General features: G+C 40.7%; 126 protein-coding genes and 1 tRNA gene. 74 read left to right on the forward strand and 53 right to left on the reverse strand.

Features of this window, described 5'->3' with window-relative positions; translation table 11 throughout:
* The first annotated feature begins 339 nt into the window (after positions 1-339).
* Positions 340-816 carry a WbuC family cupin fold metalloprotein gene (locus DDZ16_RS02225; RefSeq protein WP_109262776.1) on the forward strand — a complete coding sequence of 159 codons (477 nt, stop codon included), beginning with the start codon at positions 340-342 and terminating at the stop codon, positions 814-816.
* Positions 817-856: 40 nt separating this feature from the next.
* Here DDZ16_RS02225 and ilvD read toward each other — a convergent pair whose 3' ends face one another.
* Positions 857-2,536, reverse strand: coding sequence for a dihydroxy-acid dehydratase (ilvD, locus tag DDZ16_RS02230; RefSeq protein WP_109262777.1), 1,680 nt, complete (start codon positions 2,534-2,536; stop codon positions 857-859).
* A gap of 193 nt (positions 2,537-2,729) precedes the next feature.
* Here ilvD and DDZ16_RS02235 point away from each other — a divergent pair, with 193 nt between their 5' ends.
* Positions 2,730-2,912 (forward strand): hypothetical protein, encoded by a 183-nt coding sequence (locus tag DDZ16_RS02235; protein ID WP_109262778.1) that lies wholly within the window; start codon positions 2,730-2,732, stop codon positions 2,910-2,912.
* A 339-nt stretch (positions 2,913-3,251) separates the two neighbouring features.
* Entirely contained in the window at positions 3,252-3,521 is a 270-nt protein-coding gene (locus tag DDZ16_RS02240; protein WP_109262779.1) for an aspartate/glutamate racemase family protein, read from the forward strand.
* A 35-nt stretch (positions 3,522-3,556) separates the two neighbouring features.
* Here DDZ16_RS02240 and DDZ16_RS02245 read toward each other — a convergent pair whose 3' ends face one another.
* Together DDZ16_RS02245 and DDZ16_RS02250 are read right to left on the reverse strand one after the other, a co-directional pair.
* Positions 3,557-4,849, reverse strand: coding sequence for an NAD(P)/FAD-dependent oxidoreductase (locus tag DDZ16_RS02245; protein WP_198416661.1), 1,293 nt, complete (start codon positions 4,847-4,849; stop codon positions 3,557-3,559).
* Positions 4,850-5,225: 376 nt separating this feature from the next.
* The gene (locus tag DDZ16_RS02250; RefSeq protein WP_109262780.1) at positions 5,226-6,104 is read right to left on the reverse strand and encodes a 3-keto-disaccharide hydrolase; all 879 of its coding nucleotides are present in this window, start codon (positions 6,102-6,104) and stop codon (positions 5,226-5,228) included.
* 14 nt (positions 6,105-6,118) lie between these two features.
* Between DDZ16_RS02250 and DDZ16_RS20675 the strand changes: the two genes are divergently transcribed.
* Positions 6,119-6,301: a hypothetical protein gene (locus tag DDZ16_RS20675; RefSeq protein WP_158275587.1), complete on the forward strand. Its 183-nt coding sequence runs from the start codon at positions 6,119-6,121 to the stop codon at positions 6,299-6,301.
* An 81-nt stretch (positions 6,302-6,382) separates the two neighbouring features.
* Here DDZ16_RS20675 and DDZ16_RS02255 read toward each other — a convergent pair whose 3' ends face one another.
* Positions 6,383-6,655 carry a DUF493 family protein gene (locus DDZ16_RS02255; protein WP_109262781.1) on the reverse strand — a complete coding sequence of 91 codons (273 nt, stop codon included), beginning with the start codon at positions 6,653-6,655 and terminating at the stop codon, positions 6,383-6,385.
* A gap of 308 nt (positions 6,656-6,963) precedes the next feature.
* Between DDZ16_RS02255 and DDZ16_RS02260 the strand changes: the two genes are divergently transcribed.
* Entirely contained in the window at positions 6,964-9,363 is a 2,400-nt protein-coding gene (locus DDZ16_RS02260; protein WP_109262782.1) for a glycoside hydrolase family 65 protein, read from the forward strand.
* A gap of 71 nt (positions 9,364-9,434) precedes the next feature.
* Here DDZ16_RS02260 and DDZ16_RS02265 read toward each other — a convergent pair whose 3' ends face one another.
* The gene (locus tag DDZ16_RS02265) at positions 9,435-10,517 is read right to left on the reverse strand and encodes an acyltransferase family protein (RefSeq protein ID WP_109262783.1); all 1,083 of its coding nucleotides are present in this window, start codon (positions 10,515-10,517) and stop codon (positions 9,435-9,437) included.
* Between the two features lie 162 nt (positions 10,518-10,679).
* Between DDZ16_RS02265 and DDZ16_RS02270 the strand changes: the two genes are divergently transcribed.
* Positions 10,680-10,928, forward strand: coding sequence for a hypothetical protein (locus DDZ16_RS02270; RefSeq protein WP_109262784.1), 249 nt, complete (start codon positions 10,680-10,682; stop codon positions 10,926-10,928).
* Between the two features lie 431 nt (positions 10,929-11,359).
* Here the strand turns inward: DDZ16_RS02270 and DDZ16_RS02275 are convergent, their stop codons facing one another.
* The 3 genes from DDZ16_RS02275 to DDZ16_RS02285 form a co-directional block, all read right to left on the reverse strand.
* Positions 11,360-11,581: a hypothetical protein gene (locus DDZ16_RS02275; RefSeq protein ID WP_198416662.1), complete on the reverse strand. Its 222-nt coding sequence runs from the start codon at positions 11,579-11,581 to the stop codon at positions 11,360-11,362.
* Positions 11,582-11,764: 183 nt separating this feature from the next.
* The gene (locus DDZ16_RS02280) at positions 11,765-12,388 is read right to left on the reverse strand and encodes a ferredoxin--NADP reductase (RefSeq protein WP_109262785.1); all 624 of its coding nucleotides are present in this window, start codon (positions 12,386-12,388) and stop codon (positions 11,765-11,767) included.
* A gap of 94 nt (positions 12,389-12,482) precedes the next feature.
* A complete protein-coding gene (locus DDZ16_RS02285; protein ID WP_109262786.1) occupies positions 12,483-14,807 on the reverse strand; it encodes a PAS domain S-box protein in 2,325 nt (774 codons plus the stop codon).
* A gap of 547 nt (positions 14,808-15,354) precedes the next feature.
* Here DDZ16_RS02285 and DDZ16_RS02290 point away from each other — a divergent pair.
* The 9 genes from DDZ16_RS02290 to hemE all read left to right on the forward strand — a co-directional run bounded on the left by DDZ16_RS02290 (position 15,355) and on the right by hemE (position 26,431).
* Complete coding sequence (locus DDZ16_RS02290) at positions 15,355-16,488, forward strand: AI-2E family transporter (RefSeq protein WP_109262787.1); 1,134 nt, start codon at positions 15,355-15,357, stop codon at positions 16,486-16,488.
* Between the two features lie 168 nt (positions 16,489-16,656).
* A complete protein-coding gene (locus tag DDZ16_RS02295) occupies positions 16,657-17,142 on the forward strand; it encodes an FKBP-type peptidyl-prolyl cis-trans isomerase (protein WP_109262788.1) in 486 nt (161 codons plus the stop codon).
* Positions 17,143-17,197: 55 nt separating this feature from the next.
* Positions 17,198-18,559: a histidine--tRNA ligase gene (hisS, locus tag DDZ16_RS02300; RefSeq protein ID WP_109262789.1), complete on the forward strand. Its 1,362-nt coding sequence runs from the start codon at positions 17,198-17,200 to the stop codon at positions 18,557-18,559.
* Positions 18,560-19,387: 828 nt separating this feature from the next.
* A complete protein-coding gene (gene hemA / locus DDZ16_RS02310; protein ID WP_109262791.1) occupies positions 19,388-20,623 on the forward strand; it encodes a glutamyl-tRNA reductase in 1,236 nt (411 codons plus the stop codon).
* Positions 20,624-20,709: 86 nt separating this feature from the next.
* Positions 20,710-21,633: a hydroxymethylbilane synthase gene (hemC, locus tag DDZ16_RS02315; RefSeq protein WP_109262924.1), complete on the forward strand. Its 924-nt coding sequence runs from the start codon at positions 20,710-20,712 to the stop codon at positions 21,631-21,633.
* Between the two features lie 131 nt (positions 21,634-21,764).
* Positions 21,765-22,508, forward strand: coding sequence for a uroporphyrinogen-III synthase (locus DDZ16_RS02320; RefSeq protein ID WP_109262792.1), 744 nt, complete (start codon positions 21,765-21,767; stop codon positions 22,506-22,508).
* Positions 22,509-22,963: 455 nt separating this feature from the next.
* Positions 22,964-23,938 carry a porphobilinogen synthase gene (gene hemB / locus DDZ16_RS02325; RefSeq protein ID WP_109262793.1) on the forward strand — a complete coding sequence of 325 codons (975 nt, stop codon included), beginning with the start codon at positions 22,964-22,966 and terminating at the stop codon, positions 23,936-23,938.
* A gap of 80 nt (positions 23,939-24,018) precedes the next feature.
* A complete protein-coding gene (gene hemL, locus DDZ16_RS02330; RefSeq protein ID WP_109262794.1) occupies positions 24,019-25,314 on the forward strand; it encodes a glutamate-1-semialdehyde 2,1-aminomutase in 1,296 nt (431 codons plus the stop codon).
* Between the two features lie 88 nt (positions 25,315-25,402).
* A complete protein-coding gene (hemE, locus tag DDZ16_RS02335; RefSeq protein ID WP_109262795.1) occupies positions 25,403-26,431 on the forward strand; it encodes a uroporphyrinogen decarboxylase in 1,029 nt (342 codons plus the stop codon).
* Positions 26,432-26,652: 221 nt separating this feature from the next.
* On the opposite strand, the gene DDZ16_RS02340 is transcribed toward hemE, so the two are convergent.
* Complete coding sequence (locus tag DDZ16_RS02340; protein ID WP_109262796.1) at positions 26,653-27,171, reverse strand: type 1 glutamine amidotransferase domain-containing protein; 519 nt, start codon at positions 27,169-27,171, stop codon at positions 26,653-26,655.
* Between the two features lie 230 nt (positions 27,172-27,401).
* On the opposite strand from DDZ16_RS02340, the gene DDZ16_RS02345 reads away from it, so the two are divergent.
* Positions 27,402-28,331, forward strand: a complete 930-nt coding sequence (locus DDZ16_RS02345) for a patatin-like phospholipase family protein (protein ID WP_109262797.1) — start codon at positions 27,402-27,404, stop codon at positions 28,329-28,331.
* Positions 28,332-28,381: 50 nt separating this feature from the next.
* Positions 28,382-29,092 (forward strand): glutathione S-transferase, encoded by a 711-nt coding sequence (locus DDZ16_RS02350; protein ID WP_109262798.1) that lies wholly within the window; start codon positions 28,382-28,384, stop codon positions 29,090-29,092.
* Between the two features lie 76 nt (positions 29,093-29,168).
* On the opposite strand, the gene DDZ16_RS02355 is transcribed toward DDZ16_RS02350, so the two are convergent.
* Together DDZ16_RS02355 and DDZ16_RS02365 are read right to left on the reverse strand one after the other, a co-directional pair.
* Positions 29,169-29,537 carry a hypothetical protein gene (locus DDZ16_RS02355; protein ID WP_146192188.1) on the reverse strand — a complete coding sequence of 123 codons (369 nt, stop codon included), beginning with the start codon at positions 29,535-29,537 and terminating at the stop codon, positions 29,169-29,171.
* A gap of 788 nt (positions 29,538-30,325) precedes the next feature.
* Positions 30,326-30,793, reverse strand: coding sequence for an Hsp20/alpha crystallin family protein (locus tag DDZ16_RS02365; RefSeq protein WP_232526531.1), 468 nt, complete (start codon positions 30,791-30,793; stop codon positions 30,326-30,328).
* Between the two features lie 364 nt (positions 30,794-31,157).
* Between DDZ16_RS02365 and DDZ16_RS02370 the strand changes: the two genes are divergently transcribed.
* The 4 genes from DDZ16_RS02370 to DDZ16_RS02385 all read left to right on the forward strand — a co-directional run bounded on the left by DDZ16_RS02370 (position 31,158) and on the right by DDZ16_RS02385 (position 39,771).
* Positions 31,158-32,993: a BamA/OMP85 family outer membrane protein gene (locus DDZ16_RS02370; protein WP_232526532.1), complete on the forward strand. Its 1,836-nt coding sequence runs from the start codon at positions 31,158-31,160 to the stop codon at positions 32,991-32,993.
* A 302-nt stretch (positions 32,994-33,295) separates the two neighbouring features.
* Positions 33,296-37,159 (forward strand): translocation/assembly module TamB domain-containing protein, encoded by a 3,864-nt coding sequence (locus DDZ16_RS02375; RefSeq protein WP_109262802.1) that lies wholly within the window; start codon positions 33,296-33,298, stop codon positions 37,157-37,159.
* Positions 37,160-37,164: 5 nt separating this feature from the next.
* Positions 37,165-39,372, forward strand: coding sequence for a tetratricopeptide repeat protein (locus DDZ16_RS02380; protein WP_109262803.1), 2,208 nt, complete (start codon positions 37,165-37,167; stop codon positions 39,370-39,372).
* Between the two features lie 6 nt (positions 39,373-39,378).
* Positions 39,379-39,771 (forward strand): DUF3859 domain-containing protein, encoded by a 393-nt coding sequence (locus DDZ16_RS02385; RefSeq protein ID WP_109262804.1) that lies wholly within the window; start codon positions 39,379-39,381, stop codon positions 39,769-39,771.
* Positions 39,772-40,126: 355 nt separating this feature from the next.
* On the opposite strand, the gene ychF is transcribed toward DDZ16_RS02385, so the two are convergent.
* A complete protein-coding gene (gene ychF / locus DDZ16_RS02390) occupies positions 40,127-41,227 on the reverse strand; it encodes a redox-regulated ATPase YchF (protein WP_109262805.1) in 1,101 nt (366 codons plus the stop codon).
* A gap of 241 nt (positions 41,228-41,468) precedes the next feature.
* Between ychF and DDZ16_RS02395 the strand changes: the two genes are divergently transcribed.
* The 3 genes from DDZ16_RS02395 (at position 41,469) to DDZ16_RS02405 (ending at position 43,127) form a co-directional block, all read left to right on the forward strand.
* Positions 41,469-42,020: an RNA polymerase sigma factor gene (locus DDZ16_RS02395; RefSeq protein ID WP_109262806.1), complete on the forward strand. Its 552-nt coding sequence runs from the start codon at positions 41,469-41,471 to the stop codon at positions 42,018-42,020.
* A 124-nt stretch (positions 42,021-42,144) separates the two neighbouring features.
* Positions 42,145-42,567, forward strand: a complete 423-nt coding sequence (locus DDZ16_RS02400; RefSeq protein ID WP_109262807.1) for a hypothetical protein — start codon at positions 42,145-42,147, stop codon at positions 42,565-42,567.
* Between the two features lie 47 nt (positions 42,568-42,614).
* On the forward strand, positions 42,615-43,127 hold the full coding sequence (locus tag DDZ16_RS02405; RefSeq protein WP_109262808.1) for a hypothetical protein: 513 nt from the start codon (positions 42,615-42,617) through the stop codon (positions 43,125-43,127).
* Here DDZ16_RS02405 and hutH read toward each other — a convergent pair.
* Both hutH and DDZ16_RS02415 read right to left on the reverse strand, forming a co-directional pair.
* Positions 43,117-44,622: a histidine ammonia-lyase gene (hutH, locus tag DDZ16_RS02410; RefSeq protein WP_109262809.1), complete on the reverse strand. Its 1,506-nt coding sequence runs from the start codon at positions 44,620-44,622 to the stop codon at positions 43,117-43,119. The genes DDZ16_RS02405 and hutH overlap by 11 nt on opposite strands.
* Before the next feature lie 940 nt (positions 44,623-45,562).
* Positions 45,563-46,603 (reverse strand): T9SS type A sorting domain-containing protein, encoded by a 1,041-nt coding sequence (locus DDZ16_RS02415; protein WP_109262810.1) that lies wholly within the window; start codon positions 46,601-46,603, stop codon positions 45,563-45,565.
* Between the two features lie 568 nt (positions 46,604-47,171).
* Here DDZ16_RS02415 and DDZ16_RS02420 point away from each other — a divergent pair.
* The 10 genes from DDZ16_RS02420 (at position 47,172) to DDZ16_RS02465 (ending at position 65,214) form a co-directional block, all read left to right on the forward strand.
* On the forward strand, positions 47,172-50,300 hold the full coding sequence (locus tag DDZ16_RS02420) for a glycoside hydrolase family 2 TIM barrel-domain containing protein (protein ID WP_109262811.1): 3,129 nt from the start codon (positions 47,172-47,174) through the stop codon (positions 50,298-50,300).
* 274 nt (positions 50,301-50,574) lie between these two features.
* Positions 50,575-52,470, forward strand: coding sequence for a sulfatase family protein (locus DDZ16_RS02425; protein ID WP_158275588.1), 1,896 nt, complete (start codon positions 50,575-50,577; stop codon positions 52,468-52,470).
* A gap of 82 nt (positions 52,471-52,552) precedes the next feature.
* Positions 52,553-55,951 (forward strand): fibronectin type III domain-containing protein, encoded by a 3,399-nt coding sequence (locus DDZ16_RS02430; protein ID WP_109262813.1) that lies wholly within the window; start codon positions 52,553-52,555, stop codon positions 55,949-55,951.
* 280 nt (positions 55,952-56,231) lie between these two features.
* Positions 56,232-57,818: an RICIN domain-containing protein gene (locus DDZ16_RS02435; protein WP_109262814.1), complete on the forward strand. Its 1,587-nt coding sequence runs from the start codon at positions 56,232-56,234 to the stop codon at positions 57,816-57,818.
* A gap of 141 nt (positions 57,819-57,959) precedes the next feature.
* Positions 57,960-59,378, forward strand: coding sequence for a sulfatase family protein (locus tag DDZ16_RS02440; protein ID WP_109262815.1), 1,419 nt, complete (start codon positions 57,960-57,962; stop codon positions 59,376-59,378).
* Positions 59,379-59,468: 90 nt separating this feature from the next.
* A complete protein-coding gene (locus tag DDZ16_RS02445) occupies positions 59,469-60,620 on the forward strand; it encodes a family 43 glycosylhydrolase (RefSeq protein WP_109262816.1) in 1,152 nt (383 codons plus the stop codon).
* 147 nt (positions 60,621-60,767) lie between these two features.
* The gene (locus DDZ16_RS02450; protein WP_109262817.1) at positions 60,768-62,696 is read left to right on the forward strand and encodes a T9SS type A sorting domain-containing protein; all 1,929 of its coding nucleotides are present in this window, start codon (positions 60,768-60,770) and stop codon (positions 62,694-62,696) included.
* A gap of 189 nt (positions 62,697-62,885) precedes the next feature.
* The gene (locus DDZ16_RS02455) at positions 62,886-63,797 is read left to right on the forward strand and encodes an alpha/beta hydrolase (RefSeq protein ID WP_109262818.1); all 912 of its coding nucleotides are present in this window, start codon (positions 62,886-62,888) and stop codon (positions 63,795-63,797) included.
* A gap of 33 nt (positions 63,798-63,830) precedes the next feature.
* The gene (locus DDZ16_RS02460; RefSeq protein ID WP_109262819.1) at positions 63,831-64,019 is read left to right on the forward strand and encodes a hypothetical protein; all 189 of its coding nucleotides are present in this window, start codon (positions 63,831-63,833) and stop codon (positions 64,017-64,019) included.
* 52 nt (positions 64,020-64,071) lie between these two features.
* Positions 64,072-65,214 (forward strand): T9SS type A sorting domain-containing protein, encoded by a 1,143-nt coding sequence (locus DDZ16_RS02465; protein WP_109262820.1) that lies wholly within the window; start codon positions 64,072-64,074, stop codon positions 65,212-65,214.
* Positions 65,215-65,588: 374 nt separating this feature from the next.
* Here DDZ16_RS02465 and DDZ16_RS02470 read toward each other — a convergent pair whose 3' ends face one another.
* Positions 65,589-67,742, reverse strand: a complete 2,154-nt coding sequence (locus DDZ16_RS02470) for a Sip1-related alpha-galactosidase (protein WP_109262821.1) — start codon at positions 67,740-67,742, stop codon at positions 65,589-65,591.
* Positions 67,743-67,897: 155 nt separating this feature from the next.
* Between DDZ16_RS02470 and DDZ16_RS02475 the strand changes: the two genes are divergently transcribed.
* Entirely contained in the window at positions 67,898-69,190 is a 1,293-nt protein-coding gene (locus DDZ16_RS02475; RefSeq protein WP_109262822.1) for a hypothetical protein, read from the forward strand.
* Complete coding sequence (locus tag DDZ16_RS20680) at positions 69,183-69,329, forward strand: hypothetical protein (RefSeq protein WP_158275589.1); 147 nt, start codon at positions 69,183-69,185, stop codon at positions 69,327-69,329. The genes DDZ16_RS02475 and DDZ16_RS20680 overlap by 8 nt, the downstream gene beginning before the upstream one ends.
* Here DDZ16_RS20680 and DDZ16_RS02480 read toward each other — a convergent pair.
* Positions 69,319-71,481 (reverse strand): T9SS type A sorting domain-containing protein, encoded by a 2,163-nt coding sequence (locus tag DDZ16_RS02480; RefSeq protein WP_109262823.1) that lies wholly within the window; start codon positions 71,479-71,481, stop codon positions 69,319-69,321. The two genes, DDZ16_RS20680 and DDZ16_RS02480, sit on opposite strands and share 11 nt — an antisense overlap.
* Positions 71,482-72,204: 723 nt before the next feature.
* Between DDZ16_RS02480 and DDZ16_RS02485 the strand changes: the two genes are divergently transcribed.
* Positions 72,205-73,518, forward strand: a complete 1,314-nt coding sequence (locus DDZ16_RS02485; RefSeq protein WP_109262824.1) for a hypothetical protein — start codon at positions 72,205-72,207, stop codon at positions 73,516-73,518.
* 102 nt (positions 73,519-73,620) lie between these two features.
* Here DDZ16_RS02485 and DDZ16_RS02490 read toward each other — a convergent pair whose 3' ends face one another.
* Positions 73,621-77,757 (reverse strand): hybrid sensor histidine kinase/response regulator transcription factor, encoded by a 4,137-nt coding sequence (locus DDZ16_RS02490; protein ID WP_158275590.1) that lies wholly within the window; start codon positions 77,755-77,757, stop codon positions 73,621-73,623.
* An 853-nt stretch (positions 77,758-78,610) separates the two neighbouring features.
* Here DDZ16_RS02490 and DDZ16_RS02495 point away from each other — a divergent pair.
* The 10 genes from DDZ16_RS02495 to DDZ16_RS02540 all read left to right on the forward strand — a co-directional run bounded on the left by DDZ16_RS02495 (position 78,611) and on the right by DDZ16_RS02540 (position 99,430).
* Positions 78,611-81,781, forward strand: a complete 3,171-nt coding sequence (locus DDZ16_RS02495) for a SusC/RagA family TonB-linked outer membrane protein (protein ID WP_109262826.1) — start codon at positions 78,611-78,613, stop codon at positions 81,779-81,781.
* 158 nt (positions 81,782-81,939) lie between these two features.
* A complete protein-coding gene (locus DDZ16_RS02500; protein WP_109262827.1) occupies positions 81,940-83,790 on the forward strand; it encodes a RagB/SusD family nutrient uptake outer membrane protein in 1,851 nt (616 codons plus the stop codon).
* Between the two features lie 133 nt (positions 83,791-83,923).
* Positions 83,924-86,989 carry a SusC/RagA family TonB-linked outer membrane protein gene (locus DDZ16_RS02505; protein WP_109262828.1) on the forward strand — a complete coding sequence of 1,022 codons (3,066 nt, stop codon included), beginning with the start codon at positions 83,924-83,926 and terminating at the stop codon, positions 86,987-86,989.
* Positions 86,990-87,001: 12 nt separating this feature from the next.
* Complete coding sequence (locus DDZ16_RS02510) at positions 87,002-88,798, forward strand: RagB/SusD family nutrient uptake outer membrane protein (RefSeq protein ID WP_109262829.1); 1,797 nt, start codon at positions 87,002-87,004, stop codon at positions 88,796-88,798.
* Between the two features lie 20 nt (positions 88,799-88,818).
* Positions 88,819-89,736, forward strand: a complete 918-nt coding sequence (locus DDZ16_RS02515) for a DUF1735 domain-containing protein (protein WP_109262830.1) — start codon at positions 88,819-88,821, stop codon at positions 89,734-89,736.
* 110 nt (positions 89,737-89,846) lie between these two features.
* Positions 89,847-91,331: an arylsulfatase gene (locus DDZ16_RS02520; protein ID WP_109262831.1), complete on the forward strand. Its 1,485-nt coding sequence runs from the start codon at positions 89,847-89,849 to the stop codon at positions 91,329-91,331.
* 271 nt (positions 91,332-91,602) lie between these two features.
* Positions 91,603-93,060 carry a sulfatase gene (locus DDZ16_RS02525; RefSeq protein ID WP_109262832.1) on the forward strand — a complete coding sequence of 486 codons (1,458 nt, stop codon included), beginning with the start codon at positions 91,603-91,605 and terminating at the stop codon, positions 93,058-93,060.
* Positions 93,061-93,192: 132 nt separating this feature from the next.
* The gene (locus tag DDZ16_RS02530) at positions 93,193-95,169 is read left to right on the forward strand and encodes a sulfatase family protein (protein WP_109262833.1); all 1,977 of its coding nucleotides are present in this window, start codon (positions 93,193-93,195) and stop codon (positions 95,167-95,169) included.
* A gap of 132 nt (positions 95,170-95,301) precedes the next feature.
* A complete protein-coding gene (locus DDZ16_RS02535; protein ID WP_109262834.1) occupies positions 95,302-97,914 on the forward strand; it encodes a fibronectin type III domain-containing protein in 2,613 nt (870 codons plus the stop codon).
* 37 nt (positions 97,915-97,951) lie between these two features.
* The gene (locus DDZ16_RS02540) at positions 97,952-99,430 is read left to right on the forward strand and encodes a sulfatase (protein WP_109262926.1); all 1,479 of its coding nucleotides are present in this window, start codon (positions 97,952-97,954) and stop codon (positions 99,428-99,430) included.
* 262 nt (positions 99,431-99,692) lie between these two features.
* Here DDZ16_RS02540 and DDZ16_RS02545 read toward each other — a convergent pair.
* Positions 99,693-99,768: transfer RNA gene (locus DDZ16_RS02545), tRNA-Lys, on the reverse strand.
* Between the two features lie 303 nt (positions 99,769-100,071).
* Here DDZ16_RS02545 and amrB point away from each other — a divergent pair.
* From amrB to DDZ16_RS02565, 4 genes are all read left to right on the forward strand, one after another.
* Positions 100,072-101,499, forward strand: a complete 1,428-nt coding sequence (amrB, locus tag DDZ16_RS02550; protein WP_109262927.1) for an AmmeMemoRadiSam system protein B — start codon at positions 100,072-100,074, stop codon at positions 101,497-101,499.
* A 23-nt stretch (positions 101,500-101,522) separates the two neighbouring features.
* On the forward strand, positions 101,523-103,667 hold the full coding sequence (locus tag DDZ16_RS02555) for a spermine/spermidine synthase domain-containing protein (protein WP_109262835.1): 2,145 nt from the start codon (positions 101,523-101,525) through the stop codon (positions 103,665-103,667).
* A 17-nt stretch (positions 103,668-103,684) separates the two neighbouring features.
* Complete coding sequence (gene amrS / locus DDZ16_RS02560) at positions 103,685-104,809, forward strand: AmmeMemoRadiSam system radical SAM enzyme (protein WP_109262836.1); 1,125 nt, start codon at positions 103,685-103,687, stop codon at positions 104,807-104,809.
* A gap of 80 nt (positions 104,810-104,889) precedes the next feature.
* Positions 104,890-105,990, forward strand: coding sequence for a hotdog family protein (locus DDZ16_RS02565; protein WP_109262837.1), 1,101 nt, complete (start codon positions 104,890-104,892; stop codon positions 105,988-105,990).
* Between the two features lie 474 nt (positions 105,991-106,464).
* Here the strand turns inward: DDZ16_RS02565 and DDZ16_RS02570 are convergent, their stop codons facing one another.
* Positions 106,465-106,764 carry a radical SAM protein gene (locus DDZ16_RS02570; protein ID WP_109262838.1) on the reverse strand — a complete coding sequence of 100 codons (300 nt, stop codon included), beginning with the start codon at positions 106,762-106,764 and terminating at the stop codon, positions 106,465-106,467.
* A gap of 570 nt (positions 106,765-107,334) precedes the next feature.
* Here DDZ16_RS02570 and DDZ16_RS02575 point away from each other — a divergent pair.
* Positions 107,335-108,159, forward strand: a complete 825-nt coding sequence (locus DDZ16_RS02575) for a T9SS type A sorting domain-containing protein (RefSeq protein WP_109262839.1) — start codon at positions 107,335-107,337, stop codon at positions 108,157-108,159.
* A 296-nt stretch (positions 108,160-108,455) separates the two neighbouring features.
* On the opposite strand, the gene DDZ16_RS02580 is transcribed toward DDZ16_RS02575, so the two are convergent.
* A complete protein-coding gene (locus DDZ16_RS02580; RefSeq protein WP_109262840.1) occupies positions 108,456-108,902 on the reverse strand; it encodes a nucleoside deaminase in 447 nt (148 codons plus the stop codon).
* Between the two features lie 127 nt (positions 108,903-109,029).
* Here DDZ16_RS02580 and aspS point away from each other — a divergent pair, with 127 nt between their 5' ends.
* The gene (aspS, locus tag DDZ16_RS02585; RefSeq protein WP_109262841.1) at positions 109,030-110,805 is read left to right on the forward strand and encodes an aspartate--tRNA ligase; all 1,776 of its coding nucleotides are present in this window, start codon (positions 109,030-109,032) and stop codon (positions 110,803-110,805) included.
* 70 nt (positions 110,806-110,875) lie between these two features.
* Here the strand turns inward: aspS and DDZ16_RS02590 are convergent, their stop codons facing one another.
* The 3 genes from DDZ16_RS02590 to miaB all read right to left on the reverse strand — a co-directional run bounded on the left by DDZ16_RS02590 (position 110,876) and on the right by miaB (position 114,049).
* Entirely contained in the window at positions 110,876-112,036 is a 1,161-nt protein-coding gene (locus tag DDZ16_RS02590) for a 1-acyl-sn-glycerol-3-phosphate acyltransferase (protein ID WP_109262842.1), read from the reverse strand.
* An 89-nt stretch (positions 112,037-112,125) separates the two neighbouring features.
* The gene (locus tag DDZ16_RS02595; protein WP_109262843.1) at positions 112,126-112,485 is read right to left on the reverse strand and encodes a carboxymuconolactone decarboxylase family protein; all 360 of its coding nucleotides are present in this window, start codon (positions 112,483-112,485) and stop codon (positions 112,126-112,128) included.
* Between the two features lie 181 nt (positions 112,486-112,666).
* Complete coding sequence (gene miaB / locus DDZ16_RS02600; protein ID WP_109262844.1) at positions 112,667-114,049, reverse strand: tRNA (N6-isopentenyl adenosine(37)-C2)-methylthiotransferase MiaB; 1,383 nt, start codon at positions 114,047-114,049, stop codon at positions 112,667-112,669.
* A gap of 346 nt (positions 114,050-114,395) precedes the next feature.
* Between miaB and DDZ16_RS02605 the strand changes: the two genes are divergently transcribed.
* From DDZ16_RS02605 to DDZ16_RS02620, 4 genes are all read left to right on the forward strand, one after another.
* Positions 114,396-115,148 (forward strand): YebC/PmpR family DNA-binding transcriptional regulator, encoded by a 753-nt coding sequence (locus DDZ16_RS02605; protein WP_109262845.1) that lies wholly within the window; start codon positions 114,396-114,398, stop codon positions 115,146-115,148.
* Positions 115,149-115,381: 233 nt separating this feature from the next.
* Positions 115,382-116,221, forward strand: coding sequence for a universal stress protein (locus DDZ16_RS02610; protein ID WP_109262846.1), 840 nt, complete (start codon positions 115,382-115,384; stop codon positions 116,219-116,221).
* Positions 116,222-116,253: 32 nt separating this feature from the next.
* On the forward strand, positions 116,254-116,718 hold the full coding sequence (locus DDZ16_RS02615) for an SPOR domain-containing protein (RefSeq protein ID WP_109262847.1): 465 nt from the start codon (positions 116,254-116,256) through the stop codon (positions 116,716-116,718).
* Positions 116,719-116,812: 94 nt separating this feature from the next.
* Positions 116,813-118,714: an amidophosphoribosyltransferase gene (locus tag DDZ16_RS02620; RefSeq protein ID WP_109262848.1), complete on the forward strand. Its 1,902-nt coding sequence runs from the start codon at positions 116,813-116,815 to the stop codon at positions 118,712-118,714.
* A 270-nt stretch (positions 118,715-118,984) separates the two neighbouring features.
* Here DDZ16_RS02620 and DDZ16_RS02625 read toward each other — a convergent pair whose 3' ends face one another.
* From DDZ16_RS02625 to DDZ16_RS02640, 4 genes are read right to left on the reverse strand one after another with little or no spacing between them, the layout of a single operon-like run.
* Positions 118,985-120,151 carry a serine hydrolase domain-containing protein gene (locus tag DDZ16_RS02625; protein WP_109262849.1) on the reverse strand — a complete coding sequence of 389 codons (1,167 nt, stop codon included), beginning with the start codon at positions 120,149-120,151 and terminating at the stop codon, positions 118,985-118,987.
* Entirely contained in the window at positions 120,126-121,667 is a 1,542-nt protein-coding gene (locus DDZ16_RS02630; protein ID WP_109262850.1) for a dihydrolipoyl dehydrogenase family protein, read from the reverse strand. The genes DDZ16_RS02625 and DDZ16_RS02630 overlap by 26 nt, the downstream gene beginning before the upstream one ends.
* Entirely contained in the window at positions 121,668-122,618 is a 951-nt protein-coding gene (locus DDZ16_RS02635; RefSeq protein ID WP_109262851.1) for a GNAT family N-acetyltransferase, read from the reverse strand.
* 52 nt (positions 122,619-122,670) lie between these two features.
* Positions 122,671-123,522 (reverse strand): 1-acyl-sn-glycerol-3-phosphate acyltransferase, encoded by an 852-nt coding sequence (locus DDZ16_RS02640; RefSeq protein ID WP_109262852.1) that lies wholly within the window; start codon positions 123,520-123,522, stop codon positions 122,671-122,673.
* 241 nt (positions 123,523-123,763) lie between these two features.
* Here DDZ16_RS02640 and DDZ16_RS02645 point away from each other — a divergent pair, with 241 nt between their 5' ends.
* The 14 genes from DDZ16_RS02645 to DDZ16_RS02710 all read left to right on the forward strand — a co-directional run bounded on the left by DDZ16_RS02645 (position 123,764) and on the right by DDZ16_RS02710 (position 139,649).
* Positions 123,764-124,231 carry a division/cell wall cluster transcriptional repressor MraZ gene (locus tag DDZ16_RS02645; RefSeq protein ID WP_109262853.1) on the forward strand — a complete coding sequence of 156 codons (468 nt, stop codon included), beginning with the start codon at positions 123,764-123,766 and terminating at the stop codon, positions 124,229-124,231.
* Between the two features lie 22 nt (positions 124,232-124,253).
* Positions 124,254-125,165 carry a 16S rRNA (cytosine(1402)-N(4))-methyltransferase RsmH gene (rsmH, locus tag DDZ16_RS02650; RefSeq protein WP_232526533.1) on the forward strand — a complete coding sequence of 304 codons (912 nt, stop codon included), beginning with the start codon at positions 124,254-124,256 and terminating at the stop codon, positions 125,163-125,165.
* Positions 125,162-125,560: an FtsL-like putative cell division protein gene (locus tag DDZ16_RS02655; protein ID WP_109262855.1), complete on the forward strand. Its 399-nt coding sequence runs from the start codon at positions 125,162-125,164 to the stop codon at positions 125,558-125,560. The genes rsmH and DDZ16_RS02655 overlap by 4 nt, the downstream gene beginning before the upstream one ends.
* A 79-nt stretch (positions 125,561-125,639) precedes the next feature.
* Positions 125,640-127,754: a penicillin-binding protein gene (locus DDZ16_RS02660; protein WP_109262856.1), complete on the forward strand. Its 2,115-nt coding sequence runs from the start codon at positions 125,640-125,642 to the stop codon at positions 127,752-127,754.
* Between the two features lie 8 nt (positions 127,755-127,762).
* Positions 127,763-129,223 (forward strand): UDP-N-acetylmuramoyl-L-alanyl-D-glutamate--2,6-diaminopimelate ligase, encoded by a 1,461-nt coding sequence (locus DDZ16_RS02665; RefSeq protein WP_109262857.1) that lies wholly within the window; start codon positions 127,763-127,765, stop codon positions 129,221-129,223.
* 6 nt (positions 129,224-129,229) lie between these two features.
* Positions 129,230-130,462: a phospho-N-acetylmuramoyl-pentapeptide-transferase gene (gene mraY, locus DDZ16_RS02670; RefSeq protein WP_109262858.1), complete on the forward strand. Its 1,233-nt coding sequence runs from the start codon at positions 129,230-129,232 to the stop codon at positions 130,460-130,462.
* 3 nt (positions 130,463-130,465) lie between these two features.
* Positions 130,466-131,809 (forward strand): UDP-N-acetylmuramoyl-L-alanine--D-glutamate ligase, encoded by a 1,344-nt coding sequence (murD, locus tag DDZ16_RS02675; RefSeq protein WP_109262859.1) that lies wholly within the window; start codon positions 130,466-130,468, stop codon positions 131,807-131,809.
* The gene (locus tag DDZ16_RS02680; RefSeq protein WP_109262860.1) at positions 131,809-132,999 is read left to right on the forward strand and encodes an FtsW/RodA/SpoVE family cell cycle protein; all 1,191 of its coding nucleotides are present in this window, start codon (positions 131,809-131,811) and stop codon (positions 132,997-132,999) included. The genes murD and DDZ16_RS02680 overlap by 1 nt, the downstream gene beginning before the upstream one ends.
* Before the next feature lie 36 nt (positions 133,000-133,035).
* On the forward strand, positions 133,036-134,148 hold the full coding sequence (gene murG / locus DDZ16_RS02685) for an undecaprenyldiphospho-muramoylpentapeptide beta-N-acetylglucosaminyltransferase (RefSeq protein ID WP_109262861.1): 1,113 nt from the start codon (positions 133,036-133,038) through the stop codon (positions 134,146-134,148).
* Positions 134,145-135,533: a UDP-N-acetylmuramate--L-alanine ligase gene (gene murC, locus DDZ16_RS02690; RefSeq protein ID WP_109262862.1), complete on the forward strand. Its 1,389-nt coding sequence runs from the start codon at positions 134,145-134,147 to the stop codon at positions 135,531-135,533. The genes murG and murC overlap by 4 nt, the downstream gene beginning before the upstream one ends.
* Entirely contained in the window at positions 135,530-136,261 is a 732-nt protein-coding gene (locus DDZ16_RS02695) for a cell division protein FtsQ/DivIB (protein WP_109262863.1), read from the forward strand. Before murC ends, DDZ16_RS02695 begins: the two co-directional genes overlap by 4 nt.
* Positions 136,258-137,616: a cell division protein FtsA gene (gene ftsA, locus DDZ16_RS02700; protein ID WP_109262864.1), complete on the forward strand. Its 1,359-nt coding sequence runs from the start codon at positions 136,258-136,260 to the stop codon at positions 137,614-137,616. Before DDZ16_RS02695 ends, ftsA begins: the two co-directional genes overlap by 4 nt.
* Before the next feature lie 21 nt (positions 137,617-137,637).
* A complete protein-coding gene (ftsZ, locus tag DDZ16_RS02705; protein WP_109262865.1) occupies positions 137,638-139,143 on the forward strand; it encodes a cell division protein FtsZ in 1,506 nt (501 codons plus the stop codon).
* A gap of 50 nt (positions 139,144-139,193) precedes the next feature.
* Entirely contained in the window at positions 139,194-139,649 is a 456-nt protein-coding gene (locus tag DDZ16_RS02710; protein ID WP_109262866.1) for a GatB/YqeY domain-containing protein, read from the forward strand.
* 86 nt (positions 139,650-139,735) lie between these two features.
* Here the strand turns inward: DDZ16_RS02710 and DDZ16_RS02715 are convergent, their stop codons facing one another.
* The 6 genes from DDZ16_RS02715 to DDZ16_RS02740 form a co-directional block, all read right to left on the reverse strand.
* Positions 139,736-141,829: a SurA N-terminal domain-containing protein gene (locus DDZ16_RS02715; RefSeq protein ID WP_109262867.1), complete on the reverse strand. Its 2,094-nt coding sequence runs from the start codon at positions 141,827-141,829 to the stop codon at positions 139,736-139,738.
* A 119-nt stretch (positions 141,830-141,948) separates the two neighbouring features.
* Positions 141,949-143,214, reverse strand: a complete 1,266-nt coding sequence (locus DDZ16_RS02720) for a hemolysin family protein (RefSeq protein WP_109262868.1) — start codon at positions 143,212-143,214, stop codon at positions 141,949-141,951.
* 90 nt (positions 143,215-143,304) lie between these two features.
* Positions 143,305-143,898, reverse strand: a complete 594-nt coding sequence (gene lptC, locus DDZ16_RS02725) for an LPS export ABC transporter periplasmic protein LptC (RefSeq protein WP_109262869.1) — start codon at positions 143,896-143,898, stop codon at positions 143,305-143,307.
* 5 nt (positions 143,899-143,903) lie between these two features.
* Positions 143,904-145,259 carry a tetratricopeptide repeat protein gene (locus tag DDZ16_RS02730; protein ID WP_109262928.1) on the reverse strand — a complete coding sequence of 452 codons (1,356 nt, stop codon included), beginning with the start codon at positions 145,257-145,259 and terminating at the stop codon, positions 143,904-143,906.
* A gap of 181 nt (positions 145,260-145,440) precedes the next feature.
* Positions 145,441-146,712: a hypothetical protein gene (locus DDZ16_RS02735; protein WP_109262870.1), complete on the reverse strand. Its 1,272-nt coding sequence runs from the start codon at positions 146,710-146,712 to the stop codon at positions 145,441-145,443.
* A complete protein-coding gene (locus DDZ16_RS02740; protein WP_109262871.1) occupies positions 146,705-147,421 on the reverse strand; it encodes a type III pantothenate kinase in 717 nt (238 codons plus the stop codon). Before DDZ16_RS02740 ends, DDZ16_RS02735 begins: the two co-directional genes overlap by 8 nt.
* Before the next feature lie 116 nt (positions 147,422-147,537).
* Here DDZ16_RS02740 and DDZ16_RS02745 point away from each other — a divergent pair, with 116 nt between their 5' ends.
* The gene (locus DDZ16_RS02745; RefSeq protein WP_109262872.1) at positions 147,538-148,617 is read left to right on the forward strand and encodes a response regulator; all 1,080 of its coding nucleotides are present in this window, start codon (positions 147,538-147,540) and stop codon (positions 148,615-148,617) included.
* Positions 148,618-148,726: 109 nt separating this feature from the next.
* Here the strand turns inward: DDZ16_RS02745 and mfd are convergent, their stop codons facing one another.
* The 13 genes from mfd to DDZ16_RS02825 form a co-directional block, all read right to left on the reverse strand.
* Positions 148,727-152,158 carry a transcription-repair coupling factor gene (mfd, locus tag DDZ16_RS02750; protein ID WP_109262873.1) on the reverse strand — a complete coding sequence of 1,144 codons (3,432 nt, stop codon included), beginning with the start codon at positions 152,156-152,158 and terminating at the stop codon, positions 148,727-148,729.
* 702 nt (positions 152,159-152,860) lie between these two features.
* Positions 152,861-153,082 (reverse strand): Fic/DOC family N-terminal domain-containing protein, encoded by a 222-nt coding sequence (locus tag DDZ16_RS02760; RefSeq protein WP_109262875.1) that lies wholly within the window; start codon positions 153,080-153,082, stop codon positions 152,861-152,863.
* Positions 153,083-153,379: 297 nt separating this feature from the next.
* Positions 153,380-153,856 (reverse strand): HigA family addiction module antitoxin, encoded by a 477-nt coding sequence (locus DDZ16_RS02770; protein WP_232526534.1) that lies wholly within the window; start codon positions 153,854-153,856, stop codon positions 153,380-153,382.
* A 5-nt stretch (positions 153,857-153,861) separates the two neighbouring features.
* Positions 153,862-154,347: a hypothetical protein gene (locus DDZ16_RS02775; RefSeq protein WP_109262878.1), complete on the reverse strand. Its 486-nt coding sequence runs from the start codon at positions 154,345-154,347 to the stop codon at positions 153,862-153,864.
* 1,568 nt (positions 154,348-155,915) lie between these two features.
* Positions 155,916-156,671 (reverse strand): alpha/beta fold hydrolase, encoded by a 756-nt coding sequence (locus DDZ16_RS02785; protein WP_109262880.1) that lies wholly within the window; start codon positions 156,669-156,671, stop codon positions 155,916-155,918.
* A 277-nt stretch (positions 156,672-156,948) separates the two neighbouring features.
* Positions 156,949-157,635 carry a hypothetical protein gene (locus DDZ16_RS02790; RefSeq protein WP_109262881.1) on the reverse strand — a complete coding sequence of 229 codons (687 nt, stop codon included), beginning with the start codon at positions 157,633-157,635 and terminating at the stop codon, positions 156,949-156,951.
* 137 nt (positions 157,636-157,772) lie between these two features.
* Complete coding sequence (locus DDZ16_RS02795) at positions 157,773-159,596, reverse strand: helix-turn-helix domain-containing protein (protein WP_158275591.1); 1,824 nt, start codon at positions 159,594-159,596, stop codon at positions 157,773-157,775.
* A 409-nt stretch (positions 159,597-160,005) separates the two neighbouring features.
* A complete protein-coding gene (locus DDZ16_RS02800; RefSeq protein ID WP_109262883.1) occupies positions 160,006-160,653 on the reverse strand; it encodes a hypothetical protein in 648 nt (215 codons plus the stop codon).
* Complete coding sequence (locus DDZ16_RS02805) at positions 160,637-161,131, reverse strand: RNA polymerase sigma factor (RefSeq protein WP_109262884.1); 495 nt, start codon at positions 161,129-161,131, stop codon at positions 160,637-160,639. The genes DDZ16_RS02800 and DDZ16_RS02805 overlap by 17 nt, the downstream gene beginning before the upstream one ends.
* Positions 161,128-161,337, reverse strand: coding sequence for a hypothetical protein (locus tag DDZ16_RS02810; RefSeq protein WP_109262885.1), 210 nt, complete (start codon positions 161,335-161,337; stop codon positions 161,128-161,130). Before DDZ16_RS02810 ends, DDZ16_RS02805 begins: the two co-directional genes overlap by 4 nt.
* Positions 161,338-161,680: 343 nt before the next feature.
* Complete coding sequence (locus tag DDZ16_RS02815; protein ID WP_109262886.1) at positions 161,681-162,550, reverse strand: sigma-70 family RNA polymerase sigma factor; 870 nt, start codon at positions 162,548-162,550, stop codon at positions 161,681-161,683.
* Positions 162,551-162,601: 51 nt separating this feature from the next.
* On the reverse strand, positions 162,602-163,924 hold the full coding sequence (locus DDZ16_RS02820; RefSeq protein ID WP_109262929.1) for a glycoside hydrolase family 57 protein: 1,323 nt from the start codon (positions 163,922-163,924) through the stop codon (positions 162,602-162,604).
* A gap of 98 nt (positions 163,925-164,022) precedes the next feature.
* Positions 164,023-165,315: a glycosyltransferase family 4 protein gene (locus DDZ16_RS02825; protein WP_109262887.1), complete on the reverse strand. Its 1,293-nt coding sequence runs from the start codon at positions 165,313-165,315 to the stop codon at positions 164,023-164,025.
* 739 nt (positions 165,316-166,054) lie between these two features.
* Here DDZ16_RS02825 and DDZ16_RS02835 point away from each other — a divergent pair.
* The gene (locus DDZ16_RS02835; RefSeq protein WP_109262889.1) at positions 166,055-168,535 is read left to right on the forward strand and encodes a hypothetical protein; all 2,481 of its coding nucleotides are present in this window, start codon (positions 166,055-166,057) and stop codon (positions 168,533-168,535) included.
* On the opposite strand, the gene DDZ16_RS02840 is transcribed toward DDZ16_RS02835, so the two are convergent.
* Positions 168,532-170,772: a PAS domain-containing sensor histidine kinase gene (locus tag DDZ16_RS02840; protein WP_158275592.1), complete on the reverse strand. Its 2,241-nt coding sequence runs from the start codon at positions 170,770-170,772 to the stop codon at positions 168,532-168,534. The genes DDZ16_RS02835 and DDZ16_RS02840 overlap by 4 nt on opposite strands.
* A 1,054-nt stretch (positions 170,773-171,826) precedes the next feature.
* Between DDZ16_RS02840 and DDZ16_RS02845 the strand changes: the two genes are divergently transcribed.
* Entirely contained in the window at positions 171,827-173,107 is a 1,281-nt protein-coding gene (locus tag DDZ16_RS02845; RefSeq protein ID WP_232526535.1) for an aspartate kinase, read from the forward strand.
* Positions 173,108-173,165: 58 nt separating this feature from the next.
* Here DDZ16_RS02845 and DDZ16_RS02850 read toward each other — a convergent pair whose 3' ends face one another.
* From DDZ16_RS02850 to DDZ16_RS02875, 6 genes are all read right to left on the reverse strand, one after another.
* Positions 173,166-174,653, reverse strand: coding sequence for a DUF5723 family protein (locus tag DDZ16_RS02850; RefSeq protein ID WP_109262891.1), 1,488 nt, complete (start codon positions 174,651-174,653; stop codon positions 173,166-173,168).
* A 279-nt stretch (positions 174,654-174,932) separates the two neighbouring features.
* Positions 174,933-175,547: a bifunctional nicotinamidase/pyrazinamidase gene (pncA, locus tag DDZ16_RS02855; protein ID WP_109262931.1), complete on the reverse strand. Its 615-nt coding sequence runs from the start codon at positions 175,545-175,547 to the stop codon at positions 174,933-174,935.
* A 108-nt stretch (positions 175,548-175,655) separates the two neighbouring features.
* On the reverse strand, positions 175,656-177,131 hold the full coding sequence (locus DDZ16_RS02860; protein WP_109262892.1) for a nicotinate phosphoribosyltransferase: 1,476 nt from the start codon (positions 177,129-177,131) through the stop codon (positions 175,656-175,658).
* An 82-nt stretch (positions 177,132-177,213) separates the two neighbouring features.
* Positions 177,214-177,711 (reverse strand): hypothetical protein, encoded by a 498-nt coding sequence (locus DDZ16_RS02865; RefSeq protein WP_109262893.1) that lies wholly within the window; start codon positions 177,709-177,711, stop codon positions 177,214-177,216.
* Between the two features lie 6 nt (positions 177,712-177,717).
* On the reverse strand, positions 177,718-179,055 hold the full coding sequence (locus DDZ16_RS02870; protein WP_109262894.1) for a dihydroorotase: 1,338 nt from the start codon (positions 179,053-179,055) through the stop codon (positions 177,718-177,720).
* A gap of 145 nt (positions 179,056-179,200) precedes the next feature.
* A complete protein-coding gene (locus tag DDZ16_RS02875) occupies positions 179,201-179,938 on the reverse strand; it encodes a polyprenol monophosphomannose synthase (protein ID WP_109262895.1) in 738 nt (245 codons plus the stop codon).
* Positions 179,939-180,651 lie beyond the last annotated feature (713 nt).

A 180,651-nucleotide genomic window follows, 5' to 3' on the forward strand; every position in this document is an offset into this window, starting at 1 on the left:
TTCGTTAAACTTTTGTAAAAAGCTATAAATCAACTTTTTGGAATCATATGCATAATTGCTTTAAAGTTCTGTTTATTAGCGTTATATGGTTTGTCTTTTGTCTAAGTAAAATCATAAACCCTTTTAAATGTGTTTTTATGATTTTCTTAGTTTTTTAAATATGCCGCAAAAAGAATCAAAATTTCTTATATTCGAAAGTTTCCAGCTTCTAACTTCCAGCCTCCAGCTTCCGGCTTCCGCGCGGCTGGGCTACTTAAATCTGATATCTATCCCGAAGCATCGGGACTAACGATCTATTATAAAGTGAACTTTAATAATTGATAAAGATAACTTTGAAGGATGAAATTAATTAATCAGGATTTATTGAATGACTTGTCCAGCGAAGCTTCCAAAGCTACCCGAAAGAGAAAAAATTACAATTTTCATTTCGGGCCGGCCGATGTTCTGCAACGCATGTTAAATGCATTCGAACCCGGCACTTATGTCCGACCCCATAAACATGAGAATCCAGCTAAGCGTGAAGTGTTTCTTTTATTGCGGGGAAGGTTGTTAATGCTTTTTTTCAACGATGGAGGGGAAGTTACGGAAAGGATTACTTTATCGGCAAAAGATGGCAGTTATGGTGTCGAGGTGCCTCCCGGTGAGTGGCATATGGGCATCTCTCTTGAAAAAGGAACCGTTATTTATGAACTAAAAGACGGCCCTTACGATCCTGTTAATGATAAGGAATTTGCCCCCTGGGCTCCTCCGGAAGGGGCTCCTGAGGTTAAAGAATACTTGGAAAACCTGCTTTGGGAAAATGTCCCAAACTATTAAGCAGTGTTTGGTGGCATTTTCCACTTTTTTATTGTTCATGTTACTGGTCAGTAACACACCCTTCCGAAGCAGAGGAAACTGTATTTCGAAACTTCTTTAGAATCCCCGTTGCAGCATTGGCTTTTGGGAGCCGTTGTTTATTTTTCCTGGATTTAATTTCTTCATCCGAAAGATTCACTTCTATTTTATTTTGGTTGATATCAATGGTGATTTTATCGCCATCATTGATATAACCGATAAGTCCTCCGTTGAAAGCTTCAGGGGTGATGTGTCCAACCACAAAACCATGAGAGCCACCTGAAAAGCGACCATCTGTTATGAGGGCAACATCATTGCCTAATCCCGCTCCCATTACAGCTCCGGTTGGTTTGAGCATTTCCGGCATTCCGGGGCCTCCTTTAGGACCATTGTTGCGTATAACAATAACATCTCCCGGTTTTACAGTTGACTTGATGCCCTCAATAGCCGATGTTTCATCATCGAACACACGGGCCGGACCTGTAAATTTTTCTCCCTCCTTTCCGGTGATTTTGGCAACGGCCCCTTCCGGTGCCAGATTTCCATAAAGAATCTGAATGTGACCGGTTTTTTTGATGGGGTTGTTGACTTCATGAATAATTTGCTGCTCTTTTTTAATTTCCGGAATCTTTTCCAGGTTTTCGCTAACGGTTTTTCCGGTAACGGTCATGCAGTTGCCGTTTAGTAGATTTTCCTTTAGGAGAAATTTCATAACTGCGGGAATGCCCCCTATGTTGTGAAGATCCTCCATAAGATATGTCCCGCTTGGCTTTAGGTCTGCCAGGTATGGTGTTTTATTACTTATGGCCTGAAAATCATCTATAGTAAGTGAAATGCCCACTGCTTTAGCCATTGCGATGAGGTGAATAACTGCATTTGTTGAACCGCCAAGTGCCATTATCAGAGTAATGGCATTCCCGAAAGCCTCTTTGGTCATTATATCACGTGGCTTCAGGTCTTTTTCAAGAACAAGCTTGATGGCTTCTCCCAGTCGCTCGGTTTCTTTACTTTTCTCAGAACTAACTGCAGGATTGGACGATGAAAATGGCAGGCTCATTCCCATGCACTCAATCGCTGCAGCCATTGAATTGGCTGTGTACATTCCACCGCAAGCACCTGCTCCTGGAATGGCATGTTTAATTATGCCTTTGAAATCAAAATCGGAGATGGTGCCTTTAAGTCTTTCGCCATAAGCTTCAAATGCTGAAACTATATTGAGGTCTTTGTTGTTCCAGCGTCCTTTTTTTACAGTTCCACCATACATCAGAATAGCCGGACGATTTAACCGACCAAGGGCAATCATGGCTCCCGGCATGTTTTTGTCGCAGCCCACAATTGGGATAACAGCATCATAAAACTGAGCACCAACCACGGTTTCGATGGAATCCGCAATGAGCTCTCTGGAAGGCAAAGAATATCGCATGCCCGATGTGCCGTTTGTGATGCCGTCACTTACTCCAATGGTATGGAATATAAGTCCATATAAATCTTTTTGGGCATCCACTTCTTTCTTGACCTCGGTGGCAATGTCATTGAGGTGCATGTTACAGGGATTGCCCTGGAAGCCTGTGCTTACAATGCCAACCTGAGCTTTTTTCTGATCACTTTCGCTCATTCCGATGGCATATAACATTGCCTGCGCAGCTGGAAGACTTTCATCCTGAGTAATAAGCCGACTGTATTTATTAAGTTGATTTTGCATAGTTTGTTTTTTGAAATGATTTAAGAATAACAATAAGGTTCCATTTTATGTTGAGCAAATTGTAGTATTTGATGTTGTGCATGAATCTTGATAATTTTGAGCAAAATGCAAACATGGATTTGGTGGATGAAATTGCTTGTAACTTTAGTGTCTTACTCCTAATATTCGTGTTTTTTGGCAAAATATTTCTAAAATGGCTACGCCATTTTCTGTTTGGGGTCCACGAATTTTACAAATTATACGAATTTTGGTCGCACTTGAAGTGCGACATTTAACGGCTTTCTTTGGCGAGCAAAGCGGCAGAGCCGAGCGGCCGTTTCTCAAAAAAGCTTTAAAACAGCTTTTAATTCGCTTAATTCGTGAACAAAAAAAGTAATTGCGAAGCAATTAGCTTATCCAGCAAATTCTCATTTGATTTTCTTTTACTTGTTTGGTTCTGGCTATGCCAGGTTAGGCTTTAACTCTTTTATCAGTTGTGACACAATGAAGGTATTGGTTACCATAAAAATAGATCGTTAGTCCCGATGCTTCGGGATAGATGTTAGATGTAAGATAATTCGTATCATGCTGAAATTCTGCACATTAATACAAAAGAGGGTGCTCGCATAATTAATTGATTATGAAAGTTTAACGGAGTTGCCTAAAGTATTCGGGAAAAATAGATTTTTAGTATGCCAGTGTGATAAAAAATTAACCATCATAAAAAAAGAATTCCATGAAGAAAATTGGCCTTCTCGGTGGAATGGGCCCCGAATCAACAATTGAATATTATGAGGGAATAATCAATGCCTTTAAAGCATCGAATGACGGAAAGCCGGATTATCCTGACATTATTATTTACAGCCTCAATCTATCCAAAGTTTTAGGGAAGATGCGGGCTTCTGACAATAAGGGGGCCATTGATTATCTGGCAGCCAAACTCAGGAAACTGGAGGATGCAGGTTCCGATTTTATTGCCATGACCGCTAACACAGATCCATATTGATGAGATAGTGAAGCGGTGTCGGGCGTGAAGGTTTCTTATTGATTGTCATGGAATCTTTTTCCTGATGTTAAAATCAGCCTTAGCGATGTATTTTTGGTGACGTATAGCCAGGCCCAGTTAATGAAGATAACGAGCCGGTTCCTTACACTCAAAATCAACATAAGGTGTAAAAACATCCAAACCAACCATGCCAAATATCCCTTAAACTTCATGAACGGGAGATCAACCACAGCTTTGTTGCGGCCAATAGTGGCCATTGAACCCCGATCTTTGTACTTATAGTCGGCAACTGGTTTTTGCTGTAACAAACTTTTCAGGTTTCGGGCCAGTAACCGCGCCTGATTAATCGCTACATTGGCTACCTGAGGATGCCCGTTGGGATAATCGGGAGTTTCCATGTAAGCTATATCCCCTACGGCAAAAATGTTATCAAACCCTTGTACTTTGCTTTGTCTGTCGACGACAATCCGGTTTCCACGAGTGATGACATCCGCAGGGATTCCTTCGGTTTTTCTACCTGTTACTCCCGCTGCCCAAATGACAGTTGCAGATTTGATGGTTTCTCCTGAGCTCAGGGTGAGGTTTTCTCCGTCGTAATCTTTTACAAACGTGTTTTTAAGCAGCACAACACCCATCTCTTTTAGGTATTTCTCGGCGGCTTCGCCTGATGCTTTGCTCATGTTGTTAAGTACATGATTGCTGCCCTCAACCAGTCTTATGGTGAATTTTGAGAGGTCGATGTCGTGGTAGTCCTTTGGAAGGATTTCTTTCTTTATTTCAGCAAAGGCACCGGCCAGCTCTACACCTGTTGGTCCAGCACCCACAATGGTAAGATTAAGCATACGCACCCGGTCCTCTTTAGGCGCGGCAATTACCTTTTCAAAGGTGGTCAGGATATGATTGCGAATCGTGATAGACTGATAGGTGGTTTTAAGCGAAAATGCGTTTTTTTGAATTCTGGAGTTTCCAAAGTAATTGGTCCGGCATCCGGTGGCAAGTATCAGATAATCATAGTTGAAATCACCAATGGTAGTAGATATGCTTTGCTGATCCGGATTTACCTTTAGCATTTCTGCCATACGAATTTGGATGTGAGACCTGCTTTTGAAAATATTTCGGAATGGGAAAGAAATACTTGCAGGTTCTATTTGTGAAGTAGCTACCTGATAAAACAGTGGCTGAAACTGGTGGTGATTGATTTTGTCAATCAACAATACGTTAAAAAAACGGCTATCCAGATTTCTTACTAATTGAAGACCTGCAAAACCTCCGCCTATTACAATGACCTGTTTCTTGTTGGTTTGATCTGCCTCTTTTGCTAACATCATTCTTTCCTTATTTGATATAAATTAATGAGCTGTTGATAGTGGACTAACAGGTCTTAAACATCGAAAAGAAAAGATGGTTTGCTGTTTTAAAGAAGTTTTTCTTTAATTAGAAAAAGATGGTGCTTTTTTAACGTTAGAGAAAAAACAATAGGTCGTTAGATTTTTAGATATCTGTTTGAGGGCAGTCAGGAAAGATGTAAGATGTTTCGTGCAGTATTGATAATCTGTATTTTAATAAACAAATGCTTAGGTGGTTAAGTGGCTGTAAAGGAGTAATTTGAAAGGGTTTGTAAGGGTTTGGCGGGGTATTAAAAAAGAAGGTTGCTCAATAATTTTTTGAGCAACCTTCCAGGTATATCGTCCGGATAAACTGGGTTTAAAAATATTCAGCATAGTTAAGAGGGAGCTTTTCAATTTTTCTTATCCTAATGTCTTTGAAAAACACTTCAGCAGCTTCGCTTTGAATCTGTATTCTTCCACTATCCAGAGCTCGGGAGCCTTCCTTTGTGAAAAACCGTGAATTTTTGAGTACCATTACAACATGTCCGTTCACGATATGCAGGCTTTGTCCTTCATGACATATAAGCTCCAGGGTTGTCCATTCTTCCTTTTCACTCTCATAGTCGGCACTTCTGATGCAAAAAGCATTGCGACCACTATCGCCACCAAGGCTAATAAATGGCTGGCTATGACCGGCAATTGAATTCATCATTCCTTCCTGTGGAAATGCCCTCACGTCGATGGCACTGTTAGCTATGGCCCAATAATCTCCCATATGTCCTTCCATTATCTGAAACTCCTGAGCAAGCATCCATGAGCGCCAGTAATCAACGCCGCATTCTCCTCTGGAATGATACAATACTCCCGAATCCAATAATTTATCTTTTCGCGGTTCCCATTTTTTATTTCCCCACTTAACTTTCAATTTCAGATGGTAATTCCGATAGTCTTCTTTTGTAAAGATACATCCGTAGTACTCGCCTGATATTCTGAGTATTGGTTCGCTGTTTTCTTCCGAAACCGAGAAAACATTGTTCACGTTTTTGCTGTACCCTATTGGTTCAACAGGATTGCCGGTACTATCCAGGGGGTGTTCTCCGTTGTAATCATTGGTGTGTTTGAAGCTTAGATACATATCCCACTGAGAGAGATCCTGGTCAAGTAAAGGTTGCCATTCACTTTCGGGTTGAAATGAAGAAAGCCCCCAAAATGCCAAGGCAATTACCGTGAGCCGGAAAAAGCTTTTCTTTTTCATGAAACAGATTTAGTGTGTATTTTATATTGAGTTGGTATTTGAAGTCTGTCCGTAAAGTACCATTTGCTTCGTTATGCTTGTTGCCAAAATACTCATCCCGAAGCATCGGGACTCCGCTTTTGGCGGCTTCACAAGCTCCCGAAGAAAAATCGGGGCAGGCTTTGCAGCTGGCACTTTCTGACCATACACATGACTAAAACAAATTTTACTTAGTTTACAGACAGGCACTATTTAGTGCCAGCAAGAAAACTCATGTTTTTCATCTGTGCAAACACTATTTACAAAGAAAAAACTCCCTCTATGGCGGTTGCCTCCTGGGTTATTTTTACAACATCGTCAGGTGTCTGCATTACTGCCTTACAGGTAACTGATACATGGCGCATACTTTTCGTATGCTTAAAAGAGATATCTGCTTTTTCCGGCAAAAGTGCCACTACTTTATCCACTTTTCCATGCTGGTTGGGCACAATGAATTTAAACATATACAATTGTGGCCAGTTATCACTCTCTGCTAAAATCTTTCTTAATCTCCTGTAGTCTTTTAAAGCCATATTATTTGGTGTCTGTTACGGTTTGTTTGTTCTTTCTGTGAAAGTCTGTTAGTGGTTTATTTTGTATGGTAAAAATCAGACTTTTATTTTTATATTAAAAGAATAGTTTGGTGCAAAGTTATTATTTGAATTCTGATATTTTTCTTAAATTTAAAGAAATGTAAACTCCAGGCTATGAAAATACTTTGGTCAACATTTATTTCCTATAGGATTGTTTTTGTCGAATTTTCCCAAGCAGTTTTCTGACATCGCACCTATCTTTCCTCTGTTTTTCAAAACTGTATAATCCTTCTCAAAAAAATGCAGATATGAATAAAAACAATGATTGGAAAATTATATACGAAGATTATATTCCTGAGCATGAGCCTTTGCGTGAGGCCCTTTTTACTTTAGGAAACGGATATATTGCAACCCGTGCTGCTGCGGAAGAATCAAAAGCCGAAAACGATCATTATCCCGGAACCTACCTGGCAGGTGGTTACAACAGGGCCAAATCGGAAGTTTCGGGGCGGATTGTTGAAAATGAAGACCTGGTAAACTGGCCCAACTGGCTGTCGTTGACCTTTAAACATGACGGTGGGAGTTGGTTCCTTTTGGATGATGTGGAAGTCCTTCATTACAGACATGAACTGGATTTGTACAAAGGAATAATGAAGCGTACCATCAAGTTCAGAGAGGAAGACGGGCGCGAAACCAGCTTGATTGCCCGGCGTTTCGTAAATATGAAAAATCCCCATTTTGCCGGTATCCAATGGGAGATTACTCCTGAAAACTGGTCGGGAAAGATACAAATTCGCTCAGCACTTGACGGAACCGTTACCAACTCAGGAGTCCCCAGGTATAGAGATTTAACAAGCGTTCATCTTCAACCATTGGAAATAGGCTCATTTAATGAGGAAAGCATCTACCTTAGGGTTCAGGCCAATCAATCGAAGTTAAGAATGGTTCAAGCTGCCAGAACAAGAGCTTTCAGGGATGGTGAGGAGCTTCCAGTAAATCGGAGATTTTTTAAAAAAGTAGGATATGTAGCACATCTTTTTGATCTTGATTGTGATGAGAATGAAAGTGTAAAGATTGAAAAAATTGTGGCCATTTATTCATCAAAAGACAGAGCTATTACTGAACCGGTTTTGGAAGCCAAAAATTCCCTGTATGATGCCGGTAGTTTTGATGAGCTTGCCGAAGCACATGCCCATGCCTGGTCTGAATTGTGGTATCGCTGTGATATAGATCTGAAGGATGGGAATAATACTCAGTTAATTTTACGATTGCATATTTTCCACATTTTACAAACTGCTTCTCAAAACACCATTGGGTTGGATGTTGGAATTCCGGCTCGGGGCTGGCATGGGGAGGCTTATCGGGGACATATTTTCTGGGACGAGCTGTTCGTTTTTCCCTTTTTGAATTTTCAGTTACCCGAATTAGCCAGATCTCTCTTGATGTATCGTTATCACCGCTTACCGGCAGCAAAGCGTGCGGCAAGGCTGGCAGGTTTTCGGGGTGCTATGTTCCCCTGGCAGAGCGGAAGTAATGGCCGGGAAGAAAGTCAGGTAGTTCACTTAAATCCCAAATCAGGGAAATGGGACCCGGATAATACTTATCTGCAAAGGCATGTTGGTATTGCTATAGCATACAATATTTATCAATACTATGAAGCTACCCGTGACATTGAATTTTTAATGGCCTATGGCGCTGAAATGATGCTTGAAATAGCAAGGTTTTGGTCAAGCTTGTCCTTCTTCAACAAAGATCGTGGGAGGTACGAAATTCACAATGTGGTTGGTCCCGATGAATTTCATACAGAATACCCGGACTCCGACCAACCCGGGTTAAATAATAATGCTTACACCAACGTGATGGCAGTGTGGGTTTTGCGCACTGCCCTTGATTTTGTGGAGCTTCTGTCCGACACCCGGAAAAAGGAACTTTTTACTGATTTGAAGATTGATGAAGACGAGATAACGAGATGGGATGAAATCAGCAGAAATATGTTTGTGCCATTTATGGATAATGGCATTATCAGTCAGTTTGAAGGTTATGAAAACTTAGAAGATCTGGATTTTGAAAAATACCGCGGGAAGTATGGCGATATTCAACGACTCGACCGTATTCTGAAAGCTGAGGGTGACTCGCCAAACCGATACAAAGTAAGTAAACAGGCTGATGTTTTAATGCTCTTTTTCCTGCTCTCTTCCGATGAGATAGAGAATCTGTTCAACCGTTTGGGGTACACTTTTGATCGCAGCATCATTCCAGATACGGTGAATTATTATATTCAAAGAAGTTCGCATGGATCTACCTTAAGCCGACTGGTATATTCCTGGGTTTTTTCTCGTTCCGACAGGGAAGAGTCTTATCAGGTATTCAAAGAATCGCTGATAAGCGACTTTGAAGACATACAGGGCGGTACAACAGCCGAAGGCATTCACCTTGGTGCCATGGCCGGTACTGTAGATATGGTTCAGCGTTGCTATACCGGTTTGGAGATTCGTGGAGGGATTCTCTGGTTAAATCCACGGTTGCCAAAGGAAATGAAGGGATTTAATATGCGTATCCGATACCGTGGGCACTGGATTTGGCTTCATTTTACTCAGCACAAAGTTGAAGTTTCTTTTGAATCAGGGCACTCACCTCAAATTGAGATTGGAGTTATCGATAAGGTTTATGAACTTGGGCAGGGAGATTGCAAAAAGTTCTTACTCTAAGGGTGTTGGTTGAAAAGTTAAAGGAAAAATCTTCAATTGAGCGGTTTGTAAATGGGGCTTTTCAGCAATCCTTAGTTTGAAGAGTAAAAGTATTTTTTGAGTTTTAAAAACTTTTTCTCAAATAAATTGTAGGATAAAATGCTAATTACAATGGTAATGGTTAATGAAAGCGTGGCGATTATGGCCCAATTAAAACTGACATTTAATATTTTTTGAACTTGAAGCACCAAACTAATCACAATGGTATGAAATAGGTATAATCCGTAAGTGTAAATTCCTAATCTGCTGATCCATAAAGAGTCTTTAATGTGTAAGGCATTTCTGGGAGGAAGAGTAAAAAGAATATTAATGGCAAAGAAAAATCCAAGAATATTTGGTGTAATTATGTCTTTGCCCGGAAAGTTGACTTGTGGCACAATAAATATTAATCCGAGAGTAAATAAAAAAAACAAATATTTGAGCGTTAGCGGAATTTCTGCAACCTTGTCGATCAGTCTGTGCTTTTTAACAAGGATAAACGCCGGAATTGAGCCAAAAGCAAAGTAATCGATATTGGTAAAGATGTCGGCAAAAATGAGCCCGTTCATATGGTAGATGATTCGGAATATGACCCCCGAAAGGAGGGCTGTTAATGCAATGATCCAGGTTTTTGAGTTTGGAACAATGAAAAAAAGCAATCCCCACAAAATGTAAAAATGTTCTTCAACGCATAATGACCACATTACGGGCAAAGGGGAAATTCCCGGAAGACTTTCTGTTAGCATAATTTTGTAGTTTTCCAGGAAAAGTACCGATACAAGCCAGTCGGGCTCATACCCCTGATTGGAGTCGGGTAGATTTAAAAAGTCCAGTATATGCGGTGTAAGAAAGGCAAAGAGAATCATGGCATAAAACAGTGGCCATATTCTTAATATTCTTCTGCCAAAAAAATTCTTTAGCGATAGTTCAGTTTGATTGTGTTTCTCCAGAAGAAGAATATATGTAATTAAAAACCCACTTAGAACAAAAAAGAAAGAAACCCCGATTCCGCCACTTTCTGAAAACCATTGCAGCCAGCTGTTTTCTTTTGTTGGAAGATGGTGAAAGAAAACCAACAAAAAGGAGAAGAACCTTAATGCATCGAAAGTATGAAAGTGTTTGCGGGTTTGAGCCATTTTTTATGTTTTAATCCGGCTTAAATCTAGAAAAAAAACAGGAATTCAGGAAAGTTTTAATTGAGTGTAAGAATTTTGTTGGGTTATCTTCCCGCCAGAACTCAGTCAATGACTTTGTTATTATTTAAAATATTTATATATTTGCATAAATAAATTTAATATATGGAGTTTAAGAAACTTGAATTGGAAACTGAAAACAGAGGCCTTAAAGGATGGATTAAAACCAGACATTTTAAGACTTCAATAATTAGCATTGTCGTTGGTGCAGCTGCCGGATTTGGCTATTATTATTTTTCGGAAGCTAAAGCCTTTGATTCCGTAATTTTCACAGAGGCTTTTAAGTTTATTGCAATGGGAGGCTTTTTGGGATTTTTTGTAACCAATAGCCCTTGCGCCAGAGGAAGGTGTTAAAAGCTGTTTTAATAAAGTCTTCTTCGTAAAGGTAAAATTCGTCAAGCTCTTTCAATGCTGTGCAAGTCAGTTATTTGTTTTTTAAAGTGATTGTTTCTTAACAATACTCCGTTAAACTTTTGTAAAGGGCTATAAATCAACTTTTTGGAATCATGTGCATGATTGCTTTAAGACCCTGGTTATTAGCACTATATGATTCATCTTAAATCTAATATCTAAAAATCTAACGATCTATTGTCTTAATGTATAGAACATCAGGGTTGTATGAATTATTTTGCATTTTTGCTGACTGCCCTCAGGCAGGTATCTAAAAGTCTAATGATCTATTGCTAAATAATCTCCCCTAAAACTTAGAGCTTATCTCCCCGTCCATCCAGCCCAATGGCTTTTATTTTCCGGAACGAATTTCGATTAAGTCCTTTGGCTTTTATTTAAAAAGGGATGTAGTGTTCACCATATCCGGTGGCAAATCCGGTTGAGTCATTTTCATTGAAGCCGACAATCTTGTAACCGGCTTCATAAAACTGATTAGCTAAAGCATCAGTCTCATACTGATTCATGCGGAAGCCCGGTGTCTTAAATGCCACCCGGCGTCCGTTTCCGTTTGCAAGATTCAAGTTGGTTGGTATTGTTTGGATTGTGGCGATGTCCATTTCTGTTTTATCGATTAATGTTGGCTGGAGTTTTGACCTGTTTCCCGGGGCATATCTACAATCTCTCTACTTAATGACATATCAGCCGCTGATGTAATTTTTACATCGATGATTTGCCCAATGAGTTCAGGCGCTTTTCTTCTTTTTCGGTCTTTTGGTACCCCATCTTCTCCAGCACGGCGCTTACTCTTTAAGTATGTCCAGTGAATTGAATATCATATTGCTGTTTCCACAGATGTAAAATTCGGTATTGGTTGAAAAAGTTGCTTCTGCTATATGCTTTGTCAATCTTCCCTGTACTTTTCCTGTTTTATCCAGGGAGGTGCAATCTGTATATCTGGCGGGATGAAAAACCTGCCTGTCATAGGCCTCGTTGCCGTACCTTATGCCATGGATAACCTGGTAGTTTAATTCAGGGAATGTCTCCGCCATACTGCGAAAAGGGGCGATTCCTGTTCCGCTGGCGATGAATACGAAGTGGCGGGTGTTTATTTTTGATTCATCTATCGTAAACTCTCCAATGGGGCCATTTAGCTCTACGATATCACCTTCTGACAGCATGGATAGGTAGCCGGAAAAGATCCCATTCTCAATTTTTCTGACGAGCACCTCCGGATTAGATTGACTTTTGCCATTATATAGGGAATACTCCCTGCTCTGACTGCTTCCCGGAATACTTAGGATTACATGCTGGCCGGCTTTGAAGTTTAGCTTCTGACCGGTCATTCTCAATGAAAAAGTATCATCGGTGAGCCAACGGATTTTAGATACTTTGTAATATTTGCTCTTTGCTTCCTGCCCTCTCATTTTTCTGAAAATGAATTTAAATGGCGGCAAAGTTAATTAAAGAAGAAAAAAGGATGAAGAAATCCTGAAAATGTTTATTTGCAAAACAACCGGATTACAGGGATGGAAGCGTGAAGGAGATAGTAGTGCCGGAATTAACTTTGCTTTCAATGTTCAATTGTCCCTTATTTTGCTCAATAAAGGTTTTGCAGAGCATCAATCCCAGACCGGAGCCTTTTTCATGAGCCGTTCCGCGAGTAGTAAAAAATTCTTCCTGAGAGAAGATTCTTTGTAAGTTTTTTTGTGAAATTCCTAATCCATCGTCTTTTATGTAGAAGAAGGCCTGTTCTTTGTTTGCTTTAACTCCGATTTCAATATTTCCATTTTCGTGACTGAATTTTATGGCATTGGATAACAAGTTCCGAATTGTCAATCGTATCATGTCTTCATCGGCATAAGCTTTTGAAGCCGCGCTGTGATTGACCAACATCGTAATCCCTTTTGATTTGGCCCTGAAGCCGTTTTCATTAACGCAATAATCAACAATTTTATTGAGATCGATGATTTTAGGTTTGTATTTTAATTGGTTTTCATTTTGCCGGGCCCAGTTTAGAAGGTTTTCGAGCAAATCAAAAGTGTTTTTTGAGATTTCGAGCTGGGATTTCATAAATTGTTTGAAGGTGCTTTCGTCAATGTCTTCATTTTGAGATATGACTTCTGAAATTTGCAGTAAACTTGCAATAGGGCCTCTTAAATCATGTGCAATAATGGAGAAAAATTTATTTTTTGTTGCATTGGCAACTCTGAGCTCATTTTCAATCTCTTTTTGGCGATGGATATCCACATGAATACCGATGGCCCTTGATGGTTTTCCTTCTGAGTCATGTGCAATTATTTTACCCGAATCCATAATCCACTTCCATTCACCCGATTTGGTTTTTATTCTGTGGATGGAGTGATAAACAGGAATTATTCCTTCAATGTGTTTTTGAAAAGTTTTTTGGACAATGGGAAGATCATCCGGATGAATAAGATCTTGCCATTTTTTTAGGCATGGCTTAAGTTCGAAATAATCAAAATCCAGCATTTTTGTCCAATTTTCATTGAAGTAGGTTTCGCCGGTTCGCATATTCCAATCCCACAAACCAATCCCCGTATTTTCAATAGCCATTTTCAGCTGGGTTTTCTGCTCTTTAAGTAAATTGTGATACTTGATGCGTTCAAAAGTGTTGGAGGTAATATTGGCTATTGTTTTAAGAAAGCTAACATCTCCGGTGCTGAAAAACTTTTGATTGCAGCAATTTTCAAATGCCAGAAAACCAAAGAACTGCTGCCCTGTTATCAGCGGGATGGCAAAAAACGATTTCACATTGAATTGGCTCAGAAAAGCTTTGATTTCTTCCGGACCTTCTGCCATTTCAGCAAAAAAGATCTCCCCTTTTTCCATCAAAAGATTCTTCCAGATGGAGTTTTCTTTAAAATTAATTAATTGAAATCGGGGGGTAGATGTTTTTCCAGAGAGATTATACCATTCATGAGTGCAATGGGCTGTATTTTCGTTCGCATCGAATTCAAAGACTGCAATTCTGTCCACATCGATGTGTTTCCCTATTAATTCAAGAGTTTCATCAAATTTTGGTGAGGATTTGGTAATTGAGTTGAAACTTTGGGATATATCAGCAATCAAAGCTTTTTGTTGAAGGTTTTGATTAAGCTGTTTTTCAGCTTCTTTTAGTGGCGTCAAATCAATGCCGGAAGTAAAAAAGTAAGTTGTATTATTAATGAGGAGTTGGGAGGCAGAGTATAAGCAAGTCAGGCTTTTTCCCGATTTTGTCTGAAGGATAACTTCTTTGGTCTGAACTTCCGTGTTTTTTGATACTTCAATAAATAAGTTTTTGCATTGATGATGGTCAGCAAAAATATTGAGTTGTTCTGCTGTGTGACCGATAACTTCTGATTTTGAATATCCAAGGAGTTTTAAGAAAGTTTTGTTGACATTGATAAACTCTCCCGTTTCCGGGTCAGAAATCGACATGAGTGTTTGGTTATGATTAAAAATCCGGTAGAATTTTTCTTCCGAGAAAGCCAATTCAGAAAAAGGTTTGGCAACAACAATGAATGACTCTGAGGTGTTCCAGGAACTTTTGAAAATGTTTAATTCAACAGGGATAGATCTTTTGGTTTTTGATAGGAGTTTTAACCCCGGAAAGTTGCGTTTTTCATTGCCTTTGGTGAGGATCTTTTTTTTTGCTCTTTCCTGCAATGAATAAGGGAAAAGCTCCAAAATGTTTTTTCCTGACAATTCGTTTCCCCGATACCCCAGAGTGGCAGTAACAGGATTGTTTATTTCGAGAATTTTTCCTTCTGAGTTTATTATAAATAATAAATCTCCAATGTCGTTAAAAATGTCCTGGTAATTATTTACTTCTGTGAGGTTCATAGCTTTTATCTTTTTTCCTGATAAAGAGATCAGGTCATTGGATTCCTGACTTGGTGACAGATAGAGAATCTCGCCCTTTTTGTGCAGGTCGTCTTTTGGGAGATAAGGAGCAGTTGTGTTAAAACTTATTATGTAAGTTAATTAAAAATCAAGCGATATGCACCCCTTTTTTTCTTCTTTTTCAGAGAAAATACTTCATTATGCTTTTATGAAATTGAGAAAAAATTTATCAACGGGTGAATAATATCTATATTTAGAGTTTCGAATACAATAATACTCTGTTGAAATTTTGTAAAAGGCTATCAATCAACTTTTTGGAATTGCATACACAGCTGATTTAAAACCTTGGTTATTAGCAATTTATGGTTAGTTTCAAGTCTTTTATCTAAAAATCTAACGATCTATTGTAATACAAAGGACTTTCATTAAATTGTATGAGTAATTGACGTCCTGGAAAAACTGCCTGAACTTTTGACTCTTGAAATTTATTCCTAAGTTCTGAGCTCTATACTTGATTAGCAAAAGGGACTATAAAAATAAATTGATAATGAACTCCAGAAATAGTTATAAAAAGTCTGAAAGACGATATTCAATGGTTCAGCGTGTGAGTTTTTCTTTGTTGGCCATGATTCTTTTTATTTACGGACTCATTGCTGTTCGCAATTTTCTTTGGCCCATTGCTTTTGGTTTTTTGTTGTCTTACTTGTTCTTTCCGGTGGTCAATTGGTTAGAAAAACACAGCATTCCTCGCATTTTGGCTAATTTTATTGCCATTGTTGCAGGACTGGGTATATTGGTAAGTCTTGGGCTTTTGGCATACAGTAAGATCACCCCCGTAGCCGGCGATTTTCCGCATTTGGCAGAGACCGGCCTGCGAAATTTGGCCGATTCAATATCACGCATAAGTGAACATTTTGGTTTTGACAAAAATGAAACCAGAGCATTGATAAAGGAGCAGGCCGGCAATTTGCTGGCTTCAGGAGGGCAATATGTTCAGGATATTTTTAATGCCACCACCAGCACTATTGTGAATTTTGGACTTCTGCCGGTCTATATCTTTTTGTTTCTTTACTACAGGACTAAGTTTGCCTATTTTCTGATGATGATTTTCGGGAGGCAGCACCGTGAAGAAGTCATCACCATTCTTCGTGAAATATCACAGGTGTTTGGCCGATATATGGCCGGAGTGCTGGCAGTTGTTCTAATTCTGTGTATTATCAATTCTACAGGGCTTTTGATAATAGGCTTAAAATATCCAATAGCTTTGGGGATCATATCTGCCATTTTTAATTTTATCCCATACTTTGGTACGTTACTTGGCGGTATGGTGCCACTTCTTTATGCTCTGATTGGGGAAAACGATCCGGCCATGGCCTTTAGGGTCGTTATTCTTTTCATTATTATTCAGTTTATTGAGAATAATATTCTGACTCCAAATATTGTTGGAGGGAATGTCAGGGTCAATCCCTTCTTTATAATTACCGGGTTGGTCGCAGCCAGCATCATATGGGGCATTCCCGGGATGTTACTGATTGTTCCGTTTTTGGCTATTACGCGCATTGTATTTACTCACATCGATGCAATGAAGCCTTATGCCTTCCTGCTGGGCGATCAGGGAACTTCCAGGCACTCTATTACCATTAATAAAATTAAAGGAGTATTCAGGAAGAAGAGATCTTAAATCAGCTGTTTTTTTCTGAATGGCAGATTATAGCTTTCTTTGCATTCCGATTATTTTATTTTCGTGTGTTTTGTGATGTGTCTGTTTTGCAAGGGCTTAATGAATAGGGGGTGTTTTTGAGGGAGTTTGTTTTAGAGGCCATGAAGTTAGTTGAAAGCGACTCATCTGATGTCTTACCTGACTGCCGTCAGGCAGGTATTTCAAAATCTAACGATCAATTGTATGGGAAGAAGAGAGAAACGTCAAAAAAGCAAAGGATCTGCTGGCAATAACCGTAAGGTGGGAGAAGAATTCTTAGCTCAAAATGCCCGGAAGCCAGGTGTCGTTGAAACGGAAAGTGGTCTTCAATATCTTATCGTTGATGAGGGGGAGGGTGAAAAACCCGATGAATGGAGTACTGTTGAGATTCATCAACGGGTCCTGCTTTTGAATGGAACCATTCTGGGAGATACTTATCGTGCCAACCAAACATCTATTGTCCCGGTGAATGAACTTATTGAAGGACTGCAGGAGGGACTTCCATTAATGTCAGTCGGGAGTCCTTACAAGTTTTGGGTGGCTTCGGACCTTGCCTGGGGGAGAAAAGGAACCGGAAATAAAATTCCGCCCAATGCGGTTCTGCATTTTGACATAAGGTTGGTGAGTATAACTTAGGACCTACCGGAATTATTCCTAAATTTGCAGCCGAATTTGAAAAATCTGTAAAGCAATGGCTCAGAAACCATCAATCCCCAAAGGAACAAGAGATTTCTCTCCCGCCGAAATGGTGAGGCGCAATTATATTTTCGACTCCATTAAAGAGGTGTTTCAACGTTATGGGTATATGCCCATCGAAACCCCTGCCATGGAAAACCTGGATACATTGCTTGGTAAATATGGCGATGAAGGCGATAAACTGCTGTTTAAGATCCTCAATTCAGGCGATTTTCTGAGAAAAGCGGATGAATCTCTTTTGGCCAGAAAAGACTCAAATGCCATCGCCGGTCAAATTAGTGAGAAAGGACTTCGTTACGATCTTACAGTTCCTTTTGCGCGTTTTGTGGTTCAACATCAGAATGAGCTGTCTTTCCCTTTTAAGCGTTACCAGATTCAGCCGGTGTGGCGTGCCGACCGTCCTCAAAAAGGCCGTTACCGTGAGTTTTTTCAGTGTGATGTGGATGTTGTTGGCAGCGATAGCCTCTTCAATGAGGTGGAGCTGATTCAGATTGTGGATGAGGTTTTTCAGAAACTGGGGATCCGTGTGGTGATCAAGCTCAATAACCGGAAAGTGCTGGCCGGAATTGCTGAAATTATTGGCGAAGCTTCCCGCCTGACCGATATCACGGTTGCCATAGACAAGCTGGAGAAGATTGGTCTGGAGAAAGTTAATTCTGAACTATCAGAGAAAGGTCTTTCTGATGAAGCTATTGAGAAACTTCAACCCATCTTGTCTTTGAGCGGCAGCAACGCTGAAAAATTGGTGAAGCTGGGAGAGATTCTTGCCGAATCAGAAGTGGGAACTAAAGGAGTTGATGAACTTAATGAAGTTTTGACCATCATTGATGCGTTGAACGTCGAGACAGGTGTGGAGCTTGACCTTACTCTGGCCCGTGGTCTGAATTATTATACGGGGGCTATTTTTGAGGTGAAAGCCATTGATGTGGAGATTGGCAGTATTACCGGTGGTGGTCGTTACGATGACCTGACCGGTATTTTCGGTCTGAAAGATGTATCAGGTGTTGGGATATCTTTTGGTGCCGATCGTATTTTTGATGTGATGAACCAGCTTGAACTTTATCCTCCCGAAGTCACTGTTACCACTCAGTTGATGTTTGTGAACTTTGGGCCAAAAGAAGGTGCGCATTGTCTTAAGCTTGCCGGAGATCTGAGAAAATCAGGATTGAAAGTTGAAGTTTATCCCGATAGTGCCAAAATGAAAAAGCAGATGACTTATGCCAATAAAAAGAATATTGGTTTCGTGGCTCTGGTGGGTGAAGAAGAAATAAATAATGGTGTAGTGACCATCAAAAATATGGAAACAGGAGAGCAGAAATCTGTTAAACCTGAGGAGATCACTTCTGTTATTGGTTGATATTGTTGTTCTCAATACTCTGTTAGATTTTTTTAAAATCTGGGAATCAATTTTTTGGAATCATGCCCGTGGTTGCTTTAAAGCCCCGGTTATTAGCATTGTATGATTTGTCTTAAATCTTTCCTGAGTGCCGTCAGGCAGGTATCTAAAAAATCTAACGATCTATTGTGTTCTGAGAGATATTAAATTGGGGCTGTCAAAATTAGTTTGACAGCCACTTCTTTTTATACCCATTCTAAATCATTATATTTGTTGGTAATTACAGAAAAAAATCAGGATAAATGTTTTTGGTAGGCATCACAGGCTCCTTACTTCCATTTCTTTTTCTGTTGGGTGTGGTTTTTGTTTTTTCAATGCAAACTTCCACCCAATCGCTTGATGATGCTCTCTGTTTTGATGATCATAAAGCTCAAAATCATCATATATATAATCCTTCCGTATTTGAATCCGATTGTGAAACTGATTTTCATTTTACTAAGGCTTGTTCAGACAGTTTTGATTGTAAAAAAGATCATTTGAGTGGAGTGCATCCTCCGATGCAATGCTGTTTGGAGGCTGCCAATCTGCGGATTATTGTGCGAATGCCTGATCCAGTCGTAAATGAAAGTCAGTACTTAAACTGTTTTTCAGGATTATCTCCTCCCTTTTGGTGCTAAAAGCATCGTTTCTGTAAAAGAATTGATACTTACTGCCACCCGGTTGTAATTGACAGCCCTAAACGCTTTGTTTTTAGTTGTGTTTAAAATTGAAGCCTAACAATTCGAGTACCCTTTTTCATCCGGTCAGAGGGATTCGCAGTTCATTTCACACTCATCACCAACCGACACTATGATAGGATTAATCGGTTTAAGTCATAAATCTGCTCCACTTGAAGTACGGGAGCGATATGCTTTTAACAACGAAGACATCGTGCATTTATCGGAATGCATTCTTTCCGGAAGCCGGGTAGAAGGGATATTGGTTCTTTCCACCTGCAACCGCACGGAGTTGTATTTCTCTACACAAGCCAACTGCCTTAAAGGGGGAATTCAGCATATTGATGAATGTCTTCACAATTTTGCAGAGTACTCCTCCAAAAGTAAAGAATACTTTTACCATCTGTTTGATCAGGATGCAGTCAATCATCTTTTTAGGCTGATATCCGGGTTGGAGTCAATGGTAATTGGTGAATATCAGATTGTGTCCCAGATAAAAGATGCTTATGGGTTTGCCAGGGAGAAGGGGTTTGCCGGAAAGATCCTTGATCGGCTTTTTTCAAAAGCACTGGAAGTGGGTAAGCAGGTGCGAACCCAAACAGGTATTAGCCGAGGGGCCTTTTCAGTAAGCTATGCCGCAGTGGAAAAGTGTCGGGAACATTTCTCAGACCTGGAAAAAAGAAAGATCTTGCTGGTGGGAGCCGGAGAAACTGGTGAATTGGTGGTGAAAAACCTTCATAAAAGAGGTTGTCAGTTTATCTCTATCGCCAATCGTACTTATGAGAAAGCCAGTCACCTTGCCTCCAGATTTCAGGCTGAGATTGTCCCTTTCGGGAAGCTTTCAGCTGCCATCCATGAAGCAGAGATTGTGATTTCATCTGTATCAGGTGAGCATCTTATTAATCCCGGATTGATCGGGGAGCAAGCGCCGACGCATAAAATTATGATGATTGATCTGGGGGTTCCCCGCAATATTGACCCACAGCTGGCCGGGATAAAAAATATTCGATTGCTTAACATCGATGATTTAAAAAAGGTGGTGGTGCAGAATGAAGAGAAAAAGAAGAGTTATTTCGATACGGCATGCCAAATCATCCAAACCAAGAGTGTGGAGTTTGAAGACTGGCTGACCAGTCAGAAGTTATCTCCCACCATCAGGTACATTATGTCCTCGGTCCAGGACTTGCATCAAAACGGATTGGACGCATTTCGCTCAGCTCATTCCGATGAGGAGGTGGAAATTATGGAGAAGTATGGAAAACATTTGTCTGAAAAGATGATTCGTACATTGATAAAGAACCTGAAAACAACCACCGATAATGGGCGGAAAAGAGAGTTGGTAGATATGGTAAACAGGTTATTTGATTAAATTCAGGGGGTGTTTGGCACGGAACGAATGTCACAACGGACAATCCTCTTATTTCTGTTGTCTCAAAGTCTAAGGCTTAAATGAATATGACAAAAAATAAAATAAATATAGGCACCCGAAGCAGCAAACTTGCCATGTGGCAGGCTCATAAGGTAAAAGGTGCTCTGGAACAAAATTTTCCGGAAGCAGAGGTGGAAATAATTACCATAAAAACCAAAGGTGATGCAGTGTTAGATGTGGCCTTGTCGAAAATAGGGGATAAGGGGTTGTTTACACGGGAAATTGAAATTGCCTTGCTGGATGGCCGCATCGATGTTGCAGTGCATAGCTTAAAAGACCTGCCGACGACCCTGCCCGATAAGCTTACACTCGGAGGTGTTCTGCCAAGAGGAGAAGTGCGCGATGTTCTGGTTTCCCGTGACGGCAGGTCACTTAAAGAGCTGAATTCTGAGGACAAAATAGGGACTTCAAGCCTGCGTCGTCAAGCCCAGTTACTGCACTTTAATCCCGAACTTAAGGTGGTAGATATCCGTGGAAACGTAAATACGCGTCTGCGAAAAATGAAAGAAGGATATTGTGATGCTATGGTTATGGCCGGTGCCGGTTACATACGTTTGGGACTGGAGTCTGAGGTTACAGAGTTTCTGGAACCGGAAGTAATGCTGCCGGCGGTGAGCCAGGGGGCTGTGGCGATGGAAATCCGGGAAAATGATCCTGAAATGTCTGAGATTATAGACAGCATAACTGATTCCAATACTTTTTTGACCACAGCTGCCGAAAGGACTTTCCTGAAAACTATAGAAGGTGGTTGCCAGGTACCTGTGGCTTGCTATTCTGAGGTTTCGGGCGATCAAATAAAATTAACCGGACTTGTAGCGGCTGTTGATGGCAGCAAGCTACTGAAGGAGTCGGTTACATGTAATATAGAATCCGCCAATGCTGAAGCTGCTGCCCTGGCTGAAAAGTTGTTGTCAATGGGTGGTCGTGAAATTTTGAAAACAATCCGATAGTTGGGAATCAACGGGAGTAAAATCGGGCAATTTCTGAGGTTTGCCCTGGTAACCCCGGAGCCCCGCAAAGGGACCAGCAGGTTTTGGAGGCAACGATTCTGTTTTACTAAAAACGTAAATTAGTAACTCTTTTGAGAGAAACAACAACCATAATTACCACCTGGCCGGTTAAAAAAAATGACCGGTTTTCCACGATTCTGGAATCGGAGGGTATGGCTGTTTTGCCTTTGCCGATGATTGAAGTCGATTTTCGGTTGTTTACCGTTCCCGGATATTTGGAGGATTACGATTGGGTGGTTTTTACCAGTAAGAATGGTGCAAAATCGTTTCTTGAGCAGACCTCTTTTCACCCCCACAATAAGATAGCGGTTATTGGCGAAGGGACTGCAGCACCTTTAGAAGCGTATGGTATTCAGCCTCATTTTGTAGGAAGCGGGAAAACAGGGCAGGAATTTGCTGATCAGTTGACAAGCCATACTGGCAGGGGAAAGCGCATTTTGTTGGCCCTGGGAAATATGGCTCCCGACACATTGTATCAAGCGCTTGCTCCTCATAACCGGGTGGAGCGTGTGAATGTTTACGATACCAGAAGACCCGAGGAAGTTGATCAACAATTGTTGAACCGGATTGTAATCGATGAATATGATTTCATTGCAGTGAGCAGTCCTTCTGCCATAAAAAACCTGTTTGAAATGGTGAGTGAGCGGTTGAAAGTACCTCTCAGGATTGTGAGCATTGGCGAAACCACTTCGCATGCAGCACGTGAGCTGGGTTTAGAACTTGTTAAAACTGCTACAGAACCGAGTTATGAGGGACTGGCCAAGTGCGTGGTTGATATGGTGGAACGGGGAGAAGGTAAGAGGAACAGACGGTAAGAGGGTGAAAGGGGTGAAAGATAGAATGGTGTTAAGGCTGGGTGTAAGCAGTTGGCTGATATGTTTTTAATTTGAATTGAAGCCTGGTTGCCCCGAACCCAATTAAACCACACCGGGACTGTTAGTCGGAGGGACGAGTGTCACACAGGAAGAGCAGTTATGCGATATCAACGGGATAAGAGAAAAAACCAAACGGGTTCAAAACATTGGTTATGTGCCTTGTATGTTTGATCTAAATAGTGCCAGCAGTTTTCATCTGTGCCTGCAGGAAGGCGTCAATTGCATGGCTTGAGATGTCTGAAAAGCGGGAGTCCCGATGCTTCGGGATGACTGTTTTGAAGACAAGCATTGAGTTTACCCCGACCCTTCGGGGCAGCAATTGTCCTTTCCTTTCAAATACTAAATTAAAAGTAAAGACTAACGTGCTATAATCTAATAATCTAACGATCTATTTTATGAGCTTTCCAATAACACGACTCAGACGACTACGAAAATCCCCGGCCATTCGAAACATGGTGAGGGAAACCATTGTCAACAGAGACGATCTGATAATGCCTTATTTTGTGTGTCCCGGCGAAGGGGTACAAAACCCCATAAAATCAATGCCGGGAAACTATCAGTGGTCTGTTGATTTGTTGGTTAAAGAAGTGAAGGAGCTTTATGCTTCTACAGGCATTGATAAGATACTGCTTTTTGGTATTCCGGAACAGAAGGATGAGGATGGAAGCGTCGCATGCCGTCACGATGCGATTGTGCCAAGAGCTGTAAAGGCACTTAAAGAGGCTGTGCCTGAGGTTATGATTGTGGCGGATGTGTGCAATTGTGAATACACCACTCACGGACACTGTGGAACTATTGTAGACGGCGATGTAAATAACGATATTACACTGAAAACGCTTTCGGCACAATCGGTCACGCTTGCTGAGGCAGGGGCTGATATTATTGCCCCGAGTGACATGATGGATGGCCGGGTGGGTGCCATTCGCCGGGTATTGGATGAAAGCGGGTTTGAAAACACCCCCATCATGGCTTATTCTGCCAAATATGCATCAGCTTTCTACGGGCCGTTTCGCGATGCAGCGGAAAGTGCCCCGCAGTTTGGAGACCGCTCCACTTATCAGATGGATCCGGCCAATACCGATGAAGCCCTCCGTGAAGTTCAGGAGGACATTAATGAAGGTGCAGATATGGTAATGGTGAAGCCGGCGTTGAGTTACCTGGATGTAATCAATAGGGTGAAGTCAAGTTTTAACATGCCTGTAGTGGCCTACAATGTGAGTGGCGAATTTTCTATGGTAAAAGCTGCTGCCCAAAATGGCTGGATTGATGAACAACGAATTATCAAAGAGATTTTAACCTCAATCAAACGAGCCGGTGCAGATGTGATTATCACCTATCATGCCAAAGAATTTGTGTTGAATAATGAGTGAATTAATCAATGAGAAAATAGAAGAAAAACTCCCTCATTCCTTTATGGCTCGATTTACGATATTTAGCAAAAACAATATTTATGAATACAACCAAAAGTAAAGAAGCATACAAAAAAGCTCTCGAACTTATGCCGGGAGGCGTCAATTCGCCGGTTCGCGCCTTTAAAAGTGTAGGGGGCGATCCAATATTTATTGAAAAAGGAAAAGGATCCCGGGTCTGGGATGTTGATGGTAACGAATACATTGATTTCGTGGCATCATGGGGGCCTCTGATTCTGGGGCATGCCCGTGAAGAAATTGTTGAGGCCATCACAAAAACTGCAGCCAAAGGCACCAGCTTTGGAGCTCCGACTCTGCTGGAGAATAAAATGACAGAGCTGATCATTTCGATGGTGCCATCCGTGGAAAAAGTACGAATGGTTAACTCGGGAACAGAAGCTACAATGAGTGCCCTTAGGTTGGCCCGTGGCTATACCAAACGCGACAAAGTCATCAAGTTTGCCGGTTGCTTTCATGGTCATGCCGACAGTTTTTTGATTCAGGCCGGATCGGGAGCAATGACACTGGGCTTGCCAGATAGTCCCGGAGTTACTAAAGCAGCTGCCGGAGACACTCTGATCGCATCTTACAACGATCTTCAATCGGTAGAAAAATTATTTACTGAATATAAAGACCAGATTGCCGCTGTAATAGTTGAACCTGTGCCTGGAAATATGGGGGTAATTCCCCCAAAACCGGGTTTCCTGGAGGGTTTGAGGGAGCTGACCTGCACCAATGGCGCTTTGCTGATCTTTGATGAGGTTATCACCGGTTTCCGTTTGGCTCCCGGAGGAGCTCAGGAGTATCTGGGCGTAACTCCCGACCTAACCACCATGGGAAAGATCATTGGTGGTGGACTACCGGTTGGTGCCTTTGGAGGAAAAGCTGAAATAATGAACCATCTGGCTCCTGAGGGCCCCGTTTATCAGGCAGGAACACTTTCCGGAAACCCTCTTGCTATGGCAGCCGGGAGCACCATGTTGGGTGTTTTGAATGATCAGCCTGAAATCTATAAAGACATCGAAGCCAAAGCTATTTATTTGGAAGCAGGGCTTAGGAAAAATGTGGAAGAATCAGGTGTTTCTGCTGTAATCAACCGCATAGGTGGAATGCTGACTCTTTTCTTTAACGATGCACCAGAAGTCTGGAACCACGAATTGTCATCGGGTTCGGATACCGATAAATATGCCGCCTATTTCCGGAAGTCTCTGGAAAATGGCATTTGGCTGGCTCCCTCTCAATTTGAGTGTACTTTTGTTTCAGCAGCGCACACCATGGAAGAGATTGAAAAAGTGATTGAGTTGTCAGGAGAGGCGCTAAAGGAAATTTCAGCATAATGCACAGGGCATGGGGCATAGGGCATAGAGATGGTGTTTACCCATTCTCCCTGCCCCATTCTCTCTGCCCTCTGCTAAAACAGGGAAAATGCAAAACACAATATTACTCGACAAACTAAAAGGTAAACCCACCAACCGGCCTCCCGTTTGGTTCATGCGTCAGGCGGGGCGGATATTGCCCAACTATCAAAAGCTGAAAGAGAAGTATGCTTTTCATGAGATGATGAGTGATCCGGACCTGGCATCTGAGGTGACTCTAATGCCCATTTACGACCTTGGGGTTGATGCAGCCATTCTGTTTTCAGATATTTTGGTGGTACCTGTTGCACTTGGAATGAAGATGTCATTCACTGCCAAAGGGCCTGTTTTTGAGAGTCCCCTGGCCGGGGCAGCAGAGCCTTCCAAAGCCCTTGAGCCGGATCCGTCAAAGCTGGAATACATCTACCAAAATATTGAGGCCATTATAAAACACAGGCCGGATAATACTCCGTTGATTGGTTTCTGTGGAGCACCGCTCACAACTTTATGCTACATGGTTCAGGGAACAGGCAAGAATCCCAATTTCCCTGATGTAGTGAAATATCTTTACCGCAATAAATCGGATGCACGAAAAATGATTGATGCCATTGCGGATATGTCGGTTACATATGCCCAAAATCAGATTAAACATGGCGTGGAGGTGTTTCAGCTGTTCGATACGCATGCCGGACTGATTCCTGTAGATCTTTATATGGAGCTGTTTTGGCCGGCCATTGAAAAAATATCTAAAGCAGTAAGGGAGACCGGTGCGCCATTTATCTATTTTCCGAAGGGATTGGGCACGGGCATTAAATATGTAACTCCCGATATAGCTGATTATGTGAGCATCGACTGGCAAATGCCCATCGAGCACGCACGTGAGCTGGTTCCCCAAGGCGTAGGTCTTCAGGGAAACATCGATCCCCGTTTGCTTTATGCCTCAAAAGATGAAATTGCCAAAGCCCTGGAGAAATTCATTCCCTTTTACCGGCAAAATCCCGATCTAATACTTAATCTCGGACATGGTTTCCTGCCCGATGTGCCTTACGAAAATGCCCGCTTTGTTGTTGAATGGGTGAAGCAGGCCTGGTGGAAATAGGCTTTCTGTCCCTGGCAAAGGAATTAAAAAAGGACGAATTTGATACCATTGGTCTGTATCAAATGCGTCCTTTTATCTTAGGCCCCGCCCGATAGACAAATTTATTTTTGCAGTCTCTTGTTTTACAATAGATCGTTAGATTTATAGATGTCAGATAAATCAATGTTGCTGAAAACCACTCCTGGTGGGGATTTGGAATCTGTACCTTTTAATCGAAGAATCTATTTTAGTAAATCCAACAGAGCTTTGGCGTACTCAGGTAAATCAACCGGGGTACGGCTCGATACTAAATTTTTATCCACTACAACAGGCTCGTCAACCCAATTCACACCCGCATTTACCATATCGTCTTTAATCGCACTAACACTTGTAGCTTTTCGGCCTTTCAGTATGTTTGCCGAAATGGTAACCCAACCTGCATGGCAAATGATACCAATGGGTTTACCGGCTTCGTCCATCTTCTTAACAAACTCCAAAACCCTGGGGTATCGACGCATCTTGTCCGGGGCATAACCACCGGGGATTATTAACCCGTCAAAATCATCAGCATTCAAATCATCGTAGCCAATATCGGCACTTGCAGGTAATCCGTGTTTGCCGGTGTATTGTGCACCTGGTTTTTCTCCTGCAAGAACCACCTCTGCACCTGCTTCGCGTAACCGGATGACCGGGTACCATAGTTCAAGATCTTCGAAAATTTCGTGCACAACTGCTGCTATTCGTTTGTTTTTGAGTTCCATAATGTATTTGTTTTGGTTTTACAGAGGAACCAACCACAAAGGGATATTGTTTGGTGGGGGGGCTTAAGTGTCAGTAATTGTTGAATTTCAGGTTCTTTATTCGACCTGTTGACTTTTGCATGTAAGTTTTCATAAATTGGGAAAATGTTTTAATGAAGCGTCCTGCCGGTTCCTTTGTGTTTTTTTCAGTTCCTCGCAGGCAAAAGGTCTCTAAAATAAAAAAGATAACCATGAGAAAGATTTTAAGCATTGATGGAGGAGGAATCAGAGGACTGATTCCGGCATTAGTATTGGCTGAAATTGAGAAAAAAACAGAAAAGCCGGTTTCAGAAATATTTGACCTGGTAGCAGGAACTTCTACCGGGGGTATTCTGGCACTGGGGCTGACCAAGGATGATGGAAATAACAAGCCCGAATATATGGCCAAAACGCTTTCCGAAGTTTATGAAAAACGCGGAAAAGACATATTCTCCCGATCCCTGTGGAAAGGCATATCGTCAGTTGGGGGAATCACTGATGAACTCTACTCTGAAAAGGGTCTTGAAAAAGTATTGGATGATTATTTTTCTGATGAGCCACTAGGGGCATGTTTGACTAATACTTTGATTACAACTTACGACATTCAAAACCGTGAGCCTCTGTTTTTGAAAAGCTGGAAAGATGAGCACCGGGCTGTTTTAATGAAACATGCCGCACGGGCCACATCGGCAGCACCTACCTATTTTGAGCCGGCCCTGGTACCCATTGGTAGCGCCACCAGGGCCCTTGTTGATGGCGGAATATTTATCAACTCTCCTTCTGTTTCTGCATATGTTGAGGCTAAAAAAATATTTCCCGATGAATCGGAATTTTTGCTGTTGTCACTTGGCACAGGTGAACTGGTTCGGCCCATTGGTTATGCCGAGGCAAAAGATTGGGGAAAAGCCGGATGGATGCTCCCCTTGCTGAGTTGCATGTTCGATGGTGTATCGGATGCAGCTAATTATCAGATGAAGGTGTTGCTGGGCAGCAATTATTATCGATTACAAACAACCCTTTCATTAGGATCTGATGACATGGATGATGCTACTGAGGGAAATTTAGAAAATCTGAGGAGTGAAGCGCGCAAGCTTATAAGAACTCACAGAAGTGAAATTGACGAAATATGCAAAGTATTGTAGATAGCGTTTTTAGTCAATAATTATCGTTTGGGGTTTAAAATTCATCAACTATGAACTGCAAATTATATTACTGGCCGGCTCCTTTTCGTGGAAACTTCATTCGTCTTTTGCTGGAGGAAGCAGGTGAAAAATACCAGGAAGCTTCGGTTGAAGAAATTTTGGAATTGTATTCAAAGCCGGTGGAAGTTCAGCCGTTACCAATGATGGCGCCACCTTACCTGCATGATTTGGACCACGATGTTTTTCTCAGTCAAATGCCGGTTATTGTCATGCATCTATCCCGAAAACTCGGTTTTTTGCCGGACGACGCCTTTAAATCTTCAGTTTGTCTCAAGCTGGTGCTTGACAGCAACGACATACTGGCCGAGATCACCAATCTGAATGGTAACACCATGTGGGAGTATGAAAAATGGAAAGAGTTCAGGCAAAAGAGGCTGAAAAGGTGGCTTGAGATGTTTGAAGAAACCGGTAAGGGATTTGGGTTGAGTTCCAAAAGCGAATACATGCTTGGAGGCGATCAGATCAGCATGGCAGATTTGGTTACTGAAGCTCTGTGGGGAACCATGATTCGTTGTTTTCCCGATCTGGCAGAAGACTGCCGGAGGCATGCGCCAAATGTTTTTCAACTAATACAACGGATTGAGATCCGTCCAAAGATCAAATCATTTATTGAACGGCAACAACAAAGTTATGGTTCTTCTTATTGTGGAGGACAGATTGAGAAGTCGATCCGAAGTATGTTGGAGAAAGATAGACAATAATATCTGTGATGTTGTAAACTGGAAGGATATCGGTTATGGCCATAAATAATGATGTCCCAAAAGGACTGATTGAGTTTTAAATGAGAACAAACGACCTCCTTGTTGCCGTTATCCAAGAGCCCCAGCGGGGCGCCAGCCAATAGAACGGGGCATCGCCCGGCTTAGTATTGTACCGGTTGTCGTAGCCTTTCAGACGGTCTTCGTCACGCCAGAAAACAAAACGACTACACTCACGAATTTCGTTAATGGGGCGCTTAAGCAATGTGTACATCCGGTCATGCATTCTTTTGGTGTCATTGGCATCAAACCTTTCACCGTTGGCTCTGACCAAAAGATCGGCCATTTCATCCGACAGGGTTGCTGCCTTGTCAAAATCTTCGGCAGAATAGCCTGCTTTGGCGCAGAAATCCAGGTTGTTGCGCCCCAATTCTGCTAGGTCGTTCAAATCCCGGATCATATCGGCATGTAAGGCGTTTCAATTTCTTTTTGGGTTAAAGCCGTGGCTTCAGGCTTTTTTGCTTCAAAGTCTTCTAATAATACTTCGTTGAACTATTGCAATGATCCGAAAACTAACTGTTTGCAGTGAAGATTGTTTGTTAAAATTCAGAATGTCAATATTGTACGAATCGTCTTAGATCTTTTATCTAAGTAAAGTCATAAACCATTTAAAACGTGTTTTTTATAATTTTCTTAGTTTTTTAAATATGCCGCAAAAAGAATCAAAATTTCTTAACTTCGAAAGTTTCCAGCTTCTAACTTCTAACTTCCAGCCTCCAGCTTCCGGCTTCCGCGCGGCTGGGCTACTTTTATCTAAGTAAAGTCATAAACCATTTAAAATGTGTTTTTTATAATTTTCTTAGTTTTTTAAATATGCCGCAAAAAGAATCAAAATTTCTTATATTCGAAAGTTTCCAGCTTCTAAATTCCAGCCTCCAGCTTCCGGCTTCCGCGCGGCTGGGCTACTTTTATCTAAAAATCTAACGGTCTATTGTTCTAAATTAGACATGTTAAATTTGATTTTTGAAAACCGCTGAATGCTCACAGGTTTCACCAATAGATGATCCACACCTGTTGAAGTGGATTTTTTTTGAAAGGAAGAAAATGCAGATGGGTTTGGGAGCATTTTTTATATGGTTCATATTTTTTCTCCCTACCTTCCCTAATCCCTGTAAAATAAAAACAGGGAACACCCGCTGAGGCATTCCCTGTTGTCATCATCCGTTTGTCGGCCGTTTATGAAATCCTGATATTTCTGGCCGGTTTAGGTTTCACTTCTTCGGTTTTGGGCAAAGAAATGGTCAAAATTCCGTCTTTGTATTTGGCCGAAATATCGTCCACTTTTACCAGTTCTTCAGAGACGTTGAAAACTCTTTGGAAAGACTGGTAATTGAACTCACGGCGGGTTACTTTGCCCTCTTTCTCATCCTTGTGTTCCTCTTTCTTTTCAGAAGAGATGGTCAACTTGCCGTTTTGGTAGTCCACGTTAAAATCCCTGCGTTCCAATCCGGGAGCAGCGACCTCTACTGTAAATTCATTTTCATTCTCGCTTACATTTACGGCAGGCAGCGTTTCCCGGGTTCCTGCAAAATTAGACATACCCCAGTCCATCAGGTTTCCATTGAAAAAGTCGTTAAAAAATGAAGGCACTGATGGAAAACGATTTTGATTGTATCTGGCCAGTGTCATAACTAAACCCTCCATTCTTTAAGTTCGACATTCCTATTAAATTCCAATAATAAATCTTCAAAGTGTGTGCCAACTTACAGGTCAGGATATAAACCCTGGGCAAGTGCCTTAAAATCACTGACAGTCAGTGATTTTCAGAGGGTGTTTTGTTGTGTTTTTTCACACTGTCAATTTGTTGCTGTCAAGGAGTTTGGGTGCTGCCAAAATGGCGCGGACTATAACTCAGATGACACAGATTGAGCAGGTTTAAAAATATGCATTCATTTGTCCGATCCTCGTTGTCTGCGTGCCATTCCTCTTAAAATTTATTACATTAGTTGAACTTAAACAATCCTCACATTGCTTACTATTTATGCAAGGACTCATAATACTGATCCATTTGGAAAAGATAATATATAAGATTTTTTTGGTTGTGCTTCTTTTTTTGGCTTTGCAGGAAGGGCAGGCTCAGGAAAATGCAGAAATCAGAAAAATTAAGTTTAAAGGCAATGATGCTTTTAACGACGGGGAGTTATTAGATAAAATAACTTTTCGCGAGGCCACCTGGGTTGGGAAAACGTTTTTTAAAAAAGAACCCTCTTTCTACAGCGTGGAAGCCTGGGAGATGAACAAAGCCCAGTTAAAGGCCTTTTACCAATCTGAAGGTTATCTGCATGTAAAAATTCATGATCCTGAAATTGACGAACCTACCGGGAAATATAAAGTTGAGCTTAAAATTCGTATTGAAGAAAACAAACCTGTTGTCGTTGACTCGGTGAGTTTCGAAACTTATTCAGAAGGGGCAACCGACTCCTTATTTGATGATGGAGGGTGGAGACGCCACCTGAAAAGGATGGAGGTTGAGCAGGGAATGCGCTTTCAGGACGATCTTGTAAACAGTGATCAGGATGCCATTTCTGAGTGGTTTTCCTCTCAGGGATATGCCTATGTTAAGGTTGAACCTAAAGTTGCCTTAAGCAAGGATACCTCTTCAGCAGTTATTAACTGGCAAATATCGAAAGGCCCTTTTTGCCGCCTGGGGGAATTGACGATTGAGGGTGTCAGGAGAACCCCTGAGGAGGCTATTCAAAAACAATTGGCTGTGACGCCGGGAGATCCTTACAGTTCCGGAAAATTATCGCGGTCACAAAAGCAGGTTTATGAACTGGGATTGTTTCGAATTGCATCATTGCAGGCAGGCCTGAGCAATCAGCAACCCGATACCATTCCGTTGACGCTGACCATTGAGGAGGCACCCCGCTGGTCTACCCGCTTTGGGGTGGGTTATGGACGTGAGGATCAGTTCCGCACTTTTGTGGATATCGATTATCTTAATTTTCCGGGCAAAACCATGAGGTCGAATTTTTACGCTAAGCACTCAGGATTGGAGCCTTACAGGTTTGAGGCCACCATTACGCAACCCGCTGTGTTTGGTCCCAGTTCATCACTGGAGTTTAATCCTGAAGTAGGTCGTCGTTCCGAGGAGGGCTTTGAGTCCTTTCGTTGGGGAGGGGATTTGTCATTGCATCAGAATTTGAGTGATGAAATTACTGCCTCTGTTTCTTTGTATTTCGAGCGTGTAAATATTGATATTGAATCAGACTTTGAGCGTTCCCTCTCGGAATTAAATCAATCCACTTATTCTAAAAACGGAATTTCACTGGGAATGCTTTTCAATACCGCAAAGCCCCGCTTTGACCCTGCGAATGGCTGGTCACTGGCATTTAATACGCGCGCCAATAGTTCGTTGTTCAATTCTCCTTATCCGTTCTTGAAGTATCTTTTTGAAGCCAAAAGATATCAGCCCTTAACCAATGGGGTGGTATTGGCCATGCGATTTGAGGGCGGAAGCATTCTTCCTGTTGGTAAGGGAGTTGTAACGCCGTTTGAAGAGCGCTATTTTGCCGGTGGAAGCCAGTCGGTGCGAGGATGGGCCCGACAAATGCTGGGTCCCATGGACGAAGATGGTGTCCCAATTGGAGGGAATTCGATTATTGAGGGAAGCATCGAACCACGCGTAAAAGTGATTGGACCAGTCAGTTTGGTTGGCTTTCTGGATTATGGAAATGTATGGAGGAGTCAGAATATGTTTAAAGTGAATGATATGCGCTTTGCTGCCGGTGCGGGCATTCGGGTGTCCACTCCCATAGGGCCGGTTGGACTCGACTTCGCCCGTCCTGTGTTTGAGTCGTTGAAAAAGTGGCAAATTCATCTTAACATTGGCCACGCTTTTTAATTTATCTCTGAACGCAGAGAACTTTTAATGTAGAGCATAAGTAAATACGTCCACTCCCTGCCGGTGGTAAATCTGAATACTCCTCAAAATCATCTGGGGAGATTCAATTACAATCATGAGGATAATGAATAACAGACTAAATTCAATGCTCGGTGGAAGTTTTTTAAAAGATTAAAAGTTAACTATTTGCAGTATCGAACATGGATGCTTTAAAACTTATATTTTCAGAATTATATGGCTTGTCTTAAATCTTACCTGACTGCCGTCAGGCAGGTATCTAAAAATCTACTGATCTATTATAAATGCAAAAATTACTAAAATACATATTATACACTTTTTCAGGTCTCATTGCTTTGATGCTGCTATTGTTGCTGTTTACCCAAACCGGAATATTCAGGGAAATAGTCAGGGATAAAGCAGTTAAAATGGCCAATGAGCAACTTAACGGCGAAGTCAGTCTTGAAGAATTGGAAGGCAACTTCTTTACCAATCTTACGTTGAGAAAATTCAGCGTAAAGTTACCCGAAAAGGATACGCTCTTTTCTTTCGACAAACTTGCACTCCGCTATTCTCTCTGGCCCCTGCTCTCCAATAAAGTGTATGTGGAGTTCATTGAACTTGACCAGCCCGGTATCAACCTGACTCAGTACCCGGATTCATCCTGGAATTTTCAGGCTTTATTTCCTTCTTCAGAAAAAGAGCCGGCCGAATCCGGCTCATCTAAAAGTAAGATGGTTTTTCAGATGGGAGCTTTTAATCTCAATAACGGGCAAGCTCACATTGATATGGCCGACTCTGTAATACCTGCTTTCTTGTCTGATCTTAATATTCAATTATCAGGGCGTTACGGGCCGGGGGAGCTGGCTGTTGATTTGCAACACCTGGGATTTTTAACTCCTCCGCGCGTCGTTGATTTGAAACATCTTCAGTTTTCTGTTAATAAACGAGACTCTGTTTGGTCGGTTAAGGATTTTGCTTTGGTGACCCCCAAAAATCAAGTGGAAGTAGATGGTAATTATGCCGGATTGGATTCACTGAAAGCTGATATTGTGACAAAACCGGTGCATCTGGAAGAATTTTCATGGGTTATTCCGGATTTTAAACTGGGTGTTACACCGGAAATAAAGCTGAACAGTCATGTGTCCGACAATAACCTGGAGTTGGAGTTTGAAGCAGGGCACAAGGATCAGAAAATTACTGTAAAAGGCAGTGTAAAGTCTTTCACAAATATTTTGAGTGATAGTCTGCGCTATAAGTCCTCACTGGATTTACGGTTGTTGTTTCAAAAAATCAGTCCGGAGGAATGGCTTCTTTTACCTGATTTGCCCTTGAAGGTAAGCGGCAATGTTCGTATCTCCGGAAATGGATTAAAAGACAGTAATCAACCATTAACGCTGGAGGGAGATTTCTCAGGGACTCGCTGGGATACAATTCTTTTTAAGGATTTTGGCCTAAGGGGCAGATACCTGGATGGCGATGTTAAAGTTCGTTCTAATCTGAAAACAGGAACCGGTACTTTTAATCTTGATGCTTCGGCAAACATCAACAAATCCTCTGCACCTGTCGATTTATGGGTTCGGACCCAAAACTTCTCCGCCGACCGGTTTTTACCCGAATGGGGCGACAGCACAAAAATAAACATGGAGCTTAAGGCAAGGGGGACCGGCCGTGATTTTGAATCGCTGATAGCAGATTTTTCGCTGATGATGAGCCAGTCATTGGCGGCGCGGGTTCCCGTGGATACTATGTTTCTTGAAGGCAAGCTTGTTAAAGGGGAGATTACACTGGATACGATGCTCCTTCAGAATCATTCAGTTTTTCTTCATGCCAGAGGCAGGTATTCGAAAGATGGAGAAATTCAATCTTATTTTCATTCTCGATTCCGCGATTTAGTGGCTTTCCAACCTTATCTTCAGCTTCCGCTTGGGTGGGATAGTTTGTTGGTAGAGGGACAAGCCCATGGCCGTCCCGACTCTTTATTGCTAAATGTGCTGGCACGGGCTGATTCCCTGAATTATGATACAATAGCCATGGCTGCGGGCGTTGATCTTCTGGGCAAGGGGGTATTGACCCAACAGGGCTTTGAAGGCGAGGGCAACGTCAGGCTTTCAAAGATAAAAGCCTCCGGTCAGTATGCCGATTCCCTGACACTGAAAGCATCGGTAAAACCCGATACATTGGACGCCCGCTTGTCTGTCTGGATGCCCGATTCTTTGTGGCTTGAAACGCATATTTTGAGTAATATGAAGTCACCTTTGAAAATGCATATTCCGGTGCTTAAAATAGGAACTCCTTATGATGAGTTTGCCATTGAAGGGGAGGGACCACATATTTTTATCGATTCCACCCGCATGGAGATGGATGAGTTGCACCTCCGCGCCGGGAATAATAAATCGTTGGAGGTTAAAGCAGGAGGCATATATCAACCCGGGGATTCCATTGATGTAAGGGCTTCGGTAAGCGATTTTGATCTTTCACTGATTCAGAAAATTCTGGATCGGGATATCACTTTTTCCGGAATGGCATCAGCGGATCTGGAGGCTTCCGGCCCTTTACAAAAACCGGTTCTGAATCTTAATTTGAGGCTGGACAGTCTGGAGGCCCGCGAGCTCAGAATTAAAAAGTTGATGTTGGATTTGGGGCATCGTTCAGATACTATTAAAGCTTCCATGGTGGTGCAAAGCCCCGCGGGAGACTCGATCAGTCTTAATGGTTTAGCTCCTGTATTTATTAGTCTTTCCGACAGTCAGATGGTTTCAACGCTGAAAACCATTGAAGGAAGACTGGTGGCAAAAGATATTCGACCTTCGTCATTTTTGGAATACGACGATCCGGATAAACAGTTTTTCAGAGCCCGCGTGAACATGGATATCAAAGCGGGTGGAGAAATCGGGCAGCCGGTTTTGAAGGGATATATCCGGGTAAATGAAGGAAAGATCTCTTACCCCGCATATGGCCTTGAGTATACCGACTTAAAAGTGGTTACGAATCTTGACAGTAATAAAGTGGTCATTGATTCGGTGTTTGCAAGAAGTGGCGACGGATCCCTGTTGGTAAAGGGAATTTTGAAGTTTGATACCACATTGGTAGCAGGTGACTTTTCTGATGCCAATTTGTCGCTTAAAGCCAGTGAGTTTTTTGTTTCTCATCATCGCAACCATGAAGTTCAGATTGATGCAGATGCCTGGGTGAAAATTAATGATGACAAGCCTCAGTATGGAGGTAACTTAACGGTGCTCCGGGCCAGTTTTTATCTGCCGGCACTATTGGATATGGGAGGGTCTTCCGAAATAAATAAACCCTTGCTGGTTCAGGCAATGGAAGAGACTCCCGGTGACAGTGTTGTTGTAGAAGAGGGAGATACCATACAAATACGCCCAAAAGAGCAAATACCTCAAACCGACCTGGTAAAGAATATGACCGGTAAGATGAATGTGCGAATTCCCCGGAACACATGGGTGAAATCGGAGGATATGAACCTCGAACTCTATGGAGACTTCGACTTGTTGAAGAACAATGAATACTTTGAAATATTCGGAACATTAGGTATTTCGCGGGGCTACTATACTTTATACGGGCGAAAACTTATAATTCGTGAAGGAGAACTGTCCTTCCAGGGAGGGGAGGAGATCAATCCCCGGGTAAATCTTAAGGCTGCCTACCAGTTTCGCGGAAAAGATAAACAGAAAAATGAACTTATCATGATTGCCGGTGGCACGGCCTTTGAGCCTAATCTCTCGTTCACCCTCAATGGGACCAATATTACAGAACGGGATGCTATGGCCTATCTGATTTTCAATCAGTCGTTTGATGAGCTTAGCTTCAGCAATCAGGAGGGTGTTTCAGGCAATGTGCCGTCGGCCATGTTGTCAGGTCTGGTTTCTTCGCAGCTGACAAAAACGGTTGGCAAAACATTCAACCTTGACATGGTGGAAATTAAAGCAGGCGAAGACTGGGAAAGTGCTACCTTTATGGTTGGGAAATACATCACCAATAATTTGTTCGTTACTTATCAACGAGGTTTTGGTGAAAATGAGGAAGAGTCTTTAACGCCACAAACAATAACCCTGGAATATGAGGTGACGCGCAACTTGTCTTTGCGTCTTACACAGGGCGACGTGAAAGATTCGGGGGTGGATGTAATTTTGAAATTTGAAAAAGACTAACATATATGAGTAATCCCGCACAAAAACTGCAGGAAAAGGTTTACAGGCTTTTGGCCGCCAAGCGTGTCAAGGAAGCTCTTGATGTCTTGTCCGAACTGGTTAAAGAGACTCACGACAGTGATTTGATCGACGGACTCTACAACATGGAAATGACCTACAAGAGCTTATTGCGATATACTGTTGAAGGTTTTGCCGATCCCGAAAGGCAGCAGGTCTATAACCACCTTTTGGTTGATGTTTACAAAACAGCTGATCGTATTGTCGATGAGCTGCGTCTCAGGAGCGGGCAGGGCTGGTTGTTTGATGCACGGCGGTATCTTAACAGCATGTCAGAGGATGAGAAAACCGGCCTTATGAGTACTTATCTTAAGGAAGCTGATCAGTATATGGTTTCCTATACGGTGGATCCTGACATTTCTCTGCCGTATGAACTTGAAAAGGCACAGGACCGTTTATTTGAAATGATTGCTTCTTTGCCTGAATTTCAAAAAGGCCGGGAGGAAGAAGTGAAAAAGGTTTTTGGGGGGGACGATTTCTTTTGGCCATGGCAAAGTGTTATGGTTAGCGGTCTTACCCTGAACCTGCTGACCTCTTTCAGAGAGGAGAATTTGCACCTGCTTTTCGACCTCTGCGAGCATTCCAACAGTCAGGTAAAACTCCGGGCTTTCACGGGGTTGATATTTGTGCTTTACAAGTATGACAATCGATTGTCGTTGTTTTCAGGCATCGGGGAGCGTATCTCCAAGCTAAATGATATTTTCTCACCATCAATGATTCAAACCATCCTTATTCAAATTATTCGTACCCGGGAAACCGAGAAACTTACGAAAAAAATGAACGAGGAGATATTGCCCGAGGTCGCACGTATGCAGCCTAATTTGCGTAAAAAACTGGATTTAGATAATCTCCTTGGGGATACTTTTTCCGAGGATAAAAATCCTGACTGGGAAGACATCTTTTCCGATTCACCTGATTTAATGAATAAGCTGGAAGAGCTTAGCCGCCTTCAGATGGAGGGAGCTGATCTTTTTATGTCCACTTTTGAAATGTTGAAGCATTTTCCTTTCTTCAATGATATACATCACTGGTTTTTGCCATTTTTCTATCCAAATCCCATTGTTAATGAGGCCTTGAAAAATGAGGAAGGACCTTTGAAAAGTGAGGACTTGCTCTCCTCAATGTCTGAGTCGGGAATACTGTGTAATTCCGATAAATACAGCTTGATTATGAGCATTCCTCAGATGCCGGGTATGCAAAAGGATATGATGGGGAAAATGTTTGGTGCTGAGCTGGAGGCTATGAAGGAAGTGCAAAAGAGTGATGAACTGGTAGAGCCCGGAAAGAAAGGCCACTACATTAGTAACCAGTATATCCAGGATTTGTACCGCTTTTTTAAAGTGCATCCTCAAAAAGAATCCTTCGATGATCCATTCGACTGGAACATTGATTTTAATAATAAATGGTTTCTTTCTTTGTTGGCTCCAGGAGATAATATTACCTTAAAGTTGGGAGAATACCTTTTTAATAAGAATTATTTTGAGGAGGCTGCCAAAATATACCAGCATGAAGCTGATAAGGATTTACCTGACAGACACGTCCTTCAGAAGCTGGCGTATTGCTATCAGCAACAAGACGATTACGAAACAGCACTCAATTATTATTTGCAGGCTGATCTATATGGAGATTCTCAGGTGTGGAACCTCAAAAAAATAGCCCTCTGTTATCGCTATTTGAAGAACCCGGAGAAAGCACTTGAGTATTACAAGCAGGCCGAACAGTTAAAGCCTGATGATTTGCATACCCAGGTGAGTATTGGGCACTGTTTGCTGGAGTTGAAACAGTTTGATGAAGCCTTAAAGTATTATTTTAAAGTGGAATATCTGGCCCCTGATAATCATAAGGTATGGCGACCTATTGCATGGTGCTCCTTTGTGGAAGGGAAATTTGATCAGGCGCTTAAATACGGGCAAAAGCCAATAGATGAAAATCCTTCGCATCACGATTTTATGAATATGGGCCATATTCTCTGGTGTATGGGTAACCGAAAAGAAGCGCTTGATTGGTACCTTAAATCGATTAAGCATGAGAAGTCTTCTTTAAAAGAGTTTATTTCAGCCTTTGTAGAGGATAAAGAGATTTTGTTGAAGCATGGCGTAGAGTCGTCCGATATTCCAATTATGCTTGATCAATTGCGTTACTATCTTGAAAATTGAACTTAAATGCCTAAAAGGAAACGACCCCAAGTAGAATTATACAGTTACGGAATATACAGTGCCTGGGATCGCACTTCAAAAGATTTGCCCAAACTGCAGGAAATAACAACCGAAATTCCTGTTACCCCTGAGGTTGAATTCGGATATGTTTTGAAAATCAAAGGGGGCAAAGGAGAAGTTCTGGATTTTGAAATAGTTCATCCTCCATTCCCCGATAGCAATGGTAATCCTGCTCCGCCTTTTACGGGGCAGGTTGTTATAAACTCTAACGACTGGGAATTCTTTCTTGGGGATACTGTATGGGAGCCATACGAAAATAAAGCCGGTGACTGGATATTGGTTACACGACTTCAGGGCAAAGAAGTTGCCCGCAAAACACTCAGGCTTTATTTAGCCTGAACATCACTAGGAAAAAGTGATGTTAAATAAAAACGCACCAAATAAAATCAGCACAATTACAATAGCTACTTCGATAATTGAGTAAATCAATATTTTCCTCTTTAGCTTCGCTATTGTATCATTCTCGCTCTCTCTCATCTTATTTTTTTTCAAGAAATTCATATCTACAAAGGAAAAATATTTTATAGAGATTTTGAATGCTTAAAACCAATGTTGTGAATTTTTAACATATTTTAATTCAGGGGGTAGCGTATTTGTGCTAGGGCGTTTGCCTGGTTTTTATAGTGTAATAACCCGGGAAAATGATCGAATAGTATTCGATGGTTTTGTGAAAATAGATTTAAAATTTTCGGATTTAGACATTAAATCTGAAGTGCATTACATCTCCATCCTGAACCTCGTACTCTTTTCCTTCAACATGAATTTTCCCTGCTTCTTTGCAGGCTTGTTCCGATCCCAGGTTTGTGAAATCATTGTATTTTATGACTTCAGCTCTAATGAACCCTTTCTCGAAATCGGTGTGGATAACACCAGCAGCCTGCGGTGCCAATGCCCCGGCAGGAAATGTCCAAGCTCGTACTTCTTTCTCACCTGCTGTGAAAAAGGTTTTTAGTTCCAAAAGTTCATAGGCCAAACGAATTAGTTTCGACACACCCGACTCTTTAAGTCCCAAATCTTCCAGAAACATTTGGCGCTCTTCAAAAGTTTCAAGTTCTGCTATCTCAGCTTCAGTTTGAGCTGCAATAACCAAAACCCGGGCATTTTCATTCTTTACCGCTTCTTTAACAGCGGCGACATGTTGATTGCCTGAGACTACAGCTGATTCGTCCACATTGCAAACATACATAATCGGCTTGTTGGTCAGTAGGTAAAGCTCTTTGGCTATTTGTTTCTCCTGGTCCGATAGTTCAACAACCCGGGCAGATTTGCCGCTCTCCAGGGCATCTTTGTATTTGAGCAAAACGTCCAATAATCTTTTTGCATCAGGATCTTTTGAGGTTTTGGCCATTTTTTCGGTTTTGGATATTCGGCTTTCGACGGTTTCAAGGTCTTTAAGCTGAAGCTCCATATCAATAACATCTTTGTCGCGAACGGGGTCAATGGTTCCATCGACATGGGTGACGTTTTCATCTTCAAAACAACGGAGTACATGAATGATGGCATCTGTCTCCCGGATGTTGGCCAGGAATTTATTGCCAAGGCCTTCACCTTTGCTGGCTCCTTTTACCAATCCGGCAATATCAACAATCTCTACCGTTGTAGGTACAACACGTTGCGGATTTACAAGTTTTTCCAATTGAACGAGTCTGTGATCGGGGACAGTGATGACCCCCACATTGGGTTCAATGGTACAAAAAGGGAAATTGGCCGATTGAGCCTTTGCATTCGACAAACAATTAAAAAGTGTTGATTTTCCCACATTTGGTAAACCGACTATGCCGCACTGTAAAGCCATTGTATTCCTGGTTTTTTAATGTTCTTCTAATATATAATTCCCGATTTAGTTGCTTTTTGCTTCCTCACTAATTTCTTTTAAGTGTTGCAGCCACAAACTAATTGCAATCAACTAAATCGTTGTCTCTAAAAATGAGTTTGCAAAGGTAGCTGAATTTTTTTGATTAAAAGAAGATGCTTTTACATTCTCTTGAGGTGTTTAATTCTTTGTATCTTCGACGGCAAATTAATTAATTAAAAACATGCAGCCTGACGATAAGGAGATATTGTACCTGGCGCAAAAAGCCAATAAAAAACAGGAAGCTTTTGCTTTGCTGGTTGCAAAGTATAAAGAGCGGCTTTATTGGCATATCCGAAAAATGATTATTGTTCATGAGGATGCGGATGATCTCCTGCAGAATACATTTATGAAAGCATGGGGACACATTGGTCATTTCCGGGGCGATGCTTCATTGTATACCTGGCTGTATCGTATTGCAACCAACGAAACCCTTAATTATATAAATAAAAAGAAAGAAGGACTGTTGCATGAAGATGCTGACATGGAAGTAATGCTTGGTAATAAGATTGAGACAGATCCGCTTTTTTCGGGTGATGAAATTCAAAAACGATTGCAGAAATGTTTGCTTGCTTTACCTGAAAAACAAAGAATGGTATTCAATATGAAGTATTTTGAGGATATGACCTATGAGGATATCTCCAATGTTCTGGGAACCTCCGTGGGTGCCCTAAAGGCTTCTTATCACCATGCAGTTAAGAAGATTGAAGCCTTTATTAAGAATGAAGTTTTTTAAATAATTCTAAAAGACTTTGCGTATTGCGGGGTTAAACCTTTTTGCCTGTAAATGTTCTAAATAAAGGTGAATGAAAAAAGCATCTGGAGCAGCGTTCTGCTTTATTTGTTAAAGATAATTGGAAATGAGAAAAGATTATTTTGGAAATAACGAGTTGCCTTTTGAAGTTCCTGAAAATTATTTTGTGGAATTTGAGGAGAAGTTGATGAGACGGGTTGCGCAGGAAGAGACTCATGATGATAGCGAGAATTCCATTGCTCCGATTATTTCCATTGTAAAACCATGGCTTGCAATGGCCGGAGGTTTTCTGTTAATCGCATTGGTTTATTACCAGGCTCCCCGCATCTTTTCGGATCAAATGGACGAGGTGAGCGAGGTTACTATATCCGGAGAGGATTTAATTAACTCTGTAGCCCTGATAGTGGATGAAAATGAAATCAATGAGTTGATTGTTAACGAAGATTCAGCTTATCACTTTGGCACCGACTCTTCATTGATTAAATCCATTACTGAGGAAGAACTTGCCGCCCTGACGTATTTTGATTGATCCGAAGTCTATTTTTTACGCAATTCTGGTTATTATCATATTTTGTTATGAACTACTCTGTTAGGAATATTGCTCTGTTGTTTCTGTTGGCCCTTCAGTCTATTTCTGTTTCATCAATTGCTCAGCACGACAAGAAGAAAGATCGTATTGAGTGCTTAAAGTCTCAGAAAGTTGCTTTTCTGACTGAGCGGGTAGGACTTTCTTCTAAGGAAGGGCAGAAGTTTTGGCCTGTTTACAATGAGTTCTCAGGTCGGATGGATAGTTTGTGGAGTATTAAAAAAGAGAATCTTGACGAGCTCTATGATTCAAAAAACAAAATGACGAATGCTCAAAAAGAGGCTGCTATTGATTTGCATATCGAATTAGAACTTAAGAAAGCAGAACTCGAAAAAAAATATCATCGTAAGTTTAAGAGTATCCTTAGTATTGATAAAGTCATTAAGCTTTACGGGGCAGAACATGAGTTTAAAAAGAAAATGCTCCATATGATTCGGGACGGGAAGCCATCCTCTTGCGGAGACTGTAATCAGCTTCCCGATGATGAATTGTCTAAAACCTGAATTCGGTTGTTGGCTGATTCTTTAAAAAGTCAACAGCTTTTTCGATTTCCATATACATAATTTTGTCTTCATGAACAAAAGGCACCTCTTTCCTGAATTCGTCCAGGAAAGACTCAAGAAACTTTGATGTTTTGGCCGGCTTTCTGAAGTCTAAAGCCTGAGCGGCATTAAAAAGCTCTATACCGAGTACTCTTTCAACATTTCTAACAATTTTAAGAGCTTTCGTGGCTGCATTCCCTCCCATACTTACATGATCTTCTTGTTCATTGGAGGAAGGAATGCTGTCGACCGAGGCCGGAGTAGCCATCTGCTTGTTCAGGCTCACTATTGATGCTGCCGCATATTGTGGTATCATAAATCCGGAATTGAGGCCGGGATTCGCCACCAGAAAAACCGGAAGCCCTCGTTCTCCTGATATTAACCGGTAAACTCTTCTTTCGGAAATGCTGGCCAGCTCAGTTATGGCAATGCCCATAAAATCCAATGCCATTGCTAAAGGTTCGCCATGAAAATTTCCACCCGAAAGGATGACTTCTTCATCCGCAAAAATAATGGGGTTATCTGTCACCGAATTGATCTCTGTTTTTACCACTTTTGCTACATAGTCGATGGCATCCTTTACAGCTCCGTGAACCTGCGGAATGCAACGGAAAGAATAAGGATCTTGTACTTCTTTATTGGGTTGCTTTATGAGCTCACTGTCTTTTAATAGTTCTCTGATGTGGCCGGCTGTTTCCACCTGGCCCGGATGAGGTCTTACGGCATGCAGGTGTTCCAGAAAAGGGTCAATTCTTCCGTTAAATGCATCAATGCTCAGTGCAGCAATGATATCAGCCTGCTTTACTACTTTGAAAGCCCTTAAAAGTGTGTAGACCGCATGTGCACTCATGAATTGTGTTCCATTCAGAAGCGCAAGTCCTTCTTTAGCTTCCAGTTTTATGGGTTCCCAGTTGTTTTGGCTGAGCATTTCCCCGGCTGTTATTTTTTGGTCGTTTAGCCAAACTTCTCCATGACCTAAAAGAGGCAAAAAGAGGTGGGCCAGGGGCGCCAGATCGCCGGAGGCGCCCAGTGAACCAAGTTCCAAAACCACAGGCACTATACCTTTGTTAAAGAAATCGATTAACCGCTCAACGGTTTTTAGTTGTACACCGGATTTACCCATACTAAGTGCATGGATTTTTAGCAGAAGCATTAATCGCACTACGTCGTGCGGAACTTCCGGGCCTGCACCACAGGCGTGACTTAAAAGCAGATTTTCCTGAAGCTTGTTGAGCTCGGTGCGGCTTACAGACCGGTTGTGAAGTGCCCCGAATCCTGTGTTTATTCCATAAACAGGGCCGTCTTCGGTTTCCAGCTTGTGGTCCAGCCAGTTTTTGCACTTAACAATGAGTTCTGTTGATGTATCTGACAGGGCTAGCTTTTGATTTTCTGTCAGAATGTGATTGATGGTCTCAAATGAAAGTGGGTCGGGAGAGATATAGTGGACTTTTTCCATGATACTTTCTTGGTTTATGGGTGTGATAAAATAAAAACTCAAACATCTTTTTTGTGAAGGATGTTATCATGGAAAGCGAATGTCTCCACCCTGAGAGACACTTAAGTTATCGCGGTTTTTGAGTTTTCGTCCCATAAAATCTAATTCGTTTTATGATTCCAAAATACAACGATTTTGTTGGGAGGCTAATGATTTTCGTCACAAAATGGATCAATGGTATTCGAAGAGAATTTATGAAAAGTTTTCCCTTCGAACTTGCTTCGTAGCTGCCTTTGAACAGAGTCGGGACAGCTTCACTATAAAGTCATATTAAAGTCGAATTAAATTCAATTATAATAGTATTTAATTAGGCTTTAATATGAGTTGAATACATCTTGATAACAACTTTCATGCGAAGTTGGTCCAGGGCTGTCTCGAAACTGGTGCGGAGTTGGTTTGGCCCTGGAATAATTAAGCTGGTATGTTAAATCGTGACATTGCTGCAAATCTAAGATTGGTGATAAAATTTAAAGATTTCTCCATTGATTACTGAATAAACTCCATCTTTCTTAAGGTTTCCCGACCTTTCTTCACCTTTTCTTCTGAAATCCTTTCCTTTTTCCATCTTTCCGCAACTTTACCACCATTTGGATCTTATTATTTGAGGAATATTTGTCTTTTGGGAGGTATAGATTCGGTAGTGAGAAGTGTTTTTTTGCAGTGGAACTGTTTTGAATACTTTTAAATCTTGAAATAGAAAGCTTGAAGAACGAGAATTTGTTTAAAAAAACCTTACATTTTGAGTTTCCAGCAGGTCTAATTGACTTATCAAAAATACTCCCCGAGAGAAGAATTCCTAATGTTTCATTTAGTGTTGTTATAAAAAACCTGACCTCAAAGTACATAACCTTTATGTCATGTGCTTTGAAGTCAGGTTTGAATAAAAAAATCAGGTAGTTTTTTATTTAATGACAATTTTCTGATTAGAAATTGTTTTACCTGTTTTATCAACACATTGAATAAGATAAATACCGCTCGGAACAGAGCTAATATCAATGGTAGTTTCTGGAGTTGAAATAACTTTTGTTCCTGACATATTAAAAATGTTGACTGTTTCTACATTTTCTGCTTGGACGTTAAGTTTCTCCTGTGCAGGATTTGGAAAAATTTCCACAGAATTTTCCATTGTTTTTTCTGCAATATCGGTAACAATTGGAGCTCCAAAATATAACTCCATTACCTCTGTGTCATTTAGAGTACGGTTAAAAACAGTCAAGTCATCAAAATAAGCACGGACACATTTACTGTTTCCACCTCCATCTACTCCCATGGAAATGTCTCCTGTTGCTGCATCAACTTCTGTTTTGGCCCCAATAAAGAATTTGAGATTTGTTAATGAATGCAAGGCTTCAGGGCTGGCAGCAGGGGTTTCACCTTGAAGAGCTCCGTCTATGTAGATTTTAGCTATCCCGTTATCGTAGGTGAATACAACATGATAATAGACATCTTTTTCAAGAATATTGTCAGCTGTTTCAAACCCCAAACCATTTAGAGTACCTGATGGTTTCTTCACCTGAAGTTTTGGAGAAACCCACCCGGGTTCAGTAACTTCTTCTCCGGTATCGGGATCTGTTACTGTGCGATTTTCGTCCCAACCAACAAAGTTTATAAATCCAAGCCACCATACACTTTGGCCTGTCCATTTGTAATTGGTTACGATGGAAAATGTGTTTTTGTTAAGAATGGTTTCATCCAGGCCAATGTATCCTTCATAGTCTGTCCAGAGAACTGTTTTGTTGTCATCAGCGACAACTTCATTGGGAGTTTGGGTATATGTGGCATCATTTTTTATTACCACATCACCTGTACCGTCTACATTATAAAAACCATCGATTTGAGGTATTTGACCATCTTCAAAGTCAACCATGAAGTCAGCAGTGTATTGCGCCATACTTAATAATGGTACCAGAGCAACGAATAAAGTTGTAAATAATTTTTTCATGATGTAAGTTTTTAGTTATACAATTAATTGTTTGATAGGATTCGTTAACAAAATTATAGATAGCATTGGAGCATGGTTATTAGTAATTATTCAATTAATATGACCTTTTTTTGTTTTTCATAGAAACGCCTCGAAAGAGAGAAAGGGGTACCTGAATATTCCTGGTGGATCATTGGTTTTTTGGACTCTAATATTTTTTGAGAACTTATATAACTAATTGGATAATTCTGCCACAAATTCTTTATGAAAGAATATGCGTTATGTGGTTTTTGTTGCTTATTATTAGGTGTTTGGTGTTTTTGTTGGTGGTTTTGGTCCCAATTGCTTCTATCGGTTTATGAATGATTAATTGCAAAAAATGAATAAAAAATTGCAACAAATACAGATAGGTTCATGTCTTTTTTTCTTCTGGAGTTTTTCTCATAATGAAAGCTTATTTTTTTAAATGTTATAAAAATTAAATCCTTCACTTTTGGAAAGGTGAAAATTAATTGAAGCTTTTTACCGCGGAAGTGTTTCGTGATGAATATAGAGGTAGATTTTTAAACTATAAATAAAAAACAATTATATGAAAATGAGGTTTTCAGTTTTATTGGTGTTTGCTTTTTTTGTGGCCAATGCAATTGGTCAGGATTGGCGGGATGTTTCTGTTTTAGACATTAATAAACAACCACCCCGGAGCGGAAATCTTCCCAGTTCATCTATAAGGGAGGCTCTTTCCGAAGATGGGACACCATTTTATAAATCTTTAAATGGGCAGTGGAAGTTTCAGTTTTCTGAAAATGTAAATGATCGCCCTCTTGATTTTTATAAGGAGAATTTTTCAGTAAATGACTGGGCTGAAATACAGGTGCCCGGAAATTGGGAGTTACAGGGATATGGAATACCGATGTATTTGAATCATCCCTTTGATTTCTCTCCAAATCAAAGACCTCAACCACCGGTTTTAGATTATATTCCTAAAACGGAGAATCCTGTTGGATCTTACAGAACCAGTTTTACCCTACCTGAAAATTGGGACGGGAGAGAAGTTTTTCTTCATTTTGGTGCCGTTAAATCGGCATTTTATTTATGGATTAACGGAGAAAAAGTTGGTTACAGCCAGGGTTCCAAGTTGCCGGCCGAATTTAGGATTACACCTTACTTAAAAGAGGGGGAAAATGTGCTGGCGGCTGAAGTTTATCGCTGGAGTGACGGATCATTCCTTGAATGTCAGGATTTTTGGAGGATTAGTGGCATTGAGAGAGACGTTTATCTTTATTCAACACCTGAGACAAGAATTAGGGATTTTAAAACCCTTACCAGTTTGGATGAGGAATACAATAATGGAATTCTGGATTTTTCAGCAGAGATTCTTTCTTATTCAAATAAGAAGGAGAAGGTTTCTTTGAGTTTGGCCATATATGACGATCAAGAGGTTATCTGGCAATTCAGTGAGGAGTTGAAATTGAATTCCGCAGAGGCTGTTGTAACAAGAAATGTGGAAGTTGAAGACATTAAACACTGGTCAGCAGAAACGCCATACCTATATGATTTTGTGGTAGAACTTAAAGATGCTGATGGCGACGTTTTAGAGGTTCAAAGCTCAAAACTGGGATTTCGGTCGGTTGAAATAAAAGACAAGCAACTTCTTGTAAATGGTAAGCCCATACTTATAAAAGGAGTGAACCGGCATGAACATGATCCCCGTACCGGTCACTACATTTCAAAAGATTTGATGGAAGAAGATATCCGTCTGATGAAATCTTTAAATATTAATACCGTTCGTACCAGCCACTACCCGCACGATCCTTACTGGTATAAGCTTTGCGATAAGTATGGCTTGTATGTGATAAACGAGGCCAATATCGAATCTCATGGGTTAGGGGCTGCATTGCAGGCGCCTTACAATTATCATATAGCAGATGACCCTGAATGGGCTGAAGCTCATTTGGAAAGAGTTCGGAGAATGTATTACCGGGATAAAAATCATCCTTCAATTATAATATGGAGCTCGGGAAATGAGCATGGAGATGGTTGTAACATCCGTGAAATATATAAATGGTTTAAGAGTCAGGATTCCAGACCTGTAATGATTGAACAGGCCGGTGAGAAAGCTCATACAGATATCTTTGGACCGATGTATGATACTCCGCGGGAGATGGAAAACTATGCTCTTCAGCCCCAGGCTTACCGTCCTCTTATTCAGTGTGAATATGCGCATGCCATGGGCAACAGCCTTGGTAATTTCAAAGATTACTGGGAACTCATTGAGAAATATGATATCCTTCAGGGAGGCGCTATATGGGACTGGGTTGACCAGGGAATGTATGATCAGTTAGATAATGGCATCGAATACTTTGCTTATGGTGGAGATTTTGGACAAGAGGATCAAAGGAATGATCATAACTTCTGTATTAATGGCATCATTTCTCCTGATCGTCAGTTGAACCCGCATTCCTATGAAGTCAAGAAGGTTTATCAGAATATTGCTGTACACCCGATAGATATACAGGCAGGTACTTTTGAGATTGAAAATAAATTTTTCTTTAAGAGCCTGGAGGGATATAACCTTGAGATTACTTTTCTGGAGAGTGGCAAGCCATTTAAAAGTCTTGTAATAGATGACTTATCGGCAAGCCCTCGTGAAAAGGAAGAAGTTAAGATTGATTACCCCCAATTTGATGAGTGTAAAGAGGTATTTGTCAATTTTAATTTTACACTGAAAGAAAAAAATGGTTTGCTTCCAAAAGGATTTAGTGCTGCAAAAGAGCAAATCCTGATTCAAAATGGAAACCCTGGCAAATTTGCTTCCCCAAAAAATGCAAAGAAGGTCAAAGTGAAAGAGGTTCAGAACGGATGGGATATCACAACCGATGATGTAAACCTGTTTTTTGATAAAGAAAAAGGTAATTTTCTGAATTTTGCTGTGGATGGAAAAGTGTTGATTAAATCCGGACCGGAGCCTGATTTCTGGCGAGTCCCTGTGGACAATGATTATGGTTATGGTATCAGAAAAGAGATGGGGGTTTGGGAACATGCTGCTGGCAATGCTCAGGTTAAGAGTGTGAAGCTTTTGAGAAAGAATACAAACATTGAAATCAACGTTGACAGAAGGTTGGATGATGTGGATGCATGGTTTCGTTCAAGCTATACCATTCAACCTGGTGGTGAAATAACGGTCGATCATCATCTGGATTGCGATCCAAACCGGAAATCGCCTGAAATTCCACGTGTAGGTAGTTTGTTAAGAATTCCTGAGGCAATGGAAGTATTTGAGTGGTATGGTCGCGGACCCCATGAGAACTATGTTGATAGGAAGGAGAGCGCATTGATTGGGATTTATGAGAAAAACGTTGAAGAGTTATTTTATCCTTACATACGGCCACAGGAAAACGGATATAGGACAGACGTAAGGTGGGTGAAAATAACTGATGGAAAAAACGGTTTGTATGTTTCTTCCAAAATTCCGTTTTCTTTTGGTGCCGAGAAGTTTGAAAAAGAGGATTATGGTTTCAATGAGGAAAAGCCCAATAAACGGCCACGAATGCATACCTATGATATGATTTCCAGAGATTATATTGTTTTGAATCTTGACTATGGACAAATGGGAGTTGGTGGAGATGACAGCTGGAGAAGAATGCCTCACCAGATATATAGGTTGCCAAGAAGAGAGTATAAATTTTCTTATACCATCACTCCGTTTTTAGTTGATTAGCCGGAATTTCTTTTTGCCAAAAGTTTATTCAATCTGTGTTATTCACGAATTTTCGTTGTCAGATGTTCAAATTTCAGAAGAGGCAAGGTGCCATAATAATTATGGTTGAATGTGGAGAATTGTTGTCCATCCAAAATTGCAAGGCACAAATGTGCCGAAAAGATATTTGAATATCACATCAGAATAATTTGTGAATAATGCAGGCTAAACTTTCTTATTTATGTTGTCGTCCCTGAAAAAAATAAAGTTTCTGAAATTAAGGCTTTTGATCTTGATGGTTGGATTATTAAGTCCGATTGTGCTTTGGGCAAAAGAGCCGGTTCGTCCCAATATATTGTGGATTACTATTGAGGATACCTCCCCTCACTTCCTGGGGTGTTATGGAAATTCAGATGCTAAGACTCCTAACATAGATGAATTGGCGGATAAAGGCGTGCGGTTTACAAGGGCTTTTGCAACAGGGGCTGTTTGTTCATCGTCCCGAAGTACAATTGTTACAGGTCTGTATACCGGGCAATTGGGCACAGGTAATCACCGTAGTAAATATGAAATTCCTAAAGAAATAAGAGGATTCCCGGCTCTTTTGAGGGAAGCCGGGTATTACACAACCAATAATAAAAAGCTGGATTACAATATTGCCAATATGAAACCCTTTGTGGCAGATGCCTGGAATGAAAGTAGCGGTCAGGCAGGCTGGTGGGGGCGAGGAAAAGATCAACCTTTTTTCGCAGTGTTTAACTTTATGAGTTCGCACCAATCGCGCACAATGACTAACCCCTGGAATTGGTATGAGCATTTTGTTTTGGAAAAGCTGGGGGAACAAAACCGGATTGGGCCCGGTGAATTTGAAATGCCTCCTTTTTATCGTGACACACCCGAAATGCGTAAATATATGTCACGGGTCTACAATTCTTTGTCTTATACCGATCAACAAGTGGGTGAGCTGCTGGGCCGTTTAAAGAAAGACGGTTTAATGGAAAACACCATTATCTTCTTTTACGCCGATCATGGTGAGGGAATTCCACGAGGCAAGTGTAATCCTGTTGCCCTGGGATATCGCGTTCCATTTATTGTTTGGGCGCCTGATAAATATCGTCATTTGCTGCCATGGAAGAATGATTCAGTAGCATCCGAACTGGTTTCATTTGTAGATCTGGCTCCGACTGTTTTATCTCTGGGCGGGCTGGAGAAACCGGAATATATGCCTGGCAGGGCTATTATGGGCGATAACCGTGAAAATTCACCTGAGCTGGTTTATGCTTCGCGCAATCGTATTGATGAGTCTCCCGGCTTGGCCAGGAGTGTTACCGACGGAAGATTTATTTATACACGCATTTTTATGCCACACCTGCCCGAACTTAAATACCAAAAGTATGCTGATGTCTCTGATATTGTTAAGCAAATAAGGCTGGATTACCGAAAGGGACATTTGAATCCCATTCAATCAGGAATGTTAGAGAAAAGACCCATAGAGGTATTGTATGATCTTGAAAATGATCCCTGGGAAATAAACAATCTTGCTCAGGACGCCCGGTATGAGTCCGTTCTTCAAAAGTTTAGAGCCGCTTTGAAATCGCAGATAGAGGATATTAAGGATGTGCATTTTCTTCCGGAGTCTGTTATGTTAAAGCGAGCTGAAGGAAGTAATATTTACCGGATGCGGCAAAACAGGGAGCTCAATCCCATAAAAACACTCTATTCAGCAGCGTCTTTAGTGGGAAGAGAAGATAGTATGAAAAAACAATTTGAATTATTGAAGCATCCGGATGCAGCAGTCCGTTACTGGGCTTCACTTGGTTTGAAAAATCAGGAATTACCTGTAGAGAGCAAAAAAGAGATAGAGGAGGTGCTTGAAAATGAAAATGCGCCTGAGGTCAGAATAGAGTTGTCATCTATTTTATATAACAGGTGGAAATGCCCGAAAGGCTTTAATGTTTTATCAGATATGGCCGTTAGCGAGAACCTGATAATTTCCAACCAGGCTCTTCAGGCAATTCTTTATTTAAGTGATTTTTCAGAATTTATTCCTATTGCAAAGAAGGTTTTATACCTAAACAAAGATAGGAGTGGAGGATTGAGCTATGAAGTGAAATGTGGTGCAGAGATGATTTTGTTTAAATCAGGAAACCATCCTTTGAACTACGCTCATTTTAAGAAATGGATGAACTAGCCAGAAAGCAGGGCAATTTGATGAAAAGGGGGCCTGGGTTAAAGAAATATTAAGCTAAACGTACTATTCAAATTTAAAGATTATGAAAAAAATTACTACAATCTTTTTTCTTCTGTTTCTTCTAATCCAACAGGCATACCTGCAGACGCCATGCGGGGTGGTTTTGGAAGAGGATTTCTCTACAAGTCAATTGCCGACGGGTTTTTCGGAAGTTTCAACATCCGGAAATGTTTTGGTTGAAGACGGAGTGTTGAAAATGGATTATAATCCATCTCCCAAAACGCAGTTGAAAATTGATTTTAATGAGTTGTCGGGTAATGTGTTTGTCAATTTTGGCTTTGAGACAGAAAGAAATTACTTCACTGTTTATGGCGATGTTTTCAATAGTAATGGAGAAGTGATTGCTCAAATAGTGCTTGGAAACAACGGGACTAAAGGTATTTGTATTTCAAATGAATATGTGACCTCCGGCGTTTCTAATGACTTTGTAAATCTGCTGTCAGAAAATATTTCAACAGGTACCCGTTATGATATCTATTTAGAGATAGATACTGATTCAAAAACGATTTCCGGCAATGTGAATGGAAATATTTTAGATCCGGCCCAAGATGTTTCGTTGTTCAGTTCATCCATGAATGATGTTAGTCATATAGTTTTTGTTCAGGATTATATGTATGGTAATGACTCAGATAGAGATGATGTTGCTTTTGATGATTTTCAGGTGATTAATGACCCTGTGAACAGACTCCCATTATCTGATAAAATTGATGAAGCAAATGAATATATTAATAACGCTGTAGTTGGGACTGAAACAGGCTTTTATTCTCAATCGGATGTTGATGATTTTCAAAATGAAATTGACCAGGGCGAACTTGTTTTGGGTGATTGCAATTCCACCCAGACCATTGTAGATCAGGCTGAAAATGACCTTGACCAGGCCATCGCTTTGTTCCGAAGATCTGAAAATGCCTCCCCTGTTTCTGTATTGATAAACAGTTCAGAAGTGCATGAATTAACTGAAGGGCTCGCTGGGTATAATGTACGTATTGCCGACTCCCCCTGGAATTTTAATAATGAGGTGTTTCGTGAAGGGGTGAAGAATGCTGATGTTGGTTTCCTTCGTTATTTTTCGGGTACTACGGCCGACTATTTCGATATGAATACAGGAATGTACGAACCTCAGTGGTATGAGCAGGTGCATAGTACTTCAGACGGTAGTAAAGGATGGAGCGGATTTCCGAATTTAATGAAGTGGCAGGAAGGGAAAGGACCTTCGCGTTTAAGTGATTTGTATGATTTATTAGGAGAAAATGAGGCAAAACTGGTTATTACATGGAATGGGTTTGTGGATTCGCCGGACAGATTGAGAAATCTTGCCCAATTTTGTAAAGACAATAATATAATTGTGGAATGCTGGCAATTTTGTAATGAACCTAATTTCTATATTCCTGATAATCGACATTTCTTTAATAATGGTGCTGATTACGCCCGCAAAATGAAAGAATTTGCAGATGCTATTTTGTCTGTTGATCCTGATGCTAATCTGGCATTAAGTTATGGTTGGGATAATTGGGGCGGTTTTTCCGCTAGTATAAAAGATTATCAGAATTCTAATGGCCCATTTTGGACGCATCCTTCCATCCATTCCTATCCAATTCATGGATCGGGAGTTGATTTTAACTCGGCGATGAGTAGTGCAAATGCCATGCTAATCTCAAGGACAGATGATGCCTATTTTAATTCGGTTGAACAGCGCAGTTGGAATGGCGCTCAACTCTTGATGACTGAATATGGCGTATGGAATGAATACCTTAAGGATAAGGTATATTCGGGAATATACTCCGGGGAGTTTCTGACGCGAATGTCCGTGCATCCTCAGGCCTGGCTCATTGGAAAGCATGTGATAAATGGCGCAGTGCAACCCGTTAATGACTATAAGACTGAAATTTGGGATGCCTGGGAGAATAATTATGAATTTGATGCAGATGCCTTTGCAAATGATTATGAGGTAAACGTTGAAACACTCCCATTGCTGTACATTACCCCAGCCATTAATAACAGTAAGAGTGTATATTTAACAGGCGTTTTAGGTGGGGAGACTGTAAACTCATCTTCAGGAGAGATGGCTGCCGTTTATGCTGCAGGTTATGTTGGGAATTTCGACAAAGACTATCTGGTTCTCATCAATAAATCTGATAAACTGCACGAAGTTGAATTGAAGATTGACGGTCAAATTTTATCCCAAAATATTTCTGTATATAGTGCATTCTCAGAAACTCCTGATGGAATTGCTTTTGAAAGCGATACGCTGCAAATCACTTCAAGTGCTCTAACTTTGATGCCCTTTTCTGTAACACGTGTAGAATGGGATAAGGATCAGATGCTGGCTCCACGATCTCCTCGTATCTACAATGTTGAGCATGGTGACGCGGAGGTAACCTTGAACTGGTGGAAACGGGAAGGAGCCGATAGTTACACGCTAAAATATGGAACAGTTTCGGGTCAATATGATCATTCTGTTGAGGTGACAACCAACTCGGCAACTTTGTCAACACTTTCACCCGGTACAAAGTACTATTTTGCGGTTACAGCTTCTAATTCGGCGGGCACCAGTGAATTGTCCAATGAGGTGCCTGCATTCACAGGCACTCCCGGCATACCTGAAATTAACTATATCCACGAAAGTGATGGCAGAATAACCATACATTGGGAGAGTGTGCCGTTTGCAAATGGATATAAAGTGAAGTATGGTACAATATCCGGAGATTATACCCAGGAGGTAGATGCAAAAAATGTTTCAGGTTACGTTTTGCGTTGGTTACCCAACGATACTGAGTATTTCATAACTGTTTGTGCCTACAATAATGCCGGAGAAGGAGGAGATGCTCAGGAAGTTACTGCCACTGCCATCTCAGGACGACCATGGGCCCCATTCTTATTGCAGGGCAATGAAAAGTCAGATGGCACAATTAATTTGAGTTGGTGGGCTTCTGTAAATAATAATGGTGCCACCTACGATATTTACCATTGTGAAACCCCATGGGATGAAAGTTCATATACCCTTGTGGAGAGTGGAGTTCAGACCAATACCTACAACGATGTGACCATGAGAGATGCAGGGCGCCATTTTTACAGGGTTAAAGCCTCAAATGAGAAGGGGGAAAGCTTCTTTTTCTCTAATATCGCAACAGTTTGGAAAAACCAAAGTGGAAATACCGTAGGAATTGAGGATGTTTTTGCAAAGAAAATTTCTGTTTCACCTAACCCGGCAAGTTCTTATGTTCGAATCGAACTGGCGGCTGAAATGGGACCTGTCAATTACCGGATGGTTAATATGAATGGAGAAGTTTTGCTGGAAGGTGAATTGTTGAATAATAAGAGGCTGGATGTTAGCAGGTGCAATACGGGGGGCTATTTTCTGGAGTTTACCATGGAAAATGAAAGGACTATTGAGAAAATTGTGATCAAACCTGAATATTAATGATTGAGCCAAAAGGAGAATGTTCGAAAAGTTCACTTCTTTTGAACATTCTCCTTGATTACATATCGCTTAGTCTTTGTTTTTATCTTCCTTATTCAGTTTAGGAGAATGTGAATTTTGCTTTCCAAAAGATTCGAGCCGCATTATCCCTTGTCTGCAGTGAAAATGAAAATGCAGGCAACCATCACTTTTTATATAAAACACACGATTTTACAGTTTCAAAACCTACTTTCTGGCACTATTTAATAATCCTGTTCAAGTAATAATTAAAGGTAAAAGAATGATAAAAATATACAGATTAACTTTAAATGTGATAATAGGCCTGTTTGTTAGCGGAACTGTTAATTCTCAAATAACTTATTGGTTAGACCAGTCGGCACTGGATAGCCCCCATCGGGATAAAATTATCCAGGCTATGGATTCATGTATAAGCGCCTACAATACTTATAGTAACTACGATGAACATGTAAGGGTTATTTATGATGAAACAATCCCAACTGCGAATGCCGGCTATCAGGGCCGTATAGCCTTTGGAGGGTCTATTGGTGAAAAAACGGCTATCCACGAGATGTCTCATGTTTTAGGAGTGGGCACTTACCGTGAATGGGATAATAACCGGGATGCTGATAATAAAAAATGGTTAGGAGAAAAAGCCATTTCCCAGCTGAAGGAATTTGACGGTGAAGATGCAGTATTAAATGCAGATCATTGGCACTTTTGGCCTTACGGGTTGAATAAGAACTGGGCTGATGTTGAACATCATGTATACATGGTTGGTGCTTTGAGAGAAGACATGGGACTTTCAAATACCAGTGGTGAAGGTGGTGGGAGCTGGTGCAATCCTGCAATGCTTGAAGGGTTTAGTGAAATTAACAATGGCGGAGAAAGGGATTTTGGCTTTGCTTTTGCAAAAGCAGGTGATGATGTTCGTTTAAAAGCTTCCACCCTATCTGACGACGAAGGTTCCTGGAGTTGGAGTGGGCCCGGTGATTTTTCAGGCAACTCGGAAAGTATCCTTATTAATGATGTGCAGAAGAATCAAAGCGGCACTTATATTGCAGAATTTACCAAGAATTGTGATGGGGTTACAACCAGAGAGTTTCCCGTTTTTGTGCATCAACACACTGCTTATTATGCCATTGAAATCACTACAGGTTTCCTTTTGCGACCAGAAACTGATTTGGAAGGATCTGAAATGAAATGTGCTGAATCTACTGTTACTGATTATTGGGTGCAATGGGAGAAAATTGATACAGATAATGGCTATTTCTACCTGAAAAACCGCAAAACCGGAATGTATTTTCGTCCGAAAGGGAATAGTGACGGCGACCGCATGGAGCAAATTAAAGTAGAAGATGGAGACGAAAGGGCTCAGTGGAAGATAAAAGACACAGGTGAAGGAAATGCATTTATAGTGAATCGAAGTACCGGTCTGAAGTTTCGGATTACTTCCGGGCAGGTAAATGATGCTTATATCGAACAAACGCATGATGGCAATACCGGGGGATGGACCCGATGGGACTTTGTAATGCTGGATGATGTAGATAAAACATCTACCAGTGTTTCAGAGATGGATGGTTCTTCAGAAAATGATTTGTTGAATTGTTCACCAAACCCCTTTTCAGGGAAGTTAGATGTTGGCTTTTATGTGCTGGAAACCGGGAAGGTATGGCTGGAGATATATAGTCTTTCAGGAAAACGGATAGCCATCCTTGTTAGCGGCGAAAAATATCATGCAGGTGATCACTCGCTTGTTTGGAATGGAGAAGGTGACTGGGAAATGTCTCTTCATCCAGGGTCGGTTTTACTTGTTCGTTATCGTACCGGACAAGAACTGGTTTCATCTAAAGTAATGCTGAAAAAGTAAGCAAGATGTTAAACTTACAAAGGAACCAAATATGCCATGGTCTTATACCATGAAATAATTGATAAGCATCCTGATACAAGGTTTCGTGCCGAAAATATGGAATGATAATTTTTATCTGGAAATTAAATAATTGCAGTAAAAATGGAGTATTTTAAGTTTTTATTATTCATTTTGGCCGGGCTTCTATTTGAACTCACTTTACTTAATGCCCAAAATGCGTCAAAAAAACCAAACATTTTACTTTTTGTTGGTGACGACATGACCTGGAGCGACTGTTCACCGTATGGCAATGAGGATGTTCATACGCCCAATATCGAAAAACTGGCTGATCAGGGTACTTCTTTTGACAACATGTTTACCGGAACAGCCATGTGTGCCCCTACGCGTCAGCAACTTTATTCGGGAATGTATCCTGTTCGCAGCGGGGCCTACCCCAATCACAGCATTGTGTATGTCGGGGCAAAATCCTTTGCCACCTACTTTGGTGAGATGGGGTATCGCAACGCTTTAATCGGCAAAAAACATTATGGGCCTGAGTCATCTTTCCCGCTTACTTATTTTGGTGGTGTTCATCATGACAACGGGAAAGGTCAGGATATTGATTTGTCTAAAGTTGAGGATTTTATAGTGGATGATCATGAAAAACCTTACTTTATGGTCATTTCACAAAACCAACCTCATATGCCATGGACCAGGGGCAACCATGAGCAGTATGATGCCGAAAAACTAACTGTGCCTGAATATCTTATTGACTGTGACTTTACCCGTTCGGAAATGGTGAAATATTATGCCGAAATAACCTACATGGACAGTCTTCTTGGGGTATGCATGGATTATGTTGATCGTTCAGGGGAGGCTGACAATACAATCGTCATTTTCACCAGCGAGCAGGGTTCGCAGTTTCCCTTTGCCAAATGGACGTGTTATGATACCGGGCTAAAAACCTCTTTTATTATGCGTTGGCCCCAAAAAATCGAGGCTGGAAACCGCATTGATGATTTGTTGCATTACGTGGATGTTTTGCCGACATTAATTGAATTGGCAGGAAGTGATCCCCGGAATATTCATACCGGTATTCCCGATGTTTGTGGTAATACAGACTTTGATGGTCAAAGCTTTGCTTCCTTATTTGAGGGGGGTGATCATCCCCGGGAATATGTTTACGGAGCGCAAACGACCAGGGGAATTTATCACGGGCCAGAAGCATACGCTATTCGATCCATCAGGAACAAAAAATATAAACTCATCTGGAACCTGCATCACGAAACGGGGCTTACCAACCTGGTAACCGAAAAAAAGAAAAACAACATTCTGGATATTTGGTTGCGTGAAGCCTCTGATTCGTCAGATAGTGCCCGGGTAAAAATGTACACGAACCGGCCCGAATTTGAGTTGTATGATATTCGCAAGGATCCTTATGAGTTGAATAACCTTGCTGGTGGCGAAGAATATGAGCATGTTAAAAAACGGATGTTCAATGAACTTAGAAAATGGATGGCCAGGCAAGTGGATCTTGGGCATGAGACGGAAATGAGGGCATTGGATCGACAAGACAAGTGAATGTTATTTAAAACCGACAGAGATTCTGATTTATTGAATTGTTTTTATGCTTTGAAATCAATTAGTGATTAATATAAAAATTTAAAGAAAATGAGAGTACTATTTGTGTGGTTAAGTATTTTTTTAGGAATTTATGTTTTTTCTTCATGTGGTTCAAGGGCCAATCTATCAGAAAAAGAAAAAGCTTTCAAAGACCACGATAAGGCCATCTATATTAAAGATGGTTGGATTCGCGATCCCTATATTTTTCTGGATGATGATGGATTTTATTACCTGACCGGAACCACACCCCAGCCTAATGATCCACGGGTGGAAAAGGAACTTTACAATACCGGACTGGATGCCCAGAATATGGAGCTTTATGGCACTCCCAGTATCGTTGGACGGAGTTTGAGGGTTTGGCGAAGTAAAGATTTACTGGACTGGGAATATTTGGGCGAACCCTTCACTCTTGATAAGGGGTATTGGGCCGATGTATACCCGGAAAGATTTGATACCATCCCCAAACAAGACTGGCGTTTGTGGGCTCCTGAAATTTATAAAATTGATAATAAGTGGGTCTATGTTCACACTACCCCCTCACCTGTAAAGGGGGGAGCGAACCTGGCAATTTCAGAGTCAGGTACCATGAAAGGTTCATTTAAGTTCCCAATGGGCAAAGATATGCGTTGGAAACATGACCCGTCGCTTTTTGAAGACAGTGACGGTACCTGGTATCTCTTGTGGGGAAACACGAATATTGCACCTATTAAATCCGGTTTTAACGGGCTCGCTGATGAGCCCAAAAGAATTGATCCTGCAGACCGCCGCATTGGTCATGAGGGAGCCACCATACGAAAAATAGGGGACAAATACGTGCATTTTGGGACGGCTTGGTCGACGGATAACATGCGTAAAGGTTCTTATAACCTGTATTATTGTCTGGCTGATAGTATTACCGGACCTTATGGGTCCCGCAGGTTTGTCGGTAGATTTCTTGGCCATGGCACGCCTTTTCAGGACAAAGACGGCCGTTGGTGGTGTACAGTATTTTACAATGCCAATGTCCCACCTGTTGACAAGGAGGGTATTCAGGAGCACGATTTGAGCGAAACAGCCCAAACCATCAATGAACAGGGAACCACTATTGTACCGCTGAAGGTAGAGATCAGGGATGACGGTGATGTCTTCATCCGGGCCAAGGATCCACATTATGCAAATCCGGGGCCTGACGAAGCCCAGGACTTTGATGCGGTTGATTGATTCATTATTCTGTTAATCTCTTGAAAAAGGTTGTCAATCATTTTTGGGGAATTATACGCGAGATTGCCTCAATGCCAGGGCTATTAGTGCTATATGGTTTGTCTTGCACCTTGTGTTTAAACTATTGAAAATAAAAGTTTTAATAGTATGAAAATATTTTGTAAGCTTATTGTATTGTTAGGTGTATTTTGGTCTTTTCATATTTCCGCCGGGCAGGTGGTACAAGACCCTGATTTTTTTCACGGGCCGCGTACCAAGTGGGTGATTTATCCCGAACTTCCTTCAGGGCCTGAATGTACAGGAGGTTGTATAAACCGACATTCTATAATTCCTCAAATGGATATTGGGATGGCTGAATGGCTTGGCAACCTGGAAGCTGTCGGGGCCAATTCGGCAACAATTAATCTTGAGGCCAGACGGGGACTTTTGTCATCCCCGGCTCATGCTACTTTTGATCTTTCCGCCGAACAGATCAATAATGGGGAATTTACCCCATACCAGCGCGACAGGCAGTTGATCAATTTTCTGATCGACGTACAGGCGGCCATTAACAGAGGTGCTGTTAACGGAAATATTCGATTTCATGTGCATCAACGGTTATATCCCCGTAGAGAAAGTTCAAGAGAACAGCAGTTTATAACCGACTTTTCGGAATTTGTTAATCGAGCCAAAGAATATGGTGTTGATCATTTAATTGCCGGCATAAGATTGGGCGAACATGGAACAGATGGCCGAAATTACGTTTTGGAGTTTGCCCTGAAGGTTGTTAATGCAATTAATGAAAACACCGGGGGGTGGCTACGAAACAAGGGCTTAGAAATGAGCGGCGATGAATATGGACGGATGTTTAAAAATATACATACCCGGGCGCTTTCTTCTACCTTTTTCGAAGAAATTAGCGGGGAAACAGGATACTTTACATTTTGCTTTAAAGCTTTTGGAGTAGGCGGCAGGTTACGTGATATGGGGTATGATACAGAATCGGTTTCCGGTTGGGAAACCGGCCTTCGGGAAGGCTTAGGGCTTGACGATTTAGTTAATTTTATTCAGGATCATCGTGAAGAATATCCTTATCATGCCAATGTAATTTTTATTGGCGATTCAGGAGATGCGCTTAAGCAAATCGGCTGGCAGGAATATTGGGCTACAACCAATATTTTTACTCAGGCCGGTGATGGGTTTTCCGGAATTATTGGGGTCAATGGGTATCGGAGACCCGATAAAGGAACGGATGATAATCACCTCTATTTTTATGATGCCATAGATGGAACCACAGCCACAGCTAAACCTAATAGTATTCAACGATGGCAGGCATGGCCATTTCACGATGGGGATGTAAGTGAACACCACATTGTACTGGCCAAATCAGGGATGTATGGCACCATGCAACCAGCCGGCCCTTTGAAAGTTGATAATGGTGCAAGCCTGGATTTTTCAGCTACGCCATGGCCCGGCTATGAAATCTCCGAAATTCTTGTAAATGGCAATCCTGTTTCTGTTTCAGAAAATTTTTCGATAGAAAATATTACCAGCAGTACAAAACTTCAGGTAAAATACAGGAAAACGGAAGCTGTTCATAATGTGATTGCTTTCTCTGGTCATGGGGGAACCATTTCTCCTTCCGGTGTTGCCGGTTTTAATGATGGAGAAACAGCCACATACAGTATAACTCCATATCCCGGATATGAGGTGAAATCATTGCTGATTAATGGTGAGGAAGTGTCTCCAAGGGAAACTTTAATTCTTGAGCCTGTTGATAAAGATCATACCGTTCAGGTCTTTTTTAAAGCAATTACCAGCTCTGTCTCTGATGAATTTGAAGATGTCTTAATAGATGTTTACCCTGTTCCTGCAAAAAGCGGTGGATCTGTGTTTGTTGAACTGGATGGTTGGGGTATGCGAAATTATTCACTTAGTTTGTTTGATATGCGGGGGCGTTCTGTAAGTGATTATTCACCAGAATTAACCGGAACCGGTATGGTTTTGCATCTAGGGAATATTGACGGAGGGCTTTATTTTCTAAAAATTGATATCGCCGGGAAATCACTGTTAAAGAAAATACTGGTTGAGGACTAAAAAAAGGTTGCGCTTTTATAATCTGTGACTTGAGGAGGGTGTGGTTTTGATTTTTTAACCTGGTTTCTTGTGTTTTTGCTTCATGAAAAAAGACAAATATAGCTATGATTACTTTTTTAATTTTAAAAAAAACTTTGCCTTACCCAACATATTGCAAATGACATAACACTCTTTTCAAAACAAGAATTTATGAAAAAAATAATCTTTCTTCTGGTTTTTATTCTTTTTGTATCAAATGCGCGTTCAAATGAACCATTTGAATATAATTATTCATGCGTATATAAGACAATTGATACGACTAAACTTTCTTTACATTTCATCACTCCGGCTTCTATGTCGGATGACAAAGAATATCCTGCCATTGTCTTTTTCTTTGGCGGCGGGTGGATTGGTGGCAGTGTTAAGCAATTCGAACCTCAGGCAAAATATCTTGCACAAAGAGGAGTGATTGCTGTATTGGCGGAATATCGAGTTGAAAAAAGAAACGGAACCACACCCTTTGATGCAGTTGAAGATGCCAAATCGGCAATACGTTATTTGAGAGCAAATGCATCCGGGCATAAAATCAATCCAGACCAAATTGTTGCAGCAGGCGGATCAGCAGGCGGTCATCTGGCGGCGGCTACAGCTACTTTAGAGGAGTTGAATGCTCCGAACGATGATCTGTCTGTAAGTTGTGTCCCAAATGCTTTAGTGCTATTTAATCCGGTGATTGACAATGGGCCTGACGGTTATGGATATGAGCGAATTAAAGCTCGGCATAAAGAGATATCACCACTGCATAATATCCACCAAAAAGTTCCTCCAACAATTATTTTCCTGGGTACAAAAGATCATTTAATCCCGGTTGAAACGATGATAAAATTTAAAAATGAAATAGAGGCTTTTGGCGGTCGTTGCGATCTCTTTTTGTATGAAGGACAAAAGCATGGCTTTTTTAATCTGGGTGCCTTTAATAAGAATAGCCCTGAATTTTTTAATGAAACTATGTACAGGACTGATCTCTTTTTAATGTCGCTTCATTATATTCCAGGAGGGCCTAAAATAAAATCAGAAATAATACCAATAGGTCTAAGAATTGAATCTGATTGCGGTAATTAGTCTTTGCATGAAATAAAATAGTCTTTTAAACACATGCTTATCTGCTTTGTTCAACCTTATTCCGAAATAGAGGATCATCCTGAAAGATTGGCCTGCTATATACAAGTGAGTGAGTTGTTTTATGAGAATGGGGAACTCTCTGCCGACAGGAATAAACGTGTGCTTCCTTCAGAAGATATTGAACCCGAAAATGGAGAATGGGGATTTGTTGGGAAGCATTAACAGTTGCCTGCTAAAGGATTTTTGTATATTAACAACTTTGAGATATTGATTTATGAAGGAGCTTTTAACTTTTATAATGTTATTTGCGGGTTTAAGTGTGTTTGCCCAGGACAATATCAAATACACTAATGACATGGATTATGTGTTGGGGGATGTCAAGCAAGCCTTTATTCATGATAAAATCTCGAATAAAACTCAGGTTGATAATCTGATAAAGGGCTTTAAGAGTCTTAAAGTTAATGGTATCCGGATTCCGATTTTTGCTGAGGGACTTGAGCCAAATAAGGCCATGCTTGATTATTTTTTTGAACAGGCAAAGGCCTATGGTTTTAAGATTTTTGCCAACCCTGCTCTTACCAGTGGAGGTATACGCATTGCCAATGTTGTTTTTAAAGATGAGGATGCAGGAGGATCTGTTTGGAACGATCCCGTAAAAACTCAGGTGCTAATTGACAGAATCAAGGCTTTTGCAATTGAATATCCCTGCGATTGGATTTGTCCCTTTAATGAAGATGGGAGACCCGGGAAAAAATGGTCGGTAGCGCAATACAATGCGATCTTCCAGGGGTTGTTGGGGCAACTCAATGGGGCTGAGCTTGTTGGTTCCTGTCAGTGGGGCCTTGAGGCTGGGATTTTAACCTTTGATAAAACCGAAACAGATCAATATATTAGTGTTGCTACCTCCCATAATCTGGGGTTTAACCATAATTTGTGGTCAACTTTCATAAATAAGGCCAGAGCGAAGGGCTTACCCGTTTGGGATTCAGAAGTTAATCACAATCAAAAATATCCCGACAGGCTTACAAGGCTTGAAGCAGCCCTTGAAAATAAGGTTGATGGTTTGGTTATATATAATAGTTGGAGGGGGATTAACCTCTCCAACGGCACTTTGAATAATACTGAGCGGGTTTTGGAACAACAAGCCCTTTTTTTGGATAGTCAAACCTCTGTTAATGATTTGTATGGTGTTGATTCTGTTTTTGTTTATCCCAATCCGGCCTCCGAATTTATCAGCGTTAGCGGATATGTAAATGTCAAACAACTTTCTTTGATCGATTTACAGGGGAAAATTGTAAGGTCTCAATCTGAAGCCAATCAATTAATCGTTGAAGGTCTTTCACGAGGAATATACATCCTTAAGCTTGAATTATTTGATGGTCATGTTAAGTATATGAAGGTTACAATTAACTCTTAAAACATGCTTTATATCAGTAATATCAAACATTAAATTGTGTGGTTGATAATCCGAAAACCCGGCATTGTCGGGCAAAAAAACGATGATAGTGGTTTTTTTCTCCGTAGCCGAGAAACTGATGGCCAACAGCAAATTCATTATTAATAAAATATATTTTATTTAGATCGAGTGAAGTTGAAATTTCATTGCATTCTTTTTATTTTTTATTATTACTTCGTGTCTGTCCATAAAGCAGCATTTTCTGCATTGTGCTTGTCCGAAAAGTTCTCATATACGATAAGTAAACTCCGTATTTCGCAAGCTTTGTAAATGGCACTTTCTGAACAGACACATGACCATTTACAAAGTTAGCTTAGTTTATGGGCGGGCACTGTTTACAGTGTTACCGTTACGTCAACTTTTTCTTTGCCTTTGGGAAAATAAATTTTCCATAATCCACCACCAAGTTCTTCAACTTTGCTTGCCATGGCGCATTTTACAGGCTTTTTGTTATACACAACCAAAGTGCCGGGTTCAATCATGGTCAATTTTAGTTCCGATTGGTTGTATTCAATCGCATCAATAGCCGCTGCCGCCAGGTATTTATCGATACACCCAACAACCGACCAGCCTTTTTTAACCGGAGATAATTGTACAAAACAATCGGAAAAACCATCGAGTTCTATTTTATATTGATCGTTTAATAATCCACCTTTGCCATCGTACCAGTCGTAATAAACCAGTCCTTCTTCAGGAACTTTCCATTTTGGAACAGCAGGTTGTATAAATGATCCGGCATGTTGATAATCCTGTGTAGATATTTGAGTTTTAACAATTTGTTGCGGAGTTGGATGTGCTAAATTGTAGGCAACAAATGCCGCAGCACCGTTTGGCAGAGGAGCAACAACACGGTAGGCCTCAGGTGTTGTGAGTGCCGATATCATGGCCGATTCGGGTAGCGGTACAGCAGGTGCTAATGGACGAAGCAACTTACCATCGCTATAACAAAGCGGTGTAACCAGTTCTTCGAGAAAATGGTCGGGTGCATCAGAGAGGTAAATGGGTGCGCCAGACATGGCTTTGCTAACAGCCATCATGCGGCCGGCAAATTTATCGCTGGAGTGAAACATATCGTGATCGGGCCAAACAGCTTGTCCCATCCAAAGGGTATTTTGGTACGATTGGAAAAGGTGCGATTTTGCTTTTTCCATGTTGTTTAGCAAATAGTCGACACTTACACGCGAAACAGCGCTGTATTTGGTGTTCATCAGGCTTAACAAATCCGAACAAAAGCAGTTGATCAGGCCACCCGATAGTTCATGGGCGGCACGCTCGAGCGATTGCGCATGTTGCGACACTGTTTTTACCGGGTTTTCTTTGCCTTTGTAAAATCTCATCTGACGGTTTTGGTTATCGATTTTCACAAAATCGAAACCATGTTTTTTAGTAGATCCAATAAGACCTTTGTAAAACATCCACGAAGATATGGAGTCGCCTTTGGGCATCATTACCGGCAAGGGTTCTCCTCTGAATTTTTTGTCAATTTTTATCAGGTGAGGATCCAGTTCCCGCAATTCATGATCGGGGTGAAGTCCTTGCCACTGGCCATTCATGGCATGCCAAATGCCCATCCACTTTATTTTTTCTGATCTTAAATCCATCAGGGGTTTAAATCCATTCGGAAACGTTTCAGGGTGCGCATCAAATGATAACATTCTGCTATCGCCCATCTTAAATCCTGTTTGGTGCTGGTGCCCGTCGTCAACCAATACCCAGCGCACAGGTAAGGGGCTTTCTTCAATTTTTTGCATGGCATCAACCATTAAATCGCTGGTAATTTTGCGGCGGTATTGTTCCCAACTGCACCAACCGAGGTATGTAAACATTTCAGGATACTCTTTTTCATGACGCATGGCTGTGCGTCCGGCAAGAGCTTCTGTGTTTATCGCATTTTTCCAGGCATTTTCAAAAACATCGTATAGATTATCACTTTTGGCGTATGCTACCAATGGGATATCGCCCGAAACAGTTTCAGTACCAAATGTAACAAGTTTAATTTTTAACGAGCCATTATCGTTAATTGTGAAATGCGACATGGCATCAGGACTGGCAATACCTTGCAAAAGAAGGAACTCATTGTTCGGTAGCTTAAACAACACGTACAATCCATTGCGCGAAGGTTCTGCTGCTTTGGGGTCTGGTTTAAAGCCCTTGCTGATGATTGTTTGTAAATCTTTGGCAGCCCATGGAAATATCCGGTTCGCTGCATCCAGTATTTTGTCGCGGTGATCGGTACTAAAATAAACAACCGATTCATAAGCGGGTAAATCAACACTTATCTCTTTTAATAACCCGTTTGCAGGCCTGGCCTCGAAATTCTTTAACACTAAGGCATCTGATCCTTCTGCATTTGCAGTATTCAAAACGTTTTTTTCAACACACAGTAAATCATTATTGTCTTTTGAATGACTAACGCATCCTGATAGGCTGAAAATGGTATTAACAGTTATGAAAAGAATTAATACTCTTTGAGGGAATAGATTTCTCATTTATACAATTTTTGTTTTTAATGATTATTTTTATGGCTATATTATTTCTGGTTTTTGATTTCTGAAGGATAAAAATAGATATGAGTGATTTCTTGTAAAAGGAATTGAAGTGTTACTTTTGTTATTCTTCTGTTATTTGTTAATAATGTTTAATAATGAGAGAGTTGGATGCATTGAGAAAGTGGGTTGAATTAGTTCAGGAAATGAATCAATGGCCTCATTATAGTGACTGGAATAATCATCAATTCCGGTTATTAAGTGATGAGATCAGTGAAAAGGCAGGCGTCAGGATTGACAGGAATACGGTGCGCAAGGTAGTAGATAATGTTAATAATGGTAAAGTGTATTCTCCTCATATTAGTACAAAAGATGCATTGGCCTTATATATCGGAAAGAAAGACTGGGAGCATTTCGAAAAAAGTATTACAAGACCTGAAAAGCAAATAAAGGGAAAGCTTTTCTTCATTACTGCTGTTGCTGCAGTATTCTCTTTTATTGCGTTTTTGTATTTAATCAATAATGATGATGAACCATATTATTTTGCTGTTAAAAATCCGGAAGGTGTTATTCCTCATACTGTTGTTTGTAATTTTAATTTAAAGAAGTTAAAGGATGATGAAGTATATATAGACTACGGACATGTTAATCAGGAGGGCAATTATGTATTTCAGGAGATTAACAAAAACTCGGTCATTAATAAGCACTGCTTTCATTTTCCGGGGTATTACAATATTCGTCTGTTTGTTGATGGAAAGGTTAAAAACAGGGAAAAATCATGGATCAATTCCCCTGGATGGTTTATTTATGCCATCGATGCTACCTCTTATTTAAGTAAACATGAAGTGCCTGAAATGGTGAGGAAAGCAGGGTTACCCCTTCTTCAGCATATTCCTTTTAATGCCATTTTGGAAAAACAAACCACTGATGATGGACATTTTTTTATACCTGAAGAAAAAATTATGGATATAAATGGGCAGGCAGTCAATCATCATCTGCATTTAAGGAATTTTAAACCTTTTGGCGTGGATATGCAAAATGCACTTTTTTCTATCCGGTTTAAAGATGACGATTTTGGTGAAGGGATTAACTGTTCTGAGGCAGCTGTTTATTTGCATTGTGAACATGGTGATGTCGGCTTTAAATTTGCACAAAAAGGTTGTGAAAGATATACCCATCGGCGTATTGGAGATGATTTTAAAGCCGGGAGGGTTTCCGACCTTGATTATTTGATTTTAAATTACAAACAATTCAGAACAATATCCGTGAGGGGTTCTGGTGACGAAGTTACGCTACTGGTTGATGGAAAGGAACTGAAATCTTTTTCTGTACAGCAACAATTTGGCGAAATACGCGGAATGCACTTTTGGTTCAAAGGATCCACGTATATCGATTACGTCAGACTAGCCGACAATGAAGGTCAGTTGGTATTTTCAGAAGAGTTTGAGTAGCATTCAAAAATATCCCGACAGGCTTACCAGGCTTGAAGTAGCTCTTGAAAACAAGGTTGATGGTTTAGTTATTTATAATAATTGGAGGGGGATTAACCTTTCCAACGGCACTTTTCCCGGAGTGGTGATTACTCCTTAACAAACGTATTTGCAGAAATTTGTTCAGAGTTATCCATTAATTGCAATAAATAAACCCCTTTTGGTAATATTCTTATGTCTATTTTGTTTTTTTCTGTCATGCCTGTTAATGTACAATCACCGGCCATATTAAAAACCCTGTACTTATATTTAAATCCTTCCTGATTGTCCTTAATATATAAGAAATTAATCGAAGGGTTTGGGTAAATCTCTATTCGGTTTTGTTTTGAATCATTTATGCCCGTTTCGTTGTTTAGCAATATTTTAAAGCAATACAACGAAAAACCTTCCAGATCATAACTAAAGTTGGTTGAGAATGTATTGGCTAATTGCGATACTTCTCCGGATCTGTTTAAAGAATTTTGCCATTGAGTCACTTCAATATCCTGACCCGCTAAATCATAGCCCGATACATCAAACTCTACTAACGTTTTGTCAAAAGGACTTAGATTCAGGGCAAAGATGGTCAATACATTGTCCTTAATAAATGAGGTGGCTAAAACATCCGCAGAAGATTGGGTTGTTTCTAAATAATAGCCCCCATTGGCATTATTGACTACCTTTTTGAAAATTTCGTATTTTGTCGATTTTAAGATGTCTTTGTCGTTTGACCATATCATTGTGTGATCTTTCCCATTGTACGGGCCGTAAAATAACCATGTATCCAATCCAACGAAACCAGCTTTTACATGCTCAAAAAAATGCTTCGAATTAATTATTTCGTCTTGTTGAACGATGCCTACCCAATTATGTAATTCAGTATTCCAGGGTTCTTTGCCCAGTTGGTTGGCTTTGTTAACAAACCCTTCCGGAGTTCCACCATCACCCGTATTATGACTTGCAGCAATAGCAATAGATTCAATTTCATCCGGTGTTGCATTGTTTAAATAGTTTACCCCCTGCTCGTAACTCCATGTGGAAGGAGCAATAAGCTCAGGCATATAAACCCCCTCATTTAGCATATCAGGTATGTTGTCATACAGATATTTACCATGTGTTGCAGTAATTTGATTCTTTTCATTAGTAATATCCAAATAATCAATTTTAAAGCCTTTGCTGTGCATAAAATTCAAATAATCGGCATAGTATCTTGCTAATTTATCCACATACAAGTTGTCAAATACCCACTTTTTTACAACTTGTCCATCAACGGTTTTTGTGCCATTCTCCCTCCAGGTCATTATCCAGGCCGGTACCGGAGCCCATGGAGCCTTGGGGCCGCCCCATACCGTCCAGGCTTCATTAGTCGAATAAGCTTCATCAAGTGGACGAGGACTGGCAAAAAACTTAATATCAGGGTTCGCTTGCTTCATCGCGCCCATCATGTTCAGGATTTTATCATATGCTTCAGGCTTTTTTACACCTTCTTCTCTTTCATAGGCACAGCTAATGGCTACACGCACAAATTCTGATTGTAATTTTTTAACTCCCAGTTCTGCCAGTTGTGTGCTTAACTCATTGGTTCTCCAATACCACAAGCGTTCAGCATCAATGCCAAAACGAAGTTTTTGCTTTTTATTGGAAGTAACATTTACCAATACCGAGCTTTCAGATCCAATTGAAATATACTCGCCTTTAATGGTTACTTTGTTCACATTCCAATCGAATGTTCCGTAATCAGGGCCACGGGCACAGACCCATGCAGTAACCGAGTTGTTGGTGCCTGATGATGCATAGTCAATAGGTGGATTATACGTTGTACTATTTAAGTTACTTGAAAATGGGATGTTATCAGTTGACTGATTGATATCCTTATTGTCGGGTGTGACTTCATTGTTTGTACAACCTATCCTGTAATAATATGGACCATCTGCTAAACTGGCACTATGCTCCACAATTATTTCCGTCACTACCAGCGAATAACCATCAATGGGCGTAATATTCATTGCCATATAGGTATTCTTATAGTTTGTTGCATTGTTATTAATGATTTCACAACTCAAAACCGTTTTTCCTTCGACAGATTGAAAGCCTGTTGAGTTTATTTTAGGCCCTCCTGTTATAGCTGGATCGCCAACAATGGCTTCGCTTCCCATAGAAACCAAGGCCTGCATGGTATTATTAAAATTATACTCTATGCTAAACTTGTTAGTCTGTGCAGAAAGCCCTAAACATAGGTTTATAAATAGTAGTGGCAGTAAAACTCTTTTCATATTTTAGTTTATAAAATTTTGCTTTGAAACAGGCCTTCGTCTTTGGCCGGCATCAAAATATAAATGCCTGCTGAAAGATCTGATACATCCCACCGAAAGGGAGCTATAGAAAGTGCCTCTTTTTACAACCTTTTCTGCTATCTCAACTAGACTGTTGGAGAGTTCTGAATGTTATTTGACACTTCCATGTTAAGGATCTCCACTGCTTGCATGACTTCCGAATAGAGTGATGAACGAAGGACGTTTCAGCTTTGTAAAGATAGTTTTAGTAAACTTTCTGATGTATAACTTAAATTGCAATCACTATTAACTATTATTCATGAATGTTGGTTGTTGGTGACCTAATCATTTATTTTCTCAATCTATTAATCAATACTTCGTTAATCATTTCTTATGGTCTAAACACTGATGTTGATTCTGTTTGGATATTGAAGATTATACCCCCAATTCATCAAAGATGAAGCGATAAATTCAACTGCATGACTAATGCTTTTTAACGAGGGATTCTGTTTTTGGATTTATGAATATTGAAAACTCTCTCTCTAAAATACTGTTAAATTTTTAAGCAATAATCAGTGGGTTAATAATGGGAAGGATTTTTTTGTCATATAGTATTAGATTTTCTCCAACATTGGAAAAGTTACAGAATTTGACAAAAAATTAATATTAATAACACTTATTGGGGGTTATGTTTGCGCCTGTGATACGTAAAAACCAATAACTATGAAAAAGATCAGAATTAACAAGTTCTTTAGATTTTTTGTGCTCCTTGGATTTTTAGCAGGGTGTAGTGAACAGTCCTCCTTTCATGAGGTAGAGGAATCAAACAATTATGTTGGAAGTTTAAAATCCGCTGATTTAACAGCCGAAGTAGATCCTTCCACTTTTCATCAGGAAGTGACCTTTGGAGGTGATGGAAAACTGACCATAAAAGATTGGGCAGAAAAAGATGTTTCAACCACTTCACAGCTGCTATTCGGAGATATGCAATTAAAGGTTCTGCGAGTACCAATTTTTGCGTTGCAGGATATCTCCGATCCCATTTATGATAACGTAATAACTGTAATTCAAGCCGTACAGAACGTAAATCCCAATGTTGAAATTTTTGCCAGCATTGCAAATGGTGATGGCTATGGAAATCATTATCATGGAGCTGATAAATTTCCCAACCAATGGATAGGTTGTTGTCCTTATAATGTGTATGATCTAAACTTAACAGCTTATGCTTCTTACCTTGATAGCTTCATGGACAGAATGAGTAATGTCGGAATTAACATCGATTACCTTGGTCCCTGGAATGAGGATCCTGCAGATGAAAGTGATCACCGGAAAGTATTTGATCAAATGCTTAATTTAGGTGGTACCGCAAAAGTAGGACTTGAAAGATGGGGGTTGCAAACTTCAGTAAATGATGTAGAAGATGTAATGGGGCAAATAAATGTTTCCGGCTCACATTTTTATGATGACGATGCTATTGCTGAATCATCATGGGAAAGCACGTGGCAACAGTTGGTAAACAAATCTTCAAATCCGGTTTGGTACACTGAAGCCACAAGATATTCAACCAATGATGGCATTGAAAACCTCATAGCCGGAATGAATAATATTTTTCCTGCCATAAGAGGAGGAGTTGAAAATGTAACATTTTACCAAGTCGTAAAAAGGTTTGTTTGGGCTAATGGTACGGCTCTTCCAATTAAATATTCAGGGTTTAAAAATCTTGTTAATAATGCTTCAGGAAAAAGAGTGGTGCCTTCGAACTCTTCTATTAACGATGTAAAAGTAATTGCTTTTGCAAAGAATAAAAGTTTGAGTTTGCATTTTATTAATCTATCAACCAACAATAAAACAACCCGGATTGAATTACAAAGCGGGTATGAAGCTCAGGGAACAGTAACAAGAACAATTTGGACTTCAAGTGATACTGAAAGTAGCAATAGTTATAATCTAGGGGGCAACTCGGCCTGGAATGTAACCATCCCGGCAGAATCATATGTACATATTAATGTTCCTCTGAATAATAATGCAGGGAATTAGTAGAAAAAAAAGAATTGTATAACAGCGTATCGCTTAAAGGGGTTGTTTTATGCTTTCTTAAAACAACCTCTTTTTTAATGATATTCTCAGATAAGGGATTTATTAAAGCTCCCTTTTTGTCCTTTTCTGGTAAGCTGTAGGTGTAACTCCATATTCTTTTTTAAAGCATACCCCAAAGTAACTTAAATCATTGAAGCCAGTGCTGTAAGCCGCCTCCGATACATTTATTGAATTGTCTTTAAGTAACTGTGCTGCTCTTCGAAGTCTTATACTCCTGATAAATTCATTCGGTGTCATGTCAAGTAAGGCCTTCATTTTACGATAAAACATTGAATTACTTAATCCAAGTTGTTCACACATCATTTTAACCGATAAATCCGGATTACTCATTTCCTGTTCAACGATTTCCTTGGCTTGTTCCAATATCTTTTTATCAATCGAAGGAATGGTTATTTTTTCAGGTTCAAGAAACTCATCGCTATCGAAATTGGCTTTTAGTTCATTTCTTTTCTTTAGCAGAGACTCAATTCGGGTCAATAAGAGTATGGGTGTAATCGGTTTGGTTAAAAAAGAATCAGCGCCGGATTCATATCCTTCCAGTCTTTCTTCATCCTGTTGAAAAGCTGTAATTAAAATAAAAGGAATATGGCTGGTGTTGATGTCATTTTTAATCAACTTACATACCTCTTTGCCGCTCATTTCCGGCATCATTACATCTGAAACAATAAGATCTACTGCTTTTTCTTTGGCTGCTTTTATCCCTTCTTTTCCATTGGGGGCTGTATGAACAGTAAAGTATTTTTCAAGTTCAAAGGTGATTAACTCCAGAAAATCCTGATCATCTTCAATAAGCAGAATCTTTTTGTCCTTTTGTGATTGGATTTTTGGCAGATTTTCATCCTCTTTGGGCGATTGTACCCTTATTTTTTGTGGGTCAATTATTGGCTGTTGCTTTTTAATATCAATTTCTTCATAAAAATCTTTAGAAAATGGCAATTGGATGGTGAATGTTGTTCCTGACCCGGGCAGGCTGGTTACTTCAATAGAGCCTCCATGAAGTTCAATTAAATTTTTTGTCAAAGCCAGTCCTATTCCGGCTCCTTCCTGTTCTTTGCCTCCATTCCCAATTCGATAAAAACGATCAAATATGGTGTCTATTTTTTCAGGTGGGATACCCCTTCCGTTATCGGATATTTGAAAGGACACCCAGTGGTGCTTTTCACGTTGAAAAGCTTCTAAGTTCAGAGATACTTCTCCCCCGGGGCTTGTGTATTTAAATGCATTTGAAAGAATGTTGTTTAAAGAAATATCCAATTTTTCAGTATCAATCCATCCCCAAAGTTCATGAGGCAAATCTGTTTTTAAAGAAATATTCTTTTCTTCAGCTAACAGGTTGTAGTTATCCAGAATCTCTTTTGTAAACGAGGATAAATTGACCTCATGAAGATTTAACTTTATATTACCCGTTTCCACTTTTCTAAATTGCAGAACCTGATAAATTAATTGGGATAGCCTGGAGACATTTCTTCCAAGTATATTCCTTACTTCATCCTTTTTATTAACTACCAGATCCTCCCATTTTTCTGAAAGAATCTTTAAAATGGAAAGAGGGGTTAATAGTTCGTGTGAGAGATTTGTAAAGAATTGAAGTTTAAATTGGTTTATTTGTTCTGACTTCTCTCTCTCCAAGTGCTCGATTTTTAAGGCTTGTTTTGTTTTTATTCCGCTGAAGTATAGATATGTAAAAGCAAAAACCAGGCCCAGTAAGAATAGGATATAAAAAGTAAATGCCCACCATGTTTTATATGGGGCCTGTAATACTTCTAAATGAAACTTGGTTGGTTTTGGATTCCACACACCAAAACTGTTAGAACCCTTCACAATAAAGGTGTATTTACCAGGTCCAAGATTTGCGTATGTAGCGTTTCTGGCATTGGCACCTGCATTTTGCCAATGTTCATCAAAGCCTTCAAGTTTGTATCGGTATTTTATGTTTTGAGGGTTTCTAAAATCCAGTGCAGCAAACGAAATACTGATGTATTTTTCGTTGTGTTTTATTATGATGGTTGAATCTTCAGTGATTTTAGACCCATTAATCTCTTTCCCTGAAAGGTTTAAAGATGTAATGTGCAATGAAGGAATATAGTTGTCCGTTTTTATGGAAAGAGGGTTAAAGATATTATATCCATTATGTCCCCCGATGTAGAATAAACCTTTTTTATCCTTCTTAATGGCACCTTTAATGAATACCTCACCTTGAAGACCATCTCTGGAAGTGTAATTCTCAAGAACATAATCTTCCTCTCCCTTTTTCTTTAGGCAAATGACTCCTGTATTGGATGTGGCCCAGATGCTTCCGTTGGCATCCTCTTCGATACCATAAATAATTGTGCCATTCATAGGATTCTCTGGTATGGGAGAGACGAATTTATGAGCAACAGGGTCCCATTTTTTTAGGCCGTCTCCGGATCCAATCCAAATGTTTTCTTTACTGTCACTAAACAATGAAATTATATGGTTGGTTGTTAACCCTGATCCATCATTCCAGCTGTATCTTTTAAAAGCGGTTTTTTGGTTGTTTTCAGCAATTGGTGAAGTAGATCTTGCAAGCCCGTTTTGGAAGGTCGAAACCCATATATTGCCATCATTGTCCATGACTAAGTCTGAAATGTTGTTGGAGGGGATGGTTGTTGAATCGCCTTGAATGTGTCTGAAACTTTGAACCTTGAAATTGAAAAAAGATTTGTCTTTAGCGGGTTTTATATGATATACTCCATTTTCTGTAGCTACCCATAATTGATTGTTTTTGCAATGGAGTATAGATCTGACTTCCCGGGAAAAGAATAGTTTGTTTTTATTCCTCGGGTTCATAACGTAAGTTTCTCCGGATTCCGGATTTAATTTTATAAGTCCCCGGTATCGCGTACCAATCCATAAGTTGGAGTCGTTGTCCCAGGCAAAACAATTAACTGTGTTTATATCGAATTTTTGTAAGCTTTTATAATTGTCAATTTTACTAAAATGCTTTGTTTTCTTTTGTTTTTTATCAGCAACAACAAAGCCCAAGCTTTTAACCCCTACCAGTAGCCTTTCCTTATTGTCGATAGAAAATGCATGTATGCTCTGGCTTTTCTTTTGAGGATCAATGACCGGGATTTTTTTTGTTTCAAATTTTTGATTTATTAATTCTGTTTTATTCACTCCGCCACCCGTGGTTGATAACCACATAATATCTGTTTTGTCTTTGAAAATATGTCTGATAACATTATTCGATAAATTGTTTTTGTGGCTAGATGCTTCTATGTGAGAAGATTGAGGGCTTTCTGAAAGGGGGTCTTTGATAATGCCCAATCCGTATGGAGTCCCAACCCAAAGATTGTCATAAATATCACTTCGAATGCTAAGAATAATGTTACCTGGTATTAGATTCTTTGTTTTTTGAGTAGTGGTATGCCGGAATGTTTTAATTATTTCAGGCGTCTCAGGATTACTGATGTCCAGTATATGTAATCCAGTCTCCCACTGACCAGCTAAAAGATAGTTTTTCTTATAGGCATAAAGGCTGTTAATAGCCTTGGCAAAATCGGCTTTCCGGGATTCGAAAATGTCATGAAACTCAAAATTGTCTTTTGATTTATTATATCTTGCTATTCCCTGGTTCCAGGAACTCATCCATATGTCACCTGATTCGGTTTTCACCAATTCTTTACAATTACAACGGGTATTGTTTGGTCCCGGATAATGCTTAAGAATGCCTGAGATCTGAGAATATCTATATAAACCATTATCTGTGCCAATCCAGACTGAGTTTTCATTGTCACAAAGTATTGAGTTGAATGGTCCGTTTAGGTATAAATCAGGGAAATCTGCAGAGGTGAAAAGGTTTACACTGTCGTTCTTTTTGTTGTAAAATAAAAAACCATTAGAGGTGGTAAACCATAGATTCTTGTTTTGATCCTCAGCAGCATCTGTGAAGTTAATATTTGAGAGGTCTGATTTTGTCAGATCTTTAAAGTTTATCAACTCATAACCATCAAACCTCATTAGACCCTCCTGGCTTCCGATCCAAAGAAAATTATCAGAGTCCTGAAAAACAAAATTGCATTCTTCAGATGGTAACCCATTTTTGGCATTGAAAACTTCAAAATTGAGATTAGAATAATCCTGAGCCAAACACAGGGCAAATACGAATAATATATTAAAGAGGGTTAATGCAGCTCTGAGAAACAACCTATTCATATTCATTTTTTTATTGTGGAGTACTGAAACGCAAAGGGGAAGTCTTAAGGCTGAATTGAATCTTGATTGCGTGTTAAAATCAGTTTAGAAAGTTTAGGGCAAAGATAATAATTGTTAACTGGAATGTTGTTGTTTTTTGTTCTCAGGTTTAAAAGAATCCGTTAAAAACAGGTTTTAACAAAGAAATTAAAGGAGTGAGTTATACCCTTAGAATCTCATATATTACATGGAAATATCTATTTAACCTGTTCTTCTTTAGGCAAAATGGATATCATCGCACACTTGAGGTAAAGTAGTCAGTTCTTTACATCTGGTTGACATTTAGAAAATGATTTTAATTTTGAGATTTAAGCCCATGATTAAGTGTTGTTTGATGTTGGTTTGGGTCGTTGACAAACAAGAATAAACCGGGTTATACTTAAATTGGGTAGTTTTATCTAATTACCGCAGGATTATTATAAGGTTTTTCTAGAATAAAGCAGAAGTTAGCATCTTAAGCCCTAATACTCCGTTTCCTTTTTACAATAACATCTGGTTTTTTTATATACGGGACTTTACAAACATGTGTATAACAAAATGCTGGTGGGTTTGCTGCTAGTGGTCTGAAAGAGAGACTTCTTTTGTCTGGCCTGAATAATTATTTATAATAATTGACAGTTTTTGCATAGTTTCTTTAGGTTTCTGTTCCGTCGTTTTAAGTGTTAGTAAGTCAATTCATTAAGATTGTTGTTTTAATTTCTTAATGTTTGAAAAAAATATCACAGTTTTTTTGTTTCAAAAGAGAGAGATTTGAAGTGTTGAATTTTAGTTAGTGTTTTAAATAAATCAGCTTTCAGTTATTAAAAACTATCGTATGCAGAAAAGAGTTTTTTTATTAACGATGGTCATGTTGCTATTTTATTCGGTAATGTGGTCACAAACGCAAATGGTTTCCGGAACTGTTTATGATGATACCGGGGCTCCACTGCCTGGTGCTTCAGTTATTGTAAAAGGATCTCGGGAAACCCAGTTGGTTGGTACAATTACTGACATGGATGGTAGGTATAGCTTAGCCGTTGATGATGGTGATGTTTTGGTGTTTTCTTTTATAGGGTTTGAAAAGCAGGAAGTGCCTGTTCAGGGGAAAGAGGCTATAAATGTTACACTTCAATCTTCTGCAGCCATGTTGGAGGATGTCGTGGTGGTAGGTTATGGTATTCAGAAAAAAGCTTCTGTTGTTGGTTCAATTTCCCAGGTTGATGGGGAAGACCTTTTAGAGGTAGGAAGTCCGACCAATATATCGCAGGCAATTCAAGGACTCATGCCCGGGGTTATTTCCATGAGTGAAACAGGAAAACCGGGAGCAGACCAGGCAAATATTCTTATTCGGGGAAAAGCCAGTTGGCAGGAGACTGATCCGCTTGTTTTGGTTGACGGAATTGAGCGTGATATGAATGATGTGGATCCAAATGAGATTGAGAATATTTCAGTTTTGAAAGATGCCTCTGCTACTGCAGTGTATGGAGCCAAAGGTGCTAATGGAGTAATACTCATTACTACCAAGCGAGGAAAAGAAGCAGCCCCTGAAATTAATTTTTCAGCAAATTTCGGGTTCAAATTACCTTCGGCACGTCCTGAATTTTCTGATTACCCTACAGCGCTGGAGATGCGGAATGAGTCGTTGATGAACGATCAGCGTTACAGTGAGCTTATTCCCCAATCCATCATTGAGGAGTGGAGAGAAAATCTTGATCAGGCCGGCCCTTATAATGATTATTTCCCCAATGTGAATTGGTGGGACCAAATTGTTGATGACGCAGGATATCAGCAACAGTATAATATTAATGTCCGTGGAGGAACAAAGTTTGTAAAATATTTTGCTTCGCTTGGTTACCTTAATGACGGGGATATTTTTAAAACCAAAGAAAATGATCTTTTTGATCCATCTTTTTACTACGAGCGTTATAACTGGAGATCGAATTTCGACTTTGATATAACCGAAACAACCCGTTTGTCGGCAAATGTTTCCGGATCTCTGGCATACCGAAACCAACCCGGGTATCGCATTAACGATGGTGATGTCAGCGAAGATGGTTGGGGACAGGCCCAGTTTTTTGAACAATTATATACCGCCGGGCAAAATGAGTTCCCTGTTAAATGGTCGGATGGTGAGTGGGGTGTTTCTCCCGAGGGAGGTGGTAACCTGCTTATGGATTTTGATAAGGGACAGAGAAGCTATAGATACTACAAAGGATTTCTTGATTTCTTGTTGGATCAGAAACTCGATTTTATTATTGAAGGGTTGACTTTTAACGGGAAATTAAGTTACAATTCACGAACTGCATATTCGTCCAGGATTCAGAGGTATCAGGGAGGAAATTTTGGCGATAGCTTTCCCGTAAGATATAGCCGGGAATGGGATTATACCAATCCAAACCCGGATGGAACTTATCCTTTGATCAATGAAGTGCGCTGGCCTGATGCAAATGCCCAAAACCCTCCACCTTCGGCAGATTATGATATTCTGATGAATAAAGGATTCACCAAGAGCCTTTATTATGAATTGGCCTTGAATTACAGTCAAAGTTTTGGCAATCACAATGTTTCAGCTCTGGCTCTATTTAGCAGAAGAGAAGATGAAGGGTTGGCCAATAATTCTAGTAACAACATACAAATCCCCTCCAGGAGGGAGGATTATGTAGGGCGTATCACCTACAACTGGAAGGAGCGGTATCTCATGGAATTAAACGGAGCTTATAATGGTTCTGAAAAATTCGCACGAGGTCAACGATTTGGTTTTTTCCCTTCCCTGTCTGCGGGGTGGAGGATTTCCGAAGAACCTTTTATTCAGGAAAGACTTGGTTCTTTTCTTGAAAATTTAAAAGTCAGGTATTCTTACGGGCAATCAGGTTATGACAATGTTCCCGGAAATCGGTTTGCATATATACAAACCTACAATTCGGCCGGCAATTTGGTTTTCGGATTTGACAACCCTGTGCCTTTTGGGCCACGGTATGTTGAAGGAGATGCTGCCAACCCCAATGCTACCTGGGAAACGGCCACCAAACAAAATTTTGGTGTTGAGATGAACCTGTGGGGTAAGCTTAATTTTACCATGGATGTTTTTAAGGAGCGCCGAACGGGGATTCTCATGAATGTTTGGTCGCCTTTGTGGCTGGGTGTTTCTGAACCATCCGGAAATATTGGGGAAACCAAAAATCAGGGTGTTGAATTTGAACTTGGGTGGAGAGAGAAGATCGGAGCCAATTTTAATTATTGGGTGAAAGGAAATGTTTCTTTCAATGAGAACCGGATTGTATACCGTAATGATGGTGCCAATGTTGAACCTCACCTTAGAGAAGCTGGAAAGCCCATCGATTGGCAGTCGCGTTACCTTGTACATGATTACTACCAGGATCTGGATGATGTCTTTAATTATGCCATTCCTGGTAATCGTGATCTTCAGAGTGGGATAATACCTGGTGATTTTATGTTTGTTGATTATAATGGTGACGGTGTCATTGATCAAAACGATCAGGTTGTTATGGAAGAAGTTACCCATCCGCTTCATACCTATGCATTGTCGTTTGGGTTTAAATACAAGAATTTATCAATGAATGCCCGGTTTTATGGAGTGTCTGATATTTCAAAAAATGTGGACGGAGTCATTCTTTATGACCTATGGGATGCAGAAAAAGGTATTATTAAAGCAGGACCAGAGGTTTTGGGGCGCTGGACTCCTGAAAATGCTGATAATGCGGTCAAGCCTGTGTTGCACGCGAGTAGTTCATACGGAGATTACAGCAAAAGAAACAGCAGTTATGGATTTCGTGATCACTCCTATGTTCGTCTGAAAAATGTTGAAATCAATTATACATTTCAAAATCTTGGAGTATTCGGATTGAGCAGGCTTCAGGTTTATGCCAACGGTGACAATCTTTGGACCATTACCGATCTGGATGACAGAATGGACCCCGAAACAGGGGGAGCTGGTGTTTATCCAATTGTGAAAAGATATAACCTCGGATTCAGAGCCAGGTTTTAATTCAACAGGAAATGAAATAAACCCAAATTTTTAAAAATAAAGAAGCATAAACCAATAATATGAAACGAACATGAATTTTGGATTGCCAAATTCTAAAAAAGGCATATACAATATTCATCGTGAGTTCCATACGACAATAAAAAACAAATTTTATACGTATGAAAAAGATTAGTATAATTCTCCTGATAATAGTGGGGTTTCTTGCTTCCTGCGAGGATTACCTCGAGTTGTCTCCGGACATGGGAATGGAGGAGTCAACTGTCTTCAACGACTTTAATTCTGTGCGGGGTTATCTTGACAATGGATATCACTTACTTTTTGATTATACAAGGTGGAATGCCCAGAAACTCCAGCGAACCAACATTGCTGCTCTTTCTGATGAAGCAGCGAGTACTTACGATTGGTCACCAATTCGAACTGCATTAAATACAGGTGATTGGTATAGAAAGGCCTGGCCATCTGAAGTTGGTTACGGAGGTGGTGATATAGGAAGTTTAAAGGGAAATGTTATACCAAACTCGTTTAGAGCCCTTCGTGTAATGAATAAGATTATCAATAAACTCCCTAATGTATCCGGATTAAGCGAAGACCAGAAAGATGAGATTCTTGGTCAGGCCTATTTTCTGAGGGCTTGGCACTATTTCGAGATACTAAAGCGATGGGGAGGGCTCCCTATTTATGATAAGGTCTATGCGCCTGACAGTGATCTTGATTTAACGCGTAAGACTTACAAGGAATCGACAGAATGGATGCTCACTGATCTGGACAAAGCTATTGAGATGTTACCTGATCGATGGCCTGAAGATCAAGTTGGAAGAGCTACTAAGGTTTCGGCAATGGCACTTAAGTCAATGGCCACTCTTTACGGTGCCAGCCCTTTAATGCAAAATGGACTAAATTCTATCACTCAGCAGGATTATGATCAGGAGTGGTGTAAAGATGCCGCCCGGTATGCACATGAAGTGATAACTTATATTGATTCCAATTTGCCTGAAAAACGCATGAAAGGATCCGACCTGGGATCAGGAGCCAGTCAGGAAGAAAGAGATTCTGCCTACAGGCATGTTTTTTATCACTCTCCTGAGTTTGTGAGCAGTGAAGCACTTTGGGCCAATAATTCTGGAGGAATGGATCGAGAACTTGATATGGCCATCCATTTTTACAATAGTCGTTTTACCAATCGTGCAGGTAACTATGGATGGGCTATAACGACTCCTTCTCAAAATTTGGTTGATAAATTTGAAGTCATTAATCCCGATGACGGGAAGGCCTATCCAATAGACCATCCACAATCAGGATACTCATTAGATGATCCTTATTCAAACCGGGATCCCCGTTTTTATAACAATATTCTTTATCCCGGTGGTCAATGGGGGTTTGGTGAACAAAACGAACCCTGGTATCTGGAACCCTGGGAGGGGGGTGCAGATTATGCTACAGACTGGTCGCGTACTGTCCCAACCGGGTATATGTGTGTGAAGTGGTTGTGGCCGGAAGCAAAATTCAGAAGACCAAATTTTGAGGATTACAATTACAGTGCTTCTTATATTCGTACTACACAGGTTTATCTGGACTATGCCGAAGCCATGAATGAAGCTTATGGGCCAAACAATGCAGGCCCTCATTCTATGACTGCAGTTGAGGCTGTTAATATAGTCCGTGAGAGGGTTGGAATGCCTCCGGTTCTTCAGGAACTTGCCAGTTCTAAAGAAACTTTCAGAAGCCGTATACGGGACGAACGTGCAGTTGAATTAATGTACGAGAATCATCGGTGGTTTGACATTCGCCGGTGGATGATCGCTGAAAGCGTTTTGAGCGAGGGTATCATGGGTATGCATGTTGAGGATTTGACTCCGGGGGAAGACGATGTTTCGAAGAAAGAGTTTCGTTTTGATGTCAGACCTGTCGATACGGAAACCCGGGTGTTTGAAACAAAACATTACTGGTATCCAATTGCTGCCGATCATACTGATCAGTTGATGGAATTTGAACAAAATCCAGGATGGTAGAATGATTAAAACGGATATAAATAGTTTCTTTTCGAAAATGGCAGCTTTTGCTTTTGGGATATTTCCGGTGTCGGGAATGAAGGAGAGAAATTCAGATCCATCAGATTAATAATTAAATTTTACTGTGGAAAATATGAAACAAGATAATTTTAAAAAACAACTGGTTATATACCTGGCCATCATTTTTCTCTTTAATGCAGGCCTTTTATTCGCACAGGAAGGCGGGGGGACTCAAGATGCCGGGACAGAGTTTGAGCTTAGACTTGAAAACAGCGACGGAGCACCTGTAACCAATGCCATGGTATATGGTAATGAAGGGTCACTGGTTTTTTTCCCCGATAACGATGGGCGTGTAAAGGTTGCTGTGGAACAGGGGTCTGTTTTGTTGATTGAAGGCAGTGGATGGGCATCCACTGAGATTGATCTGAGCAAAGATAAAATACCCTCTGTAGTCGTATTGGAAAAGGCGGCTGTTTATTTAGATAAAAATGAAACCCTGGGTCTTCCTATGGGTATGGAAGTGAGCAGGCGCAATAATACCGGGGCTATCAGTAAAGTGGACGTGGAAAAACTGAAACATTATCCGGATCCTTTATTGTCTAATACCATGCAGGGGCTTGGATTAGGATTGACAGTGGTGATGAATGCCGGCGGAATGAATAATAATCCCGCAGCGCTCTATTTGAGAGGTCTTCCCCGAATGAGTGGTAACGAAGTTTTAACCATTGTTGATGGAATTGAGCGGCCTATTAATGATTTGATCCCTGAAGAAATAGAATCGATTGAATTGTTAAAAGATGCTACTTCAAAAATTGCCTACGGTTCCAGGGCTGCGAACGGAATTTTGATGATTACGACTCGCAGAGGTGAAGCCAATAGACGGGTAATTAAAGCAAGTGCTGATTATGGTATTGGCCAGGCGACCAGATTGCCTGATTTTATTAATTCCTATGATTATTCAAGGTTGTATAATGAAGCCAGACTAAATGACGGGTTAACACCTCTTTATTCTGAGGAAGACATTGAGGGGTATAAAAATAGTTCCGGACCTAATGATTTCAGATACCCGGATGTGGATTACCATGACTATTTCCTGAAAAGTTATACCAACTACTCAAAGTTTACCACTGAGTTTTCGGGTGGAAATAAAGGTGCACGCTATGCTGCTGTTGGCGGGTTTCTTCAATCCAAAGGTCTTGAAGCCGAGGGGCGGACCCCAACCAATACTCGTTTCAATTTCCGGGGTAATCTGGATGTTAAAATTAATGAAATGATATCAGGAAATATGGGGGTTGCTGTTGTGGTTGATAATCGGGAGAGGGCATCACTTAATCATTCTGAGGTGTTCTCTGCCTTGAGTTCTCACAGACCAAATGAATACCCGGTAATCATAGACGAGGGGATTATGCCCAAAGATTCACTTGGCACCCCTGCCCTTGGTACCAGTTTTGATAAAAGCAATAACCTTTACGGTGACCTTAAATACGGGGGCTATAATAAAGCACAATACATTAGTGGACAGACTAACTTTGGGTTGGATTTTGACTTGGGTTCGGTTGTTGAAGGGCTTGAAGCTAATGCCTATGTGACTTTCGACAATTATTTTTTCGGTTCTGAAGTTCAAAACAAGTCTGCTGCTACCTATGCAAGGCGATTTATTCAAACTCCGGAAGGTGAAGATTCCATTGCACTTTTTGAACTTAATCGTGCCAATTACAATGACGATATTGAGTTAGCTTCGAATGAGAATTACAGGAATGCCGGGTACTTTGGAGGGTTTAGTTATAACAACTCTTTTGGTGTTCATGAACTGGATATGGACCTGGGATATTTTTTCTTCCAGCGTGAAGTAAAAGGAATCGATCAGGACCTTAAAACAGCCAATACTTATTTCCGCACCAATTATGCCTTTGATAACAGATACGTTGCCGAACTGGGGCTTTCCTATATGGGCAGCGATAAGTTTGACGAAGGCAACAGGTATGAATTATTTCCTGCGGCCGGACTTGGATGGGTTGTTTCGGAGGAAGATTTTATGGCCGGTAATAACATTTTTGACTACCTGAAGCTTAAGGCGAGTGCAGGAATCCTGGGATACGATGCTTCAACCCCCCACTATTTGTATGAAAAGCGATGGGAAGACACCGGAAATGTTTCTTTTGGAGAACAAAATAATAATAACCAGGGGAAAGTTTCTTTTGGTCAGGAAGCCAGTCCCGGACTGGACTGGGAGAAGTCACGCGAAATAAACGTAGGGCTGGAAGGTGTTGGGTTCAATTACAAGTTGATGTTCGAGCTTAACTATTTTAATGAATTGCGTTATGATATAATTCAATATGCAAGTGCTGAATATCCCGAATTGTATGGAAAGTGGTATCCGTACAAGAATATTGGTGAAGTTAAAAACCAGGGTATTGAGTTACAGGTAAACTGGCAGGATCAGATTGAGGCGTTTTCATATAGCATTGGTGCAAACGTACTTTGGTCCAAAAATGAAATCATTGAACAAAACGAGGTGGACCATCCTGACCAATATTTGAGAACTACAGGAGAATCCACGGACGCCATGTATGGATATGTTTCGGAAGGCCTTTTCGGAAAAGGTGTTGATATTGACGGTCATCCACATCAGGCCTTTGGTGATTACCAGGATGGAGATATTGCCTACAAAGATCTGAACAATGACGGTATCATTGATAATCGCGATCAGAAAATGCTGGGCAATAGTTTTCCGCGTACCTCACTGGGCCTTGATATTTCTCTCAAATACAAAGGATGGGGACTTTATGCTCTCGGTACAGCAAGTTTGGGTATGAGCAGCTGGTTGAATAATTCTTACTATTGGATGAACGGTGAAGGGAAGTATTCTTCCATGGCGATGGATCGCTATCATTCCGCAAATAATCCTGGAGGTAATTATCCAAGACTTACCACCACTTCGGGAAGTAACAATTACAGGAATTCTGATTTCTGGATGGAGAACACCAGCTTTTTCCGGCTTAAAAACCTGGAGTTAAGCTACACCTTCAATAATCGGAACATGTCTGCATTGGCCAGAAAAGTAAAGATTTATGCCAGAGGATCTAATTTGTTGGTAGTGTCTGAAGTTGACGATCTGGATCCTGAAGCACTCAATGCAGGGGTTAATAACTATCCTGTTTTGTCCTTTATTACAGGAGGAATTTCAGTTTCATTTTAAAAAGAAAAAATTATGAGAATTAAACAGATATTTTCAGTGCTTTTGCTTGCGTTTGTTGTTTTGGGATGTGAAGATCAACTTGATCCCAAAATTGACAATACGTTTGGGGATGAATATACCTGGTCACATCCGGAGAAAGCACAGGGAGTTTTGATGAACGCTTACGCAACAATTCCACAAATGTGGGATAACTGGGGAGGCAATAACTTCCTGGATGTAGCTACCGATGATGCCGTGACCAACGATTATAATTCAAGTCTTTATGATTTGGTTCATGGGGGAATGACTCATCAAAACAACCCTCTCTCAAACTGGGAAACAGCCTATAATCAGTTCCGGAACATCCATATGTTTTTGGAAAACGGATTAGGAGATAATATTACTTATATTCTGAGTGATTCTGCTCGTAATGTTACCGTTAAGGAACGTTTAAGAGGCGAGGCCTATTTTCTTCGCGCATGGTGGGGAATGGAACTGCTTCGCAGGTATGGTGGAGTGGCAGACGACGGTGAAGCCTTGGGGTATATAATCGTGAAACGAGACCTTGGCGAGGATGACCTTGAGGAAATGAAAAGCCGGGGAAGGGATACTTATGAGGCTTGCGTCCGGCAAATCATAAGTGATTGTGATACTGCGATAAAATATTTGCCTTTGGAATTTACCGGTGGTGATCCGGATATTGGTGAAAGTCATATAGGACGTGGCTCCGGGAAAGCTGCCTGGGCGCTGAAATCAAGGGTTGCTGTGATGGGTGCCAGTCCGGCGTTTCAACCGGAAGGTAGTTATGCTGTTTCAGCAGATTCCATAATGAGGAAATGGGAACGTGCTGCCAAATTATCTTTCCAGGCCATTGAAGAAGGTCAAATGGGCGGTTATGCTACTTTAGAAGAACACCATTTTAATGATGTTGGAAATACTCCGGATGAGTTTCTATTCAGACAATATTTCAATAACCGATGGATGGAGAACCGGAATTTTCCACCCTATTTCTTCGGACAGGGGTTTACCAATCCTTCTCAGAATTTGGTAGATGCCTTTCCTGATGCCGAGGGGTATCCCATTTCACATCCGGATTCTGATTATGATCCACAAGCTCCTTATCAGGCAAGAGATCCTCGTTTAGACCTTACGGTCTATTATAACGGGCGTATGTTTGGTGACCGTGAGCTCGAAATTTATTATGATGTGGAGAATGATACAGAAGGCCGCGACGCACCAGGGTTTGAGTATAATACCACCCGCACGGGGTATTATCTCAGGAAATGGCTTTCGCAGAAATATGAGATGTTAAAGCCCAATGAAGAACAGAACGACCGTCATATGCATGCATTACTTAGACGGGGAGAGGTTTATTTCAATCTTGCTGAGGCTCTGAATGAACTGGTTGGTCCGGCCACCACCTTCGCTGACGCTGGTTCTTACACTGCAGAAAGTATTATTCGCGAGGCCAGGAGTCAGGCTATCGGGATTAATGATGATCCCTATCTGGATGAAGTAACAGCTGAAGGGAAAGATGCTTTCCGTTCTTTGCTTCAAAATGAAAAAAGGCTGGAATTCGCATTTGAGAATATGCGGTATTTCGACATGAGAAGGTGGATGTTGCCACTGGATGAACCTGTTCGAGGATGTGAAGTTGAAAAGACTTCCGATGGTTTTGTCTATAAGGGGACTGATCCTTCCGCAGTCAATGAAAGTATTATTGTTGAAGAAAGACTACTGGATGATCCAAAATACTATTATTCGCCTCTGCCATACTCAGAATTGGTCAAAAATATGGACATGAAGGATAATAAGGGTTGGAGTTTTTGAAAAACTAAAAAAAGGAAATTATGAATATTAAATTTTTTATATCTGCTGTTGTTTTATTCTCCCTTGCTTTTTTCGGTTGTGAGAAATATGATGATTACGTAGAGGATTACACACATTCTACTGTCTATTTCGGTGCTCAACACCCCCTCCGTACGGTGGTTGCAAGAGGTGATGATATGCAAATCAAACTTGGTGTGGTTTTAGCCGGTAAAAGGCAAAACAATGATGAGGAGTGGGTCACATATTCCATTGAGCCTTCTTTACTGGATGAAGTTAACCAAGACGAAGAGATGGATGTGCAACTTGAACTTCTTCCCGAAGAATACTATACCCTTGCTGATGAGAAGCAATTTACGATCCATAAGGGGGAACTTCTTGGTGAGATAGAAATGACCATTGATCATGATCTTTTTGTCTCTGATCCAAATGCAATGAACACTCATTATGCTTTGCCACTGCAGATCCAGGAGACTTCCGCCGACTCAGTTAACGCCACCAAAGATTACACCATTGTTGCGATAAAGTATATCAGTGAAAAGAGCGGTTACTATTATAGTAAGGGAGCTTATTATGAACTTGATGAAAGCGGTGAGCAATATGTTGATACATCAGAATTTTGGAATAAGGATCTGACAGAGAACGATTTTTGGTATCTGGAAACGTTAGGTTTAGACAGTCTGGAAACATTGGATGAAGCGGTTTCAAGTGCTAGCCATGGCGTTAACCTCCGAATGAAAATTGAAGACAACAACCAGGTTGTAATTGAGCCTGTTGTGTTTTTTAATAATATTCTGGAAGGAGGAGGAACCTATGATCCGGAAAATAAATCTTTCTATTTAGACTTTAAGTACGAGCAGTTTGGTAACCAGTATCATGTGCTGGACACCCTTATTCAAATGCATGATCCTGAAAAAGATCTTCGTTTTGAAGAGTATTAGTTTTTCAAAGGTAGAGGACTTCTCTATTCAGGAGATCCTCTACTGATTTTTTCTGGCGTTTAGCTTTAAGTCAGAACAAGGACAGTTTATTGTGATACAATTTTATAATTATGAAGAATAAATTTTTGTACAAAACCTTTCTTGCTGTCTCAGTGGCAATATTTTTATTGTCCGGCTGTAAAACAAAGGGGACGGAAGAAAAAAAGAATATTTCTGAAAAACCCAATATTATCTACATTCTGGCCGATGATGCCGGTTATGGAGATATTGGTGCCCTGGGACAGGAAAAAATTGAAACACCAAATATTGATCGCCTGATATCGGAGGGTATGTTGTTTACAGAGCATTACAGCGGAAGCACTGTTTGCGCGCCTTCACGCTCTGCTCTACTTACCGGTCAGCACACTGGTCATACGGCTGTCAGGGGAAACCTGGAACTTCAGCCGGAGGGGCAGTACCCTCTTCCCAATGACCGAAAATCCATTGCTCAGGTGTTGAAGGATGCCGGTTATAAAACCGGTGCTTTCGGGAAATGGGGACTTGGTTTTATTGGCACTACTGGTGATCCCGTTAATCAGGGGTTTGATGAGTTTTATGGCTACAATTGCCAGCGAATGGCACATCGTTATTACCCCAATCACATCTGGCATAATGATAAAAAGGTCATTCTGGAAGGTAACGGTTGGGAAAATACCGAGGTTTATGCACAAGATTTAATCCAGGAAAAAACACTTGATTTTATTGATAAGAATCAGGAAGACCCTTTTTTCTTGTTTGTTCCGGCAGTATTGCCTCATGCTGAGTTGATTGTGCCTGAGGATTCATTGTTTAATAAATATCTGGGCGAATTTCCGGATAAACCTTTTGTGAATAAACGGAAAGGCTCTGATTATGGCTCTGAAAATTTTGAGATCATTTTGTATACTTCTCAGGAATACCCACTTACCACCTATGCTGCAATGATGTCCAGACTGGATGTTTATGTTGGTCAAATAATGGATAAAGTTGAAGAATTGGGGCTTGCTGAAAACACTATTATTATGTTTTCATCTGATAATGGCCCCCATCAGGAAGGCGGTAATGATCCTGATTTCTTTAATAGTAACAATGGATTCAGGGGCTATAAAAGGGATCTTTACGATGGAGGTATACACGTGCCCTTTGCAGTGTCCTGGCCTGGTGTGGTTAAGGAGGGAAGCCGTACAGATCATATTTCTGCATTCTGGGACGTCCTTCCTACTTTCTGTGATATTGTAGATTCAGATATCCCGGAAAATACTGATGGAATTTCTTTTCTACCTACTTTGCTTGGCAATCCTGGTGAACAGAAAGAACATGATTACCTCTATTGGGAATTTCATGAAAGAGGAGGAAGACAGGCAATTAGAATGGGGAAATGGAAAGCCGTACGCTATAATGTTTTTAAGGGTAACAGGCCTATTGAATTGTATGATCTTAGTGTTGATCCCCGGGAACAAAACAATTTGGCCGGAGACCATCCTGAAATCATAAAGAAAGTAAAAGAGATCTTTGAAAAAGCAAGGACAGAGTCGGATATTTTTAAATTTCAGGCTAAAACCGTTGCCGGAGATTGATTAAATATCTGGTTTCAGGACAAGTTAATTTGTGTTTCAAAGGAAATTTTCCCTTTGTAATAGCGAATTATAGAAATAAAGGGGCTTTAGACTGTCATAATTAGAGCCTGTCTGTAAAGTAAGTAAAGTTTGTTTTTAGTCATGTGTCTGACCAAGAAGTGTCAATTGCAATCGTAACACATCAAATGATACTTTTTGGAAAGACACTAATTGGTCGGTTTTTCTAACAGGAAAGGTCAATTCTTAGTATTAGAAAATTAAATTTTTTGGAATGAGAAAAAATGGCTTTGTAATTTGGGTAATAGCAGTCCTCATAGGATTATCATATTATTCCTGTAATTATTCCAGCGGCAAGGATCTTCCTGCTGATTCTCCAAATGTTGTTTTTATTCATATTGATGACCTGGGATGGGCCGACCTGGGTTATATGGGAAGTGACTATTATGAGACGCCCCATATTGATAGGTTAGCCTCTGAGGGCCTTGTTTTTACCAATGCCTATGCTGGAGCTGCCAATTGTGCTCCAAGCAGAGCATGTCTGTTGACCGGAGAAAATACACCCCGTCATGGAGTTTATACGGTCAGCCCCTCAGAAAGAGGGAATTCAAAAACCAGGAAGCTCGTTCCAATTGCGAATACCGACAGTATTCTTCCATCTAACTTGACATTGGGGCATTTATTTAAAAAAGCCGGATATGAAACATGTGCTATTGGAAAATGGCATGTCAGCAGAGATGCATTGAACAATGGGTTTGACATAAACATTGCCGGGAGCCATCAGGGAAACCCGGGCAAAAATGGCTATTTCGCACCATTCAATGTTCCTCTTGATCATAAAGTTGAAGGAGAATATCTGACTGACAGGCTGACAGATGAAGCCATTAACTTTATTGAATCGAACCGGAGAAGCCCTTTCTTTTTATATATGTCTTATTATACTGTGCATACTCCTTTGCAAGGGAAAGAAGACCTGGTTAAGAAATATGAAATGAAACAGGGGCATAACGGGCAGGATAATCCTACCTATGCAGCGATGGTCGAGGCCATGGATCAGAATGTTGGCCGGATATTAAATCGGCTTGAGGCTTTGCAGCTCGAGAATAATACAATGGTTGTGTTTCTTTCTGATAATGGAGGTATAAGGGCTATTTCCAATCAAGCTCCGTTAAGAGGGGGAAAAGGATCTTATTATGAGGGCGGAATACGGGTGCCTATGATTGTTAAGTGGCCTTCTAACGTTTATCAGGGCGTTACAGAAGAGCCTGTCGTTAATTTAGATTTTTTTCCAACTTTTCAGTCTGTGCTGAATGTTGATTTAAATAAGGAGACTCTGGACGGAGTTGATCTTACTCCCCTGTTTGAAGGAAAAGAATTAAAAAAACGACCATTCTTTTGGCATTTTCCTATTTATTTACAGGCATATAACCCTTCGGAAGATCAAGGAAGGGATCCACTGTTTAGAACCAGACCTGGTTCTGTGGTAAGATATGGAAATTGGAAGCTGCATCAATATTTCGAAGACGGAGGACTTGAGTTATACAACCTGCTTCAGGATCCCGGAGAAACTAAAAATCTGGTACAACAAAAACCGGATAAAACCAGGGAGCTAAAGCAATTACTTGAGAAATGGAGGGAAGAACTTGATGCACCAGTGCCAGATAAGCCAAATCCTGATTTTGATCCGCAATTTGAATCAAAGCGGATTGAAAAAGCCCTGGAAAAGAAATAGATTGTTGTTTGATTGAAATTAATATTATGGAAAACAGAGCTATGAGTTAGGGTTAATACTAAAAAACTCATGGCTCTTTTTTTTATGTGTTTTCAGTTAATGTTTTATGTTAATTAGGTAAAAAGCTTTGTTATGAGGAAAATTATAGTCTGTCTTGTTTTAACTTTAATATTTAGTTATGCAGCAGATGCGAAATCAGGAGAAAAAAATCAGGAGAGACCGAATTTCTTATTTTTAGTGATTGAGGATACCTCTCCATATCTTTTGCCTCCATATGGCAATGAGGATATTAAAACACCCAATCTGGATTTTCTGGCGAAAAACGGAGTTGTTTTTTCCAAGGCATATTCAAATGGGCCTCAATGCTCTCCAGCCAGATCTTCTTTGATTAGTGGTAGTTACAGTACTACTTATGGAAACGATTGGCACAGAAATCCCCACATTGTTCCCGGCCAATATTTCTTCCCGCAATATTTGAGAGAGGCAGGATATTTTACTGTAAATGCGGGTAAAACCGACTACAATGTTACCAAAGATGTTCGACGGGAATTTTATCCTGTTGCCTGGGATAAGATGAGTGGGTATCAGTCAAAAACAGGTAAACCAAATGCTTCGTATAATGATGAGGAGCGTAATGGACGTCCTTTTTTTGCTCAGTTTAATAATATGACGACCCACATGAGTCGCATGACTTCCGTCTCAGTTGAAAACAGAGAGGCTTCAAAGCTAAATCCTGATTCCGTGAATCTTCCGCCTCATGTTCCCGATCTGCCAGATGTAAGAGCAGATTATGCTTTGCATTTGGATGGCGTAAGCGATGCTGACAAATGGGTTGGCTATTTTATTGAGGATTTAAAAGAAAAAGAATTATTTGAAAATACGATTATTTTCTTTTTCTCCGATCACGGTGGGTGTTTGCCACGTGGAAAGGCCTTTGGTTATAACACGGGTTATCAGGCCGGACTAATTATTTCAGCACCTCCCAAATGGCAACACTTATTACCTGAGAAACCCGGTTCTGTTTCAGAGAGAATTGTGGAATTTGCTGATTTCGGACCTACTTTACTCAGCGCTGCCGGGGTGGAGCCTCCTGACCATCTTCAGGGTAAGCCTTTCATGGGTGAACATGAAACAGAAGAAAGGGAGTATGGGTTTTGTTTTCGCACCAACACTGAAGATCATTTTGATCCCTCCCGATCTGCTTTTTCTAAAAAGTTTCAATACATAAAGTTTTATACCCCTTACAAAATTCATGCTTTACGGCAATCTTTTCAATGGGGTATGCCTGCACAATTGGCCTGGGATAGTTTATTTCTTGCAGGGAAAACGAAACCACAGCATCGACAGTATTATGAACCCAAACCAAGGGAAATGCTGTTCGATATGGAAAAAGATCCCTACTGTCTTAACAACCTGGCCGATGATCCTGAATATTTTTCAGCTCTGAAAAAGCACCGGAAACAGGTTTTCTCACATGTTAGAGAAACCAAGGATCTTGGGTTTTTTCCCAGGGATGTAAGGGATGACTTTGTCAGAAAGGGCATTTCGTTATATGAGTGGATTCGTGAGGAAGATTATCCGCTGGATTCTTTGTATGACCTGGTCGAAAGGGCTTCATGGCCTTCAATTGAAGACGTGGATTACTTTTCTGAAAATTTATCCCACTCCCGTCCGGAAATGAGGTTTTGGGCAGCATCAGGACTGGCCTATCTTTTCCAGCAGGGGCATTTTTCGAAAGTACCTGTTGAAGGTTTAAAAAAACTTTTAAATGATGATTTTCCAAGTGTTTCGGCTCATGCTGCAATGGCTCTTGTTTATTGTGGTATGGTTGGCCAGGGGATGGATACGCTTCTTGGTCAGGCTGCCGATGGAAATAGTTTTGCATGGTCGGCCATTGAGAACCTTGGAGCCCTGGCTCAACCGTATGTTTCTGACATCGCCGAAATTGCTGAACATCCTAAAAATCGTTCAGTAGCTTTTTCAGCCAGAAGTGTGTTGATAAACTTTGGCGAATTGACCATGAAAGATTTGATAGATGACAAAGCAGAACAGAATTTTATTAAGAATCAAAAGAATAGAATTGAGCATTGGGCACCGACTTTGCCTTGATATTTTGAAGCTAAACTCTCTTTTTGCAATGAATTGAATATAAAGTAATTGGTAGGAAAAAACAAGGATGTTGTCTTGTGGGTGCTTTGCCCGGCCTTGCAAATTAATTGTTTACCAATAAAAATAGATTTTATGGATCATAGATTATATTTCTTAAGACAAGTTGTTTTTTTAGCTTTATTTACCATATGCTTTTCTTTGAATGCAGGAAATCAATCTCATAAAACAGGTTTTCTCAGAATTCAAACTGAAAGTGGTCGTGAGATAGAGCAAGGCGTAAGTGGATTTAACGTAAGAATAGCTGATAGCCCCTGGAATTATACTCATCCTGAATTTCGAAATGCTGTTCATACGCTTAAACCCGGCTGGTTGAGGTACTTTTCAGGAACAATGGGTGATGCTTTTAATAGTGCTACCGGCCTTTACGATAAGGATTATGCCTGGATGTTTGATAAACAGGATCAATACTTCCGGGGATATGCATTTACTGATGTTAAAGGGCCTCACCGAATAGTAGATTTATACGATTTGCTGGGGGAAGTTGGTGGTAAACTCGTAGTCACGATCAATGGATTTTCCGAAACACCCGAGGTTGCCGGTGAGCTGGCACGTTTTTGTAAAAACAATAACATAAAAGTGGAGGTATGGCAGTTTTGCAATGAGCCTTATTTCTATGTTCCACATCGTGACCGTTTTTGGTGGAATGACGGGTATGACTATGCCTTAAAGATGAAGCCTTATGCGGAAGCAATCCGGGAGGTGTTTCCTGATGCTAAATTGGCATTGAATTATACATGGGATGGAATATGGGGATTCATGAAGGAGATCCATAAATATCAGGAGAAGAATGGCGCCTACTGGGATGTGTTTTCCAAGCATTCTTATGCTCCCCATATTGGGGGAAAGGAATCATTTCAGAATGCATATAAACGCGGAAATACCCGTATCATTAGTGCAACATCTTCAAAAGCCATGGATAATATTGAGGCTTATACCCGGGAGGATGTGCCTATGTTAATTACTGAATTTGGGGTGTGGAACCGTCCATTAAACGGAATCTATTCCGGTATTTACTATGTGGAATATACCTTGCGACAGCTTCAGCATTCTAATGCTTTTCTTATTGGTAGCCATGAGATTAGTAATAAATATGTTCCTGAGAAGAATTTGAATAAAGTTGTTTTAGACGCTTATTACAGTGGAAAAGAAATTGATACCGACACTTTAAAAACCGGGGGTACTCTAAATTATGATGGCAAAGGTGTTAAAATAATGCATGAGGCAACCAATAATAGTGATTTCACCTGGGATGTTGAGGTAAATGGCGCTCCATTGGTTGAAGGTCTTAAAAATAAGGAAGTTTCCGGTGTTTATGCGCGGGCGTTCAAAGGGGTTGAAGGACATAATTATCTGGTGGTCACCAATCGCTCCGGTGAGGATTGTTTTTTTGATGTCTGGTTAGGAGATGAAACTCTGGAGGTAGATATGGAAAGAACTTTTATGGCCTCTGAAAAAGCTCAAAATAAGGATTTTGATATTAAAACAGATCATGTCAACTCTAACAATGTGGAAATCCCGGCCTATTCAGTAGTTCTTTTAAAATGGGAATCAAAGGAGAAAACTGCGCCGTCAAAATCAAGAATTTATAAATCATCAGTGGTTGAAGACGGAATAGAGTTGAAATGGTGGAAACGAAACTCTGCAGATAAATATGAGGTGTTTGCAGGAGAATCATCCGATAATCTAAAAAAGGTTCACTCAGTCGAAGATGGTTCGAATAGTTATGTTGTTAAAGGGTTAAAGCCTGATACGAAATACTATTTTGCGATTGAATCCATTAACCGGAATGGACACAGTGGTTTGTCTGAGACAGTGAGTCTCACTTATGAAAAACCTGAAAAACCTGAAATTTTTAAAGTTGCACGTAGAGATACAACCATCACTGTTATGTGGAAAAGTGTGCCGGATGCCAGTGGGTATAAGGTGCGCATTAAGCCTGAGGAAGGAAATGAAATCGTATATGATGCTGAAAATGTTTTTGGTTATAGAATTTCAGGATTGAATTATGATGAAGAGTATTCTGTTTCTGTCTCGGCATACAATGGTTTAGGGCAGGGAGATTACTCTCCTGTACAGACCGTCATCTGTAAAGAATTTCTACCCATTCCTCCCAGAAATATTTCGGCTAAAGAGACCCCTAAGGGAAGTATTGCGCTGCAATGGGTGCATCAGGATACGATAAATCCGGGGGTGAAATACAGGTTGTTCCGGGGAACCGATCCTTCAAATATGAAAATGATAAAGGAGGAAATTTCCGGAAATCATTATTTGGATGAAAGTGTAAAGCATGACAGGAAATATTTTTATACTGTAAAATCCTATAATGATGCCGGAGAGTGTAATTTCCATCCTAATATTGCCACAGTTATCAGCAATGATGAGATTGTAAGCATTGAAATTGTCAATATTGAGAAAACTGAAGCGGCATTTAAAATAGAAGTTTCATTTGAAAATGTGAAAACCGATGGAAATGTTGAATATGGTGTTGCATTAAGTGATATATCCTATTTGAATGTAGAGGAAGATATTTTCAAAACCTCTGAAGTCTCTGGTAATTCATACACCATAGAAATTCCATTTTCAGAGTTGAAAAAGGGACGAACGTATGCTATTCGAGGTGTGATTTTCACCAATGGAAGTCCTGTTTACAGTCTTCCTCCTCATAAAAATATTTCGGTTGAATAAAGTGAAATTTTATTTTTTGGCAAAAATTTGTTTGAAAATGGTTAAAAAACAATCAATATTTATTTATGGGAAAGCAGCTTTGGTGGTTTTAACAGTATTGATTTCCGGAATAGCGGGCTGTCAGACCCCTCAATCTGAGACGAAAACGGGAGAAAGTACTCAACCCAATGTTGTACTTTTTTATGTAGATGATTTGGGGTGGAAGGATTTGTCCAGTTACGGGAGTGAGTTTTATCAGACACCCAATGTAGATAAATTGGCTGCTGAAGGGATTGCTTTTACTAATGCTTATGCCGCCTGCAATGTTTGTTCCCCATCCAGGGCAAGCCTGATGACGGGGAAATATCCGGCTCGAATAAACGTTACAGACTGGATAACAGGATGGAAATTTCCTTACGCAAAATTAAATGTTCCTGATTGGACCATGTATTTGGATACTGCACATTATACACTGGCGGAGGCTTTCAGGGATGAGGGATATACTACCGCCCATATTGGGAAATGGCATCTCGGAGAAGAGGAGGTCTTTTGGCCCGAAAATCAGGGATTTGACATCAATGTGGGAGGGTGGAAAAAAGGCTCACCAAACCGAAATAAGAATAAAGGATTTAATGGTTATTTTCCACCTTTCGGTAATCCCCGGCTGGAGGATAAACCCGGTGATAACTATCTTACTGACAGATTGGCTCAGGAGGCGTGCCGCTTTTTGGAAAACACCGGAGACTCTCCTTTCTATTTAAATCTCTGGTTCTACTCGGTACATACGCCATTGCAGGCTGAAAAGGCTAAAATTGAAAAATACAAGAGCCTGGTTGATTCTTCTTATTACCAGCAAAACCCTGTTTATGCTGCGATGGTAGAGCATATGGATTTAGCCATAGGAAAAGTTGTAGAAAAACTAAAAAGTGAAGATCTTTTTGAGAATACCATTATACTTTTCACCTCGGATAACGGTGGGCTTTTGGGTAATAAGAAACGAAGTGTTACCAATAATTATCCATTAAGGGAGGGGAAAGGACATTCTTATGAAGGAGGGGTAAGAGTCCCTTTCATTGTATACGCACCTTCGTTGGATGAGAAAAATAAAAAATGTGATGTGCCTGTTATTACCCCAGATATTTATCCCACTTTACTGGATTTATGCAATATTCCAATAAGAAAAGATTTAACGGGTGAAATAGACGGAAAAAGCCTTCGTACACTTTTGCATAATCCGGAGGGATCATTTAGCAGAGAGGCTGTTTATTGGCATTATCCACATTACCATATCCAGGGGGCAACACCTCACAGTGCAATTCGCAAGGGCGATTATAAGTTAATTCATTTTTATGAAAATGATTCTTTTGAACTATATAATCTTATAGAAGATATTGGTGAAACAAATAATGTGATTGATGAAGAAGTGAGCATTGCTGCGCAGATGAAAATGGATTTGGAAGAATGGATTGAAAATGTTGATGCTCAAATGCCAACTGTGAATAATGAATATAATCCCCAAAAACGCAACAAACACTGAGTTAGGGTTATTAGTATTGAGGAATATTTGCTTTTTGCCTGAAATGCCTTGGAGAAAAATCTTCTTTGAGGCATTTTTGGACTTATTGAATCAAAAATCTAAAAGAAATATTTAGAAAAGTCTTAGGCGTTTTTTGATTGAATTAAATTAGACTGTGTTTGCCTTAAAAGATTTCCATCGCCTATTCATTCAAAATGATCTTTTAAGAATGTTATTGTTCTGAAAACAAAAAAGCCACCCAAAAAATGAGTGGCTTTTTTGCTGGTGACCCAGCAGGGATTCGAACCCTGGACCCACGCCTTAAAAGGGCGTTGCTCTACCAGCTGAGCTACTGAGTCATCCGTTTCTCTCAAACGCGGTGCAAAAATAGGGGGTTCATTTGAAACTCGCAAGCGTTTGACTGAAAAAATGTCGTTAAAAAATGTTTCTCTCCCTTTAATTGTCATGGGTCTAGAGTATTAATGTTTAAATTTTTTTTGAGTCTGAATGATATGTTTGTAACTTTAAATAGTGCAAACAGACTTTTAGGAGCTATGGTCATTATTAATCTATCAATACTCATAAGGAAAAGGGGCAAATATGTATTTGTAGTTCTTTTAGTGCTGCTTGTTTTGAATGTAACAGGGCAAAATAACGATAGTATGCAAGCTAAAGACAGAAAACCGGCTGTGGCAGGGATGTTTTATGATGGTGACAGTGTTTCTTTAAAAGATCATCTGAAGACTCTTTTTTCCACAGCCAAAGGACGGATTAGTGAAGATGAAGTGGCTGCAGTTATTGTGCCTCATGCCGGATATGTTTATTCAGGTGGGGTTGCAGCTTCAGGGTTTAATCAAATTCCTTCAGACAAAAAGTATGAGCGGGTGTTTTTGATCGGCTCCAGTCATCGGGTTGCTTTTGAAGGGGCCTCGGTATATTCTTCTGGCGATTATTTCACCCCACTTGGAAAAGTAGAGGTTGATCATGATGTGGTAAAGGAGTTGATTAACTCCTCACGGGATATTTACTTTGAGCCTGATGTGCATGCAGAGGAGCACTCCCTTGAGGTTGAATTGCCGTTTCTTCAGTATCATTTACAGCACCCGTTTAAACTGGTGCCCATTGTAATGGGGCCACATGATGCTTCTGCAGCAAAGAATGTTGCCAGGGTTTTATCAAATTGGTTTAAGCCGGGGAATTTATTTGTGATCAGTACCGATTTCTCGCATTATCCTGCCTATGAGGATGCCGAAAGAGTAGATGGAAAAACCGCGCGGGCTATTCTTGAAAATGATCCACAGGCTTTGTTGGATGTGCTGGAGGAGAATCGCAAAGAGGGAGTGGAAGGACTTGCAACCAGTCTCTGTGGATGGACGTCGGTTCTTACCCTGCTAAATATTACAGGAGATAACGATCAGTTAAGGTTTGAGAAGATTGAATATAAGAATTCGGGGGATGCCCGTTTTGGCGATAAAAACAGGGTGGTTGGCTATAATGCCATAGCGATTTTCAGGGAGAGCCAAACAAAAAAGAAAGAGGATGGTTTTTCATTAAATGAAAATGAAAAGCAGTGGATTTTGAATCGTTCCAGACAATCGTTGAGGTCGGTTGTGATGGGCGAAACCCCGGATCCTCCCGAAGAAGATGATCTTACCGATAATCTGCAATATAAAACGGGAGCTTTTGTTTCGTTATATAAAGGTAGTTCATTGAGGGGATGTATCGGCAATTTTGGGAGTGATGTTCCTCTATGGAAGATGGTGGATCAAATGACAGCATCTGCCGCAGTGAACGATTCGCGGTTTTTGCCGGTCAAATCCAATGAAGTTAACGACATCCGCATTGAAATATCTGTGCTGACCCCCTTAAGGAAAATCGATGATATATCAGAAATAATTCCCGGGAAGCATGGTATTTATTTAGAAAGCGAAGGACGGACCGGAACTTTTCTTCCCCAGGTAGCCGGAAAGACCGGATGGAATCGTGAAGAGCTGCTGGGGCACTGCGCTAAGGATAAAGCGGGAATAGGTTGGGATGGATATAAAGATGCCAATATCTATGTTTATGAAGCTTTGGTCTTTGGGGAGTGATAACTGATAACCAGACATAGCGAATGTTGAACTCAAATTCTCGTGATTTTTCAAAAGAGTCGTCTCATTTCTTGTTTAAGGGGCGGCTCGCTGTTTTTGTAAGTGGCTTTACCATGCTGTTGGTTCAGGTGGTGTTGTTACGTGAACTCTCTTCTTTGTATGCTGTCAACGAATTAATTGTTGGCGTATTTCTTTCATTCTGGATGTTTTTTGCCGGGTTGGGGGCTTTCGTGGCCAGGTTCTTCAGAGGGTTTCGATGGCAGTATTCGGGATTATTTCCTTTGATTTCTGGTGCTACAGCCCTGATGGCACTTTGGTGGCTGTACCTGGCCAAAGAATGGCTCCTTCCAATGGGCGTTTCTCCGGGATTGTCAGACTGGATATTCATTACCGCCCTGGCTGCTTTTATTTTTTGTTTTCCTACCGGAATGATGTTTACCTGGTTTTCTGCTGTTTTGAGCAACAAGTCAGGAAGCCGGGAAACGGAAGGAGTGTATATGGCTGAACAAGGGGGGAGTCTCCTTGCAGGTTTTTTGTTTTATCTGGCAGCGTCTTTCTGGGTCAATGCCTTCACGACTTTTTCTTTTCTGGTGCTTTTGAATTTTCTTACCGGCTTGTATTTATCCGCTCCTGTCAGGAAGCTGTTTTTGCGCGGACTTTCAGTTGTTAGCCTTTTGTTTGTAGTACTGTTGTGGTTTGTTCCACAGTACGAAACAGCTCGTGAAATGGTGCTTCATAAGTCTGTAGGACATACTTTTTTTTCTCCTCATGGAAGTGTGGATGTTGTTGAACGCGATGGAGAAATTGATTTCTTTAAAAACGGGAATTTTATCTCGGGGGCTATTGTCCCCCGGAAAACAGAGGAGCTTTTGCATCCTGTTTTGTTGGTGCATCCTTCGCCCCGTAAATTATTATTGGTCAATGCAAGTGTGGGCTTGATTCCTGAGGCCTTGAAATACGATTCCTTAAAAGTAGTTTTTTTATCTTCTGATAATGCCCGGATTGAGCTGGAAAAAGAACTTCTGGAACTATCAGGAAAGCCAGCTTCCAGGGTGGATTTTATTCATGCCGATCCGGTTAACTATCTGGAGAAGCAATCATCAGAGAATTATGATGTTGTGTTGGTGGGGAAAGGTATACCCTATAACCTTGCATCGACAAGGTTTTTTACCGGGAGTTTTTTTGCATTAATTACTCGTCATTTGTCTCCGGATGGGATTTTGGCAACAGGAGGGATCGATTATTCTCCTTTGTGGACCAGCCATCGTCAGGAAATATTGATGGTGATGCATGAGACAGTAAATGGAGCTTTTCCTTTTTTAAGAATATGGGCAGGAGAAAAAGTTTTCTTTATGGGAAGTCGACAGGAAATTTCTAATGACTGGTGGCAATACCATCCCGCCGTTCTGACCGAAAATGTATTTTTAAACCCCGATTTTTTCCCCGATTACCTTTTGGAAGGGCAAATTGAGCATGTAAGACAATCGCTGAGACCCAATGTGCCTGAAAATACAAGAGTAAGACCGGTTTTGTTTCAGTTGGCACTGCATGACATGGGGGAATTCTGGGATGTTAAGGTTTATTGGTTCGTGGTAATATTAGGGGCATTACTTGTTGCGGGATTGGTGCTTTTTCGTGAAAGTGCAAAAGGTGTTTTTATGGCCGGGGTTGTTTTGGGTGGCATGCAGATTACTTTATTGCTTTTTTGGCAACTGGTGATGGGGGATATGTTTCGTGCAACCGGATTGTTGTTTTCACTTTTTATGGCAGGTTTGGCCGTTGGTGCCTGGCTGGGAAGACGTGAGGTCTTGTTCTTTAGCCCCCGATTTTTTCCCGCATTGTTAATAATCCTGGCAGTTCTTTCTGTTTCAGCCATTCCTGTTTTGGATACCATAGGGCATACCTGGCTTTTTCCATTAATTACCATTGGTTTTGTTTTTGGCTTTTCATTTATAGGTGGGGCCATTTTTGTTGCCGGCCTTTCCCTTCATCCGGGAAGTGTTGAGAAAACTGCTTCCGTAATATATGCTGCCGATGTAGCCGGAGGTGCTCTTGGATCTTTTCTTTCGGCCATTTTCTTCGTACCTTTTACGGGTATGGTGAATACCGGTTATTTATTAGGAATGGCGGTTTTGATAGCCGGTTTGCTGATGGTTAAAAGATTGTGAAATAGTCAATAAAAGTAATGGGACGGCGTAAGATATCAAAAAGAGAGTTTCTGAAAATCAGTGGTACTGCATTGGCCGGTTCTCCATTTTGCTTGTTTGGAAATAAGCTGCCTGCTTTGGCTGGTTTACCCGGAGTAAATAGATTTCCAGCCAAATATTCAATCTCAACCCCCAGGGGTGTGCGATGTCAGTTGTGCCCCAATAATTGTAAGATAGAAGAAGGTGACCGGGGCGATTGCCGCACGAGGATTAATAAGGGGGGTGAACTTTACACGCTGGCTTATGGCAATCCGTGTGCTGTGCACGTTGATCCTATTGAGAAAAAGCCACTGAATCATTTTCTTCCCGGTACCACCAGCTTTTCTATTGCAACCGGTGGATGTAACCTGGCATGCCTGAACTGTCAGAACTGGCAAATTTCTCAAAAAAAACCTGATGAACTTCAGACGATTGAGCTCATGCCTGAGAAGGTTGCTTTAGAGGCAAAGAACAGGGGGTGTACATCTGTGGCCTACACCTATTCCGAGCCCGTTGTTTTTTACGAATATACTACTGATTCAGCCGGCTATGTTCACGATTTGGGCATGAAAAATGTGATTGTTTCGGCCGGGTATATTGAAGAGCAACCCTTGCGTGAGTGGTGTCAATATATAGATGCAGCCAATATAGATTTGAAAAGCTTCAGGGATGAAACTTATCAGCAGCTAAATGGGGGAACGCTTGAACCTGTTTTGAATACCCTGAAAGTTTTGAAAGAGGAAGGAGTGTGGCTGGAAATTACCAATCTTATTGTGCCTGACTGGACCGATGATGCCGGTATGATTGAGGAAATGTGCCAATGGTTAGTGAAAAACGGTTTTGAAGATACCCCTTTGCATTTTAGCCGCTTCACTCCTATGTATAAATTAGCGCATCTTCCTGCAACCCCTTTGGCAATTCTTGAAGAGGCACGCCGGATTGCTCTTTCAGAAGGACTCAGGTTTGTTTATATAGGCAATGTGCCCGGCCATAGTGGCCAGGATACGTATTGCCCTTCTTGCAAGAAGAAAGTTTTAGACCGCTCCGGGTTTAGAATTGGCGAAAACCATATTAAAGACGGACACTGCGACTTTTGTGGAGAATCTATTGCCGGTGTGTGGTGATTTATCTCTTATCTATGATCATTGTCGTTTGAATGCATCACATGGTTTTACTACTTTTGCCGGGAAGATTATTGATATGTATGGAAGAATTTTTGAAACCAAATCTGCGGGCCGAATATGGCCTTGATCTGGATAAAGTTTTTGTTGGAAAAGAGATTGTAAGCCGGTATAACATTACGGTGGATGAATCTGTTTTAAGTATGTGGAGCGGTTTTATGCCAACATCTTCTTATCCTGAAAACAGCCGGGAGTTTGCCGGACGTCTGGGATTTCATCAAATCTTTCTGCCATATGGCTTTCTTTTGAACCTTACATTGAGTCTTGGGGTCGAAAGTTTTGCCCATTCCAGTGTCTTAAAACCTGAGTTGAAAAATGCCCTCTATCTAAATCCGGCTTTTCCGGGTGATACTTTTTCCTGCACTATAAAAATAACTGACATCAGGCCCGCTGAGAAACCGGATTATACTATCATTGAATCCGCTCATTTGTTGTTTAATCAAAAAGGAGAACCGGTTTTTTCACTTGTTCGGGTTTCCCTTTTTCCGGAATTTACAGCCCGTAAAACCATTCCATCGGAGAGAAAAGAGCCGTTTAATAATAATCGGTTTAAGGAAAATATTCTTGCCCGGACCAGGAGTATCAACATGGAGAATGTGATTTTCAGGTTCAAGGCGAATGATCTGTTGTTACATCCATATGTGCGGCCGGTAGGGAAGAGTGAGAATCTTTTTTGGGCCACTTACCTGAAAAATACACATCCCAGTCATTACAATTATCAAAGGTATCAGCCCGGGGAGATTGAGGTTTCAGGAGGGATTGTGCTTGGTATGGTGGTGAGCATTGCAGGACGCGAATTCAGGCAAATCCTGATGCAACAGATCGATAGTGCATTTCATGTTCACCCCGTTTTTGCTGAAGACAGGGTTGGCGCTTTTAGTTTTGTCAGAGAAGTTCGTCAATTGATGCCCGGTTTCGAAGAGATCTCTATACGTACTTTTGGAGTTAGAAATATGGATACTGAGCAGGAACTTGAGAATGTTGCCTTTCCAAAGTCTCTGTTTGATTACAATATTCAGAGACCTGCAGATGTGGGACAAATCATTGACGGGAAATGCCCCGAGTTGAAAGAAAAGGTTTGCAGCGTTGTCGACTGGAGCGTCTTAAGGAAGGTGGATGCCTGATTGGCTGTTTTCATATACTCAAGTGCAAAGAAACTCGAGTGTATTGTGAAATAACATTGCACTTAAGTGTTTGTTGAGATGGTGTAATGTTTTGATAGCTAGTAAAAATGCGTTTTTTAGCGCTACCTGTTTAGATGAACTTTCCTTTTTTTTTGCTCTTATCCTGGTTTTCTGCTTTATTTAACAAAAGCTCAAGAAGGGGTAGCATTCGTTTCAGGCCTCCCGTGTTTATAATTGTATTCCATAGCCCTTCAAATTTCTTCCATCCGCCTGTGTAAAAGAGGTGCTTTACCTGGTGTTTGGCCGATTCATGAAAAGATGCGGCTTTAAAGATGTTGTTCTATTTGTAAAATTCATTATAGCCCCATTTTTGGCCATCCTGAAATTTCCCGGGTGTGATAATGTTGGTTTTGCAGACTATATTTTGAGTATCATATAAATCCCAATCTGTGGTGGTTATCCTTCCTTCTTTGTTCATTTTATTGTACAGTCTGGTTCCGGGGTAGGGTGTAAGAATGCGATAGGTGAGGTGGTTATCCCGTTTGCTACACCCCAGTCAACGGTTCGTTTAAGCACATCCCGGTTGTCATTGTTGAGTCCGCAAACAAAGCTACCATTGATCATGATTCCCAAATTGTGGAGTCTTTTTACGGCTTTCTCATAATCGGCTTTTAGGGTTTGTTTTTTGTTGCTTTGCTTTAAGTTATCCTGCAAGAAGTTTTCAAAACCAACAAGGAGGCTTCTCAATCCGGCCTCTGCTGCCTTTTCGATCAAATTGCCATTTAGGATTGAATGAACCGTTGCAGGTCCCTGGAAGACCCGGTCGTTTCTTTCATGCCTTCAAATAACTCAAGTGCTAGCCCTGGATAGCTCAAGAGCTGATCGTCAAGATCGTAGAGGTGTTTGCCGGGGAGTTTTGGGGTCTCAGCTAATATCTCATCTGCACGTTGGGTATAAAAAAATTTACCTCCTTCGAAAATGCATCTTTATAGCAGAAATCGCAATGATGTGGGCACCCTTTTGACATAACCAGGGAATTGATGCTCTCGTCAAATTAAGGGAGGGGGTTGATCTTGTTTATGTTGTTGGTTTTTAGTCGTTGTAGGGGGTTTTAAAGAATTCAGGTAATTACTTTTGTCAAATAAAAATAAAGTTTAGTGTAAGAAAAAAAGCATTTAGTCAAAAAAAATACAGAAAAAAATGAAACTTGATAACCGGGGTGTCGTAATAGAATTCAAAGACGTTCGTCAATAAAAAACAATTGTTGGTCAAATAATATTTGATGTTCGTCAAAACCAAAGAGCCTGAATAATTATTAACTGAATACAGTAAAAAAAATGCCCTATGAAAAAGTTTTACCCCTTCTGTTTAGCAATCGTGTTTTTCGCATTAGTTGATGTTGCTAATGGACAAAACCAAAGGAATGAATCTACCGGTGTGGATTCTCAGGAAAATTTATTAAAGTCTTCAACTATTTACGATTTGATTCGACTCAAAATAGAGAATCAATACTTGTTTGACGCAACAGTTGTTTATTACTACGAAACTTTTACTGATGAGAAAGGTCCTGAAGACTCAGATAAAATGTTCAATTCATCTGAGAAGGTACCTGAAATATTTACCCGAATTGGCAGTAAGGCCATGGCGATCAACGGTTTTTCTGCACTTGATGGGAAAAGTTATGTTTCAGTTCCGATTAGTGTTAGAAACCGTATTTATGATGAGTGCGAGATTTCAGCAGATTTAGCTGATTTTACGGATGAATATGATGTGGTTCTTGAGGATAAGGAGCTGGGGCAGTATACTAACCTGAAGACTTCGACTTATACATACTCTCCCAGTGTTCTGGGAATTGAGGATGACCGGTTTGTGCTTCACCTTTCAAGAAGCGCTAAAGTTGCTACCTCAATTATGGAAGGAATGGAGCAGGAGGAAAACATTCATTTTTCGAGTGATTATGGAAAATTACAAGTAAGCATTGATGCTGATTTGTTGGCAGGTCCTGGTCCTCAGGGCCGTATTGAAGTGTATAGTATGAGCGGCAGAATGGAAGCAAGCAGACCGGCTGTGGCTGGTTTTAACCAAATCGAATTAGCGGGTGGTCAAATATATATCGTGAGTGTTGTCGTCGGTAACGAAAAAACTACGAAGAAACTAGCGATCCGCTAATTACTTCATAGGGTTACTTGGGTTATCCCCTCTCTCCGTAACGGCGGAAGAGGGGATTTTTTTTGTCGACCTTTTTGATTAACAATACTCCGTTAAACTTTTATAAGGCACTTGTAGTCAGTTATTTATATTCAAACGACTGTTTGTGCTAATGTGCAGATTTTCAATATCATACGATTCATCTTATATCTTATGTCTATCCCGAAGCATCGGGACTAACGATCTATTGATTAATGTAATAGTCTGTAATTATTGTATTTTAATTACCTCTGATTTTGTGGCGTTATTCTTGGTTGTTAGCGTTTGGTCGCAAAAAACTGCTTCACAATTTGCTGACATTCATCTGCTAAAACACCGTGGGTGACTTCAGTTTTTGGATGAAGGAGAGAGGGCGATAGTCGCTTGAATCCACGTTTTTCATCCGGAGCGCCAAAAACAATGCGTCCGATTTGAGCCCAGTTAAGGGCCCCTGCACACATAGAACAAGGCTCAAGCGTAACGTAAAGTGTGCAATTGTTTAAATACTTTCCGCCAAGTTGTTCTGCAGCCGAAGTAATGGCCAGCATTTCTGCATGAGCTGTAACGTCGTTCAAAGTTTCAGTCAGATTATGAGCTTTGGTTATAATGGTTCCTTCGCTAACAACAACGGCACCTACAGGAACTTCATCTTTTTGCATCGCTTCCTTTGCTTGTTGAAGAGCCTGTTTCATAAAATACTGGTCGTTGAAATCAATTTTATCCATAAATTTTGACCTTTTTGAGTTGCGTAGTAGCAGTTTCTGTTTTTCTTTATATTTTCGCAAAGATATTGTAAAATGAATTTTTTTACCGGAACCGGGGAGTTAATCTTGCCCCAAAAATAAAATAGTAATGTACAGAACACATACCTGTGGAGAACTAAGAATATCGGATGTTGATAAATCCGTGACCCTCAGTGGATGGGTGCAACGAGTGCGCAACCTGGGCGGAATGACTTTTATTGACCTGAGAGATCGATACGGGATTACCCAGCTGGTGGTTAACAGTGAAGCTGAAGACACCCTGAGTCAGGAGGTGCGCAATCTGGGACGTGAGTATGTGGTGCAGGTAACCGGGAAGGTTGCCGAGCGCAGCAGTAAGAATGCCAAAATTCCTACCGGCGAGGTTGAGGTGATTACAGATGGAATAAAGATTCTAAACTCTGCTGATCTTCCGCCTTTTACAATTGAAGATGAAACCGATGGTGGTGAGGAGCTTCGTATGAAGTACAGGTATCTGGACCTGAGGCGTAACCCGGCTCGTCGGGCACTCGAGCTTCGCCACAAAATGGCGCTTGAAGTAAGAAAGTACATGAGTGACGAAGGGTTTATCGAGGTGGAAACCCCGGTTCTGATGAAGTCTACCCCTGAAGGAGCACGTGACTTTGTGGTACCCTCACGAATGAACCCGGGCCAGTTTTATGCATTGCCCCAGTCACCACAAGTTTTTAAACAGTTGCTTATGGTAGCGGGATATGATCGCTACTTTCAGATTGTGAAGTGTTTCCGGGATGAAGACCTTAGGGCTGATCGCCAGCCTGAATTTACACAGATTGACTGCGAAATGTCTTTTGTGGATCAGGAAGATGTACTCAATACTTTTGAGGGTATGACAAAGCATCTTTTCAAAACCTTGAGAAATGTTGAGATAAAAGAAGAGTTTCCAAGGATGCCATTTGCTGATGCCATGAAATATTATGGTACCGACAAGCCTGATATCAGATTTGATATGAAGTTTGTGGATATTACCGAAACTGCCTCCGGAAGAGGATTTAAAGTTTTTGATGATGCAGAATATATAGGTGGAATTTGTGCTAAAGGTTGTGCCGGATATAGCCGCAAGGATCTTGATAAACTTACCGATTTTGTAAAAAGGCCACAGGTGGGAGCTAAGGGATTGGTCTATGTCAAATACAACGATGACGGATCTTTCAAAACTTCAGTTGATAAGTTTTTCTCCGAAGAAGATTTCAAAGCGTGGGCTGATGAGTTTGGTGCCAGACCCGGAGATTTGATTCTGATTTTAGCCGGAGAGAAGAAGCGCACATTGACCGCTCTTTGCGAGTTAAGACTCGAAATGGGTAACCGTCTTGGCCTTCGGGATAAAAATAAATTTTCCCCTCTTTGGGTAGTTGACTTTCCGCTATTGGAGTGGGATGATGAAACAGAGCGTTATTATGCTATGCACCACCCATTTACGTCACCTAAGGACGAGGATCTTGAATTGCTTGATGCCAATCCTGCAGAAGTCAGAGCTAATGCTTATGATTTAGTTATCAATGGTGTAGAGATAGGCGGCGGTTCTATTCGTATTCACAACGATGTATTGCAGCAAAAAATGTTTAAAGTGCTTGGGTTCACGGAGCAGGAAGCTGAAAATCAGTTCGGATTTCTTATGAATGCCTTTAAGTATGGTGCGCCACCGCATGGTGGTGTAGCCTTTGGATTTGATCGCTGGGTGTCTCTTTTTGCTGGTGTGGAATCTATCCGAGAAGTGATTGCATTCCCCAAAAATAATTCAGGCCGTGATGTGATGAATGATGCCCCGTCTTCTATTAGTAAGGCCCAGCTTGAAGAGCTGATGCTTGACTTGAAAGGTGAAGCAGTCAAAAAGGCAACACCTCAATAATAAATGACTTTTAACCGCAATAAAAAAAGGGTAGCCGGGGCCACCCTTTTTTTATTATCTGATAATAATATTATTCAATTACGGCGCGACCTAGGATTTCTCTCTTATTCACAACCGGATTGGCATACATTTCAAGCAGCATTTTGCGTAAAAAATTGCGATCCCCATCAATCCGGTCCAGGTGTTCTTCAATGTAATTCAAAAATACCTCTTTTTCGTCCTCTGTATATTGGTCTTTATATTCGTCAGTTTTGTTGAGCATGTCCCAGGCAACCCAGTTCCCTGGCCATAAGTGGTAGTTCTCATGAACATGGGTGTCAATTAACCCTGCCAGAAATTCAAATTTTTCATTTTTGTTCTTGACATCTTTAAGCTTGTCCAGTTCTTTGTCAATAGGATCACCAAAAGCAAAGTGAACTCGGCCTTTTCTGCCTCTTAATCCGGCACCCATATGTTTGAGATCATCATCCTGGGTTTTTGCATAATCAGGATTGTCGCGTTTGTGTTGAAATTCAAGGGCTTTAAGGTAGTCGCAAGGATCGTATTCATATGAGATTGAAACGGGTACTATCTTAAGTTTCTTGAAGTTTTCAGCGACCGATTCGTCTTCTCCGCTTATGTTGAGCATTTTTAATAAGCTCAATTGGGTGCGGTCGTTTCCGTCTTTTGATCGGCCTTCTCTTTGTGCAATCCAAATGCTGTGGGCTACTTCTGTTAAAGTATTACGAATATATTTTGAAAGCAGTGTTGAGCTTTCCATCATTTGACGAACCGGAAGGTTGCGCTTTACTATGAATGTGCGATTTAGTTTGACAAGATCTGTAATCCACGGGTATATCAGCAGGTTATCCCCAATGGCAATTTCGGTGGTATCAAAACCATGCTCAAACATTATTACATTCAAGATAGCCGGATCAAGTACTATGTCGCGGTGATTGGAGATGTAAAGGTATGATTCATTGGGATCTAATTTGTCGAGTCCCTCAGAAGTTACGCCTTTGGTGGTGTTTTTGATGATTTCTCTCACATAAGGAGAAATAACTTCCTGTTGGAATTGTCTGATGCTTTTGATCTGCATCATTTTGTTAATGAAGTTTTCGGAAGACAACTCCGGATAAAGAAATCCAATAAGTTCTAAAAACGAGGTTTCTTTTTTCAGACGTTCAAATACCTGTTGAATTTCATGGTCCTTGTATGGACGTATCGATTCAAAATCCAGTTCTTTGGCCATTTTAGATTTTTTGGTTCGCCGGCAAAATTACTTTAAACAAACCGGTTTTGGAAATTAACTACAAGTTATTCTGTATTACCTTTTTGTTATTATTCTTCGGCAGAAGTCTCACCGCAAAGCATATCCCAGTATTCCATGGCTCTTCGGGTGTGCGGAATGACAATGGTTCCACCAACAATATTCGCGACAGAAAAGACCTCCATCATTTCTTTGGTGGACACTTTTTCTTCGTAGCATTTTTCAAGGTGATATTTTATGCAATCGTCACATCTTAAAACCATCGAAGCCACTAATCCCAGCATCTCTTTTGTTTTTGCGGGCAAAGCTCCTTCCTTGTAGGTGTTGGTGTCAAGGTTAAAAAGGCGCTTAATTACCAGGTTGTCCTGAGATAGAATTCGTTCATTCATTTTGGAACGAAAATCTCGGAATTCTTTAATTTGTTCGTTCATTTTTTATGCAGTTTTTTTCAACCAATACTCCGTTGGTGTTTTACAATAGACTTGTAATTAGCTCCCTACGGGTGTGTGTTTGGGAAGATGCGTGTGTCCTCAGTGTTGTGCGAATTATCCTGGATCTTACCAGACTTCCGTTAGGCGGGTATCTAAAAATCTATTGTTACAACGGTTTCTATTACTTAACTACCTCACCACGAAGGGTGGCCTGGGTTGCATCGGTGATTGATACTTTGGCAAAACTTCCAACTTTAAGATCTTCTCTTGGAAATACCACGACCTTATTTTGTGAGGTTCGTCCAAAAAATTCTTCTTTTGATTTTTTTGAAATGTTCTCAACCAGGACCTCAAAAGTCTTGCCAATATCCTCCCGGTTGCTTTTTAAAGAAAGTTGGTTTTGCAGTTCAATTATTTCCTTAAGTCGTTTGCCTTTTGTTTCTTCCGGGATATCGTCCGGTAGTTTCTGAGCTGCATAAGTACCTGGTCGTTCCGAGTATTTAAACATGTAGGCCATGTCGAAACCGGCCCATTTCATTAATTCGAGTGTTTGTTGGTGGTCTTCTTCCGTCTCGGAATGAAATCCGCAGAACACATCGGTCGTAATGCCGCATTCAGGAATAATCCGGCGTATGGCTTCTACTCTGTCTTTGTACCAGTCAGCAGTATATTTTCGGTTCATTAGTTTTAATACTCTGCTTGATCCTGATTGCAGGGGTAGGTGGATGTGTTTGCAAATATTGTGGTGCGACGCCATCACCTTAAGTGTTTCATCTCTCATGTCTTTAGGGTGTGACGTAGTGAACCGTATTCTTGTTTTTGGGAAAGCCTGGGCCAAAAACTCCAGCAATTCAGGGAAGTCCATCGAGGATTGTTCTCCTGTAAAATTGAACGAGTTTACATTTTGACCAAGGAGGGTGATCTCTTTATATCCCTCATCTACCAACTCCTGAAATTCGTTTTTTATACTTTGAGGGTCACGACTTCTTTCCCGGCCCCGGGTGTAAGGCACAATGCAATAGGTGCAGAAATTGTTACATCCACGCATGATGCTGATGAAAGCAGATATTTTATTAGGGCCAAGTCTTTTGGGGAGAATATCACGGTAAGTTTCAGTTTTCGACAATTCCACATTGATGGCTTTTTCGCCTCTTTCAGCCAGACTGACGAGATTGGGAAGATCCAGATAAGCATCAGGACCAACGACCAAATCGGCGCCTACTTCAAAAAGCTGCTCTTTAGCTCTTTCAGCCATACAGCCAATAATGCCTATAATCATGCCAGGGTTGTTCTTTTTTAAGGCTTTAAGCTCCTTTACCCTTCCCAGAACCCTTTGTTCTGCGTTGTCTCTGATTGAGCAGGTGTTTATGAATACTGCATCTGCATCCTGGTTTTCTTTGGTGGTTTCGAAACCATCCATTTGCATTACAGAAGCTACCACCTCGCTATCTGCAAAATTCATCTGACACCCATAAGTTTCAATGTATAGTTTTTTTCCACCGCTTTCATAAGATAAAACGGTTTCTGTATTGGTGTCAGTAACTTGCTGCTTTTCGTCTCTCATCTCTTTGCTTTCTAAAATAAATCACTTTTAAATCTGCCGGGAATTATCTGTCCATAACCCATCTTTAAGCATGCCAGATGGATTTTTTTAAGGTAATAAAAAGGAAAAGGCAGATTGCAAATTTAATGTTTATAGGTGGTTTCCCCAAGTTCTTGTCTGCTAGACAGATTTAGCTGCATTGTTGTAAGCCTTAACATATCAAGGTGTTGTGTGCCTTTGGGGATTTTTGTACTTTTGTGTTCCCTTTTTTAATAAGGGGTGTCTGATTTTTTGTCAAAATTAATCAAAGCGATAGATTTAATTTGGTAATATCTTAATTTAAAATCACATAAAAACCATTTAGCGCATGGCAGGACATAGTAAATGGGCAAATATTAAGCACCGCAAAGGGGCACAAGATGCCAAAAGAGCAAAAATGTTCACGCGAATTACCAAGGAAATTCAGGTGGCAGTAAAAGAAGGAGGAAGTGATCCTGAAACCAATCCCCGTCTTCGCCTGGCTATTCAGAACGGCCGATCGGTAAACATGCCTAAAGATAACATCAATCGGGCAATATCTAAAGCTTCCGAAATTGGAGGAGACAGCTTTTCAGAGATTACATTCGAAGGTTATGGACCTGGTGGTGTTGCTGTTTTTTTGGAGTGCATGACTGACAATAATAACCGCACGGTAGGCGCTGTTCGTTCCATCTTCAATAAGCGCGGCGGAAGTCTTGGAACCAATGGTTCACTAAGCTTTCTGTTTGACCGTAAAGGCGTTTTTCAGATTGTGAAAAAGGATGACATGGATCTGGATGCTTTGGAGCTTGAACTTATTGATTCCGGAGCCCAGGAAATTGAAAAGGATGAAGACCTGATTATTGTGACAACTGCTATGGAGGATTTTGGAGCGGTGCAGAAAAAACTTGATGAGTTGGAAGTGCAGGTGGAGAATGCAAGTCTTCAGCGTATACCTAATAACTATAAGGAGCTGGATCTGGAAACGGCCAAAAAGTTACTTCGGATGATTGATGAATTTGAAGATAACGAGGATGTTCAGAATGTTTTCCATAACCTGGAAATGACCGATGAATTAGCCCGGTCTCTGGAGTCGGACTAATAAAATAACTGTTCAATGCAACTACTTTGGATCGCATTGCGTATATTAGGATGAAAAGCAGACCGGAGACCGATTTTGTTATCTCCGGTCTACTTGTATTGGGCAAAGGAGAAGTATATAAACGGTAAATAAGGATTAACCGAGCTGATAAGAAAAAGTCTTTGATTTTAGAGCCAATGGGAAAGTGTTGATTCTGGTTCGCATATCCTTATCAAGAAAAATCTTAAATAATTATGAAACGCATTCTTGTTCCCATTGATTTCTCTGAGAATTCAGTCTTTGCACTCAGCGTAGGAGTGGAGTTGGCCAATCTGCTTCATGCCTCACTGCGGGTTATTCATGTTCAGACAGGCCAACGATATGCACCTGAGTTTTTGGGCGATAACCCGGAGGAACGGTTAATTGGACAGGCAACTCACTGGATTAAACATTTGCTTGAGAAGTATTCTTCAGATTACAGAGTCTATAATGGTGAATTTGACTATAAAATAAGAGAAGGGAATGTAGTCAGGGAAATTACCAATCAGGCTCATTACGATGATGTGTCTTTAATTGTTGTAGGTACGCATGGTATTTCGGGGGTTGAGGACCGGTGGTTGGGAAGTAACGCCTACCGGTTGGTGTCACATGCTCCATGCCCGGTGCTGACAGTGCGTAAAGAAATGAAGTGGCAATCACCTCATAAAATGTTGTTGCCCCTGGATCACAATAAACTTACAAGGAAAATTGTGCCTGTTGTAACCGGGTTTTCTAAATTGTTGAATGCCGAGGTCAATGTAATTGCATTACAAAAAAATTCGAAATGGATATTGCCGGGAAGAAGCGACTTGTATGCCAGGCAGGCCGAAAGGTACATCAAGAATAATACCGGATTATCAGTAGATATTACTTCGTTCAAATGGGGAGGAGATGCAAAAAAAATTCTTTCGCTTGCTCATGAAAAAGAAGCTACCGTGATTGCCATGCATCTTAATAAGTCTATTAATCCTTTTGAGAGTTTTTTCAGACCTTTTGCCAATGAATTATTGAATCTTTCTGATATTCCTGTTTTGGTTGTACCAGTGAAGGAATAAAAGTTGTAAATTTGCAGCCAAAAGCAGTGAAGATGAGAGTGATTTTTCTTTGTTTCCCTTTGTTCGTTGCAATGAGCTTGCAAGCCCAATTGCCGGGCGAATATGGGAAGAACAATGATGTATTTGAGGAAATTGAAAGTGTTGATAAGGAAGGAGGCATTATAACGATTGACCAATCGGCAAGGATGAAAGATCTTGTGCTTACCCATATCAATATGAATAAGCGTTCTGCCGGAGTTGAAGGATTCAGAATCCAGCTGTTTAGCGGAGTTGGGAGTAAAGCCAGGCAGGAAGCATTGGATGTTAAGGCCCAGGTGTTGAGTGAGTTTCCGGACGCAGAGATTTATGTTGAGTACAGTGCCCCTTTTTGGAGGGTTCGGGTTGGGAGCTTCCGCCATAAACACGAAACACTTTCATTGTTAAATAAATTAAAAAAGGAATTTCCGGCCTGCTATGTTGTAAAGGTCAACGATATTCCGCTCAATGCATTACCATAGAACAGGCCCGCTTGTGTACAAGCGGGCTTTTCTTTTTTGCTTTGGGCTATTATATAAATAGAGATAAATTTGCCATTTCTTTTTAAGTACGATTATGAGTGACCAGATTAAACATGAGTGTGGTATTGTGCTGATCAGGCTTCTTAAGCCATTGAGTTATTATCAGGAGAAGTACGGAACCTGGCGGTTTGGCTTAAATAAACTCTATCTTTTGATGGAGAAACAGCATAACCGGGGACAGGATGGGGCTGGCGTTGCGAGCCTTAAGATTGATCAACCTGCCGGAAAAAAATATTTGTCCAGGCAGCGTTCTAACGAGGGAAACCCCATACAGGAAGTGTTTTCTGGAATTCATAAACGTTTTGATAACGTTTATGATCATCAGCCCGAGTTGTTGAATGATCCCATCTGGGCTAAAGAAAATCTGCCTTTTGCCGGCGAACTTTATTTGGGACATCTCAGGTACGGCACATTTGGAAATAACAGCATTGACTATGTGCATCCGGTGATGCGAGAGAATAACTGGAGATCAAGAAACCTGGTTTTAGCCGGAAACTTTAATCTCACCAATGTGGATGAGATTTTCAAAACCCTCATTGACCTTGGTCAGCATCCAAAGGATTATACCGATACCGAGTCTATGCTCGAAAATGTTGGGCACTTCCTGGATGAAGAAAATCAATTGCTCTTCAGACAGTTCAAAAATGAGGGTTATTCAAACAAAGAAATTTCCGCACTTATTGAACGTGATCTTGATGTAAGAAAAGTTCTGGAAAGATCAAGTCGACGCTGGGATGGAGGATACGTTATTGGCGGATTGATTGGCCACGGCGATGCTTTTGCCATGCGTGACCCATGGGGTATTCGTCCCGCATCATATTATGCCAACGATGAATTTGTTGTGGTTGCTTCAGAGCGCCCTGTAATTCAAACAGCCCTGAATATCAGGTCTACAGAGGTTCAGGAGCTTAAACCTGGCCATGCCTTGATTATCAAGAAGGATGGTCGTGTTTCGGAAGAGATGGTAACCGTTCCTCAAGACCGGAAATCCTGTTCTTTCGAAAGAATTTACTTCTCAAGGGGCAGCGACCGCGATATCTATAAGGAACGCAAAGAGCTTGGGCGGTTATTGTCGCCTGTTATCCTGGATAAAATTGACTGGGACCTTGAAAATACTGTCTTCTCATACATCCCCAATACAGCAGAAACAGCCTTTTATGGAATGATGGAAGGCATTAGTGAAAAGCTTGATAAAGTAAAGGCCGAAAGAATTATGGCTTTAGGGGATGACCTGACGGAAGAAAAAGTAACCGAAATATTAAGCCTTGAGCCCCGGATAGAGAAAGTGGCTATCAAAGACGTAAAGATGCGTACTTTCATTACCGATGATAGCAGTCGTGATGATTTGGTCGCCCACGTTTACGATGTTACATACGGAATTGTCAAAAATCAGGTGGATACACTGGTTATTATAGATGATTCAATTGTGCGGGGAACCACGCTTAAAAAAAGTATCTTAAGAATACTGGATCGTCTTCATCCAAAGAAAATTATTGTGGTATCATCAGCGCCTCAAATTCGTTTTCCCGATTGTTATGGAATCGATATGGCCCGCCTAAAAGACTTTTGTGCCTTTGCTGGTGCGGTGGAATTGCTTAAGGATCATGGCAAGCATGATGTAATTGAGCAGGTTTATAAGCAATGTAAGGAACAGCAGTATCTGCCAAAAGAAGAAATTGTTAATTACGTTAAGGAAATTTATAAACCCTTCACGGATGAACAGGTCTCAGCTAAAATAGCCGAAATGCTCAAACCGGATGATATTGATGCAGAGGTGGAAGTAGTATATCAGACCGTTGATAACTTGCATAAGGCTTGTCCAAAAGATCAGGGTGATTGGTATTTTACAGGTAATTATCCAACCCCCGGAGGAAACAAAGTGGTCAATACCTCCTTTATCAATTTCATAGAAGGTATCAACCGACGTGCTTATTAAGCTGATCTCGATTTAAGACTGATGTTTAAGAAGGCTGATTTTCTGCATTTAATCACACAATTTGTTAACCGATGTGTGTGATGTTTTGTTGAAAATCAGCTTTTTTTTGCTGTAGAAGAAAATGCTTTCTGAAGCCTTTTTTGTCAGAAAATTAGTTGTTTGAATGATGATTGGTGCAATGCCCGAAGCTGCACATCGCGGTATTTTGACTGGCTCTTATTTTGAGTTTCAATAAACGAATCTCTTCAACAGAATCCTGAATTTCTGAACCTAATTATTCTGCTTAATAATTTCCAATCCCGCTTTTACCCAGGTAAAGGCATCTTTGGGATGATGATTATGGTAAGAGTCACTCCGTTTATGCCCCAGTCGCACAATAACCGCATCGTGCTGTGGAACAACAAAGATGTATTGGCCTAAAATTCCCCTTGCATAAGGAATTTCCTGGTCTTTGTAATTCATAATCCACCAGTGAAGACCATAATAATCGACCATCTCTGCATTCTCATTTGTCAGGTATTTGGCAGGAGTGATCATCTTATTAATGTAATCTTCAGATAGTATCTTCTTTCCTGCAAAACTGCCATTGTTTAAAATAAGATTTCCGATACGCGCAAAGTCCCGGGCATTGCTGTTAAAGCAGCAATAAGCTTTTTCGATACCTTTTCTTCTGTCAAGGGACCATAATGCAGGTTCTTCGGCCCCCATTGGCTGCCAAAGTTTTTGCGAAGCATATTCTGACAGCGTTAGCCCGGTAGCTTTATTGAGGATTCTTTCCAGTAACTGGGTGTCTCCACTGCGATAATTCCATACTATTCCGGGATGTTGAACGATTTTTACCTCTTTAATTGTGCTACTCAAACTGCGTCCATAATAGGCCCGGGTGGTGATTGAGAAGGGGGAACTATAACTTTCATCCCAGCTTGACGCTGAACTCATGGTAAGTAGATGACGTATGGTCAAATCACCACTGTAAGGGCCATTTAGCCAAGGCAGATATTTCTTTGCTTTTTCATCCAGTGACTTTATTAAGCCTTCTTCAATAGCACAGCCTATAAGTAATGAAACAACGCTCTTGGACATCGAAAACGAGTTGGATATAGTGGTTTCTGTATACCCATCCCAATAACCTTCGTACAAAATAGAATCATGTTGGATTACCAGGAATGCCACTGAATTGTATTTCTCGAGAGAATCTATTGTAGTTTGATTTAATTTAAGGTGTCCGTACTTTTCTGCAGTCGGCCACGGAATAGGTTCACCCGTTTTTACTTCCCGGTTGTCAAATATTTTGTAATCGTCGATATTGGGATTCATGTATATCAATCCCTTCTGAAGATAATTGGGCAAGAAAGTGTAAGTGGCCATTAATCCTACAATAATAAGGATGACCGTTCGTAAGGTTTTGCTTTTATTTGTTCTTTTTGATTTCTTCATCTTTAGGGGTTTGTGTTATCGGATCACCTGGATTCCATTCGCTTACGATGATATGATCCGGGAATGCCAGTGGCTTATAAATGGACTTGGAGGCAAGGGCACGCATGCATTCCTGAATACCCTCAGTAATACTTGGGTGAGGATAAAATATTTTCAGGACTTCACTTACGCTGTTTCCCTGATTGATAAGGTGCGCCACTGCAACAATAAATGCTGAAGCCTGAGGCCCGGCAGCACGCATGCCTAAAATCCGTTGCTTGTTGTCATTGCTTACTAGTATCTTAACGAATCCATGGGTGTTGCGCATTGCTATGGCTCTATTTACGAGTGCATTAGAGTAAAACACAGCTCTGTAGCCAACACTTTTTTCCTGAAGTGTTTTTTCGTTAGCACCAACAGCGGCCACTTCAGGCTTAAAAAACATAAGCGTGGACATATTGGAGTAGTCGGGCGTATAACAAACATTGTTCATTATGGATTCAACTGCCATGCGTCCCTGAAATTCTGCAACACTGTATAGTTGGGTGTGGCCGGTGATGTCTCCTATGGCATATATATTCTTATGATCCTTTGTGCTCTCAAGTTGACCGGAGTCTTTTACACAAAGCATGCCTCGCTTGTCGGGGGAGACCCCTATATTTTCAAGCCCCAGATCTTTGGTGTTGGGGACTCTGCCAATGGCTACCAGAGCAAGGTCAACTTCAATAACTTTACTGTGTCCTGCTGCATAATCCAGGACTACCTCCAAATGGTCAGGATGTTCACGAATGCAACGCAATTGGGCTGTATGATGCACCTCAACACCATTTTTCTCCAGATTATTGGAAACGAAACGACTTACATCATCATCTTCATAAGGCAATACACGATTGGATCTGTCCAGTAAATGAACCTGGGTTTGGTTGAAATTGGAAAATATGGTTGCAAACTCACAACCAATAATCCCCGAACCAATAATCAGCATGCGTTCGGGAAAACGTGATAAGGAAAGTATATCATCAGATGTAATAATTCTTTTCCCGTCGGTTTTTACATCCGGTAATTGACGTGGACTGGCCCCTGTTGCAATAATGAAATGCTTACCTGAGATTTCGAAAGCTTCATTTTTGCTCGAAACTTCCACCACATTTTCATTCAGAAACCGGGCGTGTCCATTCACCAGTGAAATACTTCCCAGGCTCGGTTTATTGGTAAACGTTTCGATCTGGCTCCGCATCTGGTATTGTTTCTCGCGGGCTGCTTCCAAAACGGTATGGCGAACCTGATTGTAGTCCACGGACAGAGCACTGGCACGGTAGCCGCGATCTATTCTGGCAGCGACAGAATAGTCCATCGACAACTCATACATGGTCTTTGAGGTCAGAACTCCATTTATGACACCGGCTCCACCCAGGTGACTTTTTTCGATCAGGCATACATGTAACCCATAGTCCAGGGCTCTATTGGCTGCTGAAAATCCCCCCGGGCCGCTCCCAATGATGACTATATCGAAGTTATTGTCCCTGATGTCCGGCATTTATTTATGTGGTTCGTTCGGTTTGTAGCTATGTACGTGCCTGTTTACTTTTGCCTGATAAAGTTCTTTAATGGTTATTATAATGCCTGTCTCTTCAACGCCACCAAAAACCTCATTAACAGAGGTTCCAAATGTGCGCATGGATGGAGAAAGGTTCATGTAAGCATTTATCAGTGGTGGAATGTTTTCTCCAAGTTCCCTAACTGTTTTGCTGAGAGTTTTGTAGTCGTCAGCAAAGGAATCTCCTGAAAAAATTTCTTTGATTTCACTATCCGTTAATGCTGATTTAACCGGATTGTAAGGATAAACCAGATTGTCGGGATCATTGAAATATTTGTCCATGAAAGCCCGAATCAAACTTCTTACTTTCAGATTGGAATGAGAGTACATCGTAACCTTGCCAAAGAAATATTTCATTTCAGGGTGGTTGATGATCAAAGATCCTAATCCGTCCCAAAGATTATCCATTGCATAAAGACTCTTTGCGCCCATTTTGCTTGATTGATACTGTGGCTGAACAAAAGAGCGTCCCAATTCAATGGTATTAGGAAGGAATTCTTTAATGAATTTCTCGCTAAAATGAAACATTCGGGCGGTTGCCAGATGCATTTTTCCTTCAGCATCCGGTTTAAGTATATCACACATGATGTAGCGGTAGCCCCCCAGTATTTCTTTGGCTTTGGGGTCCCACACAATGAGTTGATGATAAGGGTCAACCCCGGTGTCGTATGCATCTACATCACAATCTTTTCCTGTGCCACCACCTGCAGCTCTAAAGGATTCTTCTCTTAAACGACCTACTTCCCGCATTAGCATCGGGGCCTCATTGGCAGTGAAGTCGTAGATTTTGTTTTCTCCTTTGTTGGTATACCTGACAAAGCGATCCTGTGTTAATTCTGCTTCAAGTTCTTCTCTCGGTACAGGCGAAATAATTGGTTTGTTGGAATCCATTTATCGAAATTTGTTGCGATTCAATTTTTTCCGGGTTGGGATATCTACAAAATTAATGGTTTTTTGCAAGTTCGTAACTTATATCCTCGATTTTCGATGCCCACTTGTCCGGAGTCCCCTCTTCTTTAAGAGATTGCCAGGGAATTGGGTTTCCAAATGAGATGGTTAGATATTCACCATGTTGTTTGAACATTTCATCGGGTAAATATAACATTTCTATATTGGCTTTTATGCCTGTGCTTTTTCGAAGTTTGGCCAACCGGTAAAAGAAATCCGTATTTCTGCCGGATATATGAACAGGTATAACATCACGCTTGTGCTGAATGGCTTTTCTTACAAAACTTTTTTTCCATTCAAGATCATGGATGATGCCTTTCTTTTTTCGGCTGACAAGTCCGGCTGGAAACATCAGGACTTGGGCGTCAGATTGATAAGCATCTTCGATTAATCTTGCCGCCTCCCGTGAGTGACCACCATGTTTGTTTATTGGAACAAATATATTGTCGAGTGGTTTGAGGTTTAAAAGAATGTCATTTACCGGGAATTTCAATTTAGGATATTTCTTGCTTACTGCTACTAAAAGAGCAATTCCATCTAAGCCTCCCAGTGGATGGTTGCTTGCAAAAATAAACCTTCCTTCATCCGGCAATTGATCCAGACCTCTTGTTTCGAAACCGGCGCCAAACAAATCATTTAAGATGGCCTCTCCGAATTCTGCTCCTTTTAAATGTCCCTTTTGAATGAGAAACTCATTGATCTCCTCCTGGTGAATGATTCGTTTTAAGTAGCGAATGATAAATGAGGGGATTATTTTCAGCAAAGCAGGGTTTTTGCTTGCAAAAACTTTCTCCACATCAATGAGTTGCTGCTCAGGGTTTCCTTTTATTTCGCTTTTTGTATCCACTTTTGATTTTTTTAATCGGCCTCAATATTACAAAAATTATAGGTTTTTCGCCTTAAGGTCAATAATTAATGGAGAGTTATTTTGTTCTCGCTTTTTCTTTCTTTCTCTTTTTGAGAGAGGAGAGTCTGTAATGAAGGGGCGTCTATAATATTTTTTTACTAAAAATGCAATAAAGTGGTTTTAAGTGGTTGATTGTGGTTTAAAAAGTTTGTAGCTTTACGGGCATATTACCCAAACTGTAATGTTCACATTTATAGGAGATTTTGCTTGCAGGACCGACGCCAAGGGACGCGTTGTTTTTCCTTCAGCTTTTAAAAAAGGGCTGGGAGAGGGCGATGTGCGTCTTGTTGTGCGAAAAGATTTATTCGAGTCTTGCCTGGTGATATACCCCTTTTCGGTATGGGAAGAAGAGTTAAGTCGAATAAGGGCAAAGCTGAATCCTTACAACAGAGAACACAATCGGTTTCTCAGGAATTTCTTTAGGGGATCAGCCGAAGTTTCGCTTGATGGAAACGGTCGTTTTTTAATCCCTAAACGATTAATGGAGCAGATTGATGCAGCTCGTGAAGTAGTGTTGCTGGGTGTGGACCGTTGTATAGAGGTTTGGAGTAAAGAGGTTTACGATGAGGAAGATTTGTCTCGTGAGGGGCTGGGCGATTTGGCCGAAAAAATTTTAGGTGAGTCAGGCTCCGGGGATGAAATTAGATGATAATTTTGCACGGTAAAAAGGAATGATGACGAGAGAATATCATATACCCGTTTTATTGAAGAACTCTGTTGATGGTTTGAATATTGAGCCGTCAGGGGTGTATGTAGATATGACGTTTGGAGGAGGAGGGCACAGCAGGGCCATATTAGAACGACTTGGGCCTGATGGCCGATTAATCGCTTTTGATCAGGATGCCGATGCATGGGAAAATGCACCAAATGATGATCGGTTGATTCTGGTGAAACATAACTTCCGCTTTTTGAAAAACTTTTTGGACTTCTTGGGGTACGAAAAAGTCGATGGCATTTTGGGAGATCTTGGCGTTTCTTCACATCATTTCGATGCCCCGGAGAGAGGTTTTTCATTTAGGTTCAACGGTTCCCTGGATATGAGAATGGGGCCCGGACTGGAAAAAACAGCAGCAGATGTGTTGAATCAGTATCCTGAAGACAGGTTGTTTTATGTTTTTAAGTTTTATGGAGAAGTCCCTTCGCCGGGGAGGTTGATCAGGAAAATTGCTGATTTCAGAGGAAGTCAGAAATTTGAAACTACCACCCAGTTGAAAGAGCTTGCCGAAACAATAGCTCCAAGGCGGGATGTGAATAAATATCTGGCGCAGGTGTTTCAGGCTTTGCGTATCGAAGTAAACAGCGAGATGGAAGCACTAAAAGAGATCCTTATGCAGACGCCGGATGTGATAAAGCCGGGTGGACGTTTGGTTATAATTTCTTATCATTCGCTGGAAGACCGTCTGGTCAAGAATTTTATCAGGTCGGGAAATGTTGAGAAGTCTCAGGCCGAAACCGATCTGTACGGACACAGAGATGTTCCATTCAAAGCTGTTACACGAAAAGCAGTGCAGTCGGATGCGACAGAGGTGGAAGATAATCCCCGGGCAAGAAGTGCGAAACTGAGAATTGCAGAAAAATTATGAAACTGTTCAAAAGTAAAAAGAAACAAAAGGACAGGGAGTTTCTCACTGGCAATGAGGAATTCAAAGAGTTGAAGGGCTTTTCTTTTAAGGAGTTTTTGCATGGCCGCTTTTTGGCAGGCAAAAGCCTTGGACAGCATTGGAGTTATTTGGCTTTTATTGTGTTTTTAGGTGTACTCTACATTGGGAATCGATATCAGATGGAACACCTGCTTGACCGACAGGCAGATTTACTTAAGGATCTGAAAGAATTAAAATACGAGGCGATCACAACATCTTCAGAATTAATGAATATGAGTAAGCAGAGTGAAGTGATGGAAAGAGTGCATAAAGCAGGAATAGACCTGGAGGTGCTGAAAAAACCGCCACGAAAACTTAAAGTGAGAAGTATCGATTAATACTTCTTTGGCCATAAAAGTTATAGAGACTGTTTTCAAAATTATATAAATTCCTGATAAAGGATCAACGTTCTGATTTATGGGAATCAAGCAAAAAATTGTATTTAGACTGGCCATCATCTATTTGATGTTTGGCGGCCTTGTGCTGCTTATTTTGTTTGAATTATTCAATTTGAAAGTTATTGAAGCTGCCCACTGGAAAGAGAAAGCACGGACCCTTGAGAGCAGCAGCATTGTTATTGAAGCCAACCGGGGCAATATTTTGGATGAGAACGGACAAAAAATCTCACTTTCTGTTCCCAGCTATCGCATTTACATGGACTTGCATGCCCATGGATTAACTTCGCATTTATTTAATTCCGGAATTGACAGTCTCTCTCTCTGTCTGTCCCGCTTTTTTGGGGATAAATCTGCATCTGCATATAAGCGTCAGCTGGTCAGAGCTCGTAAAAACGGGGAGAGGTATCATCTTGTTAATGGCAGAAAGATTTCTTATATGGACCTCCAGCAGGTAAGGGATTTTCCTATTTTCAGACAGGGGAAAAATACCGGAGGGTTCATACCCAAACAGTATGATGAGCGTCGTCATCCATTTGGATCTTTAGCCTCCCGCACGATAGGGAAGTTATACGGTGAAAAGACAAAAGGAGGAATGGTGGGCCTCGAAAGAGCTTATGATAATGTGCTGAAAGGCACAAATGGAGTCAGCACCTGGAAACGTATTGCCGGAAGCTGGATCCCGGAAGAGGAGATTCCTCCACATGACGGGAAAGACCTTGTTACAACTTTGAATATTGGATTGCAGGATGTGGCTGAGCAATCGTTAAGAAAACAACTTAAACAACACGATGCCCATCACGGTGTAGCTATTCTTATGGAGGTTGAAACCGGTGCTGTTAAGGCCATGGTAAATTTATACAGGGCACGTCCCGGAGTGTACATCGAAGATCATTTTAATTATGCCATTGGTGAGGCTATGGAGCCCGGCTCTACCTTTAAGCTGGCCTCTATGATTGCAGCTCTGGAAGATGGCGCTGTAAGATTGACCGATTCTATTGATGCAGGTAACGGGTCTTATGCTTTTTACGATCAGATAATGACAGACAGTCATCACGGAGGTTTCGGGAAAATTACGGTCCGTGATGCCTTCGAAAAATCTTCCAATATTGGAATTTCACGAATTGTTTTTGATAATTACAAAGATAATCCCCGAAGATTCGTAAACAGGCTTTACTCAATAGGTTTGAATAAACCATTGGGTGTTGAGATAAAGGGTGAAGATCCACCGGTAATAAAATATCCCGGCGATCCTTCATGGTCAGGGGTAACACTGCCATGGATGTCCATTGGTTATGAGGTAAAGATGACACCACTTCAGACATTGGCTTTTTACAATGCTGTGGCCAATAACGGAGAGATGGTTCGACCAATGTTTGTGAAAGGCATCAGTCAGCATGGAAAAAAATTAAAAGAATTTGATCCGGTAGTATTGAATCCTTCCATTTGTTCTGTGGCAACACTGGAAAAAGTTCAGGATTTGCTGAAAGGAGTGGTTGAACGGGGAACTGCTACCAACATCAGAAATAATACATATAAGATTGCCGGAAAAACAGGAACAGCACAGCTGGCAAGGGGAGCATCAGGATATGACGGGAAAGATGGTGTTCAGTACCTGGCTTCTTTTGCAGGGTATTTCCCTGCCGACAGGCCTATGTATTCCTGCATTGTGGCGGTTAACAGTCCTTCCAATAATGTTTATTACGGAAATGTTGTGGCAGGGAAAGTTTTTCGCGAAATTGCTGACAGGGTTTATGCTTTGAGTTATGAAAAATTGCCTGAGAGCAGCTCTGCAAAGGAAGTGAATGAAGGGGTTTACCCATGGTCAAAAGGGGGCCCCGAAGATGAGTTGGGAGTTATATTTGACGAGCTGGGGCTTCCGGTTCAGGATCGAAATCTTAATACTGAATGGGTTTCAACCAAGGCACTTGAGCATACAGTCAAGTTTCGGTCTAAGAGTATTCCCAGGACTATTGTCCCCCAAACAAAGGGAATGGGAGCCAAAGATGCTGTGGCAATTCTTGAAAATCGGGGATTAAAAGTCGCCATCAGCGGGGTTGGAAAAGTTGTCAAACAGTCCATTAAACCGGGCCGGCCCATTGAAAAAGGGAAAACTATTGTGATATATTTGGAATAAAAGAAGAAATGCAAAAGCGATTATCAGAGTGTATAAAGGGTATTGATTATATTGAAAAGATTGGCAACGCCGATCCTTTCATTGAGGATATAGTGTTTGATTCCAGGGCAGTTGGGCCACATTCCGTTTTTGTGGCGGTGCGTGGGACCCATGTCGATGGACATGAGTTTGTGCAGGATGCCATTGCTGATGGGGCACTTGCTGTGATATGTGAACAGCTGCCCGTGGGCAATCATCCTAACGTAGTCTTTGTGAAAGTGACTGATTCGCACAAAGCGATGGCTCAGGCAGCTGCTAATTTTTATGACGATCCTTCTTCTAAATTGAAGTTGGTGGGAGTAACAGGTACCAACGGAAAAACCACCATCGCAACACTATTGTATAATACCGCACGGCTATTAGGCTTTAAAGCAGGTTTGTGTTCTACTCTGGCCAACTATATAAATGACAAAAAACTTGAAACAACTCATACCACACCTGATGTGGTTACTCTAAATAAATTAATGAGTGAGATGGTTGATGCCGGATGCGATTATTGCTTTATGGAGGTAAGTTCTCACGCCGTTCATCAGGGACGGGTTGAGGGCCTTGATTTTAAAGGTGGTATATTTTCCAATATTTCACATGATCACCTTGACTATCATAAAACCTTTGATGAGTACATCCGGGTGAAAAAGAAGTTTTTTGATGATTTACCGGATGATGCTTTTGCCCTCGTCAATGCCGATGATAAACATGGACGGGTAATGCATCAAAATACAAAGGCCTCACATAAAACCTATTCGTTGCGGGAAGTGGCTTCATACCGGGCGCGTATTGTTGAAGGACTATTTGAAGGCATGCAGCTTTCCATTGAGGGGGAAGAATTCTGGACGCCATTTGTTGGGCGTTTCAATGCCTCCAACTTGATTGCTGTTTACGGTGCCGGAAGGGAGCTTGGCTGGGATAAAAAAGAACTTTTGGTTGCTATGAGCCAGCTTAAATCTGTGGGCGGAAGGTTCGAAACGGTACGTTCCAAATCGGGTGTAACCGGGGTGGTGGATTATGCGCATACCCCCGATGCCCTCAAGAATGTTCTGGAGGCCATCAATAACATCCGACGGCCCGAGCAGACTCTGATAACAGTTGTTGGAGCCGGAGGTAATCGTGATACAGCCAAACGTCCGGTGATGGCAGCCGAAGCAGTGAAAAACAGTTCAAAAGTGATACTGACCTCGGACAACCCCCGCGATGAGGAGCCTCAAATTATCATTGATCAAATGATGGAGGGAATTCAATTTGCTGAGCGCATAAAGGTATTGACCATTTTGGACCGTCGTGAAGCCATTCGGACAGCCTGCACTCTGGCTCAACCAGGCGATATAGTATTGGTTGCAGGTAAAGGACACGAAACTTATCAGGAAGTAAAAGGGCAGCGCAGCCACTTTGACGATCGTGAAATAATCAGAGAGTTTTTTGACCAACAATAATTTACTATGCTTTTTTCTTTATATAAATATCTTGAGTCAATTGATTTTCCCGGTGCCGGAATGTTTCAATACATCTCCTTTCGCTCGGGGATGGCCGTTATTTTCGCGCTTCTAATTGCCACCATTTTTGGTAAACTCATTATCCGCCTTCTTCAGAGACAACAAATTGGTGAGGTTGTACGTGATTTGGGACTTGAAGGGCAATATCAAAAGAAAGGGACTCCCACTATGGGAGGGTTGATAATTATTATCTCAATACTGATTCCGGTGTTGCTTTTTGGTAAATTGGATAATGTGTACATTATTCTGATGATAACCACAACAATATGGTTGGGCTTAATTGGTTTTCTGGATGATTACATCAAGGTATTTAAAAAGAATAAGGAGGGGCTTGCCGGTAAATTTAAAGTGATTGGACAGGTCGTATTAGGCCTTATTGTTGGACTGACCCTTTATTTTAGTGATGATGTTGTTGTGAGAATGGAATCTCCGGCGGATGCTTCAACGAGAGAAATAAAAACCGAACAGGTTGAACAGAGTCAGGAAACTAAATATGTTAAGGCTCCGATAACAAACGTCCCTTTCTTTAAAGAGAATCGTTTTAACTATAATTCTCTGCTGTGGTTTTTGGGAGACAAAGCCTCAGAATGGGGATGGGTAATTTTTGTATTGGCGGTCATTTTTATTACTACTGCTGTTTCAAATGGTGCCAATATTACAGATGGATTGGATGGACTGGCCACCGGTACTTCTTCCATAATAGGGGCCACACTTGGAATATTGGCCTATGTTTCCAGCAATACCATTTATGCCGATTATCTGAATATTATGTATGTTCCTCAATCGGCTGAATTGGTAGTGTTTATGAGTGCTTTTATTGGGGCTACAGTCGGATTTCTATGGTACAACTCTTTCCCGGCGCAGGTTTTCATGGGAGATACAGGAAGCTTAACCATTGGAGGAATCATTGCCGTGTTTGCGATTCTTATTCGTATGGAATTGTTAATTCCCATCCTTTGTGGTATTTTTCTGGTGGAGAATTTGTCAGTAATGATTCAGGTATCTTACTTTAAATACACCCGAAAAAAGTATGGAGAGGGGCGGCGGATTTTTAAGATGTCACCTCTGCATCACCACTATCAGTTGAAAGGATATTCCGAATCGAAAATTGTGACAAGATTCTGGATAATGGGAATAATTTTGGCGGTACTCACTATTGTGACGCTTAAAATCAGGTAAAGAATGAACAAGGAATTAATCGTACTTGGAGCAGGAGAAAGCGGAACCGGGGCGGCGATGTTAGCCAAATCCAAAGGTTTTCGTGTTTTTGTGTCTGATTGCGGGAGAATTAAGCCCCAATTTCAGGCTGAGTTGGAGGAAGCAGGCATTGAGTTTGAATGTCAGAAACACTCTGAGGAACGAATTTTGGAAGCCGGCGAGGTGATTAAAAGTCCGGGGATTCCTGATCATTCGCCATTAATCAGAAAAATCAGAACAAAGAAGATCTCAGTCATTTCAGAAATTGAATTTGCCGGTCGGTATTCTAAAGCTTATATGATAGGGATAACCGGGAGCAACGGTAAAACCACCACTGCCATGTGGGCTTACGACCTGTTAAAAAGAAGTGGCCTTAATGTTGTTTTGGCAGGAAATGTTGGAACCAGCATGGCAAGAGAGCTCATCTCCGGCGATCCGGATATTTTTGTGCTGGAATTAAGCAGTTTTCAACTCGATGGAATGAGTGGTTTTAAATGCGATTCATCCATTATTACGAACATCACTCCTGATCATCTGGACCGGTACGATTATAAATTTGAGAATTACGTAGATGCCAAATTCAGAATTCTCAACAATCATGAGAAAGGCAGCGTGTTTATTTTTAATGGACACGACAAGGAGATCATGAACAGGTTAAAATATCTTAAGTATCCCGGGCATCGGTGTCCTTTTGCTTTTGACGATGTTTATGGAGAAGGTGCCTGTGTTAACGGGCCTAATGTTGTTTTTAATACGCCAAGATATCATTTTTCACTTCCTGTAGCAGATATTGCCTTGCCGGGGAAGCATAATTTAAGCAATGCCATGGCAGCCGGGCTGGCCGCACTCAGTGCAGGCGCTTCAGTGGAGGCTGTGAAAGCAGGACTAACCGATTTCTCGGCTGTGGCCCACCGCTTGGAAAGCGTTGCTGAGATAAACGGAGTTATGTACATCAACGATAGCAAGGCCACCAACATTGACTCAACCTGGTATGCACTGGAGAGCATGGAAAAGCCTGTGGTTTGGATTGCGGGAGGTACCGACAAAGGAAACGATTACTCAATTTTGGAAGATTTGGTTCTTCAGAAAGTGAAAATGCTTATTTGTCTTGGTGTTGATAATCGTAAGCTCCTTGAATTTTTTGGAGGAAAACTGCCGAAAATTGTAGAAGCCAAATCCATGAAAGAGGCTGTGGCGGAAGCAGCCAGATCTGTAAAAGCAGGGGATGTTGTTCTTTTATCGCCAGCCTGTGCCAGCTTCGATTTATTCGATAATTACGTGCAGAGAGGGAATCTGTTTAAAGAAGAATTAAATAAATTAAAGGGATAATGAGCAACTTTATCCGGAAATATGTAAAAGGCGATCAAACGATCTGGGTCATTATTATTTTTCTGGCTCTGGTGTCGTTGTTGACCGTTTATAGTTCAACCGGTAGTTTGGCATACAAAACACAGGGCGGCAATACCACCTACTTTATGTTCAAGCAGTTGGCGTTTTTGATGGTGGGAATGACCCTGATTGTGGTGGTGCATCATATTCCATACAAGTATTTTATTATTTTCAGTTTGCCTGCATTATATTTTTCCATACTGATGCTTGGTGTTACTTTAATGTCCGGCCAAAATCTCAACGAGGCGAGTCGGTGGCTTACGGTTCCGGGTATAGGATTGAGTTTTCAGCCTTCTGAAATGGCAAAGTTGGCCCTCATTGTTTATGTGGCAAGGGTTCTGGCACAACATCAGAGAGAGGGCGAACCAACTTATGGGGCTTTTGGGCCCATTATGATTCATACAGGAATTGTCTGTTTGCTGATTTTTCCTGAGAACCTCTCAACTTCTGTTTTGCTTGGAGGTGTAGTAATGTTGATGATGTATCTGGGACGGGTTCCGTTTAAAAATTTGTTCTTCACCGGTTTTGGAGGAATAGCGTTAGTGACGCTGGTACTTGTTCTGGCCATGAATGATATTGTACTTATTGACCGTGCGGAAACATGGGCTGCCCGGGTCGAGCGTTTTATGGATGACGACGCTGAGGTTAATGAGTATGGGAGTGATTATCAGGTTACCCAGTCAAAAATCGCAATAGCTACCGGAGGTATCCTTGGAAAAGGTCCAGGAAACAGTGATCAGAGAAACTTTCTTCCACACCCTTACAGTGATTTTATTTATGCCATAATTGCTGAGGAGTTTGGACTGTTGGGAGCAATTTTGGTTTTGGCAGCCTATTTTTTCTTTTTGGGGCGAATAGGCGTTTTAGTCAGATCCAGTAACCGTACATTCCCGGCATTTATGGTGCTTGGCTTGGGACTTATGTTGGTAATTCAGGCATTTGTAAATATGGGAGTGGCCGTCGGTATTTTTCCGGTTACCGGTCAGCCTTTGCCTTTAGTGAGTATGGGGGGAACTTCCATCTTATTCACTTGTTTGGCGCTGGGGGCTATTCTTAGTGTTAGCCGTCACAATCAGATAGAAAAGAAAAAACAAATGGAAAAAGAGTCGGCTCAGGCAGAAGCGACTTGAAGTTAATATCCTAAAATAAAAATCGCTTGATACCATATGAGTGATAAATTAAAAATAATAATTAGTGGCGGAGGAACAGGAGGTCATATCTTCCCTGCCATTTCCATTGCAGACGCCCTAAAAGCACGCAACCCCGAGACTGAAATTTTATTTGTTGGGGCAAAGGGACGAATGGAAATGGAGAAAGTGCCTGCTGCCGGCTATGATATCGTTGGGTTGCCTGTGGCCGGATTTCAACGCAGATTGACCTGGAAAAACATTACTTTTTTCTTTAAGCTGGCGGCCAGTATGCTGAAAGCCCGTCGAGTAGTAAGGTCTTTCGCTCCGGATGTGGCTATTGGAGTAGGAGGCTATGCCAGTGGTCCGGTTTTAAAAGCTGCTGCTTCCGCCGGAGTGCCGACGGTGCTGCAGGAACAAAATAGTTATCCGGGTGTGACAAATAAAATACTGGCCCGGAAGGCCAAAAAGATTTGTGTCGCTTATCCAAATATGGAGCGGTTTTTTCCGCCCTCCCGGATTGTGCAGACCGGGAACCCGGTGAGAAAAAATCTTTTGGAGACTATTGAACGTGCAACTGCGTTAAAGGAATTTGAATTGGATGGTGAAAGAAAAACCATTTTGGTTGTCGGGGGATCACTTGGTGCAGGAAGCATCAATAAAGGACTGATATCAAGCCTGGAAGCTATCCGCGAACGTGAAGATGTTCAGGTTTTGTGGCAATGTGGAAAATACTATCATCAGGACCTGGATCAACAGCTGAAAACCCATGGGTTGGACAATGTTAAGTTGATGCCGTTTATTGCACGCATGGATTTGGCATATGGTGTTGCAGATGTTGTTGTTTCCCGTGCAGGAGCCGGTACCATTAGCGAATTAGCGCTTTTGGGAAAAGCCTCGGTTTTAGTTCCGTCACCAAATGTATCGGAGGATCATCAAACCAAAAATGCCATGTCTCTTGTGAAGGAGGGGGCAGCCATTCTTGTGGCAGATAATGAAACGGAAGAAAAGCTGGTGAAAGAAGCTCTGGTTTTACTTGATGATATCGATCATAAAAAACAGCTGGAGGAAAAAATTAAACTTTTTGCCCATAATAATTCAGCCGATCAAATTGCTGAGGAAGTTGAAAAAATTGCCAAAGAGAAAGCATGAACGAATTTAAAGATTATCAAAGTATCTTTTTTATTGGAGTCGGAGGCATTGGGATGAGCGCTCTTGCCAGGTTCTTCAACTCTTCCGGATTCCGGGTGGCTGGTTATGACCGTACTTCCGGACCGGTTACGGATGCGTTGATATCTGAAGGCATAGAGGTGGTATTTGATGAGTCTGTTGATTTCATTCCGCAAGACTTTAAAGATAAAGATCGAACAATGGTGGTTTATACACCGGCAGTTCCTGATTCTCAGAAACAATTGATATGGTTTCACCAAAATGGGTTTAATGTTTTAAAAAGGTCTCGGGTACTGGGTCTTATTACCGAAAACATGAAATCGATTTGTGTTGCCGGAACACACGGAAAAACAACCGTTTCAACCATGACGGCTTTTTTATTCAGTCAGAGCAATGTTGGCTGTAATGCCTTTCTGGGTGGAATATCCAAGAATTTCCAAACTAATTTCCTTGGAAATCCCAATTCTGAATTTGTTGTTTTAGAGGCCGATGAATTTGATCGTTCTTTCTGGCAATTGAGTCCGCAAACTGCTTTGGTTACATCTATGGATGCTGATCATTTGGACATTTATGGGTCTGCTGAAGAAGTGAGAGAGGGATTCTGGGGGTTTGAGGATCGAATTAAAAAGAAGGGTAATTTATTATTAAAATCCGGCCTTCCTGTTTCGGAAAACATGGAAAAAAGTGTAAGGATTAATACTTACTCTATTAGTGAAAATGCCGATTACCAGGCTTTAAACTTAACTGAAAAGGACGGTTTTTATAGTTTTGACTTAAAAACACCCACCGGGATAATTGAAGGCTTCCGGATGGGAGTGCCGGGACTGATTAATGTTGAAAATGCCACGGCTGCCATTTCTCTGAGTCTGATAAATGGTGTTCTTCCCGGAGAATTAAAAAAAGCTTTGCCTGAATTTAGAGGTATTGCAAGGCGATTTGACGTAGTGGTGAAGAGAGACGACTTTGTTTATATCGATGATTATGCACATCATCCGGAGGAAATAAAAGCGACGCTTGCCAGTGTTCGCCATGCCTATCCGGAGTGTAAAATAACAGGGGTTTTTCAGCCTCATTTATTTTCACGAACACGGGATTTTGCCAGGGAATTTGCCACCGCCCTGCAAAATGGGCTGGATGAAATTATTTTGCTACCTATTTATCCTGCAAGGGAAGAACCAATACCCGGAATTTCGAGTGCTTCTATAGTTGCGTATCTCGACTCGGAAAAATGCCGGATTGTGGAGAAAGCTGATTTGTTGTCAGAGTTGAAGAAGTTGAATCCTGAGGTTTTAATTACGATGGGAGCTGGAGATATAGACCGTTTAGTGCCTGAAATAGAAAAATGGGGGGAAAAAACTATTTCATGAAAGGAATAAAGATAATACTGCTTTGGAGCTTGTTGCTTCTTTATTTTCCGGTAATGCTTGGTTTCATTGCCAGTTACCGGGAAGATATAGTTTGCCGTGAAATTTCAGTGGTCGTAAAAGACAGTTTGGAAACACGTTTTGTTAGCAGTGATGAGATCCGGAATGCTGTTTTAGGAAAATTTGAAGGGACATTGGGAGGAGAATTCAATTCTTTATCCCTGAATGAGATTGAAACCTTTGTGGAGAAGCATCCGGCAATAAAGAAATGTGAGGTTTACAATACGATTGGTGGCCATTTAAGAGTTGATCTTAATCAGCACCTTCCACTTTTCAGGGTGTTTGAAAATACACGGTCGTATTATATTGATGAGGATGGAAACGAAATGCGGTTGTTTGATAATTTTACCGCTCGTGTGCTGGTGGTAAGTGGAGCCATTAAAGGACAAATGGAGCATTTGCAGTATATTGCAAGAATTTTTAGAAACGATTCGTTTTGGAATGCCCAAATAGAACAACTTTTTGTGAAGTCAAACGGCGATTATGTTTTGGTGCCAAGGGTGGGAGACCACTTGATATTGTTGGGCCCTCCCGTGCGGATTGAGGAAAAATTAAGGAACCTGAGAGCTCTCTATAAAAATGGACTTTCTCCACGTGAGTGGAACAATTATCAGGTTATCAATTTGAAATATAAGGGACAAGTACTTTGCTCGAAAAAAAGGAATATATGAGTCAGGATTTTAATTTGATTGCAGCCATCGACATCGGTTCTACAAAAATTGTAGCCGTAGCAGGTCGTAAACATCCCAATGGCCAGGTAGAAGTCCTTGGGGTTGAGAAAACTTCATCTATCGGCGTAAAACGTGGCATTGTTCTCAATATTGAGGAAACGGCCAAGGCCATACGTCAGGTGGTTTCTTCTTTGCAGGAAAGACTCAATATCAAAATCAGTGATGTCTTCGCAGGCTTTTCAGGTCAAAATGTTCGTACCATGAAAAACCGGTGTTACCGGTCGGTAAACAGAGGTAACGAAATTAATACCTTTGACCTCGAACAGTTGTTGCAGGACAGTTATCGCACAATCGTCCTGGAACCTGACGAAAAAGTACTGCATGTCATTCCTCAGGATTATATCGTTGATCATGAAAGTGGCATCAAAGAACCTGTAGGATATTCAGGGCAGCGTATTGAAGGAAACTTCCATGTTGTGATATGGAGAAATCAGTATGTTCACAATATTGAAAAATGTATTGAAAGAGCAGGGCTTCGGCTTAATGGACTTTTGTTTTCCCCGTTGGCTGCATCTGGAGCGGTACTTTCCGAAGAAGAAAAAGAAGCCGGCGTTGTTATGGTTGATATAGGAAGCGGCACCACTGATTTGTCCGTTTTTCAGGATGGTATTTTAAGACATTCCGCTGTGATTCCTTTTGGTGGGAACGTTATTACAGGTGATATAAAGGAGGGATGTGCTGTGCTGCAGAAACAGGCTGAAGGTCTCAAAACCCAGTTTGGCTCAGCCCTTGGAACACATGCCCGCGAAGATGCAGTGGTTACAATTCCCGGCATTGAGGGGTGGGAACCCAAGGAGATTTCTTTTAAAGGCCTGGCATGTATCATTCAAGCTCGAATGGAAGAGATCATTGAGCTGATAATACATCATATTGAGCGATCAGGATTTTATGAAAAACTTGGTGCTGGCATTGTGTTGACCGGAGGAGGAGCCAAGTTGAGCCATGTGGCTGAACTGACAAAACTTAAAACCGGGCTTGATGTTAGGGTCGGTTCAGTTTCCCGAGCTTTTTCAAATGAAGAAGAAGAAGTTTTGAAAAGTCCTGCTTTTGCTACCTCTGTTGGTTTGTTGATCTCTGCCGGTCAGTATCCCGGAAGCCAGGTTACCCGGGAGCAGGTTTTATTTGATGATGTGGAAACGGAAGAACCCGTAAGAGAGAAAAAATCCAAACACTCGGCAGGCAAAAACAGGAAGCCAAAAAAGGAGAAAAAATTGGAATACATTACCGGTGATCTTTTTGGAAATCTCAGGCGCAATATCGCCGGTATTTTTGATGAGAGAGATACCGAAATGTAATCCCAGCACAAGGAGGTAATTATGAGTGAAGATTTGATGAATTTTGATATTCCCGGCGATCCCAATTCGATTATTAAAGTAGTTGGTGTTGGGGGAGGTGGAAGCAATGCTGTAAACTACATGCACGGTCTTGGTATTAAGGACGTAAGCTTTGTTGTTTGCAATACTGACTCGCAGGCTCTTAATAACAGCCCGGTTCCCATTAAGATTCAGCTGGGTGAGTCACTGACCGAAGGCCGTGGAGCTGGCAATAAACCCCTGAAAGGACGTGAGGCTGCTATTGAAAGTCTGGAAGCAATTCAACAGGTATTGGCAGATAATACCAAGATGGTTTTTATCACTGCCGGAATGGGTGGTGGAACTGGTACTGGTGCTGCACCTGTTATTGCCAAAGCTGCCCGGGATATGGGGATTCTGACAGTAGGCATTGTTACCATTCCTTTTAAGTTCGAAGGGCGGGTCAGGATTGAACAGGCCCTTGAGGGCGTTTCTGAAATTGAACAGCATGTCGATTCATTACTAATCATTAACAATGAGAAGTTGCGCGATATGTATGGTGATCTCAAACTCAGCAACGCTTTCTCCAGAGCTGATAATGTGTTGGCAACAGCAGCCAAAGGAATTGCCGAAATAATAACAGTTCATGGATACATTAACGTGGACTTTGCCGATGTGGAAACCGTTATGAAAAACAGTGGAGTTGCTATAATGGGATCTGCCACTGCCGAAGGGGAGGAGAGAGCCATTGATGCCATTCAGGCTGCGCTTGAATCACCTTTATTAAACAATAATGACATCAAAGGCGCTCAAAATATCCTTCTCAATATCACTTCCGGTGTTGATGAAATCACCATGGATGAGGTTGGTGAAATAACCGACTACGTTCAGGATCGGGTTGGCGCTTCTGCTTCCATTATCTGGGGGTCAGGAACGGATGAAAGATTAAGTGATGATGTGGGCGTAACGATTATAGCTACCGGCTTTGCCTCCGGACATATTATTCAGAAGCAGGATGGAAGACAGCCTGTTAAAAAGTCTGTCGCCCGTTTCAGTATGGATGAGGAGGGAAACGTAACGGATGAAGAAATTGAAAATACCACAACCGGCCACGGGGAGGATGATGAGCAATCGCGCGTGGTTGATTTTGATGAGATAGAACGACAGAAAGAGAAACAGATTGAATGGCTCTATGGAGATGAGGAGGTAAATGAAAACGATGTGTCTGATCAACCGGAAGGGGATATGCTCTCATGGGCCATAGATAGCGACAAGAAGGATGTTGGACCTATTCTTGAACATGGTTCTGCAGCAGCTCTTACTCCCGAAGAAATGGGGGATGAAAAGCTGATTGATGAGATGGAAAATGTTCCTGCTTATAAGCGGCGAAATGTTGCTATTGACAAGAATAAGCGTAAGGAATCGGCTTCTAAAGGGAAAGGCCAGACCGACCGGAAAGTTTCCAGATTTTCCCTGAAAGACGGCCGGTTGAGTGATAATAATCCCTGGTTACATGACAATGTGGATTGAGCTTTAATTGCTAATGTATATTAACTAACATCTAATACTCTATATTTATTATGAGTTTGATTGAGAAAATAACTGATGAAATTAAAACGGCCATGAAGGCCCGTGAACAGCTTAAGCTGGAAGCATTGAGAAGTATTAAAAAAGAACTTTTAGAGGCCCAAACTTCTGCCAAGTCCGGTGGAAAGGTCTCAGAGGACGAGGAACTCAAAATCCTGCAGAAAATGGTTAAACAACGCAAGGATTCTGCAACTATTTATTCGGCTCAGGGTCGCGCCGACTTGTACGATAAGGAGATCGCCGAAGCCGATATTATTGCCGGGTTTTTACCTGCACAGATGTCTCCGGAAGAGATGGAGGCTGAGCTGAAAAATATCATTCAGGAAATGGGTGCCGACTCTATGAAAGACATGGGGAAGGTGATGGGTGTTGCTTCTAAAAAGTTAGCCGGAAAAGCGGATGGAAAAGATATTTCGAATACCGTAAAAAGGTTGCTGTCTGAAGGTTAATTATATAAGTGTTCAGCTTTTTATAACAACAAAAAGGGTGATGAGAAATTTCTCATCACCCTTTTTGTTGTTATTTTTCCGATGGTCTAGTAGAAATTCGATCTGTTATCAATAACGTCCACATTGTCACGGATAGTTTGAAGCAATTGGTAACTCACTTTGGAGTTCAGGTTATTTTTCAATTGCTGCTTAATATCTTCCACACTGGTTTCAGTTTCTTCTTTATTGGTTACTTGTACCAAATAAACACCATTGTTACCGGCTGCAGGCTCAGAAACTTCATTTACAGGAGAATAAACTGCTAAAGAAACGAGGGCAGGCTCAACACCCGCTCCGGCTACCTGGAATGCATTAAAGTTTATATCTGAGGCAGACTGCACTTCAGCCTCAAGAGACTCTGCTATTTCCTGTAAAGATTTTCCGCTTCCTTTCTCTTCCTGCAACTGAGCAAGAATCATCTCTTTCTTCTTATCGTCCATCAACTGACGCTCAATGCGGCTGCTTACATCAGCCAGCGGCATCGTTCCTTCTTCTGTGATTTCGGTAAGCACTGCAATTACGAATTGATCACCAAATTCGAAGATTGGAGACATATCGCCAACTTCAGCATCGAAAGCCCATTTGACAAGCTTTCTTGGAGACTCGAGAGATCCTATGCGCTGGTCATTTTTGTTCAAATCGCGACCATAGCGTTTGGTCAGATTCTCTTCTTCAATGGCATTGTTGAATTTTTCCTGAGTGTTATTCAAGGCTGCAAATCTGGTAGCCTCCGAATATACGTTCTGATAAGTTTTGGAGCTGTGGGTTACTTCACGTCCAAGTGTTGCCAACTGATACTGAGTAGTTGGAACCCCTTTTTCCTGAATGTGGATAATGTGAGTCCCAAACTGAGATTCTGCAGTTACAATTTCTCCTTCATCACCAAAAAACACAGCGTCGTTAAAAGGCTGCACCATTTGCCCCTGGCGGAACCATCCAAGGTCACCACCATTAATGGCAGATCCCTGATCTTCGGAATACTGACGGGCCAGTTCAGCAAAGTTGGCGTCATTCTCAAGCAAATTCACCAGACTGTCTGTCAAAGCTTGGGTTGCCTGAGGATTTTGTGGGTTGTTTCTTAGCAGGATATGACGTGCTTTTACAGAGTCAGGAATCTGTGCAACATCAACCAGTCTTGTAAGCTTGAAGGTGTTTTCTTCAAAGTAAGGCCCGTAAACATCTCCTTCTGAAGCAGAAGTCACAAAGTCCCGTATTTCAGCATCCAATGCCGCGGGTTTCATATAGCGGGAGTTGAATGGAACATCAGAATTTATTCTTACAAACTGTGCTGCGTCTACATTAGGCGCACTAAAATCAGACTCCATTTCCATGAGTCTTTCTCTGGTTAGCTCCCGGTCTTCATCGGTAGGTTCAACGTCGAAAGTAAGATATTCAATGTCACGACTGGGGTCTTGCTTAAAGTCATCCGTATGATTGTTGTAATAATCCTTAATCTCACTTTCATTAACAGATACTTCCTCATCGTCAACGGAGGTCAAACGCTTCATAATAAAGTTAAAGTCAACTTCTGTAGAGCGGGCTTTAGCTTCACTTTCAGCCCATTGATCTGTTACAATAAAACCTTTTTGGAAAAGCCCGGAATACTTGCTGAATAAACGTTCTTTGGTAATCTGATCTTCAACGAATGTCCAGTAAAAATTGGCTTGCGGATCGTATTGTTTAGATTGCAGAAAGTTTATCACTTGTTGCTTGTCAAATGCTCCTGTTTGTGGGTTGGTAAATAATTGACGAATAGTAGGGTGAACATTGGACCCGGTTACCATGTCAAGCAATTCGGCGGGTGTTACCTCGATACCGAGTTCTTCATATTTTTCACCCATGATCACTTCATTGACCATCTGGTTCCAGGCTTGTTGACGCAAGCGGTTAACCATTTCGTTGTCTAATGCTGACTCACCTGAGTTCATTCGTGCATATTCCTCCATTTCTGAAACTCTGGCCTGAAATTCCTGGATAGAAACTGATTCTCCATTGATTTCGGCCACTTCCATTTTTGAACGTTGGAAAATGGAATTTCCTGAACTTAGCAGGTCGGTCATTATGAAGGCAAACAGGGCGAAGCCGATCATTACGGCCACAAGAACTCCTCCTTTACTTCTGATTCTTTCTAAAGTTGCCATTCGAATACAGATTAATTTTGTTTATTTAAAATCAGGTCACGAATATACAAAAAAAAGCACAATCCGGTTCCTTTCAAATTGAGTGCTGCGAATTTATAACGAATATAAAAATTGACCAATTAATGTTCATCTTCTTTGGTGAGTTCCACCAGTTCTATTTTCGAACTGGTAGCTTCCAATATGCGCAGGATGAAGTGTTCAATTTTTATTTCATCTCCCTTTTTTGGAATTGATTCATTAAAACTCAGAATCATACCTGCCAGGGTTTCATATTCATCCGAAACGGGTAATTCAAGTTGATACTTTTCGTTGAGATAATCGACTTCAAATCGTCCTGAAAAGTGATAATGGTTTTTATCAATTTCCTTTTCCTCCAAGTCAGAAACATCGTGTTCATCATCTATTTCCCCGAATATTTCCTCCAGAATATCTTCCAGAGTGACAATTCCTGCTGTTCCGCCAAATTCATCAACAACAAGTGCAATGCTTCGGTGCTCTTTGGTGAAGATCTCCAGAAGCTTATTGGCAGTCATTGTTTCCGGCACAATACTTATAGGATTGATAATGTTCCTTAATTTTCGGGGGTGTTTAAAGAGTTCTGAAACATGGATGTAGCCTATGATGTTGTCAATGTGTTCCTTGAATACAAGAATTTTTGAATGCCCGCTGTCAATAAATTTTTGGCGCAGAACTTCCATGCTGTCTTCCACATCCACCGCTTCCAAATCGGTTCTGGGAATGGTACACTCTCTTATTTTTACTGATGAAAAATCAAGTGCATTTTTTAATAACTTCACTTCCTGTGGAACCTCTTCGTCAGTAGAGACATGTTCCTGATGTTTGGAGAGTAAATGGTCAAAATCCAAACGTCCGATAACCAGATCTTCTGTGGAGGTGGGATGATCTGTTTTGGCCACCTTTTTTATCAGAAAATTTGATATGCCCAGAGTGAATTTTGATAGGGGATAGAAAAGGCCATAAAAAATCGTGAGTGGAATGCTGAAGAGGTTCAGCGTAAAAGTGGGGTTTATGCGGAATATGATTTTGGGTATAAACTCAGCTGTTATTAATATTACCAGTGTCGATAAGATGGTTTGTAAAAGAAGGATGGCAAAGTCGGAGGAGAAATAGAGCCCGATCATTGGTTCAAAGAGCTTAGCCATGTAGATGCCATATACAACCAATGCAACATTGTTCCCAATTAGTATGGTGGTAATAAACATCCCCGGTTTCCGGAGAAACAGATCAATCATTTTGGCTATTCCCGGGTTTTTCTTGCGATTCAGTTCAATTAAAAGTTTGTTTGCAGTGAGGTAAGCCATTTCACTGCCTGAGAAAAACGCCGAAAAAATAATCGTGACAATTATTATAGGTAAATATTCCATCTGAATCTAAATCGGGATCTTTTCTGCAAGGTAATAAAAAACTTATTTTTTTCTGATTATGCCAATGGGTGAATGGTGCCACAATCTGTTTTACCTGGTTTCTTCCTCTTCAATGGCCAGAATTCCACTAATATTTTTTATGGTGTAGTTTTCAAGACTTTCATCTGATTCAAAACCATAACCTGTCAGTATTTCCTGATCTGTAGTGATTTTGATGAATTCATCGGAAAAGATTCTGTGTTCGCGCGCATCCCAAAAGAGTTGTTCGGTATTTATCACTTCATTTTTGAAGTTCACGGCTTCAACGTTATTTTGAAGCTCCCAGAGTTCATCTTTTTCATGGTAGATGGCGTACCGGCTTTTTATTTGGGCATCAATTTCTTCCTGTTTGTTATAAACAATCAGATGCAATCCCCTTGGAAATTCGGTATAAGGTTCTTGGCGGTTGTCGTATTTGTTCATTTCGGGACTAATGAACCGGTAAGCTACCCTTCCCGAGTCGGTAATTACCGTTTCAAGATCGTTAACAGCCAGGGATGGGAAGTTTTCTTCATCCACGACAGCTTTTATCTCGCTGGGTTTGTTCGACTGGCATGCCCCTGAGAAAAAAAGAACAGCAAGCAGTATAAAAATACTGCCTGCTGTTTTCTTTGTTAATATGCTATTCAAATAATTGTGCCTCATTGTTGTTATTTGGATCTGACAGATGTACGCTCACCTATCCAACCGCCAACGGTATAATTTCCGCCAACTTCAAGTCCCTGGAAGAAAATCATGTCCTTTGCAGGAAAGTGCCTGCTGTATACCCCTATCAGCTGATTGGCTTCTTCAGCAACTTCAGGGTCAACTGATTTTGCACGGATGAATTTGTCAACAGCTGCCCAATAAGCAGTTTTGTGAGTAAATTCATCATCTCCAATGCTATTGGCTGAAGCAGCATATGCCTTTCCTATCAGGATGTAGGGTTGTCCCCAGTCAGGATTCAACTCAATGGCTTTTAAAGCATTGGTTCTTGCTGATACGAAGTTTTCTTCTGCGATATGAACCAGTCCTAATTGATAATAGTATTCTGATTTTTGCTCATCGTTTTCAACCAGCTCAATAGCTTCTTTGTAGAATTCGATGGCACGTTCGGTATCACCCGATTTCAGGTTCATGCGGGCTAAGCCGTAAGCAGATGAACTTGAAGGTTCAATATTGTGAAGATATTCTGAAACTTTGTAAAGCAGCTCCATATCTTCGCAAAGTTCGCGGGCCAAAAGACGACTTACTCTCTTCAACCAGTCGAGGTCATCTTTGTGTTCTTCCAGTTGGGGTGAGAAAATTTTATCAAGTGTTTCGCAGTCTGCTGCACCACTTCTTGCAAAAAGGTTTTCAATTTTACCTGAAAGATCTTCAAGCATCGTCTTATATTTTGCCATCTTAGGATCTGCAATTTGCTGGTTCAAGAGATCAATGATGGTAGTGTAATTGTTTACCACTTTTTCGGCGTCTGCTTCTCCATCTTTAAACATGGCAACTGTTGTAGTCATGTATACTGCCAAAACAGCTGGCTGAGTTGCTTTTCCTCCTTTGTCTACCGATTCGGTAAGCAGCTGAAAAGCTTCCTTTCTTACTTCGGAGTCATTTTTCTTAAACTCGAGCATATCAATGGCTTTCATACCCTTGATGTAAGGGATCCCATAACGCGGGTGATCGCCAAAGTACTTCATGCGCTTGTCATAGACGCTCATTAATTCCTGATAGAACTCCTCTTTTTTAGCCTCATCATCAGCATTCTTTACCATGTAATTCATGATCTTCACACCATCGGTATAAATCCTTCTGGTAGCAAGAGGACATTCATTGAAAGTAATTTCCCAATATGGATGAGCTTCTTCGAATCTCTTTTGCTTAACAAGCTCTGTGTAAAGAGACAAGTTTTTTAAGCACCTGATGCTGTCTTCTCCATGCCCGTACTTGGATCCGTCTTCAACCCCTTTTTGAGCAAAGGTTTGTGCCATGGATAACAGCAATCCCAGAACTATAATTGTAAAAGCTTTCATGTGAAAAAATTTTGTTTGATGAAACCTTACAAAACCGACAGCCTTAATTCCCGCATTATTCCCTGGAAGCCTGAGTTGTAAGAAAATGTTAATGGTTTGTTGATCTCTCAATTTTTAAAAACAGGGGCAAAGGTAAAAAAATATCCAAAAACCCTGCTGTGCGACCTTGTTTAAGTTCTGATTAATCGAACTTTCTCTTCATAAACCAAAACTCGTGGAAGGTGAAATTCACTGTTACTTTTCCATAACTTTCTGTCATTTGAAGGTCTCCTGATGGTTTTCTCTTTCCCAGTTCAAATACCATGTTGACCGAAGTTTTACTTCTATTATGTGGTAAACCTATTCCAAAAGTTATGCCAAAGTCGTTGATCTCATTGTTGTCGATTTGAATGTACTCCTGACTGTACTTTATACCCGCACGGTAGCGCATGCGTGCCAAATAGTTTTGAGAACGCTGGTTGGGAAGGTATTGCGCACCCGCTGAAAATTGTGAACTGTTAACTGTGTTTGTATGTCCGTCAGGAAAGGTGACATCACCCCAATTGCTCAAAATATAGTCTGCGGCTAAGGTAAGTTTATCGTTGCTCGTATAAGAAACACCAAACCCTAAAGATTGGGCCATATCAAAACCTGAAATATTAGACGTGTCAGAGGCTTCGGGGATGACATAATTCCTGGTAAAGAGCTTTCCATCTTCTGAATACTGAGTTCCCTTTGCGACTGTTCTTTGAAAATCCCCGCTAACAGATGTTTTGGGACGGAATGTTACACCAACAGTCAGGTCTTCTTTTTCGGATAATTTGTGGGTATACTGTGCACCAAAATCCAGAAAGAAGTCATTGGCGTGTAATTCGGATTGAACACCGTACTTATAAGCGGATTCGTCTCCCAAAAACTCAATAAAGGTGGTGTGTTGGATATTGCCAAAGAGATAAGTGGCATGCATACCCACTGATAAGGCAGGAATTGGGGTGAATGAAAGTCCGCCGTATGCAGATGTCAGATTTCCGGTACCGATGGCCCGGTTTAGCGTTGTTTCATCAGAAAACTCAAACTTGTAACCTGAATTTGAAAAGGGACGTAAACCCCAGGACATGTGTAGCTTCCTGCTGATGGGAAAGCCCATTGCAAAATAGCTGAAATCGATGTTGTTGTATTCTTCCTGGCCGTTGTCCGATTCAAATTTTTGATTGTAACCTGTCACACCAGCTTCAAAAAAGAAGGACATGGTATCCATTGCAGAATAGGACGCAGGGTTTAATCGATTAAGATGAAAACTGTTGCGCATTGCGATGCCGGTATTTCCCATTGCGGCATTTTGCCCAAAGCCTGCAGTGTTCAACTCACCCAATCCATATCTGGAAAACGGGGAGTAGGTTCTTTTTTGTCCGAAAGCAGTTGACGTTATCAAAATGGTTAAAACCAGCAGATGATATCTAGTAAGTTTATGCATTGTATTCAATTATTCGGTTTAGTCCGGATAGTACTAAATTTGGATGTACAAAGATGATATTTTTTGTGTAGCTGACAAAAAAATCTGCATCACCTCCGGTTATGATTGTTTTTGCGTCAGGATATTCTTCTTTGACCTGGCTAATGTAGCCTTCAATTTCCATTATCAAACTATTCTTTACACCTGCTCTTATGGCTTCTTCAGTCGTTCCTCCCCAAAATGGGCCATCCCCGGGGGTAACCATTGGTAATTTCTGTGTTTGTTGGTGCAAAGCTTTATAACGCATGCTGAGTCCGGGTGAAATATTTCCTCCGTGATAGATGTTATGAGAAACCAGATCGAAAGTTACTGCTGTGCCGGCATCAATTACAAGCAAAGGATACCCGGGATAAAGCGTGTTGGCTCCGATGACTGCAGCCAGCCTGTCTTTTCCAAGCGTTTCAGGTGTTTTGTAGTTGTTTTTTAATGGTATAGGAGTGGTGTGATCAAAGAATATTAATTGTCCGGGAAGGTTGGAAAAAAAGTTTTTAAAAAAGGATTTATCCCGGGTTACTGAGGATATGACAGCATTTGTGGGAGAATGCCTTTTTATAATAGGTCCCATATTTTTTTGGTCAAGGAAATCGAGCTTGTAAGTGGCAATTACCTCTCCCTTGTCAAAAAATCCTAATTTTGTGCTACTGTTTCCCTGATCAATTGTTAAATTCATAGTTCCTAATTATTAAAGGGCTGCCTTTTTAAGGAATTTTGTTTTGGCTTAAGGGCATGCAAATTTAGTTTATCTTTTTGGGGTTCGGGATTATTACCCAAAAATTGTACCATATTATGCGAAAAGTTTTGGTAGTTGAAGATGACCGGTTCATCTCTGCAATATTTACACTCTTCCTTAAGGATTTAGGGTTTGAAATTGTTGGAAGATGTAAGTCCGGAATTGATGCTTTGGAGGAATGCGATAAAAACAAACCCGACATTGTTCTGATGGATATTCATCTGGAGGGAGACGTGGATGGGATAGAAGTTGCTGAAACCATTCAGCGCGAATGTGAAGTGCCGGTGATCTTTATTTCAAGTGATACCAGCTCTGATGTGGTTGAACGGGCAGTTATCTCAAACTCCTATGGTTACCTCGTAAAGCCCATCACCAAAAAAGAGCTTGGAATTACCATGGAACTGGCCTACTACAAGCATAAAGCTGATCTTGATCAGCGAAGAAGAGAGCAAAGCTTCCGGAACTATATATCCAACGCTCCCATTGCTATTACCATTGTCCAAAACGGAATTATTCGTTATCTGAATAATTTGGCGCTTGATCTGTATAAGACTCATTACATGGAGGATATCATTGGGTCTTCAATGGTGGATTTTGTTGACGATGAGTTTGTTGAAACTCTTGAGCAGGTTCTTTCAGATGATAAAAGTGAAAAGATAACCCCATTTCACCTTCAGATAAAAACTTTTCATCATAAACCGGTTAAAGTTGTGGTGCATGCCTCCCGGATTAACTTTAATGGATCTTCCGCTTTACAACTGGTCTTGGTAGAGGTTTCAGACTATCTGGCTCATCTTGATGAGCTTCAAAAATGGAAGGAAGCAGCACTTACCGGCATGGGCCCCATGTTGTTGATCAATAACCTTTTTGAAGTGGTGGACTACAATCCTGCTTTTCGGGAATTTGTTTGCCCTGCTTTTGATATGCGGGGGCACTCCGTATTTACCATGCGCCCCTGGATGAATATTGACCGTGGAGCTTTGGCCAATATTTTTAATCAGAAGAGTAAAAAACCGGTTGATATTTCCATCGAAACTACTTCGCATTTTTTGTTGTGTTCAGCCTACGTTCTAAACAATGCCGAGGATGAACCGGAAAAGATACTTGTTGTTTTGAAGGAAGCCAGAGAAAAGTAGATGCTCTATAAATCAAATTTTTTTGGAATTGCACGCACAATTGCTTTAAAACCCTGGTTATTAGCGCTACATGGTTCGACCTAAATCTTATATTTACAAATCTAACGATCTATTGTAATAAAGAACTGATTTCTTTGAGTTTATCTTTCAGCCTTTCAATGTTTTCCGCTTTTTTGATTATCAAAATCAGTTTCTCCCCTTTTTGCTGCATCTGGACTTCAGTAGGATGTTGCTGTACCCATTGGAGAATGTTTCCAAAACAACCTGACTGGTAAAACCCTGATTGCGGGTTGTCAATGAAATGCAATCGTGCTTTATTGTTTTTAAGGAGAAGCCTGGTGATTCCCATCGCTTTTGCCTGCCTCCTTAAACGGACAATATTCAGAAGCGATAAGGTTGGTTCAGGAATTGGGCCAAAACGATCTTTCAGTTTATTGGCAAAGGCTTCAATGTCTTCTTCTTTCTCTATGTTATCCAGTTCCCTGTAAAGTTCCATCCGTTCAGCGGTATTGCTGATGTAGTCGACAGGGATTCTTACTTCCTGATCGGTTTCTATTTGACAGTCGCTGACAAAATTTTTGCTCTCTTCTCCGGGCTTTTCTTCATTCTTAAATAGCTCGGGGAATTCATCTTCACGCAACTCGAGCATGGCTTCCTGCAAGATGCGCTGGTAGGTTTCGTAGCCAATGTCTGCAATGTATCCGCTTTGTTCAGCACCCAGCATATTTCCTGCACCTCTGATGTCCAAATCCTGCATGGCAATGTTGAAGCCACTGCCCAATTCGGAGAATTCTTCGATTATTTTCAGGCGGCGTCGGGCATCCTGAGTGAGGGTCGTAAGTGGTGGGGCCAACAGATAGCAAAAAGCTTTTCTGTTGGAACGGCCAACACGGCCTCTCAACTGGTGTAGGTCACTTAACCCAAAGTGGTGGGCATTGTTTATTATAATGGTGTTGGCATTGGGGATGTCAAGTCCCGATTCGATAATGGTGGTGGCGATCAAAACATCGTATTCACCTTCAATGAAATCGAGCATGATTTGCTCCAGTTTGGGGCCTTCCATTTGTCCGTGTGCCACAACAGTCTTGACATCCGGTAACCACCGATTGATGGTCTTTTCGAGTTCGTCAATATTTTGGACACGGTTATTTATAAAAAAAACCTGGCCGTTTCGCTCCAATTCGTAGCTAATGGCCTCGGTTATGATGGCTTCATTAAATACATGGAGTTCGGTAATTATGGGGTGGCGGTTGGGCGGAGCTGTGTTAAGAATGGATAAATCTCTGGCCCCCATCAGTGAAAATTGCAGGGTGCGGGGAATAGGCGTCGCCGTAAGTGTCAATGTATCGACATTGATCTTTATGCGTTTGAGCTTTTCTTTGACCGAAACCCCAAACTTTTGTTCCTCATCAATGATCAGTAAACCAAGGTCTTTAAATTCCACATCCTTTCCCACCAGCCTGTGCGTCCCAATTACAATGTCTATTTTGCCTTCCTTAAGTTCTTTAAGCGCTTTTTTTGTGCTGGAGGTTTTCCTCAGGCGACTGACATATTCAATGTTACATGGAAAATCGCTGAGCCTCTCCTTGAAAGTATGGTAATGCTGCAATGCCAAAATGGTGGTAGGTACCAAAATGGCTACCTGTTTGTTGTCGCTAACAGCCTTGAATGCAGCCCTTACTGCCAGTTCTGTTTTGCCAAATCCCACATCTCCGCAAACCAGACGATCCATAGGGGTGGTTTCTTCCATGTCGCTTTTTATGGCCTGGGTAGATTTAAATTGGTCAGGGGTATCTTCAAAGATAAATGAGGCTTCCAGCTCTTTTTGCATAAAAGAATCGGCCGAGAATGAAAAGCCGGGCTGTGATTTACGGGCTGCATAAAGGGCAATCAGCTCCCTGGCAATATCCTTGACTTTCTTTTTGGTTTTGTCTTTGACCCGTTGCCAGGCGCCTGTGCCCAGTTTGTTGACCTTGGGGGGTTCGCCATCTTTCCCCTTGAACTTACTGATGCGGTGAAGTGAATGAATATTGACCAGAATGACATCATTGTCTCTGTAAATAAGTTTGATGGCTTCCTGCTTTTGACCATTGTCGTCTGAGGTAACCAGTCCCCCAAATTTTCCCACACCATGATCGATATGTACCACATAATCGCCCGGGTTGAGGCGGGTCAGTTCCTTGATGGTCAGTGATTGCCTGGCAGCTCTTGCCTTGTCTGTCCGTAAAGAGAATTTATGATACCGATCAAAAATCTGATGGTCGGTGTAGATGCAGACTTTTAATTCATGATCCACAAATCCTTCGTGAAGTGCGTGCCCAATTTCGCCATAGTCCAGTTTCTTTCCCCGGTCTTCAAATATCTGACGAAGTCGTTCCAGCTGGCGAGGATTGTCGGAAAGCACAAAAACACGATATTCGTCACGTGTTTTTGTGTCAATATCCTTTTCAAGGAGATCAAAATTCTTTTTGAAAACGGGTTGGGGGGAGGTGTTAAATTCTATAGTCGAACCGGCGGTTTCGTTGCCTGATAGACTACCCCAGATTATTTTGGGGAACTTTTCAAATTGTGTGGTTAGTTCTTCGGGATCCAAAAGCTCTCCGGGAGTTGGAAGATCCTGGATTTTTTCAATTTTTTCGTCGCTTTGATTAGCTTTGATGACTTTCTGAAAAACATTGCGGACTTTTTCCAAAATCTGATGTGGCGACTCGGCCCATATCTTGGTTTGCTGATCATCCAGAAAAGCAGGCAGGGAGATGTGGTTGCCATGGGGGTGTTGTCCTGATGCCAGATCAGGGAGAATGGTAATGGAATTAAGGGGCTTTTTCGAAAGCTGATTCTCAATATCAAAGGTCCTGATGCTCTCTACTTCATCGCCAAAAAAGTCAATACGGATGGGATCTTCATTAGAATAGGAGTAGATGTCAATGATGGAACCTCTCAATGAATACTGTCCCGGTTCGTAGACAAAATCTGCTCTCTCAAAATCAATTTCCTGCAAAAATTCAGAAACAAAGGAAAGGTCCAGCTGATCTCCGGTATTGATGGTCATGGACTGCCCCGTCATCTCCTGGCGAGAGGGTACTTTCTCGAGCAGGGCTTCTGCATGTGTCACTACCAGACAATGATTGTTCTCTTTTTGCAATTGTTCCAGAGCCTCGGTGCGTAGAATAACATTGTTGCTGTCGGCTTGTCCGAACTCCGGCGATCGTTTGTAAGTGGACGGAAGAAAAAATACCTGATCTTCGCCTAAAAGCTGGGCAAGATCATGGTAAAAGTAAGCCGCTTCTTCTTTGTCGTAAAGGACAAAGAGATGCTTGAATTCACTTTGGTCAGATGCTCCGGCAAGAGCTGCCGAGGACCCTGACAAACCTTTTAGCAGCAAAGTGCCGTTTGGGGTTTTCAGCCAGTCATGCAGTTGTCTCAGACCTTTGTGGTCTCTGAATATATTAAGTAATGTGCTTAGTTCCACAGGAAATAATTTTGAAACAAAAGTAGTGGTTTTTGAGAAAATGGGGAGAGGAGGAGTATTTAAAACCATGTTATTTATCCAATAGATCGTTAGATTTTTAGATTATACATAAAAGTAACCAACAGGCAGAAGAAAATGTATTGCCCCGAAAGGCCATCTTTGAGCATTCAAAAGAATGTTTCGCCTGATAAGAAAAGATCTAACTACATGCATTAAGGCTTCGACATAAAGCGTATTACAACTTGAGTTAGATGAAAGGAATTCGTATCATGCTGAAATTCTGCACATTAATACAAGAGAGGGTGTTGTCTAATCAATTGATTACGAATCTATTGCATTGGTTTAACGGAGTACTGTTATCAATACTCCGTTAAACCAATGCAATGCTCCGCAAATTAACTGTTTGCACTTAAATATGTTTGTTAAATGCAGGATGTAATTATTTTACGAATCATCTTGTACGCTTCCTGACTGCCGTTAGGCAGGTATCTAAAAATCTAACGATCAGTTGAATTAAAAGAGTATCCCGAAATAGTAATTGGACCTTAACGGCAAAGCGCTTTTATATCCGTGGTATACCTCAACTCTTAACCATTTTACCAAGTGCCTCAATAGCTGTGGGTTTTCTCTTAAGGCAATTTTGGCAACCGCAAAAAACTCGCTCATCCACTCATCCATTCGGGCAAACGCAGCATTTTTTATTTTTGTTGCATCCTTTGTTTCTGCTGATACGTTTGATTTGTTTACAGTTAAAGCTTTATACAGTTCATCTTAGATTGTAATGATGTTTTCAATTTCCGAACTATCTTTAGCTGCTTGAAGTACGATTGCATTTATTAGCATTGCCTTATTGGGTATTGTCTTTGCAATCCCTTTTAATTCAGCCAATGCCGCAGTTGATTTGTTGGTTTGTCTTAAAATCTCAGTTGTTTCTACTTTTTCTCTGTGGGGAGGGAGTAATTCAATTTTGAAATGTGGTGCATTTTGTCCCATGTTTTATTTTTTTGTACCAAAAAAACAAAAGAACAGTACGTGTTGCAATGGTGGTGTTGGTTTTTTGCATGAAGCCACCACCATTAAAAAAGCTCGTCTAATAAAACGAGGTTATATCTCTATGGCTACAATTTTTAAAACGATTTCCAGGAATAAGGAAATGAATCGACTGTTTCCCATGGTTTAAAGAACCGCCGTATACGAGACCCGTATCCCGAAACTTCGGGAGTGGTGTGAGAGGCTCTCCGCCAGGCTAATTGCCTGGCGGCAGTCTGCTCGATTGTAGTGCGTTTTATATCAGGTCATTAAGTCTTTTAATGAATAATTGTTAAATCTTCTCGTTTTGGTTTTTCTGATTTTTTTTAGTTCGTTTTTCGCCTGAATTTCAATCCAAAGCATTGGGTCATTATTAAAAAGTTTTCCTAAGATGATTGCTAATTCATAATTTATCGGTCTCTCTCCGTTAATTAATTTGCTCAAATTAGAAGGATTTATTTCAATGTAATGAGCAAATTTCTTTTGAGGTATTCCCAGTGTTTTCAAGTATTCTTTTAAAAATTCTCCCGGCAGTTTGAGCTCAGTTTCTTCAGATTCGAGATAATCTTGCATTTGAAATTTGATGGAGAGCAACTCAATTTCTCTTTTTTGTGCTTCTGACCGATTTTTTGCCTTATTCAACATTATGGCCTGGAAATCTTTAAATTCATCTGTTCCAGTATCCATTTGATTTGTCAACATTCCGTTATTTGGCTCTGCGTTATTATTTCGTTTCATAGCGTTCATTTTCTTTCAAGGTATTCATTAATCAATCTCAGTCCGTTTTCACTATCAATATACATTCTCTGTCCAAGCCCCACTGATGCTCCATATTTTTTTGAATACCATTGCATTAGGCTTGTTTTCGACATAAAGGTTAGGAATCCTTTGTAAGCACTTTTCAACTTGAAACTTTCTTTACATGCAAATGCAATCAACGAGCCGGCGACATAATCATATTTCTTATTTTTTCGTCCGATGTTGTATGGTGCTATTTCTAAAGAGTTCATAATAAGCATTTCATTTTCTGACTTAAGTTGTAAAGCACCTTCAACGGTTGGATTTAGTCCGATTGTTTTTAAAATGAATGTTCTGGAATTATTTTCCTTGCTTAATTCTCTCCAGTTGAAATTCCATCCATCTTTTTTTAATGGTATTTCATTTGGTTCAGGGACAACAATTTCTGCCTTTACTAATTGGTCGTTTTTTACGTCTAATATGTAAACCATTTATCTATTTTCTCTTAGTAAAGATAATGAAAGTTGTCGGAAATGTATAATTTAATTTTCAAAATTGTCTGGTATTGTCTTTTTTGTTTAAATGCGCTACAAGTACCCATAGGCACAATGTCGTTTTGAGGAGAAAAACAACATTGTTGCTATTTTTATTTTGTTAAAAATTTGACCATCAGAAGGTACCAAAAAAATATTCTTTCTAAAAATCTATTATGTAAATGCTTTGATGTTTTGAGTGGAGGGAAAGAATCGTTGAGTAAGTGGTTTTTGTGAAGCTTGCGTGAAAGATAAGTAATGTCCCGCCAATGGTTTTTGTAAAAAATGAGGTCCCCATCCACTGAAAACCTCTTTTTAAAGACTAAAAATGCTCAAATTCTTACAGGGCATACTAGTGTGATATTTATTAAATTGGGTTACTTGAATTTTATTTGATTTTTTTCTTGGCTTAAGTTTATTTTTGCGTGTTTTTGGGGATCGAACCTTACCAATTGAAGATTAGGTGCGGCGGATTCTTTCTGGGAAAGCGGCAGAGCCGAAGCCAATCCGCCGTTTCACCTCTGGTGGCGGATCGGAATCCGCCAGACCTAATTTGGTACTACCATTTCAGGAGGACCAATGATGCCCTTTTTACTTTAATATGGTGACTTTGTCCTTGCAAGGCCTTGCACTATTTAATCTCTAAGGATAAAAACGCATTTTTAAACTACAGCCTTTTTCTTTATGCAAGGCGGGGTTTGCTAAGCATACCCTTAGCTATGGTTAAAAGCGCCAACGAAGCAGAAAGGAAAAAAGCGCCTGAAATTAGTGAATGAATTTAGTGATTATCACACTAGTAACAGACAATGCTTTCATGAATGAAGATAGTTGTAACTTATCAATTCTGAGGCATAATCTTTAAAACATGGAGCTGCTATTACAATATTGAAGCCTCCGCAGTAAAAAATGGGAATGATTAAGTTTTTATCTGACTGGCGAATAGGGTATGTAATATAGGTTGCGACATTAAAATGAAGTCTTTTATTCTCACGACATAGCCGGTTGTTTCGGTTAAACCATAATCCAGATAGAAATCATCAGTCAAACATGCTTTCTAATCTTTTCTTGCCATCAGTTTTTCGAAGAAAGCAATGCTTTCTGCACTATCCGAATGCTTTAATTCAAGGAGATATAATCAGAGAATTCTTTGGTTTTTGGGGATTAGAAAGTGATTTCGCACAAGTAACTCTGTGCTATCCGGATTGATTAATTCGAATATGCCTTTTTCAAAGGCCCATAAATCTTTAAAAGAGGAATGCTCGTTGACGGTGTCAGTCCTTAATATAAATGGAAGCCGGGTGTTTTTTACAAAGAGGGCAAATGTATACAAATCCAACTTCAAGCATATTAAATCAATGGGTTTTACATTTTTTTGGATGGCTGGAATATTGTGTCATTTGCAGATGTCTCTTAATTGGGTGCATTTATAGCCAGTTTCTCATTATTATTTCTGCTTTTCTGCCATTGCATGATGACAAAATCAATACTGTGGATAGTATGAGGGGGATGCATCCTTTGGATTAATCTCATTCTTTTGATATTATTTCTCGCTTTACAATCTGATAAAACTCATTAGCATTAGAGAGCATAGCAGGATGATTTCCTTTATCGAAAAGGTGAATTTCCAGCATATCATTTTTTTTCTTTAAATCTGAATAGATTACATCAAGGTGATCGCAGAATTCATCTTGTTTGCTTCCGGTAATTAAAGTCGGAACGGTTAAGGCCGAAATGGGTTTATTAAAGAACGATTTATTTAACCTTGAAAAGTTTAAGAGCATTTCAGTATCCAAATCGACTATTCTTTCCCAATCATCTCCATGATTGTTGAACCAGAAGGATTTTGCATAATCGTTATTTTTTCCTTGCTCTCTGTTGTTTGGCAATGAATTCAAATAGGAATTGAGCAGAATTTCACCTTCAAAGCTATCTGCAACCAGATATTGAATTCGCTCGGGATATTCCAGTGCTAAATTAATACCGACTAGGGCACCTCCACTTGCCCCAATGACAGAGACTTTATCAAGTGCCAGAAAATCCAATAGTTGCTTGCATGCTTTGGCATTGTAATTCCAGAAATCAACTTCAAATCTTTCTAATCGGTCTGACTGACCATGTCCGGGGAAATCAATAACAATAACCTGAAAATCCTGAGAGTATTTATCAATTAATGATTCGAACATTACGGAAGAAGCTGTATTTCCGTGCAATAAAAGAAGTGGCTGGCCTTCACCGGAAATGTTGTAAAAAATGTTTTTATTTTCAAATGGGAAGTATGGCATTGGAAAATCATTTTTGTGTTAGCGATATTTTTATTTGCAATCTCATTTAAGCAGAAAAGTAATATACATTGGATTTCTACTTAAGTAATACCAGTCCGAATCTACCAAAAAAAAACTTTCTATAGCCATTAATGGAAGGGAATGAATAGTATTGGAGTTCTCCATTCCTGAAATATTTCTGGCTTGCAAATGTCAATCAACTTGCTGCCAGAGTTCAAACAAAAAACTGCCCCCTTAAAAGAGAAGGCAGTTTTTTGCAATTGGATTGTCGATACGATTATTTAATCTTGTATTTTCCATAGCCCGGTCCATTGGGGCTTTTCATATCCTCGTAAAAGAATTCCGGAATATAACCCCGGCTAACGGTTTGTATTTCAACAAGTGTTCCCCAATCGTAAGAATATGGTCCGATTTCAACACCATCCTCGCTATACCATATGCCATTGATTAGTTCGTCGGAGGATCTGACGGAGACAAATTTTCTAAATTGAGACCAGTTTTCATCTCCATTATTCATCATAAATTTGAATGAAATCGAGGCATTTGCATCTAACCAGGTAGCTGGATACACTCCTTGTTTTGAAACCAGTTCTTCATTCCAGTGCATTATAACCCGGCAGTCGAGTAGCGAGGCAGGCATAAAATACACGATGTAAGGATATTGATTCACTAAATTGTTCCAGAATTCAATGCCTTCTCCATGATAAATGGCTTGCTTGTAATGAGGCATACCCATAAACATGTGGTCCCCAAGTATGGCATTAATCAGGAAACCATCGAAATGTCCGGCCTGCCAATTGAAACCCCAGTCATCGACTCCGGTTAACTTCATGTTTCCGTTATTGGAACTTTTCAGTGATGAAGAGTTACCCGGGATTTCCGGTTCAATCATTTCATTTTTTTCACAAGCTGAAAAAGCGAGTAAGAGCCCTAAAAGCGCGACAGAATAAATTAGTTTTTTCATGACGTTTGAATTTTAATGTACTTATCAAATTTCATAAATCAAACGTTGGCCGGCCTAGCATTTATGATGCAGGTTATTATTGGATTGTTGCAATGCTTCTAATCATGTTGCAAAGCTTTGAAAAACCAATTTAACCGTCATGGATAGTATTGCATGTTAATGCCGATTTTCTTTGACATCTCCTGAAATCGGACATCCTCATGAAGCAGTTTGAAATTGGGGCGAAGCATCATAAAGGGCAAGTCAAGATGTTTGTATTTGTAAGCCAGATCCAGGTATTCCATTGCTCCATTTTTATCTTCCACAAAAAGATGCACCATGGCTATAATGGAAGGGTTGGAGCAATAAAGTTTATCACCTGAGGTGGTTTGCTTCAGCCAGTATCTTATACCTTTCTCAAAGCTCTCATTTTCATAAATTCTAACCAGATCATCATTCCCAAAAATTCGGTGCAGCTCAGTCCATGCTTTCAAAGCATTGTTTTTATCTTTTTTCATGTAGTAAGCATATCCTAAACCGTCCCATGCAAAGCCATAATTGGGGAAAAGATCCAGAACATTATTGTATTGTTTGATGGCTTTGTCATACTCCTCAGCGAGAACATACCGGTCTGCCACAAGACAAAGGGTTTTGGGGTTTAGCGGATCAAGCTGCTCCGCCTTTAGAGCCATTTTTATGGAATGTGGCAGATCACCTTTAATCACGTAATAATCGGAAAGACTAATATAACCATTCGAATTATTGGGATTCAGATCAATGCCTTTCTCCACAAAAAATCGCATTTCGTCCCAGTTGTAATCAAATTTTCCCAATACATTCCCTTTGGTAATGTAAGCCTCCGACAATGAGCCATCCAGTTCAATGGCTTTATTCAGAGCTTTAGCAATGGCGACACGACTACTCTCGCGGTTTTTTAATTTCTCCTCGTTATTCCGGATGAATCGGTTGAGACCAATAAAACATTCTGCTTTTAGACTGTATGCCGGGGCATAAGCGGAATCAATAGCCAGTGCCTCATTCAGGCAGTCCAGTGCCAATATCAATGATTTTGGATTATTCTGTAACCATAAATGACGCGCTTTTAAGTACCATTCATAAGCATCAGATTTTGTTTGGGGTAGAGCCGGGAATTCAGAATTTACCACTAGATTTATTTCATGGGCGATGGCATTTGAGATATCGTTAGACAGATGGATTAGGTTGGAGTAGCTTTGTTCGTATTTATTGGCCCAGAGGTGTTTCTCTTCTGGCAAAGGTTCAATTAGCTGAACCGTAACTTTTACACTGTCTTCATTGAATACAATCGATCCTTCCAGCAATAATTTGACACCCAGCTGGTCTGCTACCTCAGAATAAAGCCTGTCTGTATCTCTGAATAACATGGCCGATCCACGTGAAATCACCCTCAGGTTTTTTAATCGGGAAAGTTCAAGTATAATAGCATCGGTGAGCCCTACTGCAATGTGCTCTTTTTTCCTGTTTTCTGATAGGTCCAGCAAAGGTAGAACCGCTATTGAGCTTTTGTGTGTTTCCGGTTCAGAAGGGGTTAAGGGAAATTGCCAGATAAGGGTGATCACAAGAATAACAGCAATCGCAGCGGCCCATAAAAAATAAGGTTTACGCTTCAATGACTTTTCCCTTTTATCATTTGGACTTTCATCTGGTTGATTCTTGATTGAATGGCTTTGGTATTCCCCGGGCGAATAGCCATATTTATCATGAAAACACTTATTGAAATAGGATGGACTTCCAAAACCTACCTTATACGCAATTTGGGATACCGTTAATTCGTCTTTTGCGAGTAGTTTAACGGCCTCTTCAAGTCTGACATCCCTTAGGTATTGATTGGCAGACTGGCTGGTGATTTTTTTTAATCGTCTGAACAGATGCGATCGGCTTATACCAAGAACATCAGCTAACTCACTAACCCCAAAGTGCTCATTCTCTAGGTTGGCTATCACAGCGTCTCTTACCTTATTTAAAAAACCGGAATCCGACATTTTTCACCCCTATCTGTTCATGATTCAAATTACAATAATTTTCAATCATTAGGAAGGGTTTTTTGACCGAATAAAGAAGAGTTGTCAGATCTTTTCTGACCTTCTCCGCATTGTAAAATGCCTGATGAGGAAAGACTTTTAACCGGACACCAATGATATTTTTATAAATCTACAAATACCCAATTTAAAAGACCAGTATAATTCCTGGTCGGTAATATTTTCCTGTAACAGAGGAAAGACTCTTACTGAATATTGCTTTTAGGAGAGGCAACTAAATAATAAATGAGTTCATTTTTAAAAAGCCGACAGATGAAATAAAGCACTCTGCCTTAAGTCACCTGTCCTGGCTTTTATTTTACAATGAGTTATTTTATTCCGACCTTAATTTCTCCATCTCTGCAATGGTTTCATCCAATTTAGTGAATACACGTCCATAAACCAAACCAACATCCCAACGGTATATCTTTCGGGAAAACAGGATGCTCAGCAAAAGCAAGAGTCCCAGGATGATGATTGCCATCAAAGGAATGCCGTCAATATAAGTCAGATCGGGAAACCGGTTGATCAATTTTTCTTGAAGTTCTGGCTGACTACTATAGGCCGAAAAGATCATACTGATAGCGATCAGAACGTTGATGGGATAGAAAAAGCGCATGATTTTCTCACTTTTTTGGAGGACATCCTCCAGCCATTGGCGATAGGAAGTCAGAAATTCGTAGCTGTTGGCACCTTGATTGATGGTTTTGACACCTGTGACCGTCCGTTTGCTGTACCAGGCAAGAGCCAACAGAAGTATTGCAGTAGCAAGTCCCTGCCAAAGGGCATCGATAAAGTAAAACATAAAGGGTATGACCAAAGCCATGGCGATTATGCCCAAAAGGTTGATCCTGAACATTTTTTTCATACGATCAATTAGTAGTTTCGATCTTTGGTTGTACAAATCGTTGATTTTGGGCACAACAGCAGCTTTTTCATTCAAAAAGCCTTCTTTCCATGTTGCTTCAATTGTATTTTCCATCTATAATTTTTTTAAGTCGTTCTTTAATTCGATTTACTCTCACCCCAATGTTATTGGGATTAGTTCCCAGGATATTGGCAATTTCCTGATAGGGTTTCTCTTCCAGATACAGAAGAATCAGAGCTCTGTCTATTTCTGACAGGTGTTTGATGGCTGCATAAAGCTGGTTGAGAGCCTCACTTTCAAAAGCCTTGTTTTCCTCCATCACACCATCGGGTAATGCATCTGAAGTGAAATAAGTATATCCGCTTTTCTTTTGCTTCTTAAGCATAGTAAGGCATACATTTAATGCAATGCGATAGACCCAGGTCGACCACTCACATTGCTCTTTGAAGTTGTTTCTGGTTCTCCAGATCTGAAGGCAAACCTCCTGATAATAATCTTCAAAATCTTCCTGTGAGTTGGTATATGCCCGGCAAAGCTTTGCAATAATGTTGGCAAAGGGCAGAATAGAATAATTATAGAAATCCCTGCTCATTTAATTTGTGTTTCTTTCCAATGGCATAACTTCATTAAACCCGGTGAAGTGATTGTCGGTTCAAAGGTGTCGCTTTTCCTTTTGGTTTCACCCGGGCTTGTTTGGCACAAATAATTCATGATTGGGTGACGGTGCCATTTCTCTGTAATACCTTTCGCCAAGGCAATGAGTGGAACGGGCTGATCTTGTAAAAATAGTTTTTCCATCCTTTTATCTTTTTTATTTGTTAGTGGCTGTTCTGGAAAAACATTACAGTCGGAGGGGGCTTTTTTTTGAAAAATTTTTCAATAGGGGGGCTTGGCCGGGATGGAAAGAAATAGGACGGTGTTGCAGAAATTTAATAGGGAGTGTGCTAACGTCATATCAACCCGGTTTGCTTTTTCAGCGCTCCCTAAGTAAGTTAAAAGATGTTTTGGGATAAAGTTAAGGAAGTTCAAATCAATTTATTCTTCGGCTTACACCTCAAAATATTTTGATTTGTAATCTTTATTTTATTGTGACCAAGCGTACTGAAAAAGAATCTATACCATAATGGTTTTTAGATTTAAACTACAGGAATGCCTTTAAGGACTTTGAACGGGAAGGAACCTTTAATTTATTCAAAGCTTTGGTTTTTATTTGCCTGACCCTTTCCCTGGTGCATTTCATGAGCTTGCCAATGCTGTCAAGAGAATGGGGAGGCTCACCATTTAAACCAAAATATAGTGTCACTATTCTGGCCTCTTTTTCAGACAGAAACGAAAGAGAATTGGAAATCGTCTCTTTCAATGATTCTTCCAGGAGTTTTATTTCGGGGCTAAACTGGTTGGAAGAAAGCATAAAGTCTCCACGTGTCGTTTTCTCCTCCCCCCATGCCACGGGGGCATCAATTGATTCATGACGATTGGTTCCCATTGTTTTCAAGATGTTTTTTACTTCTAATGGATGCATATCCAGCAGTTCTGCTACTTCATCGTAGGATGGTTCTCTCTGGAATTCCTGCTCAAGTTCAGAAAAAGCAAGCGAAACCCTGGAGGTATTGATGATTTTGTTTTGTGGCAACCGAACAATTCTGGAGTGTTCCGAAAGAGCTTGCAAAATAGATTGCCTGATCCACCATACCGCGTAAGAGATAAACTTGAAGCCGCGTGTTTCATCAAACTTTCGTGCTGCTTTGATCAATCCCAGATTTCCTTCACTTATCAGATCGGACAAGCTTAGCCCCTTATTTGTATAGTGCTTGGCTACCGATATGACAAATCGAAGGTTGGCATTAACAAGCTTTATTAAGGCCCTTTCGTCTCCCTTATTTATCTTTCTGGCCAGGAAGACTTCGTCTTCAGGATTTATTCTTGGAATCTTTGAAATCTCATAAAGGTATTTGCTTAAGTTATCTGAATCAATGTTTGTTATTTGTTTTGTTATTTTTAATTGTCGCATAGTAAAAAGAGGCTTTTGATTACGAATCCTTCTCTTTGTCGGGGCCAAGAATTAAGCCGATTGATAATTTTTATTGAAAACAAGGTTCTTTCTGAAATTATCCAGCTCACTTTCAATTTTATCAAGGTCTAATTCTTTTTTTGTCAATTGAGTAATAAGCTCATTCAAAAAATTATCTGTTTCTTGTTTTTTCGAAAGTGATGCAAGCCTGAGGCTGAAATCGTTCAGGATATTCATATAGTTTATGAATGCCTTATAGGGCGATGAATAGGGATTAAAGTAGGCATGAACATCCCCATCTTCATTAAATTTGGTACACATATAATAGAAGTGGTCGCTACATTGTAAAAGTTCCCAGTCTTTAAGGATTAAAGGATCATCGCAATTATTAATTTCCGGTAAATGGGAATAAAGCTTGTTGAAAGCTTCCTGCTGCATTTCATTACCCAGCCATGCGGTGAGATCTCGTTCTTCGTCAGCCCAGGATATGGGATGTTTAACATTGAGGGGTGCCACGGGCTTGAGTTTTTTCGATATTTCGGATGGAGTAGTGAAACGGATTAACTGTGTTTTAAGGGCTTCTACTGGAAAGTTTTTCAGAAAATTGAAAATACCCGTGTGTTTTTCCTGGTGTTCACCAAATGTTTCGTAATCCATAAAAAGATTAATTACCTGACTTTGGTCTTTTTCTAATAGCCATCTTACATATTTTTTAGGGCTCAAAGGCCATTCACTCCATTCCATGTCACCAAATCTGAAGGCTATATCGTCACTGAGTTTATAGTTTTTCAGCAAAAGATTTAGAGAAACCTCCGTTTCACCGTGGTAAAGATAGTCCGGACTTCTCCAATTAAGTATGTGTGGAGCTCCTTCAGTCAGCATGGTTTTATAGCCCATATTGGCAACCATATTGCCTATTTGATTGGAGTATATCAGCTCTGTGTTGCGAAATACCCCCGGGCGGATGCCGAAATTTTCTTCTATAAGGTCAGCATGTTTTTTCACCTGTCTTATAAATTCATCACTGTCCTTTAGCGCTACCAGCGAATGGGAGTAAGTTTCAGCGAGGAATTCCACCATTCCGGTTTGGGCCAATTCACGAAAACTGCTAAGCACTTCAGGCGCATAGAGTTTAAATTGCTCAATAGCAACACCTGATATTGAGAAGGTAATTTTAAAATCCCCCTTTTGCTGTTTAATTAGTTTTAAAAGGAGTTGATTTGTCGGAAGGTAGCAATTGGTGGCAACTTTGTTAAGAATGCTCTCATTTGTGTAGTCATCGTAGTAATAGTGGTCGTTTCCAATATCAAAAAAACGATAGGATTTTAGTCTGAAAGGTTGGTGAACCTGGAAATAGAGACAAATTGTTTGCATTGACATTTTTTTAGAGGTTTTGATTTCTGAAGATCAGGTATAAGCTTTCTTTTTAAGGTTTTAAATATCTCTTTCTTTAATTGTTTTTAGAGCATGTTTTAATTCGTGGAAGTGGCAAGATCGTAGGTTTTTTTGACCTCTTTGGCTGAATCCTCCCATCTGAGAGAATTGGCTTCTTTGCGACCGTTAGGCACAAAAAACTCTTTCATACCCCCATAATTCAGGAGCGCATTGATAGAATCAGCCATAGCGTCCACGTCCCAATAATCGGTCTTCATAGCATATTTCAGGATTTCTGCTGCACCGGTTTGGTTGCTGATGAGTACCGGAACATCGCTCTGCATGGCTTCGAGCGGAACTATCCCAAAAGGTTCTGAGACAGATGGCATGATGTATAAATCACTCATCTGCAGCATTTCAAAGACGTCTTGTCCCTTTAGAAATCCGGTGAAGTGAAAGCGGTCTGTAATTTGAAGTCTTGCTGCCATACGTATCATTTTCTCCATCATGTCGCCATTTCCAGCCATGACAAACCTTACATTTTGATTTTTCTGGAGTACTCTGTGAGCAGCTTCAATAAAGAATTCGGGCCCTTTTTGCATAGTTATCCGGCCAAGGAAAGTGACTATTTTTTCATTTACACCTTTTTTGATTTTTGGACCGGGGCTTTCTCTAACCGGTTCAACAGCATTGTATATGGTATTGACTTTTTGAGGCTCAATGCCATATTTATTAATCACTGTTTGACGGGTTAGATTGCTGACCGTTATAATTCTGTCAGCAGCTTCCATGCCTTGTTTTTCAATTTCAAAAACCTCCGGATTAACGCTGCCTCCACTTCGGTCAAAATCTGTTGCATGTACATGTATGATCAGCGGTTTTCCGCTTACTTCTTTGGCAGCAATGCCTGCCGGATAGGCCAGCCAGTCGTGGGCATGAATGACATCGAAAGAGTTTTCTTCAGCTAATGCACCTGCCACCAGGGCGTAGTTGCGGATTTCCTGCAACAAATCACTGCCATATGAACCAGAGAAATTTATGGTTCCTTGTTCATTGATCTCAAGGTTAAGGCCATTTTTCTTCCTTTCATCCAGCACATGCTTTTGAAAATCTTCGGGGGTTTTGTAAGGCATTAAGCGGGAATTGACCTCAATGTAGCTAAATCGTTCTGCAAGTTTCTCAAAAAATGCTTTTCGTTGCTTAACGGTTACTTCGTTGGCTCCGATCAGCTTCATTTCAGATTTGTCTTCATCACCATAGGCTTTGGGCACAACAAACAAAACTTCAATATCGGGTATCCGGGCCAGGCCTCTTGTCAGTCCGTAGCAGGCAGTGCCCAAACCACCTGAAATGTGGGGCGGAAATTCCCATCCAAACATTAATACTTTCATTTTAAAGATTCATTTTCGTTAGATAAATATTCTGTGATAAGTGAGGGGACGAATTAGAAATAATGTTGGCAAACTGCCGGCATTAAAAAATCTGAAGACTGATTGTTTGGGGTCCAAGGTAGTTGCTCCTGAAAGTGCTGCCAAGGTACAATGTGTGAACTTTCAGGCTTTAGTTTTGTGATGATTTTTTGCCATTCAAACGAGGATGACCGTGTTTCAGTATTAGTTTTAATGGGTGATCTTTTGGTGTTTGTAGATTCTTTCATAATGTTTTTTACTTTTGATATTTATGGAATTCTCTTTTATCATCTTCTTATTGTGATGCAATTTTAATGTGTTTGATTCATAAAACATACTGAATTTTTATTCATTTTTCTGTTCATTTTGTTCATTATTGTGTTGGGTAGTCTTATACAAAGGTTGTTGGTGATTGTGTTTTTGAGGTTTGTGTGTCTTTGTAGCTGGATATCAGTGCTTAGTTTTGTTGATTGGAGGGTGAAAGATGTTTCATTTCTTTTGATGTAATTAAATAGAGGTTTTTTTTTGAAAAAAGGATTGTTGGTAATTGTAATGAAAACATTTTTTATTTGACATGAAATTGGTTGCAATTGAAGAAATATTTAATTTTTTTTGTGCAGAATTAAAATTTCATTAAAAGTTAGTTGTACTTTTTTTAGAGGGGAAGTATTTTTTTGCCTTATGCATATATATTCATATTGAAATTCATTAAAGACAAGGAATGAGTGAAGACATTATTGCCCTTTTGCGCAGAGAGATTGAAAATAAGCATGGGAAAAGGGTAGCACATGGAAAAGATTGTAAAGAACTTTCGGAGAGAATACAGGACGAGACGAGCAGAACATTGAGTACCACTACTCTCAAAAGATTTTTTGAGTTAGTAAATACGCCTTTTAAGCCATCTAAATATACGCTTGAAACCCTTGCCCTTTATCTTGGATTTGAGGATTGGGAAGCCTATCTGGGATGTTTCGATTCCAATCGGCACCGCCATTCCTCCGATAATACCTGGGATTTACTGAAGAAAAGAGTTGAGATTGTTACCCAAAGCAGTTTGAAGTCGATCAAGTTAAAAACCAAATACTCTTCTTCACGCTTTTTATTGCGATCATATGCCAGAAAAAGATTTAAGGCTTTTGAAAACTCATCCCTGACTGCAACGATGTTTGTTGCTCCTGATGGATATGGAAAATCCAGTACGATTGTTCAGTTGGTGGAGAAATTTCTTTTGTCCTCTGATGAAAAGTATAAAGACGACATTGTTTGTTTAATTGATGGTGGAATATTTTTTGACCTTTTTTCTTCAAATTCAAATGTTGAATTGCTAAAACAACTATTAGAGTTTAAGCTTACTGCCAGCTTACCTTATTTTTTCAATAATCACCCCGAAGAGCTTAAGGGGAGAATCTGGATAATTATTGATGATATTGACGAGATTTTCTTTGAAAAGGAACAATACCGGAAATTTGTTGAAAACCTTATGCGGCTTATTCTGGGCCACAACCAAACCAGTTGGAGTAAAATTATTCTAACCTGCCGGCCCGAGAATATGGAGGTCATTTCTTATCTGGCTAAAAAGAATCCCACTTTTAATGGCTGTTGGTTCGGTATGAATTTTTGCACCGATAATTTGCTCCAAACTTCAAATATTCCTGCTTTTTCTGAAAAGGAAATCAAATGTTTGCTGAGAAAATTGAACTTTGAATATTCACTTGAATTTTTAAAGGTCTACCATAGTGATGTACTGGAAGTCATTCAGTATCCTAATTTTCTGTCTATTTTTGTCGATGTTTACAAACAAAAAACGGATATTTCTGAAATTGATCTTCTAAACCGGTATGTGGAAAAGAGGTTGTTCAGTCAGCCTTACCTGGATGAGAAGATCTTGTTTCTTGAAAAATTCTTGGAGCTAAGTCATTTGGGGGAATTAAAATCTTCCGTAAGCAAGGAAGAGTTCCCTCGCAATTTGCTGGGATTGGGATATGATGAGTTGATTTCTCATGGAATCGTATATGAATATACGCTTCCCCACCGGGGGATTCTGGATCGGTCAGTGTATATTAAATTTTGTCAGAATCTTATTTTTGAATTCATTGTTGTTGACAAGTGGCTTAAGAATGAAAATTTTGATGTAAGTCTTTTTGAGGAGGTGAGGAGTTATTACAGGGATAATACTTTATTTCGCTGTCAGTTAATGCAATTAATGACACTCATTTTTCTTCATTACAAGGAATTTAACCCCATTGTCCAGATCCATTCAGATTTTGAAAAAAAGGCCGTACATCCGTTGCATTCTTTAAAGGATCTTCCGCAATGCATTATTGCCATAGGAAATGTAGTTAGAAAGGCGATGCGAAATAACAAAGATTATCGCAAGCATCTTATTCCGAAACTTTCGAAAATAAAAATTGGGCAGATTCTCTATTTTAAAGAGTCCTTTGATGTTGATGGTATCATGATTTCTTCAGCAGAGTTTTTGTCAGATTACAAGCATGATACCCCTTCGTCGGATGCCTTTTTTCATTTTATGCAATTTATTTATGGTCTTCTTTCAAATGATAGTGGAATTTGCGGGGATGAGTATTTCAAATTGAAGCACATAAGGTGGGAGGAAATCAGCGATCCTTCAATTTTAGCTTATGGGATTAATTATCAGGTTTTTTATCGCAAATGGATAAAGAAAGATATTGACAATGAGTTTCTTGAAAAAATTATTAAGGACTCCAAAGACATCCTTCTGAAACAAAAACCCCTGAATCAGGGCTTGCCAAAATTTGAATTGTCAGTGCTTTTCACTTTAAGTCAATGCCAATTATACAAAGAGGTTATAGCATTCTCAAATTTTTTGGAGATCAATAATGATTTGTCAGTGCTAGCTTCTTCTTCCTTCTTCCCTTTTTACCGTTTGTGTTTGTCCCACGCATTTTTGCAGACCGGAAAAAAAGAAGAAGCATATGGCATTTTTGATGAAATGAGTGAATTTCAGTTTCCGGAGAATATGAAATTCTATTTTATTATAAATGTCAATTTGCTGAAAGCCTCTTTTTACATAGATAGAAGAGATTTTCAAAAGGCTGGAGAAACCATTGAAACTGTAAAGCATTATGCCTTATTGCTCCGCTTTCCATTTTTTATAGACCGTGCGTCGGAAATAGAGCAGAAAATTCACCATTTTAAAAATCAAAACCCAAAGGAAGTTTAAGATTTGGAGTGTTTTGTGGATTTTTTTAATTTAAAAGCCATACTGGAGCCATTTTTACTGGTTTCTTTAAGATAGATGTCTCCTCCCTGGATTTCTGTTAATTCCTTGCACAGAGAAAGCCCCAGACCGGTGCCTGTTTCCCCGTTTGTTCCCGGATTCGACTTGTTAAAAGAATGATTAAAAAGGTTCTTTTGCTTATTTGGAGGGATTCCTGTCCCCTGGTCTTTAACGGTAATTTCGATGTAATGATTTTTATCTCTTGTAATTAACTTAATTACACTGCCTTGAAAAGAAAATTTAATAGCATTTGAAATTAAATTTCTCAAAATTGTTTTGGTCATTTCCTCATCACATTCAATATAATGCGAACTGTCAATTTCTTTTTCAATTATGACTTGTTTTTTATTGGCTATTGATTTATGCAGATCGATGGCATGATTAATAAGATCTTCGCTACAAACGGGTTTTATTTTTGGTTTTGAAAGCCCTCTTTCCAGTCGTGACCATTCCAGTAAATTTTCAATGAGCTGGAAGGCCTCCTCAGAAACAATTTCTATATGGCGCAAAATATTCGATCTGTCGTCCTGGTTTAGCGTCTCATTTTCTGAGTTTAAAAGATTGGATAGTTGCTTTAAACTCCCAATTGGAGACCTTAAATCGTGCCCTATAATAGAGAAAAACTTGTTTTTTACGGAGACTAATTCCTGCAACGTTTGATTGTGGTCCTGCATTTTCTTCTCATAGCTTACCTGGAGGGTAATGTCTTCGATTGTAGCAATCATTCCATTAAATTTTTCTTCCTCTGTGTCAATCGGAGCTGCATTAATGGACAGGACTTTTCGATGTCCTTGCGAATCTTGAATTGCATGTTTGATGCCATAAACGGGTTTCAGGTGTTTTTTTACTAAATTGAAAGGCAACTCTTCTTCCGGATAAAACCCACCATCCAGGTCCGTAATTTGCCATTCAGGGGCATTGTACCTAATGGGGATGCCCTCATTCAATGACAGATTTAGAATTTCTCTCCCTCTTTTATTGGCGTAATATATATCTCCGTTCTTGTTGGATAATACAATGCCTACCGGACTTGTTCTTATAATATTATCTAAAAGCTTTTGTTTTTTTTCAAGCTTAAACTCTATGTTTTTATAATTGGTGATGTCAATTACTGTTCCTACCATTTTTTCAAGAGCTCCATCCTCATTATAGATCAATGAACCTCTCCCATGTACCCACTTTTCAGTCTTATCATTTATAGTAACGATCTTATATTGTTTATCAAATTCCTGTTTCTTATTCAAAATTCTTTCTTCAAGATGTTTTTTCATTGTTTGTTGCCATTGGGGATGCACAATTTTCAACCAACTATCGATAGTTTTTTTGTAGTCACCCGAAATTCCGAAGATTTGGTTCAGAACTCTGGAGCTTGACCATAGTCCTGTTTTGAAATCCAGAGTGTAAGACCCGACTCTTGCAATCAGCTGCGTTTCAAAAAGCTTTTCTTCAAGGATTTTGTTCCTGATTGTGTTGTCTAAAATACTCAACACAAATTGGCCGGATGAATCAGTGAAAAGGGTGGCTGAAATATGACAATCAATAACTTCTTTCTTTTTGTTATAGAAATGGGTCCTGAGTGGGGAAATGGTATGGTCTTTTTTTATTTGTTTGATGAAAAAAGTGCGGTCCTCTTTGTTTACCCAAAAGTTTATGTCAAGACTGGATCGATTTATTACTTCTTCTTTTGTGAATCCGGTAACCTCCAGGAATTTTGAATTGACTTTAATGAACCGGCCTTTTGTAAGGTCCGAAATTGCAGCGGGTTCGGGTAGGGCTTCTAAAAACGAATCAAGAATATTGTTTTTTTCAGAATAAAATTGTTGATCAAGGGTGATTTGGTGGGCAGGGCTTAAATTATTATTGATGTTTTGAAATACCTCTTCAAGGGTTTTACATTCTATTACATCCTTTTTCAGCGGTTCGTGTTTTATTCCGTTTTTATTAAAGATGATTGTTTTAAACGCTGGCCGATCCTGAATGGTTTTATCATAAACCACATTAAGACCTTCTTTGATGTGATCCTGATCAATGATTAAAATGTCGGGTTTGGTATATTTTAGGTTCGTGATTAGTTGCTGACTGTTAGAAATGGCAAAACACAGACTTCCGGTTTCAACAGCGTAATGGCTGATTAAATCGGTGGTTTTTTCATGTGTTGAGAGCAAAAAGATGATATGCATAGGATACATCATTTACAAACAATCTACTGAAAATATCCTGATAATACAAGGTGTGTAAAGGAAAAAACAACAGGTAATAAGTGAGTGAGATATGAAAGATGGGTCCCGGGGACGGTCTGAAATGCTGATCTCAAATTAACAGGAAGGAAAACAAAAATGAAGCGTTTCGAGGATTTGAAGTCCTGGTTTCTACAAAGTAAGCTCATCTATAATCTTACTTTAACCTGCGTAAAACTTTGCTAATAAGGTTCTTTGCACCTTCCTCTTCTCTGGCTGAGGGCATAAGGTTTTTTTTTACAGTCAATTAACCCACTTAGTTAGATTTTTGCTAATCAGGCAAAACTTGCTCAAAAAGTTGTAAAATGGCTGTTAAATTTGATGGTATTTCTTCTGGCTCTTAGTTACTTTCAACGACAGGCTTCATGTCAGGGTCCTTACAACTCCGATACTGCTTCACTTCAAAATTGTATTTATGCCATAATTAATTCGTAACAAAGTCATATTAATTACCATTTTAATTGAATTTAATTAGACTTTACTATGAGTTTAAAATGAGTTTAATTTGAGTTTACAGTGATGCTGCTACGATGCATATATGGAGCTGGTATGAGTAAGAAGTTCAATGATATGGTAAATTCATGATTATATTATTTTACAATAGTTGGTAAAATATTTGGATAATCCGTAAATCAATAGATCGTTAGATTTTTAGATGCCTGCCTGACGGCAGTCAGGTAAGCTGTTAGATGATTAGTACAATCTTGATATTCTGTGTTCTTTAAAGTAAACCTCTATGGTTTTAAGTGATAGAAATATAGCGCATTATAAGATCTTAACGGAACATTGTAAATAATCCTGCTTATTCATTTTTATTTCGGAAGGGTCTCAAATTGAATAATTGATGGGGATCTTAAATGTTGGATTTTTCTTGAAGTATTGGGCTTGCCGATCTATTGCTTACCAGATGATGCATAAAAACAACCAAACTTTTTTAATTTTGACATCAACCACGGGACGTAGTCAAACATAGCAATCTAATACGTTCGGGGGAACCATGACCAAACATAAAAATCAGAAAATGCAGGTATCCAAATTTGGCGGTGCATCAGTAAAAAATGCTGATGCTGTTCGAAATATCAGTAAAATAGTTGATTCGCTTGTTAAGCCCCAGGTAATAGTTGTTTCAGCTATGGGTAAAATGACCAATGCCTTTGAGGCTTTGGTGGGGCATTATTTTGCCGGTGACCGGGATGCTATGATCACCCAATACAAATATATTCGTCAATATCATGAATCCATTGTCGTTGATTTATTTGGAACCCTTAAAGAGCCTTTATTGGATCCCGTATTTCAGCTTTTAAATGACCTTGAAGTTCGCCTGGAACAGCAGCCATCTATGCATTTTGATTTTGAATATGATCAGATTGTTTCTTTTGGTGAATTGTTCTCAACCCGCATTGTTAGTGCTTATCTGGGACACTCAGGTATCGACAACCAATGGGTGGATATCAGACATGTGCTTAAAACCGATGATATTTATCGGGATGCTACTGTGGATTGGGAATTGACATCTCGTCTGATGCAGGGTACATTTACTTTTGTGAATGCCCCGCTCTACGTAACTCAGGGGTTTCTGGGGGGCACTTTAAGTAATATTACCACCACGCTTGGCAGAGAAGGTTCCGATTATACGGCTGCAATCATTGGCAATGCCCTCGATGCAGAAAATGTAACGGTATGGAAAGATGTCCCTGGTATATTGAATGCCGATCCACGTATATTCCCGGATGCCGGGAAGATTGACTCTCTGTCATATGCCGAAACCATCGAACTTTCCTATTACGGAGCCCAGGTGATTCATCCCAAAACCCTGAAACCGCTTCAAAACAAGCAGATTCCTTTGTTTGTTAAGTCATTTGTGGATGCCACTCTGCCGGGAACAGTTATCGGAAAAGATGGAGAACAGGATTCAATGCCCATTTTTATTCTGAAACGCAACCAGGTTTTTCTGACGCTTATGGCTCGCGACTTTTCTTTTATTACAGAGGATAACCTGAGCGAAATTCTGGCTTTGTTTAGCCGGCACAGGGTGGGCATTAATTTGTTGCAGACTTCAGCTCTCAATTTTACGGCCTGCGTAGATAACAAGAACGACTTAACGCCCCTGATGGACGAGTTGAAAAAGAAATTGGTGTTACGTTATAACGACAATGTGGAACTTCTGACTATTCGCCATTATTCTCAGGAGGTCATAGATGAGAAGCTTGAAGGTTGTACCGTTATTGACTCTCAGGTAACACGGAAAAATGCCCGTTTTGTGATAAAAGTTAATTAGTTGATAGTTTATAGTGCGTAGTGGAATAGGGAAGGCTTTATTCTAAGGAAACTTTTTATTATCGGGTATTGGGAGTGAGATTTTTCGGACAAGGAACAGCTCCCGGATGATCTCCCTGGGGATTTCTTCTTTTGGCTTTCTTAGGAAGGGGGTTGAATTTGTCAAATTTCAGATTGATGCCAAACTGGAAACTCAAATCTCTTTGCTTGTGCAATACCGGAACCGGATCATAATCATCAAAAGTAACCATGGCATACCGGGGAGGAAGATAATCTGCAGCTATAAAAAATTGAAGCGGACTGTTTCCTATGACCAACGTTCCGCCGGGACCATTGCTCCCATTTATGCGGAAACTGTAACCTGCATTTAGTTCCAGCCATGAACGCGGCCGGTAGTTGAGTGACGTGTTAAATTCCTGATTCCATCGTTTTTTCTGAAATGTGGTTCGGGACAGAAAACCTGCTTTGAGGTTGTGACGGAGCTGGTAAGCAGCACCCGCATACAATTTAGGTGTAAGCACAGCCGAAAAAGGCTGGTTGCTTACGTTGTAATCCAGAACCTGGTTCAGTGTATCCACCAGTTCGTCCAGGTGATTATCCAGTTGCTGTTCATCAAATCCGTCCCTCTCGATGCCGTCGTAGGAGTATGATCCCTTAAACGACATCTGCGTAAGCTCATTTTTGAATCGCACCCAGCCGAGGTCAATGAGGGAAGCAGAAAATGTCCAGGGACCATCAGTTTCCAGTTTCGCGCCAAGGTCAAAACCCACACCGGCATTTTTCCAGGAGGTCAGATATTCAGGAATTCGTTCAGTCAGATTACCCTGAATAGAATAAGAATCAGGAATATCTTCAAGAGCACTTTGCTCCAGTTCTACAGGGCCAGAGGCATTAAGGGTGGCATCTACATCTCCTTGCCATACAACCCGGGAGGTATGCAAACTTAATGTGCGAATGTTGGAAACAGCACCCGCGATGCCAAACAGGGGTTTAATGCTGACGCCCAATGAAAGGTTCTCGTTCCACTTGCGGGCGTATGTTAAGGCAACCTCTTTATAGACGACTTGTTTGATATGGATTTTAGAGAAATCGAAGAATGAATTGTGAGGGAATCCCTTCTCTGTAATGCGCAAAGCATCGGAAGGAGCTGATACCTGTGATGCATTTTTGACCGACAAACTTACCCCGAAATGCTGGTTCCCTGTTTTAAAGCCAAAACCCAGAATGGACAGACCTGCCTCTGCATTAATATTGATGACATTTCCGGCCGATTGATAGAGTCTGGGGTAATCAAAATTGTTGTGTAGGGGACTAATCCATTCATTATTGTCTCGCTGAACTGCTGCATTGAAAGAAGGATTCATCTGAAATACCACGGACGGAGAGGGGAGGGTGATGTAAAAACTTTTATCAGGCATGTGCGCGGGATTTACCCGGGATGTTTGGGGCAGAGATTCAGGGAAATAAAGCCCCATGGGTGATTGTCCGGAAGCTACTGGCTCCTGAAAGAGATAGAGAATCAGAAAAAATGCTATTTTTTGAAGCATGCTTACTCTTTTAAATCCACTCCTGATGGCAAGACTATGCTTGACTTGACACTAGTGGAATTCATTTTCAAAGTAGTTTTGCTTCATTGATTCTAGTTGGTTTATGTTGTAAAAAGAAGACCGCTTCCCTTAAAAATGTTTTATCCCTGACTGGAATATTCTTGAAAAAAACACACTATTATTCGCTTTCTCTGTGCAAACGAAATCTTTTCAGGTTTATTATTTTGAAGGTCTAAGTCCTGTTTTGAAAGTGGACTGTTTCATTTTGCTTTCCGGTTTTCAGGATATATCTTTCGATTCCATCAGGTTAGCTCCATTATCGGCCATGTCTTCAAGTGCCTTTTGCGTGTCGCCAGGCTGCATGTTTACGCCTTTTGTAGCATCGGTGATCAGGGAAGTTGCGTATCCCAGTTGAAGGGCATCCTTAACGGTGAAATATACGCAAACGTCAGCGGCCAGTCCGGTTATATACAATTCTGTAACACCTTTCTTTTTCAGATAATCATGAAGTTCCGTCTGGATCTTGTGCCCATTGTCAAAGAATGCGCTGTAAGAATCTACGTTGGGATCTTTGCCTTTAAAGAAAACTCTTTCAATCATGGACTGATTCAGTTTATGCGAGAGCTCTGCACCGGGACTTCCCTGAATACAGTGGTCAGGCCATAAAATTTGATCAATACCATCGAGTTTAATAGTGTCACCTACTTTATGTCCCGGGTGATTGGACCCAAAGCTGCTATGATTGGCCGGATGCCAGTCTCTGGTGGCCACAACCAGATCGAAATGATTCTGAAGGTTATTGATAACGGGAATTATAGAATCGCCCTGAGGAACTTCCAAAGACCCTCCGGGTAAAAAATCGTTTTGAACATCTACTATAAGCAATGCTTTCATGATGAAGATTTTTGGTTCAACAATGTGTTTAAATCCTTTCATTTCCCTCAAAAATGGGGGTAGCAATATTGGAGGGCCAAAACAGGTGACTTTTCGTTATTCAGTTCCTTATTCTGATTCCTGCTTATATTTTAGGATCAGATCCAGTCTTCTCTGATAAAGTCCCTCCTCTAGCCCTACAGGATATCGGTGAGGATTTGCAAACCGTTTGATCGTTTTATCTAACAAATTCAGTTGAGCTGATGTTCGTTCCTGAAGCTTCTGAATGGATTCTTTTTCATAAACACATTGCCCCTTGCAAAAAACAGGTTTAAGAAGGTCCTCACATGTAAGTTCTTCTTTGTTGAGTTTTTTGGAACGCGTGGGGTCGGCCGGGTCAATCATCCTGACAGTTCCGCTCAAGTCGGTTCGCTCATCAAAGATCATGTCACCAGCCATTTTACCATCTTTGTAAAAACGTTTCACCTGTTGGAGTCCGGGAATATTAATTTTGATAGATTGTTCTGATAGTTTGATGCGATTTTCCCATTCCCCGTTTTTATTTTCAATGGCGGAAAGCTTATACACACCTCCTAAAGCCGGCTGGTCGTAAGCTGTGACCAGTTTGGTGCCAATGCCCCAGGAGTCTATTTCTGCTTCCTGATCCTTGAGGCTGGCCACCAGGTGTTCATCGAGATCATTGCTGGCCACTATTTTCACGTGGGACAATCCGGCTTCACGGAGCTTGCCGCGGGCCAGTTGGCTGAAGTAGGCCAGATCTCCCGAATCAAGACGGATGCCATTGATTTTGTGTCCCCGGGTTTCCATCTTTTTTGTGATTTCGATGGCCTTGTCAATGCCTCGGGGGGTGTTATAGGTGTCCACGAGAAAGATGGTGTTATTCGGCAGTGTATTGGCAAAAGCATCAAAGGCTTTCAGCTCATCTTCAAAAGCCTGTACCCAGCTATGGGCATGGGTGCCAAGCACCGGAATATTAAACTTTTTGCCGGCCAGAACATTTGATGTTCCAGCACATCCCCCTATGAAGGATGCACGACTGGCCGAGAGTGAGCCGTCGATTCCCTGCGCCCTTCTCAGGCCGAATTCCATTACCGGATCACCTTTGGCCGCGATGCTGATGCGGGCAGCTTTGGTGGCAATCAGGGTTTGAAAATTAATGAAGTTGAGCAGAGCCGATTCAATCAGCTGGCACTGCAATAGGGGCCCTTTAACTTTGATAAGTGGCTCATTGGGGAAAACGATGGTGCCTTCGGGTATGGCCTCTACATCACATTCAAAGGTCATGTGTTGCAGGTAATCCAGAAATCCCTTTTCAAAAAGCGGTTTCCCGTCATTCCCATTCAATGATGCCAGATAATCGATGTCGGAATCCGTAAAGCTGAAGTGGTTCAGGAAATCCACTACATATTCCAAACCACAGGCTATAGAGAAGCCTCCACTGAAAGGATTGTTTCGGAAGAACAGGTTAAAAGCAGCTTTTTGCTGATGCATTTCATTCTTCCAAAAACCATAGGCCATGGTTATTTCATAAAAATCGGTGAGCAGGGCCATGGAGTTTTTATAAGTCGACTGAATATTGTCCATAATACTGCTTTTTAGGATTTTGTCAATATTTTGGCTCTTGGGTTTTAAGGGGCATCCGCGAAGGAAATATGAGAAGACGGAATTAAGGGTTAAGCTCTACCAAAAATCCCGCTTTGTAAGCCTGAAAAACTCCTTTGTTATCGTAAACCGGCCATGCCAGTAAAACCGATTGCACCTCTTTGGTCATGCTTCCTTCGTCAGGATTAAAAAACCATGTTTCCTCAAACTGAAGCTGTGCCATCTCGTCGCGATTAAAATCGCCGGAAGCCTCCATCTCTTTTATTTTATCAATGGATATTTCCTCATGGGTGTAATAATTGTAAGCTTTGGCATTGCCTGAATATAATGACTTAAATATGAGGTCGGTTAGATTCTTGTGGTGAAGGTTTTTCAGCCGGGTATCAGCCCATGTGTCGGTGGAGTCCAGGTTGATAACGTTTACCGGATAAAGGATGGTATCTGCAATCTCAATTCCCTTATTCTTTGAACCTGCATTGAAACTTTTCGAAGGCGTTTGATTGCAGCCAGCCAATGAGAAAACCAAAACAAACAATGATGCCGACAAAATTTGATTAATCATAACTGTTTAGCGGTTAAATCTTAATGAATTACCTGTTTTGCTTTCATCAAACGTTCCGTTGCTGTATGCCAGGTGCCCATTGACAAAGGTATGCGTGACCTTGTGAGAGAATTTTGTACCCGAGAAAGGACTCCACTGACATTTGTAATGCACCGATTCATCGGTTACTACCATGGAATCATTGGGGGAAAGCAGCACCAAGTCCGCAAAATAGCCTTCCCTGATAAATCCGCGTTTCTCAACCTGAAACAATTTGGCGGGAGCATGGCACATCTTTTCAACCACCATTTCTTTCGAAAAGATTCCCTTGTTTGCCATTTCCATCATGGCTATTAAGGAATGCTCGACCAACGGCCCTCCGGATGGAGCTTTGAAGTAGGGATTGCTTTTTTCCTCTAATGTGTGGGGAGCATGGTCGGTTGCCACCACGTCCAATAGGTTGTTTTTGAGTGCTTCGCGTAGCGAATTCCGATCTTTTTCTGACTTTACTGCCGGGTTCCATTTAATGCGCGAACCATATTTGTCGTAGTCGGCCTCCGAAAACCACAAGTGATGAACACAAACTTCTGCTGTAATTCTCTTCTCCTCCAAAGGTATATTGCTGTTGAACAAAGAAAGCTCTTTTTCGGTAGATAAGTGCAGTATATGCAAACGGGCATTGTTCTTCTCAGCTAATTCTACTGCTTTTGATGAAGATTTGTAACACGCCTCGGCGTTCCTGATTTGAGGATGATACCTGAAAGGCATCTCTTCCCCGTATTTTTCCTTAAACAGCTTTGTGTTTTGGCGAATGGTGGCCTCATCTTCACAGTGGGTGGTTATTATGGTAGGAGCTTCCCGGAAGATATTTGCCAAAGCCTCCGGCTGATCTACCAGCATATTACCTGTAGATGATCCCATAAATACTTTAATGCCACAAACATTTAGCGGATCTACTTTTGTAATCTCTCTAAGATTATTATTGGTGGCACCCAGGTAGAACGAGTAATTGGTCAGAGAATTTCGTGATGCAATATCGAATTTCTGATTAAGGGCTTCAATCGTGGTGGTTTGTGGATTTGTGTTGGGCATCTCCATGAAAGAAGTAATCCCTCCGGCCACAGCAGCACGGGATTCTGTGTAAATATCTGCTTTGTGAGTGAGTCCCGGTTCCCTGAAATGCACCTGGTCGTCAATAACTCCGGGAATGATGTAGCTCCCTTTAGCATCAATAACCTTGGAGACATCAGGAAGGTCTTCACCCTTTGGAATTATTCTTTCTATAATATCATCTTTTATTAAGACGCTGCCTTCAGCCATTTGGCCTTCATTGATGATGGTTCCGTTTTTTATGAGTGTTTGCATATCTGATTCCTGTTTTTGCGATTGGTGGAGGCCATTTAGTAGCCTGCTTTTTTGTTGAAAGCAAGCTCTTGTAGTCCTTTAGTTTTCAACTTCTGTTTTGCAACTGAGTAACTTATATCTAACCAACTATAAATCTATTAGTTTTCTAGACTTCATATTTTTTGAAGAAGCTGCTGATCTTCATCTTGATTACCCCCCAGAGCGCTTCGTTGAAGATTCCTCCGCTCATCTTAGAGGTGCCCTGCTTACGATCGGTAAATATGATAGGCACTTCAACTACTTTAAACCCGTACTTCCAGGTAGAAAACTTCATCTCAATCTGGAAACCATAGCCGATCAACTTAACTTTGTCCAGCTTTATAGTTTCCAGAACCTTTCTCCGGTAACATTTAAAACCGGCTGTGGTGTCCATTATTTTCATACCCGTTACAAGACGAACATATATTGAAGCAAAGTAGGACATCAGCACACGCCCCATCGGCCAGTTGACCACATTTACGCCGGACTTGTAGCGGGAACCAATCGCCAAATCTGCTCCCTTGTCAACACATGCCTGGTACAACTGATTTAAATCTTTTGGGTCATGCGAAAAGTCTGCATCCATCTCAAAAATGAAATCATAATCTCGTTCAAGCGCCCACTTAAACCCGGTAATGTAGGCTGTCCCCAGACCCAGTTTCCCAGCCCGTTCCACCATGTGTAAACGATCCGGGAACTCTTTTTGGAGATCCTTCACAATAGATGCAGTACCGTCTGGTGACCCGTCGTCTATGATTAATGTCTCAAATCTTATAGGCTGAGAAAAAACTGCCTTAATGATGGCTTCGATGTTTTCTTTCTCATTATAGGTGGGTATTATTACCAGATTTTTATGTGCTGTCATTTATCGTATTCTTTTAGAATGTTAGTCTTGCGAAGGTACAAAATTACGGTGAGTTATTATTTATCACTGGTACCCGGAGAGGTGCTTTCTTGCTCCTATGGATCTTATTCATTGATTTATTCCTTTTTCTATCAGTGTTTTACCCCTTGACAGGCCAACCTTGTTAAGCTTATCTGACCGATAGGCAAATACCAAGTGGAATGCTTCCAATAACTGATGTATTTCGGTTCATAATCTTTGTGCAAAAAGGTTTTGTCCTGTATATCAAGATTTAACTGTCTGTTGTGGTCGGGAGTCAATGATTTATTAATTTCAGATATTTGATTCCACCTCTTGACAATCTCATCAGGTATTAATAATTTTGCTTTTCTGGGGTAACATTAGATGCTCCGAAAAAAAGTCTTATTGAAAATAAGCGACTTAAAGAATATTTGGAAAAAAGATTGCAAAAGGGTTTGGAGAAACGAAATAATATCTGTTATCTTTGCACCCGCTTTGCGAGAGAGACCAACGGGTTTCGGGGGCAGATAAGCTGAAATACTGACAATATTTGATAGTTAATTTTGAGAGTCGGAAGCGACACTAAAAAAAAACTTGAAAAATAAATTTGGCAGATTAAAAAACTTCACTTATCTTTGCACTCGCTTTTGAAAAATCTGACGGTCGCCGAAAGAGGCGCTAAGACAAGAAAGACAAAGCAAGGAGGGAGGTTA

The sequence above is a fragment of the Marinilabilia rubra genome (assembly GCF_003121985.1).
Classification (GTDB): Bacteria; Bacteroidota; Bacteroidia; order Bacteroidales; family Marinilabiliaceae; genus Marinilabilia; species Marinilabilia rubra.

Coding starts and splice junctions, on each gene's coding strand:
- DDZ16_RS02275 (WP_198416662.1), bottom strand. CDS start 11,581: ATGGACATCGCCACAATCCAAACAATACCAACCAACTTGAATCTTGCA.
- DDZ16_RS02415 (WP_109262810.1), bottom strand. CDS start 46,603: ATGAAAAAATTATTTACAACTTTATTCGTTGCTCTGGTACCATTATTA.
- DDZ16_RS02630 (WP_109262850.1), bottom strand. CDS start 121,667: ATGCCGGACATCAGGGACAATAACTTCGATATAGTCATCATTGGGAGC.
- ychF (WP_109262805.1), bottom strand. CDS start 41,227: ATGGCTTTACAGTGCGGCATAGTCGGTTTACCAAATGTGGGAAAATCA.
- DDZ16_RS02400 (WP_109262807.1), top strand. CDS start 42,145: ATGAGAAAAGATTATTTTGGAAATAACGAGTTGCCTTTTGAAGTTCCT.
- mraY (WP_109262858.1), top strand. CDS start 129,230: ATGCTTTTTTCTTTATATAAATATCTTGAGTCAATTGATTTTCCCGGT.
- DDZ16_RS02835 (WP_109262889.1), top strand. CDS start 166,055: ATGAGTGAAGACATTATTGCCCTTTTGCGCAGAGAGATTGAAAATAAG.
- DDZ16_RS02745 (WP_109262872.1), top strand. CDS start 147,538: ATGCGAAAAGTTTTGGTAGTTGAAGATGACCGGTTCATCTCTGCAATA.
- DDZ16_RS02860 (WP_109262892.1), bottom strand. CDS start 177,131: ATGGACAATATTCAGTCGACTTATAAAAACTCCATGGCCCTGCTCACC.
- DDZ16_RS02815 (WP_109262886.1), bottom strand. CDS start 162,550: ATGCGACAATTAAAAATAACAAAACAAATAACAAACATTGATTCAGAT.
- DDZ16_RS02770 (WP_232526534.1), bottom strand. CDS start 153,856: ATGAAACGAAATAATAACGCAGAGCCAAATAACGGAATGTTGACAAAT.
- miaB (WP_109262844.1), bottom strand. CDS start 114,049: ATGAGAGACGAAAAGCAGCAAGTTACTGACACCAATACAGAAACCGTT.
- DDZ16_RS02475 (WP_109262822.1), top strand. CDS start 67,898: ATGAGAGAGTTGGATGCATTGAGAAAGTGGGTTGAATTAGTTCAGGAA.
- DDZ16_RS02250 (WP_109262780.1), bottom strand. CDS start 6,104: ATGAAAAAGAAAAGCTTTTTCCGGCTCACGGTAATTGCCTTGGCATTT.
- DDZ16_RS02380 (WP_109262803.1), top strand. CDS start 37,165: ATGAGTAATCCCGCACAAAAACTGCAGGAAAAGGTTTACAGGCTTTTG.
- DDZ16_RS02535 (WP_109262834.1), top strand. CDS start 95,302: ATGGATCATAGATTATATTTCTTAAGACAAGTTGTTTTTTTAGCTTTA.
- DDZ16_RS02495 (WP_109262826.1), top strand. CDS start 78,611: ATGCAGAAAAGAGTTTTTTTATTAACGATGGTCATGTTGCTATTTTAT.
- DDZ16_RS02660 (WP_109262856.1), top strand. CDS start 125,640: ATGGGAATCAAGCAAAAAATTGTATTTAGACTGGCCATCATCTATTTG.
- DDZ16_RS02235 (WP_109262778.1), top strand. CDS start 2,730: ATGGCTACGCCATTTTCTGTTTGGGGTCCACGAATTTTACAAATTATA.
- DDZ16_RS02425 (WP_158275588.1), top strand. CDS start 50,575: ATGGTTGGATTATTAAGTCCGATTGTGCTTTGGGCAAAAGAGCCGGTT.
- aspS (WP_109262841.1), top strand. CDS start 109,030: ATGTACAGAACACATACCTGTGGAGAACTAAGAATATCGGATGTTGAT.
- DDZ16_RS02870 (WP_109262894.1), bottom strand. CDS start 179,055: ATGCAAACACTCATAAAAAACGGAACCATCATCAATGAAGGCCAAATG.
- hemC (WP_109262924.1), top strand. CDS start 20,710: ATGACAAAAAATAAAATAAATATAGGCACCCGAAGCAGCAAACTTGCC.
- DDZ16_RS02530 (WP_109262833.1), top strand. CDS start 93,193: ATGAGGAAAATTATAGTCTGTCTTGTTTTAACTTTAATATTTAGTTAT.
- DDZ16_RS02430 (WP_109262813.1), top strand. CDS start 52,553: ATGAAAAAAATTACTACAATCTTTTTTCTTCTGTTTCTTCTAATCCAA.
- DDZ16_RS02565 (WP_109262837.1), top strand. CDS start 104,890: ATGGAAGAATTTTTGAAACCAAATCTGCGGGCCGAATATGGCCTTGAT.
- DDZ16_RS02695 (WP_109262863.1), top strand. CDS start 135,530: ATGAAAGGAATAAAGATAATACTGCTTTGGAGCTTGTTGCTTCTTTAT.
- DDZ16_RS02635 (WP_109262851.1), bottom strand. CDS start 122,618: ATGGATTCCAACAAACCAATTATTTCGCCTGTACCGAGAGAAGAACTT.
- DDZ16_RS02505 (WP_109262828.1), top strand. CDS start 83,924: ATGAAACAAGATAATTTTAAAAAACAACTGGTTATATACCTGGCCATC.
- DDZ16_RS02680 (WP_109262860.1), top strand. CDS start 131,809: ATGAGCAACTTTATCCGGAAATATGTAAAAGGCGATCAAACGATCTGG.
- DDZ16_RS02865 (WP_109262893.1), bottom strand. CDS start 177,711: ATGATTAATCAAATTTTGTCGGCATCATTGTTTGTTTTGGTTTTCTCA.
- DDZ16_RS02715 (WP_109262867.1), bottom strand. CDS start 141,829: ATGGCAACTTTAGAAAGAATCAGAAGTAAAGGAGGAGTTCTTGTGGCC.
- DDZ16_RS02785 (WP_109262880.1), bottom strand. CDS start 156,671: ATGCCATACTTCCCATTTGAAAATAAAAACATTTTTTACAACATTTCC.
- murG (WP_109262861.1), top strand. CDS start 133,036: ATGAGTGATAAATTAAAAATAATAATTAGTGGCGGAGGAACAGGAGGT.
- DDZ16_RS02435 (WP_109262814.1), top strand. CDS start 56,232: ATGATAAAAATATACAGATTAACTTTAAATGTGATAATAGGCCTGTTT.
- amrB (WP_109262927.1), top strand. CDS start 100,072: ATGCAAGCTAAAGACAGAAAACCGGCTGTGGCAGGGATGTTTTATGAT.
- ilvD (WP_109262777.1), bottom strand. CDS start 2,536: ATGCAAAATCAACTTAATAAATACAGTCGGCTTATTACTCAGGATGAA.
- DDZ16_RS02420 (WP_109262811.1), top strand. CDS start 47,172: ATGAAAATGAGGTTTTCAGTTTTATTGGTGTTTGCTTTTTTTGTGGCC.
- DDZ16_RS02395 (WP_109262806.1), top strand. CDS start 41,469: ATGCAGCCTGACGATAAGGAGATATTGTACCTGGCGCAAAAAGCCAAT.
- DDZ16_RS02615 (WP_109262847.1), top strand. CDS start 116,254: ATGAGAGTGATTTTTCTTTGTTTCCCTTTGTTCGTTGCAATGAGCTTG.
- DDZ16_RS02280 (WP_109262785.1), bottom strand. CDS start 12,388: ATGAGAGGGCAGGAAGCAAAGAGCAAATATTACAAAGTATCTAAAATC.
- DDZ16_RS02760 (WP_109262875.1), bottom strand. CDS start 153,082: ATGGGACAAAATGCACCACATTTCAAAATTGAATTACTCCCTCCCCAC.
- DDZ16_RS02465 (WP_109262820.1), top strand. CDS start 64,072: ATGAAGGAGCTTTTAACTTTTATAATGTTATTTGCGGGTTTAAGTGTG.
- hemA (WP_109262791.1), top strand. CDS start 19,388: ATGATAGGATTAATCGGTTTAAGTCATAAATCTGCTCCACTTGAAGTA.
- DDZ16_RS02840 (WP_158275592.1), bottom strand. CDS start 170,772: ATGCATATCATCTTTTTGCTCTCAACACATGAAAAAACCACCGATTTA.
- DDZ16_RS02845 (WP_232526535.1), top strand. CDS start 171,827: ATGACCAAACATAAAAATCAGAAAATGCAGGTATCCAAATTTGGCGGT.
- pncA (WP_109262931.1), bottom strand. CDS start 175,547: ATGAAAGCATTGCTTATAGTAGATGTTCAAAACGATTTTTTACCCGGA.
- DDZ16_RS02825 (WP_109262887.1), bottom strand. CDS start 165,315: ATGAAAGTATTAATGTTTGGATGGGAATTTCCGCCCCACATTTCAGGT.
- rsmH (WP_232526533.1), top strand. CDS start 124,254: ATGATGACGAGAGAATATCATATACCCGTTTTATTGAAGAACTCTGTT.
- DDZ16_RS02245 (WP_198416661.1), bottom strand. CDS start 4,849: ATGATGTTAGCAAAAGAGGCAGATCAAACCAACAAGAAACAGGTCATT.
- DDZ16_RS02480 (WP_109262823.1), bottom strand. CDS start 71,481: ATGAAAAGAGTTTTACTGCCACTACTATTTATAAACCTATGTTTAGGG.
- amrS (WP_109262836.1), top strand. CDS start 103,685: ATGGGACGGCGTAAGATATCAAAAAGAGAGTTTCTGAAAATCAGTGGT.
- DDZ16_RS02440 (WP_109262815.1), top strand. CDS start 57,960: ATGGAGTATTTTAAGTTTTTATTATTCATTTTGGCCGGGCTTCTATTT.
- DDZ16_RS02800 (WP_109262883.1), bottom strand. CDS start 160,653: ATGGAAAATACAATTGAAGCAACATGGAAAGAAGGCTTTTTGAATGAA.
- DDZ16_RS02580 (WP_109262840.1), bottom strand. CDS start 108,902: ATGGATAAAATTGATTTCAACGACCAGTATTTTATGAAACAGGCTCTT.
- hemE (WP_109262795.1), top strand. CDS start 25,403: ATGCAAAACACAATATTACTCGACAAACTAAAAGGTAAACCCACCAAC.
- murC (WP_109262862.1), top strand. CDS start 134,145: ATGAACGAATTTAAAGATTATCAAAGTATCTTTTTTATTGGAGTCGGA.
- DDZ16_RS02340 (WP_109262796.1), bottom strand. CDS start 27,171: ATGGAACTCAAAAACAAACGAATAGCAGCAGTTGTGCACGAAATTTTC.
- hutH (WP_109262809.1), bottom strand. CDS start 44,622: ATGGAAAAAGTCCACTATATCTCTCCCGACCCACTTTCATTTGAGACC.
- DDZ16_RS02290 (WP_109262787.1), top strand. CDS start 15,355: ATGAACTCCAGAAATAGTTATAAAAAGTCTGAAAGACGATATTCAATG.
- DDZ16_RS02295 (WP_109262788.1), top strand. CDS start 16,657: ATGTCTTACCTGACTGCCGTCAGGCAGGTATTTCAAAATCTAACGATC.
- DDZ16_RS02525 (WP_109262832.1), top strand. CDS start 91,603: ATGAGAAAAAATGGCTTTGTAATTTGGGTAATAGCAGTCCTCATAGGA.
- DDZ16_RS02655 (WP_109262855.1), top strand. CDS start 125,162: ATGAAACTGTTCAAAAGTAAAAAGAAACAAAAGGACAGGGAGTTTCTC.
- DDZ16_RS02500 (WP_109262827.1), top strand. CDS start 81,940: ATGAAAAAGATTAGTATAATTCTCCTGATAATAGTGGGGTTTCTTGCT.
- DDZ16_RS02810 (WP_109262885.1), bottom strand. CDS start 161,337: ATGGAAAAACTATTTTTACAAGATCAGCCCGTTCCACTCATTGCCTTG.
- DDZ16_RS02445 (WP_109262816.1), top strand. CDS start 59,469: ATGAGAGTACTATTTGTGTGGTTAAGTATTTTTTTAGGAATTTATGTT.
- DDZ16_RS02575 (WP_109262839.1), top strand. CDS start 107,335: ATGAAAAAGTTTTACCCCTTCTGTTTAGCAATCGTGTTTTTCGCATTA.
- DDZ16_RS02620 (WP_109262848.1), top strand. CDS start 116,813: ATGAGTGACCAGATTAAACATGAGTGTGGTATTGTGCTGATCAGGCTT.
- DDZ16_RS02820 (WP_109262929.1), bottom strand. CDS start 163,924: ATGCAAACAATTTGTCTCTATTTCCAGGTTCACCAACCTTTCAGACTA.
- DDZ16_RS02850 (WP_109262891.1), bottom strand. CDS start 174,653: ATGCTTCAAAAAATAGCATTTTTTCTGATTCTCTATCTCTTTCAGGAG.
- DDZ16_RS02610 (WP_109262846.1), top strand. CDS start 115,382: ATGAAACGCATTCTTGTTCCCATTGATTTCTCTGAGAATTCAGTCTTT.
- DDZ16_RS02350 (WP_109262798.1), top strand. CDS start 28,382: ATGAACTGCAAATTATATTACTGGCCGGCTCCTTTTCGTGGAAACTTC.
- DDZ16_RS02665 (WP_109262857.1), top strand. CDS start 127,763: ATGCAAAAGCGATTATCAGAGTGTATAAAGGGTATTGATTATATTGAA.
- DDZ16_RS02255 (WP_109262781.1), bottom strand. CDS start 6,655: ATGGCTTTAAAAGACTACAGGAGATTAAGAAAGATTTTAGCAGAGAGT.
- mfd (WP_109262873.1), bottom strand. CDS start 152,158: ATGGTTTTAAATACTCCTCCTCTCCCCATTTTCTCAAAAACCACTACT.
- hisS (WP_109262789.1), top strand. CDS start 17,198: ATGGCTCAGAAACCATCAATCCCCAAAGGAACAAGAGATTTCTCTCCC.
- DDZ16_RS02645 (WP_109262853.1), top strand. CDS start 123,764: ATGTTCACATTTATAGGAGATTTTGCTTGCAGGACCGACGCCAAGGGA.
- DDZ16_RS02540 (WP_109262926.1), top strand. CDS start 97,952: ATGGTTAAAAAACAATCAATATTTATTTATGGGAAAGCAGCTTTGGTG.
- DDZ16_RS02460 (WP_109262819.1), top strand. CDS start 63,831: ATGCTTATCTGCTTTGTTCAACCTTATTCCGAAATAGAGGATCATCCT.
- hemL (WP_109262794.1), top strand. CDS start 24,019: ATGAATACAACCAAAAGTAAAGAAGCATACAAAAAAGCTCTCGAACTT.
- DDZ16_RS02450 (WP_109262817.1), top strand. CDS start 60,768: ATGAAAATATTTTGTAAGCTTATTGTATTGTTAGGTGTATTTTGGTCT.
- DDZ16_RS02405 (WP_109262808.1), top strand. CDS start 42,615: ATGAACTACTCTGTTAGGAATATTGCTCTGTTGTTTCTGTTGGCCCTT.
- DDZ16_RS02485 (WP_109262824.1), top strand. CDS start 72,205: ATGAAAAAGATCAGAATTAACAAGTTCTTTAGATTTTTTGTGCTCCTT.
- DDZ16_RS02385 (WP_109262804.1), top strand. CDS start 39,379: ATGCCTAAAAGGAAACGACCCCAAGTAGAATTATACAGTTACGGAATA.
- DDZ16_RS02805 (WP_109262884.1), bottom strand. CDS start 161,131: ATGAGCAGGGATTTCTATAATTATTCTATTCTGCCCTTTGCCAACATT.
- DDZ16_RS02365 (WP_232526531.1), bottom strand. CDS start 30,793: ATGGAGGGTTTAGTTATGACACTGGCCAGATACAATCAAAATCGTTTT.
- DDZ16_RS02625 (WP_109262849.1), bottom strand. CDS start 120,151: ATGAAGAAATCAAAAAGAACAAATAAAAGCAAAACCTTACGAACGGTC.
- DDZ16_RS02605 (WP_109262845.1), top strand. CDS start 114,396: ATGGCAGGACATAGTAAATGGGCAAATATTAAGCACCGCAAAGGGGCA.
- hemB (WP_109262793.1), top strand. CDS start 22,964: ATGAGCTTTCCAATAACACGACTCAGACGACTACGAAAATCCCCGGCC.
- DDZ16_RS02240 (WP_109262779.1), top strand. CDS start 3,252: ATGAAGAAAATTGGCCTTCTCGGTGGAATGGGCCCCGAATCAACAATT.
- DDZ16_RS02225 (WP_109262776.1), top strand. CDS start 340: ATGAAATTAATTAATCAGGATTTATTGAATGACTTGTCCAGCGAAGCT.
- DDZ16_RS02590 (WP_109262842.1), bottom strand. CDS start 112,036: ATGGCCAAAGAACTGGATTTTGAATCGATACGTCCATACAAGGACCAT.
- DDZ16_RS02510 (WP_109262829.1), top strand. CDS start 87,002: ATGAGAATTAAACAGATATTTTCAGTGCTTTTGCTTGCGTTTGTTGTT.
- DDZ16_RS02515 (WP_109262830.1), top strand. CDS start 88,819: ATGAATATTAAATTTTTTATATCTGCTGTTGTTTTATTCTCCCTTGCT.
- DDZ16_RS02790 (WP_109262881.1), bottom strand. CDS start 157,635: ATGAAAAAACTAATTTATTCTGTCGCGCTTTTAGGGCTCTTACTCGCT.
- DDZ16_RS02270 (WP_109262784.1), top strand. CDS start 10,680: ATGGAGTTTAAGAAACTTGAATTGGAAACTGAAAACAGAGGCCTTAAA.
- ftsZ (WP_109262865.1), top strand. CDS start 137,638: ATGAGTGAAGATTTGATGAATTTTGATATTCCCGGCGATCCCAATTCG.
- DDZ16_RS02555 (WP_109262835.1), top strand. CDS start 101,523: ATGTTGAACTCAAATTCTCGTGATTTTTCAAAAGAGTCGTCTCATTTC.
- DDZ16_RS02455 (WP_109262818.1), top strand. CDS start 62,886: ATGAAAAAAATAATCTTTCTTCTGGTTTTTATTCTTTTTGTATCAAAT.
- DDZ16_RS02490 (WP_158275590.1), bottom strand. CDS start 77,757: ATGAATAGGTTGTTTCTCAGAGCTGCATTAACCCTCTTTAATATATTA.
- DDZ16_RS02520 (WP_109262831.1), top strand. CDS start 89,847: ATGAAGAATAAATTTTTGTACAAAACCTTTCTTGCTGTCTCAGTGGCA.
- DDZ16_RS02710 (WP_109262866.1), top strand. CDS start 139,194: ATGAGTTTGATTGAGAAAATAACTGATGAAATTAAAACGGCCATGAAG.
- DDZ16_RS02470 (WP_109262821.1), bottom strand. CDS start 67,742: ATGAGAAATCTATTCCCTCAAAGAGTATTAATTCTTTTCATAACTGTT.
- DDZ16_RS02720 (WP_109262868.1), bottom strand. CDS start 143,214: ATGGAATATTTACCTATAATAATTGTCACGATTATTTTTTCGGCGTTT.
- DDZ16_RS02345 (WP_109262797.1), top strand. CDS start 27,402: ATGAGAAAGATTTTAAGCATTGATGGAGGAGGAATCAGAGGACTGATT.
- DDZ16_RS02875 (WP_109262895.1), bottom strand. CDS start 179,938: ATGACAGCACATAAAAATCTGGTAATAATACCCACCTATAATGAGAAA.
- DDZ16_RS02285 (WP_109262786.1), bottom strand. CDS start 14,807: ATGAACCTCACAGAAGTAAATAATTACCAGGACATTTTTAACGACATT.
- DDZ16_RS02735 (WP_109262870.1), bottom strand. CDS start 146,712: ATGCATAAACTTACTAGATATCATCTGCTGGTTTTAACCATTTTGATA.
- DDZ16_RS02775 (WP_109262878.1), bottom strand. CDS start 154,347: ATGGTTTACATATTAGACGTAAAAAACGACCAATTAGTAAAGGCAGAA.
- DDZ16_RS02740 (WP_109262871.1), bottom strand. CDS start 147,421: ATGAATTTAACAATTGATCAGGGAAACAGTAGCACAAAATTAGGATTT.
- murD (WP_109262859.1), top strand. CDS start 130,466: ATGAACAAGGAATTAATCGTACTTGGAGCAGGAGAAAGCGGAACCGGG.
- ftsA (WP_109262864.1), top strand. CDS start 136,258: ATGAGTCAGGATTTTAATTTGATTGCAGCCATCGACATCGGTTCTACA.
- DDZ16_RS02260 (WP_109262782.1), top strand. CDS start 6,964: ATGAATAAAAACAATGATTGGAAAATTATATACGAAGATTATATTCCT.
- DDZ16_RS02595 (WP_109262843.1), bottom strand. CDS start 112,485: ATGAACGAACAAATTAAAGAATTCCGAGATTTTCGTTCCAAAATGAAT.
- DDZ16_RS02730 (WP_109262928.1), bottom strand. CDS start 145,259: ATGAAAGCTTTTACAATTATAGTTCTGGGATTGCTGTTATCCATGGCA.
- DDZ16_RS02265 (WP_109262783.1), bottom strand. CDS start 10,517: ATGGCTCAAACCCGCAAACACTTTCATACTTTCGATGCATTAAGGTTC.
- DDZ16_RS02375 (WP_109262802.1), top strand. CDS start 33,296: ATGCAAAAATTACTAAAATACATATTATACACTTTTTCAGGTCTCATT.
- lptC (WP_109262869.1), bottom strand. CDS start 143,898: ATGAGGCACAATTATTTGAATAGCATATTAACAAAGAAAACAGCAGGC.